This is a genomic window from Micromonospora sp. NBRC 107095 (assembly GCF_030269705.1).
Classification (GTDB): Bacteria; Actinomycetota; Actinomycetes; order Mycobacteriales; family Micromonosporaceae; genus Micromonospora; species Micromonospora parva.
This window is the reverse complement of the sequence record NZ_BSTU01000001.1, coordinates 2,381,767-2,567,352: the sequence shown is the minus strand read 5'-3', so window position 1 is coordinate 2,567,352 and position 185,586 is coordinate 2,381,767. Positions and strand designations below refer to the sequence as shown.

At 72.0% G+C, this 185,586-nt stretch carries 170 protein-coding genes, 1 pseudogene and 1 riboswitch (1 of these 172 only partly in view); of the genes and pseudogenes, 88 read left to right on the top strand and 83 right to left on the bottom strand.

All coding sequences use genetic code 11. The features are described from left to right. A pseudogene (locus QSK15_RS11940) lies at positions 1-194 on the top strand (hypothetical protein); the annotation flags it as partial. On the opposite strand, the gene QSK15_RS11935 reads toward QSK15_RS11940, so the two are convergent. Then, positions 174-1,094 (bottom strand): ADP-ribosylglycohydrolase family protein, encoded by a 921-nt coding sequence (locus tag QSK15_RS11935; protein WP_285794220.1) that lies wholly within the window; start codon positions 1,092-1,094, stop codon positions 174-176. The pseudogene QSK15_RS11940 and the gene QSK15_RS11935 sit on opposite strands and share 21 nt — an antisense overlap. Positions 1,095-1,167: 73 nt before the next feature. Here QSK15_RS11935 and QSK15_RS11930 point away from each other — a divergent pair, with 73 nt between their 5' ends. After that, positions 1,168-1,857: a response regulator transcription factor gene (locus QSK15_RS11930; protein ID WP_030338220.1), complete on the top strand. Its 690-nt coding sequence runs from the start codon at positions 1,168-1,170 to the stop codon at positions 1,855-1,857. A 29-nt stretch (positions 1,858-1,886) separates the two neighbouring features. After that, positions 1,887-3,290 carry a HAMP domain-containing sensor histidine kinase gene (locus QSK15_RS11925; RefSeq protein WP_285794219.1) on the top strand — a complete coding sequence of 468 codons (1,404 nt, stop codon included), beginning with the start codon at positions 1,887-1,889 and terminating at the stop codon, positions 3,288-3,290. A 233-nt stretch (positions 3,291-3,523) separates the two neighbouring features. On the opposite strand, the gene QSK15_RS11920 is transcribed toward QSK15_RS11925, so the two are convergent. Together QSK15_RS11920 and QSK15_RS11915 are read right to left on the bottom strand one after the other, a co-directional pair. After that, complete coding sequence (locus tag QSK15_RS11920; RefSeq protein WP_285794218.1) at positions 3,524-4,546, bottom strand: adenosine deaminase; 1,023 nt, start codon at positions 4,544-4,546, stop codon at positions 3,524-3,526. Then, complete coding sequence (locus tag QSK15_RS11915) at positions 4,543-5,337, bottom strand: trans-aconitate 2-methyltransferase (protein ID WP_285794217.1); 795 nt, start codon at positions 5,335-5,337, stop codon at positions 4,543-4,545. Before QSK15_RS11915 ends, QSK15_RS11920 begins: the two co-directional genes overlap by 4 nt. 83 nt (positions 5,338-5,420) lie before the next feature. On the opposite strand from QSK15_RS11915, the gene QSK15_RS11910 reads away from it, so the two are divergent. Both QSK15_RS11910 and QSK15_RS11905 read left to right on the top strand, forming a co-directional pair. Beyond that, the gene (locus QSK15_RS11910) at positions 5,421-6,404 is read left to right on the top strand and encodes an aldo/keto reductase (RefSeq protein ID WP_285794216.1); all 984 of its coding nucleotides are present in this window, start codon (positions 5,421-5,423) and stop codon (positions 6,402-6,404) included. Positions 6,405-6,492: 88 nt separating this feature from the next. Continuing rightward, on the top strand, positions 6,493-6,684 hold the full coding sequence (locus QSK15_RS11905) for a hypothetical protein (RefSeq protein WP_030338231.1): 192 nt from the start codon (positions 6,493-6,495) through the stop codon (positions 6,682-6,684). A gap of 121 nt (positions 6,685-6,805) precedes the next feature. Here QSK15_RS11905 and QSK15_RS11900 read toward each other — a convergent pair whose 3' ends face one another. From QSK15_RS11900 to QSK15_RS11870, 7 genes are all read right to left on the bottom strand, one after another. After that, entirely contained in the window at positions 6,806-7,009 is a 204-nt protein-coding gene (locus tag QSK15_RS11900) for a cold-shock protein (protein ID WP_030338233.1), read from the bottom strand. Between the two features lie 288 nt (positions 7,010-7,297). Next, the gene (locus QSK15_RS11895; RefSeq protein ID WP_030338235.1) at positions 7,298-7,570 is read right to left on the bottom strand and encodes a DUF4235 domain-containing protein; all 273 of its coding nucleotides are present in this window, start codon (positions 7,568-7,570) and stop codon (positions 7,298-7,300) included. Then, positions 7,567-7,941 (bottom strand): DUF3618 domain-containing protein, encoded by a 375-nt coding sequence (locus QSK15_RS11890; protein ID WP_285794215.1) that lies wholly within the window; start codon positions 7,939-7,941, stop codon positions 7,567-7,569. The genes QSK15_RS11895 and QSK15_RS11890 overlap by 4 nt, the downstream gene beginning before the upstream one ends. Continuing rightward, a complete protein-coding gene (locus QSK15_RS11885; RefSeq protein WP_030338239.1) occupies positions 7,938-8,372 on the bottom strand; it encodes a phage holin family protein in 435 nt (144 codons plus the stop codon). Before QSK15_RS11885 ends, QSK15_RS11890 begins: the two co-directional genes overlap by 4 nt. Before the next feature lie 444 nt (positions 8,373-8,816). Further along, positions 8,817-10,007 (bottom strand): mechanosensitive ion channel family protein, encoded by a 1,191-nt coding sequence (locus tag QSK15_RS11880; RefSeq protein WP_285794214.1) that lies wholly within the window; start codon positions 10,005-10,007, stop codon positions 8,817-8,819. 83 nt (positions 10,008-10,090) lie between these two features. Then, positions 10,091-10,912, bottom strand: a complete 822-nt coding sequence (locus QSK15_RS11875) for a DUF1206 domain-containing protein (protein WP_285794213.1) — start codon at positions 10,910-10,912, stop codon at positions 10,091-10,093. A gap of 59 nt (positions 10,913-10,971) precedes the next feature. Then, positions 10,972-11,337 (bottom strand): hypothetical protein, encoded by a 366-nt coding sequence (locus QSK15_RS11870; protein WP_285794212.1) that lies wholly within the window; start codon positions 11,335-11,337, stop codon positions 10,972-10,974. A gap of 96 nt (positions 11,338-11,433) precedes the next feature. On the opposite strand from QSK15_RS11870, the gene QSK15_RS11865 reads away from it, so the two are divergent. Continuing rightward, complete coding sequence (locus QSK15_RS11865) at positions 11,434-12,660, top strand: cysteine desulfurase-like protein (protein WP_285794211.1); 1,227 nt, start codon at positions 11,434-11,436, stop codon at positions 12,658-12,660. Further along, positions 12,657-12,944: a GNAT family N-acetyltransferase gene (locus QSK15_RS11860; protein ID WP_285794210.1), complete on the top strand. Its 288-nt coding sequence runs from the start codon at positions 12,657-12,659 to the stop codon at positions 12,942-12,944. The genes QSK15_RS11865 and QSK15_RS11860 overlap by 4 nt, the downstream gene beginning before the upstream one ends. 9 nt (positions 12,945-12,953) lie before the next feature. Here QSK15_RS11860 and QSK15_RS11855 read toward each other — a convergent pair whose 3' ends face one another. Then, a complete protein-coding gene (locus QSK15_RS11855) occupies positions 12,954-14,441 on the bottom strand; it encodes a glycoside hydrolase family 3 protein (RefSeq protein WP_285794209.1) in 1,488 nt (495 codons plus the stop codon). 217 nt (positions 14,442-14,658) lie between these two features. Here QSK15_RS11855 and QSK15_RS11850 point away from each other — a divergent pair, with 217 nt between their 5' ends. From QSK15_RS11850 to QSK15_RS11835, 4 genes are all read left to right on the top strand, one after another. Further along, the gene (locus tag QSK15_RS11850; protein WP_256443624.1) at positions 14,659-14,784 is read left to right on the top strand and encodes a hypothetical protein; all 126 of its coding nucleotides are present in this window, start codon (positions 14,659-14,661) and stop codon (positions 14,782-14,784) included. An 87-nt stretch (positions 14,785-14,871) separates the two neighbouring features. After that, positions 14,872-15,822, top strand: coding sequence for a TIGR03557 family F420-dependent LLM class oxidoreductase (locus QSK15_RS11845; protein ID WP_285794208.1), 951 nt, complete (start codon positions 14,872-14,874; stop codon positions 15,820-15,822). A gap of 76 nt (positions 15,823-15,898) precedes the next feature. Next, positions 15,899-17,530 carry a RecQ family ATP-dependent DNA helicase gene (locus tag QSK15_RS11840; protein ID WP_285794207.1) on the top strand — a complete coding sequence of 544 codons (1,632 nt, stop codon included), beginning with the start codon at positions 15,899-15,901 and terminating at the stop codon, positions 17,528-17,530. A gap of 87 nt (positions 17,531-17,617) precedes the next feature. Beyond that, a complete protein-coding gene (locus tag QSK15_RS11835) occupies positions 17,618-18,121 on the top strand; it encodes a hypothetical protein (protein ID WP_030334948.1) in 504 nt (167 codons plus the stop codon). Here the strand turns inward: QSK15_RS11835 and QSK15_RS11830 are convergent. Beyond that, complete coding sequence (locus QSK15_RS11830; protein WP_285794206.1) at positions 18,111-19,700, bottom strand: MFS transporter; 1,590 nt, start codon at positions 19,698-19,700, stop codon at positions 18,111-18,113. The genes QSK15_RS11835 and QSK15_RS11830 overlap by 11 nt on opposite strands. Positions 19,701-19,782: 82 nt before the next feature. Between QSK15_RS11830 and QSK15_RS11825 the strand changes: the two genes are divergently transcribed. Then, entirely contained in the window at positions 19,783-20,544 is a 762-nt protein-coding gene (locus tag QSK15_RS11825) for a TetR/AcrR family transcriptional regulator (RefSeq protein WP_285794205.1), read from the top strand. Positions 20,545-20,552: 8 nt separating this feature from the next. After that, a complete protein-coding gene (locus QSK15_RS11820) occupies positions 20,553-21,587 on the top strand; it encodes a helix-turn-helix domain-containing protein (RefSeq protein ID WP_285794204.1) in 1,035 nt (344 codons plus the stop codon). A gap of 152 nt (positions 21,588-21,739) precedes the next feature. On the opposite strand, the gene QSK15_RS11815 is transcribed toward QSK15_RS11820, so the two are convergent. Genes QSK15_RS11815 through QSK15_RS11780 form a run of 8 tightly spaced genes read right to left on the bottom strand, consistent with a single transcriptional unit; the run spans position 21,740 to position 30,370 of the window. Further along, positions 21,740-22,723 (bottom strand): DNA topoisomerase IB, encoded by a 984-nt coding sequence (locus QSK15_RS11815; RefSeq protein ID WP_285794203.1) that lies wholly within the window; start codon positions 22,721-22,723, stop codon positions 21,740-21,742. After that, positions 22,707-23,660 carry a glycosyltransferase family 9 protein gene (locus QSK15_RS11810; RefSeq protein ID WP_285794202.1) on the bottom strand — a complete coding sequence of 318 codons (954 nt, stop codon included), beginning with the start codon at positions 23,658-23,660 and terminating at the stop codon, positions 22,707-22,709. Before QSK15_RS11810 ends, QSK15_RS11815 begins: the two co-directional genes overlap by 17 nt. Continuing rightward, on the bottom strand, positions 23,657-24,358 hold the full coding sequence (locus QSK15_RS11805; RefSeq protein ID WP_285794201.1) for an SDR family oxidoreductase: 702 nt from the start codon (positions 24,356-24,358) through the stop codon (positions 23,657-23,659). Before QSK15_RS11805 ends, QSK15_RS11810 begins: the two co-directional genes overlap by 4 nt. Then, positions 24,355-25,815 carry a PfkB family carbohydrate kinase gene (locus QSK15_RS11800; RefSeq protein WP_285794200.1) on the bottom strand — a complete coding sequence of 487 codons (1,461 nt, stop codon included), beginning with the start codon at positions 25,813-25,815 and terminating at the stop codon, positions 24,355-24,357. The genes QSK15_RS11805 and QSK15_RS11800 overlap by 4 nt, the downstream gene beginning before the upstream one ends. 16 nt (positions 25,816-25,831) lie before the next feature. Then, on the bottom strand, positions 25,832-26,521 hold the full coding sequence (locus QSK15_RS11795) for a D-sedoheptulose-7-phosphate isomerase (RefSeq protein ID WP_377620849.1): 690 nt from the start codon (positions 26,519-26,521) through the stop codon (positions 25,832-25,834). Next, on the bottom strand, positions 26,521-27,738 hold the full coding sequence (locus tag QSK15_RS11790) for a glycosyltransferase (protein ID WP_285794199.1): 1,218 nt from the start codon (positions 27,736-27,738) through the stop codon (positions 26,521-26,523). The genes QSK15_RS11795 and QSK15_RS11790 overlap by 1 nt, the downstream gene beginning before the upstream one ends. Then, positions 27,723-28,697: a glycosyltransferase gene (locus QSK15_RS11785; protein WP_285794198.1), complete on the bottom strand. Its 975-nt coding sequence runs from the start codon at positions 28,695-28,697 to the stop codon at positions 27,723-27,725. The genes QSK15_RS11790 and QSK15_RS11785 overlap by 16 nt, the downstream gene beginning before the upstream one ends. Next, on the bottom strand, positions 28,694-30,370 hold the full coding sequence (locus QSK15_RS11780; RefSeq protein WP_285794197.1) for an HAD-IIIA family hydrolase: 1,677 nt from the start codon (positions 30,368-30,370) through the stop codon (positions 28,694-28,696). The genes QSK15_RS11785 and QSK15_RS11780 overlap by 4 nt, the downstream gene beginning before the upstream one ends. Positions 30,371-30,524: 154 nt before the next feature. Between QSK15_RS11780 and QSK15_RS11775 the strand changes: the two genes are divergently transcribed. The 3 genes from QSK15_RS11775 (at position 30,525) to QSK15_RS11765 (ending at position 32,885) form a co-directional block, all read left to right on the top strand. Then, positions 30,525-30,965 (top strand): SRPBCC family protein, encoded by a 441-nt coding sequence (locus QSK15_RS11775; RefSeq protein ID WP_285794196.1) that lies wholly within the window; start codon positions 30,525-30,527, stop codon positions 30,963-30,965. A gap of 2 nt (positions 30,966-30,967) precedes the next feature. Continuing rightward, entirely contained in the window at positions 30,968-31,969 is a 1,002-nt protein-coding gene (locus QSK15_RS11770; protein ID WP_285794195.1) for an SDR family oxidoreductase, read from the top strand. Between the two features lie 148 nt (positions 31,970-32,117). Next, positions 32,118-32,885, top strand: a complete 768-nt coding sequence (locus tag QSK15_RS11765; protein ID WP_030334974.1) for a polyprenol monophosphomannose synthase — start codon at positions 32,118-32,120, stop codon at positions 32,883-32,885. 96 nt (positions 32,886-32,981) lie between these two features. Here QSK15_RS11765 and QSK15_RS11760 read toward each other — a convergent pair whose 3' ends face one another. After that, the gene (locus QSK15_RS11760; RefSeq protein WP_285794194.1) at positions 32,982-34,595 is read right to left on the bottom strand and encodes a phytoene desaturase family protein; all 1,614 of its coding nucleotides are present in this window, start codon (positions 34,593-34,595) and stop codon (positions 32,982-32,984) included. A gap of 72 nt (positions 34,596-34,667) precedes the next feature. Between QSK15_RS11760 and QSK15_RS11755 the strand changes: the two genes are divergently transcribed. Continuing rightward, entirely contained in the window at positions 34,668-36,101 is a 1,434-nt protein-coding gene (locus tag QSK15_RS11755; RefSeq protein ID WP_285794193.1) for an aldehyde dehydrogenase family protein, read from the top strand. A gap of 70 nt (positions 36,102-36,171) precedes the next feature. Here QSK15_RS11755 and QSK15_RS11750 read toward each other — a convergent pair whose 3' ends face one another. Beyond that, on the bottom strand, positions 36,172-36,573 hold the full coding sequence (locus tag QSK15_RS11750; RefSeq protein WP_285794192.1) for a ChaB family protein: 402 nt from the start codon (positions 36,571-36,573) through the stop codon (positions 36,172-36,174). A gap of 177 nt (positions 36,574-36,750) precedes the next feature. Between QSK15_RS11750 and QSK15_RS11745 the strand changes: the two genes are divergently transcribed. From QSK15_RS11745 to QSK15_RS11730, 4 genes are all read left to right on the top strand, one after another. Further along, positions 36,751-37,737 (top strand): YihY/virulence factor BrkB family protein, encoded by a 987-nt coding sequence (locus QSK15_RS11745; RefSeq protein ID WP_285794191.1) that lies wholly within the window; start codon positions 36,751-36,753, stop codon positions 37,735-37,737. A 100-nt stretch (positions 37,738-37,837) separates the two neighbouring features. Further along, positions 37,838-38,254, top strand: a complete 417-nt coding sequence (locus QSK15_RS11740; RefSeq protein WP_030334982.1) for a DUF2795 domain-containing protein — start codon at positions 37,838-37,840, stop codon at positions 38,252-38,254. 52 nt (positions 38,255-38,306) lie between these two features. Next, a complete protein-coding gene (locus tag QSK15_RS11735; RefSeq protein WP_285794190.1) occupies positions 38,307-38,768 on the top strand; it encodes an SRPBCC family protein in 462 nt (153 codons plus the stop codon). Between the two features lie 97 nt (positions 38,769-38,865). After that, positions 38,866-39,126, top strand: coding sequence for a hypothetical protein (locus QSK15_RS11730; RefSeq protein WP_285794189.1), 261 nt, complete (start codon positions 38,866-38,868; stop codon positions 39,124-39,126). Here the strand turns inward: QSK15_RS11730 and QSK15_RS11725 are convergent. Further along, positions 39,084-40,382 (bottom strand): MFS transporter, encoded by a 1,299-nt coding sequence (locus QSK15_RS11725; RefSeq protein WP_285794188.1) that lies wholly within the window; start codon positions 40,380-40,382, stop codon positions 39,084-39,086. The two genes, QSK15_RS11730 and QSK15_RS11725, sit on opposite strands and share 43 nt — an antisense overlap. A gap of 158 nt (positions 40,383-40,540) precedes the next feature. On the opposite strand from QSK15_RS11725, the gene QSK15_RS11720 reads away from it, so the two are divergent. Beyond that, the gene (locus tag QSK15_RS11720; RefSeq protein ID WP_030334989.1) at positions 40,541-40,750 is read left to right on the top strand and encodes a hypothetical protein; all 210 of its coding nucleotides are present in this window, start codon (positions 40,541-40,543) and stop codon (positions 40,748-40,750) included. Here QSK15_RS11720 and QSK15_RS11715 read toward each other — a convergent pair. Then, positions 40,747-41,196 (bottom strand): hypothetical protein, encoded by a 450-nt coding sequence (locus QSK15_RS11715; protein WP_279517350.1) that lies wholly within the window; start codon positions 41,194-41,196, stop codon positions 40,747-40,749. The two genes, QSK15_RS11720 and QSK15_RS11715, sit on opposite strands and share 4 nt — an antisense overlap. A gap of 163 nt (positions 41,197-41,359) precedes the next feature. Here QSK15_RS11715 and QSK15_RS11710 point away from each other — a divergent pair, with 163 nt between their 5' ends. Then, positions 41,360-41,713, top strand: a complete 354-nt coding sequence (locus tag QSK15_RS11710; protein WP_285794187.1) for a DUF6401 family natural product biosynthesis protein — start codon at positions 41,360-41,362, stop codon at positions 41,711-41,713. Positions 41,714-41,786: 73 nt separating this feature from the next. Here the strand turns inward: QSK15_RS11710 and QSK15_RS11705 are convergent, their stop codons facing one another. Next, positions 41,787-42,596, bottom strand: coding sequence for a mechanosensitive ion channel family protein (locus QSK15_RS11705; RefSeq protein WP_285794186.1), 810 nt, complete (start codon positions 42,594-42,596; stop codon positions 41,787-41,789). A 198-nt stretch (positions 42,597-42,794) separates the two neighbouring features. On the opposite strand from QSK15_RS11705, the gene QSK15_RS11700 reads away from it, so the two are divergent. From QSK15_RS11700 to QSK15_RS11690, 3 genes are all read left to right on the top strand, one after another. Beyond that, positions 42,795-44,927, top strand: a complete 2,133-nt coding sequence (locus QSK15_RS11700) for an ATP-binding SpoIIE family protein phosphatase (protein ID WP_285794185.1) — start codon at positions 42,795-42,797, stop codon at positions 44,925-44,927. Positions 44,928-44,958: 31 nt separating this feature from the next. Then, positions 44,959-45,636, top strand: coding sequence for an HAD family hydrolase (locus QSK15_RS11695; RefSeq protein ID WP_285794184.1), 678 nt, complete (start codon positions 44,959-44,961; stop codon positions 45,634-45,636). A 106-nt stretch (positions 45,637-45,742) separates the two neighbouring features. Beyond that, positions 45,743-47,038: a cation:proton antiporter domain-containing protein gene (locus tag QSK15_RS11690; RefSeq protein ID WP_285794183.1), complete on the top strand. Its 1,296-nt coding sequence runs from the start codon at positions 45,743-45,745 to the stop codon at positions 47,036-47,038. 44 nt (positions 47,039-47,082) lie between these two features. Here the strand turns inward: QSK15_RS11690 and QSK15_RS11685 are convergent, their stop codons facing one another. Next, the gene (locus QSK15_RS11685; RefSeq protein WP_285794182.1) at positions 47,083-48,036 is read right to left on the bottom strand and encodes an NAD(P)/FAD-dependent oxidoreductase; all 954 of its coding nucleotides are present in this window, start codon (positions 48,034-48,036) and stop codon (positions 47,083-47,085) included. A gap of 84 nt (positions 48,037-48,120) precedes the next feature. Between QSK15_RS11685 and QSK15_RS11680 the strand changes: the two genes are divergently transcribed. After that, positions 48,121-48,336, top strand: a complete 216-nt coding sequence (locus tag QSK15_RS11680) for a DUF3072 domain-containing protein (protein ID WP_502889545.1) — start codon at positions 48,121-48,123, stop codon at positions 48,334-48,336. A 10-nt stretch (positions 48,337-48,346) separates the two neighbouring features. Here the strand turns inward: QSK15_RS11680 and QSK15_RS11675 are convergent, their stop codons facing one another. Together QSK15_RS11675 and QSK15_RS11670 are read right to left on the bottom strand one after the other, a co-directional pair. Next, a complete protein-coding gene (locus QSK15_RS11675; protein WP_285794181.1) occupies positions 48,347-48,847 on the bottom strand; it encodes a metallophosphoesterase family protein in 501 nt (166 codons plus the stop codon). A gap of 66 nt (positions 48,848-48,913) precedes the next feature. Then, positions 48,914-50,743 carry a glycoside hydrolase family 15 protein gene (locus QSK15_RS11670; protein ID WP_285794180.1) on the bottom strand — a complete coding sequence of 610 codons (1,830 nt, stop codon included), beginning with the start codon at positions 50,741-50,743 and terminating at the stop codon, positions 48,914-48,916. Between the two features lie 112 nt (positions 50,744-50,855). Between QSK15_RS11670 and QSK15_RS11665 the strand changes: the two genes are divergently transcribed. Further along, entirely contained in the window at positions 50,856-51,443 is a 588-nt protein-coding gene (locus tag QSK15_RS11665) for a YflT domain-containing protein (RefSeq protein ID WP_285794179.1), read from the top strand. Between the two features lie 46 nt (positions 51,444-51,489). Here the strand turns inward: QSK15_RS11665 and QSK15_RS11660 are convergent, their stop codons facing one another. Both QSK15_RS11660 and QSK15_RS11655 read right to left on the bottom strand, forming a co-directional pair. Then, entirely contained in the window at positions 51,490-52,077 is a 588-nt protein-coding gene (locus tag QSK15_RS11660) for a DUF1684 domain-containing protein (protein WP_285794178.1), read from the bottom strand. A gap of 33 nt (positions 52,078-52,110) precedes the next feature. Continuing rightward, complete coding sequence (locus QSK15_RS11655) at positions 52,111-52,680, bottom strand: TetR/AcrR family transcriptional regulator (protein WP_285794177.1); 570 nt, start codon at positions 52,678-52,680, stop codon at positions 52,111-52,113. 48 nt (positions 52,681-52,728) lie between these two features. Between QSK15_RS11655 and QSK15_RS11650 the strand changes: the two genes are divergently transcribed. Beyond that, entirely contained in the window at positions 52,729-53,217 is a 489-nt protein-coding gene (locus tag QSK15_RS11650) for an FBP domain-containing protein (protein WP_285794176.1), read from the top strand. 34 nt (positions 53,218-53,251) lie between these two features. On the opposite strand, the gene QSK15_RS11645 is transcribed toward QSK15_RS11650, so the two are convergent. Continuing rightward, positions 53,252-53,785, bottom strand: coding sequence for a GNAT family N-acetyltransferase (locus QSK15_RS11645; protein WP_285794175.1), 534 nt, complete (start codon positions 53,783-53,785; stop codon positions 53,252-53,254). 156 nt (positions 53,786-53,941) lie between these two features. On the opposite strand from QSK15_RS11645, the gene QSK15_RS11640 reads away from it, so the two are divergent. Both QSK15_RS11640 and QSK15_RS11635 read left to right on the top strand, forming a co-directional pair. Further along, the gene (locus QSK15_RS11640; RefSeq protein WP_285794174.1) at positions 53,942-54,424 is read left to right on the top strand and encodes a MarR family winged helix-turn-helix transcriptional regulator; all 483 of its coding nucleotides are present in this window, start codon (positions 53,942-53,944) and stop codon (positions 54,422-54,424) included. Between the two features lie 11 nt (positions 54,425-54,435). Then, positions 54,436-55,422 carry a pirin family protein gene (locus tag QSK15_RS11635; protein WP_285794173.1) on the top strand — a complete coding sequence of 329 codons (987 nt, stop codon included), beginning with the start codon at positions 54,436-54,438 and terminating at the stop codon, positions 55,420-55,422. Positions 55,423-55,486: 64 nt separating this feature from the next. On the opposite strand, the gene QSK15_RS11630 is transcribed toward QSK15_RS11635, so the two are convergent. Beyond that, complete coding sequence (locus QSK15_RS11630) at positions 55,487-55,615, bottom strand: hypothetical protein (protein ID WP_285794172.1); 129 nt, start codon at positions 55,613-55,615, stop codon at positions 55,487-55,489. A gap of 134 nt (positions 55,616-55,749) precedes the next feature. Between QSK15_RS11630 and QSK15_RS11625 the strand changes: the two genes are divergently transcribed. Next, positions 55,750-57,339: a phospholipase D family protein gene (locus tag QSK15_RS11625; RefSeq protein WP_285794171.1), complete on the top strand. Its 1,590-nt coding sequence runs from the start codon at positions 55,750-55,752 to the stop codon at positions 57,337-57,339. Here QSK15_RS11625 and QSK15_RS11620 read toward each other — a convergent pair. Further along, on the bottom strand, positions 57,288-58,037 hold the full coding sequence (locus QSK15_RS11620) for a hypothetical protein (protein WP_285794170.1): 750 nt from the start codon (positions 58,035-58,037) through the stop codon (positions 57,288-57,290). The genes QSK15_RS11625 and QSK15_RS11620 overlap by 52 nt on opposite strands. 377 nt (positions 58,038-58,414) lie before the next feature. Here QSK15_RS11620 and QSK15_RS11615 point away from each other — a divergent pair, with 377 nt between their 5' ends. Further along, complete coding sequence (locus QSK15_RS11615; protein WP_030335027.1) at positions 58,415-59,239, top strand: SigB/SigF/SigG family RNA polymerase sigma factor; 825 nt, start codon at positions 58,415-58,417, stop codon at positions 59,237-59,239. A gap of 115 nt (positions 59,240-59,354) precedes the next feature. On the opposite strand, the gene QSK15_RS11610 is transcribed toward QSK15_RS11615, so the two are convergent. Genes QSK15_RS11610 through QSK15_RS11600 form a run of 3 tightly spaced genes read right to left on the bottom strand, consistent with a single transcriptional unit; the run spans position 59,355 to position 62,128 of the window. Further along, positions 59,355-59,945 (bottom strand): GNAT family N-acetyltransferase, encoded by a 591-nt coding sequence (locus QSK15_RS11610; RefSeq protein ID WP_285794169.1) that lies wholly within the window; start codon positions 59,943-59,945, stop codon positions 59,355-59,357. Beyond that, complete coding sequence (locus QSK15_RS11605; protein WP_285794168.1) at positions 59,942-61,453, bottom strand: APC family permease; 1,512 nt, start codon at positions 61,451-61,453, stop codon at positions 59,942-59,944. Before QSK15_RS11605 ends, QSK15_RS11610 begins: the two co-directional genes overlap by 4 nt. A gap of 48 nt (positions 61,454-61,501) precedes the next feature. Further along, complete coding sequence (locus QSK15_RS11600; RefSeq protein ID WP_279517368.1) at positions 61,502-62,128, bottom strand: GOLPH3/VPS74 family protein; 627 nt, start codon at positions 62,126-62,128, stop codon at positions 61,502-61,504. 140 nt (positions 62,129-62,268) lie between these two features. Here QSK15_RS11600 and QSK15_RS11595 point away from each other — a divergent pair, with 140 nt between their 5' ends. The 3 genes from QSK15_RS11595 to hrpB are packed head-to-tail and all read left to right on the top strand — an operon-like array spanning position 62,269 to position 65,946. Continuing rightward, positions 62,269-63,135 carry a helix-turn-helix domain-containing protein gene (locus tag QSK15_RS11595; protein WP_285794167.1) on the top strand — a complete coding sequence of 289 codons (867 nt, stop codon included), beginning with the start codon at positions 62,269-62,271 and terminating at the stop codon, positions 63,133-63,135. A gap of 41 nt (positions 63,136-63,176) precedes the next feature. Next, positions 63,177-63,377 carry a DUF397 domain-containing protein gene (locus QSK15_RS11590; RefSeq protein ID WP_285794166.1) on the top strand — a complete coding sequence of 67 codons (201 nt, stop codon included), beginning with the start codon at positions 63,177-63,179 and terminating at the stop codon, positions 63,375-63,377. Positions 63,378-63,405: 28 nt separating this feature from the next. Further along, positions 63,406-65,946 carry an ATP-dependent helicase HrpB gene (gene hrpB, locus QSK15_RS11585; RefSeq protein ID WP_285794385.1) on the top strand — a complete coding sequence of 847 codons (2,541 nt, stop codon included), beginning with the start codon at positions 63,406-63,408 and terminating at the stop codon, positions 65,944-65,946. A gap of 8 nt (positions 65,947-65,954) precedes the next feature. On the opposite strand, the gene QSK15_RS11580 is transcribed toward hrpB, so the two are convergent. Continuing rightward, on the bottom strand, positions 65,955-66,680 hold the full coding sequence (locus tag QSK15_RS11580) for a PP2C family protein-serine/threonine phosphatase (RefSeq protein WP_285794165.1): 726 nt from the start codon (positions 66,678-66,680) through the stop codon (positions 65,955-65,957). A 273-nt stretch (positions 66,681-66,953) separates the two neighbouring features. On the opposite strand from QSK15_RS11580, the gene QSK15_RS11575 reads away from it, so the two are divergent. Beyond that, entirely contained in the window at positions 66,954-69,563 is a 2,610-nt protein-coding gene (locus QSK15_RS11575) for a glycoside hydrolase family 9 protein (RefSeq protein ID WP_285794164.1), read from the top strand. Positions 69,564-69,628: 65 nt separating this feature from the next. On the opposite strand, the gene QSK15_RS11570 is transcribed toward QSK15_RS11575, so the two are convergent. Further along, complete coding sequence (locus tag QSK15_RS11570) at positions 69,629-70,285, bottom strand: HAD family hydrolase (protein ID WP_285794163.1); 657 nt, start codon at positions 70,283-70,285, stop codon at positions 69,629-69,631. Between the two features lie 210 nt (positions 70,286-70,495). On the opposite strand from QSK15_RS11570, the gene QSK15_RS11565 reads away from it, so the two are divergent. The 3 genes from QSK15_RS11565 (at position 70,496) to QSK15_RS11555 (ending at position 74,397) form a co-directional block, all read left to right on the top strand. After that, positions 70,496-71,410, top strand: coding sequence for a hypothetical protein (locus QSK15_RS11565; RefSeq protein WP_285794162.1), 915 nt, complete (start codon positions 70,496-70,498; stop codon positions 71,408-71,410). A 110-nt stretch (positions 71,411-71,520) separates the two neighbouring features. Next, on the top strand, positions 71,521-72,771 hold the full coding sequence (locus QSK15_RS11560; protein WP_285794161.1) for an HNH endonuclease signature motif containing protein: 1,251 nt from the start codon (positions 71,521-71,523) through the stop codon (positions 72,769-72,771). A gap of 381 nt (positions 72,772-73,152) precedes the next feature. Further along, the gene (locus QSK15_RS11555) at positions 73,153-74,397 is read left to right on the top strand and encodes an MFS transporter (protein WP_352232176.1); all 1,245 of its coding nucleotides are present in this window, start codon (positions 73,153-73,155) and stop codon (positions 74,395-74,397) included. On the opposite strand, the gene QSK15_RS11550 is transcribed toward QSK15_RS11555, so the two are convergent. The 5 genes from QSK15_RS11550 to QSK15_RS11530 all read right to left on the bottom strand — a co-directional run bounded on the left by QSK15_RS11550 (position 74,373) and on the right by QSK15_RS11530 (position 78,965). After that, on the bottom strand, positions 74,373-74,630 hold the full coding sequence (locus QSK15_RS11550) for a UBP-type zinc finger domain-containing protein (RefSeq protein WP_285794159.1): 258 nt from the start codon (positions 74,628-74,630) through the stop codon (positions 74,373-74,375). The two genes, QSK15_RS11555 and QSK15_RS11550, sit on opposite strands and share 25 nt — an antisense overlap. Then, positions 74,627-76,198, bottom strand: a complete 1,572-nt coding sequence (locus tag QSK15_RS11545; protein WP_285794158.1) for a Na+/H+ antiporter — start codon at positions 76,196-76,198, stop codon at positions 74,627-74,629. Before QSK15_RS11545 ends, QSK15_RS11550 begins: the two co-directional genes overlap by 4 nt. Positions 76,199-76,235: 37 nt before the next feature. Further along, the gene (locus QSK15_RS11540; protein ID WP_285794157.1) at positions 76,236-77,201 is read right to left on the bottom strand and encodes a TIGR03885 family FMN-dependent LLM class oxidoreductase; all 966 of its coding nucleotides are present in this window, start codon (positions 77,199-77,201) and stop codon (positions 76,236-76,238) included. Positions 77,202-77,273: 72 nt separating this feature from the next. After that, on the bottom strand, positions 77,274-78,689 hold the full coding sequence (locus QSK15_RS11535) for an NADP-dependent succinic semialdehyde dehydrogenase (RefSeq protein ID WP_285794156.1): 1,416 nt from the start codon (positions 78,687-78,689) through the stop codon (positions 77,274-77,276). A 12-nt stretch (positions 78,690-78,701) separates the two neighbouring features. Next, complete coding sequence (locus QSK15_RS11530) at positions 78,702-78,965, bottom strand: DUF6343 family protein (RefSeq protein ID WP_130400182.1); 264 nt, start codon at positions 78,963-78,965, stop codon at positions 78,702-78,704. 122 nt (positions 78,966-79,087) lie between these two features. On the opposite strand from QSK15_RS11530, the gene QSK15_RS11525 reads away from it, so the two are divergent. Both QSK15_RS11525 and QSK15_RS11520 read left to right on the top strand, forming a co-directional pair. Continuing rightward, positions 79,088-79,681, top strand: coding sequence for an antibiotic biosynthesis monooxygenase (locus QSK15_RS11525; RefSeq protein ID WP_030335059.1), 594 nt, complete (start codon positions 79,088-79,090; stop codon positions 79,679-79,681). A gap of 119 nt (positions 79,682-79,800) precedes the next feature. Next, complete coding sequence (locus QSK15_RS11520; protein WP_285794155.1) at positions 79,801-80,655, top strand: GDSL-type esterase/lipase family protein; 855 nt, start codon at positions 79,801-79,803, stop codon at positions 80,653-80,655. 15 nt (positions 80,656-80,670) lie between these two features. On the opposite strand, the gene QSK15_RS11515 is transcribed toward QSK15_RS11520, so the two are convergent. The 3 genes from QSK15_RS11515 to QSK15_RS11505 all read right to left on the bottom strand — a co-directional run bounded on the left by QSK15_RS11515 (position 80,671) and on the right by QSK15_RS11505 (position 82,585). Continuing rightward, entirely contained in the window at positions 80,671-81,426 is a 756-nt protein-coding gene (locus tag QSK15_RS11515; protein ID WP_285794154.1) for an EcsC family protein, read from the bottom strand. A 49-nt stretch (positions 81,427-81,475) separates the two neighbouring features. Further along, a complete protein-coding gene (locus QSK15_RS11510) occupies positions 81,476-81,622 on the bottom strand; it encodes a hypothetical protein (RefSeq protein WP_167457721.1) in 147 nt (48 codons plus the stop codon). Positions 81,623-81,730: 108 nt separating this feature from the next. Next, the gene (locus tag QSK15_RS11505) at positions 81,731-82,585 is read right to left on the bottom strand and encodes a peptidase M23 (RefSeq protein ID WP_285794153.1); all 855 of its coding nucleotides are present in this window, start codon (positions 82,583-82,585) and stop codon (positions 81,731-81,733) included. Between the two features lie 420 nt (positions 82,586-83,005). On the opposite strand from QSK15_RS11505, the gene QSK15_RS11500 reads away from it, so the two are divergent. The 3 genes from QSK15_RS11500 to QSK15_RS11490 are packed head-to-tail and all read left to right on the top strand — an operon-like array spanning position 83,006 to position 85,096. Beyond that, complete coding sequence (locus tag QSK15_RS11500; RefSeq protein WP_091401570.1) at positions 83,006-83,926, top strand: proteasome assembly chaperone family protein; 921 nt, start codon at positions 83,006-83,008, stop codon at positions 83,924-83,926. Positions 83,927-83,963: 37 nt separating this feature from the next. Next, positions 83,964-84,761 carry an exodeoxyribonuclease III gene (locus tag QSK15_RS11495; RefSeq protein ID WP_285794152.1) on the top strand — a complete coding sequence of 266 codons (798 nt, stop codon included), beginning with the start codon at positions 83,964-83,966 and terminating at the stop codon, positions 84,759-84,761. 17 nt (positions 84,762-84,778) lie between these two features. Beyond that, a complete protein-coding gene (locus tag QSK15_RS11490; protein ID WP_285794151.1) occupies positions 84,779-85,096 on the top strand; it encodes an antibiotic biosynthesis monooxygenase family protein in 318 nt (105 codons plus the stop codon). A gap of 49 nt (positions 85,097-85,145) precedes the next feature. On the opposite strand, the gene QSK15_RS11485 is transcribed toward QSK15_RS11490, so the two are convergent. Beyond that, complete coding sequence (locus QSK15_RS11485) at positions 85,146-86,114, bottom strand: zinc-binding dehydrogenase (protein ID WP_285794150.1); 969 nt, start codon at positions 86,112-86,114, stop codon at positions 85,146-85,148. 314 nt (positions 86,115-86,428) lie between these two features. On the opposite strand from QSK15_RS11485, the gene QSK15_RS11480 reads away from it, so the two are divergent. Further along, positions 86,429-87,304 (top strand): alpha/beta fold hydrolase, encoded by an 876-nt coding sequence (locus tag QSK15_RS11480; protein ID WP_285794149.1) that lies wholly within the window; start codon positions 86,429-86,431, stop codon positions 87,302-87,304. A 176-nt stretch (positions 87,305-87,480) separates the two neighbouring features. Here QSK15_RS11480 and QSK15_RS11475 read toward each other — a convergent pair whose 3' ends face one another. After that, positions 87,481-88,146 (bottom strand): class F sortase, encoded by a 666-nt coding sequence (locus QSK15_RS11475; RefSeq protein ID WP_285794148.1) that lies wholly within the window; start codon positions 88,144-88,146, stop codon positions 87,481-87,483. Between the two features lie 307 nt (positions 88,147-88,453). Beyond that, complete coding sequence (locus QSK15_RS11470; RefSeq protein WP_285794384.1) at positions 88,454-89,164, bottom strand: hypothetical protein; 711 nt, start codon at positions 89,162-89,164, stop codon at positions 88,454-88,456. Positions 89,165-89,294: 130 nt separating this feature from the next. Between QSK15_RS11470 and trmB the strand changes: the two genes are divergently transcribed. From trmB to QSK15_RS11455, 3 genes are all read left to right on the top strand, one after another. After that, positions 89,295-90,002 carry a tRNA (guanosine(46)-N7)-methyltransferase TrmB gene (gene trmB / locus QSK15_RS11465; RefSeq protein ID WP_377620799.1) on the top strand — a complete coding sequence of 236 codons (708 nt, stop codon included), beginning with the start codon at positions 89,295-89,297 and terminating at the stop codon, positions 90,000-90,002. 102 nt (positions 90,003-90,104) lie between these two features. Further along, positions 90,105-92,618, top strand: coding sequence for a DEAD/DEAH box helicase (locus QSK15_RS11460; protein ID WP_285794146.1), 2,514 nt, complete (start codon positions 90,105-90,107; stop codon positions 92,616-92,618). A gap of 155 nt (positions 92,619-92,773) precedes the next feature. Then, entirely contained in the window at positions 92,774-93,418 is a 645-nt protein-coding gene (locus tag QSK15_RS11455) for a hypothetical protein (RefSeq protein WP_285794145.1), read from the top strand. Between the two features lie 21 nt (positions 93,419-93,439). Here QSK15_RS11455 and QSK15_RS11450 read toward each other — a convergent pair whose 3' ends face one another. Further along, positions 93,440-93,562, bottom strand: a complete 123-nt coding sequence (locus QSK15_RS11450; protein ID WP_285794144.1) for a hypothetical protein — start codon at positions 93,560-93,562, stop codon at positions 93,440-93,442. 148 nt (positions 93,563-93,710) lie between these two features. On the opposite strand from QSK15_RS11450, the gene QSK15_RS11445 reads away from it, so the two are divergent. Continuing rightward, on the top strand, positions 93,711-94,604 hold the full coding sequence (locus tag QSK15_RS11445) for a hypothetical protein (RefSeq protein WP_285794143.1): 894 nt from the start codon (positions 93,711-93,713) through the stop codon (positions 94,602-94,604). 129 nt (positions 94,605-94,733) lie between these two features. On the opposite strand, the gene QSK15_RS11440 is transcribed toward QSK15_RS11445, so the two are convergent. The 5 genes from QSK15_RS11440 to QSK15_RS11420 are packed head-to-tail and all read right to left on the bottom strand — an operon-like array spanning position 94,734 to position 100,825. Further along, positions 94,734-95,681: an ABC transporter substrate-binding protein gene (locus QSK15_RS11440; protein WP_285794142.1), complete on the bottom strand. Its 948-nt coding sequence runs from the start codon at positions 95,679-95,681 to the stop codon at positions 94,734-94,736. Continuing rightward, positions 95,681-96,532: an ABC transporter ATP-binding protein gene (locus QSK15_RS11435; RefSeq protein WP_285794141.1), complete on the bottom strand. Its 852-nt coding sequence runs from the start codon at positions 96,530-96,532 to the stop codon at positions 95,681-95,683. The genes QSK15_RS11440 and QSK15_RS11435 overlap by 1 nt, the downstream gene beginning before the upstream one ends. Positions 96,533-96,551: 19 nt before the next feature. Beyond that, on the bottom strand, positions 96,552-97,778 hold the full coding sequence (locus tag QSK15_RS11430; protein ID WP_285794140.1) for a FecCD family ABC transporter permease: 1,227 nt from the start codon (positions 97,776-97,778) through the stop codon (positions 96,552-96,554). After that, the gene (locus tag QSK15_RS11425) at positions 97,775-98,821 is read right to left on the bottom strand and encodes a FecCD family ABC transporter permease (RefSeq protein WP_285794139.1); all 1,047 of its coding nucleotides are present in this window, start codon (positions 98,819-98,821) and stop codon (positions 97,775-97,777) included. Before QSK15_RS11425 ends, QSK15_RS11430 begins: the two co-directional genes overlap by 4 nt. A 60-nt stretch (positions 98,822-98,881) precedes the next feature. Next, a complete protein-coding gene (locus QSK15_RS11420; protein WP_285794138.1) occupies positions 98,882-100,825 on the bottom strand; it encodes a multicopper oxidase family protein in 1,944 nt (647 codons plus the stop codon). 118 nt (positions 100,826-100,943) lie between these two features. Here QSK15_RS11420 and QSK15_RS11415 point away from each other — a divergent pair, with 118 nt between their 5' ends. Then, the gene (locus QSK15_RS11415) at positions 100,944-101,303 is read left to right on the top strand and encodes a YciI family protein (protein ID WP_285794137.1); all 360 of its coding nucleotides are present in this window, start codon (positions 100,944-100,946) and stop codon (positions 101,301-101,303) included. Positions 101,304-101,314: 11 nt separating this feature from the next. Here the strand turns inward: QSK15_RS11415 and QSK15_RS11410 are convergent, their stop codons facing one another. Next, on the bottom strand, positions 101,315-101,707 hold the full coding sequence (locus tag QSK15_RS11410) for a cytidine deaminase family protein (protein ID WP_285794136.1): 393 nt from the start codon (positions 101,705-101,707) through the stop codon (positions 101,315-101,317). Positions 101,708-101,861: 154 nt separating this feature from the next. Between QSK15_RS11410 and hrpA the strand changes: the two genes are divergently transcribed. Continuing rightward, entirely contained in the window at positions 101,862-105,926 is a 4,065-nt protein-coding gene (hrpA, locus tag QSK15_RS11405; RefSeq protein ID WP_285794135.1) for an ATP-dependent RNA helicase HrpA, read from the top strand. A gap of 6 nt (positions 105,927-105,932) precedes the next feature. Here the strand turns inward: hrpA and QSK15_RS11400 are convergent, their stop codons facing one another. After that, positions 105,933-106,862, bottom strand: a complete 930-nt coding sequence (locus tag QSK15_RS11400) for a LysR family transcriptional regulator (protein ID WP_285794134.1) — start codon at positions 106,860-106,862, stop codon at positions 105,933-105,935. A 35-nt stretch (positions 106,863-106,897) separates the two neighbouring features. Here QSK15_RS11400 and QSK15_RS11395 point away from each other — a divergent pair, with 35 nt between their 5' ends. The 7 genes from QSK15_RS11395 to QSK15_RS11365 all read left to right on the top strand — a co-directional run bounded on the left by QSK15_RS11395 (position 106,898) and on the right by QSK15_RS11365 (position 115,135). Further along, positions 106,898-107,629, top strand: a complete 732-nt coding sequence (locus QSK15_RS11395) for a succinate dehydrogenase cytochrome b subunit (RefSeq protein ID WP_285794133.1) — start codon at positions 106,898-106,900, stop codon at positions 107,627-107,629. Position 107,630: 1 nt separating this feature from the next. Then, the gene (locus QSK15_RS11390; RefSeq protein WP_285794132.1) at positions 107,631-109,568 is read left to right on the top strand and encodes a fumarate reductase/succinate dehydrogenase flavoprotein subunit; all 1,938 of its coding nucleotides are present in this window, start codon (positions 107,631-107,633) and stop codon (positions 109,566-109,568) included. Further along, on the top strand, positions 109,565-110,329 hold the full coding sequence (locus QSK15_RS11385) for a succinate dehydrogenase/fumarate reductase iron-sulfur subunit (RefSeq protein WP_285794131.1): 765 nt from the start codon (positions 109,565-109,567) through the stop codon (positions 110,327-110,329). Before QSK15_RS11390 ends, QSK15_RS11385 begins: the two co-directional genes overlap by 4 nt. 258 nt (positions 110,330-110,587) lie before the next feature. Further along, a complete protein-coding gene (locus QSK15_RS11380; protein WP_285794130.1) occupies positions 110,588-111,772 on the top strand; it encodes a zinc-dependent alcohol dehydrogenase in 1,185 nt (394 codons plus the stop codon). A 72-nt stretch (positions 111,773-111,844) separates the two neighbouring features. After that, positions 111,845-112,774, top strand: a complete 930-nt coding sequence (locus tag QSK15_RS11375; protein WP_285794129.1) for an SDR family NAD(P)-dependent oxidoreductase — start codon at positions 111,845-111,847, stop codon at positions 112,772-112,774. 101 nt (positions 112,775-112,875) lie between these two features. Beyond that, positions 112,876-113,880, top strand: a complete 1,005-nt coding sequence (locus QSK15_RS11370) for a serine hydrolase (RefSeq protein ID WP_285794128.1) — start codon at positions 112,876-112,878, stop codon at positions 113,878-113,880. Positions 113,881-114,040: 160 nt separating this feature from the next. Beyond that, positions 114,041-115,135, top strand: a complete 1,095-nt coding sequence (locus QSK15_RS11365) for an MBL fold metallo-hydrolase (protein WP_285794383.1) — start codon at positions 114,041-114,043, stop codon at positions 115,133-115,135. 35 nt (positions 115,136-115,170) lie between these two features. On the opposite strand, the gene QSK15_RS11360 is transcribed toward QSK15_RS11365, so the two are convergent. Then, positions 115,171-116,682: a deoxyguanosinetriphosphate triphosphohydrolase family protein gene (locus QSK15_RS11360; RefSeq protein WP_285794127.1), complete on the bottom strand. Its 1,512-nt coding sequence runs from the start codon at positions 116,680-116,682 to the stop codon at positions 115,171-115,173. Between the two features lie 141 nt (positions 116,683-116,823). On the opposite strand from QSK15_RS11360, the gene QSK15_RS11355 reads away from it, so the two are divergent. After that, entirely contained in the window at positions 116,824-119,325 is a 2,502-nt protein-coding gene (locus QSK15_RS11355) for a Tex family protein (protein ID WP_285794126.1), read from the top strand. Between the two features lie 539 nt (positions 119,326-119,864). Then, positions 119,865-120,749, top strand: coding sequence for an aminoglycoside phosphotransferase family protein (locus tag QSK15_RS11350; protein ID WP_285794382.1), 885 nt, complete (start codon positions 119,865-119,867; stop codon positions 120,747-120,749). A gap of 87 nt (positions 120,750-120,836) precedes the next feature. On the opposite strand, the gene QSK15_RS11345 is transcribed toward QSK15_RS11350, so the two are convergent. After that, entirely contained in the window at positions 120,837-121,784 is a 948-nt protein-coding gene (locus QSK15_RS11345) for a DUF389 domain-containing protein (RefSeq protein ID WP_285794125.1), read from the bottom strand. A gap of 614 nt (positions 121,785-122,398) precedes the next feature. Here QSK15_RS11345 and QSK15_RS11340 point away from each other — a divergent pair. The 5 genes from QSK15_RS11340 to QSK15_RS11320 all read left to right on the top strand — a co-directional run bounded on the left by QSK15_RS11340 (position 122,399) and on the right by QSK15_RS11320 (position 128,743). Next, positions 122,399-122,866, top strand: coding sequence for a hypothetical protein (locus tag QSK15_RS11340; protein WP_285794124.1), 468 nt, complete (start codon positions 122,399-122,401; stop codon positions 122,864-122,866). 293 nt (positions 122,867-123,159) lie between these two features. Beyond that, a complete protein-coding gene (locus QSK15_RS11335; protein WP_285794123.1) occupies positions 123,160-124,197 on the top strand; it encodes an MraY family glycosyltransferase in 1,038 nt (345 codons plus the stop codon). 25 nt (positions 124,198-124,222) lie between these two features. Then, positions 124,223-125,266 carry an NAD-dependent epimerase/dehydratase family protein gene (locus tag QSK15_RS11330; protein ID WP_502889541.1) on the top strand — a complete coding sequence of 348 codons (1,044 nt, stop codon included), beginning with the start codon at positions 124,223-124,225 and terminating at the stop codon, positions 125,264-125,266. Between the two features lie 100 nt (positions 125,267-125,366). Next, complete coding sequence (locus QSK15_RS11325) at positions 125,367-126,617, top strand: glycosyltransferase family 4 protein (protein WP_285794121.1); 1,251 nt, start codon at positions 125,367-125,369, stop codon at positions 126,615-126,617. Positions 126,618-126,868: 251 nt separating this feature from the next. After that, positions 126,869-128,743: a nucleoside-diphosphate sugar epimerase/dehydratase gene (locus tag QSK15_RS11320; RefSeq protein WP_285794120.1), complete on the top strand. Its 1,875-nt coding sequence runs from the start codon at positions 126,869-126,871 to the stop codon at positions 128,741-128,743. 203 nt (positions 128,744-128,946) lie between these two features. Here the strand turns inward: QSK15_RS11320 and wecB (QSK15_RS11315) are convergent, their stop codons facing one another. The 3 genes from wecB (QSK15_RS11315) to QSK15_RS11305 are packed head-to-tail and all read right to left on the bottom strand — an operon-like array spanning position 128,947 to position 132,241. Then, complete coding sequence (gene wecB / locus QSK15_RS11315) at positions 128,947-130,071, bottom strand: non-hydrolyzing UDP-N-acetylglucosamine 2-epimerase (RefSeq protein WP_210857618.1); 1,125 nt, start codon at positions 130,069-130,071, stop codon at positions 128,947-128,949. Next, on the bottom strand, positions 130,068-131,207 hold the full coding sequence (locus tag QSK15_RS11310) for a polysaccharide biosynthesis C-terminal domain-containing protein (protein WP_210857617.1): 1,140 nt from the start codon (positions 131,205-131,207) through the stop codon (positions 130,068-130,070). The genes wecB (QSK15_RS11315) and QSK15_RS11310 overlap by 4 nt, the downstream gene beginning before the upstream one ends. Beyond that, positions 131,201-132,241 (bottom strand): SDR family NAD(P)-dependent oxidoreductase, encoded by a 1,041-nt coding sequence (locus QSK15_RS11305; RefSeq protein ID WP_285794119.1) that lies wholly within the window; start codon positions 132,239-132,241, stop codon positions 131,201-131,203. Before QSK15_RS11305 ends, QSK15_RS11310 begins: the two co-directional genes overlap by 7 nt. A 306-nt stretch (positions 132,242-132,547) precedes the next feature. Here QSK15_RS11305 and QSK15_RS11300 point away from each other — a divergent pair, with 306 nt between their 5' ends. The 6 genes from QSK15_RS11300 (at position 132,548) to QSK15_RS11275 (ending at position 138,994) form a co-directional block, all read left to right on the top strand. Continuing rightward, entirely contained in the window at positions 132,548-133,738 is a 1,191-nt protein-coding gene (locus tag QSK15_RS11300) for a glycosyltransferase (protein WP_285794118.1), read from the top strand. Between the two features lie 25 nt (positions 133,739-133,763). Next, a complete protein-coding gene (gene wecB / locus QSK15_RS11295; RefSeq protein WP_285794117.1) occupies positions 133,764-134,837 on the top strand; it encodes a non-hydrolyzing UDP-N-acetylglucosamine 2-epimerase in 1,074 nt (357 codons plus the stop codon). Between the two features lie 116 nt (positions 134,838-134,953). Further along, a complete protein-coding gene (locus tag QSK15_RS11290; protein WP_285794116.1) occupies positions 134,954-135,664 on the top strand; it encodes an acetyltransferase in 711 nt (236 codons plus the stop codon). Beyond that, positions 135,652-136,665, top strand: coding sequence for a GDP-mannose 4,6-dehydratase (gene gmd / locus QSK15_RS11285; protein WP_285794115.1), 1,014 nt, complete (start codon positions 135,652-135,654; stop codon positions 136,663-136,665). Before QSK15_RS11290 ends, gmd begins: the two co-directional genes overlap by 13 nt. Positions 136,666-136,775: 110 nt before the next feature. Continuing rightward, entirely contained in the window at positions 136,776-137,870 is a 1,095-nt protein-coding gene (locus QSK15_RS11280) for a glycosyltransferase (protein ID WP_285794114.1), read from the top strand. A gap of 44 nt (positions 137,871-137,914) precedes the next feature. Next, on the top strand, positions 137,915-138,994 hold the full coding sequence (locus QSK15_RS11275) for a DegT/DnrJ/EryC1/StrS family aminotransferase (RefSeq protein ID WP_285794113.1): 1,080 nt from the start codon (positions 137,915-137,917) through the stop codon (positions 138,992-138,994). A 22-nt stretch (positions 138,995-139,016) separates the two neighbouring features. Here the strand turns inward: QSK15_RS11275 and QSK15_RS11270 are convergent, their stop codons facing one another. Both QSK15_RS11270 and QSK15_RS11265 read right to left on the bottom strand, forming a co-directional pair. After that, positions 139,017-140,222: an MATE family efflux transporter gene (locus QSK15_RS11270; RefSeq protein WP_285794112.1), complete on the bottom strand. Its 1,206-nt coding sequence runs from the start codon at positions 140,220-140,222 to the stop codon at positions 139,017-139,019. 47 nt (positions 140,223-140,269) lie between these two features. Beyond that, entirely contained in the window at positions 140,270-141,499 is a 1,230-nt protein-coding gene (locus QSK15_RS11265) for a hypothetical protein (protein ID WP_285794111.1), read from the bottom strand. Between the two features lie 1,077 nt (positions 141,500-142,576). Between QSK15_RS11265 and QSK15_RS11255 the strand changes: the two genes are divergently transcribed. Then, positions 142,577-145,684 (top strand): M14 family metallopeptidase, encoded by a 3,108-nt coding sequence (locus QSK15_RS11255; RefSeq protein ID WP_285794110.1) that lies wholly within the window; start codon positions 142,577-142,579, stop codon positions 145,682-145,684. A 100-nt stretch (positions 145,685-145,784) separates the two neighbouring features. After that, positions 145,785-146,708, top strand: a complete 924-nt coding sequence (locus tag QSK15_RS11250) for an NAD(+)/NADH kinase (protein ID WP_377620943.1) — start codon at positions 145,785-145,787, stop codon at positions 146,706-146,708. A 117-nt stretch (positions 146,709-146,825) separates the two neighbouring features. Here the strand turns inward: QSK15_RS11250 and pgm are convergent, their stop codons facing one another. Both pgm and glgC read right to left on the bottom strand, forming a co-directional pair. Next, positions 146,826-148,469, bottom strand: a complete 1,644-nt coding sequence (gene pgm / locus QSK15_RS11245; RefSeq protein WP_285794108.1) for a phosphoglucomutase (alpha-D-glucose-1,6-bisphosphate-dependent) — start codon at positions 148,467-148,469, stop codon at positions 146,826-146,828. A gap of 31 nt (positions 148,470-148,500) precedes the next feature. Then, entirely contained in the window at positions 148,501-149,733 is a 1,233-nt protein-coding gene (glgC, locus tag QSK15_RS11240; protein WP_030335777.1) for a glucose-1-phosphate adenylyltransferase, read from the bottom strand. Between the two features lie 72 nt (positions 149,734-149,805). On the opposite strand from glgC, the gene glgA reads away from it, so the two are divergent. Further along, positions 149,806-151,014, top strand: coding sequence for a glycogen synthase (gene glgA / locus QSK15_RS11235; protein ID WP_285794107.1), 1,209 nt, complete (start codon positions 149,806-149,808; stop codon positions 151,012-151,014). A 3-nt stretch (positions 151,015-151,017) separates the two neighbouring features. On the opposite strand, the gene QSK15_RS11230 is transcribed toward glgA, so the two are convergent. The 3 genes from QSK15_RS11230 to QSK15_RS11220 all read right to left on the bottom strand — a co-directional run bounded on the left by QSK15_RS11230 (position 151,018) and on the right by QSK15_RS11220 (position 153,940). Further along, complete coding sequence (locus tag QSK15_RS11230) at positions 151,018-152,364, bottom strand: hypothetical protein (protein WP_285794106.1); 1,347 nt, start codon at positions 152,362-152,364, stop codon at positions 151,018-151,020. Next, positions 152,361-152,867, bottom strand: a complete 507-nt coding sequence (locus tag QSK15_RS11225) for a SigE family RNA polymerase sigma factor (RefSeq protein WP_285794105.1) — start codon at positions 152,865-152,867, stop codon at positions 152,361-152,363. The genes QSK15_RS11230 and QSK15_RS11225 overlap by 4 nt, the downstream gene beginning before the upstream one ends. Positions 152,868-152,995: 128 nt before the next feature. Then, a complete protein-coding gene (locus QSK15_RS11220; protein ID WP_285794104.1) occupies positions 152,996-153,940 on the bottom strand; it encodes an inositol-3-phosphate synthase in 945 nt (314 codons plus the stop codon). 185 nt (positions 153,941-154,125) lie between these two features. On the opposite strand from QSK15_RS11220, the gene QSK15_RS11215 reads away from it, so the two are divergent. Both QSK15_RS11215 and glgB read left to right on the top strand, forming a co-directional pair. Beyond that, positions 154,126-156,357, top strand: coding sequence for an alpha-1,4-glucan--maltose-1-phosphate maltosyltransferase (locus tag QSK15_RS11215; protein ID WP_285794103.1), 2,232 nt, complete (start codon positions 154,126-154,128; stop codon positions 156,355-156,357). Then, a complete protein-coding gene (glgB, locus tag QSK15_RS11210; RefSeq protein ID WP_285794102.1) occupies positions 156,345-158,447 on the top strand; it encodes a 1,4-alpha-glucan branching protein GlgB in 2,103 nt (700 codons plus the stop codon). Before QSK15_RS11215 ends, glgB begins: the two co-directional genes overlap by 13 nt. 208 nt (positions 158,448-158,655) lie before the next feature. Here the strand turns inward: glgB and QSK15_RS11205 are convergent, their stop codons facing one another. The 3 genes from QSK15_RS11205 to QSK15_RS11195 all read right to left on the bottom strand — a co-directional run bounded on the left by QSK15_RS11205 (position 158,656) and on the right by QSK15_RS11195 (position 160,710). After that, positions 158,656-159,000, bottom strand: coding sequence for a hypothetical protein (locus QSK15_RS11205; RefSeq protein ID WP_285794101.1), 345 nt, complete (start codon positions 158,998-159,000; stop codon positions 158,656-158,658). A gap of 10 nt (positions 159,001-159,010) precedes the next feature. Then, a complete protein-coding gene (locus tag QSK15_RS11200) occupies positions 159,011-159,517 on the bottom strand; it encodes a hypothetical protein (RefSeq protein ID WP_285794100.1) in 507 nt (168 codons plus the stop codon). A gap of 152 nt (positions 159,518-159,669) precedes the next feature. Further along, on the bottom strand, positions 159,670-160,710 hold the full coding sequence (locus tag QSK15_RS11195) for an App1 family protein phosphatidate phosphatase (protein ID WP_279520144.1): 1,041 nt from the start codon (positions 160,708-160,710) through the stop codon (positions 159,670-159,672). 220 nt (positions 160,711-160,930) lie between these two features. On the opposite strand from QSK15_RS11195, the gene QSK15_RS11190 reads away from it, so the two are divergent. The 4 genes from QSK15_RS11190 to QSK15_RS11175 all read left to right on the top strand — a co-directional run bounded on the left by QSK15_RS11190 (position 160,931) and on the right by QSK15_RS11175 (position 165,348). Beyond that, positions 160,931-162,616, top strand: coding sequence for an ArnT family glycosyltransferase (locus QSK15_RS11190; RefSeq protein WP_285794099.1), 1,686 nt, complete (start codon positions 160,931-160,933; stop codon positions 162,614-162,616). 64 nt (positions 162,617-162,680) lie between these two features. Beyond that, complete coding sequence (gene yaaA, locus QSK15_RS11185) at positions 162,681-163,478, top strand: peroxide stress protein YaaA (RefSeq protein ID WP_285794098.1); 798 nt, start codon at positions 162,681-162,683, stop codon at positions 163,476-163,478. A gap of 106 nt (positions 163,479-163,584) precedes the next feature. After that, on the top strand, positions 163,585-164,328 hold the full coding sequence (locus QSK15_RS11180) for a hypothetical protein (RefSeq protein ID WP_285794097.1): 744 nt from the start codon (positions 163,585-163,587) through the stop codon (positions 164,326-164,328). Positions 164,329-164,391: 63 nt separating this feature from the next. Further along, the gene (locus QSK15_RS11175) at positions 164,392-165,348 is read left to right on the top strand and encodes a TAXI family TRAP transporter solute-binding subunit (protein ID WP_285794096.1); all 957 of its coding nucleotides are present in this window, start codon (positions 164,392-164,394) and stop codon (positions 165,346-165,348) included. 9 nt (positions 165,349-165,357) lie between these two features. Here the strand turns inward: QSK15_RS11175 and QSK15_RS11170 are convergent, their stop codons facing one another. The 3 genes from QSK15_RS11170 to QSK15_RS11160 all read right to left on the bottom strand — a co-directional run bounded on the left by QSK15_RS11170 (position 165,358) and on the right by QSK15_RS11160 (position 167,876). Next, positions 165,358-166,803, bottom strand: coding sequence for a sensor histidine kinase (locus tag QSK15_RS11170; protein WP_285794095.1), 1,446 nt, complete (start codon positions 166,801-166,803; stop codon positions 165,358-165,360). Positions 166,804-166,812: 9 nt separating this feature from the next. Next, complete coding sequence (locus QSK15_RS11165) at positions 166,813-167,469, bottom strand: response regulator transcription factor (RefSeq protein WP_030335802.1); 657 nt, start codon at positions 167,467-167,469, stop codon at positions 166,813-166,815. 95 nt (positions 167,470-167,564) lie between these two features. After that, positions 167,565-167,876 (bottom strand): hypothetical protein, encoded by a 312-nt coding sequence (locus QSK15_RS11160; protein ID WP_285794094.1) that lies wholly within the window; start codon positions 167,874-167,876, stop codon positions 167,565-167,567. 113 nt (positions 167,877-167,989) lie between these two features. Here QSK15_RS11160 and QSK15_RS11155 point away from each other — a divergent pair, with 113 nt between their 5' ends. After that, positions 167,990-168,328 (top strand): DUF952 domain-containing protein, encoded by a 339-nt coding sequence (locus QSK15_RS11155; RefSeq protein ID WP_285794093.1) that lies wholly within the window; start codon positions 167,990-167,992, stop codon positions 168,326-168,328. Between the two features lie 110 nt (positions 168,329-168,438). Here the strand turns inward: QSK15_RS11155 and QSK15_RS11150 are convergent, their stop codons facing one another. The 3 genes from QSK15_RS11150 to QSK15_RS11140 all read right to left on the bottom strand — a co-directional run bounded on the left by QSK15_RS11150 (position 168,439) and on the right by QSK15_RS11140 (position 173,303). Further along, positions 168,439-170,196 (bottom strand): CDP-glycerol glycerophosphotransferase family protein, encoded by a 1,758-nt coding sequence (locus QSK15_RS11150; protein ID WP_285794092.1) that lies wholly within the window; start codon positions 170,194-170,196, stop codon positions 168,439-168,441. Between the two features lie 228 nt (positions 170,197-170,424). Beyond that, complete coding sequence (locus tag QSK15_RS11145; RefSeq protein ID WP_285794091.1) at positions 170,425-172,539, bottom strand: DUF6077 domain-containing protein; 2,115 nt, start codon at positions 172,537-172,539, stop codon at positions 170,425-170,427. A gap of 125 nt (positions 172,540-172,664) precedes the next feature. After that, positions 172,665-173,303: a TetR/AcrR family transcriptional regulator gene (locus tag QSK15_RS11140; RefSeq protein ID WP_285794090.1), complete on the bottom strand. Its 639-nt coding sequence runs from the start codon at positions 173,301-173,303 to the stop codon at positions 172,665-172,667. Positions 173,304-173,483: 180 nt separating this feature from the next. Between QSK15_RS11140 and QSK15_RS11135 the strand changes: the two genes are divergently transcribed. From QSK15_RS11135 to QSK15_RS11120, 4 genes are all read left to right on the top strand, one after another. After that, the gene (locus QSK15_RS11135; protein ID WP_285794089.1) at positions 173,484-174,377 is read left to right on the top strand and encodes an ABC transporter permease; all 894 of its coding nucleotides are present in this window, start codon (positions 173,484-173,486) and stop codon (positions 174,375-174,377) included. 34 nt (positions 174,378-174,411) lie between these two features. Then, positions 174,412-175,188: an ABC transporter ATP-binding protein gene (locus QSK15_RS11130; RefSeq protein WP_124778207.1), complete on the top strand. Its 777-nt coding sequence runs from the start codon at positions 174,412-174,414 to the stop codon at positions 175,186-175,188. 146 nt (positions 175,189-175,334) lie between these two features. After that, positions 175,335-176,852 (top strand): bifunctional cytidylyltransferase/SDR family oxidoreductase, encoded by a 1,518-nt coding sequence (locus QSK15_RS11125; RefSeq protein ID WP_285794088.1) that lies wholly within the window; start codon positions 175,335-175,337, stop codon positions 176,850-176,852. 33 nt (positions 176,853-176,885) lie between these two features. Beyond that, a complete protein-coding gene (locus QSK15_RS11120; protein WP_285794087.1) occupies positions 176,886-178,556 on the top strand; it encodes a CDP-glycerol glycerophosphotransferase family protein in 1,671 nt (556 codons plus the stop codon). A 4-nt stretch (positions 178,557-178,560) separates the two neighbouring features. Here the strand turns inward: QSK15_RS11120 and QSK15_RS11115 are convergent, their stop codons facing one another. Then, on the bottom strand, positions 178,561-179,307 hold the full coding sequence (locus QSK15_RS11115; RefSeq protein ID WP_285794086.1) for an alpha/beta fold hydrolase: 747 nt from the start codon (positions 179,305-179,307) through the stop codon (positions 178,561-178,563). Between the two features lie 136 nt (positions 179,308-179,443). Here QSK15_RS11115 and QSK15_RS11110 point away from each other — a divergent pair, with 136 nt between their 5' ends. Further along, on the top strand, positions 179,444-180,481 hold the full coding sequence (locus QSK15_RS11110; protein ID WP_285794085.1) for a hypothetical protein: 1,038 nt from the start codon (positions 179,444-179,446) through the stop codon (positions 180,479-180,481). Positions 180,482-180,554: 73 nt separating this feature from the next. Here the strand turns inward: QSK15_RS11110 and QSK15_RS11105 are convergent, their stop codons facing one another. The 4 genes from QSK15_RS11105 to QSK15_RS11090 form a co-directional block, all read right to left on the bottom strand. Beyond that, on the bottom strand, positions 180,555-181,403 hold the full coding sequence (locus QSK15_RS11105) for a C39 family peptidase (protein ID WP_285794084.1): 849 nt from the start codon (positions 181,401-181,403) through the stop codon (positions 180,555-180,557). 233 nt (positions 181,404-181,636) lie between these two features. Next, a riboswitch (cyclic di-AMP (ydaO/yuaA leader) is annotated at positions 181,637-181,778 on the bottom strand. A gap of 285 nt (positions 181,779-182,063) precedes the next feature. Beyond that, positions 182,064-182,831: a hypothetical protein gene (locus QSK15_RS11100; RefSeq protein WP_285794083.1), complete on the bottom strand. Its 768-nt coding sequence runs from the start codon at positions 182,829-182,831 to the stop codon at positions 182,064-182,066. Positions 182,832-182,960: 129 nt separating this feature from the next. After that, positions 182,961-183,383 (bottom strand): hypothetical protein, encoded by a 423-nt coding sequence (locus QSK15_RS11095; RefSeq protein WP_285794082.1) that lies wholly within the window; start codon positions 183,381-183,383, stop codon positions 182,961-182,963. A gap of 92 nt (positions 183,384-183,475) precedes the next feature. After that, entirely contained in the window at positions 183,476-184,699 is a 1,224-nt protein-coding gene (locus tag QSK15_RS11090; protein WP_285794081.1) for an acyltransferase family protein, read from the bottom strand. Positions 184,700-184,986: 287 nt separating this feature from the next. Between QSK15_RS11090 and QSK15_RS11085 the strand changes: the two genes are divergently transcribed. Next, positions 184,987-185,586 carry the 5' portion of a glycosyltransferase family 2 protein gene (locus QSK15_RS11085; RefSeq protein WP_285794080.1) on the top strand. The gene runs 561 nt beyond the window's last position, so 600 of the gene's 1,161 nt are visible here — the first part of the coding sequence; it begins with the start codon at positions 184,987-184,989; its stop codon lies off the right edge, out of view.

Here is a 185,586-nt window from a genome sequence, read left to right as displayed (position 1 = left end):
GTAGCCCCCGTGAGCAGGGCAGCCCCCGTGAGCAGGGCAGCCCCCGTGAGCAGGGCAGCCCCCGTGAGCAGGGCAGCCCCCGTGAGCAGGGCAGCCCCCGTGAGCAGGGCAGCCCCCGTGAGCAGGGCAGCCCCCGTGAGCAGGGCAGTCCGCCTCGTCGGGGCAGCCTCGGGTCAGGGGAGCCAGGTGGGTAGGGGCTCACGGGCGGCCAGCCACGACTCGGGCACCCCGCCCGGGGTGCCGACGCCGGTGTACGCCGCCACCACCGCTCCCGCGATGGCGGCCGTGGTGTCCATGTCCCCACCGGCCCGTATGCACGTCTCGATGGCCGCCGGATAGTCGTCGAGGTGGGTGGCGGCCACCCAGAGGGTGAACCCGACGGTGTCCTGCGCGGTCACCCGGGAGCCGTTGCCGAGCGCCGCCACCACCCGGGGCAGCGGCCGGCCGAGCAGCTCGGCCGCCCGGTGTACGCCCCGATGCACAGCGGTGCCCGGGTCGAGCGCGGCACCGATCCCGGCGAGCAGCCGCTCCGGGGCCGGCCGATGCCCGTCGAGGCGGGCCCGGGCGGCCAGCGCGGCGGCGACGGCGACGGCGACCGCGCCGGCGATCCCCTCCGGGTGCGCGTGCGTCACCTCCGCACCGGCCCGGGCCTGCGCCGCGGCGCGCGCTGTCGAGTCGGCGAAGTACGCGCCGAGCGGGCCGACCCGCATCGCCGCACCGTTGCCGCAGGAGCCCTGCCCGTCGAAGGCCGAGGCGGCGGCCAGCGGCCACGGGGTGCCGCTGCGGATCAGCTCCAGGATCAGCATCGCGCCCGCGCCGTAGCCTCGGCGCGGGGTGCACCGCTCGGCGAAGGAGAGCGCCAGCCGGTCCCGGTCGATGCCGCCGGACTCGGCCAACTGGGCGAGGACCGAGCAGGCCATCTCGGTGTCGTCGGTCCAGTCCCAGGGCGCCGGCGGCAGGGCGTCGACGGCGACATCCACCGGCGCCGACCCCGGCAGGAAGTACTGCGCGCCGAGGGCGTCGCCGGTGGAGAGACCGGCGAGGCTGTCCCGGGCGAGGGCCAGGCGGGCATCGGCGAACAGGGTGAACGACATCGTCGTACCAGCTTGCCCGGTCGCCAGGCACGTCGCAACGCGATCAACTTGCCAGGCCAAGTACGGTCTTGTCGTGGCCTCCGTGCTCCTGGTCGAAGACGATCACGTCGTACGCGGCGCGATGCTGCGGTCCCTCACCGACCGGGGGCATGCCGTGCACGCCGTCGGTACGGCGTTGGACGCGCTGCGTCGGGTCGCCGCGGAGACACCCGACCTGGTGGTGCTCGACCTCGGCCTGCCCGACCTGGACGGCTCGGACGCGCTGCGGATGCTCCGCGGCATCACCGACATCCCGATCATCATCGCCACCGCCCGCGACGACGAGCAGTCGGTGGTGAAGCTGCTGCGCGCCGGCGCCGACGACTACATGGTCAAACCGTTCACCGGGGCGCACCTGGACGCGCGGATCACCACGGTGCTGCGCCGGGCCGGCCGGGCCAGTAGGTCCGTGCAACCGGCGGTGCACAGCGTCGGCGGGCTGCGGGTGGACGTGGGCGAGCGCAGCGCCCAGCTCGACGGGGAGCCGCTGGCGCTGACCCGTAAGGAATTCGACCTGTTGGCGTATCTCGCCGCGCGACCTGGGCGGGTAGTGTCCCGCCGGGAACTCTTGGAGGAGGTATGGCGGCAGCCATCGGTCGGCGAGGATCAGACCATCGACGTTCACCTGTACTGGCTCCGCAGAAAGATGGGCGAGTCCGCGGCGAAGCCGCGCTACCTGCGCACCGTGCGGGGGGTCGGATTCCGGCTGGTGGCACCGGACTGAGGACCGCGCTGGCAGTGCTCACTGCCGGCATGTGCAGCCTGGTGGCGCTCGCGTTCCTGATCCCGCTCGGGCTCAGTCTGCGGGAGCAGAGTCGGGACGAGGCGATTGCCGACGCGGCCCGGCGCAGCGCGCTGGTGACCGGCGCGCTGGCGGTGAGCACCGACCCGGTGGTCGTCGAGCGTGCCGTGGTGGCCAGCGCCGATGGCGCACCCACCCGACCCGTGGTGCACGGGTTGGGGCTGGACGAGTCCGCCGGTCGGGCCAGCGGCGGCGACCTGGAGCGGGCCCGCTCCGAGCGCCAGTCGGTGGTCGTCGACGTCGACGGCGGGGTGGCCCGGCTCGACCCGGTGGTCCTCGGTGACCGGACGGCAGTGGTCGAGGTGTTCCTTCCGGAATCCGCGCTGGGCGAGGGCGCCGGTGGCACGTGGCTGCTGCTGTTCGCCGTCGGTGCGGCGATGGTCGGCGCGGCGGTGCTGGTGGTCGACCGGGTCGCGGCCCGCGCGGTGGATTCGACCCGCGGCCTGGTCAAGGCGGCGCTCTCCATCGGCGACGGGGACCTCGGCGTCCGCGTCGAGCCGACCGGTCCGCGCGAGCTGGCCGAGGCCGGGTACGCCTTCAACCGGATGGCCGACCGGTTGGACGCCGCCCGCACCGACGAGCGGGAGTTGGTGGCCGACCTGTCGCACCGGCTGCGTACCCCGCTGACGGTGCTGCGGTTGGACGCGGAGGCGTTGGAGTCCGACGACACCAGCGTGGGTTCGTTCAGCCAGGCCGAGTTGGACCGGCTGCGCGGGATTCGGCGGATCCGGCAGGCGATCGTCACCCTGGAGGGTGAGATCGACGTACTGATCAAGACGACCCGCAAGGCGGTGGCGCACGAGGCCGGGCCGGCGATGTGTGACGTCAGCGAGGTGGTCCGGGACCGGATGGTGTTCTGGGCGGCGTTGGCCGGTGACCAGAACCGGCCGCACCGGGTCACCGGCGCGCAGCTGCGCATCCCGGCGCCGGTGCCGCGCGCCGAGCTGGCTGCGGCGCTGGACGCGGTGATCGGCAACGTCTTCCGTTACACACCGCAGGGCACCGCGTTCGAGGTGGCGGTGTCCCGGCGCGACGGTTACGTGGCGATCCGGATCGACGACGCCGGCCCCGGCATCGCCAACCCGGACCGGGCACTGCGCCGGGGCGCCAGCGACCAGGGCTCGACCGGGCTCGGCCTGGACATCGCCAAGCGGGTGGCGTTGCAGGCCAACGGCTCGGTGAGCATCGACCGCGCCCGGCTGGGCGGCGCCAGCGTGGTGATGCTGCTCGCCGACCCGGAGGCGACGCCCCGGCAGGTCAGCCGCTTCGGTCTGGTCGGCCGGATGGCCCGCGACGCCCGGGACACGAAGGCCAGCGGACGCCGGTGGCCCCGCCAGCGCCCCACCGACGACTGACCCGGCCAGCACCCGGGCTGTGCGCCGGCGCAAGTCTTCCTTAGATCGCGGTTAACGACGGCCCCGCGTCGGCCGCGGGCTGACAGGATTCACAGCACGAACCCACCAGTTCCACCGGCCGAGCGCAGCACGCACCCACTGCCGGTGGAGCCGCGCGCGCGGCGGGAGCCACAGGTCCCCCCACACCCCACGCTCCCGCCGCGCGCCCTGCTCGCCATCGAGTGGCGGCCGGCTCAGCCGGCGGTGGCGAGGTACGCCTCGATCTCGGCGAGGATCCGCTGCTTGCCGGCGGGGTCGAGGAAGGACGCGGTGACCGCGTTGCGGGCCAGCCCGGCCAGACCCTCGGCGCCGATCCCGAGCAGGCGGGCCGCCACCGCGTACTCGTCGTTGAGGGTGGTGCCGAACATCGGCGGGTCGTCGGAGTTGATGGTGACCAGCAGCCCGGCCTCGACCAGTCGGGGCAGCGGGTGCTCGTCGAGGGTGGCCACCGCGCGGGTGCGGACGTTGGACGTCGGGCAGACCTCCATGCCGATCTGCCGTTCGGCCAGGTACGCCAGCAGCTGCGGGTCCTGCGCGGCGGAGATGCCGTGCCCGATGCGCTCGGCGCCCAGCTCGTTCAGCGCGTCCCAGACGGTCTGCGGTCCGGTGGTCTCCCCGGCGTGCGGCACCGAGCGCAGCCCGGCGGCGCGGGCCTGGTCGAAGTACGGCCGGAACTGCGGTCGGGGCACGCCGATCTCCGGCCCGCCCAGGCCGAAACTGACCAGCCCGTCCGGGCGCTCGTCCAACGCGGTGCGCAGCGTCTCCTCGGCTGCCGGGAGGCCGGCCTCGCCGGGGATGTCGAAGCACCACTGCAGCTCGATGCCGAAGTCGGCCTGGGCGCGCTTGCGGGCGTCCTCGATGGCCTCGCAGAACGCCGGAGCGGGAATGCCCCGCCGGACGTGCGAGTACGGGGTGATGGTCAGCTCCGCGTACCGGACCTGTTGGCGGGCCAGCTCCCGGGCCACCTCGTGGGTGAGGATCCAGACGTCCTCCGGGTCCCGGATGAGGTCCACGACGCTCAGGTACACCTCGATGAAGTGCGCGAAGTCGCGGAACTCGAAGTAGGCGGCCAGCGCGTCGGGGTCGGTCGGCACGGGGGTGCGCCCCTCGTGGCGGGCGGCCAGCTCGGCGACGATCCGGGGCGAGGCGGAGCCGACGTGGTGCACGTGCAGCTCCACCTTGGGCAGGCCGGCGATGAAGGTGGGCAGGTCGGTCACGGATTCTCCTGAACATGGTCGCCGGTGCGGGCGACGACGAAGACGCGGCGGAACGGGAAGTACACCTGACCCTGCCGCACCGGGTACGCCGCGGCGAGCCGTACCCCCAGCTCGGCCCGGAAGGCGGACCAGCCGGCGGCGTCCAGCACGGCCCGGACCGGGCGCAGCGCGGTGCCCTCCATCCAGACCAGCACCGGGTGCTCGGCCGCGGGTCGGGCCGGTAGCAGGTGCACGTAGGTAGTCTCCCAGGCGTCCACGGCGCAGCCGGCGGCGGTCAGCAGCGCCGCGTAGTCGGCCGGGTCGTCGACCGGGTCGGCGCGCAGCAGCGGGGCGACGTCGGCCCGCCAGGTCGGCCGGTTGGCGACCTCCCGCAGGGCGCGGTGCGAGTCGGCGTCGAAGTTGCCGGGGACCTGCATGGCGAGCCACGCCCCGGCGGGCAGCTCGGCGGCCCACCGGCGCAGCATCTCCTGGTGGCCGGGGACCCACTGCAACGCCGCGTTGCTGACCACCACGTCCTCGTCGCCGGCCGGACGCCAGTCGCGCAGGTCGGCGACCGCGAAGTCGACCGGCGCACCGAGGGCCGCGGCCCGCTCGATCATGTCGGGTGAGGAGTCCAGGCCGAGCACGCGGCTCGTCGGCCAGCGCTCGGCAAGGGTGGCGGTGAGCTGGCCGGGGCCGCAGCCGAGGTCGACCACCGCCCGGGGTCGCCCGGCCGGGATCCGGGCGACGAGGTCGTGGAACGGCCGGGACCGCTCGTCGCCGAAGCGCAGGTAGGCCGTCGGATCCCACATGATCGCCTCCTAAACCGTACGTACGTACTGTTTACGGTACGGCTCGTCTGGCACCGTGGCAACCCGATCACTAGGCTCGGGGCATGGAACAGCGCAGCTTCAACCGGCTCGGCCGGACCGTTGGCGCGGTCGGCCTGGGCGCGTGGCAACTCGGGGCCGACTGGGGCACCGTCAGCGAGGACGACGCGATGGCGGTGCTCGCCGCCGCCGTGGACGCCGGGGTCACCTTCCTCGACACCGCCGACGTGTACGGCGACGGCCGCAGCGAGCAGCTGATCGGCCGCTTCCTGCGCACCCGACCAGACGCCGGGCTGACCGTCGCCACCAAGATGGGTCGCCGCGTCGAGCAGCGGCCCGAGGCGTACACCCTGGCCAACTTCCGGCAGTGGACCGACCGTTCCCGGGCCAACCTGGGCATGGACACCCTCGACCTGGTCCAGTTGCACTGCCCGCCCACCGCGGTCTTCTCCTCCGACGAGGTCTTCGACGGCCTGGACACCCTGGTCGCCGAGAAGGCCATCGCCGGGTACGGGGTCAGCGTCGAGACCTGCGACCAGGCCCTCACCGCGATCGCCCGACCGGGGGTGGCGAGCGTCCAGATCATCCTCAACGCGGTCCGCCACAAGCCCCTGGAGCGGGTGCTGCCCGCCGCGGCGGCAGCCGGTGTCGGCATCATCGCCCGCGTGCCGCTCGCCAGCGGCCTGCTCTCCGGCCGCTACGACGAGCACACCGAGTTCCCCGCCGACGACCACCGCAACTACAACCGGCACGGCGCCGCCTTCGACGTCGGGGAGACCTTCTCCGGAGTCGACTTCGACCGGGGTCTGGCCGCCGTACGCCGGCTGGCCCCGCTGGTCGACGCGGACCGCACGATGGCGCAGTTCGCGCTGCGCTGGGTGCTGGACCAGGCGGGCGTCACCGTGGTCATCCCCGGTGCCCGCGACGCCGACCAGGCTCGACGCAACGCCGCGGCGGCCGACCTGTCCCCGCTCACCGACGAGCAGCTGACAGCCGTCCGCGAGACCTACGACGAGCTGATCCGCCCGCAGGTGCACGACCGGTGGTGACCCGCGCGCCCGGGGTGCTCGCGTCGCACCGTCCGGCCGGCGATGCTGGACGGCGGCGTGCCGCCCCGGGCGGCGGAGAGGGGACGCGATGAGGGGCTGGCTTCCGCTCACCCTCGGCCTGCTGGCCGTGGTGATCGGCGCGGTGTGGACGGTCCAGGGCCTCGGCTACGTCGACGGCAGCGTGATGACCGACCAGAAGATCTGGGCGGTGGTGGGTCCGCTCGTGGCGTTGGCCGGGCTGGTGGTGCTCTGGCTCGGTCTGCGCTCGCGTCGACGCTGAGCGCCCGCTCCACTGGGGAGCCCGAACACGTGTGCAGCCCCGCATCCCGATGGGATGCGGGGCTGCACCGTTACCCTTGGGCCGGATCGTCCCACTGGCCGGCGGGGGCCGGCCGTCCTACTCAGATGGGACGGACCTGCTCGGCCTGCGGGCCCTTCTGACCCTGCGCGATCTCGAACTCCACCCGCTGGTTCTCCTCCAGCGAGCGGTAGCCGCTGGTCTGGATGGCCGAGAAGTGGACGAACACGTCAGCACCCCCACCATCGACGGTGATGAAGCCGAAGCCCTTGTCAGCGTTGAACCACTTCACGGTTCCCTGAGCCATGTGTATCTCCCTCTAAAAACTGGCGGCCGTGCACGCCGTCCGGCCGATTGGCCGTTTTTGAGCAGCGGTGCCTGAGGCGGCCCCACGAAGGAGACTTCTCTCAACCCACGCCATCTCGCAACAGCGGGGATCAGCAAATCACGGACGCAAAAAGTCTGTCACGACCTCTCCGACGAATTTCTCCGACATGTGACCTGACGGATGCCTCGGGTGTGCTGGGTGGCGGGCGATGCCATGCGAAAGCCCCCTTCCCATCGATGCGGGAAGGGGGCTGACGTCGCTGTCTGGTCAGTCCGGCCAACTGCCGGTCATCCGGCGGACGCCGACCGCGCCACCCCGGTCCACGGCGGCCCGGACGACCGCGAAGATGGCGCCCTGCAATGCCGCGGCCGCCAGGATCTCGCCCCAGCCGCGATCCTCGTCGGTCGCGTTGGGCGCCTCACCGTCGCCCGCGGTGACCTTCCAGACCTGCCGGAAGATCGCCCCGGCCACCGCCCCAGCGGCGATGCCCATCAACACGCCGACCGGCCGGTACGCGACCCTGCCGATGCTCTTACTCACCTACGCCTCCCCCGAACGATCATCAACACCACAACGGTGGCCACCGCGCCGGCCGCGATGGCCGCCCACGGCATCGGGTTGCGGCGCACCAACTCGCCCTTGTCGTACGCCTGTGCGCGTACCAGCTCGCTTTTCTCGTGGGCCCGCGCCCGCGCGATCCCCGCGCCCCGCACGGCCTGCCCGCGGACCCGAGCGACGGTCTGCGCCGCCTGCTCGCGCATCCGCTCCTTGGCCTGCTCGGCGGACTCCCTGAGACGCGCCTTGACGTCGGCCTTCGCGGCCAACGCCTCCATCGTCTCGCCCAGCTCGACCCGGGTGCGACGGATCTCCTCGCGCAGCGCCTCGGTGTCGCCGGTCCCGTTGCCGGTCATTGCCGCCCCCTGTCCTTCACCGCGGCGGTGACGGTGTCCATGTCTGCCCGGAGGCTGCGGACCGTGGCCGCCGGGACCGGCGGGACGGCACGACTGACCTGCTTCTTGCCCACCAGGGCGAGGATGCCGGCCACCAGGAAGCAGGCCACCGCCACGATCAGCGCCGCGGCCCAGGCGGGCAACACCAGGTCGAGTAGCAGGATCGCCGTGGCGACCAGCGCACCCAGGCCGAAGAACGCGAGCGCGCCGCCGCCGCCGAACAGGCCGATCCCGATGCCCGCGTGCTTACCCTTCTGGGTCAACTCCGCTCGGGCCAGCGTCAGTTCGTCCCGCACGAGGCGGGAGATCTGCTCGGTGGCTCGTTGCACCAACTCGGCGGTGGAGGGCTCGCTCCCGTTCTGGGATGTGCGGGCTTTCGCCACGTCAGCCATGCTGTCCTCCTTTCCTCATCACCGCGCTGTATGCCCGGAGTCGCCGCTCGTCAATCCTAAAGCGCGCCAAGCGGCACACCGTCGGTGTTGTCCGCACGCCGCGCCGCCGATACGCGGCCACAGCCGCCGCGATCACGCCAGAGACGTCCGGCAGCACATCCCCCACCCAAGCCCGACCAAACCTCGCCAACGGACCCCTCCCCCACCCCCGCCCCGCCCTCGGCACGCCCCGGCCCCCGCCCCGCCCCCGCAGCGGCGATCATGAGGTTGGCGGGGACACATCAGGCGTACTCACCCGTCAAGTCCATGATCGTCGGGGTCTGCCGCGCAGGATCGCGCTCGATCCTGGTTGTAGTGGCCTGGACGGCGGTGGAGGCCACTACAACGAGGACGTTGCACGATCTTCCGGGGCGCGCGGGGCGGGGCGGGGCAGGCGGGGTGCGGCTATTGGGGTCGGGATTCGTCGGGGCCCACGAAGGCTTCGCTGCGGGCGTCGCCGTCGTCGCTGCCGCCGAAGACGCGGGCGTCGTCGGGCGCCTCGGTGTCGGAGGGACGCTGGGCCGGGCGCCGCGGCTGCACCCACTGCCAGGACAGGTTGCTGGTGGAGTCGCCCAGCTCGGTGCGCAGCCGGGGCATCGCGGTCGGGCGGTTGTCCCGGATCCAGGCGACCAGGTGCTCCCGGACGAGGCAGCGCAGGTCCCACAGACTGCCCGCGTCGGCGGCGCTGACCAGCGCGCGCAACCGCACCGTCCCGCCGGTGGCGTCGGTGACCTGGAGGACGCAGACCCGCCCGTCCCACAGCTCGGTGCCCTCGACGAGGCGGCGCAGCTCCTCACGCATGGTCTGCACGGGCACCGCCCAGTCCACGTCGAACTCGGCGGTGCCGAGCACCGCCGCCTCCGTCCGGGTCCAGTTCTGGAACGGCTTGCTGGTGAAGTACGAGGTGGGCAGGATCAGCCGTCGGTCGTCCCAGATCTGCACCACCACGTAGCTGAGGGTCAGCTCCTCGATGCGCCCCCACTCCCCCTCCACGACGACCACGTCGTCGAGTCGGACGGCGTCGCTGAAGGCGAGCTGGAGGCCGGCGAAGACGTTGCCGAGCAGGCTCTGCGCGGCGAGCGCGGCCACCACACCGACCACACCGGCCGAGGTCAGCACACCGGCGCCGATGCCCCGCACGCTGGGGAAGGTCATCAGCATCACGCCGACGGTCAGGATGACGATCACCGCGATGGTCAGTCGGCGCAGCATCACCACCTGGGTCCGTACCCGCCGGGCGTGCCGGTTGTCAGGCACGTCGACCCGGAACCGGGCCAGCGCGGTGTCCTCCACGACGACCAGCAGGCAGGCGACCAGCCAGGCCAGCGTGGCGATGACGCCGAGGATGAGCAGGTGCAGCAGGAACCGCCGCCAGCTCTCGCCCACCGCGTACCCGGTGGTGAAGCGGACGGCGAACTGCACGGCGAGGACCGTCGCGGCGACCTGGAACGGGCGGTGCGCGTGCTCGGTCAGCTCGGTCAGCAGCAGTGACCGGCGACCGAACCGCCGGGTCAACCGGTGGACGACCTCGACCAGGAACAGGGCGACCGCCGCTGCGACGAGCGCGGCGACGGCCGTTTCGAGATAGTTCTGCACGGCTTCAGTGCTCCCCTTCAACCAGGCGTCGGGCACTCCGGGCAAAAGCCCAAGAGTGCCCGACGGCCTAGGAATCGACCAGTTCAGACCTTGCGGTACCGGGACTGGAGGAAGCAGTAGACGCCGAAGGCGGCGATGCCCAGGGCGACCAGGGTCAGCAGGAACGTGCCGTACGACTGCTCGCGCAGGGTGTGCAGCGCGGCGTCCAGACCACGGGCCTTCTCCGGGTCGTAGTTCACCGCGGCCACGATGACCAGCAGACCGGCGATGCCGTACGCGACACCCTTGGCCACATATCCGGCGATGCCCAGCCGGCGGGCGAGCTGGCGGGTCTTCGGGCTCATCTCGCCGGTCTTCAGGTGCTTCTCGAACTTCTTGAGCACGCCGTAGATCACCAGGCCGACGCCGATCGCGGCGAGCACCAGCCCGGCCAGGCCGACGAGCCAGCGGCCACCGCTGGAGGTCATCAGCTTGCCGGTCAGCGCCTCCTGCTGGTCGGCGCTGTTCGACCCGGCGTCGGAGAAGACCTTGAAGGCGGTCCAGGCGAAGTAGAGGTAGACGATGGTCCGGCCGGCCGACGCGACCCGTTCGGTGACCCGTTCCTTGCCACGCTCGGCGCGGTGCCCGACCGCCGCCTCCAGCCCCTGCCAGATCGCCATCGCGAGCAGGCCGATCGCGACGGCGATGACGAGGAACTTGCCGAGGGGCTGTTGGGAGAGGGTCCGCAGCGCGCCGGACTGGTCGCCGTCGTCGGACGACGTGCCGAACGCGATCTGCAACGCCAGCCAGGCGAAGAGCAGGTGCACGATGCCGTAGCCGATGAAGCCGGCCCGGGCGAGGAGTTCCAGCCACCGGCTGTCCGCCGTACGGGAGGCGGTGGCTTCGGCGTTACGGGTAAGTGACATGGCGCCACAATCTCCGTTTACGAAGATTTCCAAACGTCGACCACCGCCGCCCGCCCGGGTCAGCTACCCGGGTTGCGCGACACGCGGATCTTGACCTGCTGATCGGTGACGCTGTCCAGGGTCACCGCGAAGCCGCCGGCCTCGGCGGCCTGCTGGCCGGTGGTGAGGGTGAGCTGCTCGCCGGCGACCTCGACCGTCACCTGGTCACCCTCGGCGCCGACCAGCTTGGCCTCGACGCCGAGGATGGTGGTCCTCGCATCGACACCCCGATCGAAGGTGACGGTGCAGGCGTCCACCGAGCAGTCGGTGGAGGCGCCCTGGGAGCTACACCCGGCGAGCACAGCGAGGCCGAGCGCCAGACCGGCGAAGAGACCGGCGGCGCGGCGGACGGAGGACATGGGCATGGTGGCGGGTCGGTTCGTCACCTCGTCAAGGGTACGAGACGTTTGCGACGCCCCGCCGCATGGTGATCCACCCGCCGGCCGACCAGGGCCTCGGGAGCACCGGCTAGGGTCCGGGACATGCCGTTCGACATCGCCCGCACCCGGGCCGCGTACCCCGCCCTGACCGAGGGCTTCGTCCACTTCGACGGTGCCGGCGGCACCCAGACCGCGGCCGGTGTGATCGACGCGGTCACCGCTGCCATGCGGATGGCGGTCGGCAACCGCAGCGCCGCCAACGTGGCCGGCCGCCGGTCGTTGGAGCTGGTGGCCGAGGCCCGTTCGGCGGTGGCCGACCTGCTCGGCGCCGACCCGGCCGGGGTGGTGCTCGGCCCGAGTGCCACAGCGTTGACGTACACCATGGCCCGCACGCTCGGCGAGACCTGGCGTCGGGGTGACGAGGTGGTGGTCTCCCGGCTCGACCACGACGCGAACGTGCGGCCGTGGGTGCAGGCCGCCGAGGCGGCCGGCGCGACGGTGCGCTGGGCCGAGGTCGACCGGCAGACCGGCGAGCTGCCCGCCGCCCAGTACGCCGACCTGGTCGGTGAACGGACCCGGCTGGTGGCGGTGACCGCCGCCAGCAACGCCATCGGCACCATGCCGGACGTGCCGGCGATCGCCAAGAGCGCGCACGCGGTCGGCGCGTTGGTCTACGTCGACGGGGTGCACTCGGTGCCGCACGTCCCGACCGACCTGACCTCGCTCGGTGCCGACGTGCTGGTCACCAGCGCGTACAAGTGGTCCGGGCCGCACCTGGCGGCGATGGTGGCGGACCCCGCTCTCTGGGCGACGCTGCGCCCGGCGAAGCTGCTGCCGTCCTCCGACGCGGTGCCGGACCGCTTCGAGTACGGCACGCCGAGCTTCCCTCTGCTGGCCGGGGTGGCCGCCGCGGTGGATCATCTGGCCGGGCTGGACCCGGACGCGGTCGGGGACCGGCGGGCCCGGCTGCGGGCCGGGCTGGCCGCCGCCCAGGCCCACGAGGAGGCCCTGCTGGAGCGGCTGCTCGCCGGGCTGGCGCAGCGCCCGGCGATCACCGTCTACGGCTCGCCGGCCCGGCGCTGCCCGACGGTCTCGTTCCGGGTCGCCGGGATGTCACCGGCGTCCGTCCAGGAGGCGTTGGGCGCGGCCGGGCTCTGTCTCTCCGTCGGCGACTACTACGCCTACGAGTACTTCCAGCTGATGGGTCTGCGCGACAGCGGCGGCGCGGTGCGGGCCAGCATCTACCACTACAACACCACCGACGAGGTGGACCGGTTGCTCGGCGAACTCGACGCGCTGGCCGAGCCGGCGGGGAGAATAGCCGGATGAGCACCCTGGTCGAGGACAACCCGGCGAAGCACCGTTTCGAGATCCTGGTCGACGACGCGCTGGCCGGCTACACCGCGTACCTGATGCGCGGGGAGGTCCTGGTCTTCACGCACACCGAGGTGGACCGGGGCTTTCAGGGCAAGGGGGTCGGCGGCGCGCTGATCCGCGGCACGCTGGACGAGGTCCGCGCCCGGGGCGCGAGAGTTGTGCCGCAGTGCCCCTTCATGGCCGCGTTCATCGACAAGCACCCCGAGTACGCCGACCTGGTCGCCGACCTCCCGTAGCCGGGCGGGTCAGCGGGCGCCGGTGAGCACCTCGGCGGCGGCCCGTCCGCTGGCCCGGGTGGCGCTGTGGGTGGCCAGGTGCACCGCCCCGGTGACCAGCTCGGGCACGCCCAACTCGACCACCACCGCGTCCGGGCGGGCGGTCAACGCGCGGTGCACGGCGGCGCGCATCCAGTCGTGCCGGTGCAGGTCCCGGACGACCAGGACCAACGGGCGGGTGCCCGCCCCGGCGCCCGGGTCTGCCGGCACGTCGGGTTCGCCGTAGCGGACGGTGCTGGTGCCGGGCAGCAGCTCGCCCAGCGGCCCACCGATGCCCCAGGGGGTCTCGGCACCGATGGCGATGTTGCGCAGCGGCTCGAACTCGACGACGTGTGCGGCACTGGTCAGTGGCAGCGCGCCCGTCGTGCCCGGGGCGGCGGTGACCCGGACGGCCCGGCGGGCGGCGACCAGCCCGACGTCGGCGGCGCGCGCCGCGGCGGAGCCGGCGCCGCGGGCGGCCACCGTCCAGGCGGCGAGTTGACCGACGCGCTTGGCGGCCTCGGCGAGCCGTTCCTCGGGCAACTCGCCGGAGATCACGGCGGCCACGATGGCGTCGCGCAGCTCGCGGGCGGCCTGCTCGTCGGCCCGTTCGCCGCCGATGCAGATCGCGTCGGCACCGGCGGCGAGGGCGCGGACCGTCGCACCGGCGAAGCCGTACCGGTCGGCGACCGCGCGCATCTCCACCGCGTCGGTGACCACCACGCCGGAGAAGCCCAGCTCGTCGCGGAGCAGGCCACCGAGGATGCGCTGACTCAGTGTCGCCGGCAGCTGCGGGTCGAGCGCAGGCACCAGCAGGTGACCGGTCATCACCGCCTGCACCCCGGCGGCCACGGCGGCGCGGAACGGGGCCAGTTCGCAGGCGTCCAGCCGGGCCCGGTCGGCGGTGATCCGGGGCAGGTCGTGGTGTGAGTCGACGCGGGTGTCGCCGTGCCCGGGGAAGTGCTTGGCGCAGGCCGCGACGCCGCCGGCCTGGAGCCCGCGGACCCAGGCGGCGGTGTGTCGCGCGACCAGCGTCGGGTCGGTGCCGAAGGAGCGGACGCCGATCACCGGGTTCGCCGGATTGGAGTTGACGTCGGCGTCCGGGGCGTAGTTGAGGGTGACGCCGGCCGCGGCCAGTTCGACGCCGAGGTCCCGGGCGACGGCCTCGGTCAGCGCCGGGTCGTCGACCGCGCCGAGGGCGAAGTTGCCGGGCCGGGAGCTACCGTGGACCGACTCCAGCCGGGTGACGTCGCCGGCCTCCTCGTCGATGGCCACGATGACGTCCGGCCGTTCCGCGCGCAGCGTCGCGGTGAGCGCGGCCACCTGCTCGGTGTCGACGACGTTGCGGGCGAAGAGGACCACCGAGCCGAGACCGTCGCCGAGCCAGCGGCACACCCACGGTGGTGGGGTGGTGCCGACGAAGCCGGGTTGCAGGACGGCGGCGGCGAGCGCCGGGAGGTGCCCGCTGGCCGTGGTCACTGCACCCCCTCGCAGTGGTCGACGTCGATCGCCGACGACGGTGCGCCCCCGTCGATCCGCTGGTTGCGCTCGCTCATGCGGCCCCCGTACCCCATCTCTCACGCGCCCTCGGCGCACCGCCACCGGCAGGCGGTCCTGCCATGGTCACACTGAGCGATTCAATAGTCAATAAACCTTACAGTTGCCTGGCGGCCCGCTCCCCGGGGAGAGTGCGGGGATGGATCCCGTCCCGCTGGCCGACGCGACGAGCCCGGCCGACATCCCCGGCGTACGCCTGCTCGGCCTGGTGGTCGGCGCTCTGCTGCTGCTCGCCGCGATCCGGGCGATGTTCGGCCGACGCTGACCCGGCCCACGGCGCGCACCGGTGTGACCCGGCCCCACCGGGGTACGGCTCTGCCCATCAGCAGTCCGCGCGCCGAAGGGGTAAGCCATGAAGATCGGATACTTTCTGTCCAGTGAGGAGCTCACGCCAGCCGAGTTGCTGGAGCAGGCGCGCGGTGCCGAACGGGCCGGCTTCGAGGCGCTGTGGATCTCCGACCACTACCACCCCTGGGTGGACGCCCAGGGTCAGAGCCCGTTCGTCTGGTCGATGATCGGCGCGCTCAGCCAGGTCTGCTCGCTGCCGGTGACCACGGCGGTGACCTGCCCGACGGTGCGGATCCACCCGGCCGTGATCGCCCAGGCGGCGGCGACCAGCGCGGTGCTGCACGGCGGACGGTTCGTGCTCGGCGTCGGCACCGGCGAGGCGCTCAACGAACACATCTTCGGCGACGCCTGGCCGCAGGCCGACGTCCGGCTGGAGATGCTGGAGGAGGCCGTCGAGGTGCTGCGCGCGCTGTGGGGCGGCGACTTCGTCAGCCACCACGGCAAGCACTACACGGTGGAGCAGGCCCGGATCTACACGCTGCCCGACGCTCCCCCACCGATCTACGTCTCCGGCTTCGGACCGAAGTCGATCGACCTGGCCGCCCGGATCGGCGACGGCTACGTCAGCACCATGCCCGACGGCGAGATGGTCCGGCGCTTCCGCGAGAACGGCGGCGGCGACAAGCCGTGCCAGGCCGGCTTCAAGGCGGCGTACGCCGACAGCGAGGACGAGGGGATGCGGATCGCGTACGAGCGCTGGCCAAACGCGGGGGTGCCGGGTGAGCTGTCCCAGGTGCTGCCCTCACCGCGGCACTTCGAGCAGGCCAGCGAGCTGGTCAGGCCGGAGATGCTGAAGGAGGCGTTCGTCTGCGGCAACAGCGCCGACGCGCACCTCGAAATGATCGACAAGTACGCCAAGGCCGGCTTCGACGAGGTCTACGTGGCCAACACCGGCCCGCACCACCAGGGATTGTTCGACCTCTATCAGCGCGAGGTCCTGCCCCGGCTGCGCTGAGCTGCGGGGGGCAGCCGAGCCCATGATCGTCCGAACGCGTTTCGGGAATCATGGGCTCGGGTACCTCCGGCCCTCGATGAAACTGTCCACGCACTCGATGACGTTGCGCCGCGCGGCCCGCAGCCTTTTCGGCTGGAAGGCGCTGCGGCCCAACCAACTGGCCGCCATGCGCGCGGTGATGAAGCGACGCGACGCCCTGGTGGTGTTGCCCACCGGCGCCGGCAAGTCGGCGATCTACCAGATCCCGGCCAGTCTGATCCCCGGCCCCACAGTGGTGATCTCCCCCCTGCTGGCCCTCCAGCAGGACCAGATCGCCTCCCTCAACGAGCGGCAACGCCCGGAGCTGCGGGCGGTGCGTATCAGCTCGAACGAGTCGCCCACCCAGCAGGCCGAGGCGATCACCGAGGTCCGCGAGGGCCGGGCGGAGTTCCTCTTCATCACCCCGGAACAGCTCAGCAACCCGGAACGGATGGCCGAGGTGGCCAGCCTGAAGCCGGCGCTGGTGGCGATCGACGAGGCGCACTGCATCTCGGCGTGGGGCCACGACTTCCGCCCCGACTACCTGGCGCTCGGGCACCTCATCGACGGCATCGGCCGACCGCCGGTGGTCGCGTTGACCGCCACCGCCTCCCCTCCGGTCCGCGACGACATCATCGCCCGGCTGCGGCTGCGCGAGCCGGAGGTGGTGGTCTCCGGGCTGGACCGACCGAACCTGTTCGTCGAGGTCGCGCACTGCCCCACCGAGGACTACCGGTGGCGGCGGCTGGTCGCGCTGCTCCAGGACGACGAGCGACCCGGGATCATCTACGTGCCGACCCGTCGCGCCGCCGAGGAGTTGGCCTCCCGGTTGACCGACGCCGGCTTCCCGGCGCAGTTCTACCACGGTGGGATGGCGGCCGGCGCGCGCGCCGAACTGCACGAGGCGTTCCTCGCCGACCAGGTCCCCATCATGGTGGCGACGTCGGCGTTCGGCATGGGCATCGACAAGCCGAACATCGCCTGGGTGGTGCACATGGCGCTGCCGGACTCCCCGGACAGCTACTTCCAGGAGATCGGCCGGGCCGGGCGGGACGGGCAACCGGCCCGGGTGTTGCTGCTCTGGCAGGCCGAGGACGTGGGCCTGCAACGGTTCTTCAGCGGCGGCCTGCCCGACGTCGACGAACTGCGCGACCTCGCCGCGCTGCTGCGCCGCAAGCCGGCCACCAAGACCGAGCTGCGCGAGAGCACCGGCCTCGGGCCGCGCAAGCTGGGCCAGTACCTCTCCCTGCTGGAGCAGGTCGGCGCGGCCGAGCCCCGCGCCCGGCAGCGCATCGGCGCGCCCCGTTACTCCCCCACCCCGGCCGACGCCGCAGCGGCCGCGCTGGCCGAGGCGGAGCGCCAGCAGACGGTGACCCGGTCCCGCACCGACATGATGCGGGCCTTCGCCGAGACCAGGGCCTGCCGGGGGCAGACCCTGCTGGCGTACTTCGGTGAGCAGATGACGCAGGTCTGCGGGCACTGCGACAACTGCCACAACGGCACCAGCGTGGCCGACCAGGGCGCGGTCGGGCCGTTCCCGGTGCACAGCCAGGTGCGTCACCCCGAGTGGGGGCAGGGCCTGGTGCTCTCCTACGAGGACGACAAGATGACGGTTCTCTTCGATGAGGTCGGGTACAAGACGTTGTCGGTGCGCGTGGTGTCCGAACAGGGCCTGCTGACCCTGGACTAGCCTGACCGGGCACCGGTGTCGGGCCCGGTGGATCGACCAAGCAGAGCACCGATTGATCAAGCAGAGCAGGGCGGAAGGGGCGTTGCCGTGATCGAGCAGCCGGCGTACACCGGGTTCGGGTTCTCCGACGAGGAGTGGGGGCTGCTGGTCGGCCTCCCGCAGTCGGTGCTGACCGCGGCGAGCGCCGCCGAGTCCGACGGCACCCGCCGGACCATGGCGGAGAACGCGGCCGGGCTGGAGACCATCGCCGCCGGCCGGGAGTCGGCCAGCCCGCTGGTCGCCGCCGTGGCCGGTGAGATCGTCACCCGGGTCGGCGACCCGGAGACCGGTGAGGAACTGCCGGTCATCGCGCCCGCCGACCCCGGGGCCTACCTCGACGACGTGCTGCTGCGGGCCGGCCAGGCCGCCGAACTGCTGGCCGCGCGGGTCGACGAGGGTGAGGCCGGCGCGTACAAGCACTGGCTCGTGAAGATCGCCGAGCAGGTGGTGGGCGCCGCCTCCAGCGGTGGGCTGCTGGGCATCGGCGGCGAGTCGGTCAGCGACTCCGAGCGGCGTTTCCGCGACCGGCTCGCGCACGTGCTCATCGACTGACCGGCGACAACGAGGGGTCGGTCGGACCGGTCGGCTCGGCGGCCAACGCCGCGGAGTCGGCCGGTCGGACGCCGCGCAGCGCGGCCAGCGCGGTGACGGCGCCCAGCAGCATCACCGCCATGGCGGCGTAAGCGGCCAGGTGCAGCCCGTCGGTGAACGCGACAGCGGCGGCGTGCCGCACCGCGTCGGCCAGCTCCGCCGGCAGCCCCTGAGCGACCGCGAGCGCGCCACCCAGGGTCTCCTGGGCCGCGTCGCCGGTGTCGGTGGGCAGCCCGGCCGGCAGGCCGTCGACGATCTCGCGCCGGTAGACCGCCGCGCCGACGCTGCCCAGGATCGCCATGCCCAGCGCACCGCCCAGCTCGCTGCTGGACTCGGTCAGCGCCGACGCGACACCGGCCTGCTCGGGCGGCGCCGCGCCGAGGACCAGCTCGGTGACGAGGGACATCACCATCACCAGACCACCCGCGTAGACACTGGCGCCGACGAGCAGCAGCCACAGCGGCGTCTGCGGGGTGACACGGGTCAGCACCGCGAAGCCGACCATGGCGATGCCGAATCCCGCGCCGATCAGGTAGGCCCGTTCGACGCGTTGGGCGAGGGCGGCGGCGGCCGGCGCGACAGCGCCCACGGCGAGGGACGGCACCAGGCTCCACAGTGCCGCCCGCAGCGGGCTCAGGCCGAGCACCAGTTGCAGGTGCTGGGTGGTGAAGATGGCGAAGCCGACGATGGCGAACATCGCCAGCAGGTTGACAGCGAGTGACCCGGCGAAGCCGTGACGGCGGAACAACGCGAGATCGACCATCGGGTACGCCCCGGTCCGCTGCCGGTGCAGGAAGAGCGCGCCCACCAGCAGGCCAGCGACGATGGCGAGCACCCGCACCGGACTGACGCCGTCGCGCGCCATCTCCTTGATGCCGTAGATCACCGGCAGCAGCGCGCCGAGCGACAGCACCGCGCTGATCAGGTCGAAACGCCCGGTCGCCGGGTTGCGGAACTCGGGCACCAGCAGCGGGGCGAGCAGGAGCAGCAGCAGCATCGCCGGGATGTTGATCAGGAAGATCGAGCCCCACCAGAAGTGCTCCAACAGGATGCCGCTGAGCACCGGGCCGAGAGCGATGCCGCCGGTCAGGGTGGCGGTCCAGACGCCGATGGCGGTGCCGCGCTGCTTGGCGTCGTGGAACATGTTGCGCACCAGGGCCAGCGTCGAGGGCATCAGGGTGGCCCCACCGACGCCGAGGAGGGCGCGGGCGGCGATCAGCGTCGCGGTGCTGTCGGCGTACGCGGCCAGCAGCGACGCCGCCCCGAACGCGGTGGCACCGGTCAGCAGGAGCCGGCGTCGGCCGATCCGGTCACCCAGAGCGCCCATGGTGATGAGCAGCCCGGCCAGCACGAAACCGTAGATGTCGAAGATCCAGAGCTGCTCGGTGGCGCTGGGGCGCAGCTCCGCGCTGATGAACGGAACGGCGAAGTAGAGCACCGACACGTCCATCGAGACCAGGAGCAGCGCCAGCATCAGCACCGCCAGCCCGGTCCACTCCCGCCGGCCGGCGCGCGCTGCCGGTGTGGTGGTGGTCTTCATGATCAGTTTCCCTTCTGCGTATGTCGTACGCTGTTATGCGTAGACCATACGCAGAACTAGGATGGCGGGGCAAGGAGGAAATGTGGCGGCGAAGACAGACGACAGCGGGCCCGTACTCCCGCCGGCCATCGAGAGCGCCTGGGGGCTGCGGGAGCGACCCCCCAAGGGGCCTCGGCCGGGAATGAGCGTGCCCACCATCGTGGACGCCGCGGTCCGGGTGGCCGACGCCGACGGCCTGGCCGCCGTGTCGATGAGCCGGGTGGCCAAGGAGCTGGGCGCCGCGACCATGGCCCTCTACCGGTACGTCGGCTCGAAGGACGAACTGCTGATGCTCATGGTGGACACCGGGTACGGCCCGTCCCCCGGTCCGCCCGGCCCGCAGGAGGACTGGCGTACCGGCCTCACCCGGTGGGCCTGGGCCGAACACGAGGTGCTGCGGCGACGGTCCTGGCTGCTGCACGTCCCGATCAGCGGCCCACCGATCACCCCGCAGCAGCTCGGCTGGATGGAGGACGGGCTGCGCTGCCTCGACGGCACCGCGCTCGGCGAGAGCGAGAAGATGTCGGTGCTGCTGCTGATCACCGGGTACGTCCGCAACGAGGCCACCCTCACGTCGCAGATCGCCGAGGGCAGCCGGGCGGCGGGCGTCGAGCCCGCCGAGATGATGCCCGGGTACGCCCGGTTGGTGGGCCGGCTCATCGACCCGGCCCGCTTTCCCGCGCTGCACCGGGTGCTCAGCGCCGGCGTGCTCAGCCAGGACGACCACCCCGACGACGAGTTCGTCTTCGGTCTGGACCGGATCCTCGACGGCGTCGAAGCGCTGATCCAGCGCCGAGCGGGATAGGGCGCCCGATGCTGGCGAGAAACACCATCGACACCACGGTTCTGCCCCCGCGCGAACGGTTCGGCATGTGGCTGGACCTGGTGGCGCGCACCTCGGCGCCGCTGCGCATCCGGTCCGCGCACAGCGACGACTTCGCCGCCCGCGCCGACTTCATCGCTCTCGGCCCGATCCAGCTGGTGCAGTACGAGTACCCGTCGCTGGACGCCACCCGGACCCGCAAGCTGGTCCGCCAGTCCGACCCGGAGCTGTACATCCTCGCCCTCACCACCGGCGGCATCGGCACCTCCAGCCAGGACGGTCGCCGCAGCGAGATCCTGGCCGGCGAGTTCACCTTCTACGACGGGTCCCGGCCCCACGAGGTCTGCCATCACGCCACCGAGCCCGATCGGGATCAGGCCACCTCGATCATCACGCTGATCCCGCACGCCGCCCTGCCGCTACCGCCACAGCGGATGGCCGCGCTCTACGGCGGCCGGATGTCGGGCAGCGAGGGGATCGGGGCGCTGCTGGCGCAGTTCCTGCTCCAGGTGACCGGACACCCCGAGCAGTACCATGCCGCCGACGCCGGCCGGCTCGGCGCGGTCGGGCTCGACCTGGCCACCACCATGCTCGGCCGGCACCTCGTCGCCGAGGACGCCGTGCCCACCGAGGTCCGCCGCCGGGCGCTGCTCACCCAGGTGCAGTCGTACATCCACCGCCACCTCGGCGAGGTGACCCTCGACCCTCAGGTCGTCGCCGACGCCCACCACATCTCGGTGCGGTCCCTGCACCGTCTGTTCGAGGCCGAGGACGCCACCGTGGCGTCGTACATCAGGGACCTGCGACTGACCCGGTGCCGGCGCGACCTGACCGACCCGGCGCTGCGCAACCAGCCCGTGCAGACCATCGCGGCGCGGTGGGGGTTTCCCCACAAGGCCCACTTCAGCAGGGCGTTCAAGGCCGCCTACGGAATGACCCCGCAGGAACACCGCGACAACGCTTCGGATCTGGCGCGGATCGTCAACCGCCAGGCGTCCACCGTCAACTCGCGACCGGCAGACTGACACCGGCGCGGCCGACCATCGCCTGGTGGGCCGCAACGGGGGCCGTGGCGAGGCGCCCGCCGCGCGAGCGGCGGGCGGCCGCCCGGTGGCACCCCGCCCACGCCCGAGGCTCCGACCCCGTCGCGCTTCCCCGGAATCGCCGGCGGGGCCGGTCAGGCCCCCTCCAGCAGCTTCAGGACGACCCGCTCCGCCTCCTCGCGGGGCGCCAGCGGATCGACCGCGGCCACCACCCCCTCGTGGTAGAGGTCGACCACCCGAGGGTCCACGTACGACGCCCGCGCGACCGTCGGCGTGTTGCCCAGCAGCTCCGCCACCTCCCGCATCACGGCGACGACCGCCTTGCGCCGGGCGGTCACCGAACGGGCCGGGCCGGCGGTGGCCAACTCGGTGGCCGCCAGCACCGTGGCGTGCCAGGTGCGGAAGTCCTTCGCGGTCATCTCCCCACCGCTGGCGTCGCGCAGGTAGCCGTTGACCTCGTCGCTGCGCACGTCGCGCCACTCCCGGCCGTCCCAGTAGCCGAACAGCCGCTCCGCCCGTCGCCGCCGACGGCGCAGATTGACGAGCACCTGGCACAGCTCCGGGTCCTCGATCCGGCGTACCTGCTCGATGCCCCCCTTCGCGGGGAACACGAACACCACGCAGCCGCGCCGGGATCGGGCGTGCTCGGGGCGCAGGGTGGACACCCCGTACGTCGGGTCGTCGCCGTTCGCGTACTGGTCACTGCCGACCCGGAACATCCCCATGTCCAACAGCCGGGCCACCGTCGCCAGCACCCGGTCCCGGCCCAGTCCACGGCCGTCCAGGTCGCGCCCCACCCGCTCCCGCAGCACCGGCAACCGCCGGGCCACCTCCAGCATGTGGTCGAACTTCGCCTCGTCCTGCTTCTCCCGCCACCGCGGGTGGTAGACGTACTGCTTGCGCCCGGCCGCGTCGATCCCGATCGCCTGGATGTGCCCGTTCGGATGCGGCGCGATCCAGACGTCCTGCCAGGCCGGCGGGATGACCAGCTCCCGCAACCGGGCCAGCACCTCCGGATCCCGCACCGCAGCCCCGGACGGATCGACGAACAGCCAGCCCCGTCCGCGACGACGCCGTCCGTACCCCGGCCGACCCGGGTCGCTACGCCGCAACCGCACCGGAGACCCGCACCACCCTCTCCACCTCGGCCACCGCGGCCAGCACCTCGTCGAGGTGGAGAGCCGCCATCGTCGGGTGGCTTCCTACCCCGTCCCACCTGGGCCAATCCCCCGCACCGGCCCACAGCACCCGGTGCCGTGGCCGGTCCGGTGGTGGCCCCCAGTGCGCCGGTGGCACCGGCCCGAAGAGGACCACCGACGCGGTGCCGTACCCGGTGGCCAGATGGGCGACGCCGGTGTCCCCGCTGACCACCAACCGGGCGTCGGCCACCAGCGCGGCGAGCCCGCCGAGGTCGGTCCGGCCGGCCAGAACGGCGTCCGAGGTCAGGCCGGCCGCCTCGGCCACCCGGGTCGCCAACTCCCGTTCGTCGGCCGAGCCGGTGAGCAGCACCCGGTGCCCCTGGTCGGTGAGCGCCCGGGCCAGCGCGGCGAACCGCTCGGCCGGCCACCGCTTGGCCGGGATCTTGCTGCCCGGGTGCAGCAGTGTGGCACCGCTGGGCAGCCCCGCCGGCCCGGGCCGACGCAGGCTGAGGTCGGCCCGGTCGGCCGGGATGTCGTACCAGGACAGGAGCCGGCACCACCGGTCCACCTCGTGCTCGTCGGCGGCCCAGTGCGGACCGTCGGCACAGCCGGCGTCCGCGTTGCCGAAGGCGAGCAGCCGACCGGGCCGGGTGGCCGCGAGCAGCCGGTGCGACTGCGGACCGCGGCCGTGCAGGTTGACCGCTACCCGCGGGGCCGACCCGACCCGCAGGGGTCGGTCCAGCCCGGTGGTGTCCACCAGCCGGTCCACCCCGCCGACCAGGTCGACCAGCGGAGCCAGCCAGGCCGGCGCGGCGAGCGCCAGCTCCCGCGAGGGGTACGCGGCCCGCAGCGCCCGCAGCGCGGGCACCGCGGTCACCAGATCGCCGACGCCGAGGGCGCGCAGCACGAGGATCACGGGTACGAGGTCTCCTGCTCGGCGCAGACCACCATCTCGCGCACCGCGCAACCGGCCGGCTGGCTGAGCGCGAACATGATCGCGGCGGCGGTGTCGGCGGGCTCGTTGAGGTTCGCGTCCGGCCCCGGCTTGTACTGCGGGTCACGTTCGTCGAAGAACGCGGTGCGCATCCCACCCGGGATGAGCAGGGTGACGCCGACCTGACCGGCCAGCTCGGCGGCGAGGGCTCGGGTGAACCCCACCACCCCGAACTTCGCCGCGCAGTAGGCGGTGGCGTCGCTGACCGCCTTGACGCCCAGGGTGGAGGCGACGGTGACGACGCGTCCCCGAGAGGTCAGCAGGAACGGCAGCGCGGCCCGGACCACCGCCGCGGTGGCCAGCAGGTCCACGGCGACGATCCGGTCCCAGGTCTCGCCCGGCAGGTCGGCGAGCCGGCCCGGCACGTCGGTGCCGGCGGCGGTGACCACGGCGTCCAGGCCGCCGGCCTGCTCGGCGAGATGCCGGGTGGCCGCCTCGGCGGCGCGCGTGTCGGCCAGGTCGCACTCGGTCCAGGACACCCCGTCGACCGGCGGCTGCCGGTCCAGCACGAGCGGTCGGCCACCGGAGGCGGCCACCGCGGCGACCACCGCGGCGCCGAGGCCGCTGGACCCGCCGGTGACCAGGACGGTGGGCCCGGCACCGGGCCGCGTGCCGGTCATCGGGTCCGCTCCGCGAGCGTGCGGACGATCAGGTCGGTGGTGGACCGACCGTCCAGGTAGGGCACCACCACCGTGTTCCCGCCCCACCGGCGTACCACCTGCGCCTCGGGCAGGGCGGCGGTGGCGTCTCCACCACCGGTGGCGTAGTCGCCGCCCTTGACCCAGACGTCGGGGCGGATCCAGGACAGCGCCGCGTCCGGGGTCGGCTCGTCGAAGATGAGGACCGCGTCGACGCAGCTCAGGGCGGCCAGCAGCCGGCTGCGGTCAGCTTCGGACTGCACCGGCCGATCCGGCCCCTTCAACCCGGTCACGCTGGCGTCGGAGTTCAGGCAGACGATCAGGCAGTCACCGAGCTGCCGGGCGGCCTCCAGGGTGGCCACGTGCCCGGCGTGCAGCAGGTCGAAGCAACCGCCGGTGGCCACCACGGTGCCGCCACCGGCGCGTACCTCGTTGAGGAGCGTGGCGACGGCGGCGACCCCCACCCGGTCGGCCACCGCGCCACCTCGTGGTCCGGGCTGGAGAACGCGCGGCCCCGACGTGCTCCCGGCCCGCACCGCGGGCCCCGACGGCGGCAGCGCCGTCGCCACTCCGCCACCCGCCACGTACGCGGACGCCTCGGCGACCGCCACCTGCACCGCCTCGGAGACCAGCGCCCCCTGGGCCAACGCGAGGCTGGCGGCCGCCGCGAACCGGTCGCCGGCACCGCAGGTGTCCCCCTCGGCGCTACCCGGCGTCGGCACCACCAGCGGCGTCGACCCGGCGTGGCAGAGCAGCGCGCCGTCACCGCCCAACGTCACCGCGACCGCGCCGGCCCGCCAGCGCCGCCGCAGCCCCTGGGCGCCGCGCGACGCGGTGGCCAGTCGGGAGGCACCGGGCAGCGCGGGGACCAGCTCGCGCACCTCGGACTCGTTCGGGGTGGCCAGGTGGACGCCGGGCACGGCCGCCGGGCCGCGCGGATGCGGGTCCCACACCACCGGCGCGCGGGTGGCGGCCAACGCGTCGCGCAACGCGGGCTGCCGGGCCACCCCCCGGCCGTAGTCGCTGACCAGCACCGCCGACGCGGCGGCGATCACCCGCAGCACCTCGTCGGAGGGCTGACCCGGCTCCCCGGACGTGCCGCCCCGGTCGTGGCGCAGCAGCACCCGCCCCCGGGCCCGCAGCCGGATCTTCTCCGGCGTGGCGCCGGAGAGGGCCAGGGGGTACACCTGCACGCCGGCGGCGGTGAGCAGAGCGCTCAGCCGAGCCCCACCGGCGTCGTCGGCGAGCGCGGTGACCAGCACCACCTCGGCGCCCTGCGCGGCGGCGAACACCGCCGCCAGCCCGGCGCCCCCCGGTCGGTCGGTGGCCGCAGTCTCGTCGAGCACCGGCACCGGGGAGTCCGGGCAGAGCCGGTTGACCACGCCTTCCACGTCCCGGTCGAGCAGGGTGTCCCCCAGCACCACCACCGGTCCCCTCACGCTTGCCTCCTCATCCTCACGCGTCGACCTGCTGTCCGGTCCCGCCGTCGAGCACCACCTCGACCCCGGTACGCACCGGTGCCGGCCCCCCGGCCACGGGGCCGACGACCGCCGGATCGCCGACCGCGGCCAGCGCGGCCGGCAACTCCTGTTCGAGGTACTCGCAGAGCAGATGACTGGTCACGAGGTGCAGCTCCTGGACGACCTGGGTGTCCGGGGACGCGACGGCCAGCACGTCGTCGCAGGCGTCGGCGAGCGGATTGGGAGCGACGCCGGTGAGCGCCCAGGTGGTCACCCCGACGTCGCGGGCGGCCCGCGCTGCGGCGACCAGGTTGGCGCTGGTCCCACTGGTGCTCAGCAGCAGCAGGATGTCGCCGGGGCGGCCGTGGGCGCGCACCTGGCGGGCGTACACGTCGGTGTAGCCGTAGTCGTTGGCGATGGCGGTGAGCGCACTCGTCTCGGCGTGCAGCGCGATCGCCGACAGCGGTCGGCGATCGTCGCGCAGCTTGCCGACCAACTCAGCGGTGAGGTGCTGGGCCTCGGCGGCGCTGCCGCCGTTGCCGGCGACCAGCAGGCGACCCCCGGCGGCCAGCCGGTGGGCCAGGTCCGATCCCCAGCGCGTCAGCTGCGACTCACAGCGCCGGTACGGCACCAGCGCCGCCGCGAGATTCGTCAGGTGGGTGTCGAGCAGGCTGCCCGTCGGCATCAGGCCACCACCCGGGTCGGCCGGCGCACGGCGGCCACCTCGCTGTAGACCTCGACCAGCCGCTCGGCGGTCGCCGCCCACGAGTAGCGCGCCCGGGCCCGCTCGCGCGCCGCCGTCGCGTACGCGAAACGCCTGATCCGGTCGTCGAGCAACCCTTGGATCGCGGTGGCCAGGGCCTGCGGATCCCGGGCCGGCACGAGGTCACCGGTCGTCCCGTCGACGACGGTGTCCCGGATGCCACCCACGGCCGTGCCGACGACCGGCACCCCGCAGGCCATCGCCTCCAACGGGGTCAACCCGAACGGCTCGTACCAGGGCGCCGCGACCAGCAGGTCCGCCGAGCGGTACCAGCGGCCCATCTCCTCCCGGGGCACCGCGCCGACGAGGTGCACCCGGTCGGCCACCCCGCACGACTCGGCGAGGGCCCGCAGCCGGCGGGCGTACGGGTCGGTCTCCAACAGCCCCTCGGGTGGGCCGCCGACGACCACGCACTCGGCGTCCGGCACCAACGCCATCGCACGGATCACCGTCTGGAAGCCCTTGCGCTCGACCAGCCGACCCACGGTGAGGATCCGGGCCCGTCCCGGTTCCCTCTCGGCCGCCGGTCCGAGCGGGGCGAAGGTGGCGAGGTTGACCCCGGAGGGCACCACCGTCATCCGGGACCGGGGCACCCCCATCCGGACCAGCTCGCCCACCTCGTCGCGGCACTGCGCGACGACCCGGTCCACCGAGCGGCCCAGCTCCCGCTCGTAGGAGATCCGTCGGGCCGGGCTGGTGTCCTGCACCCCCTGGTAGCGGCGCTTCACGGTGCCCAACGCGTGGTACGTCTGCACCACCGGCACCCCGGTCTGCCGGCCGGCGGTCAGCCCGGCCAGACCACTCATCCAGAAGTGCGCGTGGATCACCTCGGGCACCCAGTCGCCGCCGCGCCAGCGTTCGATCAACCAGGCGCTGAACTCCCGCATGTGCGGCAGCAGCGCGTCCTTGGCCACCGGCTCGGCCGGGCCGGCCGGCACGTGCACCACGTCGTACCCGTCCGGGCTGCGGACGGTCACCGGCAGGTCGGGCGCGTCGCGGCGGGTGTAGACCCGCACCTCGTGCCCGGCGGCGGCGAGCGCGGCGGACAGCTCCGCGACGTGCGTGTTCTGGCCGCCGGCATCCTCCCCTCCGAGGACGGCGAGCGGGCTGGCGTGCTCCGAGATCATCGCGATCCGCATACTTCCTCCTCCAGCAGCCGGTCCCAGTCAGCGAGGAAACGGTCGAGGCCGTACCTGTCGCGTGCGGCGGTTCGCGCCGCCGCCCCGGCCTGGCGCGCGGTCGCCGGTTCGGTGATGAACCGGCGGGCGGCGTCGAGCAGGGTGTCGGTCCGGGTGGCCAGCGCCCCCGCCTGCGGGGGCACCGCCATCACCGCCTCGGTGGTGGCGAGCGCGACGACCGGCATGCCGATCGCCATCGCCTCGATGAGGCTCAGCCCGAGGGAGGTCCACCGGCACAGGTGCAGATATGCCCGCCGTCGGGCCAGTTCGGCATGCATCCGCTCCTGGGGCACGTCGTCGTGGCTGGTGAGCCGGTCGGCGGGCAGTCCCAGGTGGTCGGCCAGGCCGGCGACCCCCATGCCGAACACGTCCAGCGGCGCGATCTCGGCGAACTGGGGCAGCAGGTCGGTGCCGGTGACCCGGCCTCGCCGTACCGGCTCGTTGATCACCACGGCGAGCCGGTCCAACTCGCCCGTGTAGGACGCCGAGGGGGCGACGATGCCGTGGTCGACAACAGTGGTGCGGGTGGCGCCGGTGTCCCAGAAGATCTGGTTGAACCCGGTGACGTGGGCGATGAGCAGGTCGTCGCGGTCGGCCATCGGGTGGCGGGTGTTGGGCACGTCGCCCTTGGGGGTGTTGTGTTCGACGTAGATCGCCGGAAGGTCGCGGCCCGGGCGGCGCCGAAGCCACTCCTCGGCCCGGTCGAGTTCCTCGGGGCGTTGCAGGATCACCAGGTCCACGTCGGCGCTCGGCAGCTCCTGCGGGCTGACCTCGACCGCGTTGTCCGGCCACGGGTAGGTGCGGGCCCGGCCGAGGCCGTACGGGCCGCGGTCGGGTGTGGTGGGAATCAGGTAACGGTGGCTGCCGTGCACGAACGACGTGGTCCAGGAGCCGTGCACGTGCCAGAGCAGGATGTTCATCGGCCGCCACCACCGCTGGTCGCGAGCGTCCGGAGCGCGTCGACCACCTGCTCCGGGTCGATGCCGCTGAGGCAGGGGTGCCCGGGGACCGGGCAGCTGGCCGCCCGGGTGTCCCGGCAGGGCCCGGCCGCGTCGCCGAGCCGGACGGTGGGCACCCGGTAGGGCCCCCACTGGCCGAACGGAACCGTCGGCGCGAAGAGACTCACCACCGGCACTCCGGCGGCGGCGGCCAGGTGTGCGGGCCCGGTGTTGCCGACCACCACCGCGCTGGCGTCCGCGACGATCCCGGCCAGCCCGGCCAGGTCGGTGCGACCGCCCAGGTCGGTGCCGCCGGCCGCGGCGACCCGGGCGGTGACAGCGCGCTCGTCCGGGCCGCCGGTGACCAGCACCCGGTGGCCGGCGTCGGCCAACGCCCCGACGATCCGGGTCGCCAGCTCGGGCGGGCAGGCCCGGCTCGACGCGGCCGACCCGGGGTGCAGCACCACGTACCCCGGGTCGCCGAGGTCGGCCGGGCGCGGCGGCACGGCGTCCCGGCGCAGCCGGAGGACGGGTTCGTCGCCGTCGGGCAGCCGGTGGCCGGCGGCGGCAGCCAGGGAGAGGGCGCGTTCGGGTTCCGGGACGCCCACCGGCACCCGGTGCCGGACGTCCAGCAGCGAGCCCGGGTAGTCGTCGCTGATCGCCGCGATCCGGTCGATCCCCGCCATCCGCAGCAGCAGCGCCAACGGCAGGGCGGACTGGTGGAACGAGGTGAACACCACCGCCTGGTCCGCGCCGATCGCGCCCAACCGCGCGGTCAGGTCCCGGATGGCCTGCGGATCGACCGGCCCCGGTGTGGGGTCGATCCACGGCAGCGGATGCTCGATGATCTCGTCGACGCCGGGCAGCAGGTTGGCGGCGGCGCGACCGCGCGGCCCGCACAACAGCACCACCCGCTGCGCTCCGGCCGCCACGGCGCGGATCGCCGGGCCGGTGACCAGCACGTCACCCGCCGAGTCCGAGCGGACCACCAGCGCCGTCCGTACCGGTTCGCCGGGCGGGGTCGACGGCTGCACGGCCTGTTGCCGGCGCAGGATCTCGTCCACCGCCGACGGCAGGTCGGAGGCCACCCAACCGGCGGCGGCGATCTCCTCCGGTCGGGTCACCGGGGTGGGCACCAGCACGCCCGCCGCCCCGGCGGCCAGCGCCGCGGCGACGTCCCGGCCGATGTCGCCCACCAGCACGCACCGGGACGCCGTAGTGCCCAGCTCGCGGGCGGCGGCGTGCACCAGACCGGGCGCCGGCTTGCGGCAGTCACACCCGTCGGCGTCGTCGTGCGGGCAGACCAACCACGCGTCGAACGGGCCCAGCAGCTCCTCGACGCGGGCGTGCACCGCCCGCATCTGCTCCCCGGTGAAGTAACCCCGGGCCAGGCCCGACTGGTTCGTGACGACCGCCAGCCGCAGCCCGGCCGCTCGCAGCCGGTCCAGCGCCGCCCGGGCGCCCGGCACCGGCCGCACCTTCTCCGGGTCGCCGTTGTACGGCACGTCCTCGATCAGGGTGCCGTCCCGGTCCAGCAGCACCGCGTCGTACAGGACCGGCCGGGAGCTTGCGACAGACCCGGAACCGGCGCGGTCAGCAGCGGCGTACACCTGGGCTGACCTGCGCTGATACGGATCCTCCTGGTCCTGTCGCACAGGCGGCGGGTTCCCTGCCCCCCGAGGAGTAAACGTCGTCGTGGCGGCGGTGGGCCAGCGCGCCGCGGTGCCCCGGGTCGGCCTTACCCGCCGTGCCGGAGAAGCTAACCCCGCCGGCCGTTAGCACGTGCCGTGCCCCGGGTATGGAATCCCGGTGGCGATTGTGGAGAAAGTGATCGACGCTCCCCCGCAGCGGGTGTTCGACGTGCTCGCTGACGGATGGACGTACAGCGACTGGGTGGTCGGCACCGCGCACATGCGGGACGTGGACGACGCCTGGCCCCGGGTCGGCAGCCAACTGCACCACCGTGCCGGGCCCTGGCCGTTCTCCCTACAGGACGCCTCGACGGTGCTGGTCTGCGAACCGCCGCACCGGCTCGTGCTCAAGGCCGGTCTCTGGCCGGCGGGTGAGGCGATCGTGGCCTTCACCCTGGAGCCGGTGGAAGGCGGAGCCACCCGGGTCCGCCTCGGGGAGGACTTCGCCGCCGGGCCGTTGCGCTGGGTCCACAACAAAATCAACGATCTGGTCTTGCACCGACGCAACCGGGAGACGTTGGCCCGGCTCTCCGACATCGCCACCCGGCAGAAGGGGTGACCGTGACACGGACCGTGGTGGTGACCGGCGCGAGCGCCGGCGTCGGCCGGGCCGTCGCCCACGCGTACGCGGCGCGCGGCGCCCGTCTGGCGCTGCTGGCCCGGGGCGAGGCGGGCCTGGCCGCCGCCGAGCGGGAGTGCCGGTTGCGCGGCGCGACCGACGTGCGCGGGTACCGGGTCGACGTGGCCGACGCGGGCGCGGTGCAGCAGGCCGCCGACGACGTGGTGCACCGGTGGGGCGGCATCGACGTGTGGGTCAACAACGCGATGGTGTCGGTGTTCGCGCCCGCCTGGGAGATTCCGGCGCGGGAGTTCCACCGGGTCACCGCTGTCACCTACCTGGGCACGGTGCACGGCACGCTCGCCGCGCTGCGGCACATGCGGGCACACGGGCGGGGCACGATCGTGCAGGTGGGCTCGGCGTTGGCCTACCGGGGCATCCCGCTGCAGTCGGCGTACTGCGCGAGCAAGCACGCCGTGCAGGGGTTCAACGACTCGCTGCGCGCCGAACTGCTGCACGACTGCCCGGGGGTGAAGGTGTCGATGGTGCAACTGCCGGCGGTCAACACGCCGCAGTTCTCCTGGGTCCGTACCCGGTTGCCCCGGCATCCGCAGCCGGTGCCGCCGATCTTCACTCCGGAGCTGGCCGCCCGGGCCATCGTGTGGGCGGCGGACCACGGCACCCGGGAGTTGAACGTGGGTGGCCCGACCTGGCAGGCCCGGCTGGCCGACGCGCTGTTCCCCGGCCTGCTCGACCGGAAGCTGGCCCGCGACGGGTACGACAGCCAGCAGACCAGCGCCGCGATCGATCCGGCGACCTGGCGTGACAATCTGGACCACCCCGGCGACGCGGACACCGACCGGGGTGCGGCGGGGGTGTTCCGCCAACAGGCACGTGACCGTTCCGCAGCGCTCTGGGTGAGCACGCACAAGCCGGTGCTCTCCGGTGTCGCGCTCGCCGTCGCGACGCTCGCCCTCGGCGTTGTCGGTCGCTGTCGGGGCTGACCAACACAAGCCCGTGACCAGGGCTGTTACCCCGGAGCGCGGTGGACGACGACGGTCCGCAACGCCCGGGAGGGGTGCCCCCTCGGCGCGAATGCGGCAACTGGATACCCTTTCCATGACCCACGTCCGCAAACCGAGGATGACCGACATGATCCAGCCGGTGCAGTTGCCGTCGCCGTGGCGGGACGCACGCCTGACCGTCGTCGTGCCCACGTACAACGAGGCGGGCAACCTCCCGGCGTTGGTCGAGCGGCTGCTCGCGCTGCCGCTGCCGGGGCTGCGCATCCTCGTCGCCGACGACAACTCCCCCGACGGCACCGGGGAGGTGGCCGACAAGCTGGCCATCGAGAACCCCGACCGGATCGAGGTCGTGCACCGCGCCGGCAAGGAAGGCCTCGGCCGGGCGTACGTGGACGGGATGAGTCGGGCGGTCGCGGGCGGCGCCGAGTACGTGGCGCAGATGGACGCCGACCTCTCGCACCCGCCGGAGGCGCTGCCGGGGATGCTGGGCGCGCTGCTGTCCACCCAGGCCAGCGTGGTGATCGGTTCCCGGTACGTGCCCGGTGGCGAGCTGGACGAGAACTGGCCGCTCTACCGCCGGGCGCTCAGTGGCTGGGCGAACCTCTACGTGCACACGCTGCTGCGGGTGCGCATCCGGGACCTCACGGCCGGCTTCAAGATCTGGCGGGCCGACGCCCTGCGCGACATCGACCTGGAGCGGGTGCAGTCCAACGGCTACAGCTTCCAGGTGGAGATGCACTACCTCGCCACCAAGCTGGGGCACACCATCCTGGAGGTGCCGATCCGCTTCGAGGAGCGGCGTGACGGCGTCTCCAAGATGACCACCGCGACCAAGGTGGAGAGCGCCCTCATGCCCTTCCGCCTCCGCAGCAAACACCGCAACGTAACCCGCTGACCCCCACCCTGCTGGGTGCAAGAGGTCTGCGTCGCCGACGGCGGCGAATCTGACGCAAACCTCTTGATCACCGGGATGCCGGGGCAGCGGCGGCGGTCAGGGGGTGGTGGGGTAGATGGCGTTGTGGGCGGTGGAGATGGCCGCGGCGTAGGCGCGGCCGGTGAGCGCACGGTCGCGGGCCAACGCCGCGCGGGCCGCGTTCGCACCCGGCGCGCCGTGCACCCCGCCGCCCGGGTGGGCCGACGAGCTGGCCAGGAAGAGCCGGTCCACCGGGGTGTCCGCCCGCCCCAGGCCGGGGATCGGGCGCAGGAAGAGCTGCTGGTACGCGGCGGCGGTCCCGCCGCCGAGCGCGCCGCCGACCAGGCTCGGGTTGCCCTTCTCCAGATCGACCGGCGAGGCCACGTGCCGGCCCACGATCAGGCGCCGGAAACCCGGTGCCGCGGCCTCCAGCACGTCCTCCATCCGCTGCACGTGCCCGGCCACGTCGTCGGCCCGCCAGGTCCGCCGGAACGGCAGATGGGTGTACGACCAGAGCGACTCGGTGCCCGGTGGGGAGTGGCTCGGGTCCGCCACCGACATCTGCCCAACCAGCAGGAACGGGTCGCGGGGCAGCTCACCACGGGCCAGCTCGCCGGCGTAGTGGGTGAGCCCGTTCAGGTCCGCGCCGAGGTGCACGGTGCCGGCGCCGGCCACCTGCCGGTTCGTCCACGGCACCGGCGCGGAGAGCGCCCAGTCCACCTTCAGCGTGGAGCCGTCCCACCGGAAGTGCGCCAGGTCCTCCACCAGCCGCGACGGCAGCGCCGCCGGGCCGACCAGGTCGAGGTAGAGCGCCGGCGCCGGAACGTCGGCGAGCACGGCCCGCCGGGCCCGCCACAGCGCGCCGCCCACGGTGCGGACCCCCATCGCCCGGCCCCGGGCGGTGAGCACCCGGTCGGCCCGCGCGCCGTAGATGATCGTCCCGCCGCGTCCCTGTAGCCGGTCCACCAGCGCGTCGGTGATCCGCTGCGCGCCGCCGTCGGGCACCGGCCAGCCGACCTGCTGGCCGAGCATGGCCAGCAGCCAGCCGTACACCCCGGAGCCGGCCTCTTCCGGGGAGAGGTCGGTGTGCAGGGCGCAGCCGGCCAGCAGGGCCGGCCCGCCGGGACCGTCGAAGAGTTCGTCACCAAGTTTGCGGACCGGCACGACAAGCCGGCGGGCGAGTCGCAACGCGCCGGCGACACGCAACCGCCGCAGCAGACCCAGCCCTCCGCGTACCGGCGGGAACGGCGCGGTGATCGCGTCCAGCATCGGCTCGGCCACGTCGAGCCACTCGGCGTACGCGTTCAGCCACCGCTTGCCGTCACCGGGCGCGAACTGCTCCAGCGACGCGGCGGTCACGTCCGGGTCCCGGTTGATCACCGCGGCCCGGCCGTCGGGCAGCAGGTGGGCCAGCACGTCCGGGGCGTGTCGCCACGACAGCCCGTGTCGATCCAGGTCGAGGGCGCCCAGCACCGGTGAGGCGTACCCGAGGGGGTAGAACGAACTGTAGAGGTCGCTCAGGTAGCCGGGCGCGGTTACTTGAGCGGAGCGGACCGCGCCGCCGGGCGTCGCGGTCGCCTCCAGCACCACCACGTCCCAGCCGGCGTCGGCCAGCAGGTTGGCCGCCACCAGGCCGTTGTGCCCGGCACCGATGACGACGGCGTCCGCGCTCTGCGCGGCGGTGGTTGTCATCGGATCCGCCTACCCGGCGCGCAACCGGGCGAAACGCGTTTGCCTCGCCGGGGCCGGGGCATCCAGCGCCGCATGTACACGGTTGCGCAGCTGGTGGGCGGGGTGTGGGGTGCGGGCGGCGACGGCGGCGAACTGGTCGTGCGTGATCCGGCGGACGACCAGCCGGTGAGCACGGTGCCGGTGGCCACCGCCGACGAGGTGGCCAAGGCGACCCAGGCGGCCCGCAACGCGGCGGCCCAGTGGGCGGCGACCGCGCCGGCCGAACGGGCGGCGGCGCTGCACCGGGCCGCGGACGCGGTGGAGGCGGTCGTCGAGGAGTTGTCGGCGGCGGTCACCGCGGAGATGGGCAAGCCGTTGGCGGACGCCCGTGGCGGCGTCGAGGCGGGGATCGGCACCCTGCGACAGTATGCGGAGCTGGCGCCGCTGCGCGGCGGGCGCACCCTCAATGGCGTCCCCGACGCGCTGGACTTCCTGACCCCGCAGCCCCGTGGGGTGGTCGCGGCGATCACCCCCTGGAACGACCCGGTGGCGGTCTCCTGTGGGCTGCTCGGCGCGGCTCTGGTGACCGGGAACGTGGTGCTCTACAAGCCGAGCGAACGGACCCCGGCGACGGGTTGGCTGCTGGCCCGCGCATTGGATCAGGCGCTGCCGGCCGGGGTGTTGTCGCTGCTCACCGGCGGCCCGGAGGTGGGTGCGGCGCTGGCGGCGCAGGAGGTCGACGTGGTGGCCCACGTCGGCGCCACCGCGACCGGCCGGGCGATCGCCGCCGCCGCGGCCCGCACCGGCGCGAAGGTGCTCCTGGAGAACGGGGGCAGCGATCCGTTGGTGGTGGACGCGGGCGTCGACCCGGAGTGGGCGGCGGAGCAGGCGGCGCTCGGCGCGTTCGCCAACGCCGGGCAGATCTGCGTGGCGGTGGAGCGGCTCTACGTGCACCGGGAGGTGGCCGACGACTTCGTGGCCGCGCTGGTGCGACGCGCCGAGGCGCTGCGGGTCGGGCCGGGCCGGGACCCGGGCACGGAGCTGGGCCCGCTGGTCGACCGCCGGCACCGGGACCACGTGCACGGGCAGGTGGCGGCGGCGGTGGCCGACGGCGCGCGGGTGCGCACCGGCGGCGAGGTGCCGGCCGGGTCGGGCGCGTTCTATCCGGCGACCGTCGTCACGGACTGCCGCCACGACACGGCGCTGGTCCGGGAGGAGACGTTCGGGCCGGTCGCACCGGTGGTGGTGGTCGACTCGTTCGACGAGGCGTTGCGCTGCGCGGCGGACTCCCCGTACGGGCTGGCGGCGACCGTGTTGACCCCGTCGATGAGTCACGCGCAGCGGGCCTGGCGGGAGCTGCCGGTGGGCACCGTCAAGATCAACGCGGTGTTCGGGGGCGCGCCGGGCGGTGCCGCGCATCCGCGCCGGGCCAGTGGGCAGGGCTACGGGTACGGCCCGGAGCTGCTGGACGAGTTCACCGCCACCAAGGCGGTGCACATCGAGGCGCCGGGCGGCGGGCACTGGTGAGACAGCACGGGCGGACGCAGGGGTGGCGCGCCCGCCCGTACCGCGTCGGTGGTGCTCCGGTGCGGCGCGGTCAGTTCCCGCGGGCCTTGCGGGTGGCGCGGTCGTTGGCCTTCTCGATGGCCGTGACCAGCTCCGGTTTGGTCATGCCGGACCGGCCGGGTACGTCGAGTTCGCGGGCCACCGACATCAGGTGGTCCTTGGTGGCGTTGGCGTCCACGCCACCCGCCGTGGGGGCCCGTCGTTCCGGCCCGCCACCGGCGGCCTGCTGGTCGCTGGGGCCCTTGCGGCCCTTCGGCTCCCAGTGGTCGCCCACCTTCTCGAACTGGTGCTTCACCGCGGCGAAGGCGGTGCGGTGCGCCCGCTCCCCCTCGCCGTAGGTCTCGACCGCCGAGTCGTGCGTCTTCTCCCAGGTGCGCTGCGCCTTATCCGGGGAGCGTCGCAGCGTGCTGGGCAGGTCTTCGCGCCCGGGCATCTCGTCCTCCTCCGTGTCGACAGGGTCACTGTGACCGTTCCCCGGTGACGCGGCGGCAAACCATAGCGGCGTCGGCCGGCCCCAGGGTGGGGTTTGTCGATTTCCCCATCCGGGTACCGCCGGGCCAGGCCAGACCGGACGACCGGTCATCCGGCGGCCGGGGCGCAGGGAGCGGGCATGACGACCACGGAGCCCGGTACCACCCTCGACGGCACGGCGGGCAGCCGGGTGCCGCGGCGGATACGGCAGCTGAGCTGGCGAACCTGGCGTGGGGTGCTGGTCCGCAGTGTGCAGAACTTCGTCACCGACAACTGCTCCGACTGGGCCGCCGCGCTCACCTACTACGGCGTCCTGGCGCTCTTTCCGTCCGCCATCGTGGTGGTGGCGCTCGTCGGCCTGGTCTCCGACGGGGAGCGGACCCTGGACACGGTGGTCGACCTGGCCAACCAGGTGGGCGCCGGGTCGGTGCTGACGACGGAGAACGGCGGCGTGGTCGGGGTGATCAAAGCCGTGGTGCTCGACCAGAGCAACCCGAAGCTGCTGCTGAGTTTCGGCCTGCTCGGTGCGCTCTGGTCCGCGTCGGGGTTCATCGGCGCGTTCACCAGGGCCTCGAACGCGGTGTACGGGGTGACCGAGGGCCGCCCGGTCTGGAAGCTCCGGCCGTTGCAGATCGGCTTGGCGGCGATCACGCTGCTGCTGCTCGCGGTGGTCGCGCTCGGGCTGATCGTCAGCGGGCCGGTCACCGACGCGGTCGGTGACCTGATAAACGCCGGCGGCCTGGCCCGCACCACGTGGAGCGTGGCGAAGTGGCCGGTCCTCGCCATGATCATGATGGTGCTGCTGTCCCTGCTGTTCTGGATCGCGCCGAACGTGCGCCAGCCCCGGTTCCGCTGGCTCACCCCGGGCGGCGCGGTGGCCCTGCTCTCCTGGGCGGCGGCCTCCTTCGGCTTCGGCCTCTACGTGGCCAACTTCGGCTCGTACGACACCACCTACGGCAGCCTCGGCGCGGCCATCGCGTTCCTGGTCTGGCTCTACCTGTCGAACACGGCGCTGATGCTGGGCGTGCAGATCAATGCCGAGGTGCAGCGCGGGCGGCAGTTGCAGGCCGGCGACCCGGACCCGGAGGAGCCGGTGCTGCCGCCGCGCCGGCCGGCCGACGAGTGAGGCCCCGTTCGGCGGTGGCGTCCGGTTCGTCGCCGGGCCGAGGGCCGGTTCGTGACCCGGTGCCGGTTTAGCGGGCGGGGTGCCGGGTAGCGCAGAAGGCATGGAGCGTGGCAACAGCAAGCACGGACCGAGGATCGACGAACAGATGAGTCAGGAGGTCAGCGGCCTGGTACAGGGGCCGGGGACCGGCGGCTCTCGAGTCGACGAGTTCCGGGTTCCGGAACCGGCCGGTGAGGACCAACCGGAGGCGACCACCGCCCCGGCCGGCGATACCCGCACCGGCGCCCCGCAGGGGATGAGCTCGACGGACGTCGAGCAGCGCAGCCGGCTCGGCCGGTTCATCTCGATGAGCGCGCTGCCGGGCGACCGACTGGTGCTCATCGCCAGCGCCCGTGAGAACGAGGCGCCCGACGACATCGTGGCGGCGCTGGAACGGCTGCCCGAGGGCACCGTCTACCAGACGGTCTCCGAGGTGTGGGCCGCGCTCGGCAACAAGAACGAGACGACTCGCTGGTGAGACGGATCGCCCCCGATCCCCCAACCCACCAGCGGCTGAAGGAGGTTCCCCGATGAGTGGCGTTACCGAACACGTAGACGTTTCCGTCCCTGTCCGTACGGCGTACGACCAGTGGACGCAGTTCGAGGAGTTTCCCGAGTTCATGGAGGGCGTGCGGGAGGTCCGGCAGCTCTCCGACACGATGACCCACTGGACTGTGGACATCGCCGGGGTGAAGCGCGAGTTCGACGCGGAGATCACCGAACAGCTCCCCGACGAGCGGGTCGCCTGGCGGTCGACCGGCGGCACCCAGCAGGCCGGCGTGGTGACCTTCCACCGCCTGGACGAGGACAAGACCCGGGTCACCCTGCAACTCGAGTTCGAGCCGCACGGTGTGGTCGAGCAGGCCGGCGACAAGCTCGGCATCGTCGACCGGCGGGCCAAGGGCGACCTGGAACGGTTCAAGACCTACATCGAACGGCGTGGTCAGGAGACCGGTGCCTGGCGCGGGCAGGTGGACCGCCCGCAGCCGTGACGCTGAGCAGTGACCGGAGGTGGCCGTCGGGGTTCCCGGCGGCCATCGCCGTGTCCGAGCCTGTTTGCGATCATCGGGCCCGGGTACGGCTGGAGGTATGACCGACGACAGCATCAGGGTGTGGCGGGACGAGGAGCGGCTTCCATTGGAGGAGTTGGAGCGCGCCGTGTCGGGCTCCAGCCTCGACGGGCAGGCCGACGACGTGACGGGTAACGACGCCGGCGAGGAGGCCGCGTTCGGGCACGGGCCGGCCGCGTCGGACCGCGAGGGACAGGCCCGGGGCAACAGCCGGGAGGACACCGACCCGCAGCGCGCCTACCGCCCGTCCACCACCGGCAGGACCGGGCCGGACGTCTGACCCGCGCTCCCGGGTCGGTCGGGCGCGGGCGGCTCGGCGGCGGGTCGGCGGGTACCCCACTCGTGCAGCGCGACCAGCGCCAGCGCGAGCACCAGCAGGGCCGAGCCCAGCACCTGCACCGACGTGTTGCCGATCAGCACACCCAGCCCGGCCGGGACGAGGGCCGCACCGATGCCCGCGGCACCGATCTGCAGCCCGATGGCCCGGTCCGCGTGCGCCACCCCGACCCGTTCGGCGGTGGTGAGGGTGAGCAGCGGAAACACCGGCGCGGCGGCGAAACCGACAACGACCAGGCCGAGCACCGCCAGGATGGCCGGCCCGGGTACGGCGATCAGCGCCGCGCCGACCGCCATTCCGGCCAGGCTGGCGCGCAGCACCAGCCCCGCCCCCAGGCGCTCGGCGACCAGACCCTGCACGACCCGGCCGACGAAGAGGCTGCCCCAGTACGCGGAGACGCAGCCGCCGGCCACCGCCGCGCTCAGCCCGCGCCCCTCGGTGAGCAGCAGGAACGCCCACAGCCCGGCGGACACCTCGATCGCCACGTACAGCACGAAGGCGAGCGTCCCCGACCAGACCGCCGGCAGCCGCAGCGTCTCCCCGATCGGAACCCGGACGGTCGGTGCCGGCCCGCCATCCGGGGCGGCGGGCCCGGCCTGGACGGTCGCGCCCGCCTCGGCGCCGGCCGGGACACCACGGTGCCAGGCCCGTACGGTGAGCGCGAACGCGGCGGCGAGGACGAGTTGGGCGGCGGCGATGATGCCGTACCCCCAGCGCCAGCCGAGTCCGGTGCTCAACACCCCCGTCATGATCAGTGGGCCGATCGCCACGCCGAGGCCGAAGAAGGCGTGCAACCAGTTCATGTGGCGGGGTCCGAAGGCCCCGGCGGCGTACGCGTTGAGCCCGGAGTCGACAGCGCCGGAGCCGAGTCCGAGCAGCAGCGCACAGCCCACCAGCACCACCAGTACGGGGCTGGTGGCATAGCCGGTCAGCGCCAGGCTGGCCAGCAGGGTGCTGCCGGCGAGCAGCGCGCCCACGCCGACCCGGGCCAGCGTGAAGCCGGCCAGCACGCTCGAGGTGAGGTAGCCGACGGTGCCGGCGGTGAGCACCCAGCCGACCGCCTCCGTCGGCACGCCGAAGTCGGCCCGGATCGAGGGCCAGCCGACGCCGAGGAGACCGTCGGGCAGGCCGAGACTGACGAACGCGAGGTACGCGAGCAGGAGCAGTGCGGCGCGGGGGCGCGCGGGCGGGGTGGACACGAGTCACCATCCTGCCGCAGGGGCACCCTAGCGCCGTCGGCACCCGACCGCTCGCGGCGCAAAGAAGTCGTGTCCGTACGGCTGGGAAAACGGACAGCTCATCCAGAATCGGCCGATCGGAGGACGGCAAACCGGCGGGTTCGCGTAAGAATTTCGGGATGCATCAAGGCTCCGGAATCCTCTCCACGCGTCAGCGCCGGCTCGCCTGGCTCGGCTTCCTGCTCGCCGCGCTCCAGGCCCCCGTGTCCGCCTGGCTCGTCACCGACGAGTCGTGGCTGTTCAGCCTCTGCGTCGCGCTGATGGTGGCCACCGTGATCATCGCCGACGACGCGGCGCGGCGACGCCCCGCCGACGCGACCAGCGACTAGTCCCCACCGCCCGGCCGGGCCTCGTGGCCCGGCCGGCCCCGGCTACGGCGGCGTTCCTTCATCTCCGCCTCGTACAGGTGGCGCCGCCCGCCCACCAGCTCGTCGCGGGCCTGCTGATCCAGCTCTCGGAACACCGCGTGGTAGCCGTCGTCGAAGTCCTCGACGATCTGGAACGTCCACCGTCCGGCGATGACGTTGCGACCCCGCAGTTCCGTGCCGATCCGGTCGGCGAGGTGCGGGTGCCCGGCGGCGCGGAACTGCTCCACCGCGTCGTCGAGCATCAGGTCGGCATGGCCGATCAACTGGTGCATCGAGTAGAGGTGCCCCCGGGCCCGCTCCACACACTCCAACGCCTCGCTGAGCTTGCCGAGCGCCGCGACGGTGGCGTCGCTGACGCCGTCCGGCCGCTGGTGCCGCTCGTCGGGTCCGTCCGTCCGCTGTCCCATCCGTACCTCCGTGCCGCCTGCCGCTGTCCGTGGGTGGTTCTCCTGCTGCCCCGTCTGTGCCGGATCAACCCCCCAGGCCAGCGGCGATCGCCCCAGTGGCGCAGGTGACATCCACCGAGCGGACGAGGCCGACGCGGTCACCGGTCGGTTAGCCTCGGTCACCATGCGTGTGCCGTTCAACCGGGTCGCCTCCCGTACCGCCGTCGACTCGGCGCGGTCCACCCTGGCCGCCCTCACCGTCTCCGTGGGCACTGTCGGGCTCGCCGCCGCCGCCGCGCGACCGGGGCTGCTGGCCCTGGTCGACCAGCACGCGGCGGCCGTCCGGGACAGCCTCGACGGTGACCGCACCCCGCTGACCTCCGCGGCGCTCGCCGGCTACGCCGAGGGCGTACGCGCCGCCGCCTTGGAGCACGGGTGGACGCCGCCCAGCGGGCCGGTGGACTGGAGCCACCCGGAGTGGCTGCTCACCCGCCTGCTCGCGGTCTGCGCGTTGGCTCGCGCACTCGACCGGGACTGACCCGACCCGCGAAGGGAGGGCGCCCCGCGTCGTACGCGGAACACCCTCCCCACCGTCGTGCCGTTACGCCCGGTTACGAGCGGTACTGCTGGGCTTCGTCCACCCGAGGCATGGCCTGGGTGCGGTCACCCCCGCGGTCGGCCATCTGCCGCTCCACGTCGCTACGCCCGGCCGAGGTGGCCTGACGCTGCTGCTGCACCGCCCGGGCCTCCTCCGCCGCCCGACGCAGCCAGCCGTCCCAGCGGTTCTGCATCGGCTTCACGAGACCACCGCCGACGCCGACGATCAGGATGCCGGCCACCGTGGCGAGCACCGCGATCAGCACCGGAGTGGTCACCGTGGTGGCGATACCCACCTGGTTCAGGGCGGCGATCACGCCGAGCGCGATGATGAAGATCGCCGTCAGGTCGGCCAGGACCTTGCCGTACGAGAGCCCGCCCAGCGCCCCGGTGACCAGATCCCGCACCGCGTTGGCGATCGCCGCCGCCACCACCACGATGACGATCGCGATGAACGCGCGCGGCAGCCAGGCCACCACGCCGCTGATCAGGTCACTGATCGCGTTGGGCCCCCAGACTCCGAAGGCGAACTGCAGCGTGAACAGCAGTACGGCGTAGTACGCCAGTCTGGCCAGAATGTCGCTGGCGTCGTACTTCGTTCTCTCCAGGGCCCGTTTGATGCCACCGCGTTCGACCGCCTGGTCGAAGCGCACCCGTTCCAGCACCGTATCCACGATCTTGAGGACGGCTCTGGCGATGAGCCAGCCGACCACGAGGATGACGATGAAGGCCACTGCCTTCGGGATGAAGAGCAGCACCGACCTCCAGGTGTCGGCGATGGCATCGCCGATGTCGGCCTGCCGGACCGCGAGGGTTTTCAGCATGATGTCCCTCCTGTCGCATGGACTGCGCCGGGCGCATACCCGGCAACCGGTCCGGCAGTCCGCGCAGCGCGCCGCGTTTTTTGCGACAGACCTCCGGACAGGGGCCCTGAACTGCCCGAACGGCCACCTCGACGGACGCGGCGACGGCCCGCCGCCGTGGTCGGATGCCTTTTCCGTCCGGCCGACTAGGCTGCGAACATGCCAGGAACGGTCGGACGGGTCCCCTCGCCAGCGACTCCGGGCCCGGACGCACCCACGGGGCCCGGCCCGGCCGTCGGCCTGCTGGCCCACGACTGGGCCGGCACCCCGCTGGGCCCACCGGACGAGTGGGACGTCGCGGTGCGGGCCGTGGTGGAGATGATCCTCGCCTCGCCGATGCCGATGGCCCTGGCGTACGGCGACGACCTCGTCCTGCTCTACAACGCCGGTTACGCCGAGTTGTTGGGCAGCAAACACCCGAGCGCCGTCGGCCGGCCGGCCGCCGAGGTGTTCGCGGAGATCTGGGCCCTGCCCGGCGTCGGCGCGGTGATCGAGCGCTGCTACCGGCAGGGCGTGCCCTACCTGGAGAAGGAGTCCACCCTGCCACTGGTCCGTGGGCACTCCGCGACGGTGGAACAGGCGGTCTTCACCCGGGGTTACTCGCCGGTGCGGGACAGCGCCGGGCAGATCGTCGGCGTCTTGACGGTGGCGGCCGAGACCACCCATGTCACCGGGCAGTTGCAGAGCCTCAGCGAGGTGGCCGCCGCGCTCGCCGGCACCCTCACCCTCGACGACGTGGCCCGGGTGGCGCTGCGGTACGCGATCACCACGTTCGACCCCGACCAGGCGGCGTTCGCTGTCGACGAGGGCGGCGGTGGCTGGCGCATGGTGCGTCGGGTCCGTGGCGAGTTGCTGGACGAGGCCGACGAGCGACTCCCCCCGCTCTGGCGGCGCGCGCCGGTGGACTGGCCGGCCCCCGTGGTGCAGGCGGCCCGCTCCGGCGGCCCGTCGTTCACCGGCGACGGGCAACCGCTGCGCGACACCGCCGTGGACCGCCACGACCAGAAGATCCGCGCGATGGCGGCCCTGCCGCTGGGCACCTCGGTGGTCCGCGGCGGGCTGGCGGTCGGCTACCAGGCCCCGCACACCTGGTCGCCGGCCGAGCGGGCGCTGCTGGCCGCCTCGGCCGAGCTGATCGGCCAGGCCGCGGAGCGGGCCCGCCGGTTCGAGACCCAGCACGGCACTGCCCAACTGTTGCAGCGCAGCATGTTGCCGGAGCACCTGCCCGACCTGCCCCGGCTGCGGATCGCGGCCCGCTATGACCCGGGCGTGGACGGCAACGCGGCCGGCGGCGACTTCTACGACGCGTTCCTGCTGCCCAACGGCTCGCTCGGCGTGGTGCTGGGCGACGTCGCCGGGCACGACGTGCAGGCCGCCGCGCGGATGGGCCAGGTGCGGGCCGCGCTACGCGCCCTGGCCCTGGCCGACCCGGCACCCGACGCGGTCCTGGCCGGCCTGGACCGGCTGGTGACCAGCCTCGGCGCGGAGGCCGGCACCCACGAGCTGTTCGTGACGGTGGTGTTCGGGGTGATCGACGCGGAGCGGCGGCAGCTGACGGTGTCCAGCGCCGGTCATCCCGCCCCGCTGATCCGCCGCGGCGACCCGGATGGCCGCTTCCACGCCGAGTACGTCGACGTGCCGCCCGGGCCGCCGCTGGGGCTGGGCGGCCGGCCGGGCACCACGACCGTGGCGTTCCGTCCGGGTGACACTCTGCTGCTGTTCAGCGACGGGGTGGTGGAGCGTCGCCGGCAGAGCCTGAGCGTCGGGTTGACCACGCTGAGCGATGCCGTCGCCAAGGCCGGCAGTGGTGACCCGCGCGCGCTCTGCGCGGTGGCCACCGCGGCCCTCCCGGGCGGCACCGAGGACGACGTGGCCGTCCTGGCTGTCGAACACGCCCTCAAACCGAGTCGTTCGGCGAGCATGGAGGTGCCGGCCGAGCCGACCGCGCCCAGCCGGGTGCGGCACTGGCTGACCGCCCAGCTCACCGACTGGCAGGTGCCCGAGTCGGTGATCGGGGCGGCGGTGCTCTGCACCAGCGAGCTGACCACCAACGCGTTGCTGCACGCCGGCACGGCCGCCCGGGTGGAGATCGACCTCAGCGCCGAGCGGTTGCTCGTCTCGGTCGCCGACTCCGGCACCCGGGGCACCGTGACCCGGGCCCGTACCGACACGTTGAGCAGTCGTGGCCGCGGCCTCGGCCTGATCGAGGAGCTCAGCGACGCCTGGGGCACCGACCCGTCGGTGCGCGGTTCCACCGTCTGGTTCGAGATCCTCACGCCGCCGCAGCCCTGAGACCAGCCCCGGGAGGGGCAGGAGGACGCCCATGGCCACCGATCGCCTCGCCGGAGTCCTCTTCGATGTCGACGGCACCCTGGTCGACACCACCTACCTGCACACGGTGAGCTGGTGGGAGGCGTTGCGGCAGACCGACCAGCCGGTGCCGATGGCGGTGGTGCACCGCTCGATCGGGATGGGGTCGGACAAACTCCTCGACCACCTCCTCGGCCCGGAGCGGGACCGCGACGCCGACCAGAAGCTGCGCGACGCGCACGACACCCTCTACGCCGAGTACTGGGAACGGCTCACGCCGCTGCCCCGGGCGGCCGACCTGTTGCGGGCCTGCGCCGAGCGAGGTTTGCGGGTGGTGCTGGCCACCTCCGCCGCCGAGCACGAGGTGGCGGCGCTGCGCCGGGCGCTGAACGCCGATGACGTGGTGGACACTGTCACCTCCTCGGCGGACGCGCGGGAGAGCAAGCCGGCACCAGACATTCTGGAGGCGGCGCTGGAGCAGTCCGGGTTGACCGCCGAGCGGGTGGTCTTCGTCGGCGACTCGGTCTGGGACGTCGCCGCGGCCGGCAAGCTGAACATCCCCTGTGTCGGGTTGACCTGCGGCGGCACCAGCCGCGGCGAGCTGGCCGGCGCGGGTGCCGTGGCGGTGTACGACGACCCGGCCGCGCTGCTGTCCGAACTGGCGGACTCGCCGCTCACCCGACCCCGATGAGGATCACTCCGGTTCACCGGCACCGACGCGCATAGCCGGAGCCCTTGCGGGGCAAGGTGTGTCACCACCTGCCCGCACCTCGCGGGTGCGGTGGAGAGGTGGTGCCGTGGAGCCGGTCGATGTGGCGTTCGCGCTGGTGGGTGTGGGCGCGCTGCTCGCGGGCATCCTGCCGCGAGTGCTGGAGCGGCGCCCACTGTCCATGCCGATCGCCTTTCTCGCCCTCGGCATGCTGGTGTTCCTGCTGCCGGTCGGGCTGCCGTCACCGGACCCGCTGGCCCACCCGGAGCTGGCCACCCACCTCACCGAGATCGGGGTGATCGTCGCGCTGATGGGGGCCGGGCTGAAGATCGACCGGCCGTTGAGTTGGCGGCGTTGGTCGTCCACCTGGCGGCTGCTGGCGATCGCGATGCCGCTGTGCATCGCGGCGGTGGCGGTGCTCGGCTGGTGGTGGGCGGGGCTGGTGCCGGCCGCCGCGCTGCTGCTGGGTGCCGCGCTGGCCCCCACCGACCCGGTGCTGGCCGCCGACGTGCAGGTCGGCGAGCCGACCGACGTGGAGGATTCCGAGGACGAGGTCCGCTTCGCGTTGACCTCCGAGGCCGGCCTCAACGACGGGCTGGCGTTCCCGTTCGTCTACGCCGCCATTGCCATCGCCTCGACCAGCCTCGCCCCGGGTGACTGGTTTGCCGAGTGGTTCACCGTGGACGTCCTCTGGAAGGTGGGCGTCGGCGTCGGCGGTGGTCTGCTGATCGGCTGGCTGCTCGGCAAGCTGTTCTTCCGCGCGCCCAGCGAGCTGCGGTTGGCCCGGCACGCCGAGGGATTCCTGGCGCTGGCTGCCACGTTCCTGGCGTACGGGCTGGTGGAGGTGGTCGGTGGGTACGGCTTCCTGGCGGTGTTCGTGGCCGCCCGGGCGATCCGGGCCGCCGAGCGGACCCACGAGTTCCACTCGGTCCTGCACGACTTCGCCGAGCAGGTCGAGCGGCTGCTCACCCTGGTGCTGTTGCTGCTGCTGGGCGGCGCGATCGTGGGTGGCCTGCTGGGCCCGCTGACCTGGCCGGCGGCCGCTGTCGGGCTGGCCCTGGTGTTCCTGGTGCGGCCGCTGATCGGCTGGTTGTCGCTGCGCGGCGCCCCGGGACGCCCGGCCGAGCACTGGGTCATCTCGTTGTTCGGCATTCGTGGCGTCGGCTCGTTCTACTACCTCGCGTACGCCACCACCAAGGCGGACTTCCCGCAGGCCGACCTGCTGTGGGCGACCGTCGGGCTGGTGGTGCTCGTCTCCGTCGTGGTGCACGGCGTGACGGCGACCCCGGTCATGCAGCTGCTCGACCGGGAGGGAGAGCGGACCTCCGACCCGGCCGAGCGGGACGCCGACGCTCGGCCCGTCGCGGCGGCCGGGCACGCCTGAGCAGCGCCTCAGGCCCGCCGGCTCAGCCCGGCCTGAGCATGGGTTCAGCCCAGCCGGGCGGCCAGCGCGCGGCCGAGGTCCCGGCCGGAGCGCCAGGCGCTCTGCACCCGGGGCTTGCCGAACGCGTCGCCGGCCAGGCCGATCCCGTCGGCGTCGAGGTGGTAGGTGGCGTCGGCGGCGGCGTGGGTCGGCTTCGCGTACGTCCAGCGGTGCACGTGCACGTCGACAGCCTGTTCGGGCAGCCCGAGCAGGTCCCGGACGGCCTGCTCGATCGCCGGCCCGGCCCCGGTGGGTTGGGCCAGGTGACCAGCCGCGAACTCCGGCACCGTGTGCGCGACCAGCACCGGCGCGCCGTCACCCCGCCGGTCGCCGTCGTCGCAGACGAGGGTGAGGACCGGGTGGTCGTTGACGAACGCGCCCCGGAAGTCCGGCCAGCGCCGGTGCGGAAAGCGCAGCACCGCGGCCAGGGACGGCGACCACCGCTGTGCCTGCACCACCCGGGTGGCCTCGGTCAGGGCCGGGTCGAGCAGCAGGGCGGCCTGCGGGCCCGGCATGGCCAGGGCGACCGCCGCACACGACTCGCCGTCCACGACCGGGCCGGGCTCCACGCCGAGCACCAACCGGTCGACGGTCACCGGCAGCGCGCCGGCCAGATGCTCGACCAGCGACCGCAGCCCACCGGGGGCGGCGAAGCGCATCGGCCCGGTCACCTCATGGTTCCCGCTGCGGTCGTACGCCCGGAAGGTGTCGGTCCACTCGCGGACCAGCCCGGCGGCGCGCCACCGCTCGACCAGCGCGACGAAGTCCGGGTCGGTGGCGGTGAAGTAGGCGGCGCCGATGTCCGCGCGACGCCCCTGGAAGCGTTTGCTGGCCATCCGGCCGCCGCAGACGTGCCCCCGCTCCCTGACCCGCACGGGCACCCCGGCCCGGGTCAACTCGACAGCACAGGCCACCCCGGCGATGCCCGCCCCGACCACCACGACGCCCGACCGTTCCATCCGATGATCGTAGGCGGTGACCGACGGGCATGAACCACGGCGATCAGGGTACTGGCACACCTGTTCGAAGAAAGGGTGATGATGATGACCGACCGCCGTAGCGAGCAGGTTGACCAGAACGCCGCGATCAAGGACCCGGACGAGTGGGTCAGCGGTGACGAACCGCCGACCGCCGCCCAGGAGTCCTACCTGAGCACGCTGGCCCGGGAGGCCCATGCCGACCTCCCGGACGACCTGACCAAGGCCGAGGCGTCCAAGCGCATCGACGAACTCCAGGCCGAGACGGGCCGGGGCCGGTAACCGCGGGGGTTCAGGGGCGGGGCAGCGGGTGTAGGTGCACCTCGCTCAGCGTGCCCCTGTGCACGGTGGCCGTCAGGTAGGTGGCCTGGGGTTGGGCGCGGCGGTCGGTGGGTGAGCCCGGGTTGAGCAGGCGCAGCCCACCGGGCGCCGCGCTGTCCCAGGGGATGTGCGAATGCCCGAAGACCAGCACATCGATGTCGGGAAAGCGGGCCGCGCACCGCTTCTCCCGGCCGGTCCGTGGCCCGGTCTCGTGCACCACCGCGACCCGCAGACCGTCGAGCTCGACCCGGGCCACCTCGGGCAGCCGGGCGCGCAGCGCCGGGCCGTCGTTGTTGCCGTACACCCCGATCAGTCGGCGCGAGCGCGCGGTCATGGCGTCGAGCAGTGCCTCGTCCACCCAGTCACCGGCGTGCACCACCACGTCGGCCGCCTCGATGGCCGCCCAGAGGGGCCCGGGTAGGTCCCGGGCCCGCTTCGGTACGTGGGTGTCCGCCGTGAGCACCAGCCGCATACCCGCATTGTCCCCCGGGCCCTGACCGTCCACCCGGCGACGCGGATGCACCGGTGACGGCGCGGCTCAACGGTCCACCGGGGAGAAGTACGCCGGGGGCATGCCGCTCAGCCGCACCATCGGGTCCCGCTCGACGTCGGTCAGCACACCGGCCGCGTTGATCAGGCCGATGTGCGAGAACGCCTGGGGGAAGTTGCCCAGTTGCTCCCCGGTCAACGGGTCGATCTGCTCGGCGAACAGGCCGAGGTCGTTGACCCGCTCCGCCAGCCGCCGGAACAACTCGTGCGCCCGGTCCCGCTCACCGGCCAGCGCCAGGCAGCACACCAGCCAGAACGAGCAGATCAGAAACCCCGCCGGGTCGCCGTCCCAGCGCCGCAGCAGGCCGTCGTGGGACAGCCGCCGCTCCACCGCGCGGATCGTCGAGCGCATCCGCGGGTCGTCGGCCCGCAGAAACCCGACCAGCGGCATCACCAACACCGACGCGTCCAGGTCGTCGGTCTCGAAACTCCCGGTGTACGACTGGAGCCGCTCGTTCCAGCCCCGCTCGAGCACCTCCGCGCGCACCGCGTCCCGGGCGGCCTCCCAGCGGGCCACGTCCTGCGGCTCGCCGAGCGTGTCACCGAAGCGGACCGCCCGATCCAGGGCGACCCAGCACTGCACCTTCGAGGACACGTGGTGGTGCTGGATGCCACGCTCCTCCCACATGCCCGCGTCGGGCAACGACCAGTCCCGCTCGGCCTGGTCGGCGAGCACCCGGAGCACGTGCCGCACCTCCGGGTCCAACGGCTCCAGCTTGTCGCGCATCAACCAGGCGGCGTCCATCGCCTCGCCGAAGATGTCGGTCTGCCGCTGCTGCCACGCGTCGTTGCCGATCACCACCGGTGGGCTGTCGCGGTAGCCGCCGAGCTGTTCCAGGCGGTGCTCGGTGAGGTCCCGCTCCCCCAGCACCCCGTACATGATGGGCACCGGCCGGTCGTCGACACGACCCATCGCCCGGCCCAACCAGGCGAACTGCCGCTGCACCTCGTCCAGACACGCGGTCCGCCACAGCGCCCGCAGGGTCAGGCTGAAGTCACGCACCCAGACGTAGCGGTAGTCGTAGTTGCGGTCCCCGCCGAGCTTCTCCGGCAGCGACGTGGTCACCGAGGCCACCACCGCGCCGCTGGGCCGGTACGTCATGCCCTGCACCACCAGCCGGCTGCGCCGCACCTGGTCGGCGTAGAGGCCGTCGTACGGGTGTTCGTCCGACCAGGAGCGCCAGCCGGCGACGGTGTCGGCGATGGTCTGGTCGGCGTCCGGCACCTCGGGCAGCGGGGCGTCGTAGGTCGGGGCGTACCCGAGGGTGAAGGTGTGTTTCGTGCCGGCGCGGGCGGTGAACGTCCCGGTGGCCTCGCCGTCGCCGGCGGTCAACCGCACGCTGCCGCGCAGGGTGAGTCGGGCGGCCCCGGCGATGGCCTCCAGCATGTCCTCCCGCTCGATCAGGTACGCGACGGTGCGGCCGTACTCGAAACGCGGCCGGTAGTGCACCCGCATCGGCACCGAACCGGACAGCCCTTCCACCGAACGGACCAGCACCTGCGGCGAGTGCAGGCCGATGTCGTGACCGCGCGAGCCGGGCTCGAAGGCCAGCGCATCGGTCAGCGCGACGTCCCCCTTCGCTGTGCGGAAGACCGTTCGCAGCACCAGGGTGTCGTCGAGGTAGCTGCGGTCGACGCGGTAGTCGCCCTCGGGCTGGATGGACCAGTGCCCGGCGTTGTCGTCGAGCAGCCTCGCGAACACCGACGGGGCGTCGAACCGGCCCGGGCACCACCAGTTCACCGAGCCCGCGGGGTCCACCAGCGCCGCGCTGCGGCCGTCGGCGAGGAAACCGTAGTCGCTGATCTGTCCGCTCTCCACCTGACTGCCTACCCGGGCTGTCAGGTGGCATTCCCCTGCCGCCGAGACGGCGCCGGCCGCGTTACCGGTCGGCCTGGCGGGGAACCCGGGGAGCTGACGAGGGAGGATGCTCATGACGTCAGCTTCGGGGCCGACCGCCGCCTGGCGGCCCGGCACACAGGGTGGCGACCTGCTTCCATCCGGGCCGGCCGGCCGCCTGTCGACACCGGCCGGGGACGGCCACGGGCCGCAGACCGGCCCGCCGACCGTGACGATCGGCTCGTACCCGGACTATCCGAGCGCGCAGCGGGTCGTCGACTATCTGGCCGACAACCGCTTTCCGGTGGAGCACAGTGCGATCGTCGGCACCAACCTCACCCTGGTGGAGACGGTGCTCGGGCGGATGACCACCGGTCGGGCCGGTCTGCTCGGCGCGGGCACCGGCGCCTGGTTCGGGCTCTTCATCGGCCTGCTGTTCGGCATCTTCACCGTCGGCAACTGGCTGGCGGTGATCCTGGTCGGGCTGGTCATCGGTGCGATCTGGGGTGCCGTGTTCGGCGCGGTGGCGCACGCCATGACGGGCGGGCAGCGAGACTTCACCTCGGCCAGCTCACTGCGGGCCGGCCAGTACGCGGTGACCGTCGACGCCCAGCTCGCCGACCAGGCGCGACAGCTGCTCGGTCGGATGCAGATGCCCGGTTCGGCGGCGAACGCCCGCTGAGCGAACGATCGACCGGCCGTCCCGGCAGCCACGCCGGGGCGGCCGGTCAGTCGTGGTACGCCATCTCGCCGGCGCGCAGTGGCACGTCGACCCGGTTCTCCGGGGGCGCCAGCGGGCAGGCCCAGCGGTCGTCGTAGGCGCAGCTGGGGTTGTAGAGGTAGTTGGCGTCGAGCCGGACCCGGTCGCCGGGCAGCAGCTCGACACCGCGGCCGAAGGTGCCCTTCACCGTGTCGGTGAGGTACCGCCCACCCCCGTAGCTCTCCCGCCCGCAGGTGCCATCGCGCAGCGGAACGAAGAGCCCACCCCCGTACGCCTCGATCCACCAGAGGGTCAGCGGCCCCCACGGCGTCTCGGCCACCGCGACCCGCCGGTACGCGACCACCCCGTCCGGGCCACCGGTGTCGATGCGCAGCTCGCCGCTGGCCGGGCGCAGCGGCGCCTCGACCACGGCCTCGGGATTGGGCGGGAAGTAGCGCACCCCGGGAAAGTCGGGCCGTTGCGCCGCGGGGATCGGGCTCTGCGGGTGGGTGGCGAAGAGTTCGTCGCGGCGGGCCCGGAAGCCGACCAGGTCGACGTCGGACAGGTACAGCCGGGCGACCCGCTCCCGCCAGTCGGCCAACTCGAGATCATCCACAGCACCGAGCCTATGCCGTGCCGCCACCGCAGTTCAGCGCGGTGGCCAGTTGGTGAGCACGGCGTCGAGGGCGTCCAGGGTGCGCGACCACGAGTCGTCGGTGGGGCGCGGGGTGTGCCGGAATCCGCCGGTCCGCTCCAGGCTCACGAACCCGTGGAACGTGCTGTGCATCATCCGCACCGCGTCGGTCTGGTCGGGCTCGGAGAGTCGGTAGCCGCGCAGGATCGCCCGGGTCATCTCGGCGTGCCGGACGCCCGCGCTCGCGGCGGCGGTCTCCGGGTCGAGGTCGATCTGCATGGCGGCGTACCGGCCCGGGTGCTCGCGCGCATAGTCGCGGTACGCGTTGGCGAACGCCACCAGCGCGTCCTTGCCGGCCCGGCCGGCGAGCGCGTCGGCGACCCGGTCGGCCAGCTCCGCCAGCGCCAACAGAGCGATCCTGACCCGCAGCTCGTGCGCGTTCCTCAGGTGGAAGTACAGGCTGGCGTCCTTCACCCCGAACTGGCGGGCGAGCGCGGCGACAGTCACGTTCTCCACGCCCACCTCGTCGGCCAGCTCGGCTGCGGCCAGCGTCAGACGCTCGGCGGTCACCCCGGCACGTGCCATTCAGCACACCCCTCTAGTTTTTTGCCTAACAGGACTAGGCTGGCACCTATGCTAGCCCCAACCGAATCCGCCATCCGCGCCTCCTTCGTCAACACCACCCAGGGCGAGGCGAAGCGGCTGGCCCTACCACACGATCTTGAGGCGCGATCCTGGAGCGACCTCGACTTCCTCGGCTGGCGGGACCCCGCCGCGCCGCAGCGGGCCTACCTCGTCACCGAGACCGACGGCGAGCTGGTCGGAGTGGCACTGCGGGTCGCACCGCAGCAGACCGGGCGGGTGCGACGCAGCATGTGCTCGCTCTGCCTGACCACGCACACCGGCGACGGCGTCTCGCTGATGACCGCGCGCAAGGCCGGTTCCGGCGGACGGCAGGGCAACTCGGTGGGCGTCTACGTCTGCTCCGACCTGGCCTGCTCGCTGTACCTGCGGGGCAAGAAGCACGCCGGGCCCCGCATGCACGAGACGCTGACAGTGGCGGAGAAGATCGACCGCACCAGGGCCACCCTCACGGCGTTCCTCCGCAAGGTCACCGAGTGACGGTTCGCGCCGACAGCGGCCAACCCGGGCCGGGCTAACGGTCGGTGGCGAGGCGGGCGTGCAGGTGCTCGTCGTAGCGGCGGCCGTCGCCGTACCGGTAGGACTCGCGCAGGGTCCCCTCGGCCGGGTAGCCGGCCCGCTCGGCGACCCGGCAGGACGCCGGGTTGGCCACCGCGTGGCACAGCTCCACCCGGTGCAGCCCGAGGTCCGCGAACGCCCAGTCGGTGAGCCGGACGACGGCGCGCAGCGCCACGTGACGCCCGCGCGCCGCCGGCGCCGTCCAGTAACCGATGGAGGCGTCGCCGTGCCGGATGTGGTGCAGCGACACCGAACCCAGCAGGTCGCCGTCGTCCGCCGAGGTCACCGCCAGGGAGGCATGGTCCCCGGCGGACCAGTCGGCGCGGCGGCGTACCCAGAGCAGCGCCACCTCGTCGTCGATCAGGCCGTCACCCTGCGGGTTCCACTGGGCGATGGCCGGGTCACGAAGAGCGGCGCGCACCGCCGGAGCGTCCTCGTCCCGCCAGGGGCGCAGCAACAGCTCGCCGGCGGCGAGTTCCACGTGTTCCACGAGGCCGGAGTCTGGCACACCGCACGGCCTTCGCGCCGCCGGATTACCGCACCTTTTCTTCAAAACTGCATGAGTCGCCCGTTAGACGCCAGGGAAGTGACCAAGACAACGCCAATGGCAGTAGTTAAATTTTGAAGTAGTGCTATCGTCGTGGGCATGACCGAGAGCCTGGACAGCACCCGAGAGGCCGCCTGGCGGGCCTACATCGAGGCCAGCCAGCGTCTCTACACCCAGTTGGAAGAAGACCTGCGGGCCGACAGCGACCTCAGCTTCGCCGACTACCACGTGCTGGTCCTGCTCTCCGAGGCACCGGGGCAGCGGCTCCGGATGGGCGAGCTGGCCAGCCGGTTGATCTTCTCGCCCAGCCGCCTCACCTACCAGGTCTCCTCCATGCAGCGTCGTGGCCTGGTCAGCAAGGAGCCCTGCCCGGACGACCGGCGCGGCAGCGAGGCGGTGCTCACCGCGGCCGGGCTGCTCGCGCTACGGGAAGCCGCACCCCACCATCTGGCGTCGGTGCGCACCCATCTGATGGACGACCTCGACGATGCCGAGGTCGCCTGCCTCACCCGGGTCTTCGATCGGCTCGGCGAGCGCCTGCGGGCATCGCGGGACGGCTCGACCACCCCTGCCCCACGTTAGGAGCCTTCGACATGCCCGCGATCACCGTTGACAACGTTCTCGTCCTGCCCCGCCTGCCTCGACTCGACGAGGCCACCACGATCCGACCGGTCCGCACGGTGACCACCGCGCCCAGCGGCTTCGAGGGTGAGGGCTTCCCGGTCCGCCGCGCCTTCGCCGGGGTGTCGACCACCGACCTGGACCCGTTCATCCACCTCGACCAGATGGGCGAGGTCGACTACGCGCCGGGCGAGCCCAAGGGAACACCGTGGCACCCGCACCGCGGCTTCGAAACCGTCACCTACATCATCGACGGCGTCTTCGACCACCAGGACTCCAACGGCGGTGGCGGCACCATCACCGACGGCGACACCCAGTGGATGACCGCGGGCAGCGGCCTGCTGCACATCGAGGCCCCACCGGAGCACCTGGTGGTCAGCGGCGGGCTCTTCCACGGCACCCAGCTGTGGGTCAACCTGCCCCGCTCGGCCAAGATGAACCCGCCCCGCTACCAGGACATCCGGGGACGCGAGTCGGCGCTGCTCACCACGCCCGACGGCGGCGCGTTGATCCGGGTCATCGCCGGCGAGGTCGCCGGGCACCGCGGCCCGGGTTCGACCTTCACCCCGATCACCATCACGCACGTCACCGTGCAGCCGGGCGCGCAGGTCGACCTGCCCTGGCGGCCCGACTTCAACGCCCTGGTGTACGTGCTGGGCGGTCGCGGCACCGTCGGCGCCGACCGGCGGCCGGTGCGTACCGGCCAGCTCGCGGTGCACGGCCCGGGTGACGCGCTGCGGTTCAGCGCCAACACCACGCAGGACAGCAACACCCCGGCGCTGGACCTCTACATCATGGGTGGTCAGCCGATCCGGGAGCCGGTGGCACAGTACGGCCCGTTCGTGATGAACACCCGCGACGAGCTGCTCAAGGCGTTCGAGGACTTCCAGGCCGGCCGCCTCGGCGTGATCCCCACCGAGCGGCTCCCGCACACCGGCGGCCAGGGCGCACGGCCCTGACCACGGTCGACCGCTGAGATCGGCGCCGACGCCTCCGGTTCACCCCGGGGGCGTCGGCGCCGCCTCAGGAGACCGCAAAAATCCCGGCGACACCCAGAATCACCATCACCAACACCGCTACCAGCGCACCCCGCTCACTCTCCACCGCCGGCTCGCGGTTGTCGGTCATGGGGTTCGTCGTGTCGCGGGGCATCGTGTGGCCTCCTCGGCTGTTGTCGCGTCACTTGCGATGGCGTTGGCCAGGTCACCGCTCGGTTCGCCTGGCGTGCGGACCCGCGGCGGGGGTCCTACCGTGAGGACGTTGCCGACCTCCAGGAGGGCTGGACGGTGCCGTTGCAGGACTGGTTTCTCACCGCGGAGGAACGCGCCAACCCGACCTCTGGGATACCCGTGTGGACCACGGGAAACCTCGCCGAGCCGTTGATTCACGGTGCCGCCTACTTCGACCGGCTGGTCGACGAGGTCGAGGCGCTGGGCGCCGGGGACCACCTGTTCTTCACCGACTGGCGGGGTGACCCGGACCAGCGGCTGCGCCCGGACGGTCCGACCGTGGCCCAGCTCTTCGCGCAGGCCGCCCAACGCGGCGTGGTGGTCAAGGGGTTGATCTGGCGGTCGCACCTCGATGTCCTGGCATACAGCGAGGCGGAGAACCGCGACCTCAGCGAGACGATCTCGGCCGCCGGCGGGGAGGTGCTGCTGGACCAACGGGTCCGCCGCGGCGGCTCGCACCACCAGAAGCTCGTGGTGCTGCGACACCCGGGCGCACCCGAGCGGGACATCGCCTTCGCCGGCGGGATCGACCTGTGCCACAGTCGCCGCGATGACGCCGCGCACCACGGGGATCCGCAGGCGGTGCAGATGTCCCAGCGGTACGGGCCCAATCCGCCCTGGCACGACGTGCAGCTCGCGGTGCGCGGTCCGGTGGTCGGCGCCTTGGACACCCTGTTCCGGGAACGCTGGACCGACCCGATGCCGCTGGACTCGGAGAACCCGATGGCCTACCTGCGGGATCGGCTGCGCGGCTCGGACCTGCGCCCCGACCCGCTGCCCGAGCAGCCGGCGGATCCGCCACCCTGCGGTCCGCACCAGATCCAGGTGCTGCGCACCTATCCGGCCGTCCGTCCCCGCTACTCGTTCGCACCGGACGGGGAGCGGACCGTGGCCCGGGGTTACACCAAGGCGGTCCGTCGTGCCCGCCGACTCATCTACCTGGAGGACCAGTACCTCTGGTCGGCCGAGGTCGCCGAGCTGTTCGCGCACGCGCTGCGGGACAACCCGGAATTGCACCTGGTCGCCGTCGTTCCCCGCCACCCGGACGTGGACGGCAAACTGGCGTTGCCGCCGAACATGGTCGGACGCGAGCAGGCGCTGTCGCTGTGTGAACGGGCCGCACCGGACCGGGTGCACGTGTTCGACGTGGAGAACCAGGCCGGCGGCCCGGTCTACGTGCACGCCAAGGTGTGTGTGGTCGACGACGTCTGGGCCAGTGTCGGCAGCGACAACTTCAACCGGCGGTCCTGGACGCACGACAGTGAGTTGTCCTGTGCGGTGCTCGACGAGACGCCGGACCAGCGGGAGCCCACCGACCCGGCGGGGCGGGGCGACGGCGCGCGCAGCTTCGCCCGGGACCTGCGACTGCGGCTGTGGCGCGAGCACCTGGACCGTGACCCGGACGGCCGGGAGGACGCGGACCTGCTGGACCCGGCGGACGCCGTCGCGGCTGTCACCGCCGCCGCCGACGCGCTACAGCAGTGGTACGACGATGGCCAGGTGGGTGACCGGCCGCCCGGGCGACTGCGCCCGCACCGCCCCGAACGGCTGCCGTGGTACACCAGGGCGTGGGCGCTGCCGGTGTACCGGTTGGTCTACGACCCGGACGGCAGGCCGCTGCGCGCGAGACTGGCCGGCACCTGGTGAAGCGACCGGGTCGGCTCGGGCGCGGGGGCCCGGTACACGTTCAACCCACCGGGGTAGGCGAACGACGAGCGCGGTGAGTAGTAGCCGAAGCCGATGGTCAGCGGGTTGGCGGGGCGCAGCGCGTACATCGGGTGGCCGCGCTGGAGGAACTCCACCGACTCGATCTCGAACGGGGCGACCGGCTCGGCGACGAACGGGTAGGCCGAGCTGAGCAGTTGGCCGTCGCGTCGGGTGAAGTAGCGGTGGTGCCCGCTGCTGATCGCGTGCCCGGTCTCCCCCACCCGACACCGCGCCTGGATCACCGTCGTGCCGTCGATCTCCGTCTCGGCGAGCAGGTCCTCGCCGGTCACCTCGATCCGGGTGCGCCCGGCGAACACCGGGGCGCCGCGGGCGACAGCGTACTCACGCACCAGCCGGCTGGAGGCCACGTAGTGGGTCCACCAGCCACCCGCGTTGAGGCCGCCGGGCGCGTCGACGCCCAGCAGCGAGACGCCGAGGTAGGTCAGCGAGTACGCGCCGAAGCCGGAGGTCTGCGTCTCGTCGTCGACGACGTACTGGTTGAGGAAGACCTGCCGGTCGGGGCGGGGGCTGAGCCCCGGCGGGACCAGGGCGGCGACGGCGTCGGGATCCGCCGGCAGCCAGCTGAAGTAGAGGCTGCGGCTGTTCACGACGAGCTGGGGAGCGGTTGGATCGAGCACGGTGCCTCCGAACCGGGTGTGTACAGGCGACGCTACGGCCAGTCCCGCCAGCGGGACAAGGACGGATAGTCGACACTCCGGCCGACTTGTCGGATTTCGTGTTGACCGGTCGACGTGGCCCGGGGGCCGATCGGTGGAGCCGGTCGGACGACCGGGCAGCGCTTCTGCGGCCGAGAAACCGGGTAAGGCTCCTCACAGCGACCCCAACTTCCTGCCGATTTGCCCGTTTTGTTATTCAACACCCCTTAAGTACATCAGCCTTTCGGCTAGATTTCGGGGAGACGATCAGGTTAAGGTGACTCCCGAACGGCCCATTGGAACTTAAACCAAAGCGTCACGTCTCTTTGTCCGTGGACGAGGTGCAGGGAGGACCACCCATGACCGCGCCAACGATCACCGAGCAGCCGAGCACCGCCGCCAAGGCGAGCGCCAAGCTCGACCCGCGCGCTCTCACCGACAGCGCTGCCGACGTGCTCAACGCGATGGCGGCGCTGCCCGCCAACCACCCGTCGCGCCCCGCGCTGCGAGACCGGGCGATCGAGGCGTGGCTGCCGCTCGCCAACCACCTGGCCCACCGCTACAGCGGGCGCGGCGAGCCGAACGACGACCTGGCGCAGACCGCCGCGATCGGCCTGATCAAGGCCATCGACAAGTTCGACCCCTCGCGCGGTGTCGACTTCGCCGGCTACGCGATCCCCACCATCATCGGCGAGCTCAAGCGCCACTTCCGCGACCGCACCTGGGACATCCGGGTGCCCCGCCGGCTCCAGGAGCTGCGGCTGGCCATCTCCGACGCCAACAGCTCGCTGCTGCAGACCCTCGGCCGCTCGCCGACGGTCGCCGACATCGCCGCGCACCTCAAGCTCACCGAGGAAGAGGTGCTGGAGGGCCTGGAGGGCGCCCGCGCGTACAACGCGGTGTCGCTGTCCACCCCGACCGGCGACGGCGAGCGTGCCACCGAGCTGGGCGACATGCTCGGCGGCGAGGACAGCGAGTTCGAGCTGGCTGAGCTGCGGGTCGCCCTCGGCCCAGCACTGGCCACCCTCGACGAGCGCGAGCAGAAGATCCTCACCCTGCGCTTCTACGGCAACCTGACCCAGTCGCAGATCGCCGACCAGATCGGCGTCTCGCAGATGCACGTCTCGCGGCTGCTGACCCGGGCGCTGACCAAGCTGCGCGGCCAGCTCGACGGCACGTACTGACCGGTTCACGCCAGCAGGGCCGGGTCCATCGGACCCGGCCCTGCTGGCTGTCCGCACTGTCACGTCAACGTGACAGTGCGATCCGTGTCGTACCGGTCGCGCCGACCCGGGCGGGTCAGCGGCCGACCGGCTCCCGCCACATCGGCCAGAACGGCGTGCCGTCGGGCACCCGGAACGGCTCGCCGGCCAGATAACCGTGCTTCGCGTACAGGTCCCGACTGCGCGGGCTGCTCGCCTCCAGGTACGCCGGCATTCCGTTGGCGTCCAGCCAGGCGTGGTGGTGGCGCATCAACGCGCTCCCCAACCCCTGCCCCTGCCGGCCCGGCTGGGTCGCCAGGAACGCGAGGTGATGGTGATCCGGATGCGGATGGTTCGCCGCGAACAGCTCGTCGAGGTGCTGGAACCGGTCGGTCCACTCGCCGCACGCGGCGGCCAGTCGGGCGTCGTAGTCCGTCGGCGGCGGCGCCGGCTCGCCGACCGACGGAAACCAGACGGCGACCGAGGCGCGATCCGCCGTGGCGTGCACCATGCCGTGCCGCATCGCGTGCCCGACCAGGATCTCGAAGTCCCCGGCCAGCACGGCCTCCCGCTTACTCGCGTCCGGGACCAGCCACGTCGTCACCTCCAGGACGGTGAACGCCTCGGCGATCCGACCCGCCACGAGGCTGGTCTCCTCCGGGCCGAGCCGCTCGATGACCACGCTCATCGGGTCACCTCCACGGCGGCCGGCGGCTGCGACGTGACGGCGGCGGCAGCGCTCGCCGCGCCCAGGCCGATCCGGGCGTAGGTGTCCGGGCGGTTGCTGCGCAGCAGCAGGGCCCAGCCGATGCCCAGCAGTGCCGCCACCGGGTACGCGGCGGGCAGCGCCCAGCGCAGGGTGGAGTCCGGGGAGACGCCGAGCAGGTTGGCGAAGTTCGACACGGCCAACCAGATGATCACGAAGAGCGCGATGGTGGCCAGGCCGGGCGCGATGGCCCGCCGCCAGAGGTTCTCACCGCTGGCCGAGCGGGCGAAGTAGACGATCACCGCCACCGAGGTGGTGGCGATCAACAGCAGGACGCCGAAACCGCCGGTGGTGCCGACCCAGAAGAACAACTGGACCACCGGGTCCCAGTCGTTGACCGCGTACAGCAGGATGACCAGCAGCCCGAGGACGCTCTGCGCCACCGAGGCGGCCCGTGGCGCCCCGGTCCGGGCCGAGGTCTGCCCGAACACCGCCGGCAGCACCCGCTCCCGACCGAGCGCGAACGTGTAGCGGGCCGTGGTGTTGTGGAACGAGATCATGGCGGCCAGCACCGAGGTCAGGAAGAGCACCTGCCCGATGGTGACCACGGTGTCGCCGAGCTGCGCGGCGGCCAGGTTGAAGATCAGCTCGACGCTCTGCTCGCCGGCCGCGGCGACGATCTGGTCCTGCCCGACGGCGACCGTCATGGTCCAGGACGACAGCGCGTACAGCCCTGCGATGATCGCCACCGAGAGGTAGGTGGCCAGCGGAACCGTCCGCTTCGGATCCTTGCTCTCCTCGCTGAAGACCACCGCCGACTCGAAGCCGACGAAGCCGAGGATGGCCAGCACCAGCACCGCGCCGAGGCCGGGCACGAAGAGGTTGTCCGGCGAGAACGAGGCGAAGCTGACCTGACCGTCGGCCGGGTTGCTGATCTGTCCCAGGTCGAAGACGAGGACCACCACGATCTCGGCGACCAGCAGCGCGGCCAGGACCATGCCGTTGAGGTCGACCCGGAGCAGGCCGAGCAGGCCGACCAACGCCCAGGCCACCAGGGCCACGACGGCCCAGTGCGGGTGCCCGCCGAAGAGCCGGTCCAGCACCGGCTGGGCCGCCGCGCCGATGGTGCCGTACAGCCCGACCTGCAGCGCGTTGTACGCGATCAGCGCGACCCAGGCGGCGCCCACGCCGGCCGGTCGGCCGAGGCCCCGGGAGATGTAGGCGTAGAAAGCGCCGGCGTTCTCCACCCGACGCGACATCGCCACGTAACCCACCGAGAAGAGCGCGAGCACCGCGGCGATCAGCAGGAAGGCCAGCGGGATTCCGGTCACCCCGATGACGCCGTAGCCGGTGGTGACGACGCCGGCCACCACGGTCAGCGGCGCCGCGGCGGAGAGGACGAAGAAGATGACCGACGGGATGCCGAGGCGACCTCGGGCCAGGGCTTCGGAGACGTTGCTGGGTCGGTCGACTGTCGATGTCGGGGGCATACGACTACTCCGGTTGTCGAGGGGAGGGTTGGGGGTTACCGGGACGGGTCAGGGGATGCCGCGCAGCACGGCGGCGCCGACGGCGGCCTCGGTGTGCCCGACGAGTTCCTTGAGCGGGGCCGGCAGCGCGGGGATGAGGACGTTCAAGCGGTGATGGGCCCGGGGGCCGGCGCTCCACAGCACCTCGCGGGTCAGCCCGGCGGCCACGACCAGGCCGAGCAGCAGCGCGTCCGGCACGCCCGGCGGGTCCGGCCGGTCCAGAAGGGCCCGCAGCCGGGTGGCCGGCCAGGCCACCGCGTTGAGGTCGATCGGCAGGTAGGTGACTGTGGTACGCAGCAGCCGGCGGCTCTCCTGCCGGCGCAGCACCCCGGCGCGTGCCAGCCGCTCCCCCACCGAGGTCGTCGCGCTCTGCGCCAGGAAGCTCAGCCAGGTGTTCAGCTCCCGGTGCTGGGACTCACCGACCAGTTGGTCCAGCACGGTGTGCGCCAGCGCGTCGGCCGGCGGGCGACGGTCGATGACGGTGACCTGCCCACCCAGCACGGTGATGTGTCCATACAGGATCAGCTCGCCGAGCAGACCGCCGGCGAGCCCGAGCCCCGTCGCCGCCGGGTGCAGTTTCGCCTTGCCACGACTGTCGTTGTGCGCGATCAGGAAGAACTCGTCGGCGATGAGCAACGGTCCTCCCGCACAGGTGTGTCCACAGTGATCGCGACCGGGAAAGGATGCACCGACAGCTACTGCAACGCAACTCCCAGATTTGAAAGTTGCACTCCGTGCAGGCGCGACCTGCGAATCTGTCGTGGCAGACTCGGACGGTGACCGCCACCCCCGCCATCCGACCCGCTGCCAGCCCGACCGTCCGGCGACGCCGCATCGCGCGGGAACTCCGCCAACTTCGGGAACGCGCGGGCATGACCCTCGATGTGGCCGCCCGTCAGCTCGACATGTCCAAGAGCAACCTCTCCCGGATCGAAACCGCGCAGATCGGTATCAAGCCACGCGACGTCCGGGCCGCCCTCGCGCTCTACGAGGTGACCGGCTCGGATGCCGAAGCGCTCATCGAGATCGCCCGAGGGGCCCAGCAGCGGGGCTGGTGGCAGAACTACAGCGACGTGCTCCCCGAGTGGTTCGAGTTCTACGTCGGGCTGGAGGCCGAGGCGGCGACGCTGCGCACGTACGAGGCCGAGTCGGTGCCCGGCCTGCTACAGACCGAGGCGTACGCCCGGGAGATCTTCCGGCGCACCGCTGGCGAGGACGGGCTGGAGCGCAAGGTCGCCGCCCGGCTGCGCCGGCAGGAGGTGCTGCGCCGCGACGACCCGGTCGACCTGTCAGTGGTGATCAATGAGGCGGTGCTGCTGCGCCCGGTCGGCGGCGCCACGGTGATGGCCGAACAACTGGTCCACATGAGCCGGATCGCACAACTACCCAACGTGACAATTCAGGTACTTCCGTTCGCGGCCGGCGGGCATCCGGCGATGAGCACCCCGTACGTGATCCTCCACTTTGCCGACGCCGGCGACGCGTCAGTGGTTTACCTGGATAACCTCACGATGGGGCTGGCTCTGGAGGAAGCCGATCATGTGCTCGGGTATAGCCTTCTGCACGAGGAGCTGTGCCGGATGGCGCTCGATCCGACGGCGTCGTTGACCCGCCTGGAGCATGCTTCTCGTAACTTTGCGTGACCGCTTCTGCGGCACGCCGACGCAGACGAGAGGTACCGCGGATGACGGCGTACGACCTGACCCGAGCGGACTGGCGCACCAGCACGCGCAGCAGCGGCAACGGCAACTGCGTGGAGGTCGCGACAGTCGACGGTCAGGTCGCCGTCCGGGACAGCAAGGACCGCTCCGGCCCGGTGCTCGCCTTCGGTGCGGTGACCTGGCAGGCCTTCGTACGCGGCGTCGGCGAGGTCCGTCGGTCCTGACCCATCCGGGCCGGTGCGAGACTGGGCCGTGCTCTCCGACGTAACCCTCGACCTGCCGGTCCGTCCGGTGCTGCCGGCGCTGGTCGCGGCACTGGACGAGGCCGGCGCCGGCGTGCTGGTGGCCCCGCCGGGCACCGGCAAGACCACCCTCGCGCCGCTGGCGGTGGCCGACCGGGTGACCGGTCGGGTGGTGATCGCCCAGCCCCGCCGGGTGGCGGCGCGTGCCGCTGCCCGGCGGATGGCCGAGCTGCTCGGCGAACGGGTCGGTGAGCGGGTCGGCTACGCGGTACGCGGCGAACGCCGGGTCGGCCCGGCCACCCGGATCGAGGTGGTCACCACCGGCCTGCTGGTCCGCCGGCTGCACCACGACCCGGAGCTGCCCGGCACGGGTGCCGTGCTGCTCGACGAGTGCCACGAACGCCAACTCGACGCCGACCTCGCGCTGGCCTTCACCGTGGAGGCACGCGCCACCCTCCGGCCGGACCTGTGGCTGCTGGCGATGTCGGCGACCCCGGACACCGACCGGTTCGCCGCGCTGCTGGGCGGGCCCAGCCCGGCCCCGGTGGTCCGCGCCGACTCGGCGTCGCATCCCGTACAGCGGGTCTGGGCGCCCCCGGCCCGCCCGATCGCCGCGCCCGGGGCCGGGCCGGTGGACCGGGCCCTGCTCGACCACGTCGCCGCCACCGTCCGGCGGGCGCTGCGCGAGCACGACGGCGACGTGCTGGTCTTCCTGCCCGGGGCCGGCGAGATCGCGGCGGTCACCGGCCGGCTGAGCGACCTGCGGGACACTGTCGCGCTCCTGCCCCTGCACGGCCGTCAACGCGGTGCCGAGCAGGACGCCGCCCTGCGTCGCGCGGACCGGCGGCGGGTCGTCCTGGCCACCGCGTTGGCCGAGACCAGTCTGACCGTCCCGGGCGTGCGGGTCGTGGTGGACGCCGGGCTCTCCCGGGTGCCCCGGGTCGACCTGGCCCGTGGGTTGGGCGCGCTGGTCACCGTGCCGGTCTCCCGGGCCGCCGCCACCCAACGGGCCGGCCGGGCCGGCCGGGAGGCCCCCGGGTACGTCTACCGCTGCTGGTCGGGGGCGACCCACGAGCGGCTGCCCGCCCGCGCCGAGCCGGAGATCGCCACCGCCGACCTGACCGGTTTCGCGCTGGAGCTGGCCGCCTGGGGCCGACCGGACGGCGTCGGGCTCGCGCTGCCCGACGCGCCGCCGGCCGCCGCGATGACGGTCGCCCGGGACACCCTGCGGACCCTGGGCGCTGTCGACACCGACGGTCGGATCACGGCACGGGGGCGGTCGATCGCCGCCGCCGGGGCGCACCCGCGGCTGGCCCGGGCGCTGCTCGACGGCGCCGGCCGGGTCGGCGCCGACCGGGCCGCCGAGGTGGTCGCCCTGCTCGCCGAGGAGAGCGCCGCCGGCCCCGGTGACGATCTGGTCGCCGGTTGGCGTCGGCTGCGCACCGGCGTGGACGCGGGCGCGACCGCCCGCTGGCGCGCCGAGGTACGCCGGTTGCGCACCGCGCTGCCGGCCGGTGCCCCGCCGACGGTCCGCGCCGATACCACCGGCGACCGCGGCGCGGGTGGGCTGAGCGACGATCTCGCCGCCGGGCTGCTCGTCGGTCTGGCGTACCCGGAACGGTTGGCCCGGGTGCGGCGGCCGGGCGGTTCGGCGTACCTGATGACCGGCGGGACCGCCGCGGAGCTGGCCGCCGGCTCGGGGCTGGCCGGGTCCGACTGGCTGGCGGTCGCGGTCGCGGATCGCACCCCCGGCGCGCCGTCGGCCCGCGTCCGCCGGGCCTGCCCGGTGGACGAGGCGACAGCCCGGGAGGCGGCCGGCCCGCTGCTGCGCACGGACCGCGAAATCGGCTGGATCGACGGGGACGTGGTGGCCCGGGAGGTTACCCGGCTGGGCGCGATCGAGCTGGTCCAGAGACGGGTGGACCGGCCGGACCGGGCGGAGGTGGCCGCCGCCCTCCTGACCGGCCTGCGTCAGGACGGCCTCGGGCTGCTGCAGTGGACGCCGGCGGCGCGGGCGCTGCGCGAGCGGCTCGCGTTCCTGCGGCATCACCTGGGCGATCCGTGGCCGGAGGTCGACGACGACTCGCTGCTCGACGCCGCGCCGAGCTGGCTGGGCCCGGAGCTGGCCGCCGCGCGACGGCGGGCCGACCTGGCCCGGGTGGACGTGCCGTCAGCGCTGCGCCGGCTGCTGCCCTGGGCACAGGCCGCCCGCCTGGACGAGCTGGCCCCGGAACGGATCGACGTGCCCAGCGGCTCCCGGATCCGGCTGGACTACAGCGACCCGGCCGCGCCGGTGCTCGCCGTGAAACTTCAGGAGACGTTCGGCTGGCCGGCGGCCCCCCGCATCGCCGACGGTCGGGTGCCGGTGCTGCTGCACCTGCTCTCCCCCGCCGGCCGGCCGGTGGCGGTCACCGCCGATCTGGCGTCGTTCTGGCGTACCGGCTACCCGCAGGTCCGCTCGGAGCTGCGCGGGCGCTATCCCCGGCACCCGTGGCCGGAGGACCCGGCAACGGCGACACCCACCCGGCACGCCACGCCACGTCGGCGCTGAGCGCCGGCCTACTCCTCGACCACGTCGGCCACCACGACGGTGACGTTGTCCGGCGCGCCCGCGTGCAGGGCAAGGTCGATCAGTTTGCTGGCGCAGGCGTCCCGGTCCGGATAGCCGCCGAGCACCTCGGTGAGGGTGTCCGGGCGGACCACGTTGGAGAGGCCGTCGCTGCACAACAGCCACCGGTCGCCGGCCCGGGGCACCATCGTCGCGTACGACGGGGAGACCTCGTCGCCCTGCAGGGCCTGGGTGACCACGGCGCGGCGCGGGTGGCTGCTGGCCTGGTCCGCGGTGATCACACCCTGGTCCACCAGCATCTGGACGAACGTGTCGTCCCGGGTCACCTGCTTGAGCACGCCCTCGCGGAACAGGTAGGCGCGGGAGTCGCCGACGTGCGCGAGGGCCAGGCAGCTGCCGGTACGGGCGAAGAGCAGGGCGGTCAGCGTGGTGCCCATGCCCTGGCGCTCAGGATCCTCGGCGACCGCCTGGCGGATCCGGGAGGTGGCCAGCGCGATGCCCCCTTCCAGCGCGGCCACCAGGGCGTCCTCGGGTGTCTCGACGTCCAGCGGGGCGACCGCGTCGATGGTGAGGGCGCTGGCCAGGTCGCCGGCGGCCATCCCGCCCATGCCGTCGGCGACGGCGACGAGCCAGGTGCCGGCGTGAAGGGCGTCCTGGTTTCCGCTGCGGATCAGCCCACGGTCGCTCGTTCCTACGGAACGCAGCTTCAGGGTCATGGGAGGCAGCCTGCCAGGCGAAGGGCGCAGTTGTCTCTAGGAGATCAGGACGACGGCGCGTGGCGCGGCCAATCTCACGTTCGGGTGGCGGCGCGTCGGGGAGCACCCGCCGGGGTGACCGCCCTCGTCGTACGCCGGAACCCATCCAATCAGATCAATTGACATGAGGTACCGACGCTGGAAACATCGAGCCGACAACTGGGAGCGCTCCCAGAATTCGTCGCCCCACAGTGCCACCACCACGTCCCACTTCCCGTCCCGGAAGGACTCCCCGTGACGCCATCCCGACGCCGCCTCCTGTTGGCTGCGGCGACCACTCTGGCCCTCACCGGCGCGGGCGCCGGCGCGGCCCACGCCGACCCACCACCGGACGCCCCCGAGCAGATCGACAACGGCGACTTCAGCGCCGGGGTGAGCCCCTGGTTCTCCTTCGGCACCGGCCCGCTGGCGGTCACCGACGGCCGGCTCTGCACCACCGTGGCGGGCGGGCTGGCCAACCCGTGGGACGCCGGCATCGGCCAGGACGGCGTACCGCTGATCGCCGGCGCCGAATACACCCTCGGCTTCGCGGTCTCCGCCACCCCCGGCGCCGCGGTCAAGGCCGTGTTGCAGCTCGGCAGCGCCCCCTACACCACGTACGCGGCGGTGGACGCCACAGCGACCGGCACCGCCCAGCGGGTCGAGCAGACCTTCACCGTCCCGGACACCAACCCCAACGCTCAACTGATCTTCCAGGTCGGCGGTGCCGCCCAGGCGCAGACCATCTGCCTGGACGACGTCTCACTGCGCGGCGGCGAGCCGCCCGAGCCGTACGTGCCGGACACCGGGCCACGGGTGCGTGTCAACCAGGTCGGCTACCTGCCTGGCGGCCCGAAGAACGCCACCGTCGTCACCGAGGCCACCGACGCGCTGCCCTGGCAGCTGCGCAGCGCCGCCGGCGCCGTCGTGGCCAGTGGCACCACCACCGCCCGCGGTGTCGACGCCGCCTCCGGGCAGAACGTGCACACTGTCGACTTCTCCAGCTACCGCACCCCGGGCACCGGGCTCACGCTCACCGTGGACGGCGAGACCAGCCACCCGTTCGACGTCTCCGGCGCCCTCTACGACCAGCTGCGCTCCGACTCGTTGCAGTTCTTCTACGCCCAGCGCAGCGGCATCGCCATCGACGGCGACCTGATCGGCGACGAGTACGCCCGACCCGCCGGCCACCTCGGCGTCGCACCCAACCAGGGCGACACCAACGTGCCCTGCCAGCCGGGTGTCTGCGACTACTCGCTGGACGTGCGCGGCGGCTGGTACGACGCCGGCGACCACGGCAAGTACGTGGTCAACGGCGGCATCGCCACCTACCAGCTGTTGAACACCTTCGAGCGGACCAAGACGGCCGCCACCGCCAACGGCGGCGCGGAACTCGCCGACGGCACGCTGCGGGTACCCGAGCGCGACAACGGGGTACCGGACATCCTCGACGAGGCCCGCTGGGAGCTGGAGTTCCTGCTGCGCATGCAGGTGCCCGCCGGCAAGCCGCTCGCCGGCATGGTCCACCACAAGATCCACGACCAGAACTGGACCGGGCTGCCGCTCGCCCCGCAGGACGACCCGCAGCCGCGCGAGCTGCACCCACCGTCGACGGCGGCCACCCTCAACCTCGCCGCCACCGCCGCGCAGTGCGCCCGGCTCTTCGCACCCTACGACGCGGCGTTCGCGACCCGCTGCGGCACTGCCGCGAAGACGGCCTACGCCGCCGCCAAGGCCCACCCCGCGGTGTACGCCAGCCCGACCGACGGCACCGGCGGTGGCGCGTACGACGACAGCAACGTCACCGACGAGTTCTACTGGGCGGCGGCCGAGCTGTACCTGACCACCGGGGCGCAGACCTACCTGGCCGACCTGACCGCCTCACCACACCACACCGGCAACGTGTTCGACGCCCGTGGCTTCGGCTGGCAGAGCGTCGCCGCGCTGGGCCGCCTCGACCTGGCCACCGTGCCGAACGGGCTGCCCGCCGCCGATCTGGCCCGGGTCCGCGCGTCGGTCACGGCCGCGGCCGACACGTACCTCGCCGAGCTGCGCCGCCAGGCGTACGGGCTGCCCATGCCCGGTGACGCCAACAGCTACTTCTGGGGCGGCAACAGCAACGTCATCAACAACGCCGTGGTGCTGGCGACCGCGTTCGACCTGACCCGCAACGCCGCCTACCGCGACGGCGCCGTGCAGGCGATGGACTACATCCTCGGTCGCAACGCCCTGAACATCTCCTACGTCACCGGGTGGGGCGAGCACGCCGCGGAGAACCAGCACAGTCGGATCTTCGGCCACCAGCTCGACCCGAGCCTGCCCCGACCGCCGGCCGGTTCCCTCGCCGGTGGCCCGAACGCGGCCCTCCAGGACCCGTTCGTGGCGCAGTTGCTGGCCGGCTGCGAGCCGATGTTCTGCTACGTCGACGACATCAACTCGTACTCGACCAACGAGGTAGCGATCAACTGGAACTCGGCGCTGACCTGGATCGCCTCGTTCCTCGCCGACCAGGGTGACGCCGGCGCGGTGCCGGCCACCACCTGCTCGGTGCAGTACGCCAACTACGGCACCTGGCAGGGCGGCACCGGGTTCACCGCCCAGCTGACCATCCGCAACACCGGGTCCACCGCCGTCAACGGCTGGAACGTGCGTTTCGCGTTCACCGGCGACCAGCGAGTACGCGAGGCGTGGCTGGCGAAGGTCACGCAGTCCGGTGCGACGGTGACCGCCCGCAACGAGTCGTACAACGCCAAGATCGCACCCGGCGGCACTGTGACGTTCGGCTTCAACGCGACGACGGCCGGCGGCGCCAACCCGAGCCCCGGCCTGGTCACCGTCAACGGCGCGGCCTGCTCGCTGACCTGACCCCCGTCCTGGTGGCCGCCCGGGGAAGGCGGCCACCAGGACGGCACGAACACGCGGTCGGCGGGTCAACCGCCGGCCGCGTTGTGCGTCGCCACCAGGCTCGGCAACTCGACGAGCGAGTCGATCCGGAACAGGCACCGCTCGGCCACCGCGGAGGGGTCGAGGATGTACCCCCACGGACCGCGTCGGATCAGGCACGTCTTCATGCCGGCCGCCAGGGCCGGGCGGACGTCGTTGTCGGGCCGGTCCCCCACGTACAGGATCGACGACGCGACCCCGCCGCCCGCGTCGACGACCCGCTCGAAGAACGCCGGTGCCGGCTTCGCCACGCCCCACCGGTGCGACGTGCCGATCACGTCCACGGGCAGGTCGAGACCGCGCAGGGTCGCCTCCGCGTGAGCCGGCTGGTTCCCGGCCAGGCCGACGAACAGGCCCTGGTCCTTCAAGGACGTCAGGCACTCGCGCGCGTCCGGGTACAGGTCCTCCTCGGCGAACGACTCCGGCCGGCCGGCGGTCTCCCGACGGGCCAGCTCAGTGGTGAGATCGAAGTCGGGCCGGAAGGCCCGGAACGCCTCCTGATAGTCCAGACCCCTGGCGATCACCGCGCCGAAGACCGCCGAGAACGTGTGCCGGGGCACGCCGAGCCAGTCGGCCCAGTCGGCGAACTCGTGGGACTCGTCGAGAATGGTGCCGCCAACATCGAAGAAGACCGCGCTGATCATGTCTGTCCCCGTTCCTCGTCGCGGTCGCCGTCGTGCGGTCGCCGTCGTGCGGTCGCTGTCGTGCGGTCGTGGTGTCGCTGGAGCCTAGGTGGGGTTGCCGGCAGTCGGTGTCCCTCGCGGCGGCGCTGTCGAGCTGATGACGTGGACGAATCACCGGACCGCCGGCAAAACCGGTGGAGCGGCAGGGCGACGTCAGCCAGGGTGAGGCCCATGGATGGTGACGAACTGGCCGGTGCGGAGCGTCGGGTGTGGGCGGCGATGCCGGCAGGGACGCGGACCGCGCTGGCCGGGCTGTCCGGGGCGGACCTGCGGACTCTGCTGTTGGCGGTGGCCCGCGACCGGGCGGCGGCCGTACCCCCGTCGGAGGTGGTACGCCGCTGGCGCGAGGACCGGTTCGTCCGCCCGGCCGGCGCCGACCCGCGCGTGCTGGCTCGGGTGGAGGCCCGGATGTGGCAGCTGCTGCCCGCCGACGTCTCCGGTGTGGAGCTGTCGCCGGTCGTACCGGTCGGCACCTGCTCGGCGGTCGCCCGGGGCGGCCAGAACAGGATCGTCACCACGATGCGCGCCAGCGAGGTGCTGAGCGACCCCACCAACGCCCTCGCGGTCGAGGCTGCGGTGCGTCGCCGCCGGCAGAGCGAGGTGCACCTGGCCGCCGTCCACCGGGTGCTGCGGGCGCAGGATTTCGGCGCCGGGGCGTCGGCGCACTTCCGGCTGTTCGCCCTGGTGTCCAGCGCCCGGGACACCGGCTCGGGCGGGACCGAGGCCCGGCTGCTGGTCCGGCACCTCAGCTACTGGCGGACCGTCCTCGCCGAACTGGCCCCGGCAGCCGTCCCGCAGTTGCACGTCACCCCATTCGACGACCAGGTCGTCCGGGAACGGCTGGCCGACACCGTCCGACCGGCGTTCGCCGGGGGTACGGTGCCGCTCGTGGACGAGCCGGAACGCACCCGAGGTCACGGCTACTACACCGGGTGCGCCCTACGGATCAGCCTCCTCGGTGACGACCTGGAGATCGGCGATGGCGGCCTCACCGACTGGACCGCCCGGCTGATGGGCGACGCCAAGGAACGCTGTCTCATCTCGTGTCTCGCCACCGAACGCCTCATCGACGGCACCAGCGGCTGAACGGGACCGGGCGACGACCGTTTTGCCGACCGATTGCCCCTCCCGGAAGCGGCCGAACCTGGCCTGCCGACCGAGCCGGAAGTGTCGTACACCTGTTCTATTGTCGGTCCATGTTGGAGGAGCTCGCGCAGGCGGAGGTGGCAGTCGCGGGCTGCCTCGACACGTCGGCGTGGGCTCTTGCAGAGCACGACCTCGTTGCGGCACTCGACGCCACGCACCGACTCGAGCAACGCCTTGCCGCGGTCAAGCTGACTCTCGTCCGGGAGCTGGACGGCCGAGGCAGCGCGACCGCACAAGGCGCGTCCTCGACGGTCGTGTGGTTGCGCGAACGGCTACGCCTCGGCGTCGGCGTCGCCCGCCGCTTGGTCGAGCTCGCCGCCACGCTCGACGCCGCCCCGGCCGGGGTGCGGGACGCGCTGGCCGCTGGATCCGTCGACGTCGAGCAGGTTCGGGTCATCGCCGCCACGGTCGAGACCGTGCACAGCGCTGCCGGCACGGAGGTCGCCGACAAGGCCGTCGGTGTCCTCGTCGACTGGGCCGCACAGTTCGACGCCACTCAGTTGCGCAGGCTCGGCACCCGCATCCTCGACCACGTCGCCCCGGACGTCGCCGACGCCGCCGCCGAAGCGGCGTTGCGGGCCGACGAGTCCCGGGCCACCCGGGACCGGCACGTCACCATCAGCGAGCAGACCGACGGCCGGCTGCGCCTCACCGGCATCCTCGATCCAGAGGCTGCGGCGCTGCTCCGCACCGCCATCGACCCTCTCAGCGCACCCACCGGGCCGGACGACACGCGAACATCCGGGCAACGTCGCCACGATGCCCTGGCCGAAGTCTGTCGACTCGCACTACGCGGTGGCGAACTGCCTGATCACGGCGGTGACCCGACCCAACTCGTCGTCACCACCAGCTACGACGGGTTGACGCGGCAGTTGGGCGCCGGTGCTCTCGACACCGGCCTTCAGCTCACCCCCGAGGCCGTGCGTCGACTCGCCTGCGACGCGGCGATCCTGCCCGCCGTCCTTGGCGGCAGCGGGCAGACGCTCGACGTGGGCAGGCAACGCCGACTCGTCACCGGCCCGCTACGACGCGCCCTGGTCCTGCGCGACCGAGGCTGCGCCTTCCCTGGCTGTGATCGTCCACCGCGCTGGTGCGACGCCCACCACATCCGGCACTGGGCCGACGGTGGCGCGACCAGCCTCGACAACGCGGTGCTGCTCTGCGGCCACCACCATCGACATCTCCATCACAGCGACTGGAGCGTGCGGCTCGGCGGCGACGGGCATCCCGAGTTCGTGCCGCCCACCTGGCTCGATCCCGACCGACTCCCTCGCCGCAACCAGTACCACCGACGAACGTGACATCCCGTCAGCCCGAAGCCGACCAGACAGGCCAGGCGCGACACACAGGCATTGCCGCCACAGGCGCCATGGCAGGCACACAGGCCGTGGTCGGCACATGCACCATGGTCGACACGCGCACCATGCCAGGCACACGAGCCAGGGCGGACACAAGCGCCAGGAACTACACAGTGAACCGGAGCCGACGCAGGAGCCACGAGCCAGACACAGACCGAAGTCCACGCAGAGGTCAGAGACGCAACCTGGAGGCGGGTTGTGTCGGGTGCGGCACGGCACGGGACATCGCAGCGCAGGCGTCGGGCCTAGCGTCGAGGTGTGGGCGCTCGGGCGGGGATACGCGGCGGCTGGCGATCGCTGTCGCCACTACCACTTCCCGGGCGGCTGCGCACGCTGTCGCCACTACCGCCTCCCGGGCGGCTGCGCACGCTGTCGTTGGCCACCCTCGCCAACACGGTCGGCACCGGGCTGTGGGTGACCGGCGCCGCGCTCTATCTCACCCGTTCGGTGGGGCTGACGCCGACCGAGGTGGGACTGGGGCTCACCGTCGCCGGCCTGGTCGGGCTGACCGCGAGCGTGCCGCTCGGTGGGCTCGCCGACCGGCGTGATCCCCGGGCGCTGCGCGCGGTGCTGCAACTGGCCCAGGCCACTGTCGCCGCCGCGTACCTGTTGGTCGGCTCGTTTCCGGTTTTCGTTCTGGTGGCCACAATGGACGCGCTGTTGGTCTCCGGCAACCTGGCGGTCCGCGCCGCGCTGGTCGCCGCGGTCGCCGGCCCGCAGGGTCGGGTGCACGCGTTCGCCACCCTGCGTGCGGTGGCGAACCTGGGCGTGACGCTCGGCGCGGGGCTGGCCGCGTTCGCGTTGGTGGCGGACGCCGGATGGGCGTACCGGCTGCTGGTGCTCGGCAACGTCGCGACCTACCTGGTCTCGGCGGTGCTGATCATGCGACTGCCGTCGTATCCGCCGGTACGGCGGGCGGTCCGGCCACGACCGCCGCGCGCGTTGCGCGACTGGCGCTTCCTCGCGGTCGCCGGCGCTTCGGCGGCGCTCTCCGTGCACGGGGTGGTGCTGTCGCTGGTCCTGCCGCTGTGGGTGGTGAGCCACACCGACGCGCCCCCGGTGACGGTCGCCGCCGTGCTGCTGGTCAACACGGTGCTCACCGTGCTGCTCGCGGTACGGCTGAGCGGGAGCGCCCGGGACGCGGTGCCGGCGGCGGCGACGATGCGTCGGGCCGGCCTGGTGCTCGCGGCCGGGATGCTGCTCTGGGCGACGACCGCCGTCGTGCCCACCGTGGCCGCGATCGGCCTGCTCCTGGGCGCGACGGTGATCTACACGGTGGGCGATCTGTGGCACAGCGCGGCCGGGGCGGCGCTGGCCTACGACCTCGCCGCCCCGGACGCGATCGGCGCGTACCAGGGGGTCGACACCCTGCTCGCCGGGCTGGCCCGCGCGGCTGGGCCGGCGGTGCTGACCTGGCTGATCCTCGACCGAGGGCCGATCGGTTGGTTGGTGGTGGCCGGCCTGCTCGCGGTCACCGGGCTGGCCGTGCCGCCGCTGACCCGACGGGCCCTGGCGAACCGCGCCGAGCCGCTACCGCCCAGCGCTCAGCCGATCTCCTCGTCGACGTAGCACCACCGCCAGGCCTCGCCCGGTTGCGCCGAGCGGATCACCGGGTGGCCGGTGGACGCGAAGTGCTTGCTCGCGTGCTGGTTGGGCGACGAGTCACAGCAGCCGACCTGCCCGCAGCTGAGGCAGGTGCGCAGGTGCACCCAGTAGGTGTCGCCGATGGCGACGCAGTCCGCGCACTCGTCGGGGGTGCGCGGTTCGGTGGCAGCGGCCTCGGTCAGGTGCTGACAGCTCACTTCTCAACCTCTCGCAGCAACGACTCTTCCAGGTCCAGGTCACGGTAGGCCTGCACCAGCACTTCCTCAGGGATCCGACCGGAGTCCCGGGCAGCCCGGAACACCTCCCGCTCGGCGTCGATCATCTCCTGTCGCAGCCGACCGTACGCCTGCGACGGGGTCTCCCGCTCGTCGCCGCCGAGTCGTTCCCACGCCATGTTGGTGCGGTCCTCCACCGCTCGGCGCAGCCGGGCCACCACCGGGTCCGGGGCGGTGTCGGCCAACTCGTCCAGGCGGTCCCGGGCGGCCCTGCTGGCCTGCTGCTGCACCCCGGCCGCGGAGAGCGCGTCCTGCACCGCGTCGTCCGGCGGCAGCTTCAACCGGCGTGCGACAAGTGGCAGAGTGGCGCCCTGGCCGACCAGGGTGAAAACAATCACGGCGAAGGCCAGCCAGATGAACAACGCCCTCGGGTACGGCTCGTCGCCGGCCAGGGTCAGCGGCAGCGCGAGCGCGGCGGCCAGGGTGACCACGCCGCGCATGCCGGCCCAGCCGATGATGATCGGGACCTTCGGCGACGGCCGGGCGTCACGGCGGCGGACCCGGGGGACCAACCGGGCCAGGTAGGTGGCCGGGAAGAGCCAGACGAACCGGGTCAGGAAGACGGTGGCGAGCACCGCGAGGGTGATCAGGGTGAGCGAGCCGATCGGCTCGTCGAGTTCGCGTAGCACCTCCCGCAGTTGGAGCCCGACCAGGAGGAACACCAGGCCCTCCAGCAGGAAACGAACAAGTCGCCAGAACGCGCCGATCTGCAACCGGGACGCCGCCGACAGCAGTTGCGGCAGCTTGTGGCCGAGCACCAGGCCGGTGACGACCACCGCAACCACGCCGGAGGCGTGCAGGTGTTCGGCGGTGAACACCACCGCGAACGGGATGATCAGCGACAGCGCGTTGTCCAGCAGCGGATCAGTGATGCGCCGATGCAGGAAGCCGAACACCAGCGCCCCGAGCGCCCCGATCAGGATGCCGCCGCCGGTGGCCCGCAGGACCTCGACGGCGACCTCCGCCGTGCCGACGGCCGAGCCGACGGTGGCCATCGTCGCGACCCGCAGCAGCACCAGGGCGGTGGCGTCGTTGACCAGGCTCTCGCCCTCCAGGATGGTGACGACCCGGCGGGGCAGCCCGACCCGGCGGGCGACGGCCGTGGCGGCCACCGCGTCCGGTGGGGCGACCACCGCGCCGAGGGCCAGGCAGATCGCGAACGGCACCTGCGGCAACAGCAGGTGCAGCACCAACCCGACCACGAACGCGGTGAACAACACCAGACCGACCGCGAGCAGCAGGATCGGCCGGATGTTGTTCTTGAACGCCGGCACCGAGGTCTCCAGCGCGGCCACGTAGAGCAGCGGCGGCAGGATGCCGATCAGCACCAGCTCCGGCTCCAGGTGCACCTGCGGGAAGCCCGGGACGAACGAGAGTGCCAGGCCGACGACGACCAGCACGATCGGCGCGAGCAGGCCGAGCCGGCGGGCCAACGCGGCACCCAGGGTGGCGATCGCCAGGAAGACGACGACCGGGAACAGGCTTTCCATGGGGTACGAGCCTAGGGGTACGTGAGTACTGCTTTGCTCAGCCGCCCGGGCGCAGCTTCGGCAGCACCTCCGTACCGAACGCGTCGATGAATCCGCGCTGCTCCTGCCCGACGTGGTGCAGGGCGATCTGGTCGAAGCCGAGTTCCAGGTACTCCTCCAGCCAGCCGACGTGCCGGCCCAGGTCGGAGGAGACGTTCACCACCTCGGCGACGCGCTGCGCCGGCACGTCGGCGGAGACCAGGTCGAAGTGCTCGGCGGTCTCCAGGTCCCAGCAGACCGGCGGGGGGAAGACGTTGCTGCGCCACTGGTCGTACGCGATCGCCTCGGCCTGTGCCTGTTCCGGCGCCCAGGAGACGTGCACCTGCAGGTGCAGTGGTCCACGCCCGCCCGCGTCCCGGTACGCGTCGATCATTTCGCGAAGGTGCGCCACCGGGGCGTTGACGGTGATCAGCCCGTCCGCCCATTCGGCGCACCAGCGGGCGGTGGCCACGCTGACGGCGGCGCCGACGAGCGCGGGCGGCTGCTCGGGGCGGGTCCACAGGCGTGCGCGATCGACCCGGACCAGGCCGTCGTGGCTGACCTCCTCGCCGGCCAGCAGGGCGCGGATCACGTCGACGCACTCACGCAGCCGGGCGGAACGCACATCCTTGCGCGGCCACGGGTCGCCGGTGATGTGCTCGTTGCTGGCCTCGCCGGTGCCCAGCGCCGCCCAGAACCGGCCCGGGTACATCGCGCCGAGGGTGCCGATCGCCTGCGCGATGATCGCCGGGTGGTAGCGCTGACCGGGTGCGTTGACAACGCCGAACGGCATACCAGTGGCCTGCAACGCCGAGCCGAGCCAGGACCAGGCGAAGCCGGACTCGCCCTGCCGGGCGCTCCACGGGGAGAAGTGGTCGGAGCACATCGCGGCGTCGAAGCCGGCCCGCTCGGCGTGCATCACCGCCTCCAACAGGGCGCGCGGACCGATCTGCTCATGTGAGGCGTGAAACCCGAACGACGTCATGGGCACACTTCCTACCCACGACGCCGCCGGCTGACGCGTGTCGCGCCCCGAACTATCGTGTCGCGCCCCGAACTATTCGGCGTGCGCGCCGGCGCCGGCAGAGGCGGCGCCCTTGCCCACCCAGACCGTCTTGGTGTTGCAGAACTCCCGCATGCCCAGCGCCGACAACTCCCGCCCGTACCCGGAGTTCTTCACGCCGCCGAACGGCAACTCGGGGTAGGAGGTGGTCATCCCGTTGATGAAGACGTTGCCGGCGTCCAGGTCGGTGGCGAAGCGCTCCTGCTCGGCCGGGTCGCGGGTCCAGGCGTTCGAGCCGAGCCCGAAGTTGGTGCCGTTGGCGACAGCGATGGCCTCCTCGTACGACGACACCCGGAACAGGCCAGCGACCGGGCCGAAGACCTCCTCCGACCACATCCGCATCTGTGGGGTGAGGTCGGTGACCACCGTCGGCGGGTAGAACCAGCCGTCACCGGTCGGCCGCTCGCCCCCGCAGAGCACCGTCGCGCCGTTGTCCACCGCGTCGCGGACCTGGGCGTGCACCTCGTCGCGGCCCCGCTCGCTGGCCAGCGGCCCGACGTCGGTGTCCGGGTCCATCGGGTCGCCGACCCGCAGGGCGGCCATGTTCGCGGCGAACTTCTCGGCGAACGCGTCGAAGACGTCGGTGTGCACGATGAACCGCTTCGCCGCGATGCAGGACTGGCCGTTGTTCTGGCAGCGGGCGGTGGTGGCCACCTCGGCGGCCCGGTCCACGTCGGCCGAGGGCATCACCACGAAGGGGTCGCTGCCGCCGAGTTCGAGGACCGTCTTCTTCAGCTCCCGTCCGGCGATCTGGGCGATGGACCGGCCGGCGGGTTCGCTGCCGGTGAGCGTCGCGGCGCGTACCCGGGGGTCGCTGAGGATGCGGTCGACGGCGTCCGAGCCGACCAGCACGGTGGTGAACGCCCCCTCGGGGAAGCCGGCGCGGCGGAACACGTCCTCCAGCAGCAGCGCGGTCTGCGGCACGTTCGAGGCGTGCTTGAGCAGCCCGGTGTTGCCCGCCATCAGCGCTGGCGCGGCGAAGCGCATCACCTGCCAGAGCGGGAAGTTCCACGGCATCACCGCGAGCACCACACCGATCGGCTGGTACCGGATGAACGCCCGGGTCGCCTTCACGGCGTCGGCGTCGGCCGGCTCGTCGGCGAGGAACGCCGGGGCCTTGTCGGCGTAGAAGCGGGCGGCAGTGGCGCACTTCGTCACCTCGGCCTGCGCCGCGGCGTACGTCTTGCCCATCTCGGTGGTCATGATCCGGGCGATCTCGTCGCGCTCGGCGTCGAGCAGGTCGGCGGCGGCGTTCATCCACCGGGCGCGCTGGTCGACTGTCGTCTCCCGCAACTGCTGGAACGCGAGGTCGGTGCGCTCGATGGCACCGTCGAGCTGCTCGGTGGACATCGCCTCATAGGTCTTGAGCACCTGGCCGGTGGCGGGGTTGGTGGTGGCGATGTGGGGCATCTCGTCCTCCTGTCACTCGAACAACGAGTGTCGTACGCCCGGCTCCTCGCGGCGGCGGGCGGCGCGGCGGCGCTGGATCACGACCAGATCGACCACGGCGACCACGGCGAAGATCGCGCAGAGTACGCCGAGCCAGGCGATACCGGCCCAGAACGCCAGCACCGCGAAGATCACCATGATCACCAGACCGAAGCTGGCGAGGGTGAGCCGGAGGTTCAGCGCGCTGTTCGCGTGGCCGACCGTGCCACGGGCACGCCGAGGCTGCGATCTCGTCATACCCACCGATCTACCCCCGATCGGCCGGCTTAACCGGTACTGCGCGCGTGCGCACCCGGCCGCACCGGTGTGCTCGGGCACATCCGTTCGCGCGGAGGCCCCACCGGCCGGAGGATGAGCACATGTCAATGACCCTCACCGTGCCGGTGACCGTCTCCATCGCCCGCCGCGTCGACCCCGACCGGGCCAGCGAGATGGTGGCCTGGATGCGGGCCGGCACCGCGCTGGCCGAGGCGTTCCCCGGGTTCCTGGGCGCCGGCTGGGTGCAGAGCGGCCCCGGTTCGCCGGAGTGGCACATGCTCTACCGCTTCGCCGACGCCGAGACGCTGCGCCGGTGGGAGGAGTCGCCGCAGCGGCACTGGTGGCTCAGCTCGGCGCAGGGCATCGTCGAGCACACCCGGGTGGAGCGGCGCACCGGGATCGAGGGCTGGTTCGACAGGCCGCTGGAGCACTCGGTGGACCCGGTGGAGCCGGTCGCGCCCGCGTCGCCGCCCCGCTGGAAGCAGGCGGTGACCATCTGGTTGGCGTTCTTCCCGCTGAGTCTGACCGCCACCCTGCTGACGAGCCGCTTCCTCGACGCGGTGCCGCTGGCAGCCCGGGTGCTCCTGATGACGCTCTGCCTGACCCCGCTGATGACCTATCTGGTGCTGCCCCGGATCACCCGGGCGTTGCACTGGTGGCTGCACGGCCAGCCGGCACCCTGGCGGGACGCATAGCACCTCGACGGTTTCCGTGTCGGCGCTCTGCCGCATACCCGACAGCAACTTCCCGGCACACCACGTCCGACGCATAGAGTTACCGCGCTGTCGCTCTGTGCTGCGGAACGGGAGACGTCATGCCTCGACGCTGGGTTGCCGCCCTGGCCTGTCTCGCGGCGCTGGTCGCGCTGGCCTGCGAGGGCGGCACCTCGGCGACACCCCGCCCCACCACGAGCGCCCCGCCGTCGGGTGGGCCCGGCGGCATCGCCGCCCTCGGCGACTCGATCAGCACCGGTTTCGCCTCATGCCTGGTGCTCACCTCCTGCGAGCGCAACTCCTGGTCGACCGGGGACGGGCTGCGGGTGCAGAGCCACTACCGACGGCTGCTGGAACAGAACACGGCGATCCGCGACCGGAGGTACAACCACGCCCGTCCCGGCGCCCGCGCGGACGCTCTCGCCGGTCAGGCCCAGGCGGCGGTACGCGACCGCGCCGACTACGTCACGGTGCTGATCGGCGCCAACGATGTCTGCCGGGGCGGGGTGGACGCGATGACGCCGGTGAAGCAGTTCCGGGCCGACGTCGACCAGGGGCTGCGGGTTCTGCGGACCGGCCGACCGAAGGCCCGGGTGCTGGTGGTGAGCATCCCCGACCTGTACCGGCTCTGGGAGGTCGGGCACGACGACACCCGGGCGACCCGCGCGTGGCGGCGAGGCGGCATCTGCCCGGCCCTGCTGGCCGAGGCGACCTCGACCGCCCCCGCCGACCGGGCGCGCCGGGCCGCCGTCCGGGACCGGATCGACGCGTACAACGCCGAGTTGACGGCAGCCTGCCGGGCGTACGGGTCGCGGTGCCGGCACGACGGCGGCGCGTTGCACAAGGTCCGCTTCACACTGGATCTGCTCAACCCGCTGGACTGGTTCCACCCCAACGCCACCGGCCAGGGCCGCATCGCCGAGGTGACCTGGCGATCCTCCGGCCTGGCCAACTGAGGACCGGGACGGACGTCAGGGCTGGCGCGGCTCCGGGACGGCGCTGCCGCGGGAGCGGTAGAGGGCCCGGGACCGGTGGGCGAGATCCTTCGTGGCCGACGAGTTGGCCCAGGTGCCGAGCACGATGGCCGCGCCGGGGACGATCTTGGCAACCATCCGCTTGGCGGCCCGGACGCCGGCCATCTGGGCCAGCCGGACGCCGAGTTGCAGCATGACCCGACCGAGCGGACGCTGGCCGCCCAGGCCGAAGAGCGCGTCGGCGCGTTCCCGGCCGGCGGCCACACCGAGCGCCAGCCGGGCGCTCTCGGCGACCTTGTGCACTCGCTGGAGCACCAGCAGATCGGTGGCCCGATCGCTGTGCAGCGGGTCGACGTCGTACGCGGCGGCGATGTGCAGCACCATCCGTGCCTGGGTCCAGGCCAGCACGCCCACGTCGATCACGGCACCGGGCAGCCCGGCCGCGCCGGAAACCGCGCCGGAGAGCCGGGCCAGGTTGACGAACTTGCGGGCCGCCTGGTCGGCGAGCACATCGCCGGAGACCCCGGGCTGCTCGGCCCGGGCCCGGGCGGCCCACTGCACGGCCTCGGGCCCGAGGCGGCGCACCGCCTCCAGGGCGAGGTGCTCCGGCGCGTACTGCGGGTCGTCACGCATCCGGTCCCAGAGGCGGGCCGGCGGACCCTCGGGAGCGTCCACCGGCCCGGCCGGCAGGTCGACGGACGGTTGCGGAGTCGGAGCGGCGGGCTGACCGCCGACGGGCGGGGTGTCGGTCACCAGGTCTCCCCAGGGGTGGGATCGGTGGACAGGGCGGCCGATGGAGCGGTCAGCGGCGGCGGTTGGACAGCCTGGCCGCCAACCCCTTCAGCTTCTGCTGGTTGCCCGGCTTGGCCATCTCCCGACGGCCGCGCTCGACCAACTGCTGCCCCTTCGGCGATCGCAGGAACGTGGTGATCCGCTGCATCAGTGACATGTCGTCCTCCTGTCGACGATCCCGTAGTCATGTTTGTACCCCGTACCCGCAAGACATGTACCCGGGATGCGACAGCCTCAACCCTGACCGTCCATAGTGGGCGGTAGGTTACCGCCCCGCCGGCACGATGGCGTCAACGACCCGGGTCGCCCGCCACTCGTGCTGCTGGTAGTGCTCGGGGTACGCGGAGACCTGCACCGCCTGGGCGGCGTCGGTGAGCCGCATCCGCTGCCAGCCGGGCACCTGCTGCAGCGCGGCGAGGAACTGCCGGGTCGCGAACTCGGGGTCCATCAACCGCCCGACCGGGCCCCAGCCGCTGCTGGAGCGCTGTTGGAACAACCCGACCGAGTCGTGGTCCCAGCCGATGCCCTGGTGCGGATAGTCCTGCGACTCGGGCAGCACGCCGCTGGCCACGTTGTAGAGGTTGCTCTCCTGCATGGCGGTGGCCACCGCGATCACCAGACCCCGGCGCGGCACCCCCATCTTGCGGCCGGTGCGGACGATCGCCTCGGCGTTCTCCATCTGGTCCTCGTCCAGCCCGGCCACGGGCGCCGGGTCGGTCGGGCGGGCCGGGGCGGCCTTGCGGGCCGACGCGGTGGTGTCCGGGTCGGCGGGGCTCGCCGTGGGGGCGGCGGCGGACACACTCGGCGCAGCCGTGCGGTCGAGGGAACGGGAGGCGCCCTGCTGCTCGGCGCGCTGCGCCAGCTCGGCGCTGGAGGGCGATCCGCCCCGGGTCGCCGCGCCGGCGTCCTCGTCCCGGACCTGGACGACGGCGGTCAGACCGAGGCAGCACACCACACCGGTGGCCAGCGCCAGCTGTGCCCGGCGTCGACCGGTCAGGTCCCGGGCGTACGCCCGGAGCCGGCTCGCGGCGGTTGTCCGTTCGGTTGAGGTGCCATCCTCCGTATCGGTACTGGGGCTGCTCGGGGCGTACGGGTCGTCGAGGGTGCCGTCGTCACGCATCAACCGAGGCTAGGCAGGCCGATACGCCGATCACGCACGGTGATCACGTGGCCCTCGACACAGATTCGGCGGGTACGGGTGGACGACCCGGGCGGGTCGACCCGCCCGGGGAACGGACCTCTCGTACCGGATGAAGCGGGTGTCGCACGCGGACCGCCACGGAAGGCGGCAGAGCCGGACATCCGACCGCCGAGCCTGACATGATCGACAAACTCGGCCTTTGGGCCGAACCACCCCTCAACCGATCGGCCGAGCGGCTCGACCGGGTGGCACAAACAACCCATTGGTCCGGTCATGCCCACCACCCGGCCAACGGATCGCCCGGCGCAGGAATGCACCAGGATGGCGGGTACGTTGCCCGAACGGGTGCCCTCCGTCGCGAGCGCGCCCCGCAGGCACATTTCAGGGAGGTCCGCACCGGTGCTCGACCCACACGAGCTCTACCAGCTCACCGACGATCTGCCCGACCTCGGGCAACCGGTCCTGATCCAGGCCCTCACCGGGTTCGTGGACGCCGGAAACGCCAGCCGACTGGCGCGTGAGCAGCTACTCACCTCGCTGGAGGGTCGGCCGATCGCCACCTTCGACGTCGACCAGCTCTTCGACTACCGATCGCGACGACCGGTGATGACCTTCGTCGAGGACCACTGGGAGAGCGTCGACGCGCCCAAGCTGGAGCTGCACCTGCTGCAGGACGACGACGAGACCCCGTTCCTGCTGCTCACCGGCCCCGAGCCGGACCTGCAGTGGGAGCGTTTCGTGGCCGCCGTCGCCGGGCTGGCCGCCCGGCTGGACGTCCGGCTCACCGTGGGGCTCAACTCCATCCCGATGGCGGTCCCACACACCCGCCCGACCGGGGTGACCGCACACGCCACCCGCCCGGAGCTGATCGCCGGCTACGAGCCCTGGCTGCAACGCGTCCAGGTGCCCGGCAGCGTCGGTCACCTGCTGGAGTTCCGCCTCGGTGAGCAGGGCCGCGACGCGCTGGGCTTCGCCGCCCACGTGCCGCACTATGTGGCGCAGACCGAGTACCCGGCCGCCGCCGAGGTGCTGCTCACCTCGGTGTCCCGCAGCACCGGGCTGCTGCTGCCCGGCGACGGGCTGCGCTCGGCCGCCGAGGTCGTCCGGGTCGAGATCGACCGGCAGGTGGCGCAGACCGAGGACGCCGCCGCCCTGGTCCAGGCCCTGGAGGAGCAGTACGACGCGTTCGCCCGGGGCCGGGGCGAGAAGAGCCTCCTCGCCCCGGACGCCGGCCCTCTGCCCACTGCCGACGAACTCGGCGCGGAACTGGAACGCTTCCTGGCCGAACAGACCCGTCCCGGCGACACCCCGGGCAGCTGACCCAGCGTCGCGCGGGCGAATGCGGCAGGCTGGGGGCATGCGCCTGGCGACCTGGAACGTCAACTCGGTGAAGGCCCGCCTACCCCGGCTGCTGCAGTGGCTGGCCGACACCGGGCCGGACGTCGTCTGCCTGCAGGAGACCAAGTGCCCGGACGGCGCCTTCCCGGTGACCGAGGTGGGCGAGTTGGGCTACACCGTGGCGAGCCACAGCGACGGCCGGTGGAACGGGGTGGCCATCCTGTCCCGGGCCGGGCTGAGTGACGTCCGGGTCGGGTTCGCCGACGAGCCCGGCTTCCCCGAGCCCGAGGCCCGAGCCATCTCCGCCACCTGCGACGGGGTGCGGGTCTGGTCGGTGTACGTGCCCAACGGCCGGACCCCGGACGACCCGCACTACGCGTACAAGTTGGCCTGGTTCGCCGCCCTGCGTGACGCGCTGGACGCCGAACTGGCCGCCGGGTTGCCGCTGGCGGTCTGCGGCGACTTCAACGTCGCCCCGACCGATGCCGACGTCTGGGACCCGGCGGTCTTCACCCACTCGACGCACGTCACCCCGGCCGAACGGGCGGCCCTCGCGGCGTTGCGCGACCTCGGCCTCACCGACGTGGTGCCGACCCCGATGAAGGGCCCGCACCCCTTCACCTACTGGGACTACCGCGCCGGCATGTTCCACCAGAACAAGGGCATGAGAATCGACCTGGTGTACGCGTCCGCGCCGTTCGCCCGAGCGGTCCGCGCCGCCTACGTGGACCGCGAGGCCCGCAAGGGCAAGGGCCCGTCCGACCACGCGCCGATCGTTGTCGACGCAGACCTGGTCCCCGCGGTCGAGGCGTTCTGACTGGCTAGGGTGGGCAGATGGCAGTCGTGAAGATCAACGCAATCGAGGTCCCGGCCGGCGGCGGCGCGGAGTTGGAGAAGCGGTTCGCCGCCCGAGCCGGCGCGGTGGAGAACTCCCCCGGCTTCCTCGGCTTCGAACTGCTCCGCCCGGTGGCCGGTGAGACCCGGTACTTCGTCTACACGAAGTGGGAGAGCGAGGAGGCGTACCAGGCATGGGCCGCCGGCCCGTCGCGCGCCGCGCACGCGAGCGCGCCCGGCGACAAGCCCCGCCCCCCGGTCGCCACCGGCGCCAGCCTCCTGGAGTTCGAGGTGGCCCTGCACGTCCCCCAGCCCTAGTTGACCCTCGCGGCAGAGATCGACAGTCACGGCTTCCGACCAACCCGCCTCAGGGAATGAGCAGGGCCTTGCCCGGGATCGAGCGCGCCTCCATCGCGCGGTGAGCGTCGGCCGCGGAGGACAGCGGGTACTCGCGTGCGATGACCGGGCGTATCCGCCCTTGCACCGCCTCGGCCAGGGCCCTGCTCGCGAGCTGCACCATCTTCGGCGCCTTGAACTGGACGTCCGCGATGCCGTGTACGTCGACGCCGCGCGCCTGAGCACTCTGCGGGTCCACCGTGGCGAAGGTGCCACTGGCCGCCCCATGGGCCGAGAACCGCCCGCCGTCGGCCACCAGATGAAAGGCGTCGCTGCCCAGATCTCCCCCGACACCGTCCAGCAGCACGTCGACGGACAGACCACCAAGGGCTTCGCGTACCTCGTCGGCCCACCCCTCCGTGGCGTAGTCGACGACAGCGTCGGCGCCGAGCCGTCGTACAAGTGTGAGCTTGTCCGCGCCACGGGCCGCTCCCACGACCTGCGCACCGAGACCGTGGGCGAGCTGAACGAGCAGCGTTCCCATGCCGCCCGCGGCCCCCAGGATCAGCACCCGGTCGCCAGGCTTGACGCCGAGGCCGTCGATGATGCCCATGGCGGTCACACCGTCGTGGGCGAGACCAGCCGCTTCCCGCAGGCCCAGGCCGTCGGGGACCGGCACCAGCCGGTCGACGCTGGTCCGAACCAGCTCAGCGTACGAACCCCGCGTCCCGGCACCCGCGACGACCTGGCGGCCGAGCCAGGACGCGGAGACGCCCGGTCCGGTGGAGACGACCGTTCCGGCCGCTGCGCCGCCCGGCACGTACGGCGGGGTGACGCCGAACCTCTCACCCCAGCCACCGCGGATCTGAGTCTCCACGTAGATCGTGTCCACGGCCTCGGCCCGAACAATGACCTCCCCCTCCCCGGCTTGCGGATCGGGCAGGTCCACCAGGATCAGAACCTCCGGACCCCCGTACGCAGAGACCTGGATCGCACGCACGTATGTCTCCAATCAGCCGCGGTCCGACGGCTCGGAGCCGCCTCGACACGTCGTCTCAGCGACGCTAGGACTTGAACATTGGTTGAGGTCAAGCCAGGGTTCGGAGATCGATGGCGGCGTTGACCGGGATGTCGGAACTGTGCCGCCACACCCGCGGAGGTGCTCAGGCCGGCATCACAGTCGAATCACGCCGGACCGGCTGTCTCCGCTGATAGCGTCGAGGCGGCCCGCGCGGTAGTCGGCCACCAGTCGCCCTGCCAGCCGTGCCACGCCGTTCGCCCGGGGCGCATGCCAAGGTTCGGGGGATTTTGGCCATGTTCGATGGCTTCGACGTGTTCGACATCGAGACGCCGGGCGCGACGATCCACGGCCGCCGAGGTGGAAACGGGCCGCCCGTTCTGCTGCTGCACGGCATCCCCGAGACGCACCTCATGTGGCACAAGGTCGCGCCACGGCTCGCCGAGAAGTACACAGTCGTCGCCACCGACCTGAGGGGCTGGGGCGACAGCGGCAAACCGCCGAGCACCACCGACCACGAGCCGTACAGCATGCGGGCCATCGCCCGCGACCAGATCGAGATGATGCGGATTCTGGGTTACCAGCAGTTCCGGCTCGTCGGCCATGATCGTGGGGCCCGCTGCGCGTACCGTCTCGCACTGGACGAACCGGACGCGGTCACCCGACTGGCCGTCATGGACGTGGTTCCCATCGGCGACGTCTACAACCGCGCGGACAGGGCGTTCAGCCTCTCCTACTGGGTCTGGTCCTTCCTGGCGGCACCGGCGCCGGTGCCCGAGCAGTTCATCAAGGCAGCACCCGCGGTGCTCGTCGACTTCATGCTCGACACCTGGCCCGAGGTCAAGGATGCCTTCCCGCCCGAGGTACGGGCGGCGTACGTCAGGCAGTTCAGCGACCCCGCCACGGCGCACGCGATCTGTGAGGAGTTCCGCGCCGCCGCGACCCTCGACTACCAGCAGGACGAAGCGGACCGGGGAAACCGCAAGATCACGTGCCCGGTGCTGTTCCTCTGGAGCCAGAGCGGCCAGGTCGCGAAGCTCTACGACGATCCGCTGGGCATCTGGCGGGAGTGGGCCGACGACGTTCGTGGCGAGCCGGTCCCGGTCGGGCATTTCATCCCGGAGGAGGCCCCCGACGAGACCACCCGCCAACTACTGGCCTTCCTGAGCTGACACCCGCCTGACCTTCCTGAGCTGACACCCGCGCCAACCGGCGGACACGTCACCGGTTGATCCACTCGCGTTTGTGAAAGTCGGGGTGTCCGGGCCGACCCGACACCCCGACTTTCATGATCCCGAGTTGATCAAGCAGTGGCGGGCGGCCGACCGAACCAGGAACGGGGTCGGTCTCAGGACTTTCGGGTGGACTGGAACGTGGCGAAGGCGATGACGTTGTCGGCGTAGCCGGTGCGCCCGCCGATGAACTGGCCGCCGCAGGTGATCAACCGCAGCCCGGGTGGCCCGTCGTGGCCGTAGATCCGCTCGGCGGGCAACTGGTCCTTGGGGAAGTGCTCGACGGTGTCGACCCGGAACACCACCACCGACTCGTCCGCCCGGGCCACCTCGATCAGGTCGCCGGGCTTCAGCTTGCCCAGGTCGTAGAAGACCGACGGGCCGGTCTTCGTGTCCACGTGCCCGACGATCACCGCAGGGCCCGGTTCACCGGGGGTGGGCCCGCGGTCGTACCAACCGGTCTCGTTGTGCCGTTCCAACGGTGGTACGGCGATCGAGCCGTCGCGCGCCTGCCCGACCGGTGCCACCGGCGCGGCCACCTTGATCGCCGGCACCGAGAGGCGCACCGGGCGACTGGCCGACAACCCGACCGACTCGCTGCGGGCCGGCCGGTCCCCGCCGGCCGGGGCGAAGTCGAGCGGGCCGACCGAGCGGCCCAGCCCTGCCCCGGTGGCGAAGACCCCGGCCAACACCAGCACCACTGCCAGCGGTATCGACCACGGGCTACGGCCGGAGGGGCGACTACGTCGAGGGGCGACGGCGGTCGGCGGACGGGCTGCCACAGTCGGGCGCTCGGGGCTCAGCGGACTGTCGTCCAGCGGCAGGCGGCGGTCGTCGTCGAAGCGGTCGTCCGTCGGCCACCGGTCGTCCCGCGGCAGCCGGTCGTCGGTCGGCCACCGGTCGTCACGCGGGAGCCGATCGTCCGTCGGCCACCGGTCGTCCCGGGCGCGGCGGTCGTTGGCAGGCGGGCGGTCGTCGCGCGCTGGGCGGGGCCCGGAAGAGGGGCGAGGGCTCGACGACGGGCGGGGCCCGGGAGACGGGCGGGGGGCCGGCGGCGGCGAGGCGGGTCGGAAGATCTCCATGGCCGGCTCAGCGCCCAGCGCCACGGACCAGACGTGGGCGACGCAGCGCCACCACGGCGAGGATCAGCCCGGTGATGGTCAGCGCCGCACCGGCGGGCAACAGCAGCTCGCCGGTCATGCCGCCCGCGCCGCCACCGAAGCCGGTGGCCGGACCACGACTGGGCTGGGGGGACGGCGTCTTCTTGACCACCTGGAGCATGGTCGAGGCGGTCTCGCCGTCGCGGCACTCCAGCTTGACCCGGTAGTTGCCGGGGCGGGTGCGCTCGCGCACCATCGGCGCGGCGGTGAGCACCCCGCGCTGCGGCTGCACGCCGACCGCCCCGAAGGCGTCGGAGACCACGGTGGCGCCCACCGAGTTGTCCCGACAACTGGCCCGGATGCCGACCAGATAGCCGGGCTGGACCGTGCTGGGACTGACCTCGACGAAGATGTCCACCGGCCCCGGCTGGGGCGCGCCACCCGGCGGCCCTTCGGGCTGCGGCGCGGGCGCGGCGGCAGCGGGCGCCGGCACGGCGAGCGCGGCAGCGGGCTGCGGCACGGCGAGCGCGCCGGCGACAGGAGCGCCGAGTACCGCGGCGACAGGCTCGGACACCGCGCGTGCGGAAGAAGCGGCAAGCGCGACAGGAGCAGCAGCGAGCGCCGCAGGCGCAGCGAGCAGAGGGCCGGCGAGCACTGTCAGCACGGAAATGATCACGCCGCCGCGGGTCACTGTCACGATGCCCCCTCTCGACGCCGTGCGGCCGGGTCGGGCAGTGGAGCACCCGACCTGCCGTACCTGTTGGATCCTCTCATTTCCGGTCGCACATCACATCCGATCCGCTGGCGGCGTCGCGTAGGCTCGGGACGCTGTGACCGCCACCGACCATTCTCCCGCCGTCCCGCCCGCGAGCCGGACGATCCGCACGTTCCACCCCCGACGGGGTCGGATGAGCGACCGGCAGACCGACGCGCTGAGCCGGCTCTGGCCCGCGTACGGCCTGGATGTGCCGGACGGACCTGTGGTGCCCGTCGACCTGGCCGCCCTGTTCGGTCGCCGGGCGCCCGTGGTGCTGGAGATCGGTTCGGGCATGGGCGACGCCACCGCCGCGATGGCTGCCGCCGACCCGGATCGAGATTATCTGGCGGTCGAGGTGCACACGCCGGGAATCGCCAACCTCCTCGACCTGGTGCAGCGCGGTGGCCTGCGCAACGTACGGGTGGCGCAGGGCGACGCGTTGTCCCTGGTCAGCGGCTTGCCCGAGGATGTGTTGGACGCCGTGCACGTCTTCTTCCCGGACCCGTGGCCGAAGTCCCGCCACCACAAGCGGCGGATCATCCAGCCGACGCACGTGGCGTTGCTGCGCTCCCGGCTGCGCCCCGGCGGCGTGTTGCACTGCGCGACGGACTGGGCCGAGTACGCCGAGGCGATGCGGGCAACGCTGGACGCCGACCCGGAGCTGGTGGACGCGTACGGTGGCTTCGCGCCGCGTCCCGCGCACCGCCCGGTGACGAAGTTCGAGCGGCGGGCGATCACCGCCGGTCGCCCGGTCGCCGACCTGCTGTACCGCCGGCGGTGACCGACGAAACGCCCTGACCGCAATGCGGCGGGGCGTCCGGGCGGGGTCCGGTGCGGGCCCGGTTGGCGTCTCGGGGCATGATCCAGGCACCATGGACAGGCTATGACGCTCACCGCCGCGCTGCCGACAAGCGCCGACCCCGACACCCTCTTCGACGCGTTCGCCGGCTGGGCGAAGGAGCGCGGCCTCGACCTCTACCCCCATCAGGAGGAGGCGGTCATCGAGATCGTCTCCGGCGCCAACCTGATCATGAACACGCCCACCGGCTCGGGCAAGAGCCTGGTGGCGATCGCGGCGCACTTCGCGGCCCTCGCCGACAGCCGGACGACCTTCTACACCGCGCCGATCAAGGCGTTGGTGTCGGAGAAGTTCTTCGCGCTCTGCGAGGTCTTCGGCGCCGAGAACGTCGGGATGCTCACCGGCGACGCCAGCGTCAACGCCGACGCCCCGATCATCTGCTGCACCGCGGAGATCCTGGCCAATCTGGCGCTGCGCGAGGGCGACCGGGCGGACGTCGGCCAGGTGATCATGGACGAGTTCCACTTCTACGCCGAGCCCGACCGGGGCTGGGCGTGGCAGGTGCCGATCATCGAGCTGCCGCAGGCCCAGTTCATCCTGATGTCCGCCACCCTGGGGGACACCACCCGCTTCGTCGACGACCTGACCCGGCGCACCGGGCGGCCCACGGCCGTCGTGCGCTCGGCCGAGCGGCCGGTCCCGCTCATCTTCTCGTACGCGATGACGCCGCTGCACGAGACACTTGAGGAGCTGCTGGAGACCAAGCAGGCCCCGGTGTACGTGGTGCACTTCACCCAGGCCGCCGCGCTGGAACGCGCTCAGGCGCTGACGAGCGTCAACGTCGCCACCCGCGCCGAGAAGGACATGATCGCCCAGGCGATCGGCAACTTCCGGTTCACCGCCGGCTTCGGCAAGACGCTCTCCCGGCTGGTCCGGCACGGCATCGGGGTGCACCACGCCGGCATGCTGCCCAAGTACCGCCGCCTGGTGGAGACCCTCGCCCAGGCCGGCCTGCTCAAGGTCATCTGCGGCACCGACACCCTCGGCGTCGGCATCAACGTGCCGATCCGCACCGTGCTGTTCACCGGCCTGTCGAAGTACGACGGGGTCCGCACCCGACTGCTCAAGAACCGGGAGTTCCACCAGATCGCCGGGCGGGCCGGCCGGGCCGGTTACGACACCATCGGCCGGGTCGTGGTGCAGGCCCCCGAGCACGTCATCGACAACGAGAAGGCCCTCGCCAAGGCCGGCGACGACCCGAAGAAGCGCCGCAAGGTCGTTCGCAAGAAGCCGCCGGAGGGTTCGATCGGCTGGGGTCAGCCCACCTTCGACCGACTTGTCGACGCCGAGCCGGAGCCGCTGACCTCCAGCTTCCAGGTCAGCCACTCGATGCTGCTCAACGTCATCGGCCGGCCCGGCGACGCGTTCGCCGCGATGCGGCACCTGCTCACCGACAACCACGAGGAGCCGGCCGCACAGCGCCGGCACATCCGCCGGGCGATCGCCATCTACCGGGCGCTGCGGGCCGGCGGGGTCGTCGAGGAGCTGCCCGAACCGGACGAGACCGGCCGGCGGATCCGGCTCACCGTCGACCTCCAGCTCGACTTCGCCCTCAACCAGCCGCTCTCCCCCCTCGCCCTGGCCACCATCGAACTGCTCGACGCCGAGTCCCCGTCGTATCCGCTCGACGTGCTGAGCGTGATCGAGTCGATCCTCGACGACCCCCGGCAGATCCTCTCCGCACAGCAGTTCAAGGCGCGCGGCGAGGCGGTCGCCGCGATGAAGGCGGAGGGCATCGAGTACGAGGCGCGCCTCGAACTGCTCGAGGACGTGACCCACCCGAAGCCCCTCGCGGAGCTGCTGGAGGCCGCGTACGAGATGTACCGGCAGGGGCATCCGTGGGTCGCCGACCACCAGCTCTCCCCGAAGGCCGTGGTCCGCGACATGTACGAGCGGGCGATGACCTTCACCGAGTACGTGCAGTTCTACGGGCTGACCCGCTCGGAGGGCCTGGTTCTGCGCTACCTGGCCGACGCGTACAAGACGCTGCGCCAGACCGTGCCCGAGGACGCCAAGACCGAGGAGCTGATCGACCTCATCGAGTGGTTGGGCGAGCTGGTCCGCCAGGTCGACTCCAGCCTGATCGACGAGTGGGAGCGGCTACGCAACCCGTCCGACGTGGCCGAGGTGGCACAGGCGCACGCGGCCCTGACCGACCGGCCACCGGCGGTGACCCGCAACGCGCGGGCGTTCCGGGTGCTGGTGCGCAACGCGCTGTTCCGCCGCGTCGAGCTGGCCGCCCTGCGCCGCTGGGACCTGCTCGCCGAGTTGGACGCCGAGGACGGCTGGGACTACGACGCGTGGGCCGACGCCCTCGGGCCGTACTTCGAGGCGTACGACTCGATCGGGGTTGGGCCGGACGCGCGCGGCCCGGCGCTACTCATGATCGAGCAGGGCCGGGAGCGGTGGACCGTACGGCAGATCTTCGATGACCCGGACGGTGACCACGACTGGGGCATCAGCGCCGAGATCGACCTGGCCGCCTCGGACGAGATCGGTGCCGCGGTCGTCCGGATCACCGACGTCGGCCAGCTCTAACCGGCGTCTCGGCAGGGGGTCGTCCGCACGCCGGACGGCCCCTTTGTCGCGTTTTCCGCACCCCTTCTTTCCCTGGGCGATGTCAGACCCGTCGATTAGAATGTATGTACTAATCGAGTTCCTGACCTGCAGGATTACGATCCGGGAGGACGCCCGTGACCGCGCCCGCCGCCACGCCCCTCACCCCCTACGCAACGCTGCTCGGCTTCACCCGCTACGTCGACCGCACCGGCCCCACCAAGGCGACCTTCGTGGGAGGTCTGCGTAAGCAGCGAGCCAGCCGGTCCGGCTTCAACCCGCACGGGCAGTTCGTCAAGGCGCTCAAGGCCGACATCGCCTTCCACACCGGCGGCACCCACCTGACCGGGGTGGTCGACGTGGTCAAGCCTCGCTGGCGCCCGCTCTACCAGGCGCTCGTTCCCGGCGCCACGGCCTGGCTGCACTCCCTCGGCGAGCCGGCCGCCGTCGACCTCGCCCAGACCCGCGACGCCCTGGCCATGCTGGGCGACCTACCCGTCAAGATCAACCCCCATTTCGGGGTACGCCACGCCGACGGCCGCGCCGAAGCGGTCCGCCTGCACTTCGACGAGACCCCGCCGAGCGAGGAGTCGGTGCTGGCCACCCTGCACCTGATGGCCCGACACATGGACGCGGTGCTCCCGCACGCCGAGCCGGTTCTGGTGGATGTCCGCCGTGGCCAGGCCCACCGCATGCCCACCGACGCCAAGCCCGAGCAGATCGAACGCTGGCTGGCCGGCGAAGCCGCCGCCTTCCGCGCCATCTGGTCCACCGCCGCCTAACCCACCCCCACCCCTCACCCCTCACCCCACCCCACCCCACCCCGCCGCCGTCACCGCCGTCACCGTCACCGTCACCGCCGTCACCGTCACCGCCGCCGCCGCCGTCGCCGCCGTCACCGCCGCCGCCGTCACCGCCGCCGTCAAGATCCGCGCAACTTCAGGGATGCTGCTGCCTCCCGCGATCGGGAGGCAGCAAGAACACTGAAGTTGCGCGGATCTTGGGCGCCCGGCCCCACGTGAGGGTTATCCACAGGGGCTGTCGGCGGGCGTGCCCGGTCGGCAGGGTGGCGTCATGCCTGCTTCTCCACGGCGTCCGGCAAGTTTGCAGGGGCGTGTTTTCCGCGGCTCCCGCGCCGTCGCGGACGGACTCATCACCCCCGCGGAACTGCGCAGCTCGGCGTGGCGGCCCCTCTTCCGCGACGTCTACGCAGATGCCCGACTGGAGGTCACGCACCGCGTTCGTTGTGCCGCTGCGGCACAACTGGTGCTACCCCCGGGTGTGGTGATCGCCGGGCGCAGCGCGGCAGCGCTCTACGGCGCAGCGTCGGTCGCCGGCAACGAGCCGGTCGATGTCCTCGTGCCCAGCGGCCAGCGGTTCGGACCGGTGTCGGGGCTCGCCGTGCACGTTGGCACGATCGACGAAACTGCCGTCACGCTACGCCGGGGCATCCCGATGACCACGCCGACGCGTACCTGCTGGGATCTGGCCCAGTGGCTGCCGACGGAGGAGGCCGTCGCGATCGTGGATCGGCTCGCCCACAACCATCTGGTGGCACTCGCATCGCTGCGGGCAAACGCCCGGGCGCGGGTCGGCGACCGAGGGTGGAAGCGCATGGTGCGGGTGGCCGACCTGGCTGACGCGGGCGCGGAATCGGCACCGGAGTCCCGACTTCGCGTGCGGATCGTGCTCGCCGGGGTGCCGACGCCGGTCACCCAGTTCGTGGTCGAGCGCGAGGGGAGATTCGTGGCCCGCCTGGACCTGGCGTGGCCACACCTCAAGGTCGCCGTCGAGTACGACGGACTGTGGCACGACGATCCCGAGCAGTTTCACCGCGATCGACGTCGCCTCAACCGCCTGCTCGGTGACAACTGGATCGTGCTGCACGTGACCGCGAAACGATTCCGGGAGGACTTCGACGGCTTCCTCGACGAACTCCGTCAAGCCCTCAACTCCCGATCCCGCTGACCCCCAACCCCGGCCCCCGACCCCAAGATCCGAACAACTTCAGGGTTACTGCTGCTTCAGCGGCTTGCGAGGCAGCAGTTTCCCCTAGTTGCTCGGATCTTGGGGTTCGTTCGCGGCGGACCCGGTGGGTCAGGCGGCGGGGAGGTACTTGGCCAGGTCGTCGAGGATCTTGTTGGCGGCACCGACGCCGATGCCGGTCATCCAGACCTCGTCGGAGACGGGATACGCCTTGCCGGCCTTGACGGCGCCCAGGCCCTTCCAGAGGGTCCCACCGGCCACCTTGCTCTGCTCGGCGGCGGCCTTGTCGCCGTACGCGGTCACGAAGATGACGTCGCCGTCGACCTCGTTGATCCGCTCAGGGCTGACCAGGTCGAAGCGCTTGTCCTCCTTGTTGGCGAGCAACTGCCGCTCGGGGCGGCCGAGGCCGGTGTCGCCGATGACGATGCCGGAGAACGAGTCCGGGCCGTACACCCGGATGTTGCCCGGGATGAACCGCACGATCGACACCTTCCGCGCGGCGGGGTCGCCGAGGGTGGCACCGAAGTCCTTGGCCCGCTTCTCGTACGCGCCGAGCAGGTCCTTGGCCTGCTGCTCGCGGCCGAGCGCCTTGCCGTCGAGGAGGAAGTTCTCCTTCCAGGTGATGCCCACCTTGTCGGTGAACACGGTCGGCGCGATGGCGGCCAGTTCGTCGTAGAACTTCTCCTGGCGGAACTTGCTGCCCAGGATGAGGTCGGGCTTCAGCGCGTTGATCGCCTCCAGGTCGGGCTCGGTGAGCACCCCGACCTCCTTGATGCCGGCGAGCTTGTCCGCGCCGAAGTAGGTCGGCCAGCTCTTGGCCTCACCGGCGGTGGCGGCACCGACGGGCGTGATGCCCAGCGAGAGCGCCGTGTCGATCTTGTCGGTGTCGAGCACGACCACCCGCTTGGGCTCCGCCGGGACCTTGGTGGTGCCCATGGCGTGGGTGATCTCCCGGGTCTCCCCGGTGGTGGTGCCGGCGACCGGGTCGCTCTCACCGCAGGCGGTGAGTCCGACGCCGAGGGCGGCGGCCGCGGCGAGAGCGGCGACGAGACGACGCATCAGAGTCCTTTCGAGGGGTACGAGCCGGCGAGCGGGATCGCTGCGTCGGCGGGGGTGACCGGGCTGGCGGAGTTGCCGCCGGTGTACGCGGGCACCACCAGGGGTGCGCCGGTCACCGGGCAGGGCACGACCACGCAGGCCAGCCCGAAGACGTCGCGGACCAGGTCGGCGGTGAGGATCTCCCGGGGCGGTCCGGCGGCCACCACGGCGCCGGCGCGCATCGCGACCAGGTGGTCGGCGTAGCGGGCGGCCTGGTTCAGGTCGTGCAGCACGGCGACCACGGTGCGGCCCCGCTCGGCGCGCAGCCGGTGCAGCAGGTCCAGCACCTCCACCTGGTGGGCCAGGTCGAGGAAGGTGGTCGGCTCGTCCAGCAGCAGGGCGTCGGTGTCCTGGGCGAGGGTCATCGCGATCCACACCCGTTGCCGCTGCCCGCCGGAGAGGCTGTCCACCGGTCGGTCGGCCAGGTCGGTCACGTCGGCGAGGGCCATCGCCTGGTCCACCGCCGCGCCGTCCTCCGACGACCACTGCCGCCACCACCGCTGGTAGGGCTGCCTGCCCCGTCCGACCAGGTCCGCCACGGTGACGCCCTCGGGCACCAGCGGGCTCTGCGGCAGGACGCCGAGGCGGCGGGCGACCTCCCGGGTCGGCAGGTCGCGGATCGCGGTGCCTTCCAGCAGCACCGTGCCCCGGCGGGGGGTGAGCAGCCGGGCCATCGTGCGCAGCAGGGTGGACTTGCCGCACGCGTTGGGGCCGACGATGACGGTGAACGCGTCGGTCGGCAGGTCCAGGTCGAGCCCGTCGAGCACGGTCCGGTCGTCGTAGCCGGCGACCAGGTCGCGGGTAGAGAGCATCACACGACTCCTCGAGGCGTCACGACGACCGCCGCCGACCACGCAGCAGCAGGAAGATCAGGTACGGGCCACCGATCGCGGCGGTCAGCACCCCGGCGGGTAGTTGGGTGGGTGCGAACAGCCGCCGGCCGGCCAGGTCGGCCAGCACCAGCAGGAGCGCGCCGAGCAGGGCCGCGCAGACCAGCGGCGGCCGCTCGGCGCGGACCAGCCGACGGGCCACCTGCGGGGCGACCAGCGCCACGAAGTCCACGGCCCCGACCTGGGCGGTGACCATCGCGGCGACGAGCACACCGGTGCCGGCGAGGCCGATCCGGCGGGCCACCGGGCGCAGCCCGACGCCCCGGGCGGTGTCGTCGTCGAGGGCGGTGCTGTTCAGCGCCCAGCCGGCCCAGGCGAGCACCGGCAGCAGCACCAGCAGGGTGCCGGCGATCCAGGCGGCCTCGGTCCAGCCCTTGCCGGCCAGGGTGCCGATCAGCCAGATCTGCGCGCGCAGCCCGTCGATCGGGTCGGCGGTGAGCATGACCACCTCGGTGAGCGCCCGGAAGCCGAACGCGACCGCCACACCGGCGAGCACGAACCGCTGTGCCGCCAGCCCGTGCCGGGCACCGAGGGCGAACAGCAGCGCCGCCGCGAGCAGCCCACCCACCAGCGCGGTGGGTGCCACCAGCACGGCGGCCATTCCGCTGGTCAGGGCCACGGTGGCGGCGAGACCGGCACCCTGGGTGATGCCGATGACGTCCGGGCTGGCGAGCGGGTTACGGGCCACACTCTGGATCAGCGTGCCGGCCACGCCGAAGGCGGCGCCGGCCACGGCGGCCAGCACGACGCGCGGCAGCCGAAGGTCGAAGACCACGAGGTCGTACGGGGTGCCGGCCCCGGAGAGGGCACGCAGCACGTCGGCAGGGGCGACGTACGGGGTGCCCAGCGAGAGGCTGAGCACGACGGCCAGCAGGAGCAGCACGGTCAGCACGGCGGCCACCAGGACCGCGCGACGGCGGATCAGCAGGCTGACCGGGCCGACCCGCAGCAGCGACCGCCCGGGCAGCCCGCCCCGATCACGGCCGGGCGAGGCGGCCCGATCACGGCCGGTCGAGGCGCCAGCGGTCGCGGTCGGCTGCCCGGGAGGCTGGGCCGGACCGGCGGAACCGGCAGCGCCCGACACGGACGAGTCTGCGGTCGGCAGCGCGGTGGGCCGGGCCGGGCCGGGTGTGCCGGACGAGCCGGGGGGACGGCCGGTGGTGGTCACGCGGTCACCACCCGGGCGCGGCGGACCAGCACGGCCAGCAGTGGCGCACCGATCAGCGCGGTGACGATCCCGGCCGGGATCTCGCCGGGTGGGGCGACGAGCCGACCGATGATGTCGGCGGCGAGCAGCAGCGCCGGCCCGAGCAGGGCCGAGACGGCCAGGGTCCAGCGGTGGTCCGCGCCGACCAGGGCGCGTGCCAGGTGCGGCACGGCCAGCCCGACGAACGCGACCGGGCCGGCAGCGGCCACCGCCGCACCGGTCAGCAGCACGGCGGCGAGGCCACCGCCGAGGCGGACCAGGCCGATCCGGTGGCCGAGTCCACGGGCCACGTCGTCGCCGAGGGCGAGCGCGTCCAGACCGCGGGCCACCAGGGCGGCCAGGACCAACCCGACGAGGACGAACGGCAGCACCTGCGCGGCGACCGACAGGTCCCGGCCGGCCAGCCCGCCGACCACCCAGAAGCGGTACTCCTCGAAGGTGCGGGCGTCGATGCTGAGCAGTGCGTACACCCCGGAGGCCAGGCTGGCGTCGAGCGCCGCGCCGACCAGCGCGAGGGTGACCGGGCTGGCGCCCTCGCGGGCGCGGGTGGCGATGGCGAAGACCAACAGCCCGGCGATCAGGGCTCCGCCGATGCCGAACCAGACGTACCCGGCGAGCGTGCCGACGCCGAAGACGGAGATCGCCAGGACCACCCCGAACGACGCGCCCGCGCTGATGCCCAGGATGCGCGGCTCGGCGAGGGGGTTGCGGGTGAGCGCCTGGAACAGCACCCCCGCCACGGCGAGCGCGAGCCCGACGGCGAGACCGAGCGCGGTCCGTGGCATCCGCAGCTCACGGACGATGGTGCTGGCGTCGCCGCCGTCGGGTGCGACGAGCGCGTGCCAGACCGCGTCGACGCCGAGCTGTCGGCTGCCGAGCGCGAAGCTGGCCAGCACGGTGAGCAGCAGCACCACCGCGGCCCCGACGGTGACGGCCACCCTGCGGCCGGTGCGGGTGCCGGACCGGTTGCGGGCCAGGGTCGGCCGGGCGGCGAGGGTGGTCACGAGTCTCCTGCATGTTCGGGCTTAGGTTCGCCTAACCTTAGCCGAGCTGCAGAAAGAGGCCTAACTGGCGTCTGTCGATGCCGTCCCGGCACCCTCCGCGCCACCGTCCCCGGCCGCCGCGCCACCGCGCGGCAGCACGTTCAGCGGTCGCATCATCTCGCTGTCCTCGTGCTCCAGGAGGTGGCAGTGCCAGGCGTACCGGCCCGGCAGGTCGAAGTGCGCCTTGATCCGGGTCACCTCCCACGGGTACGCGAGCACCGTGTCCATCCGCCCCCGGTCCGCCGGGCCGGGCCGCGACCGACCCGAGTGTCCCCGTCCGAGCAGCTCGAACTGGACCTGGTGCAGGTGGACCGGGTGCACGTGCCGGGTGAAGTTGCGCACCTCCCAGACCTCGGTGTCGCCGAGGGTGGGCTGTTCGGTCACCGGATCACTCCAGCGCAACGGCACACCCCGGCCGCGCTCGTCGAGGACGCCGAGCAGCATCACCGTCGACCCGCCGGACCCGCGCTCGTTGAGCGACAGCCGGCGTACCCGCTGGGCCGCTCCGAGCCGAGGGTGCGCCGGCAGCCGTAGCCGCTCCGGCGGGACGCTGGGGTCCGCGCCGGCGGCGTCGGTGACCACGAACCGCAGCACCTGCCCGGTGGTCTGCGGGTCGGCCGGCGGGAAGTCCACCCCGGGGCGACCGCCGCCGTACATCCCGTCCGGCCCTTCGTTCACGAGGTACAGCTCGGTGCCGGCCGGAACGTCGGTGAAGTCGACGATCGCGTCGACCCGCTGGGCCGGGCCGAGTGACACGCGTTCGTGTGCCACCGGTTCCGGCAGAAAGCCGCCGTCGCTGCCGATCTGCCAGACCGGCAGCACCGGCCGGGCCGGCCGGGCGCTGGCGTGCGCGGCCACGCTGAGCAGCAGGAAACGGCTGTTGCAGCCGTTGAGCAGCCGGAACCGGTAGCGCCGGCGCTGCACGGTCAGCGTGGGCCAGGTGCGGCCGTTGACCACGATGGTGGAGCCGGAGAACCCGGGCACAGCCACCGGCGGCCCGTCGCCGCCGGCGGAGTACCGCTTCGGGTAGCGCAGCTCACCGTCGGCGGTGAAGCTGCGGTCCTGGATCAGCAGCGGGATGTCGTGGTACGAGGCGTTCGGCGGGTCGGCGCGGGTCGGCGCCGGACCGGGCAGCGCTCCCTCCGGCAGATCGTCCCCGCCGAGCAGGTAGAACCCGGCGGGCCCGGCGTAGACGTTCTCCCGGGTGAGCCCGAGCGTGTGGTCGTGGTACCAGAGGGTGCACGACCGCTGGTCGTTCGCGTACTCGAAGGTGGCCGAACCCGGCGCCCAGCGCAGGCCGGAGCGCTCGGCGAACCGGGACCGGAACTCGCGGTACGCGCTGCCGGACACGGCGAAGCCCGGCGGCAGGTCGCGGGCCACCGGCAGGTACCACGCCTCGGCGTGCCCGTCGCTCTCCTGGGAGCTGTGCGCGCCGTGCAGATGCACCACCTGCGGCACCGGACCGCGATACCCCTGCGGGCTGCCGTCCCACCGCCCGTGACGGTCCCGGTGTTCGACGCCACCGGCCGGGTTGGCCCAGTGCAGGGTGGGGTCCACCGGCAGCAGGTGCGGCAGGTAGTCGCCCCGGTGGTCGACGAGCTGGTTGACCCAGGTCACCCGCACCGGTCGGCCGACCCGGGCCATGATGGTGGGCGCCGGATAGCCGAAGCTGCCCGGGTGGGCGGTGGAGCCGTAGCCCCACACCGTGGTGCGCGGCCACGAGGGCGGCAGGATCTGCTGGCGGAACTGTCGCACCGCGATCTCGTAGGTGTCGCGCTCGGGATCGGTCGCCACCGCCGGCATCGCCGGGGGGATCCGCAGCGGCGTGACGTACTTCGGGATGTCCCGGGCGTCCAGCGACGCTGCCGCGGCGAGCGCCCGGCCCGATGCCGCCCAGCGTGTCGGGATCAGCGCCGCCGCGCCGCCGGTGGCACCGGCCGTGAGCAGCCCACGTCTGGTGACCATGCCGCACCTCCCAATCGCCGCGAACCTCGATATGAGAATGAGATTCGCGGACGACCACACGACGGACAGATGACCGATGACACCCAGAAGAGGGACATTCGCCTCATAGGGTGGGGACATGCGATTCGACCAGCACACGGTCGTCCTGCTGAGCCGACCGTCGGATCCGCCGGAGCTGCCGCAGGACGCCATCGACCGCCTGCAGGACGCCCACCTGGCGCATCAGGCGGGCCTCGTGCAGCAGGGGCTGGTGCTCGCGGCCGGGCCGTTCCTGCACCCCGACGACGAGCGGTTACGGGGTTTCGTGGTGCTGTCCATCGCCCCGGACGAAGCCCGCGCGCTCTTCGCCAACGACCCGGCCGTGCGGGCCGGTCGCCTGCTCGCGCGGGTGACCACCTGGCTGCTCCCGGAGGGCAACGTGCGCTTCGAGGGCGTGCCGGTGCCGCAGTCGATGCTGGAGGCCGCCGCCGGAGACTGACGCGCGCCCGGTCAGTCGGCCGAGTCGCTGGCGGTCTCCGCCGGCAGCTCCCCGAGCGGGACCACCTGCGGGGCGTCCATCGGGCCGACGATCACCCGCAGGTCCGGGAAGTGGTCGGCCAGCACCTGCCGGCACCGGGCACAGGGCGCGACGACCTCGCGACCGCGGTCGGCGACCGTGACGATCGTCTCCAACGCGGTGACGCCCTGCGTCGCGGCCGTGCCGATCACGACCAGCTCGGCGCAGACCCCTCCGCTGGCGTGCTGGATGTTCACGCCCGTGAAGACCCGCCCGTCCACGGTCCGGGCCGCCGACGCGACAGTGTGGCGCTGGCTGCGGCACCGCAGCTTGGCGACCGCGGTGGCGGCCTGCACCAACGCGCGGTCGGTGTCGCGCATCTCCATTCCGGCTCCCCCAGCGCTCGACGTCGGCCGCCAACTCTAGGTCCCGCTCATGGCCGTCGCGGGACCGGAGGTCCCGGTGGATGGCAGTCGAGGAGCGGGCCGCTCGATAACCCGGGAGCGGCGCGCCGCCGGGCTGCCTATCCTTGGGCACGACATGCAGAATCCAACCGCCTCCGCCGCGACCGACCCGGCTCGCGAGCTGCACCGCCGCCTCACCCCTCTGATGTTCCGCGACCAGCGCCGGCTCCAGCGGCGGCTGGACGGTGCCCGCAAGCTGCGCGACCCGCAGCGCCGGGAGGCGGCGTTGACCGAGATCACCGCCGACCTGGTGCGGGCCGAGCAGCGGCTCGCCGCCCGCCAGGCGGCGGTGCCCGTGATCACGTACCCGGCGGGTCTGCCGGTCAGTGAGCGCAAGGACGACATCGCCGCGGCCATCCGCGACCACCAGGTGGTGATCGTGGCGGGCGAGACCGGCTCCGGCAAGACCACCCAGATCCCCAAGATCTGCCTGGAGCTGGGGCGCGGCGTGCACGGCCTGATCGGGCACACCCAGCCCCGGCGGTTGGCCGCCCGCACCGTGGCCGACCGGATCGCCGACGAGTTGGGCACCGAGCTGGGCGATGTGGTCGGCTACAAGGTGCGCTTCACCGACCAGGTCAGCGAGCGCAGCCTGGTGAAGCTGATGACCGACGGCATCCTGCTGGCCGAGTTGCAGACCGACCGGATGCTGCGCCAGTACGACACGCTGATCATCGACGAGGCGCACGAGCGCAGCCTCAACATCGACTTCATCCTCGGGTACCTGCGGGAGCTGCTGCCCCGCCGACCCGACCTCAAGGTGATCATCACCTCGGCGACCATCGAAACCGACCGGTTCGCCCGACACTTCGCCGGGCCACCCACCGCCGACGAGCCCGACGGGGTGCCCGCGCCGGTGGTCGAGGTGTCCGGGCGTACCTACCCGGTGGAGGTGCGTTACCGGCCCCTTGTCGAGTTCGCCGAGGGCGAGGACGACGGCGACGCCGACGAGGAGAACGTCCGCGACCAGATCCAGGCGATCGGCGACGCCGTCGAGGAACTGGCCGCCGAGGGCCCCGGCGACATCCTGGTCTTCCTCAGCGGCGAGCGGGAGATCCGGGACACCGCCGACGCGCTGGGCAAGCTGGTGCAGAAGAAGCGCTCGCTGCTCGGCACCGAGATCCTGCCGCTGTACGCGCGGCTCTCCGCCGCCGAGCAGCACCGCGTCTTCGCGGCGCACAGCGGACGGCGCGTGGTGCTCGCCACCAACGTCGCGGAGACCTCGCTGACCGTGCCCGGCATCAAGTACGTGGTGGACCCGGGCACCGCCCGCATCTCCCGCTACTCCAGCCGGCTCAAGGTGCAACGGCTGCCCATCGAGCCGATCTCCCAGGCGTCGGCCAACCAGCGCAAGGGCCGGTGCGGCCGTACGTCGGACGGCATCTGCATCCGCCTCTACGACGAGCAGGACTTCGCGTCCCGACCCGAGTTCACCGACCCGGAGATCCTGCGCACCAACCTGGCGTCGGTCATTCTCCAGATGACAGCGATCGGGCTCGGCGACCTCGCCGCGTTCCCGTTCATCGACCCGCCGGACAAGCGCAACATCACCGACGGTGTCAGCCTGCTGCACGAGTTGGGCGCGTTGGACCCGACCGAGGCCGATCCGGCGAAGCGGCTAACCGCGCTCGGCCGGCGGCTGGCCCAACTGCCGGTCGACCCGCGACTGGCCCGGATGGTGGTCGAGGGCGAGCGCAACGGCTGCGCCACCGAGGTGCTGGTGATCGCCGCCGCGCTCTCCATCCAGGACCCGCGGGAGCGGCCGGCGGAGAAGCAGGCCCAGGCCGACCAGGCGCACGCCCGGTTCGCCGACAAGGAGTCGGACTTCGTCGCCTACCTCAACCTGTGGCGTTACCTGCGCGAGCAACAGCGCGAGCTGTCCTCCAGCGCGTTCCGCCGGATGTGCAAGGCGGAGTACCTGAACTACCTGCGGATCCGCGAGTGGCAGGACATCGTCAGCCAACTGCGCCAGGTGCTGCGTACCCCGGCCGAGAACGACCGGCGCGGTGGGCGGCCGGCGCGCGACACCCCGGCCGACGCGGACGCCGGCCGGGCACGCCGTGGTGGCGCGGACCTGCCGGAGGAGATCGACACCCCGAAGGTGCACCAGTCGCTGCTGCCCGGCCTGCTGTCGCACATCGGCCTCAAGGACGCCCAGAAACACGAGTACCTGGGCGCGCGGGGGGCGAAGTTCGGGATCTTCCCCGGATCGGCGTTGTTCAAGAAGCCGCCGCGCTGGGTGATGGCCGCCGAGCTGGTGGAGACGTCCCGGCTGTGGGGCCGCATCGCCGGCCGGGTCGAGCCGGAGTGGGTCGAACCCCTCGCCCAGCACCTGGTCAAGCGCAGCTACAGCGAACCGCACTGGGAGAAGAAGCAGGCCGCGGTGATGGCCTACGAGAAGGTCACCCTGTACGGGGTTCCGCTGGTCAGCTCCCGCAAGGTCAACTTCGGTCGGATCGACCCGGCGCTGAGCCGGGAGCTGTTCATCAGGCACGCCCTGGTCGAGGGTGACTGGCAGACCCACCACCAGTTCTGGGCGGACAACAAACGGCTGCTCGCCGAGATCGAGGAGCTGGAGAGCCGGGCCCGACGCCGGGACATCCTGGTCGACGACGAGACCATCTTCGGCTTCTACGACCAGCGGATCCCGGCCGACGTCTCGTCCGGGCGGCACTTCGACTCGTGGTGGAAGAAGACCCGCCGCGAGCGTCCCGACCTGCTCACCTTCACCCGCGACCTGCTGATCAACGACGGCCGGGCGGGGGTGGCCGAGGACGACTACCCGGACGAGTGGCGGACCGACGGGGTGAGTCTCCCGCTGACGTACCGGTTCGAGCCGGGCACACCGGACGACGGCGTCACAGTGGACATCCCGTTGCCGCTGCTCAACCAGGTGCCGGCGGAGAGCTTCGACTGGCAGGTGCCGGGGCTGCGCGAGGAGACGGTGATCGCGCTGATCCGCTCGCTGCCGAAGGCGATCCGCCGCAACTTCGTCCCGGTGCCGGACTACGCCCGGGCCGCCCTGGCGGCGATCACGCCCGGCGAGGAGTCGCTGCTGGACGCGCTCACCCGGCAGCTGCGCCGGATGACCGGGGTGACAGTGCCCCGCGACGCCTGGGAGCCGGGCAAGCTCCCGGCGCACCTGCGGGTGACCTTCCGGGTGCTCGGCGACGACGAGAAGCCGGTCGCCGAGGGCAAGGACCTGCCGGCCCTGCAACGCCAACTCCGCCAGGAGGTACGCCAGGTGGTGGCGGCCGCCGCCCCGGAGGTGGCCCGCACGGGCCTGCGGGAGTGGAGCATCGGCACCCTGCCCCGGACCATCGAGCAGGTCCGCGCCGGCTACGCGGTCACCGCGTACCCGGCCCTGGTCGACGAGGGCGCGACGGTCGGGGTGAAGGTGTTCGACTCCCCCGCCGAGGCGGAGGCGGCGCACTGGGCCGGCACCCGCCGGCTGCTGCGGCTCACCGTGCCGTCCCCGGCGCGGTTCCTGCAGGGCCGGCTCGACAACGCGGCCAAGCTGGCGCTGAGCCGCAACCCGCACGGCGGCGTCCAGGAGCTGATCGAGGACGCGGCGGGCGCGGCCATCGACCGGCTGATCGACGCCGCCGGTGGGCCGGCGTGGGACGCCGAGGGCTTCGCCGCCCTGCGCGAGAAGGTCCGCGCCGACCTGGTCGACACCGTCGTCGAGGTGATGGACCGGGCCCGCAAGGTCCTCGCCGCCGCGTACGCCGTCGAGCAGCGCCTCGGTGCGACCCGCAACCTCGCCGTGGTGGCGGCGCTGGCCGACATCCGCAACCAGCTCGCCGGGCTGGTGCACGCCGGTTTCATCACCGAGACCGGGTACGCGCGCCTGCCCGACCTGCTGCGCTACCTCACCGCCATCGAACGGCGACTGGACCGCCTCGGCGGCAACCCACAACGGGACCGCCAACAGCAGGACCGGATCGCCGTGGTGCAGAAGGAGTACGCCGACCTGCTCGCCAACCTGCCGCCGGCCCGCCGCCAGGAGACGGCGGTCCGGCAGATCCGGTGGATGATCGAGGAACTGCGGGTGAACGTCTTCGCCCAGGCGCTGGGCACCCCGTACCCGGTCTCCGAGCAGCGGATCTACCGCGCCATGGACGACGCCGAGGGCCGCTGAGGCCGGTCAGAGCGGATCCACCCCGGGCGGGAGCCCGTCGCGGTCGATGGCCGACTGCACGTAGTCGAGCAGGATGCGGCGCAGCTCCCGGCCGGCGTGCGTCGGCACGACGTCGCGGCGGCGGGCCACCGCGATGGTCCGCGTCACGCCAGGGGCCGCCAGCGGCGTGATGCGCACCCCGGGTCGGCGGGCCAGCACGATGCCGGGCACGAGCGCGATGCCGAGCCCTGCCTCGACGAAGCTGAGCACCGCGTCCATTTCGCCGCCGTCCACCGCGAAGGTGGGTTCGAAGCCCGCCTCCCGGCAGGCCTGGATGGTCGCGTCGCGCAGGTCGTAGCCCTCCCGGAACATCACCATCGGCTGGTCCCGCAGGTCGGTGATGCGCAGTTCCCCGGTCGTCGACGCGGTCGCCACCTCTCCCACCGAGGCCACCACCAGGCTCTCGCGCAGGATCGGGTCGACCCGCAGCCCCGGGTCGGCCCCCTGCGCCGGCATGATGATCAGGGCCAGGTCGAGGTCGCCGCGGAGCAGGTCGCGGACCAGGTCCTGGGAGCCGCCCTCCTCGACCCGCAGGTCGACGGTGGGGTGCGCGTCGCGGAACCGGCGCAGCACCGGCGGGGCGAGCGAGGTGGCCAGGCTGGGGGTGGCCCCGAGCCGGACCCGGCCTCGGCGCAGCCCGACCAGCTCCTGGACCTCCCGGGTGGCGGTCTCCACGTCGGCGAGGATGCGGGTGGCCAATGGCAGCAGCACCTCGCCCGCCGCGGTGAGCGCGATGTTGCCCCTTACCCGCTCGAACAGGGGCGCACCGAGGTCGGCCTCCAGAGCGTGAATTTGCTTACTGAGAGAAGGCTGAGTGATGCCCACCAGGTCGGCGGCTTGGGTGAAATGTCGTACTTCGGCCACCGCGACGAAGTACCGGAGCTGATGGAGCTGCATCTACATAGCCTACGGCTATCAACGCTGCGAGTTTGATGCATTGGACGACTGATCGAAGTGCTCCTAGCGTCGGTCGTGTGGTAATCACGAAAACTCGGTCGCCCATCCGCTCGAACGTCGGTCTCAAGGCCGTCATGGCGGTGACGGGCATTGTGCTGGTGCTCTTCCTCATCGCCCACATGCTCGGGAACCTGAAGGTGTTCACGGGGGAAACCTCGTTCGACCACTACGCGCACTGGCTGCGCGACATCGGCAAGCCACTGCTGCCCGGCGTCTGGTTCCTGTGGATCCTGCGCACCGTGCTGGTGGTGGCCGTCGTCGCCCACATCGTGGCCGCCACCGTGCTGGCCCGTCGGGCCCGCGCCGCCCGCCCCGTCAAGTACGCCCACCGCAAGAAGGTCAACGGCAGCTACGCCGCGCGCACGATGCGCTGGGGCGGCGTGATCATCCTGCTCTTCGTGATCTACCACCTCCTGGACCTGACCACCGGCACGCTGAACCCGGTCGGCAACGAGAGCAAGCCGTACGGCAACGTCGTCGCCGACTTCGCGCCGGAGCGCTGGTACGTCACGCTCTTCTACACGCTCGCCATCGTCACGGTGGGCTTCCACCTGCGCCACGGTGCGTTCAGCGCGTTCCGCAGCCTCGGCCAGCAGACGCCGCGTGGCGAGCGTCGGGCCCGCGTCGCGGCGCTGGTCTTCGCCGTGCTGCTGTGCGCCGGGTACCTGGTGGTCCCGTTCGCCGTACTCACCGGATTGGTGTCCTGACATGGAACTCTTCACCGAGGGCGACCCGATCGCCGACACCAAGGCTCCCGCAGGCCCGGTCGAGAAGCGTTGGGAGACCCGGCGCTTCGAGGCCAAGCTGGTCAACCCCGCCAACCGTCGCAAGATGACGGTGATCGTGGTCGGCACCGGCCTGGCCGGCGGCTCGGCCGCGGCGACCCTGGCCGAGCAGGGTTACCACGTCAAGTCCTACTGCTACCAGGACAGCCCGCGCCGGGCGCACTCCATCGCGGCGCAGGGCGGCATCAACGCGGCGAAGAACTACCGCAACGACGGCGACTCCGTCCACCGGCTGTTCTACGACACCGTCAAGGGCGGCGACTTCCGCTCCCGCGAGTCGAACGTGCACCGGCTCGCCGAGGTCTCGGTCAACATCATCGACCAGTGCGTCGCCCAGGGGGTGCCGTTCGCCCGGGAATACGGCGGTCTGCTGGACACCCGCTCCTTCGGTGGCGCCCAGGTGCAGCGCACCTTCTACGCCCGGGGTCAGACAGGTCAGCAGCTGCTGCTCGGCGCGTACCAGGCCCTGGAGCGGCAGATCGGCCTGGGCAACGTGGAGATGAACGCCCGGCACGAGATGCTGGAGCTCGTCCTCGTCGACGGCAAGGCCCGGGGCATCGTCGTCCGGGACCTGGTCACCGGCGAGATCAGCACCGAGATGGCCGACGCGGTGGTGCTCGCCTCCGGCGGCTACGGCAACGTCTTCTACCTCTCCACCAACGCCAAGGGCTGCAACGTCACCGCCACCTGGCGGGCGCACCGCAAGGGCGCGTACTTCGCCAACCCCTGCTACACGCAGATCCACCCGACCTGCATCCCGGTCTCCGGCGATCACCAGTCGAAGCTGACCCTGATGAGCGAGTCGCTGCGCAACGACGGCCGGGTCTGGGTGCCGAAGACCAAGGGCGACGATCGCAACCCGAAGGACATCCCCGAGAACGAGCGGGACTACTACCTGGAGCGGATCTACCCCTCCTTCGGCAACCTGGTCCCCCGTGACATCGCCTCCCGAGCCGCCAAGAACGTCTGCGACGAGGGCCGTGGCGTCGGCCCGACCAAGCTCGGCGTCTACCTCGACTTCGCCGACGCGATCAACCGACTCGGCCGCAAGGCGATCGAGGCCAAGTACGGCAACCTCTTCGAGATGTACGAGCGGATCACCGGCGAGGACCCGTACGAGGTGCCGATGCGCATCTACCCCGCCGTGCACTACACGATGGGCGGCCTGTGGGTCGACTACGACCTCCAGTCGAACATCCCCGGCCTGTTCGTGATCGGTGAGGCGAACTTCTCCGACCACGGCGCGAACCGGCTCGGCGCCTCGGCGCTGATGCAGGGCCTCGCCGACGGCTACTTCGTGCTGCCCACCACGATCGCCAACTACCTGGCCTCCGGCCCCCTCGACAAGGTCGACGCCAGCCACCCGGCGGCGATCGAGGCCCGCAACGACGTCGAGGACCGCGTCCGGCGGCTGCTCGCCGTCAACGGCGACCGGACCGTGGACTCGTTCCACCGCGAGCTGGGCCAGATCATGTGGGAACACTGCGGCATGGAGCGCAGCGAGGCAGGCCTGCGCAAGGCGATCGGTGAGATCCGCTCGCTGCGCGAGGCGTTCTGGCAGCGGGTCAAGGTGTCCGGCACCGGCGAGGAACTCAACCAGTCGCTGGAGAAGGCCGGCCGGGTGGCCGACTTCTTCGAACTGGCCGAGCTGATGTGCATCGACGCCCTGCACCGCGAGGAGTCCTGCGGCGGCCACTTCCGGGCCGAGCACCAGACCCCCGACGGTGAGGCGCAGCGCGACGACGACCGGTTCGCGTACGTGGCGGCCTGGGAGTTCACCGCCGACGGTGAGCCCTCGGTGCTGCACAAGGAAGACCTGAAGTTCGAATACGTCCACCCCACGCAGCGGAGCTACAAGTGAACCTGACCCTGCGCATCTGGCGCCAGAAGGGCCCTGAGGACAAGGGTCGGATGGTGACCTACCCGGTCGACGACGTGTCCCCGGACATGTCGTTCCTGGAGATGCTCGACGTGCTCAACGAGCGGCTGATCCTCGCCGGCGAGGACCCGGTGGCGTTCGACCACGACTGCCGCGAGGGCATCTGCGGCATGTGCGGCCTGATGATCAACGGTGACGCGCACGGGCCGCAGCGCGGCACCACCGCGTGCCAGCTGCACATGCGGCAGTTCAAGGACGGCGAGACCATCGACATCGAGCCGTGGCGGGCCAGCGCCTTCCCGGTCGTCAAGGACCTGGTCGTCAACCGCAGCGCCTTCGACAGGATCATCGCGGCTGGCGGCTACGTCACCGCGCCGACCGGCAGCGCGCCCGAGGCCCACTCCACCCCGGTGGCCAAGGCCAACGCCGACGCCGCCTTCGAGTCGGCGGCCTGCATCGGCTGCGGCGCCTGCGTGGCGGCCTGCCCGAACGGCTCCGGCATGCTCTTCACCGCCGCCAAGCTCACCCAGCTCTCGCTGCTGCCGCAGGGCCAGCCCGAGCGCTACACCCGGGTGATCGGCATGGTCGACGCGCACGACGAGGCCGGCTTCGGTGGCTGCACCAACGCCGGCGAATGCACCCCGGCCTGCCCGAAGGGCATCCCGCTGAACACCATCGGCCGCCTCAACCGCGACTACCTCACGGCCACCGCGAAGGGCGCCAACAACACCCCCGGTTCCTGAGGGTCCAGCCCCGTACCGAACGCCCGACCGCCGTACCCCACGCTCTTTCCGGGGTACGGCGGTCGGGCGTTCGGGGATCCACTCGGGTTTCAGGAAATCGGCCGGATACCGCACGCCGGATACCGCGATGTCAAGAAACCCGAGTGGATCAACCACCGCCAGAGCCGGCGAGACGCAATCGAGGCAGAACGCGGCCGGTTCAAGTGCCCGAGCCCGGGTAGCAGTCCTCTCAGATGGCCGTGAGAGGGGACGAGGGACATGAAGGCACTCACCTGGCAGGGCAAGCGGGACGTACGGGTCGAGGAAGTCCCGGACCCCCGGATCGAGGAGCCGACCGACGCGATCGTGAAGATCACCTCGACCGCGATCTGCGGTTCCGACCTGCACCTGTACGAGGTGCTCGGGCCGTACCTGAAGCCCGGTGACATCCTGGGCCACGAGCCGATGGGCATCGTCGAGGAGGTCGGGCCGGAGGTGACCGGACTCAAGCCCGGCGACCGGGTGGTGGTGCCGTTCAACATCGCCTGCGGCAGTTGCTGGATGTGTTCGCGCCAGCTCTACGCCCAGTGTGAGACCACCCAGGTCACCAGCGAGGGCAAGGGCGCGTCCCTGTTCGGCTACACCTCGCTCTACGGTTCGGTGCCGGGCGGGCAGGCCGAGTACCTGCGCGTCCCGCAGGCCCACTTCGGGCCGATCAAGATCCCGCAGACCGGTGCCGACGAACGGTACCTCTACCTGTCCGACATCCTGCCCACCGCCTGGCAGGCGGTGAAGTACGCGGACACCCCGCCGGGTGGCACCCTGGCCGTCTTCGGGTTGGGTCCGGTCGGGCAGTTCTGCGCCCGGATCGGCCGTCACCTCGGCGCGGGCCGGGTGATCGGGCTGGACCTGGTGCCCGAGCGGCTGGAACTGGCCCGCCGGCACGGCATCGAGGTGCTCGACGTCAGCGAGCTGTCCGACGTGCCGGGCGCGCTGATCGACCTGGTCGACGGCCGCGGCCCGGACGCGGTGATCGACGCGGTGGGCATGGAGGCGCACGGTTCGCCGATGGGCAAGCTCGCCCAGACGGCCGCCGGGCTGCTGCCGGACAAGGTGGCCCAGACGATGACCGACCGGGCGGGGGTGGACCGGCTCTCCGTCCTGCACGCCGCGCTCAAGGCGGTACGCCGCGGCGGGACCGTGTCGATCTCCGGGGTGTACGGCGGTGAGGCGGACCCGATGCCGCTGATGGAGATGTTCGACCGGGGTGTCCAGCTCCGCATGGGGCAGTGTCACGTGCGCCGGTGGACCGACGAGATCCTGCCGCTGCTCGCCGGCGACGACGACCCGCTGGGCGTGGAGGACCTGCGTACCCACCGGTTGCCGCTGGACCAGGCGCCGCAGGCGTACGAGATGTTCCAGAAGAAGGAGGACGGCTGCATCAAGGTCGTCCTCGCACCATGAGTGCGAGGAGTGAGCCGGGGCTGCGAGCCCCGCAGTCACGAATCCCGCTGGCACCATGAGTGCGAGGGTGCCGTGAGCCGGGTGGTCGTGATCGTTGGCGCGAGCAGCGGGATCGGCCGGGCGACGGCCCGGGCGTTCGCCGAGCGCGGCGACCGCCTGGTCCTCGCCGCCCGCGCCACCACGACCCTGGCCGAGGTACGCGCGGAGTGCGCCCAGGTCGACGTACTGACCGTGCCGACCGACGTGACCGAGCCGGACGCGCTGGACGCGCTCGCGGGCGCGGCGGTCGAGCGTTTCGGCCGCATCGACGTGTGGGTGCACACGGCGGCGGTGATGGCCTACGGGCGCTTCGACGAGCTGCCGGAACAGGTCTTCGACCAGGTGGTGCGGACCGACCTGCTCGGCGCGGCGGCGTCGGTGCGGGTGGCGCTGCGGCACTTCCGGGTCGCCAGGGCCGGCACGGTGATCCTCACCGGGTCGGTTCTCGGGCACGTCACCGCGCCGTACATGAGCGCGTACGTGGCGAGCAAGTGGGGGTTGCAGGGTCTGGTCCGAGCGGTGCAGCAGGAGTTGCGTGACACCCCGGCGATCCGGCTGTGCCTGGTCAACCCGGGCAGCGTGGACACTCCCGTGTACCAGCAGGCGGCCAACTACCTGGGCCGGGTCGGGCGGGCGCCCGCGCCGATCGCCCGCCCGCAGCGGGTGGCCCGGGCCATCGTGGACTGTGTGGACCGGCCCCGCCGGGAGGTGTCGGTGGGCCGCCTCAACGTGGTGCTGCGCGCCGGCTTCACCGTACTGCCGGGGGTTTACGACGTGTTGGTCGGACCGTTGATGCGGGCGGCGGGGCTCAGCGGACGGCCGGTCGCCGCGCACGACGGCTCGGTCTTCGCGCCGAACCCGGCCGGTGAGGCGGTCAGCGGTGGTCACCTTCCCGACCTGCGGCAACTCGTGTTCGGACCGGTTGGCGCGGTGGGTGCCGCGCTGCGCCGGAGGCTCGGCTGAACCATTCAGGACGATCCGGGGGCGTCGTGTATCGATCAACTCGCATAGGGTGGTGGGCCAGCAAGCGCTCTGGCGCACCACGATCGGGGAGACGATTCATCATGCGACTGAACCGCAGAACGGCGCTCGGCCTAGGCACGGTGGCCACCGCCGGCACGGTGCTGGGTGCCGCCGCCCCGGCGAGCGCCGCCGAGGCCACCGAGACGTCGCCGACCACCCCCGCTCGGGCCGCTCGTCGGGTCGCCGCCGTCTTCACCAGGCACAGCACCGAGGCCGGTGGCAACTGGCAGGCGTACGTCAGCGTCGCCGACCCGGCCGGTGCGCCGGTGGTCGCGGTGCAGGCCGACCCGGACCGGCGGATCGAGGCGTACAGCGTCAACAAGATCGCGGTCGCCACGGCGGTGCTCGACAAGGTCGACCGGGGGCTGCTCACCCTGGACCAGCAGGTCGAGGTGAGCGCGGCGATCGTCGTACCGGGCGGTGACGGCATCTTCAGCCTCGACGGCGCGTACCCGAGCCAGGTGACCATCGGGCACGTGCTGGCCAACCTGCTGACCGTCTCGGACGACACGGCGGTGCGGCTGTGCGGCCTGGTCGCTCCGGCCGCCGAGATCAACTCCATCCTGGTCGCCAAGGGCTTCCCGAACACCCAGGTCGAGCCGGTGGCCAACCCGAACCGGTTCTTCCTCGGCACCAGCACCCCGCGCGAGACGCACGACCTGCTGCGCGCCCTGGTCGCCGGCACGCTGCTCTCCCCCGCCTCGACCACGTACCTGTTGGGGCTGCTGCGGTCCCCGGTGGCGTTCACCGACGGCATCCGGCGCACGATGTCCTCCGACGAGCGGGCCCGGATCGCCACCAAGGCCGGCTGGTTCGCCGACGCCCGGCACGAGGCCGGGGTGATCTTCGACCGTTCCGGTGCGGCGGTGCTCACCTACGCGCTCTTCGCCGACGGGCAGGCCAACCCGGAGGACTTCGGCGCGACCCACCCGGCGGTGCAGGCCCGGGCCGCCATGGGCCCCAGGTTCCTGGCCGCGGTGGACCGGATCGCGGGCGTGGGCACCACGTTCCGGATCACCGCCCGACGGCCCAGCAACGGCGGCTGACGCCATCCCGGGTCGGTCGCCGAGGTGGGCGACCGACCCGGCGTGGCGACCGCCGGGGCACGGGTCGGTCCGGGTGACTACCGTGTAGGGCGGACACGTCGGAGGGACGGCAATGGCACGAGCGCGAAGCACGGACATCGAACGGTCGCTCGGGCGGCGGATGCGGGGCGCGGCCGGGCTGGCCGCGCTGGCCGGCCTGGCCTGGGTCGCCCGGGACGTGCCGGCGGCGCTCGGCGGCCGGCTCAGCGGGGCCCGCGCCGAACGGGCGGCCCGCTCGCCCCAGTTCCGCGACGGCACCTTCCACAACCAGGCCGGCACCCGCACGATGGTCGCCGAGCCGGGCCGCAACCTGGTCCGCGAGCTGATCTTCGGTAAGCAGAAGCGGCGCCCGACCACACCGGTGCCGCTGCTACGGCCCGACACGACGGACGGCGCCGACGCAGCCGACGAGCTGAACATCGTCTGGTACGGACACGCCTCGACGCTGATCGAGATCGAGGGCCGGCGGGTGCTGCTCGACCCGGTGTGGAGCGAGCGGTGCTCCCCGTCGGGTCTGGTCGGCCCGCGCCGGCTGCACGAGCCACCGATCGGCATCGACGAGCTGCCCCCGCTGGACGCCATCCTGATCTCCCACGATCACTACGACCACCTCGACATGGCCACCGTGCGGGCGCTGCTCGCCGGGCAGTCCGCGCCGTTCCTGGTGCCGCTCGGCGTGGGCGCGCATCTGGACCGCTGGGGCGTACCGGCCGAGCGGATCATCGAGCTGGACTGGTCCGAGTCGCACCAGGTCGCCGGCCTGGAGATCACCGCCACCGCCGCCCAGCACTTCTCCGGCCGTGGGCTGCGCCGCGACGGAACCCTCTGGAGTTCCTGGGTGGTGGCCGGGGCCCGCCGCAAGGTCTTCTACACCGGCGACTCCGGTTACTTCGCCGGGTACGCGCAGATCGGCGCCGAGCACGGGCCGTTCGACGTGACGCTGATGCAGATCGGCGCGTACGACCGGGCGTGGCCGACGATCCACATGTTCCCGGAGGAGGCGGTCGACGCCCATCTGGACCTGCGCGGCGGGCTTTTCGTGCCGGTGCACTGGGCGACGTTCAACCTGGCTCTGCACGACTGGTCCGAGCCGGTCGACCGGTTGTGGGCCGAGGCGAAGGCCCGCGACGTGCGACTCGCCGTGCCCCGCCCCGGCGAACGGGTGGTGGTCGACGAACCGCCCGCCGTCGACGGCTGGTGGCAGGCCATCGCCTGACGTCAGGCAAAGCAAGCATCGCCTGAGGTGGCCCGTCAGAGCACGAACGCGTCGGTCCAGAGCGCGCCGGACCGGCCGGAGAGCGCGTCCAGCATCGCCACCGCCTGACCGTCGGTGAGCTGCGCGACGAAATCGACGATGGCCCTGCCCCGGGCCCGACCGATCCGGTCCGGGGTACGCGGGTGCAACTCCGCCTCGGCCAACTCGACCAGGTCGTGCAACCGGCGGGGCAGCCGGGATTCCTCCGCCGGGTCGAGCAGCCACTCCCAGAGCGCCTCGACCAGGGTGCCCAGCAGCCGGGCCTGACCGCGCTGGTGCAGGGCGAGGTCCGGGCGGGCCAGCACGAACCGGTGGTGCACGAACTTGAGCACCTGCACCTCGTGCCACTGCGCGCAGCCGAGCAGCACGTACCCGGAGCGCACCGACGGCTGATCGGTGACGGTGATCGCCTCGACGAAGCGGGTGGACCAGCGGGCGGAGAAGCGCGCCACGTACTGCTCGGCCTCGATCGAGCCGTCGAACGGCATCGCGAGCAACCCGTCGACCAGCTCCTCGCGGACGTGCTCGACGGCGGCGGCGAACGCCTCGTCGTCGGCGATCCAGGCGTCCTTGCGGTGCAACTGTCGACGCAGCCGCTCGATCGCCGCCCCGGGTCGCCGGGCCGCCGTGGCCAGCGCCGCGTCGGTGATCGCCCGGAAGTGCCCGCTCTCGCGCTGCCAGGCCATCAACTCGGCGGAGACCGACCCCTGCTGGAGCACACCGACCCGGTAGAAGTCCTCCACGTCGTGGATGGCGTACGCGATGTCGTCGGCGGTGTCCATCACGGACGCCTCCACGGTCTGCTGCCAGTCCGGGATGCGGCCGGCGAACGGCTCCCGGGCCTGCCGCAGGTCGTCCAGCTCGGTGCGGTACGCGCCGAACTTCGACGAGCCGCTCTCCGGATCGTCCGGCGGCGGGGTGGCGCCGCGCGGCGGCGGGTCCAGCAGGCGCGGATGAGGGTCCGGGTAGTCGAGCCGGGTCCACGGGTACTTCAGCATCGCCGCGCGGACGGCGGCGGTCAGGTCCAGCCCGGTGGTGGCCGCGCCCCGGATCTCGGTGCTGGTGACGATCCGGTACGACTGCGCGTTGCCCTCGAAACCGTCGGAGAGGCCGAGGCGCTGACGGGCCAGCCGGTCCAGCACCCGCTCCCCCAGGTGCCCGAACGGTGGGTGGCCGAGGTCGTGGGCGAGCGCCGCCGCCTCCACCACGTCGGGGTCGAGGCCGCCGAGCTTGTCCAGCAGGTCACGCCACCGCTGGTCGGCCGTCAGCCGCTCGGCGATGGCCCGCGCCACCTGGGCGACCTTGAGGCTGTGGGTGAGCCGGTTGTGCACCAGCAGCCCGGAGCCGACCGGGCTGATCACCTGGGTGACACCGCCGAGGCGGGCGAAGAACGGCGAGCCGACGATCCGGTCCCGGTCGGCGCGGAACGGGTTGGCCGCGAGGTCGCCGAGGGCCCGGGCGCTGCCGCCGAAGAGTCGCCGGGCGCGCGGCTCCGCAGCAGATTCCATGATCGCCACGCTAGCGCAGGCCCGCCGGGACCGCCGCCGGTCACCCCGGCCGGGTGCGGCGACAGCTGTCGGGGCCGCCCGGCAGAATGCAGGCGGTACCCGCTCTCTGAGAGCGGATCGAGTCGAAGGCGGATCGAGATCGTGACCCAGTCTGTTCATCAGCGGATCGCCGACGAGCTCGGCGTGGCCGAGCGTCAGGTGCGGGCGGCCGTGGAGCTGCTCGACGGCGGCGCCACAGTGCCGTTCATCGCGCGCTACCGCAAGGAGGCCACCGGCCTGCTCGACGACACCCAGCTGCGCACCCTGGAGGAGCGGCTGCGCTACCTGCGCGAGCTGGACGAGCGGCGGGCCGCGGTGCTGGAGTCGATCCGCGGCCAGGGCAAGTTGGACGAGGCCCTGGAAGCGCAGATCATGGCCGCCGACTCGAAGTCCCGGCTGGAGGACATCTACCTGCCGTACAAGCCGAAGCGGCGGACCCGGGCGCAGATCGCCCGCGAGGCCGGCCTCGCCCCGCTGGCCGAGACGCTGCTGGCCGACCCGACCCAGGACCCGAAGGCCACCGCCGCCGGGTTCGTCGACGCGGAGAAGGGCGTCGCCGACGCCGCCGCCGCGCTGGAGGGCGCGCGGGCCATCCTCATCGAGACCTTCGCCGAGGACGCCGACCTGATCGGCACGCTGCGCGAGCAGATGTGGTCGCGGGGCCGGCTGGTTTCCCGGGTACGCGACGGTCAGGAGACCGCCGGCGCCAAGTTCGCCGACTACTTCGACTTTTCCGAGCCGTACCCGAAGCTGCCCTCGCACCGGATCCTGGCGATGTTCCGGGGCGAGAAGGAGGGCGTGCTCGACCTGACCATGGAGCCCGAGGAGGCCGGTGAGGCGGACGCCGTGCCGACCGGCCCGACCCGGTACGAGGCGGCCATCGCCGGCCGGTTCGGAGTGTCCGACGCGGGCCGCCCGGCCGACCGCTGGCTGACCGACACGGTCCGCTGGGCGTGGCGTACCCGGATCCTCATCCACCTCGGCGCGGACCTGCGGATGCGGCTGTGGCAGGCCGCCGAGGAGGAGGCGGTGCGGGTCTTCGCCACCAACCTGCGGGATCTGCTGCTCGCCGCGCCGGCCGGCACCCGGCCCACCATGGGCCTGGATCCGGGCCTGCGGACCGGTGTGAAGGTGGCGGTGGTGGACGCCACCGGCAAGGTGGTCGCCACCGACACCATCTACCCGCACGAGCCGCGCCGGCAGTGGGACGCGTCCGTGGAGACCCTGGCCCGGCTGGCCGGGGCGCACGGGGTGGAGCTGATCGCGATCGGCAACGGCACCGCCTCCCGCGAGACGGACAAGCTCGCCGCTGACCTGATCGCCCGGCACCCGCAGCTCAACCTGACCAAGGTGATGGTCTCCGAGGCCGGCGCGTCGGTCTACTCCGCCTCCGCGTACGCCGCGCAGGAGCTGCCCGGGATGGACGTGTCGCTGCGCGGCGCGGTCTCCATCGCCCGCCGCCTCCAGGACCCGCTCGCCGAGCTGGTCAAGATCGACCCGCGGTCGATCGGCGTCGGCCAGTACCAGCACGACCTGTCCGAGGTGAAGCTGTCCCGGTCGCTGGACGCGGTGGTGGAGGACTGCGTCAACGCGGTCGGCGTGGACGTCAACACCGCGTCCGCGCCGCTGCTGACCCGGGTCTCCGGGATCGGCGCCGGCCTGGCCGAGAACATCGTGTTGCACCGGGACGCCAACGGGCCGTTCCGCTCGCGTACCGAGTTGAAGAAGGTGGCCCGGCTCGGCCCGAAGGCGTTCGAGCAGTGCGCCGGCTTCCTGCGCATCCCCGGTGGCGACGACCCACTGGACTCGTCCAGCGTGCACCCCGAGGCGTACCCGGTGGTACGCCGGATTCTGGCCAGCACCGGTCAGGATCTGCGCGCGGTGATCGGTAAGAGCACGATCCTGCGCGGGCTGCGGGCCACCGACTTCGTCGACGACCGGTTCGGCCTCCCCACCGTCACCGACATCCTCGCCGAGCTGGAGAAGCCGGGCCGGGATCCCCGCCCGGAGTTCCGCACCGCCACCTTCGTCGAGGGGGTGGAGAAGATCAGCGACCTGACGCCCGGCATGGTGCTGGAAGGCGTGGTCACCAACGTGGCCGCGTTCGGCGCGTTCGTCGACGTCGGGGTGCACCAGGATGGTCTGGTGCACGTGTCGGCGATGTCCCGGACCTTCGTGAAGGACCCCCGCGAGGTGGTGAAGTCCGGCGACGTGGTCAAGGTCCGGGTGCTCGACGTGGACGTACCCCGCAAGCGCATCTCGCTGACCCTGCGCCTCGACGACGAACCCGCCGCCGGTGGTGGTGGCGGTGGCGCGCAGGCCGGGCAGGAGGGACGCGGCCCCACGCAGCGCGGCCCGCAGAGCGGCCGAGGCGGGCAGGCCGGGCGCGGCGGTCAGTCCGAGCGCGGCGGTCAGTCCGAGCGCGGCGGGCGCGGCGGTCAGGGCGGCGGGCAGTCCGGGCGCGGCGGGCAGGGCGGCGGGCGCGGCGGGCAGGGCGGCGGGCGCGGCGGGCAGGGCGGCGGGCGCGGCGGGCAGCAGCGGCAGAGCGCAGCCCCGACGAACGACGCCATGGCCGAGGCCCTGCGCCGCGCCGGACTGGCCTGACCGGTTCACCCGCCGCCGGCCACCCGCTCCCCAGGTGGCGGGCGGCCGGTGATCGGGCGGCTCGGTGGCGGACGGCTCGCGGTGGTGGACGGCTCGCGACGGCCCGGCGGCTCGATGGCCGCTGCGCCCTCGGGCCGGCTCACAACCCGTGCCGAGGCGGCGACCCGTCGGATGGCCACCCGCGCCGGACGACGAACCGCGCTCGGGCGACGAACCGTGCTCGGGCGACGAACCGTGCTCGGGCGACGAACCGTGCTCGGGCGACGAACCGGGTGACGAACCGCGCCGGGCGACGACCTGGGACACGGGCGCTTTGGAGCTGAATCGTTTGTGGCATCGCGATCGTTTGTGGCACCGCGCGATGATGCCGCAAACGATTCAGCTCCAAAGGACGACAGGAACAACAGCCCGGCCAGCGCGGGCGCCACAGCACCGGCCGCACCGGCGGCCGGGCACCGGGCACCGGCGGTGTCGCGGCGGGCGGGGCGGAAACCGACTCGCGTTGCGGTGCGGGTCGGGGCGATGATCACGCGGTGAGGATGCACGCCGACCAGGTGGACGTGAGCGCGGAGGTGGTCGCCACGTTGGTGGCCGGGCAGTTTCCGCGCTGGCGGGGTCTGCCGGTGCGCCCACTCCCCTCGACCGGCACGGTGAACGCCCTGTTCCGTGTGGGCCCGGACGTCGTGCTGCGCTTTCCGCTGCGTCCCTTCGCCGACCCCGGGTTGCGAGATGAGTTGCTGCGGGAGCAGGAGTACGCCCGGCTGTTCGCCGCGCGCCTGCCGGTCGCGGTGCCCGAGCCGCTCGGCGTCGGTGAACCGGGCGAGGGGTATCCCGGGCCGTGGTCGGCGTACCGGTTCATCGCCGGTGGGACGGCCACGTCCGACCTGGTCGGCGCCTCGGACGCCTTCGCCCACGACCTGGCCGGCGTGGTGGTCGCCCTGCGCAGGATCGACACCGGCGGACGGTCCTGGTCCGGGACCGGTCGCGGCGGCCCACTTGCTGCCCAGGACGCCGGTGTGCGCGCCGCGCTCGCCGTCAGCGGCGCTCTCACCGACACCGTCGCCCTCGCCCGCATGTGGGACCGGTGCCGTGACGCGCGCCGGGACAACCCCGCCGACGGGTGGATCCACGGCGACCTGATGCCGGGCAACCTGCTGGTCCGCGACGGTCGGCTGGCCGCCGTCATCGACCTCGGCACGGCCGGTGTGGGCGACCCGGCGGTGGACCTGATGCCGGCGTGGAACCTGTTCGACTCCGGGTCGCGGGAGGCGTACCGGCGGGCGTTGGGCGTGGACGACCCGACCTGGGAGCGCGGGCGCGGGCGGGCGCTGGCACAGGCGATCAACGCGCTTCCGTACTACGTCGAGACGAACCCGGTGATGGCGGCGATCGCCCGGCGCACGCTGCGGGCCGTACTCGACTGAGTCCCGTCGCGTACCGTCGACGTCCGGCGCCGTTGGTCGTCGGTGCGGGTGGCCGCGACGAAGAGTCGATTCCGTTGCGGACGCCGCTCACCCGGTTGCTGGACGACGGGACCGACGAGCCAGACCCCACCACCAGACCTGCTGCACCACGAGGGTGAGCAGTCCGGCCAGGACGATCGCACACAGGTTGATCACCAGTTGGAGGGCCGAGCCGCCCGCTTCGTCCCATACTCCGTAGGCGGCGGCCACCGCCACGTTCGCGGCGGCCGGGACCGTGGTCACCGAGATCAGCACGCCGACCAGGCTGCCGGACTTCTTCGACGTCAACGAGAGCATCCCGGCCACGCCGGCGAGGAGACCGACCACCCAGGACAGCGCGTCCGGCCGCCAGATGAAGTCGGTGAGCGGACGTTCGGCGAGCAGCATCTCCCGACTGACCAGGCCGGCGGCGGTCAACGCCCAGGTGCTAAACACGGTGACCGCCATGGCCGCCATAAAACCGACAGTCAGGGCCAGCACCGAGCGGCCGATCACGTCCAACCGACGACGTAGCAACGCCACGCAGAGCGCGGCGAGCGGGCCGAACTCCGGACCGACCACCATCGCCCCGACGATGAGGATCGGCTGGTCCAACAGCACACCGATGCCGGCGATCATGGTGGCCACCACGATCAGTACGAGGTAGGTGCCGGACAGTTCGGTCTGCTCGCCGGTCTTCGCGGCGATCTCGTCCCAGACCACCGCGTCCGCCCCGCTGCCCGGTGCCCGCTCCGCCGCCCGGTCCGCCGCGGCGGAGACGGTCAACTCCACATCGTCGGCCGCGATGCCGCCGGTGTCGTCCACCCCCATCCGCTGCAACTCCTGCAACACCCGGTCGGCGCTCTCCCGGACGACGTCGAACTGGATGAGGTCGCCCGGGGGCTGCCGGGCGACGCCGGGCAGCACCACCAGGTGGGTCACGCCGGGCTCGGCGGCCAGCAGGTCGATCACGTTCGCCGACTGCTCCGGCGAAGCGATCACCCTCAGGTGCAGCACGCGTCCTCCTCCTCACCCGACCGGCCGGTCCCCTACCCGCCCGACCGGCCGGTCGAGACCCTACCGCCCGGCCGCCGGCCACACGGACCGCAGGAGGGCGTACGGCTGCTGAACCCGCAATGGCCTGGTCGACCGACCCTGCCCGGCAACGCGTGCCGGGCGCAACCTCCGCGGCGGGTTGCCGGGCAGGGCAGCCGCGCCGGGCAAAGGATCTCGTGCGGCATCCTGTGGAGCTGATGCGGCAACGAATCGCGCCGTATCCCGCGCCACCGCGTCGCTCCGAACCTGATTCGACGAGCGGGTCACGCCGTGATGTCACAAACGAGTCAGCTCGAAAGGACTCGCCAAGCACTCCCAGACCGGGCGGACGTAGGTGGCGCAGGGGAGGACGGGACCGTCCACAGCGACGGCTATGGACGACCTCGTGCAGCGCCCGCTCGACCCGCTCGGCACTGGCGGCGCGCGGAGAGCGAATGGCCCCAGGAGCGCGGCGGGCGGCTGGCCGCTGTCATCGACCTGGGTGCGGTCGGCGTGGGCGACCCCGCGGTGGACCTGATCGCCCGGCACACGCTGCGGGCCGTACTCGACTGAGCCGGTCGAGTACCGTCACCCTCGTGGGTGAGCGGGACGCCCGGGAGTGGCGGGATCAGCAGCGGCAGGCGGTGCGGGCGCACGCCGACGCGGACGCGCGGCGGCGGGCCGCCGAGCACGCGCAGGCGGCGGACCTGGTGGCCTGGTTCGTGGCTGAGGCCACCCGGCGAGGGCTGCCCACCACCCGGTTGACCGCCCGGGGGTACGACGGGCGTGGACACTACCGGACCAGGCTGACCGGCTGGTACGTCGACCGGGCCGAAACCCGGGCGGTGGACGTCGATGGCCGGTTCCACCTGTTGACCGTGCCGGGTGGTTGGCGGGCCTGGCTCTTCGGCGTCGACCCGGAGCCCAGCCCGGCGCCGTTGGTCGTCGGGGCGGGAGGCCGCGACGGCGAGTCGATCCCGTTGCGCACCCTGCTCACCCGGCTGCTCGACGACGGGACCGGCGAGCCGGGTTCGACTACCGGGCCGGCCGCCGCCCGACCGTGAGTCGGCCGGCCGGCTCGCCTCACATTCGGTAGCAGGCCACCGTCACCGCCACCTCCGCCGGGGGGTGACCAACGAGGTCAGCGCCCGCATCGGGCTGCCGGACGTCGTCGAGAACAGCGCGAGCAGTTTCAGCCGCGTGTTCCATACCGAATAGCGCGAACGGTCGTTTGTCCATAGTAGCGACCCCCTATGATTGATTCATCCTTGTTTGACCAGTTCAAACCAAAGGCCCAATTGGTGAATCTCGTACGCATTCAAGAGAGTCCTCACTGTATTTCGTCAGGAATCACGCCATGCTGAGCCTTCCGCTCGCTGGCGGAATCGCTCTTGCACTCGTCGTCGGCACGCTGCTGCAACCGCTCGTCCTTCGCCTGCTGAGAGCAGCAGCGGTTCTCGACATACCGTCGGAGCGGTCCTCGCACAGCACACCGATCCCGCGTGGCGGCGGTGTGGGAGTCGCCGCGGCGGCGGGGCTCGCGCTCCTGCTGAACGAACACGCCCGGTCCATCGCCGTACCGCTGCTCTTCTTCGCGGCGATCGGGCTCCTGGAAGACCTGCGGGGGGTCCCGATCCGCAGCCGGCTGCTCCTGCAGGTGCTCGCCGGCCTGGGCACGGCGGTGGTCCTGGTGCCCGGTGGGCAGGCGTGGTACGTCCACGCGCTCCTCGTCCTCGCCCTGGCGACCTGGGTGACCTCGTACGTGAACGCCTTCAACTTCATGGACGGCATCAACGGCATCTCGGCCGTGCACGCGATCCTCGGCGGGTTGGTGTACGCCGTGCTCGGAGTACTCACGGACCTTCCACTGCTGACCGCGGCCGGCAGTCTGATCGCCGCCGCCTCGCTGACATTCCTGCCCTGGAACGCCTGGGTCGCGAAGGTCTTTCTCGGAGATGTCGGGTCGTACGCCCTGGGCGGCGCGCTCAGCACGATCGCCGCCTACGCCATCGTGCGCGGCACGCCACCGGAGGCCGCCGTGGCACCACTCGCGTTGTATCTCGCCGACACGGGCTGGACGCTCCTGCGCCGCATCAGCAAGGGCGAAGCCTGGTACCGCCCCCACCGCAACCACGCCTATCAGCGGCTGACGGACGGCGGTTGGTCGCATCAGCGGGTCACCGCGACGACCGCCGTCGTCGGCGCGACAGTGGCCGGCTGCCTGGTCGCCGCGTCCTTCAGCGGACCAGTCACCCGGGTCGCACTGGACGCCACGGCCCTCGCCATCGTCGCCGCCTACCTCGCTGCCCCCGCCTGGCTCACCGCACAGCGGGCCCAGCCTTCGCCGGAAGGAAGAACGATCCATGCCAGAACTGTCAGCTCAACGAGCCGGTGACCCGGCCGGCCCCGGGAACCGGCCGGTGAAGAGGGTCGCGGTGCTGGGCAGCAGCGGCTTCGTCGGCCGGGCGGTTGTCGCCGAGCTGCGCAGCAGGGGGGCCGAGGTCCGACTCGTCTCCGCACCGCGCCTGTCGTGGCCACTCACCGAGTCACTCCGGAGCAATTCGGTGCCGGCGGATCTCCAGCGGGACGTCGTCGACGCCCTCGCCGCACAGCTCGACGGCGCTCACGTCGTGATCAACACGGCCGGGCTGCCGAACGGGTCCGCCCCGGACAGCGCGGAGCTGTACGGCGGAAACGCACTGCTGCCCACCCTCGTCGCCCGAGCCAGCGCCCTGGTCAACGCCGACCGGCTGGTCCACGTCAGCTCGGCGGCGGCGCAGGGAGCGATGGATCTCGACGAGACATCGCGGACGATGCCCTTCTCGCCGTACTCCCGCTCGAAGGCGGTCGGCGAACGCCTGCTGCAGCGCGAGGACTGCATCGACACGGTCATCTATCGGTCGACCTGGGTCCACGACGTAGATCGGCCGAACACCCGGGCGCTCGTCCGGCTCGCACAGTCGCGGATGAGCTGCGTCGCCGGGGACGGCACCGCGCCGACACCTCAGGTCCTCATCGACGACGTCGCCGCGGCGATCGCCCACCTCGGGCTCGTCGACGGCCTGGTGCCGCCCATCGTGCTCCAGCCCCACAACGGCATGACGACAGGGCTGCTGCTGCGCCTGCTCGGTGGCCGCGAGCCACTGCACCTCCCACCACTGATGGCGCGGTACGCGACGCGCTGCGTCACCGCGTACGGGCGGACGGGTCTGCACGCCAATGCGCACGCCCGTCGGGTGGAGATGCTCCTGTTCGGCAAGCGGCAGACGCCGGGCTGGCTCACCGACCAGGGGTTGGCGCCCAGGCTGCGCCCCGAGGCGTGGGAGCGGTTGAGGACTGCCGGCGCGGAGTCGACAGCCGCCGCGACGCCGAACACCGACGCCGTGGCGCGGCCCCGAACAGGTGACCGACGACCGGTCGAGACGAGCGGAGCGGACGCGGACAACCGGTCCCTGACGACGTAGCTCCGCCCCCAACAGGAAGGCTCTCCATGGCTCTCGCCCCCGGGTCGGGCTCGACCGGCCTGATCGGTTCCTTTGCTGCTCCGGTTGCGGTGGCGGCGCGGTGAGAATCGGGATCATCACCCAGTGGTACGACCCGGAGGGTGGCTCCGCCGTCGTTCCGGGGATCATCAGCCGGTCGCTCGTCGCCCTCGGGCACGAGGTGCACGTGCTCACCGGCTTCCCGAACTATCCGTCCGGCCGGCTGTCTCCCGGCTACCGGCTGCGCCCCTACCGCTTCGAGATGATGAACGGCGTCTCGGTGCACCGGGTGCCGCTGGTGCCCAGCCACGACCGGTCGGCGCTCGGGCGGGCCGCGAACTATCTCAGCTTCGCGGCCTCCGCCGCGGCCCGGCTGGACCTGCTCCGCAAGGTCGACGTGTGGCTGGTCTACTCGTCGCCGGCGACGGTGACGCTGCCCGCGATGGTGGCCCGTTGGCTGCACGGACGCCCGTACGTGATTCTCATGGAGGATCTCTGGCCGGACACCCTGGCGGAGAGCGACTACGTGCGTCCCGGCCGTCGCACCGATCTGATCGTCCGGTGGCTCAACAGGTTCTGCGACGCGGCGCACCGGGGCGCGTCGTCGGTGGCGGTCATCGCCCCTGGCATGGCCGACATCCTGAGCAGCCGCGGCGTCCCCCGGGACAAACTCTCGGTCGTCTACAACTGGGTCGACGAACGCCTCTTCCGCCCGCGAACACCTGATCCCCGGTTGGCGGCGGCCCTCGGGCTGGAGGGCTTCGTCGTCATGTACGCCGGGAGCATGGGAAACCTCCAAGGGCTCGATGTCGCCGTCGACGCCCTGGAGCATCTCGCCGACATCCCGGACCTGACACTCGTGTTCGCCGGCAGCGGTGTGGAGGAGCGCCGGCTGCGCGAATCGGCGGCACGGTACGCGCCCGGCCGGGTGGTGTTCCTCGGCCAGCAGCCGGTCGAGCGGATGGTCGAGCTGATGCCGCTCGGTGACGTCCAGTTGATCTCCCTGCGCGATCAGCCCCTCCTCCGGTCGATCATGCCCAGCAAGGTGCAGAGCACTCTGGCGTGCGGGCGTCCCATCGTGGCAGCTCTGGCGGGTGACGCGGCCCGGCTCGTCGACGAGTCCGGTGCCGGGTTCGTCGCCCCTCCCGGCGACCCCTACGCACTGGCCGACGCGATCCGTCGGATGTACGAGTTGGGCGCTGAGAAACGCGAGGAACTGGGCCGCGGCGGTCGGCAGTTCTACCTGGAACGGCTCTCCGAGCGGGTCGGCAGCGTCGCGCTCGCCATGCACCTGGAGAAGGCGGTCCGGGGCCGCTTCCCGGCCGCCGGCTGATCACGGTGCCGCTGGCGTTGTCGAGGAAGACAGCTCACCCGGTGGCACCCCGTGGCCAGGCCGAACGGCGGCGGTTGAGGCCGCTACAGCAGCCCGACGCACTGGGCGGCCAATAGGATAGCCGGATCTTCAGCTCAGATAACCCGAAACACGGCCAGAAGAGCTGCTTCGCCCTGTAACAAGGACAAAGAGCGCAAAGCTCCTTCTGCCGGGCGGCGGAAGAGTCGGAGATCGGGACAGGGAGCCAGTACATGCCCCAGGACACGGAGCACACGGAGCGGCCGGACCAGCGGACCCGACGGGCCAGAGCCCGCCGGCGCGCCATCGGATTTCTCGCGGCCGACACCGCCGCCTGGGTCGGCGGTCTGGTGGCCGCGGCCTGGACCCGGTTCGAGTTCCAGCTCCCTCCGGGCCAGCTCGGTCGGGCCGCGGCGGTCGGATTGGCCGCTGCGGTCCTGCACGTGGCGGTGGCGGCGTTGCGCCGGCTCTACTCCGGACGGCACCCGCTGGGCAGCCTCCAGGAGGTCCAGGGCGTCGCCGGCACCACCATCACCACGGCAGCCATCCTGCTGCTCGGGCTGCTGCCGTCCGGGGACCGGCCGGTTCCGGCGAGCACGCCGCTGGTCGGCGGCGCACTCGCGCTGCTGCTCATGCTCGGCAGCCGGTTCGTGTACCGGCACCGACACGACCTCGCCATGCGCCCGGATGTCAGGTCGTCGACGCCGGTGCTGCTGTTCGGGATGGGTGACGCGGGTCAGGGGCTGCTCCGCGCCATGCTCAGCGACCCGCGCGGCCGGTACCTGCCGGTCGGCGCGCTCGACGACGACGCCGACAAGCGTGACCTGCGCATCGGTGGGGTGCGGGTGCTGGGTGGACGGCACGACGTGGCCGCCTCGGTCCGCCGTACCGGCGCCGCCGCCGTCATCTTCTCGGTGGCCAACGCGGACGCCGCGCTGATCCGCCAGATCCGCGAGGCAACCCTCGAAGCCGGCGCGGTCTTCAAGGTGCTGCCCCCGGTCCGGGACCTGGTCGACCACCGGATCACCGTCACCGACGTCCGGGACGTGCAGGTCAGCGATCTGCTCGGCCGTCGGCAGGTGGTTGGCGACCTGCCGCTGAGCACCAACAGTCTGACCGGCCGACGGATCCTCGTCACCGGCGCCGGCGGGTCGATCGGCTCCGAGCTCTGCCGTCAGGTGATGAAGGCCAACCCGGGCGAGCTGATGATGCTGGACCGGGACGAGTCGGCCCTGCACGGCCTGCAGATGTCGCTCGCCGGACGGGCCATGCTGGACGGGCCCGAACTGATCCTCGCCGACCTGCGCGACGACGAGGGCATCCGGCGGATCATGCGGGAACGCCGCCCGGAGATCATCTTTCACGCGGCGGCGCTCAAACACCTGACCCTGCTGCAACGACACCCGGGCGAGGCGGTCAAGGCGAACGTCTGGGGCACCCTGTCGGTGCTGGACGCCTGCCAGGACGTGGCGAAGTTCGTCAACATCTCCACCGACAAGGCAGCCAACCCGATCAGCGTCCTCGGCTACTCGAAGCGCATCACCGAACAGTTGACCGCGCACGCCGCATCCCGGTTCCCGGGCACGTTCCTCAGCGTTCGCTTCGGCAACGTGCTGAGCAGCCGCGGCTCGGTGGTGACGGCCTTCCAGCGGCAGATCGAGGCCGGGAAGCCGCTGACCGTCACCCACCCGGACGTCACCCGCTATCTGATGACCATTCAGGAGGCGGTCCACCTGGTGCTCCAAGCCGCCGAGATCGGCCGAGACGGCGAAGCGCTGGTGCTCGACATGGGCGAACCGGTCCGGATCGTCGACCTGGCGCGTCAGATGGCCGAGCAGGCCGCCAGCTCCGTGCCCATCGTCTACACCGGGCTGCGGCCGGGCGAGAAGCTGCACGAGGACCTGCTCGGCGTCGGTGAGGTCGACACCCGACCGTTCCACCCCCTGGTGTCCCACGTGGCCGTGCCGCCGCTCGACCCGATGGAGGTGAGCGGGCTCGACCCGTACGACGACCCGGCGAAGATCGTCGAGCAGCTCGCGCTGCTCTGCGCCCAGCCGGTCGCTCCGGCGGTGAAGGGCCCGCGGGGCGTACCCCTGCAGTCGCACTGATCTGATCGACCCCGTCGCCACGGCGGGGCTGAACGGGGTGACGCCACGCGGGCGTCACCCCGTTCCGTTCGCCCACGGGGGCGTCCCGCCGTCACGGCGCACCAGCGCGCGGCCCAGGGCCGGGAGTCCGGCCAGGTCCAGGCGCACAGCGACCAGGGCCGGCGATCACGCGTTCGTGATCGCCGGCCCTGGTGCCGAGTTGGTCAGCGACGGATGCCCGCCCAGTCGTGGTGCCGGCGCACTGTGGAGAGGATGAAGTCCACCACCCGCCGGGAGGTGTCGGGCACCTGGTAATCGGCCGGGCAGGGCACCCCCTCGGCGGCGACCTGCGCCACCGTCACCTCGACCGCCTCGACCACGCCCAGCGGGTCGAGGCCGGTCATGATGATGCCGCCCGCGTCGAGGGCCTCGGGGCGTTCGATCGACTCGCGCAACGTCACCGCGGGGAAGCCGAGGATGGCGGCCTCCTCGCTGATCGTCCCGCTGTCGGACAGGGTGCAGAACGCCTTCGTCTGCAGGTGCACGTAGTCCAGCAGGCCGAACGGGTCGTGGAAGGCGATGCCGTCCAGTGCGCTGGCATCCGGGGCCAGCGCCTCCAGCCGCTTACGGGTGCGCGGGTGGGTGGAGACCAGCACGGGGAAGCCCCACCGGTCGCGAACCGCGACCAGGCAGTCCAGCAACCGCTGGAGCCGCTCGGGGCGGTCCACGTTCTCCTCCCGGTGCGCGCTCACCAGGAAGTACCGGCCCTGGTCGAGTTCCAGTTGACGCAGGATGGTCGAGCTGGCGATCGGAGTCCGGTAGTGCTCCAGCACCTCCCGCATGGGTGAGCCGGTGTGCAGGATGCGGCGTGGGTGCAGGCCCTCGGCGAGCAGGTTACGCCGGGCGTGTTCGGTGTAGACGAGGTTGAAGTCGGCCACGTGGTCGACCAGGCGGCGGTTGGTCTCCTCCGGCACGTTCAGGTCGAAGCACCGGTTGCCGGCCTCCATGTGATAGACCGGCACCCGCATCCGGCGGGCCATCAGCGCGGCGATGCAACTGTTGGTGTCACCGAGCACCAGCAGGGCGTCGGGTCGCTCCTCGGCGATCGCGGTCTCCATGCCGACGAGCACCCCGCCGAGGACCCGCCCCAGCGACGAGGTGTCAACCCGGAGAAAGCGGTCCGGCTCCCGCAGCCGCAGCTCCTTGAAGAACACGTCCGACAGGGTGCTGTCCCAGTTCTGCCCGGTGTGCACCAGCGTGTGCTCCACCGTGTCGTCGAGTCGCGCGAGCACCCGGGAGAGCCTGATGATCTCCGGCCGGGTGCCGACGACAGTCATGATCCGGGTCATGCCCGCCCTCTCTCTGCTGCCGCCAGGGGCGCCGGCCGGGCCGCCTCCACCGGCTCCGCCCAGGTGTCCGGCCGGTCCGGGTCGAAAAGCTCGTTGGTCCAGAACATCGTCACCAGTTCGTCAACACCGGTGTTCACCAGCTTGTGCACCCACATCGTGGGCATGTCGACGAGGGTTGGCTCGGCACCGCTCACCGGGAACCGCAGCACCTCGTGGTCGCCGACCCGGCGCAGGCTGATCTCGGCCGAGCCGCGCAGCACCACGAACCGCTCCACCTTCGCCAGGTGGAAGTGTTCTCCCCGGGTGATCCCGGGCCGGGTGGTGGAGCAGAACGACTGCCCCGCCCCGCCGTGCGCCTTGACCGTCTCGACCAGTTCGCCGCGGGCGTCCGCTCGCCGGGGCAACGCCATCGGGTAGTGCGCCGGGAAGCAGTGCGACCGGTAGGTGTTGAACAGCCGCACGTCGTGCCGGTTCAGCAGGGACGGGATCTCCCCGGTCCGGTACGTCGCGGCCATCCCGGCGAGCCGGTCCGCCAAGGCTTGGACGCCGACACGCAGCGCCGGCATGGCCGGATCCCACGACCCCCCGCGGGACAGCCCGATGAGCCGGGCGGCGGCATCGGTGACGTGCACCAGGCTCAGTTCACGGTCGGCGTGCACCTCAGGCCGCCCACCCTCGGCGAGCAGCCGGCAGAAGGTCGCCACCGCCGAGTTGTAGTGCGGTCGCCCGTGCTCGCCGTACAGGTTCGGCAGCAACACGTCGTCGAGGTCGACGCCGGTGTCCGCCAGCACCCGCGCCGCCTCGGCCTTGGCGTCGCCGTACGGTGTGCCGTTGCCGGCCTGCACCGAATTGGCGTAGACCACCCGCGCCGGCGGGTTCGCGCAGTGCTTGAGCCCGTCGGCGAGTTGGGTGGCGAGCTGCATGTTGCCGGCGGCGACCTCGGCGGCGTCGCCCCGGTTGACGCCGGCCAGGTGCAGCAGGCGGTCGTGGCCGGCGATCTTCGCCGCGATCACTCCCGGGTCGGCCAGGTCGACACGGCTGAGCACTGTCGGCTCCGGCCACCCCAGCGCGCGCAGCAGCACCCGGACGTGCCAGCCGAGAAAACCTCCGCCGCCGGTGACGGCGAGCTTCAGCACGCCAACACCGGGTCTCGCAGCGCCAGCTCCGCGCGCACCTCGGGCAGCGTCTTCAGCAATTCGACAAGCTCGGGTACGCCGAGCTGCGGCGCGTTCGACGAGTTGAAGTCCTCGGTCAGCCCGGCACCGAACTCGCCCTCGGAGACGTAGAGCGCGTAGTTGAGATCGCGACCGTCCAGCGGCACCCGGAGAAAATCCCCGAAGTCCTCGGCCTGGGCGAGTTCCTCCCGACTGGCCAGCGTCTCGGCCTGCTTCTCGCCGTGCCGAATGCCGATCACATCGAGCTTGGCGGGTACGTCGAAGAGCTGACACACCGCCTCGGCCAGGTCGCCGACGGTGCACGCCGCGGCCTTGCGGATGAAGATGTCACCCGGCCGCGCGTGCTGGAACGCGTGCTCGACCAGCTCGACGGAGTCCGCCAACGACATCACGAACCGGGTCATTCCCGGATCGGTCACGGTGGGCGCCCGGCCCGCCTTGATCTGCTCGATGAAGAGCGGAATCACCGACCCACGCGAGTACATGACATTGCCGTACCGCACGCAGGAGACGGTGGTGGCACTGTTCGGGTTGTTCCGGGCGTGCGCCTGGACGACCTTCTCCATCATCGCCTTGCTCATGCCCATCGCGTTCACCGGGTAGACGGCCTTGTCGGTGCTGAGCACCACCACCGACCCGACGCCGTTGCGCTCGGCGGCCTCGACGACGTTGCTGCTGCCCAGCACGTTCGTCCGTACTGCCTCGAGGGGGAAGAACTCGCACGACGGCACCTGCTTGAGGGCGGCGGCGTGGAAGATGTAGTCGATGCCTCGGCTGGCCTTGAGCACCGAATCGTAGTCGCGGATGTCCCCGACGTAGTAGCGGACCCGCTCGTCGCCGAGCAGCCGACGCATCGCGTCCTGCTTGGCCTCGTCCCGGCTGAGCACCCGAACCTCGCCGACGCCGCGGGCGAGGAGCCGGCGAACCATGGTCTGGCCGAAGGAGCCGGTGCCGCCGGTGATAAGCACGCGGTGTCCGGTGGTCGATGAAGTCACTGAAGCTCCGTTCGTCGCTGCGGCGGTAACGGCCAGGCCACACGAGCTCGGGCCAACCTGCCACCACTCGGGCAACGAGCCAGCGCGCATCGAGGAACGGGAAATCCGGTCAAATTGCCAGTCCGAGTGGATACCTGGCGTCATACGCTCGCCCGGAGTCCGGATGCCATGGGTACCCGAGACATTACGATGCGTGACCTGGATGGTGGTGTCTCGTTGAGCCCCTGGCAGTCGCTTGACGAGCCGAGCGCGCCGGCGCCAACGGCGTCGAACTGCCGCAACCCCCTGACAGGATCAGAAATCACGATGACAACACCCACCCGAACCACCGTGCTGCTGTGCGACCTGGTGCCATACCGCCACTCCACCAGGACCCGGAAGATCGCGGCCACCGTCGCGCCCGGCAGGCCGGGCGAGGTTCGCGCGGTCACCCTGGCCCGGGTGGGCCGACTGGGCATGAGCGACACTCCGGGCCGCTCCTGCATCGACGGCGTCGACGTGGAGAATCTGCCGGTTCGAGAGATCGACGACCGGCGAAACGTCGCCGCCTCCGTCCGGAACCTACTACTCAGGTATCTACCAGCGATCTGGCAGCTGCGTCGACGGGTCCTCGCCACCCCGGCCCGGACGATCTTCGTCGGCCAGATCGCCCTGTTCTGGCTCGGCATCGCTCACCGCCGCCGCTGGGGCAGCGAAGTGATCATCAGCAGCCGCGAAATGCCAGGCGGCGTACGCACCAAAGGCTCGCTGGCCACCTGGTTCTCCCGGGTCGAACCATGGATGCTCCGCCGCGCCGCGCGTCGACACAACTTCACCGTAGTGGCGGTCTGCGACAGTCACGCCGATCGGTTTCGCGAGCTCGGCGTCAAGGACGTGCTTGTGGTCCGGAACGTGCCGCTAGCCTCTTTCGCGCCGCGCTACACATCGCCGCCGTCGGGCCCCGATCTGCGCCTCGCCTGCGTCGGCAGCCTCTACCCCGGGCGGGGCATCGAGGTGCTAATCGATGCCGTGGTCGCCGCCCGGGCGGCCGGCGCGCCGGTGCGACTCACCATCACCGGACCGGCAGGCAAGGAGTACCGGCAGTTGCTACGCGATCGGATCGACGCCGCAGAGGCTGGTGATTACATTGCCCTGGAAGAGGCCTGCGCCACCGGCGAGGTGCCTACCTGCTACCAGCGCTCGCACATCGGTACCGCGCTGTACGAGGCCGTCGATGCGGCCAACGACTCGCTCTCGAACAAGATCTTCGAGGGTGTGGTAGCCGGCCGGCCGGTAATCGCCGGGAACCTCGCCGAGAACCGCGCGCTGGTCAAGCGCCACCGGCTGGGCTGGACCATTCCCGTGGAAGTCGCCCCAATCCGGGACCTGCTGATCCGGTTGGCCGCCGACATCCCGGCCGTCCAGGCCCATGCCGAGCACTGCCACGAAGTCGGTCGGACGGAGTTTGTCTGGGAGATCGAGACACTGCCGCTGCAGAAGCGTCTGATCGGCGCCTGACGGCACCAACACCGAGGAGATCTGCATGTCCGTTCAGGTCCTGCACGTCACCGGCGCGCGGCCGAACTTCCCGAAGGCCGCACCGGTCGTCCACGCCCTGCGGGAGCACGGCGTCGACCAGCGGTTGGTGCACACCGGCCAGCACTACGACGAGCAGATGTCCGACGTCTTCTTCCGACAGCTCGGCTTGCCAGAGCCGGACGTCAATCTTGGTGTGGGCTCGGGCAGTCACGCCGTCCAGACCGGAACCATCATGACCGGCCTTGAGCGCCTTCTGTCGAAGGAGGAGCCCCGGCTCGTCGTGGTCTACGGAGACGTCAACTCCACTCTGGCGGCGGCACTCGTCGCCGCCAAGCTACAAATTCCCCTCGCGCATGTCGAGGCCGGCCTACGCAGCTTCAACCGGGCCATGCCGGAGGAGATCAACCGCCTGGTGACCGACCGACTGGCGGAGATACTCTTCGCCACCAGCCCGGACGCGGTGGCGCACCTCGCGAACGAGGGTGTGGCCGCCGACCGGATTCACTTCGTCGGCAACCCGATGATCGACACCCTAATGGTCAACCTCGACCGGTTAGACGCGGCCCGAATCCGCGCGGCACTGCGGCTGCCTGAGCGCTACCTCGTCACGACGCTGCACCGTCCGAGCAATGTGGACGATGCTGGTGATGCCGCTGAACTCACGAAGGCAGTACATGCCTCGGCCGACCTGTTGCCGGTCGTCATGCCGGTGCACCCTCGGGGACGGGCCAGCCTCGCGGCGTCAGGCATGTTCGACCACCCCCGGGTGCGGGTGGTGGATCCGATGGGCTACGTGGAGTTCCTCAGCCTGGTGCGGGGCGCAGCCGCGGTAATCACGGACTCCGGTGGCGTCCAGGAGGAGACCACTGTGCTCGGCATCCCGTGCCTGACCCTGCGGCCAGACACGGAACGACCCGTAACCATCACCTATGGCACGAACCAACTGGTAGACCGGGCCGGCTTGGCGGTATCGGTGCGGGCGGCACTCGACCGGCCGCAGCGAGCTCCACGTACCCCCCCGCTGTGGGACGGACGGGCTGGCGAGCGGATCGCCGACGTAATCGCTGACTTCCTTTGAAGGCTCCGCTCAGCTATTCCTCCATCTTTGGGGCATTTATAAATGAAAGTTCGTTAAGCGCAGATTGCAACCTGTATAAGGAAGACATGGGGACCAGGAACGACAGCCTTCCCGCGATGCCCGCTGGTGGTGAACGCAGCGTCGATCTCGTCGTGCTCGGCTCGTCAGGCCACGCCCGGGAGGTGATCTCGATCGCCGAGTGTCTCGGCGCATATCGGGTGTTGGGGTGCGTGGGTCCCCGGCCCGCTGAGATCCGTCCCCTGCCAGCGCCGTGGCTTGGCGACGACGACTGGCTGACACAGGCGCCGGCCGCCGTCCAATACGTCATCGGGGTCGGCTCCGGCCGCATCCGGGCACGGCTGGACCGCAGCGCGGGCCGACTTGGCCGGCCCACGACGTCGCTAGTGCACCCGGCGGCGGTGGTAGGCCCCCGGACTTCGCTCGACGACGGATGTGTGTTGTGGCCGGGCGCGATCCTCACCACAGACGTCGCGCTCGGCCGGCATGTCCACATCGGCACAAAGGCCAGCGTGGGGCACGACTCGACGCTCGGAGACTTCGTCACGCTGCTCCCGGGCTCCACCGTGGCCGGCTCCACCAGCATCGGAGCCGGCGTGACCATCGGAGCGGGCGCGACAGTCATCGACGGCATCTCCATCGGGACCGGGGCCCTGGTCGGCGCCGGCGCGGTCGTAATCCGCGACGTACCCGCCGACAGCGTCGTTGTCGGCGTTCCGGCCCGACTCCTGCGTTCGAGCGAGAACCAGGACGACACACCGGAATCGAGTCACATTCCAGTCATGAGAGGCACAGCATGGGACGCGTAGCACTGATCACCGGGATCACCGGCCAAGATGGCAGCTACCTGTCGGAGCTCCTGCTCAACAAGGGCTACACGGTTCACGGAATCAAGCGGCGGTCGTCCAGCTTCAACACCGAACGCATCGATGGACTGGACCTTCATCCCCGACATCCGGACGCGCGCTTGTTCCTGCACTACAGCGATCTCGCCGACCCCGGCTCGCTGACCTCGCTGCTGCGCGACATCCAACCCGACGAGGTTTATAACCTGGGGGCTCAGAGCCACGTGCGAGTCTCCTTCGACATTCCCGGCTACACGGCGGACGTCACTGGTGTCGGGGCGATCCGGATGCTTGAGGCAGCCCGAGTGGCCGACGTGAACTGCCGCTTCTACCAGGCGTCGTCTTCAGAGATGTTCGGGTCAACCCCGCCGCCGCAACACGAGGACACCCCGTTCCACCCGCGCAGCCCGTACGCCTGCGCCAAGGTCTACGCCTACTGGTCGGCGGTAAACTACCGAGAGTCGTACGGGATGTATTGCGCCAACGGCATCCTGTTCAACCACGAGAGCCCTCGACGCGGCGAGAACTTCGTCACCCGCAAGATCACTCGCGCAGTGGCCCGGATCGAGGCGGGTATTCAGGACAAGCTCTACCTCGGCAACCTGGACGCCATCCGAGACTGGGGCTACGCACCTGAGTACGTCGAGGCGATGTGGCTGGCCCTGCAGCAGGACAAGCCCAACGACTACGTTGTTGCTACCGGTGAGGGCCACACTGTGCGTGAGTTCGTCGCAACCGCCTTTGGCCACGTGGGCCTGGATTGGCAGAAGTACGTGGTGACCGACCCGATCTACTTCCGTCCTGCGGAGGTTGACGCTCTCATCGGCGACTACCGCAAGGCGCGACAGAGCCTCGGTTGGGCGCCAAAGACCCTCTTCACGGACCTCGTGCGCGTCATGGTGGACGCGGACCGGCAACTGCTCGAGGACGAGCGGATGGGCCGGCTCGTCCGGGTGGATCGATGAGGGTCCGGGTCGAGGCCACCCCCATTCGGCCAGGCCACTCGGCGGGCGTCGCGACGTTCACGGCCGGGCTGCTTAACGGCCTCGCCGAAGGTACCGACCATGACCTCGCGGTGACCGTTCGGCGGGGCACCGTGGGCAGCTGGCGCCAACTGGTTCCGGATGCCCGTCTCGCCTGGTCCGAAGCCACTCTGGCCCTGCGGACCGACAACCGGGTCGGTGACCTGCTGCGGCGGTGCGTTCCGCGACGGGTGCACTCCTCGCTGACCGTACGCCGCGCGATCAATACGATCCGGCAACGCGCTCGGGGCGCGGATCCGGATGACGCGGGCGTGACGTTGCACCCGTTCCACTGCGTACCGGCCGGGGATGGCCTCAACGTCGTGGTCGTGCACGACCTGCGGCACCTGCACCCCGAGTTCGGCTCACCAGGCTATGCTGCGGTAATCCGCGAGAACGTGGCCCGTGCAGCCGCCGTCGTGGTGTCCTGGCCGCACCCCTACCGGCAGGTTCGCGACGCCTTCCCGGAGGCAGGCGACAAGACCGTCCTGATCCCGCCACCGACCTTTCAGGCGGCCCCGGACAGGTCCCACGCCGCCCCGGAGGCCGACCTGCTGGTGTACCCGTCGTCCACAGGACCGCACAAGAACCATCGGACCCTGCTGGAAGCGATGGCCCTGCTCCCGGAGTACCGGTTGGTCTGCCCCGGTCCATTGCTCGAACCGGAGGCCAGTCGCCTACTCACGCGCATCTCGGAGCCCGACCTGCGGGGTCGGGTCCACTTCCCGGGCTACGTGTCCACCACCGAACTGCACGCGCTGTACGCCCGCGCCACCGCGATGGTCATGCCATCACTCTGGGAGGCAGCCAGTGGTCCGGCCTTCGAGGCGTTCAGCTGGGGACTGCCGCTGGTCTGCGCGGACGTCGAGCCGCTGCGGGCCCAATTGGAGTTCGTCGACGGCGAGGCTGGCATGTTCTCGCCGACCGACCCCTTATCGTTGGCTGACGCGGTGAGGCACGTGCTCGCCGACCGGGGGTACTACGCCGCCGCCTCAGTGCGCGCTGGCCGTCGGCTGGCCGGACGAACCTGGGTTGACACGGCCCGGGATTACGCGGCGGTGTTGGAGTGGGTTGCCGCTGGCCGACATGGCTCAATCCCCCGATCCGCCTTCATCGCCGACACCGCCGGCAGGGGGGGGTCAGGATGACTAACGAGTCACGCTACCCGGTGGCCAGCCCGAGCCTCTCCGGGTTGGAGGAGCGTTATCTGCTCGATGCGTTGAGAAGTGGCTGGATCTCCTCACAGGGACCGTATCTGCGCCGGTTGGAGGAGGAGTTCAGCGCCCGCTGCGACGTGACCGACACCGTCGCCACGAGCAATGGCACTGTCGCACTGCACCTGGTACTTGCGGCCGCTGGGATCGGTCCCGGCGACGAGGTGATCGTGCCGGCTCTGACCTACGTGGCCACCGCCAACGCGGTCACCTACTGCGGCGCGCGGCCGGTGCTCGTGGACGTGCGCCCCGACACCTGGTGCATCGACCCGGAACAGGTGTCGGCTGCGGTCGGCCCGCGGACCCGCGCCGTCATCGCGGTTGACCTTTATGGTCATCCCGCCGATTACCCGGTCCTGCGGAAGATCTGCTCGCGACACGGTCTACTGCTGGTCGCTGACGCGGCCGAGTCGTTCGGGGCGTACCTCAACGGTCGGCCGACCGGCTCGCTGGCTGACGTGAGCACCTTCTCCTTCTTTGGCAACAAGGTGATCACCTGCGGTGAGGGTGGCTGCATCACCACGTCGGATCGCGCCTTGGCCGACCGCATGCGGCTGCTCCGCAACCAGGGCATGGATCCGCAGCGCCGCTACTGGTTCCCAGTCATCGGCTTCAACTACCGCATGACAAATCTTGCCGCCGCGCTCCTCTGCGCCCAACTCTCTCGCGCCGATGACATCATCGCCGAGCGGGAGCAGGTCATCGGCGCGTATGAACGCGAGCTGGCGGGTTCGTCGTTACACAGCCAGCCGGTGGCTGAAGCAGTGCGACGAGCGCCATGGATGGCGTCGTTTCTGGTCGGTGCGGAGGGCGACGAGGTCGCGCGGGACCGACTTGCGCGGGAGTTGGACCGGCTCGGGGTGGAGACCAGGCCCTTCTTCGTACCGGTTTCGGCATTGCCTGCCTACGGCGGTGACAGCCGCGCTCAACCAGTGTCCACCGACCTAGGCCGGCGCGGGATTAACCTGCCGACATACGCTGACCTCACGGACACCGACCTCAAGGTGATCGTCGAGCGGGTACGAGCAGCCCTCGCCACCTCCCCGCCGGCGGGGTAAGCAGAACGGTGCCCGCCACCCCTCAGACCGGCTGCGCCACGGGCCTAACCGTTTCGACCCGGCGGAGCAGCGTCACATAGCTCCACCACCAGATCAACGCACTCGCCAGCGCCATCACCACCATCACGGTGGCAGCGCCACCGGCGCCGAATAAGAGCGCTCCCCCGAGCACGGCGGGAACCCGTGTAACTCCAAGCAGTGTGCCGAGAAGCAGCGCGCGGGGACCCGCACGCTCGACTCGATGCCCGGCGAACGCGACCGTCGCGGCCACGGTCAGCAGACTCTCCAACGCCAGCGCCGCCAGGAGCGGCTGAGCGCTCTCCCAGTTCCGCCCCAGCAGCCGTAGGCCGGCCCCGTCGGGCAGGAGCGCGACCGCGACGGCGAGCGGCGCGGTGCAGCCCGTGACGATTGCCGTCACCCGTACGGCGAGCCGAATCCGGACCGATCCCGGTGCCTCCCGCGACCGTGACAGATAAGGAATCATCAGCGCACCAGCGGTGCCGAGCAGTAGATTGACGGGTCCAAGCATGGTGCGACCAGCGCTCAATGCCCCGACCACGGCGGCCCCGGCTCCTACGGCTGTCACGGTCAGCGCAAGGTGGGCCGACCCGGTGGTGACGAGAAACTGCGCGCCGAAGCTCACCGCAAGCCTCGTCTCGTCAGGGTTCATCCGCCACGCCGGCACTACGCCGTATCCCTGATGCCACGCTGCCAGGCCGCCGAGCAGGGCGCCCGCAGCGGCCCAGATCGCGAACACCGCCGCAGGACTCACGAACCGGAACAGACCCAGCAGCACTGCCAGGACGGTCAATGTGGCCCACAGCAGTTCCTGCCCACAGGCCAGTCTCGGCCGGCCGACGCCGAGACTGACCGCCTTGGTGTAGTCGTAGAGCACGAGCCCTGGCAAGGCCACACCGGACACGAGCAGGTAGGGCGAGCCGGTGGCGACCGCCGCCGCCAAAATGGGGAGCGCGGCAACGGCACCGACCGCGATCGCCCGGCGGGAGCCCTCATTTGCCGCCGCGGTCACCGCATCTGAGGCCAGAACGGCGTCGGTCACCACCGCCCGGGTCAGGCCGGAGGCGAGGATGTACAACGAGAAGGCGATCGCGAACCACCCGACTCCGGCCACCGTCTCCTGACGGGCGATGGTCACCGAGAGCAGCAGGTTGCCGGCGCTGGAGAGGCCGCCGACGACCAGCGCGCGGGACGCCCGTCCGCTGGTCAACCGCCGGAGCAGGCGCTGGATGCCGGGCCAGGTGGGCGCCCCGAATTTCATCGCACCGGCCAGGTTGGCATCCCGCCGTGATCGAAGGTCCGCCCCTGCAGTGTGTTGCGCGCACCGCTACGCGTCCGGGTCGCTAGGAGCACAGCGAACACTGGCAACGCCGAGACCATGTACTGCAAAAATGCGATCATCGCGTCGGGGTAGGTGCTCGACCAGAGTAGCGGGCCCCCCATTGCGAAGCTCAGCACGGAGAGCCGGGCCGGTCCGGGCGCCCGTCGCCAGCGCAGCAGGATCACTGCGACCAGTGCCCAGCAAACGTGGAAGGCCACCACACCAACTGGCCCGCTGAAGAAGTAGATGTTTCCGAGGGCGAGGAAGTTGTAAGACGAGCCAGCGCCGCCGCCCAGGTACTGGTTTATGTCAGATCCAGTGGTGATTGGCGGGCGATCTGGGTCGACCAGCCGGGGCACGAGACCGTACCAAACATAGTCCTTCAGTCCGGGCTGATGCAGATCGACCGGCACGTCGATGGTGGCCACCTGAGCCAATTGAGCATCGACGCGGAGCCGCTCTATCGCCGAACTGTCCTGGGATACCGCAACCCCGCGGTCCACGCGGAGGTCATTGCGCAACGCGAACATCGTCGGCCAGGCAAGGAAGAGCACCGCAGCGGCGACCAACAGCAGGCGAACGCGGAACACACCACAAAGGGCGCCGACGCTCGCCACGAAGAAAAGGTATCCGAGCATCGGAGCCAGGATCGCGGTGAACGAGGCAACCGCGAGTTGGGCACCGACTAGGGCGAGTGTCCAGGCATATACGCCGCGGCGCCCAGTGCGGCCACCGAGGAAGCTCGCCAGCAAAAGCGCGAAGGCCAGAAACTTCCAGCCCACAACCAACGAGGTCAAGTTGGCAAGCGATGAGGGTCCCGCGCTGGTCACCTGGCTCACGATCGTGCCACGGCCGGCATACGCTCCGGTGAAATCTGCGGCGATGCTCACCGCTGCCACCAGGCGGGCGAGGAGGTAGATGTGGGGGAACCGCGAGTTGGCTCGCCACAACGCCTTTTGCCACCCGGGCGAGGGACGCGCCACCAACAGCGCCACCGTCTCCAGCGTCACCGTCCCGGCCAGGGCCATGGCGAGCACGCGCAGGATGAATCCCGTCTCGGGGTTGTCGTTCGTCACGGCCATCGGCACGATCAGCACGGCGTACGGCGCCACAATGACGGCGGTCACCGGATAGCGCCGCAGCACGTCGCTGAGGTGCTGCCGCAAGCGCGCGCCCTCAGACGCCCGGCCGACCGCGACACCGGCCCGATGGCGGCCTGACTGCGGCGTCCAAGCGGGACGGCGACCGCGTCCGCCCCGGTCATCGCTCGGGATCGTCCCCCCGGGCCTCGGAACCACCTCGCCAGCGAGGCGTGTCACGACGCCCCCTCGACATCCCACATGCATGTGCTCACCTGTACGCAACGAGGACATCACGGACAGGTCACGGATTGGGTCCTGGTGTCGCTACGTCACCCCCCAACCGTGGCCACACCATCCGATACGGCTGCGGATCCGGCACAGGTGTGATGAACTGCCCCCGTGGCCCGAGGCGGGTGCTCGGTGCACCCTTGGGCGCCTGGGGCTTCCCGGTGGAGGTCGAGCCTCCGGAGTTGCCGGAAGCGCTGGATCGGCTGAGCAACCAAGACCTAAACTCCGTGTCCCGTCGATACCGGCGGCGCGGCTTCCGCAAGCGCAGGCCGGGTCACATCCGGCAGGATGTGTCGTCCAGCGCCGCCCGTCGATCTCATCGAAAGGTGAGGCAGCCGAGCACGAACGCGAGCGAGCCACGCCCGCTGTCAGAGGTCGGTCCTGACGGAACTGGACACCGACGATTCCCGGAAGTCTTGAGGATATGCACCGGCGGAATCGGGGAAAGGTCGATCGTCCCGCGCGTAGAGGCGACTTGGACATTTCCCTGCCGAGGACCCAGCGGAACTCGAACGCGTTGCCGTCGACGACGTTAGTGGCTTCGACTTGGTGCTCGATGGAGTAGTTGACCAGTGGAAACAGGCGGTCGTCGAGGGTGACGACCGCGAGCGAGCGTCGTCGGCGACGCGACAGCCGAAGCTGTCCCTGATGACCTGGATGGGTCGCACCTGACTCACGAGACACCACGACCTGGCCGGTCGCGGCAGCGCCGCACTCTCATCGTCAAGGCACCCAGGTCGCCAATCCGACTGCACCCATCACAAGCGGCACCGACACCGACACGGTCAGCCACCTCACGCCCATCGACCGATTGACATCGATCACGCCGCACCGAAGGCTCGCGCCTACAGGTCCTTCACCCAAGGAGGCGCGATGAGACCGAGACGACTGGCGATCGCCAGCGTGGTCACCCTGCTCGGCGCACTGGCACTCACCCCACCGGCCAGCGCGCGGCCACCGTCCGACCCGGGCGCCCGCGACGGCCTGGAGGTGTACGTCGGCACCGTCGACGCGAAACAGCGGGAGCAGCTGCGCGCGGCGGGGGTCGACCTCGGCCACGACGCGAAGATGGACTCGGCCGGCCGGACGACGGTCGAGACGGTGCTCAGCCGACGGCAGGCGAAGCGGTTGACCGACAAGGGCGTACCGCTGTCGGTGAAGAAGGTTCGCGGCAAGGACGCGTCGCAGGCGCTGCGGGAGCAGGCCGCGGCCGGCTGGACGAGTTTCCGCCCCTACGGTGAGCCGGGCGGCCTGCGCGACGAGCTGAACGCCACCGCGGCCCGGTATCCGAAGCTGACCAAGGTGCAGACGATCGGTCGCAGCCAGCAGGGGCAGCCGATCGTCGCGGTGAAGGTCACCAAGAACGCGCGGACCGTCGAGGACGGCAAGCGGCCGGCGGTGCTCTATGCCGGTGCGCAGCACGCCCGCGAGTGGATCACGCCGGAGATGACCCGCCGACTCATGCACCACGTGCTGGACAGCTACGGCACGGACCCGGAGATCACCCAACTCCTGAACACGACCGAGCTGTGGTTCCTGCCGGTCGCCAACCCGGACGGCTACGACTTCACCTTCACCCCCGGCAACCGGTTGTGGCGCAAGAACCTGCGGGACAACAACGGTGACGGGCAGATCAGCTCCGGCGACGGCGTCGACCTGAACCGCAACTTCAGCTACAAGTGGGGGTACGACAACGAGGGCTCGTCGCCGGAGCCGAACAGTGAGACCTACCGGGGTCCGGGCCCGAACTCGGAGCCGGAGACGGTGGCCCTGGACCGGCTCTTCAAGCGGGTCGGGTTCGAGTTCTTCGTCAACTACCACTCGGCGGCCGAGCTGCTGCTCTACGGCGTCGGCTGGCAGGTGAGCACCCCCACCCCGGACGACGAGATCTACAAGGCGATGGCCGGGGACGACGCGCACCCGGCCGTGCCCGGCTACGACCCGGACATCTCCGCGGAGCTGTACACCACCAACGGTGACACCGACAGCCACGCCACCGTCAAGTACGGCACGCTGGGCTTCACCCCGGAGATGTCCACCTGCGAGGCCGCGTCGGCCGTCGACCCGGACGACCAGTGGCGTCCGGAGGACTGCGTCAGCGGTTTCATCTTCCCGGACGACGAGGCGCTGATCGCCGGCGAGGTGGGCAAGAACCTGCCGTTCGCGCTGGCGGTTGCCAAGTCCGCGGCGGACCCGGACGAGCCGGTGTCGGTGGTTGGTCGGAGCACCCCGGACTTCGTGGTGGACGCCTTCGACATCTCGTACGGGCGCACCCAGCAGGTCGCCTCGATCACCCGTCGGGCGCTGAAGAACGTGCGGATGCACTACATGGTCAACGGTGGGCGGCCGAAGACTGTCGCGGTCCGCGAGTGGCGCGGCGGCGAACGGTACGGCGACACGCACGACGACTACTACGCCGAGCTACGGGGCACGGTCCGCGGCGCGAAGCCGGGCGACCGGGTGGAGGTCTGGTTCACCGGGAACAAACCGCGTGCCGGGGTGGTGGCCAGCGAACACTTCACCTATCGGGTGCACAACGACATCGGCGGTGACGTGCTGGTCCTCGCCATGGAGGACGTCACCGGCCTCAGCCCGGCGCAGACCGGCAGCACCGCGAAGTACGCCGACGAGGTCGCGGCGTCGCTGAGCGCCGCCGGGCGCAGCAGCGACGTGTACGACTTCGACGTCATGGGCCGCAAGGCGCCGCATCCGCTGGGCGTGCTGTCGCACTACCAGGCGGTGGTCTGGGAGACCGGCGACGACGTGATCCTGCGCTCCCCGGGTCAGGTGGCCGGCACGGCGGCCAGGGCGACCCTGGAGACCGAGCTGGCCGTTCGGGACTACCTGAACGAGGGCGGCAAACTGCTGGTCAGTGGCCAGTACGCGTTGTTCGCGCAGGGTGCCAACGGTTCGTACGTCTATCACCCGGACGCGCCACCGGAGTGCACCGACGCCGGGGCCGCCAGTTGTCTGCCGCTGCTGAACGACTTCCAGCAGTACTGGCTGGGCGCGCACACCTACGTCAGCGACGGCGGAACCAGCCCGGCGGGGGAACCGTTCCCGGTCGCCGGGACCGACGCGGCGTTCACCGGCTTCACCGGGCAGCTGAACGCTTCGGGCTCGGCGGAGAACCAGACGCACACCGCGTCGTTCCTGACCACGTCGAGCTTCCTGCCGCCGGACGAGTTCCCGCAGTTCGCCAGTTCCGCACCGGTGGGCTGGACCCGACCGGGCGGTGCGCCGTTCGATCCGCGCACCGGTGAGTGGTACCTGTACAGCGGGCAGACCGACGAGTCGTACAAGCGGCTCACGCGCACGGTGGACCTCACCGGGGCGAGCAGCGCGGAGTTGCGCTTCTTCACCTCCTACGACATCGAGCAGGACTGGGACTTCATGTTCGTCGAGGCGCACGAGGTGGGCAGCGACGACTGGACGACCCTGCCGGACGTCAACGGCAAGACCGGCACTGTCACCGGCGACAGCTGCGCCGAAGGTTGGGTGGAGCAGTTGCACCCGTTCCTCGCGCACTACCAGGGCGCCGACTGCTCCCCCACCGGGAGCACCGGCAGCTGGAACGCGGCGACCGGGTCGTCGGGTGGCTGGAAGGAGTTCGTGGTCGACCTGTCCGGCTACGCCGGCAAGCAGGTCGAGGTGTCGATCACGTACGCCTCGGACTGGGGCACCCAGGGGCTCGGTGTCTTCCTGGACGACGCCCGGGTGCTTGTCGACGGGTCGACCGTGGCGGAGACCTCGTTCGAGTCGGCCGACCTGGGTGGCTGGACGGTGGCCGGCCCGCCGCCCGGCTCCGCGGGCAACGCCAACGACTGGTCGCGCAGCCAGCAGGCGTTCGAGGAGGGTTCGGTGGTGGTCACCGGGGACACGGTGTATCTGGGCTTCGGGTTGGAGGGTCTGCCTCCGGCGGCCCGCGATGACCTGGTCGCCCGCTCGTTGACCCACCTCACCGGTCAGCCCCGCCCCTGACGGCGGCGAGGTGTGCCGGCGGTCCGCGGGCCGCCGGCACACCTTCGGCGTACGCCGGGTGCGCCCGCCACCGATGTGATGAGCTGTACGGGTGTCGGGGCTGGGACTTGTGCTGCACCCCACCCGGGATGTCACCGAGGTGGTCGGGATCATCGAGCGGTGGGCGACGCGCAACCACAAGACGCTGATGGTGCGCGAGGAGGACCAGCACCGTGTCCCGTCCGCCGTCGAGCCGGTGCCGGCGGAAGAGGTCGCGGCCCGCGCCGACGCGTTGATCAGCATCGGCGGTGACGGCACCATGCTGGGTGCGCTGCGCTCCGCCATCCGCGACCCCAAGCCGGTGCTCGGCGTACACCTGGGTCGTCTGGGGTTTCTCGTCGAGGTCGAGCCGCCGGAGTTGCCCGAAGCGCTGGGTCGGCTGCTGTCGAAGGACTTCACCATCGAGTCGCACGCCTGCCTCGCCTGCGACGTCTGCGGTGACGACATCGTGGCGTTCAACGACATCGCGTTGGTTCGCCAGCCGGGCGCCGGCTTCGTCAGCGTCACACTCGCCATCGACGGCCAGCAGTACGGCTACTACCGCAGCGACGCCGTGGTGGTCAGCACTCCGATCGGCTCGACGGCGTACAGCTATGCCGCCGGTGGTCCACTGATCTCCCCGGCGGCGGACTCGGTGGTGATCACGCCGGCGGCGCCGATGGCCGGCATCTCCCGGGCGGTGGTGCTCTCCCCGGACGAGAAGATCCGGTTGGAGTTGCAGCCCAACTCGTCGCCGGTGGTCGTGGAGATGGACGGGTTGGTGTTCCGCGACGCGGCGACGGAGGGGACGGTGGACATCTCGTACCGCCGCGATGCCGGTCTCGTGGTCCGCTTCGACCCGTTGCGTTACCAGGAGCGCAACCAGTTGAAGATGACGCTGCTCGACCTGCCGTTCCTCCCCGAGCAACTCCGCGAACTGCTCCCCGAAGAGCTACGCCGACGCGGCCAACACCTACCCCCACCCGCCGATCCCCCACCCTGCTGAAAACCCCCACCCCCACCCCCACCCGGGTTGATCATGAAGTTGTTGCCACGACACGCCGCGCCGGGTGGCAACAACTTCATGATCAACGAGCGAGGCCACCGGAGGGCCGGGGTGGGGTCAGGTTTGGGTTAGGGCTTGGTCTACCAGGGTCTTGGCTTCTTCCTGGATCTTCTTCAGGTGGTCTTGGCCCTGGAAGGACTCGGCGTAGATCTTGTAGACATCCTCCGTACCGGAGGGCCTTGCGGCGAACCAGCCGGACTCCGTGCTCACCTTGAGGCCCCCGATCGGGGCGTTGTTGCCGGGCGCGGTGGTGAGCGTCGCGGTGATCGGCTCGCCGGCCAGCTCGGTGGCGGTGACCTGGTCCGGGGAGAGCTTGCCGAGCACGGCTTTCTGCTCCCGGGTGGCGGGGGCGTCGATCCGGGCGTACGCGGGAGCGCCGAAGCGCTCGGCCAACTCCGCCCAGTGCTCGCTCGGGCTGCGGCCGGTGGTGGCCTGGATCTCGGCGGCGAGCAGACAGAGCAGCAGGCCGTCCTTGTCGGTGGTCCAGGTCGAGCCGTCGCGGCGCAGGAAGGACGCACCGGCGCTCTCCTCACCACCGAAGCCGACAGCGCCGTCGAGCAGGCCGGGCACGAACCACTTGAAGCCGACCGGCACCTCCAGCAGCGGCCGACCCAGGTCGGCGGCCACCCGGTCGATCATCGACGAGGAGACCAACGTCTTGCCCACGGCGGCGGCCGGACCCCACTCGGTGCGGGTACGGAACAGGTGCCCGATCGCCACCGCCAGGAAGTGGTTGGGGTTCATCAGCCCGGCGTCCGGGGTGACGATGCCGTGCCGGTCGGCGTCGGCGTCGTTGCCGGTGGAAATCTGGTAGTCGGCCCGCGCGGCGATCAGCGACGCCATCGCGTTCGGCGAGGAGCAGTCCATCCGGATCTTGCCGTCGCCGTCCAGGGTCATGAACCGCCAGGTCGGGTCGACGGTCGGGTTGAGCACTGTCAGGTCCAGCCGGTGCCGCTCGGCGATCTCGCCCCAGTACGCCACGCTCGCCCCACCGAGCGGGTCCGCGCCGATGCGCACCCCGGCGTCGCGGATCGCGTCGATGTCGATCACGGCGGGCAGGTCGTCGACGTAGCTGGCGAGGAAGTCGTACTCGCCGGTGGTGTCGGCGGCCCGCGCCCGCGCGTAGGTGATCCGACGGACCTCCTTGAGCCCGGCGGCGAGGATGGCGTTGGCCCGGTCCTGGATCCACCGGGTCACGTCGGTGTCGGCCGGCCCGCCGTTGGTGGGGTTGTACTTGAAGCCGCCGTCGTCGGGCGGGTTGTGCGACGGGGTGATCACGATGCCGTCGGCGAGGCCGCTGGTCCGCCCCCGGTTGTGGGTGAGGATCGCGTGCGACAACGCCGGGGTGGGGGTGTAGCCGTCGCGGCTGTCCACCAGCACGGTGACCCCGTTGGCGGCGAGCACCTCCAGGGCGTCCACCGCGGCCGGCGCGGAGAGCGCGTGGGTGTCCCGGGCGAGGAAGAGCGGCCCGTCCAACCCCTGCTCGCGTCGGTAGTCGCAGAGCGCCTGGGTGACCGCGAGAATGTGGTCGGAGTTGAACGCGTTGCGCAGGCTGGAGCCGCGGTGCCCGGAGGTGCCGAAGGAGACCTGCTGGGCCGGGTCCGCAGGGTCCGGATGCTCGGCGTAGTAGGCGGTCACCAGGCGCGGCACGTCGACCAGGTCGGCGGGCTCGGCGGGCTGGCCGGCACGGGGGTGGGTCACTGCGGGATCCTCCTCGGGAAGTACGGGACGCTCACGGCACGACCTTCTGGCCCTTGCCGATCACCACGATGCCGTTGTCGGAGACGGTGTAGCGCTGCCGGTCCTTCTCCAGGTCGACGCCGATCTCGACGCCCTCCGGGACGAACACGTTCTTGTCCAGGATGGCCCGCCGGATCACCGCGTGCCGGCCGATCTCCACACCCTCCATCAGCACCGAGCCCTCGACGTGCGCCCAGGAGTGCACCCGCACCTTCGGCGAGACGATCGAGTTCTCCACCAGCGAGCCGGAGATCACCACACCCGGGGAGACCATCGAGCCGACCGCCCGGCCGACCCGCTCACCCCACTGGTGGACGAACTTCGCCGGCGGCCACGGCGGCTGCTCGGTGTAGATCGGCCAGTCGAAGTTGTACATGTTGAAGACGGGGTGCACGTTGATCAGATCCATGTGCGCGTCGTAGAACGAGTCGAGCGTTCCCACGTCCCGCCAGTAGCCGCGGTCGCGGTCGGTGCTGCCCGGCACCTCGTTGTCGCGGAAGTCGTAGACGTTGGCCTCGCCGCGCTCGACGAGCATCGGGATGATGCTGCCGCCCATGTCGTGCTTGCTGGTCTTGTCTTCGGCGTCGCGCTCGACCGCCTCGCACAGCGCCCGGGTGGTGAAGACGTAGTTGCCCATCGAGGCGTAGATCTCGTCCGGCGCGTCGGGCAGGCCGACCGCGTCCGTGGGCTTCTCACGGAAGGCGCGGATCCGCTTGCCGTCCTCGCCGACCTCGATGACACCGAACTGGTCGGCCATCGACAGCGGCTGGCGGATGCCGGCGACGGTCACCGCCGCGCCGGAGGCGATGTGGTCCTCCACCATCTGCCGCGGGTCCATCCGGTAGATGTGGTCGGCACCGAAGACGATCACGTAGTCGGGCTGCTCGTCGTTGATGAGGTTGAAGCTCTGGTAGATGGCGTCGGCTGAGCCGGCGAACCACCACGGGCCGCGACGTTGTTGTGCGGGCACCGGGGTGACGTAGTTGCCGAGCAGCGTGGACATCCGCCAGGTCTTGGTGATGTGCCGGTCGAGGGAGTGGGACTTGTACTGGGTCAGCACGACGATCTTGAGATAGCCGGCGTTGGCCAGGTTGGAGAGGACGAAGTCGACCATGCGGTACATCCCGCCGAACGGGACGGCCGGCTTGGCCCGGTCCGTGGTGAGTGGCATCAGGCGCTTGCCCTCCCCACCCGCCAGGACGATCGCGAGCACCTTGGCAGCCATGCCCCGACGCTATCCACCCTCGCCGCACTTCACCACTCGTACGGGGAGTCTTCTGCACTAGGGTGCGGGGTCATGACGGAACCCACCCCGCCGCGCGTCGACCTGCTCACCCGCGAGTACCCACCGGAGGTCTACGGCGGCGCGGGCGTGCACGTCGAGTACCTGGCCCGGGAGTTGCGCCGCCTCGCCGACGTGCGGGTGCACTGCTTCGGCCTGCCGCGCACCGAACCGGGCGTCACCGCGTACCCCGAACCACCCGGCCTGACCGGCGCGAACGCCGCGCTGCGCACGATGGGCGTGGACCTGGAGATGGCCGCCGGCACCGCGGGCACCGACGTGGTGCACAGCCACACCTGGTACGCGAACCTGGCCGGTCACACCGCGAAGCTGCTGCACGGGGTGCCGCACGTGGTGACCGCGCACAGCCTGGAGCCGCTGCGGCCGTGGAAGGCCGAGCAACTCGGCGGCGGTTACGCGCTCTCCTCGTGGATCGAGCGCACGGCGTACGAGGCGGCCGACGCGATCATCGCGGTCAGCGGCGGGATGCGCACCGACGTGCTCACCGCGTACCCGCAGATCGACCCCGACCGGGTCCGGGTGGTCTACAACGGCATCGACACCGTCCAGTACGCCCCGGACGCCGGCACCGACGTGCTCGACCGGCTCGGCATCGACCCGTCCCGGCCGAGCGTGGTCTACGTGGGAAGAATCACTCGGCAGAAGGGCCTGCCGTACCTGCTGCGCGCCGCCCGGGAGTTGCCGGCGGACACCCAACTGGTGCTGCTGGCCGGCGCGCCGGACACCGCCGAGATCGCCGTCGAGGTCGAGGAGCTGGTGGCCGAGCTGCGGGCCAACCGTTCCGGGGTGGTCTGGGTGGCCGAGATGCTGCCCAAGCCCGAGGTGATCCAGGTGCTCACCCACGCCACCGTCTTCGCCTGCCCGTCGGTGTACGAGCCGATGGGCATCGTCAACCTGGAGGCGATGGCCTGCGAGACGGCGGTGGTGGCGACCGCCACCGGCGGCATCCCCGAGGTCGTGGCCGACGGTGAGACCGGGCTGCTGGTGCCCATCGAGCAGGCCACTGACGGCTCCGGCACGCCCCTGGCCCCGGACCGCTTCGTGGCCGACCTGGCAGCGGCGATCAACACGCTGCTGGCGGACCCGGCACGTACCGAACGGTTCGGCCTGGCCGGTCGGCGGCGCGCGGTGGAGCACTTCTCCTGGGATGCCATCGCCGGGCAGACCCTGGAGGTGTACCGCTCGGTCGGGGCGATGGGCTAGCGCTCAGCGACCCGTCCGACGCCACAGCAGGTACCCGGCACCCAGGACGGCGACGGCGAACACGACGTTCACCGGCGTCGGCCAGGGGCCGCGCCGTGGACGGCCGGCGCCGCGGACGGTCAGCTCGGGCAGCAGGCCGGCAGCCAGGTGCAGGTCGAAGACCTCGCAGTTCTGCATGCCCAACTCGCAGGTACTGCCGGTGTCGAAGCGGGACAGCGTCCGTCGGGTACCGGTGCCGAGTTGCACCTCGGCCAGGGCCAGGTGACCCGCGGAGTCACTTGTCGCGACGACCATCGTGTCCGCCGAGCGCCAGCCGAGCAACCGCACGACGTCCTGGACCGCCGCCGGTGGTGTGAAGGCGTCCGCGACGGGCAGGAAGTCGACGTCGCCGACCTTCCACAGGAAGGTGCCGTGGCGGCCGGTGTCTCCGCCGGTGGTGCCGTTGAACGGTCCATCCAAGATCCACTGCTCGGTGGCGAGGAACCGGCCGTCCGGCGACCAGCCGACCTCGGCCGCCAGTTCACGTCCAGCCGGGATCCGGACCTTGCCGTACTCGCGCCCGTCCAGGTCGATGAGGTGGGCCGTCTGGCCGACCTGCACGGCGAGGCGGCGGCTGTCCGGCGCGAACGCCGCCGTCCACGCCGGTTTGATCGTCGGCACCTCGGTGCGGCGTCCGGTCGACAGGTCGAGCAGCCAGAGCGTGCCGGTGCGGGCCACCTCGGCTTCGACGACGTTGACGCTGCCGAACTCGCCGGAGTTGGTGAGCGGCGCCGCGCTGTACGCGACGTGACCGCCGTCGGGGGACCACGCCAGCAGCCGCACGCCGACCGCTTCGCCGAGCGGGACGGATCGGCGCCTCCCGGTGGTCAGGTCCTCGAGGATCAGGTCGTCGGTCGCACCGCGGTCGTCGCCGAGCAGCACGTGAGTGCCGTCCGGGGCGAGGAGCGCCGAGGGTCGGTTCCGCTGCTCACTGGCGTCGACCCGCCGATAGGTGTTTCCGTCGGCCCCGACGACCAGTGACTGGAACATGCTGAACGTCTCGCCGTTGCCGTAGCCGTAGAGGGCGATCGCGCGGCCGGGCGGAGCCTTCGCGACGGTGCTGGTGAGTAGTGAGTACCCGGCGAGACGGTCCGGCAGGCTCGGCCTCGTCGACGGGGCCGCCGGCTGGACGGAGCCCTGCACACCGGGCACGATCAGGACGGCCAGGACCAGCACGGCGACCACCCACACCGAGGCGACGCCGAGCCGGCGGCGCCGAACCGAGCGGCGGGCCCGGGTGAGCACGCCGTCCAGGTAACCGGGCGGCAACGGCGGCGGATCGTCCGGCAGGGTGGCGAACTGTTCTCTCACGGCGTGTCCGACCTCTCCGGCTCGTAGTTCGGCAGAAGGCGGCGCAACGCCGCGATAGCGTACGAGGTCTGGCTCTTGACGGTGCCGGTCGAGCAGCCCAGCGCCACCGCGGTCTGCGCGACGTCGAGGTCCTCCCAGTAGCGCAGGACCAGCACCGCGCGCTGTCCACGGGACAGTTTCGTGAGCGCGGCCAGCAGGTCGATGCGGTGTTCGGCGCCAGCGAGCGGCGGCGTCGCGGGCTCGATCACGTCGGCCACCGGCCGAACCCGGCGTGTCCAGGACCGCTCCCGCTCGGCCAGGTAGGTGTGGACCAGCATCACCCGGACGTAGCCGTCCACGGAGTCCGCCTCCGATGCCCTACGCCAGTGCCGGTACAGCGCGACGAGGCACTCCTGTACCAGGTCGTCGGCGGCCGACCACTGCCCGCACAGCCGGTACGCCAGTCGTCGCAGCCACGGCATGCGTGCCTGCACGTACTCGACGTACTCTCGTTCATTGCGCAATCCGGCCTCCCGAAACACTAGGAGTGGTCCCGGACCCGTTTTGGTTGTGGCGGGTCGCGCGCGAACTCGCGTCGTGACCGCATCGCGGCCGATCCGGTCGGGCTGAGCCGCGTGCTGTGGAACTCGCCTCAGATCGCCGTGCCGGGCGGGGACTTGAGCAGCGAAGCCGCCTCGGCACGATAGCCACCCTGCCCGGTGCGCAGGGCGCTGGCCGCCAGCCGAATCAGATCGATGTTGACCCCGGCGGCACCGCTCGGATCGTGCACCGTCAGTTTCACGTCGAGGCTCACGGCCGTCCCGCCCCATCCCTGCGCCTCAAGGTTGAGGTGCGCCACCTTCTGCGATTTCAGCTGTGACAGGTAGCCGAGTGGAGCCACCTGCACCTTGTCGGCAGCCGGGAGCGCGTTGAGCTTGGACTGCTTCTTGGTGTTGGGGTTCTCGACCAGGTTGCGGAAGTCCTCGGTGCCGCCCAGGTTGACCTGGTAGGAGCTGACCAGGGTGAGGCCCCGATCCGCCAGGAGCCGCAGCAGCGCGTTGTGCAGCACCGAGGTGCCGAACTGGCTGGCCAGGTCGTCGCCGATCAGCGGCAGCCCGGCCGCCTCGAACCTGCCCAGCAGCCGGGGATCGCGGGCGACCGGGTCGGAGGTGGTGTTGATGAAGGCGACGCCCGCCCGGTGGGCGGCCTCGGCGTACGCCAGGGCGGTCGCTGGCCGGCCACTGGGTGCCGAGTAGAGCAGCACCTCCGCCCCGACCAGCGCCGCCGCCACCCGCGGCACCTCGCTCGCGTCGACGAGGCCCTTCGTGACCGGCACACCAGCGCTGGGCAGGTCGCAGTCCAGTCGGGGGAAGTTGTTGGGCGGCAGGAAGATCGCCTCGGTGAGGTCCCGACCGACCTTCTCCTCGGAGGTGGCGAAGGCCGCCACGACGTCGATGTCCCCCACCCCGAGCCCGTCGATCACCGGTCGACGGATTCCGACCAGGCTGCCGCTGTCGCGGTAGAGAGCAAGGCCCTGCACCAGTGCCGAGGTGTTGTTACCGACGCCCACAACGGCGACCTTCACCCGTTCGATCATGGACGGGAGGCTACGTCAGCCTTGATCGTTGGCGGCTGAGCGGTACGACACGCCGAGCGCGGTGCTGCTGAAGCGCCACCGATCGTCGGCCGCTCGGATGCCGCCACGACCTCGCGTACGCCCGCGTCAGACGGACAGGCGTGCGTGGCCGCGCGCGAACGGATCTCGCGCAGTAGGTTGGCGGGGTGACTGGACGGTTCCCGATCGAAGACGTCTCCCCCGTCGTCTCCTGCGGGCGGTACCCGGCAAAGGCGGTGGTCGACGAACCGGTCCCGGTGTCGGCGCGCGCCTACCGGGAGGGGCATGACGCGCTGGGCTGCAACGTGGTGTGGGCCGGTCCGGACGGCGAGCAGCGGCCGTTCACCCGGATGCGCCCCGGCGAGCCCGGTCAGGACCGCTGGCACGCCACCATCACGCCGGACGCGCTCGGCGAATGGTCGTTCACTGTCGAGGCGTTTCAGGACCCGTACCTGACCTGGCAGAACGCGGTGACCAAGAAGGTCGCCGCCGGGCAGGGGCCGGAGGACCTGGCCAACGACCTGGCCGAGGGCGCTCGGGTGCTCGCCGCCGCCCGCAGCCTCGTTCCGGCCGCCGACCGGCCCCGGGTCGCCGACGCTCTCACCGCCCTCGCGGAGACCGACCTGCCGCTGGCGCAGCGGGTCGGGCCGGCGCTGGCCCTGGCCGACCTGCTCTGGGAACACCCGGTGCGGGAACTGGTCACCGTCGGTGACACGTACTCGATCTGGGTTGACCGCAAGCGGGCGCTCTACTCGGCCTGGTACGAGTTCTTCCCCCGCTCGGAAGGGGCGGTGGGTGGCCGGTCCGGCACCTTCGCGACCGCCACCGAACGGCTGCCGGGTGTCGCCGCGATGGGCTTCGACGTGCTCTACCTGCCGCCGATCCACCCGATCGGCCGCATCAACCGCAAGGGCCGCAACAACGCGCTCACCGCCGGGCCGACCGACGTGGGCTCACCGTGGGCGATCGGCGCCGCCGAGGGCGGCCACGACACGATCCACCCCGATCTGGGTACGCCGGCGGACTTCCGGGCCTTCGTCCAGGCGGCTGCGGCGCAGGGCCTGGAGGTGGCGATGGACCTGGCGTTGCAGTGCGCGCCGGACCACCCCTGGGTCACCGAGCACCCGGAGTGGTTCACCACCCGGGCCGACGGCAGCATCGCGTACGCGGAGAACCCGCCGAAGAAGTACCAGGACATCTACCCGGTCAATTTCGACAACGACCCCGAGGGCATCCGGGCCGAGGTGCTGCGGGTGGTGCTGCACTGGGTGGGCGAGGGCATCCGGATCTTCCGGGTGGACAACCCGCACACCAAGCCGTTCGACTTCTGGCACTGGCTGATCGCCGAGGTGAAGAAGGTCGCCCCGGACGTGCTGTTCCTGGCCGAGGCGTTCACCCGGCCGGCGATCATGCACGGGCTCGGCAAGATCGGCTTCACCCAGTCGTACACCTATTTCACCTGGCGCACGACGGCCGCCGAGATGCGGGAGTACTGCGAGGAGCTGATCGAGGCGGCCGACTACATGCGGCCGAACTTCTGGCCGAACACCCCGGACATCCTGCACGAGTCGTTGCAGCACGGCGGCCCGCCGATGTTCAAGATCCGGGCTGTGCTGGCCGCGCTGCTCTCCCCCTCCTGGGGCCTCTACGCCGGTTACGAGCTGTTCGAGCACGTGGCCCGCCCGGGCGCCGAGGAATACCTGGACAACGAGAAGTACGAGCTGCGCCCCCGGGACTGGGCCGCCGCCGAGGCGCAGGGTCGCTCGCTGGCGCCGTTCCTCGCCACCCTCAACCGGGTTCGCCGGAACAACCCGGCCCTGCACCAGCTGCGCAACCTGCGGTTCCACGAGATCGACAACCCGGCGCTGCTGTGCTGGTCGAAACACGACCCGCAGACCGGCAACACGGTCATCGTGATCTGCTCGTTCGACCCGCGCGAGGTGCAGTGGGGCAACACCACCCTCGACATGCCGGCGCTCGGCTTCGACTGGCACGAACGCTTCACGGTGCACGACGAGCTGACCGGCACCAGCTACGACTGGGGTCAACGCAACGCGGTACGCCTCGACCCGTACCTGCAACCCGCGCACGTGCTGACGGTGCGTCGCCCGACCCCGCCCGCCGCGCCGCAGCTGGCGGGCGCCGAACCGGCCGACCTCACCGTCGCCGACGTGCCGGACGACCTGTCCGGCGGCACCGCCCCGGTGGCCCCCGCCACCGCGCCGCCGGCCCCCGCCACCGCGCCGTCGCCCCCCGCCACCGCGCCGGGGACCCCGGCCAGCGTGGCGGCGACGCCGGCCACGGTGGCGTCCCGGGCGGCGGCCCGTGCGGCTGCCGCCCGCCCGTCCCGCTCCGCGCCGACCGCTCCCGCCTCGAAGGACGACCGATGGACCAGCTGATCTCCGGCGCGACGCACGACCCGCACGCGTTGCTCGGCGCGCACCCCGCCGACTCCTCGACGACGATCCGCACCATGCGCCGGGGAGCCGGCGACGTCGCGCTGCTCGTCGGCGACGAGCGGCACCCCATGAAGCGGGTGCACGACCTGGGCGTCTTCGAGGCGCAGGTCGACGGCGTCGTGCTCGACTACCGGGTGGAGGTCGACGGCACCGCCCACGACGACCCGTACCGCTACCCGCCGACCCTCGGCGACCTGGACCTGCACCTGATCCGCGAGGGCCGGCACGAGCGGCTGTGGGAGGCGCTCGGCGCCCGGGTGTTCGACGAGGGCGTGGCGTTCAGCGTCTGGGCGCCCAACGCCCAGGGTGTGCGGGTGGTCGGCGACTTCACCGGCTGGGGCGCCGACGACGGCTGGCCGATGCGCTCGCTCGGCTCCAGCGGGGTGTGGGAACTGTTCGTCCCCAACGCCCGCGTCGGCGCCCGCTACAAGTACCGGGTGCTCGGCGCCGACGGGCAGTGGCGGGACAAGGCCGACCCCCTCGCCGCGTACGCCGAGGTGCCACCGGCCACTGCCTCGGTGGTGCACCACTCGACGTACCGGTGGAACGACGCGGACTGGTTGGCCCGACGGGCCGAACGGCAGGCACACCAGGAACCGATGAGCGTCTACGAGGTGCACCTCGGCTCGTGGCGGCCCGGGCTGGGCTACCGCGAGCTGGCCGAGCAGCTCACGGCGTACGTCACCGAGCTGGGCTTCACGCACGTGGAGTTCCTGCCGGTGATGGAGCACCCGTTCGGCGGATCCTGGGGCTACCAGGTCACCGGCTACTACGCGCCGACCTCCCGGTTCGGCGACCCGGACGACTTCCGCTACCTGGTGGACCGGCTGCACGCCGCCGGCATCGGCGTCCTGCTGGACTGGGTGCCCGCGCACTTCCCCAAGGACGAGTGGGCTCTCGCCCGGTTCGACGGCACCCCGCTCTACGAGCATCCCGACCCGCGCCGGGGCGAGCACCCCGACTGGGGCACGTACGTCTTCGACTTCGGCCGCAACGAGGTCCGCAACTTCCTGGTCGCCAACGCGCTCTACTGGTGCGACCAGTTCCACGTCGACGGGCTGCGGGTCGACGCGGTCGCCTCGATGCTCTACCTGGACTACTCCCGCAACCACGGCGAGTGGGCCCCCAACCAGTACGGCGGCCGGGAGAACCTGGAGGCCATCGCGTTCCTCCAGGAGGTCAACGCCACCGTCTACAAGCACCACGCCGGCGTGGTCATGATCGCCGAGGAGTCCACCGCCTGGCCGGGGGTCACCCGACCCACCGCCGAGGGCGGGCTGGGCTTCGGCTTCAAGTGGAACATGGGCTGGATGCACGACACCCTGCTCTACACCTCGAAGGACCCGATCTACCGCCAGCACCACCACCACCAGCTCACCTTCTCCCTGGCGTACGCCTGGAGCGAGAACTACGTGCTGCCGATCAGCCACGACGAGGTGGTGCACGGCAAGGGCTCGCTGGCCGGCAAGATGCCCGGCGACACCTGGCAGCGGCTGGCGAACGTGCGGGCGCTGCTGGCGTACATGTGGGCGCACCCTGGCAAGCAACTGCTCTTCATGGGCTCCGAGCTGGCCGACGACCGGGAGTGGAGCGAGGAACGCGGCCTCGACTGGTACCTGCTGCACGACCCGGCCCGCGCCGGCGTGCAACGCCTCGTCGGCGACCTCAACCGGGTCTACCGGGACACCCCGGCGCTCTGGGCGCAGGACACCGAACCGGCCGGGTTCCGCTGGATCGCCGGTGACGACGTCGCCAACAACACCGTGTCGTTCATCCGGATCGCCCCGGACGGCTCGACGCTGGTCTGCGTGGCGAACTTCTCCGCCCAGCCGCTGCACGACTACCGGATCGGGTTGCCGGCCGGCGGGACGTGGCAGGAGGTGCTCAACACCGACGCGCACCACTACGGCGGGTCCGGGGTGGGCAACCTGGGGGCGGTACGGGCCGAAGACGTGCCGTGGCACGGGATGGTCGCCTCGGCGGCCCTGCAGGTGCCGCCGCTGGGCGTGGTCTGGCTCCGTCAGGGCTGACCCGTGCCGCCGACACCGGCCGAACCTCCGCTGCTCGATCACGCGCTCTCCCTGGTGGAGAGAGACGTACAGGCACTCCTCGGCGATGCCGTAGGGCTACGGCTGGTCACCAGCGGGGTGAGGTCTTCGTGGCGTTACGTGATGGCCGCTACGGAAGGCCTACCGCACTCGGTGGCCTCCGTGGGCTCGCTGTGGCTGGGGCCTCAGGTCACTTCCGGCGGCCGTACGGATTCAACGGCAGGGTCACCAGGTCAACCAGAAGCATGCGGCTGAAGCGAATCTGCCGCTGCACCGTTCCTCTCCCGAGGGGCTGGGCCGAGAAGTGTGCCGCCTGGATCGCGCCGGTCACGAGCACCAGGCACACGGAACCACAGAAAACCGCGACGAGCGGAACGACGACGACCACCGAAGCCAGGTGACCGATGAGGTGGTTGGCGCGCAGGACCTGGGTCAACGCGGCAAGGGCAGCAGCCGCGAACGCCAGTCGCCAGGACAACACGTGCAGTTGGTAGGACCTGCGGTCCCTGATCTCCGCCACTAGCGCGAAGGACATCTACCTCTCCTCAGAGGACGCGGACCGACGATGGTATGAGCAACGCGAAGACCGACCAGCCGCCCACCAGGAACAGGAGGTGCCGCCTCCAGGCGACTACGCTCACCGGGTCCTCGTCCCCGGCTGTCCGGGCGACGATCTTCCCATAGCTTTCGATCTTCCTGACCGCTCGGCGGGCACCTGGATATCCCACCAACCGGCCTACGACGGAGGGCTGGAACGCGTGGCAGTGCACATCCTCGGCGTCTCGCACCCGCATGACGAGACCATGCTCTGCGTCCACCTGCTGCACCCGGCTCCACGGGATCACGGTCGACAGTCCCGGGTTGACCACAATGAGGGCGGCCGGGGTCACCTTCACGTAGGAGAACATGGTGGCGAGCGTGGTGAGGTGACAAAGGCCGACGAAGAACGCGGCGACCAGCATCAACTGACCCCAACCGTTTGCCGGGTTCCTGCTGAACATCACCATCATGAAGCCGTACACGGCCCACAGCGTCAAGCCGCCGAACCACACGCCCCAGTTCCTCATCGGCATCAGAGTCCTACGGCCCTCTCACCATTCCCGCCGCCAAGGTCGAATGGGACGGTAGCGCCGAGCGTCAAACCTCGACCATCCGGCAGGTAGGCGGATCTTGGCGGCGCACACGGCGTGCGCGCCGGCTTTGATCAGACCAGGCCGGCGTCGCGCAGCAGCTGCCACAGACCGGCGCCGTCCGGGGCGGAGAGCCACTTCTGCCCCACCGGCCCCGACGAGGGGCGGCCGGCCGGGGCGGGCAGGCTACCGGCCAGCACCGACTGGGTCGGGGAGAGCCGACGGATCGCCACCCCGGCCACGTTCTCCGGGTGGGCGGCGGCGAACTCGCGGTAGATCTCCTGGTCGTGCTGGCCGTCGTCGCCGACGAGCAGCCAGCGCACGTCGGGGAACTCCTTGGCCAGCCGGGCCAGGGTGCTGCGCTTGTGTTCCATGCCGCTGCGGAACCAGCGGTCGGCGGTCGGCCCCCAGTCGGTGAGCAGCAGCGGCCCGGCCGGGTAGAGGTGCCGGGACAGGAAGCGGGTCAGCGTGGGCGCCACGTTCCACGCCCCGGTGGAGAGGTAGAAGACCGGGGCGCCGGGGTGCGCGGTGACCAGCCGCTCGTAGAGCACCGCCATGCCGGGCACTGCCGCGCGGGCGTGCTCGTCGAGCACGAACGTGTTCCAGGCGGCGAGCAGCGGTCGGGGCAGCGCGGTCACCATCACCGTGTCGTCGATGTCGGAGAGGATGCCGAACCTGACGTCCGGGTCGAGGATGCGCACCGGCGCGTCGACCGGTTCGGCGTCCGGGACGCTGAGCCGGACCGTACCCCAACCGGGTGGCAGGTCGGCCTCGACGAGCGTGTCGACGAAGCCGCTGCGGTCGGCACGCGTCTCGTGGCACACCCCGCCGGCCTCGATGGTCACCGTGACGTGCTTGGCGGGCAGCGTGGTGAAGCTGCGCCAGCCGCGGACCTTGTCCAGCCGACCCCGCTGGCGGGTGTCCGGACGGCCCAGCAGGACCCGACACATCACCCGCACCCACCCCGGCGCGCCATAACCGGTGTACGCGACGATGTTGATCCGCCAGCCGGTGCGCCGCAGCCGACGCTCGACGAGCTGGTGCACGGCGTCCTCGATCCGCGCGGCCCGGTGCAGGTTCGGTACGGCCAGCTGGCCGGCGGGAGTGGGTGGCACGCGCCAACCCTGCCACACGTCGGCAGCCACGGCCACGCGAGCCGTCCCCGGCCGCACCGAGCCAGCCAGCCCTGGCCGTACCGGCCCAGCCAGCCCTGGCCGTACCGGCCCAGCCAGCCCCGGCCGCACCGGCCCAGCCAGCCCTGGCTGCGCCGATCCACCTCGGCGGCCCGGCCGGACGTGAAACACTCCGGTCGGGACGACGACGGGGGCGTTGGTCGTGTCGCATCCAGAGCAGCACCGCGGGCGATGGCGTCCGCGACTCGACCGGCCGGCGCTCGTCGCGCTGCTGTTCGGGCTCGCCGGTGTCGGCTACCGGCTGGTCCTGACGGTGTTCACGGTGCCGGTGTCGAACAGCGACGAGGCGACCTTCGGCCTCGCCGCGCTGCACATCGCCCAGGGCCGGGAACGCCCGATCTTCCTCTACGGCCAGCACTACATGGGGGTGTTGGAGTCGTACCTGGCCGCTCCCCTGGTGGCGGTGTTCGGGCCGAGCTGGCCGGTGCTGCGGCTGCCGATGCTCGTGCTGTACGCGATCTTCCTCTACCTGATTTACCGGTTGACCCGCCGGCTCTGCACACCGTGGTTCGCCGCCTTCGTGGTGGGTCTGCTCGCGCTCGGGCCGGAACGGGTGGTGCGCGACCAGCTGACCGTCGTCGGTGGGCGGGCAGAGGTGAAGCCGGCGGTGCTGCTGATGCTGCTGATCACCGTGGGGCTGGCCGTCGGCACGGTCCACCGCCGACGACTCGCGATCGGGCTGTTCGGGCTGCTCGTCGGGCTGTCGGTCTGGTCGGACTGGCTGATCCTGCCGTACCTCGCGGTGGCCGGCCTGGCCCTGCTCTGGGCGGTACGGCGGGAGCTGGTCGGCTGGGCCGGTCTGCTGCTGGTGGCGGGGGCGGTCGTCGGGGTGGCCCCGATGATCGTCGACAACCTGCGGGCCGGGCCCGGTGAGGACTCGTTGTCGGTGTTCCGGGAGGTCAGCACCAAGGCCGGACCGCAGCCACCGTGGTCCGACCGGATCCGGGGCGGCCTGCTGGAGGGGGTGCCGCTGGCGCACGGGCTCTGCCCGGTGGACGGCTGCGGACGCTGGCAACAGTGGTTCGGCGTGCTGTACCCGGTGTTGCTGGTGGCCGGCGCGGCACTCGCGGTGCTCGCGTACCGTCGCGCGGCCACAACTCCGGGCAGGGAGCGGGTTGAACGCGCCGGTGTCGCGTCCGCGGGTGCAGAGCAAAGGCCCGGAGGGTTGCGTGCAGAGCGGGTCGGGCCGGTGGTGCAGCTCGCGCTGATCGCCGGCGCGGCGTTGACACTGCTGTCGTACGTGCGCAGCCCGCTCGCCGCGACCAGCCCACTGGACAACGCCCGCTACCTGTCGGTGCTGCAACTGTCGCTGCCGGCGGTGCTCTGGCCCCTCTGGGTGGCGGCGCTGACCGCCTGGCGGGGCACCAGCAGCGTCCTGGGCCGGATCACCGGCGCGCTGTCCGCCGCCGTGTTGGCCGCGCTGACAGTGACCACGCTGGTGATCACCGTGCTCTTCGGGGCCACCGGCACCACGGCGTCGCGGACCGAGGAACGCCAGGCCCGGGAGTTGGCCGCCGCGCTGCGCGCCGACGGGCCCCACGAGGTGTACGGGGACTACTGGACCTGCAACCGGTTGATCTTCAACACGGACGAGTCGGTGGTCTGCGGGGTGCTCGACGGCGACCTGTCCCCCGGGCAGAACCGCTACCGGCCGTACTGGCAGCAGGTGGGGCGGGCCGAGCGGCCGGGCTACGTGGTGGAGGCCGGCTCACCGATGGACCGGCGGTTGCGCAGGCTGCTCGCCGACCGGGGTGACGCCACGCCGGTACGGGAGGTCGGCGGCTATCGCGTGTACCACCCCGACACCCCGGTCCGGCCCTGGCGGTAGGGGCTGGTCGTACGCTGGCCGGGCCGGCGCGTGGGGCGCCGCGCTTCGCCCGTCGAGGAGACACATGCTCATCCTGCTGCCGCCCTCGGAGGGGAAGGCCGACGCCGGCACCGGACGGCGCTGGGCCCCGGACCGGCTGTCGCTGCCCGAGCTGAACCCGGCCCGCGAGCGGGTGCTGGACGCCCTGGTGGCGCTGAGCGCCGGGCCGGACGAGGAGGCGGCGCGGGCGGCACTCGGCCTCAGCGAGGGTCAACGCGGCGAGCTGCGGCGCAACGCCCGACTGCGGGAGGCGGCCACCGCGCCGGCCGAGCGGCTCTACACCGGGGTGCTCTACGAGGCGCTGGACCTGGCCTCCCTACCGGCCGCGGCGCAACGGGCGGCCCGCCGGTCGATCCTGATCAGCTCCGGGCTGTGGGGCGCGGTACGGCTGGCCGACCGGATCCCGCCGTACCGCTGCCCGATCGGCGCCCGCCTGCCCGAGGTCGGGGCGCTGTCGGCGTACTGGCGCAGGGAGCTGACGCCGGCGGTGGACGGGGCCGCCGGGCGGGGTCCGGTGCTGGACCTGCGCTCCGGCGCGTACGCGGCCACCTGGACGCCGCGCGGAGAGCTGGCCGAGCGCACTGTCACCGTGCGGGTCCTGCACGAGCGGGAGGTCGACGGGGTGCCGGTCCGCTCGGTGGTCAGCCACTTCAACAAGGCCACCAAGGGGCGGCTGGTCCGCGACCTCCTCGTCGCCGGCGCCCGGCCGCGTACCGCGGCGGAGCTGGTGGGCACCCTGCGGGAGTTGAAGCACACGGTGCTGGAGCAGGGCACCGCCGCGGGCCGGGTACGGCAGGTGGATCTGGTCGTCACCGACCTGTAGCGGCGCGGCAGCCGCAAGATTTGCTCAAGGCTCGGCCGCAGCGGTTCCGTAACGGCCTGACAGGGGCCACGGTAAGGCGACCCAGACTCCGGCAAGGGAGCCTCCGTTGACCCGCGAACCCGCCCTGCTCGACCGGCCCCACCCCTCGACGTCTCCGGCCCCGCTGGATTGGTTGACCCTGGGCGACGCGTTCGAGGCCGCCTGCCTGCAACGGTGCACACCGCCGCCGACCGCCGCCCGACCGAGCGCGGTACGGGCCGCGCACACCCCCGGGGTGGAGTTCAACCGGGAGGACGCCGCGCAGCGGATGCGGCAACTGCTCGCCCGGCTGGACATCCCGGTCACCCACGAGGTGGCCGTCGGGGGCCTGCGCCGCCGCTACGAGTTGCACCGGCTGTGGGTGCCCCGGGAGCACCAGGGCGCGTACACCCGGATGTTGGACGCGGGCTGGTGGCAGGGGAGGCGCGAGCTGCTCGGCGGGCCGCTGCCCGGCGCCTCGCCGGCCCGGCGGCGGTTGGTGACCCGGCTGGCGGAGGCGGCCTGGCGCTCGGCGCTGCTGGCCGCCGGGCGGCACGTCCGCCGGCACATCCTCGGTGTCCGACTCACCGACCGGGAGTTGGCAGCGGTGCTCATCAGGGGCGCGGCGGTGCTCGACGTGCCGGCCCGGCTCCGCCCCGGCACCGGTTGCTTCCTGGTCAGCGTGGCCGACGGCCCGGACCGGCAGCGGATCCTGCGCAGCGCGGCGTTGGAGCCGGCGCGGCCACCGATGGCGGCACCCGGGACGGCGACGGCACGCGGGATGAACCCGGCGCGTGCTGTCGGTGCGCCTGCGGGTCGCGCCGCCTGCTGATCGGTGCCGGCCGTCCGGACGTCGCCCGACCCGGGCTTGCGCGCACCGGCACGACGGCGCACAGTGCACCGCGTGAGTCGTACCTCGTCCAGCCGCGCCGGCCTGGCCGCCCTGTGGACGGTGCTGCTGATCGCGAACATCGCGGTCGCCAGCTGCCGGGACGCCCCGACCCCGCCGACGTCGATCCGGATCGCCACCGGCAGCCCCACCGCCGTCTACTACGCGTTCGGGCAGTCCCTGGCGGCCATCCTCAACCGGGAACTGCCCGACGTCAGGGCGAGTGTGGTGGTCACCGCCGCCTCGGCGGAGAACGTCCAGCTCGTCGGCTCCGGCGGGGCCGAGCTGGGCTTCACCCAGGCCGACGTGCTGCCCACCAGCACGACGGGAAGCCCCGCGGTCGCCGCCGTCGCCCGGGTGTACGACGACCAACTGCACCTGGTCACCACGAGCGGCGGCCCGGTCCGCACGGTCGCCGACCTGCGCGGCCGGCACGTTTCCGTCGGCGCGCCCGGCTCGGGCACCGAGATCACCGCGACCCGGCTGTTGGAGGTGGCCCGCCTCGGTGGCGACGGGGTGCGCCGCGAGCGGCTCGGTCTGGACGACTCGGTGAAGGCGCTGCGTTCCGGGCGGATCGACGCGTTCTTCTTCTCCGGGGGCCTGCCGGTGCGGGGCATCGAGGAGTTGGCCGACGCCAGCGCCATCCGGATCGTGGATCTCAGCGACTGGACCGAGCCGCTGCGCTCGCGCTACGGCCAGGTCTACGTCTCCCGGGACATCCCCCGCTCGGTGTACGGGGTGGACGCGGTGACCACGGTGGCCAACCCGAACTATTTGATCGTCCGGGCCGGGCTGCCGGAACCGTTGGTCCGTGAGGTGACCCGGCTGCTGATGGACCGCCGCGCCGAGCTGGCCGCCGCGCATCCGGCGGCAGGACGGATGAGCCCTCGCTCGGCGATCGTCACCGCGCCGTTGCCGCTGCACCCGGGCGCCGCCGCGTGGTACCGCGCCACCAAACCGTGACGGCCGGGCTCAGCGCGCCGGGCTGGGCCGCAGGTCGGTGGCCGGTTCCTCCTGCGCCGGTTCGTCCTCCGCCGGCTCCACAATGAGGACCGGCGCCGGGAACCACAGGGCGGCGACCAGCCCCCGCGACTCCCCCGGGCGCATGGTGAGCCGCCCGTCGGACGCGTCGACCAGCACTGCCGCGATGGTCAGGCCCAGCCCCGCGCCGTCCACGTTCTGCGCGTCCGGGGCCCGCCAGAACCGCTCGGTCGCCTGGCCGAGCTGACTCTCCGTCATGCCGGGGCCGGAGTCGCGAACCTCCAGCGCCACCCCGCCGTCGCGGCGGGCCACCGTCACCGTCACCGCCCCACCCGCCCCGCTGAACTTCACCGCGTTGTCGATGAGCGCGTCCAACGCCTGGTCGACGGCGGTCGGCACGGTCTGGGCGTACGCCGGGGCGTCGGTGGTGGCCAGCCGCAACGCGACCGACCGGTGCCGGGCCAGCGGCGCCCACGCAGCCACCCGGGAGGCGGCCACCGCGGCGGCGTCCACGGTGACCCGCTCGTTCTCCTCCCGTTCGGCCCTGGCGAGGGTGAGCAGCGCGTCGAGCACCAACGCGAGCCGGTCGGTCTCCTCCAGGGCCAACTGGTGCTCGGACCGACCGTCCTCGTCGGTGAGGCTGGGCCCCAACTCCTCCACCCGCAGCCGCAGCGCGGTGAGCGGGTTGCGCAGTTGGTGGCTGGCGTGCGCGACGAAGGCGCGCTGCCGGTCCATCACGTCGGAGACCACGTCGGCCATGTGGTTGAAGCTGGCCGCGAGGCGGCGCAGCTCCGGCGGCCCCAGTCGGTGCTGCACCCGGGCGCCCCGGTCGCCTTCGGCGATCTCGTGCGTGACCGCGTCCAGTTCGGTGACCGGGCGCAGCACCCAACCGGCCAGCCCGAACGCGGTGAGCACACAGGCCAGCACGGCGAGCAGGCCGGCCAGCGCGAGCAGCAGCCACCACGCGACGACAGCTCGGCGGATCGGGCCGGCCGGGGTCACGATCACCACCGCGCCGAGCACCTCACCGCCGTCGTTGATCGGTACCGCCACCACCACCGGGTCGGTCGTCCAGGGCCAGACCGACTCGGGGGCGCTGGTCTGCTGCCCGGACAGCGCGACGTCCAGCACCGTGGCGGTCCCCGGGGTGGGCTGCCACCGGGGCGACGAGACCGGGGTGTTCCGGTCCCGGTCGACGATCGCCGCGCTGATCGAGTACAGGTCGTCGTAGCTGGTCAGCTCCGACTCGATCGGGCCGGGCCCGCCGTCGCGCAACGCCGGCCCGGCCAGCGAGGCGAACCGGGTGGCGTCGGCGAGCCGGTCGGCACGGACCCGTTCGGTCTCCCGGCTGGCCATGGTGGCCGCCAGCGGGGTCTCCAACGCGATGAGGACGAGGACCATCAGCAGCAGATAGCTGATCACCAGGCGGCGACGCACGTCAGCTCCTCACGCGTCGCGCAGCCGGTAACCGACGCCGCGCACGGTCTCCACCAGGCGGGCGTCGCCGAGCTTGCCGCGCAGCGACCCGACGTGCACCTCGACGGTGTGCCGGTCGGCCCAGGTGGTGCCCCAGGCGTCGAGCAGGATCCGGTCGCGGGGCACCGCCACCCCGGGCTGGCGGGCCAGCGAGAGCAGCACGTCGAACTCCTTGCGGGTCAACGTGACGACCCGCCCGTCGACGGTGACCGTCCGCGCGGCCACGTCGATGCGGACCGGACCGGCCTCGATGAGGTGCCGCTCGGGCGCGGCGTTCGCGGCGCGGCGCAGCACCGCCTCGATCCGGGCCTGCAACTCCACCATCGAGAACGGCTTCACCACGTAGTCGTCCGCGCCGAGGCGCAGACCCAGCACCCGGTCACGTTCCTCACCCCGGGCGGTCACCGCGATGATGCCGAGTTGACTGCTGCGCCGACGCAACTCCCGGCACAGGTCGGTGCCGTCCCCGTCGGGCAGGGTCAGGTCGAGCAGCACCAGGTCGCACGGGGCGGCGGAGAGGGCGGCGGCGACGGTGGCCGCGTGCTCGACCTCGTACCCCCGGCGGGTGAGGGCGGAGGACAGCGCAGCGGCCACCCGGCGGTCGTCCTCCACCAGCAGGATTCGCACCCGTGCCCCCGTCCGTCGCAGCGCTGTCCTGCGAATGGTGGCAGAAGCGCGCGCAGACCGGGAGGCCGCCCGCCCGCGTCGGGTGGGCTGACGCCCTAAAGGCCGAAGACGTCCTCGGCGGTGGCGTCCCGGACGCCGTCGGTGAACCCGCGGAAACCGGGGTCCTCGTGGCTGGCCGGCACGCTGGTGACGGTGACCCCGCTGGCCTGGGTGACCGCGTCGACCAGCGGCGGGTAGTCGATCTCGGCGTCACCGAAGGCGTCGTCGTCCGCCTCGGCCAGGTTGATCACGTGCTGTACGTCGTCGGACGGAGTGTCCGGGTCCTCGGCCCACTCGCCGCCGGCCCGGTAGCACTCGTCGTACAGTGCCCGCTGGCTGTCGGTCCAGTCATCGTCGTAGCTCTGCATCGCCCATCCCTCCGCGGCCTCTGACCTGAGCATGCCCGGCGGGAGGCGACGGGCGCGGCGGTACCGGCGAAAACCGGGCGAGCGCGCCGACGGTCGCCCCGTACGCTGCTGTGGTGATCTACAAACTGCTGTCGAGCGCGGAATGGGACGATGCGCTCGCCGTCGGCGCCTTCGCCGGCTCCGCCGTGGACCGGCAGGACGGTTTCATCCACCTTTCCGCCGGCGACCAGGTGGTGGAGACGGCACGGCGACACTTCGCCGGTGCGACCGGGTTGACCCTGCTCAGCGTCGAGGAGGAGCGACTGGGCGACGCGCTGCGGTGGGAGCCGTCGCGCGGCGGTCAGCTCTTCCCGCACCTGTACGGCTCACTGCCGGTCACCGCGGTGGTGGCGGCGCGGGCGCTGCCGGTGGACCTTCCGGTCCCCGACGCGGTGGCCGCCCTGCTGGGCTGACCCGAACGCGGGTCGGCCCCCGAACATGGCCGGACCCGAACGTGGCCTGACGCGAACGCGCCCGACCCGACAGTGTCGGGCCGGGCGCGCGTTGCCGTAGGGACGGCAGCTCACTGACAGAGCCGGTCGATCTCCTGCTGGAAGCGGTCCATCGGGTTCGCCTCGGCGGGGCCGAGCAGGTAGGTCTTCAGCTCCCGGCGGGCCTCGGTCATCGGGTCGTCACCGGCCCGGGTGACCGTCACGATCTTTTCCAGCTCACCGCAGTCCTTGGAGAGCAGGTACGCGGCCCGAGCCGTCGGGTACTCGCGGCGGAAGTCGTCCTCCGACAGGCCAGCCGGGTTGGCCACCACGTACGGCCGCTGGCTCTGCACGAAGTCGGACACCACACTGGACACGTCGCTGATCAGCAGGTCGGTCTGGTTGAAGCAGTCGAACAGCGCCGGCGTGCGGCCGGTGACCACCAGGTGCGCGGTGCCGTCCAACGACGACGCGTCGGGGTCGCCCCCGGCAGCGCGGATCGCGGCGACGATCCGCTCGTGCACCGCCCTGGCCGCCTTGGACCGCGACCCGGTGAGCGGGTGCGGCTTGTAGATCAGGCGCAGCCGTGGGTTCGTGGCCAGCAGCCCCTTGACGATCCGCTCACCCATCAGCACCAGCGAGGTGTGGTACGGGTCGTCGTCGAGCCAGCCCTCCCAGGTGGGCGCGTAGAGCACCGTGAACGGCCGGTCCACCGACTCGGCGCCGAAGGTGTGCACCCCGGCGAGCTGCGGCCGGCCGATCTCGACGATGTCCGAGTCGAGGACCCCCACACCGGCTCGCGCGTACCGTTCCCGACCGGCCAGACCGGCGACCCAGACCTCGTCGTACACCTTGCTGTAGGGGTTGACGCTGGCCTGCTTGTCGCTGTCGCCGTGCCCGACGAAGACGTGCTTCGTACCCGGCTCGCGGAGCATGTGGATGTTCGCGCCGACGTTGGCGGCGTAGAGCGCCGCGCGGACGCCGCCGAGGTCGAGGTTCATGAAGTCGACACCGGCCGGTACGCAGATCACCGGCAGCCGGGTGTCGGCCAGCTCCAGGAACGCCTCCCGGCTGCGCATCAGCACCACCGCGCGCTGCTGGAGCGCCTCGGTCGGGGCGAGCCACATGTTCGCCTGGTAGACGTCCTTGGCCGGGCCGGCGAAGTAGAGCGCCACCTCCGGCCGGTAGTTGTCCAGCCACCGCTGGACCGCCGGCAGCAGCGGACCCTGCCCCGAGCCCCGACCCCGCAGCCAGGTCAGCGCGACGATGGCGCCCACCAGACCGGTCGCCACGACCGCCACCGCACCGGCCACGAAGAACGGCGTCGGGTCGTGTTGCACCGCGGCGGCCACACCGGCCGGCACCAGCAGCAGGTTGAGCAGTGGCATCCGGTCACCGGCGACCGCCGCCGCCCAGGCGGGCGGCGTGGGCGCGCTGGACAGTGGACCCAGCTCGATGTTGCGCACCATGGCGGAGATCGGGTTACGACGCTCGATCATGGTGGAGAACGCGCCGGCGAAGACCGACACGACCCACACCGCGGCCGGCAGTACGAGCAGCAGGGTCAGTTCGCCGCCGCTGAGCCGCACCTCGGCGGCGACCAGCAGCACGGCGGCGAGGTCCCGGGTCAGCTGTCGGTACGACCAGTGCAGGCCGACCTTCTCCAACAGCAGCTGCGACGGCGGTGACCAGCGGGCGACGGCGAACTCGCCGATGATGGCGGCCAACCCGGCGACGGCGAACAGGCCGACCCAGCCGAATACGCCACCGACGAGCATGACCAGGTAGGCCAGTACCAGTAGCGCACTCTGGGCGGCCACTCCGAGGCGTCCTGTCAACGTGCCGAACAAGCGAGTTCGCTCCCTACGAGATTTCGTTGCGGGCGGTGCCCGTGATGGACCGACGTCACTCCCCCGTCGCGCAGTGGCTCAGTCGCGGCCGGCTGCGTGTGACTGCGACCTTAACGCGAGCGGACAGCTCGGTGTCGCTCGGGTATCCGGCATCATTTCGGGCAAAATTCCGGCCCGGGACGCGCCCGACCCCCGCACGGGGTCGGGCGCGTGGGATGGGCGCAGCGGTCAGCCGGCCCGCCGGAAGCAGGTCACCGCGCCGGGCTTCGGGCGCTTGGCGAACTCCTGGTAGCCCAGCTGCGGGGCGGTGTCGCGGGCGTACCGGTTGCCGTTGTAGACGCAGATGGTGCCCACGTCCAGGCGGTCCAGTGCCGGCGTCAGCTCGGCCGGCGTCGGGCTGGCGGTGCCGTCGGCGAAGTCGGACAGCAACAGTCGGTCCTTGGCGAACTGGGAGTTGAGGTCGTATTCGACGAGGTAGAAGTCACGGGGCAGGACGACCCGGACCTCGCTGGTGACGATCGGCGTCGTACGCATGATCGTCTTCGGGGCGAGCAGCAGGCCCTCCGGGCGGTCCAGACCCTTGATCCAGAACGCGATCGCCTGACGCTGCTGCGGGAGCTTCCAGGTGGGGCGGGGGTGCACCTCGACCCAGCTCTTCGACGACCACATCGGGGTGGCGAACAGCGCGAACGAGGCGACCAGCAGCACCGCGATCCCACCGGACGCGGCCCGGCGCAGCGCCCGGCTCGGTGCCGGCACACGCACGGTGCACAGCAGCCCGATCAGCGTCGGCAGGGCGAGCAGCCACGGCACCCGCCACAACACCACCGAGATGCCGCTCAACGCGCTGAGCACCTCCAGCACGCCGGGCACGAACAACACGCTCAACGCCAGTGCGGCACCGGCGGCGAGCAGCGCGGGCGTACGGCGGCGGGCGAGCAACGCGCCGCACCACAGCGCGAGACCGCTGATGACCCCGACCACGCCGAACAGCAGGGTCCGCCGGTAGGTGTACGCCGCGTCGAAGAAGGCGTCGTCCGCGCCGGTCGCGGTCATCCCGCCGAGCACCAGGCGGGAGACCACCAGCGAGCCGATCGGGTACGCGAGGGCGGCGACCGCCGCCACGACGGCAGCCTTCCAGCGGCCGACCAGCAGCATGGCGAAGCCGGCGGCGCCGACGAGCATCGGCAGGATGATCGCCGCGGTGTTGGTGAGCCCGATCGCGGTGATCGAGAGCGCCACGATGAGCACCAGGCTGCGCCGCGACCGGGTGTCGAACCACTCGGTGAGGTAGAGCCACATCAGCGGGATGACCGCCGAGACGAACATGCCCTTGCCCTCGTGCAGCCGCAGCAGGTGGAACGTGCCCAGTGCGGCGTCGTCACCGGCGACGAGGTACAGGTACGCGATCGCCACGGTGAAGGCGAGCAACGCGCGGCGCGGGGCCCACCGGTGCGTCAACCGCCACAACGCCAGCGCGGCGAGCACCGCCATGATCGGCAGCAGCACGTACCAGAGGGCCGAACTGGCGTGGATGCCGACGACGTTGGCGAACGCGCCGTCGAAGACCTCGATCGACGGGATGGGCGGCTGCGAGCCCATGGCCGGCAGCACGTTCTCGGAGAAGAGGAAATCGTTGAGCGGAATCAGGTCACGCTCGGCGATCCACACCGACTTGCCGACGTAGTAGACGTCGTCGGGGGTGTTGCGGGCCATGAAGAACGAGGAGATGCCAACCAGTACCGAGACGACCAGCGCGTACGCCGACTGCGCCGCGGTGGGCGTCGGGGCGGCCGGGGTGAGCACCGGGCCGCGCAGCCACGCCTGGCGTACCAGCAGGAGCCCGCCGACGGCCGCGAGCAGCCCGGCGACGGCCGGAATCCACCAGGTGAGGTCGATGCTGGTACCGGCCGCGCCGGCGGAGACGGCGGCCACCACGGCGGCGACCAGAACGCCGATCAGCAGGCGACGGTCGGTGGCGGGCCGCGTGCCGCCGGGCTCCTCCGGAACCGCCGGGGCGCTGCCGGTCGGGGCGCTGTCGGTCCGGGCGCCGGCGCGGCGGCGGGCGCGCAGCACGGCCACCACCGCGAGCACCACACAGGCCACCAGCCAGATCCGGAAGGTCACCGACGGACGCAGGTCGCCCAGGAAGGCCAGGTGGTAGAGCACTGTGAAGAGGGCGAACGCGATCACGGCGCCATCGGTGAGCACCGCCGGGGCGTGGGCCACCAGCGCGCCTACCCGGGACAGCCCTCGAGGGTGGGACGGTCGGGGTGCCTGCCCGCTCCGGGGCGTCGGATCCGGTTCGGCGGGCGCTACGGCGATGCTGTCGACGTTGGCCACGGGCGTCCTTACTCGTCAGACGGATGAGGGGCCTCGGCACGGTGATGGCCGGGTGTCAAGGGGGCAGCGTAGCGGAATCGGGCAGAGCGACCGCTGCTGCCGGCGACCGGGTGTCGGGGTGCTGGTCAATCCGATCTCGGGGCCACCCGGGGGCGGGGCAGAACGCCGTCGGCGCCGAGCCCGGCCGCCACGGACTCGACCAGGCTGTCGAGGTAGCCGTCGGTGAGCGGGAGCCGGGCGATGGCGAGCCGCCAGTAGAGCGGCCCCACGATGAGGTCGACGGCGGCATCCAGGTCGGTGTCGGCGGGCAGCTCGCCACGCTGCACGGCCCGGGTGACCAGGCGACCGCCGATCTCCTGTTGCCGGGTGTGCAGGACCTGACGCAGGGTCGCGTCGATGGTGGGGTTGCGGGCGGCCTCGGCCAGTAGGTCCGGGATGATCTGCGATGCCAGTGGGTGCCGCAGCGCGTGCGCCACCGCCTGGAACAGCAGCGCGAGGTCACCGCGCAGCGTGCCGGTGTCCAGCGCGGGGAGCTTGCCGTGGGCCGCGGCGGCGACGATCTCCAGCACCAGGTCGAGCTTCGAGCTCCACCGTCGGTAGATCGCCGTCTTGCTGACGCCGGCCCGGCGGGCCACCGCCTCGATGGAGAGCCGGCCGTAGCCGACGGCGGCGAGCTCCTGCATCAACGCGCGGCGGATCGCCGTGGTGATTTCGTCGCGCAGCACCGCCGCGCCGGCCGGTGCCCGCCTCTTCTCGGTGGTCATCGAGGGCTCTTATTGCAGGTCACGCCGCATAGCGTAGCGCAACGACGGTACGGTTGCGTCCCGACGTGTTTCGGACTACTGTCCTGGCAGCGACGAGGCGGCGCCCCGCGCAAATTTCCCACTAGGATGCGATCGTCGCGAGCAACCCCCGTCTGCACGAAAGATCGGAGCGCCATTTCCATGGCCACCACCGCGCTGGTCGACCCCGACACGGGCCTGACCCAGGCGCAGCTGGCCGCTCGGCACGGGCTACGGGTCGCCGGTGAGCGCCCCAGCCTCGTCGAGTACAGCCGCCGACTGTGGGCCTACCGGCACTTCATCGCCGCGTACGCCAATGCCAAGCTCGTCGCCTCGTACAGCAACGCCAAGCTGGGTCAGCTCTGGCAGGTGCTCACCCCGCTGACCAACGCGGCGGTCTACTACCTGATCTTCGGGGTGGTGCTGGCACAGAACGAGATCCCGAACTTCATCGCGTACCTGACCACCGGGCTGTTCATCTTCAACTTCACCCAGAGCGCCGTCCTGGCCGGCACCCAGTCGATCAGCAGCAACCTGGGGCTGATCCGGGCCCTGCACTTCCCCCGGGCCAGCCTGCCGCTGTCCACCACGATCACCCAGTTCCAGCAACTGCTGGCCTCGATGGTGGTGCTCGTCGGCATCGTGCTGGCCACCGGCGAACCGCTCACCTGGGAGTGGCTGCTGTTGGTGCCGGCCCTGCTGCTGCAGGCGGTGTTCAACGCCGGCGTGGTGCTGCTGGTGGCCCGGCTGGGCTCCAAGTCCAGCGACCTGAAGCAGGTCATGCCGTTCATCATGCGGACCTGGATGTACGGCTCCGGCGTCCTCTACAGCGTCAGCCTCTTCGAGCGGCTGCCCGGCTGGGCGACGACGCTGGTGCAGTTCAACCCCCTGCTGGTCTACATCGAGCTGGCCCGGTACGCGCTGCTCGAGGAGGCACCGCTGCTCAACGAGTCGCTGACCCAGCTCTGGCTGGTCGGCGCCGGTTGGGCGCTGGTGGCCGGCATCGGCGGTTTCATCTACTTCTGGCGCGGCGAACAGGAGTACGGCCGTGGTTGAGCACTTCGACGCCCACACCGAGGCGAGCGCGACGATGACCCGGACGCAGGAGCGCATCCCGACGGTGGTCGTGGACGACGCGCACATCATCTACCGGGTGCACCAGGGTGCTTCAGGTGGCACCACGCCGGTGGCCGCGCTGCGCCGGCTGGTCAAGCGCACCCACGCGCCGAACGTCCGGGAGGTGCACGCGGTCAAGGGTGTCTCCTTCACCGCGTACCGGGGCGAGGCGATCGGGCTGATCGGCAGCAACGGCTCCGGCAAGTCCACCATCCTGCGGGCCATCGCCGGCCTGCTGCCGGTCAACCGGGGCGCCATCCACACCCAGGGGCAGCCGTCGCTGCTGGGCGTCAACGCCGCCCTGCTCAACGACCTCTCCGGGGAGCGCAACGTCGTGCTCGGCTGCCTGGCCATGGGCATGCATCCCGATGACGTGGCCAAGCAGGCCGCGGGGATCATCGACTTCTCCGGGATCAACGAGCGGGGTGACTTCGCCAGCCTGCCGATGCGGACGTACTCGTCCGGCATGGCGGCCCGGCTGCGGTTCTCCATCGCCGCCGCCAAGAAGCACGACGTGCTGCTCATCGACGAGGCGCTCGCCACCGGCGACAAGGGCTTCCGCAAGCGCAGCGAGCAGCGGGTACGGGAGCTGCGCGAAGGGGCGGGAACGGTGTTCCTGGTCAGCCACCAGCTCTCCTCCGTACGGGACACCTGCGAACGGACGATCTGGCTGGAGTCGGGCGTCATCCGGATGGACGGCCCCACCGACGAGGTCATCCGGGCATACGAGGCGTACGCGAACAGCAAGTAGAGTTCCGCGAACGTCCGGCATCGACACGGCACCCCGAGGACCGCGTCGCCCGCGTTGGGGCGGCGCGGTCCGCGCGTTAAGGTTCATTCCGTCGCCGCTCGGGCGGAACCTTCCGTTAACGCATCCCTGAGAGTGAGGATCCGGCAATGACGCAGGACCAGACCACTGGCCCGGACGCCGAAGCGGAGAACCCGACGCCGTGGCGCCCCTCACGGACAGTGGCGGTGGTTCTCGCCGGAGGCACCGGGACCCGGCTGGGCCTCGGCATCCCGAAGCAGCTGCTGAAGATCGCCGGTAAGCCGATCATCGAGCACACCCTCGCGGTCTTCGAGGCGGCACCGGAGATCGACGAGATCATCGTGCTGATGGCCACCGGCCACGTCGAGGACGCCCGGCAGATCGTCGAGAAGGCCGGCCTGCGCAAGGTCACCAAGGTGATCGAGGGCGGTGACACCCGCAACGCCACCACCCGGATCGCGCTGGACGCGGTCGGCCCCCAGGACTGCAACATCCTCTTCCACGACGCGGTGCGTCCGCTGGTCAGTGGCCGGATCGTGCGCGAGTGCGTCAACGCGCTCTGGAGCTACGCCGCCGTGGACGTGGCCATCCCCTCCGCGGACACGATCATCCAGGTCGACGACAACGACTGCATCACCGACATCCCGACGCGCTCCCGCCTGCGCCGTGGCCAGACCCCGCAGGCGTTCCGCTCCCCCACCATCCGCGAGGCGTACCGGATCGCCGAGGGTGACCCGGACTTCGCCGCCACCGACGACTGCGGCGTGGTGCTGCGCTACCTGCCCGGCACCCCGATCAAGGTGATCGACGGTTCCGACGAGAACATCAAGGTCACCCACCCGGTCGACGTGCACCTGGCGGACAAGCTCTTCCAGCTCGCCGCCGCGCAGGCACCCCGGCTCACCGACCACCGCAGCTACGCCGAGGAGCTGACCGGCCGCACCATCGTGGTGTTCGGCGGCAGCTACGGCATCGGTCACGAGCTGGCCGAGCTGGCCCGCCGCTACGGCGCGCAGGTCTTCCCGTTCAGCCGCTCCACCACCGGCACCCACGTCGAGCGCGCCGAGGACGTCGAGGCCGCGCTGACGACCGCCTTCGAGGCCACCGGCCGGATCGACCACGTGGTGGTCACCGCCGGGATCCTGGAGCGGGGCGCCCTCGCCGAGATGGACGAGGAGACGATGGACCGGGTGCTCCAGGTCAACTTCGTCGGCCCGGTGACCATCGCCCGGCAGTCCCTTCCCTACCTCCAGCAGACCAAGGGTCAGCTGCTGCTCTACACCTCCAGCTCCTACACCCGGGGCAGGGCCCGCTACGCGCTCTACTCGGCCACCAAGGCCGCCCTGGTCAACCTCACCCAGGCGCTCGCCGACGAGTGGGCCGACGTGGGCGTCCGGGTCAACTGCATCAACCCGGAGCGCACCGCCACCCCGATGCGGACCCGGGCCTTCGGCGAGGAGCCGGAGCACACCCTGCTCGCCGCCGAGGCCGTCGCCCAGTCGTCGCTGGACGTGCTGATCTCCGACCTGACCGGTCAGGTCATCGACGTACGCCGGGCACCCGGTGACGGGCCCACGCCGAACGTGCCGGTCCAGGCCGGGTCGGGTTCTCTGAAGGCACCGGCCGGCGCCACGTCCGCGAACTGACGCCGGCGGCGGCGGAACCACGAACGGAGCGACATGCGCGGCGACCTGGTCCGAAAGCTGGCCGCCCGGTGCCTGACCATCGGGTTGGCCGTGCTGGCCTTTGTCGTGCTGGCACTCACCGGTGCCACCGGTTGGGGGCTGGCACTGGCCGTCGCCGCGCTGGCCGCCACGGCCGCCGAGCAGCGGATCCGGCCCGGCGCCGACCTGGTGGCGGAGACCACGTTGATCGCCGCGGCGATCCTGGTCGGCTACGCCCGGCGGCTGGACGACGGGCTCAACCTCGCACTGGTCGTCACCGGGCTGGTCCTGTTGGGGCTGGTGCTGCTGGTGGGTCCGCTGCGCACCGCCGGCAGTCTGGAGATCCGGACGGCCAACCTGCCGGTACGCGCCTGGACGCCGCTGATCGCCGACCAGCTCGGCACGGCGCTGCTCGGGCTGCTCGCCGCCCTGGCGCTCGCCGCCGCGCTTGCCCTGCCGGCCGGGGTGGCGCTGGCCGCCAGCCTGCTGGTCGGGGCGGGCGCCGGTGCTGTCGCACTGGACCTGGCCCGGCGACGGTTCCGGCCACGGGCCGGTGGCGGGCCGGTGGCCGCCGCGCTGCGCCGCCACCGCCCGGAGTTCCTGCTCTACTTCTCCGCACCCCCCGGGTCGGAATACCAGGTCACCATGTGGCTGCCGTACCTGGAACGGATCGGCCGGCCGTTCCTGGTCGTGCTGCGCGAACCGGAGTTCCTGGCCCCGATCGCGGCGGCAACCGACGCGCCGGTCGTCTACTGCCCCACCCTGGGCGCGATGGACGAGGCGCTGGTGCCGAGCCTGCGGGTGGCGTTCTACGTCAACCACGGGGCGAAGAACAGCCACTGCGTCCGCTTCACCCAGCTCACCCACGTCCAGCTGCACCACGGCGACAGCGACAAGGCGCCGAGCGCCAACCCGGTCTCGGGCATCTTCGACCGGATCTTCGTGGCCGGGCAGGCGGCGATCGACAGGTACGCCCGCGCCGGGGTGCAGATCCCGGCGGACAAGTTCGTGGTGGTGGGTCGCCCACAGGTCGAGTCGATCGAGGTACGCGCGGAGCCGGCGCGAGGATTGGCGCACCCCACGGTGCTGTACACCCCGACCTGGACCGGGCACCATGCCGACGCCGACTACTGCTCGCTGCCGGTGGCGGAGAGGCTGCTGCAGCGGCTGTTGGAGCGCGGCGCGACGGTGATCCTGCGGGCCCACCCGTACACCGCGCAGAACCCGGCGTCGGCCCGCCAGCTGGGCCGCCTCACCGAACTGCTCGTCGTCGACCGGGCGCGCACCGGCCGTCAGCACGTGGTCGGCGCGGCGGCTCGGGAGCTGAGCCTCACCGAGTGCGTCAACTCCTCCGACGCGCTGGTCTCCGACGTGTCCGGCGTGATCTCCGACTTCCTCTACTCCGGAAAGCCGTACGCGGTCACCGACATGGGCGACGAGGGCGAGCGGTTCGTGGAGCGCTTCCCGTTGGCCGGGTCCGGTTACGTGCTGCGCCGGGACATGTCCAACGTGGACGACGTGCTGACCGCGCTGCTGGACACCGACCCGCTGGCCGAGGCCCGCTGGGCCACCCGCCGCCGCTACCTGGGTGACTTCCCGGCCGAGTCGTACGCCGAGGCGTTCCTGGCCGCCGCCCGCCGGGAGCTGGCACCGGCCGAGACCCTCACCGCGTCCACCCCGGCATAGCCGCTCAGCGGTACGGATCCAGCAGCGCCAGCACCGCCGTCGGGTCCTCGACGTGCGCGTTGTGGCCGAGGCCGGGCAGGGTGGCGACGGGCACGCCATACTCCTTGAGCTGTTCGTCGGTGACCATCGGGTCGTGCTCCCCGCGCGCCAGCAGCACCGGCACGTCGGTCGCCGCCAGCAGCGCGGCCAGGTCGGGCTCGCCGACGGCGAACGCGGTCGGGTCCATGGCGAGGCGCCACCGGCCGTCGACCTGGCGCAGCCCGGCGTCCACCACGGGGGCGTCCGGCGGGACCAGGCCGGCCAGCCCGGAGACCCGCAGGTAGCGGCGCGCCGCCTCGGCGCGGGTCGCGAACCAACTGACCGGGCGGGCGGCGAGGTCGGCGGCGCGGGTCAGCTCGTCGGGTGACCAGACGGCCTTGATGCCCAGTCCGACCACGGCGTCCACCGGCGTCCCGGCGGCGCGGGCGGCCAGCGCGAGGCCGACCACCCCGCCCAGCGAGTGCCCGAGCACGACGAGCCGGTCGCCGGGTGCCAGGCCGCGCGCTATCTGGTCGGCGAACCCCGCGAAGGTGTACGACTGAAGCGGTGCCGCCCAGCCGTGGCCGGCGAGGTCCGGTGCCAGCCACCGCCCCGCCCAGCGCTGCTCCAGCAGCGGCGCCCACGGCAACCAGACGTCCCCGGTCGTGCCCATCCCGTGCAGGAGCAGCAGGACCCGCCCGCGACCGGCTTGACCACCCGATTCATCCACCACGGCCGCAGTCTCCCACGGTTCACGGCCTGGTACGAGAGCCGTCATCCACGCCGCCCCCACGAAACCATGATCCATTGTAGAGTTCCGGGCCGGACGGACAGAGCCATCTGTCGATTCCGTCCCGAGGGGAGCCACTGTGTACAGGATGTACGGGTCGGCGCTGGTCGCGGCACTGGCAGCCGTCACGCTCGGCGTACCGCACTGGGCGTCCGCGACGCCATCGGACGTGGCCGCACCGAACGTCGCAACGATCGCGGCGGCCGATCGGGTGCTGCGGGTCTACAACAACAACATCGAGAACCTGGTGGTGAACAACTCCGACGGGAGCTGCACCCGGATCTCCGGACCGGACCACCTGACCTCGATCCTGGTCGACGACGTCGGTCGCACGGGCACCAGCGGCGTGGTGGCGCCCGACATCCTGATCGTGCAGCAGGTGCGTGGCACCGGCCAGGCCGAGGCGTACGCCGACCAACTGTCGGCGAAGTTCGGCTACCCGGCGGGCAGCTACGGGGCGATCGTGGCGTGGGACGACCCGGAGCCGTGGGGCAGCACGCACAAGTGCAGCTCGCAGTCGCTCGGGGACCTCAAGAAAAAGCAGACCAACGGCATCATCTGGAACAAGCGCACGCTCAACCTGGCCAGTGGCGACATCTCGAAGTACTGGAGCGCGGGTTGGCTCAAGCCGGGCACGGCGTACGCGAACGGCGCCGGGTGCACGCTGTACAAGCCGCCGAACAGCGACCCGGACAGCACCGACTACTACAAGTGGAAGCGGACCAGCGCGATCGCGGCGCGCTTCACCATCAAGGCGACCGGCACCAGTGTGTTCGCCGCGACGATGCACCTGCCGCAGGAGAATCGGCAGAACGCCTGCGCCGGCGACGGCGACCGGGGCATCGCCAACAGCGGCATCCACCTCGGTGCGGACGCGACCACGCTGCTGAACGCGTCGACGATCCGCGTGGTGGGCATCGACGCGAACCGCACCGGCATCGCCCCCGGCACGCTCAGCGGCTACGGCATGACCGGGTACGGGTCGGCGGCCACCAACGGTTCCAGCAAGATCGACTACTTGTTCGTCAGGGGCAGTGTGCAGTCGTCCGCCGTCGACCACACCGTGGTCGGGACGAAGTCGAACCACAAGGCGTTGTACGGCTTCATCACCTACTGACCGCACAGTCGAAGACGCCGCGGGCGCCGGCCCCTTGTGGGGGACGACGCCCGCGACGGTCAGCGTGCCCGGGTCAGGCGGAGTAGCCCCGGCTGGTGATCCAGTTGGCCAGGTCGATGGTGGTGATCCAGTACGACGGGTCGGCTGGGTTCGCCGAGTCGGCGATCCGCACGGTGCGACCGTTGTCCTTGTAGCCCACGACGGCGATGTAGTGCCCGCCGCCGTAGGAGTGCCAGCCGCCGTCGGTGTCGGTGGCGTCCCCGACGACGTTGGCGACCACGCCCCGGCCGTCGGTGATGGCCTTCACCACGTCGGCCTGGAGCCGGTCCATCTGCGCCGGGCTGGGCGCGCTGGGGAACATCCGGGTCCGGTACGGGGAGCCCTTCACCTCGGCGTTGAGCACCCGGGTGGTGTCCTCGGCCGAGTTGGTGCCCATCTCGGTGGTGCCCAGCTCGGCGCCGAGCTCCTCCTGGGTGCGGTCGATGCCGGCGGCGCTGAGCGCGTTGCGAGTGGCCGCCGGACCGCAGTTGTAGTAGGTGTTCTGCGCCTCGTAGTCGTAGTCGAGCACCTTGGTCGCGGGCGGCTTCGGCGGCGTCGGCTTCCGGGTCAGGTCGGGGTTGATCTTTGCCTTCGCGGCGGGGGACGCGGCGCTGGTGGTCGGCGCGGCGGTGGTCGGTGCGACGCTGGCCGAGGGGGACGCGTCCCGAGCGTCGCCACGGGAGGCGGCGACGTCGCTGCGCATCTCGGCGACGGTGGTCGCGGTGCGCTGGTCGGCCGGGGCGTCGTCGGCGGTGGTGAGCAGGGCGCCGCCGGTGGTGGCGATGGCGAGGGCCGCGGCGGAGGCGGCAACGATCTGGTACGGGCGCTCGGTGACGAGGCGGCGGAGCTGACGCTGCAGGGTGTGCTTCACGGGGTCCTCCACGGATCGGGGGGAGAGCGGCACACCGGGGCCGGACCGGTATCCGGGCAGGCGCCAGCGCGCGGACCGTGGTCCGCGGATGGTGAACCGCTCAGGGGAACGCCCGGCGTGGCCGGGCGGGGAAGGCGATGACCCGGGGGGTCAGCTCACCGTCACTGGACGAATGAGCGGGTGCACCGCCGCGCCGTGGAGGCGAGGGAACAACCGAGGGGTGGAAAGGTGCTGCACGAGGATGGGACTCCTTCCGACACCGCCTACCGGGTTAGCTGACGGATTCGGGCGGGAAGATCGCCCTACCGCGGGCCGTGGCTCGCGGATTCACCCCGGACTTACTGATGGGTCCCCGGTTCGTTGATCACGATTAAGCGGGTCGGTGCGGCGTCGCGTCTTGCGATCGGTTACCGCACCGGACGGGACGACACTACTGGCCGCCCACACGCCCTGCCAAGCGAGGTTCACCTGCGCAAACCTCAATTGGCGCGGCAATTTCTGCGCGTATTGCCGATGATGTGACTCGATGGGACAACCGGTTACGGGCGCGCCTGCGGGCGACAACCGGACAGGCGACGAAGAACGCCACCATAATCGCGGGAACAATGGCGCGGCTCGCGCCCGGCGTCCGATTTCACAATTGCGTGACCGGCCTCACATCACAGATCGGGCTCAACCCGCCCGGAGCGGGCGCCACCGTGCCACGACGGCCGGACGCAACGCCCGGGCCACCGTCCGGCGGGCGGGCGCCGGGTCGGGGCGCAGCCGGGCCGCCGCCGCGTACGCCTCCTCGGCGAGGGTACGAGCCGACTCGGCGGCCAACTCCGCGTCACGCCAGGCGGCCCGCTCACGGTCGGCGGCCACCTGGTAGTCGGCCAGCCGCGCATCCCGGACCACCCGGCTGATCAGCACCTCCTGCTCGACCGGGTGGCGTCGGGGATCCCAGCCGTGCCGGTGCCCGAACACGTCACCGAGCTGCGCCATGCTCAGGTCACCCCGCCAGTACGCCGCCATCGCCGCCCGGTGCAGATAGCGCTCCCGGGCCGCGTACTCGGCGGGGGTGTGCGGGGTCCGTGGGGTGGGCAGCGCCCCGGCGCCCGCGAAGCGACGCGCGGCGGTGTCCGCCGCGTCGTACCCGGTCCAGGCCCGCTCCATCTGCTCCTGGGCGCTCAGCCAGGCGGCGCGTCGCCGCTTGGCTGTCGTCGCCGCGCCGGCCGCGGCGACGGCCACCTCCTCGGCGTAGCGGCGCAGGTCGGCGGCCTCGGCGGCGGCCACCTCCCGAACGGTGGGCGCGGCCGGGAGCGGGTCAGCGGGCCGGTCCCGTTCGGGACGGGCGGCCAGCACGGTGAGCAGGCCCAGGGTCAGCAGGACCAGGGTCGACCAGATGGCGGCGGCCCGCGGCACCTCGGTCACGAACTGGTAGAAGACGACGGTCTCCATGGTCGGCACCTCAGGAAGAGAGCAGTGCGATGGGGCCGCACCGGCCGGCGGGCCACGGAGGGCCACCGGTCGGCGGGTGGGAAGCGGGTGGGGCGACAGGCGCGGCGGCGGGACGATCGTCCCGGTGGCTCAGTGCCGGGGTGGGGCCCGGCAGGCCCGACCGCTCGCACTGTCGACCAGGGGCAGCCGGTCGGACTCCGCCGCGCGGACCGGAAGCACGCCGGTCGCGATGACGCCCGGCTCCTCGGGGAGCGCCCCGGGCGAGTCGACAGCCCAGGCGGGAGCAGCCTCCTCGACGGCGTCCTGTGGGATCGCCGCTGCCGGGCACGCCGCAGCGTGCGCCCCGACGTGCCGACAGGAGGCCGCCAGCGGCCCGACGGCGGCGGAGGCCGACACCACGCTCGACGTTGGCACCGGGCTGGGCGTCGACGCGGCGGCCGTGGCCGGGCCTGCGCCGAGCGCCAGGGCCGCGACGACGGCGAGGCTGGTCAGCACCCGCGTCGCCCAGCGCGCCACCCACCACAGCGGACAGGTGAACGCGACCGGAAGCACGTCCCCACGCTACCGTCACGCCGAGCCGGGCGCACCGACCACGGGCGTGTCGGATCGCGCCGCGCCGACCCGTGTGACCAGGGTGGACGCTGTCAGCGCAGGTCGGCGTACGGTGATCGACCGTTGGCCTGACCGACCTCGTCGGCGGCTCCGCTCTCGGGGGCTGGTGCGTCGCCGTCACCGGCGGCACCGGCCGCGCGTTGCCGGGGGACGGGCGCGGACCGGGCCGGACGGCGCGGTGCGAGCCGGCGCATCATCGGGGTCTCGACGAAGCGGTGCAGCAGCCCGGCGAGGATCAGGTTCGCCACCAGGAAGCCGAGCACCACGGCGGGCCCACGCCAGCCCGCGAAGCCGGTCCCCCAGTCCCCGCTCCACCGCAGCACGCTCGTCATCACCAGCACGTGCACCAGGTAGAAGGCGAACGAGACCTCACCGAGCCAGATCAACGGCCGGGACCGCCACGGCGAGCGCCGACCCCGCACGTCCGCGTCAGCGGCAGCGGTGATCACCAACAGGTACGCGACGGCGAGCAACGTGGTCCACAACTCGGCGCGGATCCACTGCGCGGCCGCCACCCAGGTGACCACGAAGATCGCACTGGCCACGGCCAGACCCGGACCGCGCCAGAGCCCTCGGCGCATCAACTCGGCCGCCACCGCGCCCAACCAGAACTCCAGCGACCGGACCGGCGGGAAGATCTGGGTGAACCACCACCGACTCACCTCCGGCACCAGCTCCTGCGCCGGCCAGAGCGCGAGGATCAGCAGCGGCAGCGCGACGATCAGCGCCCAGAGCAGCTTCGGCCGGGCCCGGCGCAGCAGCGGCAGGGCGAGCGGCAGGCAGAGGTAGAAGAAGAACTCGCAGGAGAGCGACCAGCTGACGGTGTTGATGCTGTAGAACCAGCCCGGCCGGGGATCCCAGGCCTGCAGCAGCAGCAGGTTCTCCAGCGCGGCCGCCGGCAGGACCGGGTCGGCGAACCACCAGGCGACCACCAGCGTCGCCGCCCACAGCACCAGGTGGTTCGGGTAGATCTTGGCGACCCGCCGCCGCCAGAAGGTCAGCCGGGAGTCACCCGGCCGGGCCGACCAGACCAGCACGAAACCACTGAGGATGAAGAAGAACTGCACCCCGGAGAGGCCCAGGGTGAACAGCGCGTCGACCACGGCCTTGTAGTCCGGCTCGGCGATGATCCGCATGGTGCCCGCGTGGAAGCCGAAGACCAGCAGGGCGGCGATCCAACGCAGCCCGGTCAGCGACGGCAGCCGCGGCAGGGCGGGGGCGGGCGGGGCGGCCGACGTCGCGGCGACGCTCGTCATGCCGGGATCCCGGCGCTCGGCAGGGTCACCAGCACTGTCGTAGCCTCCTCGGCGCGGCGTCGGACGGCGCGACGGCGACGCCCGCGACGGCCCGGCAGGGCCGCACCGAGGCACCCTACCGGGTCACTCCCGGGTGAACCGGACGCGTCCCACCCGCCGTTTTCCACGCCACGGCACCGCCCGCCGGTCGGCGTTAACCTTCCGCTGCCCGGGAGTTCAGGGACTCCACCATCGGCGGCAACGTCAGGTTCCGGGGCCGGCCACCCGGGTCGTCGAAGGTGGCGGGCGTGGTCAATGAGCCGACGCACGCACCGCTGCTCAGCATCGTCGTGCCCGTGTACGGCGTCGAGGCGTACCTGTATCAGTGCCTTGAGTCGATCCGGGCCGACATCCCGGCGGGCGAGTCGGACGCGGTCGAGCTGATCGCCGTCGACGACGCCTCCCCGGACGGCTGCGGCGACATGCTCCGCGCGTACGCGGCCGGTCGCGACGGCGTCCGCGTCGTGCACCTGAGCAGCAACGTGGGCCTGGGGCTGGCCCGCAACGCCGGGCTCGACGTGGCCACCGGCCGGTACGTCTGGTTCGTCGACAGCGACGACTGGTTGCCGCCGGGCACCATCGCGGCGGTGCTGGACCGGCTGCGCCAGCACCAGCCCGACGTGCTGATGCTCGACCACCTGCGGGTGCACGAGGACGGTCGGCGGGAGGTCGATGCGAGCAGCCCGCTGCTGCGCGGGATCACCGACGTCACCCGGCTGGCCGATCAGCCGCGCCTGCTGCGGGTGCAGCACACCGCCTGGAACAAGGTGGTACGCCGGGACTTCATGGACGAGTTGGAGCTGCGCTTCTTCCCCGGCTGGTACGAGGACATCCCGTTCAGCCACCCG

Bases quoted from the DNA above. Each gene is read 5' to 3' on its own strand.
- QSK15_RS11160 (WP_285794094.1), bottom strand. From the start codon at position 167,876: ATGCAGAGCTACGACGATGACTGGACCGACAGCCAGCGGGCACTGTAC.
- QSK15_RS11805 (WP_285794201.1), bottom strand. From the start codon at position 24,358: ATGACCGGCACGCGGCCCGGTGCCGGGCCCACCGTCCTGGTCACCGGC.
- QSK15_RS11910 (WP_285794216.1), top strand. From the start codon at position 5,421: ATGGAACAGCGCAGCTTCAACCGGCTCGGCCGGACCGTTGGCGCGGTC.
- QSK15_RS11675 (WP_285794181.1), bottom strand. From the start codon at position 48,847: ATGCGGCTGGTGCTCACGGCGGACACCCACGTACCGAAGCGGGCCCGG.
- QSK15_RS11545 (WP_285794158.1), bottom strand. From the start codon at position 76,198: ATGGAAAGCCTGTTCCCGGTCGTCGTCTTCCTGGCGATCGCCACCCTG.
- QSK15_RS11120 (WP_285794087.1), top strand. From the start codon at position 176,886: ATGCGCGGCGACCTGGTCCGAAAGCTGGCCGCCCGGTGCCTGACCATC.
- glgC (WP_030335777.1), bottom strand. From the start codon at position 149,733: ATGGCTGCCAAGGTGCTCGCGATCGTCCTGGCGGGTGGGGAGGGCAAG.
- QSK15_RS11885 (WP_030338239.1), bottom strand. From the start codon at position 8,372: ATGGCTGACGTGGCGAAAGCCCGCACATCCCAGAACGGGAGCGAGCCC.
- QSK15_RS11735 (WP_285794190.1), top strand. From the start codon at position 38,307: ATGAGTGGCGTTACCGAACACGTAGACGTTTCCGTCCCTGTCCGTACG.
- QSK15_RS11135 (WP_285794089.1), top strand. From the start codon at position 173,484: ATGGCCACCACCGCGCTGGTCGACCCCGACACGGGCCTGACCCAGGCG.
- QSK15_RS11750 (WP_285794192.1), bottom strand. From the start codon at position 36,573: ATGCCCGGGCGCGAAGACCTGCCCAGCACGCTGCGACGCTCCCCGGAT.
- QSK15_RS11380 (WP_285794130.1), top strand. From the start codon at position 110,588: ATGAAGGCACTCACCTGGCAGGGCAAGCGGGACGTACGGGTCGAGGAA.
- QSK15_RS11510 (WP_167457721.1), bottom strand. From the start codon at position 81,622: ATGTCACTGATGCAGCGGATCACCACGTTCCTGCGATCGCCGAAGGGG.
- QSK15_RS11610 (WP_285794169.1), bottom strand. From the start codon at position 59,945: ATGAGCGTGGTCATCGAGCGGCTCGGCCCGGAGGAGACCAGCCTCGTG.
- QSK15_RS11130 (WP_124778207.1), top strand. From the start codon at position 174,412: ATGACCCGGACGCAGGAGCGCATCCCGACGGTGGTCGTGGACGACGCG.
- glgA (WP_285794107.1), top strand. From the start codon at position 149,806: ATGACGGAACCCACCCCGCCGCGCGTCGACCTGCTCACCCGCGAGTAC.
- QSK15_RS11680 (WP_502889545.1), top strand. From the start codon at position 48,121: ATGACCGACCGCCGTAGCGAGCAGGTTGACCAGAACGCCGCGATCAAG.
- QSK15_RS11905 (WP_030338231.1), top strand. From the start codon at position 6,493: ATGAGGGGCTGGCTTCCGCTCACCCTCGGCCTGCTGGCCGTGGTGATC.
- QSK15_RS11875 (WP_285794213.1), bottom strand. From the start codon at position 10,912: ATGTCACTTACCCGTAACGCCGAAGCCACCGCCTCCCGTACGGCGGAC.
- QSK15_RS11720 (WP_030334989.1), top strand. From the start codon at position 40,541: ATGCATCAAGGCTCCGGAATCCTCTCCACGCGTCAGCGCCGGCTCGCC.
- QSK15_RS11845 (WP_285794208.1), top strand. From the start codon at position 14,872: ATGAAGATCGGATACTTTCTGTCCAGTGAGGAGCTCACGCCAGCCGAG.
- QSK15_RS11415 (WP_285794137.1), top strand. From the start codon at position 100,944: ATGCGATTCGACCAGCACACGGTCGTCCTGCTGAGCCGACCGTCGGAT.
- QSK15_RS11615 (WP_030335027.1), top strand. From the start codon at position 58,415: ATGACCGCGCCAACGATCACCGAGCAGCCGAGCACCGCCGCCAAGGCG.
- QSK15_RS11400 (WP_285794134.1), bottom strand. From the start codon at position 106,862: ATGCAGCTCCATCAGCTCCGGTACTTCGTCGCGGTGGCCGAAGTACGA.
- QSK15_RS11655 (WP_285794177.1), bottom strand. From the start codon at position 52,680: ATGGCACGTGCCGGGGTGACCGCCGAGCGTCTGACGCTGGCCGCAGCC.
- QSK15_RS11290 (WP_285794116.1), top strand. From the start codon at position 134,954: ATGCCCGCTGGTGGTGAACGCAGCGTCGATCTCGTCGTGCTCGGCTCG.
- QSK15_RS11220 (WP_285794104.1), bottom strand. From the start codon at position 153,940: ATGATCGAACGGGTGAAGGTCGCCGTTGTGGGCGTCGGTAACAACACC.
- QSK15_RS11300 (WP_285794118.1), top strand. From the start codon at position 132,548: ATGACAACACCCACCCGAACCACCGTGCTGCTGTGCGACCTGGTGCCA.
- QSK15_RS11350 (WP_285794382.1), top strand. From the start codon at position 119,865: ATGCACGCCGACCAGGTGGACGTGAGCGCGGAGGTGGTCGCCACGTTG.
- QSK15_RS11140 (WP_285794090.1), bottom strand. From the start codon at position 173,303: ATGACCACCGAGAAGAGGCGGGCACCGGCCGGCGCGGCGGTGCTGCGC.
- QSK15_RS11640 (WP_285794174.1), top strand. From the start codon at position 53,942: ATGACCGAGAGCCTGGACAGCACCCGAGAGGCCGCCTGGCGGGCCTAC.
- QSK15_RS11520 (WP_285794155.1), top strand. From the start codon at position 79,801: ATGCCTCGACGCTGGGTTGCCGCCCTGGCCTGTCTCGCGGCGCTGGTC.
- QSK15_RS11710 (WP_285794187.1), top strand. From the start codon at position 41,360: ATGCGTGTGCCGTTCAACCGGGTCGCCTCCCGTACCGCCGTCGACTCG.
- QSK15_RS11760 (WP_285794194.1), bottom strand. From the start codon at position 34,595: ATGACAACCACCGCCGCGCAGAGCGCGGACGCCGTCGTCATCGGTGCC.
- QSK15_RS11705 (WP_285794186.1), bottom strand. From the start codon at position 42,596: ATGCTGAAAACCCTCGCGGTCCGGCAGGCCGACATCGGCGATGCCATC.
- QSK15_RS11535 (WP_285794156.1), bottom strand. From the start codon at position 78,689: ATGCCCCACATCGCCACCACCAACCCCGCCACCGGCCAGGTGCTCAAG.
- QSK15_RS11635 (WP_285794173.1), top strand. From the start codon at position 54,436: ATGCCCGCGATCACCGTTGACAACGTTCTCGTCCTGCCCCGCCTGCCT.
- gmd (WP_285794115.1), top strand. From the start codon at position 135,652: ATGGGACGCGTAGCACTGATCACCGGGATCACCGGCCAAGATGGCAGC.
- QSK15_RS11700 (WP_285794185.1), top strand. From the start codon at position 42,795: ATGCCAGGAACGGTCGGACGGGTCCCCTCGCCAGCGACTCCGGGCCCG.
- QSK15_RS11590 (WP_285794166.1), top strand. From the start codon at position 63,177: ATGACGGCGTACGACCTGACCCGAGCGGACTGGCGCACCAGCACGCGC.
- QSK15_RS11890 (WP_285794215.1), bottom strand. From the start codon at position 7,941: ATGACCGGCAACGGGACCGGCGACACCGAGGCGCTGCGCGAGGAGATC.
- QSK15_RS11420 (WP_285794138.1), bottom strand. From the start codon at position 100,825: ATGGTCACCAGACGTGGGCTGCTCACGGCCGGTGCCACCGGCGGCGCG.
- QSK15_RS11440 (WP_285794142.1), bottom strand. From the start codon at position 95,681: ATGCGTCGTCTCGTCGCCGCTCTCGCCGCGGCCGCCGCCCTCGGCGTC.
- QSK15_RS11925 (WP_285794219.1), top strand. From the start codon at position 1,887: ATGTGCAGCCTGGTGGCGCTCGCGTTCCTGATCCCGCTCGGGCTCAGT.
- QSK15_RS11630 (WP_285794172.1), bottom strand. From the start codon at position 55,615: ATGCCCCGCGACACGACGAACCCCATGACCGACAACCGCGAGCCGGCG.
- QSK15_RS11820 (WP_285794204.1), top strand. From the start codon at position 20,553: ATGCTGGCGAGAAACACCATCGACACCACGGTTCTGCCCCCGCGCGAA.
- QSK15_RS11685 (WP_285794182.1), bottom strand. From the start codon at position 48,036: ATGGAACGGTCGGGCGTCGTGGTGGTCGGGGCGGGCATCGCCGGGGTG.
- QSK15_RS11865 (WP_285794211.1), top strand. From the start codon at position 11,434: ATGCCGTTCGACATCGCCCGCACCCGGGCCGCGTACCCCGCCCTGACC.
- QSK15_RS11505 (WP_285794153.1), bottom strand. From the start codon at position 82,585: ATGCGTGACGACGGCACCCTCGACGACCCGTACGCCCCGAGCAGCCCC.
- QSK15_RS11795 (WP_377620849.1), bottom strand. From the start codon at position 26,521: ATGCCGACGGGCAGCCTGCTCGACACCCACCTGACGAATCTCGCGGCG.
- QSK15_RS11435 (WP_285794141.1), bottom strand. From the start codon at position 96,532: ATGCTCTCTACCCGCGACCTGGTCGCCGGCTACGACGACCGGACCGTG.
- QSK15_RS11360 (WP_285794127.1), bottom strand. From the start codon at position 116,682: ATGGAATCTGCTGCGGAGCCGCGCGCCCGGCGACTCTTCGGCGGCAGC.
- QSK15_RS11100 (WP_285794083.1), bottom strand. From the start codon at position 182,831: ATGGAGACCGTCGTCTTCTACCAGTTCGTGACCGAGGTGCCGCGGGCC.
- QSK15_RS11665 (WP_285794179.1), top strand. From the start codon at position 50,856: ATGACGTCAGCTTCGGGGCCGACCGCCGCCTGGCGGCCCGGCACACAG.
- QSK15_RS11480 (WP_285794149.1), top strand. From the start codon at position 86,429: ATGTTCGATGGCTTCGACGTGTTCGACATCGAGACGCCGGGCGCGACG.
- QSK15_RS11785 (WP_285794198.1), bottom strand. From the start codon at position 28,697: ATGAACATCCTGCTCTGGCACGTGCACGGCTCCTGGACCACGTCGTTC.
- QSK15_RS11390 (WP_285794132.1), top strand. From the start codon at position 107,631: ATGGAACTCTTCACCGAGGGCGACCCGATCGCCGACACCAAGGCTCCC.
- QSK15_RS11410 (WP_285794136.1), bottom strand. From the start codon at position 101,707: ATGGAGATGCGCGACACCGACCGCGCGTTGGTGCAGGCCGCCACCGCG.
- yaaA (WP_285794098.1), top strand. From the start codon at position 162,681: ATGCTCATCCTGCTGCCGCCCTCGGAGGGGAAGGCCGACGCCGGCACC.
- QSK15_RS11525 (WP_030335059.1), top strand. From the start codon at position 79,088: ATGTCAATGACCCTCACCGTGCCGGTGACCGTCTCCATCGCCCGCCGC.
- QSK15_RS11850 (WP_256443624.1), top strand. From the start codon at position 14,659: ATGGATCCCGTCCCGCTGGCCGACGCGACGAGCCCGGCCGACATCCCC.
- QSK15_RS11740 (WP_030334982.1), top strand. From the start codon at position 37,838: ATGGAGCGTGGCAACAGCAAGCACGGACCGAGGATCGACGAACAGATG.
- QSK15_RS11090 (WP_285794081.1), bottom strand. From the start codon at position 184,699: ATGACGAGCGTCGCCGCGACGTCGGCCGCCCCGCCCGCCCCCGCCCTG.
- wecB (WP_210857618.1), bottom strand. From the start codon at position 130,071: ATGACCCGGATCATGACTGTCGTCGGCACCCGGCCGGAGATCATCAGG.
- QSK15_RS11560 (WP_285794161.1), top strand. From the start codon at position 71,521: ATGTTGGAGGAGCTCGCGCAGGCGGAGGTGGCAGTCGCGGGCTGCCTC.
- QSK15_RS11745 (WP_285794191.1), top strand. From the start codon at position 36,751: ATGACGACCACGGAGCCCGGTACCACCCTCGACGGCACGGCGGGCAGC.
- QSK15_RS11580 (WP_285794165.1), bottom strand. From the start codon at position 66,680: ATGACCCTGAAGCTGCGTTCCGTAGGAACGAGCGACCGTGGGCTGATC.
- QSK15_RS11255 (WP_285794110.1), top strand. From the start codon at position 142,577: ATGAGACCGAGACGACTGGCGATCGCCAGCGTGGTCACCCTGCTCGGC.
- QSK15_RS11125 (WP_285794088.1), top strand. From the start codon at position 175,335: ATGACGCAGGACCAGACCACTGGCCCGGACGCCGAAGCGGAGAACCCG.
- wecB (WP_285794117.1), top strand. From the start codon at position 133,764: ATGTCCGTTCAGGTCCTGCACGTCACCGGCGCGCGGCCGAACTTCCCG.
- QSK15_RS11650 (WP_285794176.1), top strand. From the start codon at position 52,729: ATGCTAGCCCCAACCGAATCCGCCATCCGCGCCTCCTTCGTCAACACC.
- QSK15_RS11445 (WP_285794143.1), top strand. From the start codon at position 93,711: ATGCCTGCTTCTCCACGGCGTCCGGCAAGTTTGCAGGGGCGTGTTTTC.
- QSK15_RS11365 (WP_285794383.1), top strand. From the start codon at position 114,041: ATGCGGGGCGCGGCCGGGCTGGCCGCGCTGGCCGGCCTGGCCTGGGTC.
- QSK15_RS11715 (WP_279517350.1), bottom strand. From the start codon at position 41,196: ATGGGACAGCGGACGGACGGACCCGACGAGCGGCACCAGCGGCCGGAC.
- QSK15_RS11935 (WP_285794220.1), bottom strand. From the start codon at position 1,094: ATGTCGTTCACCCTGTTCGCCGATGCCCGCCTGGCCCTCGCCCGGGAC.
- QSK15_RS11840 (WP_285794207.1), top strand. From the start codon at position 15,899: ATGAAACTGTCCACGCACTCGATGACGTTGCGCCGCGCGGCCCGCAGC.
- QSK15_RS11695 (WP_285794184.1), top strand. From the start codon at position 44,959: ATGGCCACCGATCGCCTCGCCGGAGTCCTCTTCGATGTCGACGGCACC.
- QSK15_RS11395 (WP_285794133.1), top strand. From the start codon at position 106,898: ATGCATTGGACGACTGATCGAAGTGCTCCTAGCGTCGGTCGTGTGGTA.
- QSK15_RS11460 (WP_285794146.1), top strand. From the start codon at position 90,105: ATGACGCTCACCGCCGCGCTGCCGACAAGCGCCGACCCCGACACCCTC.
- QSK15_RS11320 (WP_285794120.1), top strand. From the start codon at position 126,869: ATGCCCCAGGACACGGAGCACACGGAGCGGCCGGACCAGCGGACCCGA.
- glgB (WP_285794102.1), top strand. From the start codon at position 156,345: ATGGACCAGCTGATCTCCGGCGCGACGCACGACCCGCACGCGTTGCTC.
- QSK15_RS11765 (WP_030334974.1), top strand. From the start codon at position 32,118: ATGATCCAGCCGGTGCAGTTGCCGTCGCCGTGGCGGGACGCACGCCTG.
- QSK15_RS11370 (WP_285794128.1), top strand. From the start codon at position 112,876: ATGCGACTGAACCGCAGAACGGCGCTCGGCCTAGGCACGGTGGCCACC.
- QSK15_RS11860 (WP_285794210.1), top strand. From the start codon at position 12,657: ATGAGCACCCTGGTCGAGGACAACCCGGCGAAGCACCGTTTCGAGATC.
- QSK15_RS11490 (WP_285794151.1), top strand. From the start codon at position 84,779: ATGGCAGTCGTGAAGATCAACGCAATCGAGGTCCCGGCCGGCGGCGGC.
- QSK15_RS11530 (WP_130400182.1), bottom strand. From the start codon at position 78,965: ATGACGAGATCGCAGCCTCGGCGTGCCCGTGGCACGGTCGGCCACGCG.
- QSK15_RS11900 (WP_030338233.1), bottom strand. From the start codon at position 7,009: ATGGCTCAGGGAACCGTGAAGTGGTTCAACGCTGACAAGGGCTTCGGC.
- QSK15_RS11755 (WP_285794193.1), top strand. From the start codon at position 34,668: ATGTACACGGTTGCGCAGCTGGTGGGCGGGGTGTGGGGTGCGGGCGGC.
- QSK15_RS11605 (WP_285794168.1), bottom strand. From the start codon at position 61,453: ATGCCCCCGACATCGACAGTCGACCGACCCAGCAACGTCTCCGAAGCC.
- QSK15_RS11830 (WP_285794206.1), bottom strand. From the start codon at position 19,700: ATGAAGACCACCACCACACCGGCAGCGCGCGCCGGCCGGCGGGAGTGG.
- QSK15_RS11495 (WP_285794152.1), top strand. From the start codon at position 83,964: ATGCGCCTGGCGACCTGGAACGTCAACTCGGTGAAGGCCCGCCTACCC.
- QSK15_RS11730 (WP_285794189.1), top strand. From the start codon at position 38,866: ATGACCGACGACAGCATCAGGGTGTGGCGGGACGAGGAGCGGCTTCCA.
- QSK15_RS11565 (WP_285794162.1), top strand. From the start codon at position 70,496: ATGGATGGTGACGAACTGGCCGGTGCGGAGCGTCGGGTGTGGGCGGCG.
- QSK15_RS11540 (WP_285794157.1), bottom strand. From the start codon at position 77,201: ATGACGTCGTTCGGGTTTCACGCCTCACATGAGCAGATCGGTCCGCGC.
- QSK15_RS11335 (WP_285794123.1), top strand. From the start codon at position 123,160: ATGCTGAGCCTTCCGCTCGCTGGCGGAATCGCTCTTGCACTCGTCGTC.
- QSK15_RS11205 (WP_285794101.1), bottom strand. From the start codon at position 159,000: ATGTCCTTCGCGCTAGTGGCGGAGATCAGGGACCGCAGGTCCTACCAA.
- hrpA (WP_285794135.1), top strand. From the start codon at position 101,862: ATGCAGAATCCAACCGCCTCCGCCGCGACCGACCCGGCTCGCGAGCTG.
- QSK15_RS11915 (WP_285794217.1), bottom strand. From the start codon at position 5,337: ATGTGGGATCCGACGGCCTACCTGCGCTTCGGCGACGAGCGGTCCCGG.
- QSK15_RS11790 (WP_285794199.1), bottom strand. From the start codon at position 27,738: ATGCGGATCGCGATGATCTCGGAGCACGCCAGCCCGCTCGCCGTCCTC.
- QSK15_RS11570 (WP_285794163.1), bottom strand. From the start codon at position 70,285: ATGATCAGCGCGGTCTTCTTCGATGTTGGCGGCACCATTCTCGACGAG.